The organism is Vibrio sp. RM-69-4 (assembly GCF_024743775.1).
GTDB classification, from domain to species: domain Bacteria; phylum Pseudomonadota; class Gammaproteobacteria; order Enterobacterales; family Vibrionaceae; genus Vibrio; species Vibrio anguillarum.
In genome coordinates, this window is sequence record NZ_JAMQXI010000017.1 from 57,672 (window position 1) to 288,357 (window position 230,686).

At 44.6% G+C, this 230,686-nt stretch carries 203 protein-coding genes, 2 riboswitches and 2 other annotated features (2 of these 207 only partly in view); of the genes, 92 read left to right on the plus strand and 111 right to left on the minus strand.

The genetic code is table 11. The features are described 5' to 3' along the window. A protein-coding gene (locus NB504_RS01440) for a YgiQ family radical SAM protein (protein ID WP_258428115.1) crosses the window boundary here: on the minus strand, positions 1-2,169 show its 5' portion. Its footprint begins 138 nt before the window's first position; 2,169 of the gene's 2,307 nt are visible here — the first part of the coding sequence; the start codon lies at positions 2,167-2,169; its stop codon lies beyond the left edge, outside the window. Positions 2,170-2,382: 213 nt separating this feature from the next. Further along, positions 2,383-4,017, minus strand: a complete 1,635-nt coding sequence (locus NB504_RS01445; protein ID WP_254918097.1) for a trypsin-like serine protease — start codon at positions 4,015-4,017, stop codon at positions 2,383-2,385. 380 nt (positions 4,018-4,397) lie between these two features. Between NB504_RS01445 and NB504_RS01450 the strand changes: the two genes are divergently transcribed. From NB504_RS01450 to NB504_RS01460, 3 genes are all read left to right on the plus strand, one after another. Continuing rightward, the gene (locus tag NB504_RS01450; protein ID WP_258428116.1) at positions 4,398-6,872 is read left to right on the plus strand and encodes an EAL domain-containing protein; all 2,475 of its coding nucleotides are present in this window, start codon (positions 4,398-4,400) and stop codon (positions 6,870-6,872) included. 70 nt (positions 6,873-6,942) lie between these two features. Next, a complete protein-coding gene (locus tag NB504_RS01455) occupies positions 6,943-7,623 on the plus strand; it encodes a hypothetical protein (protein ID WP_258428117.1) in 681 nt (226 codons plus the stop codon). 69 nt (positions 7,624-7,692) lie between these two features. After that, positions 7,693-7,893 (plus strand): DUF4250 domain-containing protein, encoded by a 201-nt coding sequence (locus NB504_RS01460; protein WP_010316942.1) that lies wholly within the window; start codon positions 7,693-7,695, stop codon positions 7,891-7,893. Between the two features lie 73 nt (positions 7,894-7,966). Here the strand turns inward: NB504_RS01460 and metR are convergent, their stop codons facing one another. Beyond that, the gene (gene metR, locus NB504_RS01465; RefSeq protein ID WP_258428187.1) at positions 7,967-8,878 is read right to left on the minus strand and encodes an HTH-type transcriptional regulator MetR; all 912 of its coding nucleotides are present in this window, start codon (positions 8,876-8,878) and stop codon (positions 7,967-7,969) included. 311 nt (positions 8,879-9,189) lie between these two features. Here metR and metE point away from each other — a divergent pair, with 311 nt between their 5' ends. Next, entirely contained in the window at positions 9,190-11,484 is a 2,295-nt protein-coding gene (gene metE / locus NB504_RS01470) for a 5-methyltetrahydropteroyltriglutamate--homocysteine S-methyltransferase (RefSeq protein WP_258428118.1), read from the plus strand. A gap of 83 nt (positions 11,485-11,567) precedes the next feature. Here the strand turns inward: metE and NB504_RS01475 are convergent, their stop codons facing one another. From NB504_RS01475 to NB504_RS01535, 13 genes are all read right to left on the minus strand, one after another. After that, positions 11,568-11,957 carry a GspS/AspS pilotin family protein gene (locus NB504_RS01475; protein WP_017047758.1) on the minus strand — a complete coding sequence of 130 codons (390 nt, stop codon included), beginning with the start codon at positions 11,955-11,957 and terminating at the stop codon, positions 11,568-11,570. Between the two features lies 1 nt (position 11,958). Continuing rightward, positions 11,959-12,255: a YciI family protein gene (locus NB504_RS01480; RefSeq protein WP_258428119.1), complete on the minus strand. Its 297-nt coding sequence runs from the start codon at positions 12,253-12,255 to the stop codon at positions 11,959-11,961. A 90-nt stretch (positions 12,256-12,345) separates the two neighbouring features. Next, entirely contained in the window at positions 12,346-12,747 is a 402-nt protein-coding gene (yciA, locus tag NB504_RS01485) for an acyl-CoA thioester hydrolase YciA (RefSeq protein ID WP_013857152.1), read from the minus strand. 131 nt (positions 12,748-12,878) lie between these two features. Further along, entirely contained in the window at positions 12,879-13,445 is a 567-nt protein-coding gene (locus NB504_RS01490) for a septation protein A (RefSeq protein ID WP_017042013.1), read from the minus strand. Positions 13,446-13,547: 102 nt separating this feature from the next. Next, a complete protein-coding gene (locus tag NB504_RS01495; protein ID WP_013857149.1) occupies positions 13,548-13,799 on the minus strand; it encodes a hypothetical protein in 252 nt (83 codons plus the stop codon). Between the two features lie 228 nt (positions 13,800-14,027). Continuing rightward, positions 14,028-15,287, minus strand: coding sequence for a dicarboxylate/amino acid:cation symporter (locus NB504_RS01500; RefSeq protein ID WP_161437593.1), 1,260 nt, complete (start codon positions 15,285-15,287; stop codon positions 14,028-14,030). A 326-nt stretch (positions 15,288-15,613) separates the two neighbouring features. Further along, positions 15,614-16,420 (minus strand): tryptophan synthase subunit alpha, encoded by an 807-nt coding sequence (gene trpA, locus NB504_RS01505; RefSeq protein WP_096036459.1) that lies wholly within the window; start codon positions 16,418-16,420, stop codon positions 15,614-15,616. Next, a complete protein-coding gene (gene trpB / locus NB504_RS01510) occupies positions 16,420-17,610 on the minus strand; it encodes a tryptophan synthase subunit beta (protein WP_258428120.1) in 1,191 nt (396 codons plus the stop codon). Before trpB ends, trpA begins: the two co-directional genes overlap by 1 nt. 131 nt (positions 17,611-17,741) lie before the next feature. Continuing rightward, positions 17,742-19,151, minus strand: a complete 1,410-nt coding sequence (gene trpCF, locus NB504_RS01515) for a bifunctional indole-3-glycerol-phosphate synthase TrpC/phosphoribosylanthranilate isomerase TrpF (RefSeq protein ID WP_258428121.1) — start codon at positions 19,149-19,151, stop codon at positions 17,742-17,744. Between the two features lie 5 nt (positions 19,152-19,156). After that, the gene (gene trpD, locus NB504_RS01520) at positions 19,157-20,155 is read right to left on the minus strand and encodes an anthranilate phosphoribosyltransferase (protein WP_258428122.1); all 999 of its coding nucleotides are present in this window, start codon (positions 20,153-20,155) and stop codon (positions 19,157-19,159) included. Positions 20,156-20,175: 20 nt separating this feature from the next. Further along, complete coding sequence (locus NB504_RS01525; protein WP_013857142.1) at positions 20,176-20,766, minus strand: aminodeoxychorismate/anthranilate synthase component II; 591 nt, start codon at positions 20,764-20,766, stop codon at positions 20,176-20,178. A 5-nt stretch (positions 20,767-20,771) separates the two neighbouring features. Then, positions 20,772-22,337: an anthranilate synthase component 1 gene (locus tag NB504_RS01530; RefSeq protein WP_258428124.1), complete on the minus strand. Its 1,566-nt coding sequence runs from the start codon at positions 22,335-22,337 to the stop codon at positions 20,772-20,774. A gap of 124 nt (positions 22,338-22,461) precedes the next feature. Beyond that, positions 22,462-22,564, minus strand: a sequence feature (Trp leader region). After that, a complete protein-coding gene (locus tag NB504_RS01535) occupies positions 22,511-22,648 on the minus strand; it encodes a hypothetical protein (protein ID WP_010318233.1) in 138 nt (45 codons plus the stop codon). It overlaps the preceding feature by 54 nt. Positions 22,649-22,712: 64 nt before the next feature. Between NB504_RS01535 and NB504_RS01540 the strand changes: the two genes are divergently transcribed. The 4 genes from NB504_RS01540 (at position 22,713) to NB504_RS01555 (ending at position 27,130) form a co-directional block, all read left to right on the plus strand. After that, on the plus strand, positions 22,713-23,582 hold the full coding sequence (locus NB504_RS01540) for an RNase RNM (protein ID WP_258428125.1): 870 nt from the start codon (positions 22,713-22,715) through the stop codon (positions 23,580-23,582). Continuing rightward, positions 23,579-24,199 carry an L-threonylcarbamoyladenylate synthase gene (locus tag NB504_RS01545; protein WP_013857139.1) on the plus strand — a complete coding sequence of 207 codons (621 nt, stop codon included), beginning with the start codon at positions 23,579-23,581 and terminating at the stop codon, positions 24,197-24,199. Before NB504_RS01540 ends, NB504_RS01545 begins: the two co-directional genes overlap by 4 nt. A 121-nt stretch (positions 24,200-24,320) precedes the next feature. Then, the gene (rluB, locus tag NB504_RS01550; protein WP_081244903.1) at positions 24,321-25,364 is read left to right on the plus strand and encodes a 23S rRNA pseudouridine(2605) synthase RluB; all 1,044 of its coding nucleotides are present in this window, start codon (positions 24,321-24,323) and stop codon (positions 25,362-25,364) included. A 275-nt stretch (positions 25,365-25,639) separates the two neighbouring features. Then, positions 25,640-27,130 carry a bifunctional diguanylate cyclase/phosphodiesterase gene (locus NB504_RS01555; protein WP_094124102.1) on the plus strand — a complete coding sequence of 497 codons (1,491 nt, stop codon included), beginning with the start codon at positions 25,640-25,642 and terminating at the stop codon, positions 27,128-27,130. A gap of 230 nt (positions 27,131-27,360) precedes the next feature. Here NB504_RS01555 and NB504_RS01560 read toward each other — a convergent pair whose 3' ends face one another. The 4 genes from NB504_RS01560 to NB504_RS01575 all read right to left on the minus strand — a co-directional run bounded on the left by NB504_RS01560 (position 27,361) and on the right by NB504_RS01575 (position 34,123). After that, on the minus strand, positions 27,361-29,082 hold the full coding sequence (locus NB504_RS01560) for a heme ABC transporter ATP-binding protein/permease CydC (protein WP_258428126.1): 1,722 nt from the start codon (positions 29,080-29,082) through the stop codon (positions 27,361-27,363). Next, positions 29,075-30,862: a heme ABC transporter permease/ATP-binding protein CydD gene (locus NB504_RS01565; RefSeq protein WP_088732223.1), complete on the minus strand. Its 1,788-nt coding sequence runs from the start codon at positions 30,860-30,862 to the stop codon at positions 29,075-29,077. The genes NB504_RS01560 and NB504_RS01565 overlap by 8 nt, the downstream gene beginning before the upstream one ends. Positions 30,863-30,999: 137 nt before the next feature. After that, a complete protein-coding gene (gene trxB, locus NB504_RS01570; protein ID WP_026027123.1) occupies positions 31,000-31,959 on the minus strand; it encodes a thioredoxin-disulfide reductase in 960 nt (319 codons plus the stop codon). A gap of 133 nt (positions 31,960-32,092) precedes the next feature. Then, complete coding sequence (locus NB504_RS01575; protein ID WP_258428127.1) at positions 32,093-34,123, minus strand: diguanylate cyclase; 2,031 nt, start codon at positions 34,121-34,123, stop codon at positions 32,093-32,095. Between the two features lie 520 nt (positions 34,124-34,643). Here NB504_RS01575 and NB504_RS01580 point away from each other — a divergent pair. Both NB504_RS01580 and NB504_RS01585 read left to right on the plus strand, forming a co-directional pair. Continuing rightward, on the plus strand, positions 34,644-35,300 hold the full coding sequence (locus tag NB504_RS01580; protein ID WP_026028580.1) for a 2OG-Fe dioxygenase family protein: 657 nt from the start codon (positions 34,644-34,646) through the stop codon (positions 35,298-35,300). Continuing rightward, positions 35,275-36,513, plus strand: a complete 1,239-nt coding sequence (locus NB504_RS01585) for a cysteine desulfurase-like protein (protein ID WP_013857127.1) — start codon at positions 35,275-35,277, stop codon at positions 36,511-36,513. Before NB504_RS01580 ends, NB504_RS01585 begins: the two co-directional genes overlap by 26 nt. 55 nt (positions 36,514-36,568) lie before the next feature. On the opposite strand, the gene NB504_RS01590 is transcribed toward NB504_RS01585, so the two are convergent. From NB504_RS01590 to NB504_RS01600, 3 genes are all read right to left on the minus strand, one after another. Beyond that, complete coding sequence (locus tag NB504_RS01590; RefSeq protein ID WP_258428188.1) at positions 36,569-37,318, minus strand: vancomycin high temperature exclusion protein; 750 nt, start codon at positions 37,316-37,318, stop codon at positions 36,569-36,571. After that, complete coding sequence (locus NB504_RS01595; RefSeq protein WP_017042030.1) at positions 37,291-37,614, minus strand: DUF3392 domain-containing protein; 324 nt, start codon at positions 37,612-37,614, stop codon at positions 37,291-37,293. The genes NB504_RS01590 and NB504_RS01595 overlap by 28 nt, the downstream gene beginning before the upstream one ends. A 62-nt stretch (positions 37,615-37,676) precedes the next feature. Further along, a complete protein-coding gene (locus NB504_RS01600; protein WP_017044631.1) occupies positions 37,677-39,365 on the minus strand; it encodes an NAD-dependent malic enzyme in 1,689 nt (562 codons plus the stop codon). Between the two features lie 438 nt (positions 39,366-39,803). On the opposite strand from NB504_RS01600, the gene NB504_RS01605 reads away from it, so the two are divergent. Beyond that, positions 39,804-40,181 (plus strand): hypothetical protein, encoded by a 378-nt coding sequence (locus NB504_RS01605; protein ID WP_026028036.1) that lies wholly within the window; start codon positions 39,804-39,806, stop codon positions 40,179-40,181. 50 nt (positions 40,182-40,231) lie between these two features. Here NB504_RS01605 and NB504_RS01610 read toward each other — a convergent pair whose 3' ends face one another. The 3 genes from NB504_RS01610 to NB504_RS01620 all read right to left on the minus strand — a co-directional run bounded on the left by NB504_RS01610 (position 40,232) and on the right by NB504_RS01620 (position 43,772). After that, positions 40,232-41,335 carry a phosphoribosylaminoimidazolesuccinocarboxamide synthase gene (locus NB504_RS01610; RefSeq protein ID WP_017042032.1) on the minus strand — a complete coding sequence of 368 codons (1,104 nt, stop codon included), beginning with the start codon at positions 41,333-41,335 and terminating at the stop codon, positions 40,232-40,234. Positions 41,336-41,637: 302 nt separating this feature from the next. Continuing rightward, the gene (locus tag NB504_RS01615; RefSeq protein WP_013857120.1) at positions 41,638-43,320 is read right to left on the minus strand and encodes an aspartate:alanine antiporter; all 1,683 of its coding nucleotides are present in this window, start codon (positions 43,318-43,320) and stop codon (positions 41,638-41,640) included. A 185-nt stretch (positions 43,321-43,505) separates the two neighbouring features. Beyond that, the gene (locus NB504_RS01620) at positions 43,506-43,772 is read right to left on the minus strand and encodes a GrxA family glutaredoxin (RefSeq protein ID WP_010320195.1); all 267 of its coding nucleotides are present in this window, start codon (positions 43,770-43,772) and stop codon (positions 43,506-43,508) included. Between the two features lie 294 nt (positions 43,773-44,066). On the opposite strand from NB504_RS01620, the gene NB504_RS01625 reads away from it, so the two are divergent. Continuing rightward, the gene (locus NB504_RS01625) at positions 44,067-45,308 is read left to right on the plus strand and encodes an iron-containing alcohol dehydrogenase (protein ID WP_258428129.1); all 1,242 of its coding nucleotides are present in this window, start codon (positions 44,067-44,069) and stop codon (positions 45,306-45,308) included. Between the two features lie 56 nt (positions 45,309-45,364). Here the strand turns inward: NB504_RS01625 and NB504_RS01630 are convergent, their stop codons facing one another. The 5 genes from NB504_RS01630 to NB504_RS01650 form a co-directional block, all read right to left on the minus strand. After that, complete coding sequence (locus NB504_RS01630) at positions 45,365-46,219, minus strand: MurR/RpiR family transcriptional regulator (protein WP_010320194.1); 855 nt, start codon at positions 46,217-46,219, stop codon at positions 45,365-45,367. Between the two features lie 311 nt (positions 46,220-46,530). Then, complete coding sequence (gene panP, locus NB504_RS01635) at positions 46,531-48,174, minus strand: pyridoxal-dependent aspartate 1-decarboxylase PanP (RefSeq protein ID WP_258428130.1); 1,644 nt, start codon at positions 48,172-48,174, stop codon at positions 46,531-46,533. Between the two features lie 99 nt (positions 48,175-48,273). Next, positions 48,274-48,786: a hypothetical protein gene (locus tag NB504_RS01640; RefSeq protein ID WP_258428131.1), complete on the minus strand. Its 513-nt coding sequence runs from the start codon at positions 48,784-48,786 to the stop codon at positions 48,274-48,276. A gap of 86 nt (positions 48,787-48,872) precedes the next feature. After that, positions 48,873-49,778 carry a lysine exporter LysO family protein gene (locus NB504_RS01645; RefSeq protein ID WP_094151060.1) on the minus strand — a complete coding sequence of 302 codons (906 nt, stop codon included), beginning with the start codon at positions 49,776-49,778 and terminating at the stop codon, positions 48,873-48,875. A 23-nt stretch (positions 49,779-49,801) separates the two neighbouring features. Continuing rightward, positions 49,802-50,722 carry an HDOD domain-containing protein gene (locus tag NB504_RS01650; RefSeq protein WP_026028826.1) on the minus strand — a complete coding sequence of 307 codons (921 nt, stop codon included), beginning with the start codon at positions 50,720-50,722 and terminating at the stop codon, positions 49,802-49,804. 370 nt (positions 50,723-51,092) lie between these two features. On the opposite strand from NB504_RS01650, the gene NB504_RS01655 reads away from it, so the two are divergent. Then, entirely contained in the window at positions 51,093-51,686 is a 594-nt protein-coding gene (locus tag NB504_RS01655; RefSeq protein WP_013857112.1) for a TfoX/Sxy family DNA transformation protein, read from the plus strand. A 73-nt stretch (positions 51,687-51,759) separates the two neighbouring features. Here the strand turns inward: NB504_RS01655 and NB504_RS01660 are convergent, their stop codons facing one another. The 3 genes from NB504_RS01660 to NB504_RS01670 all read right to left on the minus strand — a co-directional run bounded on the left by NB504_RS01660 (position 51,760) and on the right by NB504_RS01670 (position 54,944). Continuing rightward, positions 51,760-52,308 (minus strand): hypothetical protein, encoded by a 549-nt coding sequence (locus NB504_RS01660; protein ID WP_026027603.1) that lies wholly within the window; start codon positions 52,306-52,308, stop codon positions 51,760-51,762. A gap of 182 nt (positions 52,309-52,490) precedes the next feature. Next, the gene (locus tag NB504_RS01665; RefSeq protein WP_258428133.1) at positions 52,491-52,988 is read right to left on the minus strand and encodes a response regulator; all 498 of its coding nucleotides are present in this window, start codon (positions 52,986-52,988) and stop codon (positions 52,491-52,493) included. 30 nt (positions 52,989-53,018) lie between these two features. Continuing rightward, a complete protein-coding gene (locus NB504_RS01670; RefSeq protein WP_170899151.1) occupies positions 53,019-54,944 on the minus strand; it encodes an ATP-binding protein in 1,926 nt (641 codons plus the stop codon). A gap of 174 nt (positions 54,945-55,118) precedes the next feature. Between NB504_RS01670 and NB504_RS01675 the strand changes: the two genes are divergently transcribed. Together NB504_RS01675 and serC are read left to right on the plus strand one after the other, a co-directional pair. Beyond that, positions 55,119-56,378 (plus strand): DUF945 family protein, encoded by a 1,260-nt coding sequence (locus NB504_RS01675; protein WP_064624993.1) that lies wholly within the window; start codon positions 55,119-55,121, stop codon positions 56,376-56,378. Between the two features lie 143 nt (positions 56,379-56,521). Continuing rightward, entirely contained in the window at positions 56,522-57,643 is a 1,122-nt protein-coding gene (gene serC / locus NB504_RS01680; protein WP_258428134.1) for a 3-phosphoserine/phosphohydroxythreonine transaminase, read from the plus strand. Between the two features lie 101 nt (positions 57,644-57,744). Here serC and purB read toward each other — a convergent pair whose 3' ends face one another. Genes purB through mnmA form a run of 3 tightly spaced genes read right to left on the minus strand, consistent with a single transcriptional unit; the run spans position 57,745 to position 60,929 of the window. Further along, positions 57,745-59,115 carry an adenylosuccinate lyase gene (gene purB / locus NB504_RS01685; protein ID WP_013857106.1) on the minus strand — a complete coding sequence of 457 codons (1,371 nt, stop codon included), beginning with the start codon at positions 59,113-59,115 and terminating at the stop codon, positions 57,745-57,747. A 54-nt stretch (positions 59,116-59,169) separates the two neighbouring features. Beyond that, positions 59,170-59,787 carry a high frequency lysogenization protein HflD gene (gene hflD, locus NB504_RS01690; RefSeq protein WP_013857105.1) on the minus strand — a complete coding sequence of 206 codons (618 nt, stop codon included), beginning with the start codon at positions 59,785-59,787 and terminating at the stop codon, positions 59,170-59,172. Between the two features lie 20 nt (positions 59,788-59,807). Then, positions 59,808-60,929 carry a tRNA 2-thiouridine(34) synthase MnmA gene (gene mnmA / locus NB504_RS01695; RefSeq protein WP_017043901.1) on the minus strand — a complete coding sequence of 374 codons (1,122 nt, stop codon included), beginning with the start codon at positions 60,927-60,929 and terminating at the stop codon, positions 59,808-59,810. Between the two features lie 199 nt (positions 60,930-61,128). Between mnmA and NB504_RS01700 the strand changes: the two genes are divergently transcribed. Both NB504_RS01700 and NB504_RS01705 read left to right on the plus strand, forming a co-directional pair. Continuing rightward, positions 61,129-61,398, plus strand: a complete 270-nt coding sequence (locus NB504_RS01700) for a hypothetical protein (protein ID WP_013857103.1) — start codon at positions 61,129-61,131, stop codon at positions 61,396-61,398. Between the two features lie 102 nt (positions 61,399-61,500). Next, positions 61,501-62,805 (plus strand): inosine/guanosine kinase, encoded by a 1,305-nt coding sequence (locus NB504_RS01705; RefSeq protein WP_013857102.1) that lies wholly within the window; start codon positions 61,501-61,503, stop codon positions 62,803-62,805. 56 nt (positions 62,806-62,861) lie between these two features. On the opposite strand, the gene NB504_RS01710 is transcribed toward NB504_RS01705, so the two are convergent. After that, positions 62,862-63,275, minus strand: a complete 414-nt coding sequence (locus NB504_RS01710; RefSeq protein ID WP_017043902.1) for an H-NS family nucleoid-associated regulatory protein — start codon at positions 63,273-63,275, stop codon at positions 62,862-62,864. Between the two features lie 418 nt (positions 63,276-63,693). Then, a riboswitch (Lysine riboswitch) is annotated at positions 63,694-63,877 on the plus strand. A gap of 116 nt (positions 63,878-63,993) precedes the next feature. Here NB504_RS01710 and NB504_RS01715 point away from each other — a divergent pair. From NB504_RS01715 to hisIE, 9 genes are all read left to right on the plus strand, one after another. Next, a complete protein-coding gene (locus NB504_RS01715) occupies positions 63,994-65,595 on the plus strand; it encodes a Na+/H+ antiporter NhaC family protein (RefSeq protein ID WP_088732249.1) in 1,602 nt (533 codons plus the stop codon). A 193-nt stretch (positions 65,596-65,788) separates the two neighbouring features. Beyond that, positions 65,789-65,925: a sequence feature (His leader region), on the plus strand. A 53-nt stretch (positions 65,926-65,978) separates the two neighbouring features. Then, entirely contained in the window at positions 65,979-66,875 is an 897-nt protein-coding gene (gene hisG, locus NB504_RS01720; RefSeq protein ID WP_026027608.1) for an ATP phosphoribosyltransferase, read from the plus strand. A gap of 5 nt (positions 66,876-66,880) precedes the next feature. Continuing rightward, positions 66,881-68,197 (plus strand): histidinol dehydrogenase, encoded by a 1,317-nt coding sequence (gene hisD / locus NB504_RS01725; RefSeq protein ID WP_258428135.1) that lies wholly within the window; start codon positions 66,881-66,883, stop codon positions 68,195-68,197. Further along, the gene (gene hisC, locus NB504_RS01730; protein WP_017043905.1) at positions 68,178-69,218 is read left to right on the plus strand and encodes a histidinol-phosphate transaminase; all 1,041 of its coding nucleotides are present in this window, start codon (positions 68,178-68,180) and stop codon (positions 69,216-69,218) included. Before hisD ends, hisC begins: the two co-directional genes overlap by 20 nt. 80 nt (positions 69,219-69,298) lie before the next feature. Next, complete coding sequence (hisB, locus tag NB504_RS01735; protein ID WP_013857094.1) at positions 69,299-70,372, plus strand: bifunctional histidinol-phosphatase/imidazoleglycerol-phosphate dehydratase HisB; 1,074 nt, start codon at positions 69,299-69,301, stop codon at positions 70,370-70,372. After that, positions 70,372-71,034: an imidazole glycerol phosphate synthase subunit HisH gene (gene hisH, locus NB504_RS01740; protein ID WP_258428136.1), complete on the plus strand. Its 663-nt coding sequence runs from the start codon at positions 70,372-70,374 to the stop codon at positions 71,032-71,034. Before hisB ends, hisH begins: the two co-directional genes overlap by 1 nt. Positions 71,035-71,047: 13 nt before the next feature. Further along, positions 71,048-71,785 carry a 1-(5-phosphoribosyl)-5-[(5-phosphoribosylamino)methylideneamino]imidazole-4-carboxamide isomerase gene (gene hisA / locus NB504_RS01745; protein WP_258428137.1) on the plus strand — a complete coding sequence of 246 codons (738 nt, stop codon included), beginning with the start codon at positions 71,048-71,050 and terminating at the stop codon, positions 71,783-71,785. Next, a complete protein-coding gene (gene hisF, locus NB504_RS01750) occupies positions 71,767-72,540 on the plus strand; it encodes an imidazole glycerol phosphate synthase subunit HisF (RefSeq protein ID WP_017044649.1) in 774 nt (257 codons plus the stop codon). Before hisA ends, hisF begins: the two co-directional genes overlap by 19 nt. Further along, positions 72,537-73,172, plus strand: a complete 636-nt coding sequence (hisIE, locus tag NB504_RS01755; RefSeq protein WP_017043909.1) for a bifunctional phosphoribosyl-AMP cyclohydrolase/phosphoribosyl-ATP diphosphatase HisIE — start codon at positions 72,537-72,539, stop codon at positions 73,170-73,172. Before hisF ends, hisIE begins: the two co-directional genes overlap by 4 nt. A 50-nt stretch (positions 73,173-73,222) precedes the next feature. Here hisIE and NB504_RS01760 read toward each other — a convergent pair whose 3' ends face one another. After that, complete coding sequence (locus NB504_RS01760) at positions 73,223-73,906, minus strand: pseudouridine synthase (protein WP_258428138.1); 684 nt, start codon at positions 73,904-73,906, stop codon at positions 73,223-73,225. A gap of 361 nt (positions 73,907-74,267) precedes the next feature. Here NB504_RS01760 and NB504_RS01765 point away from each other — a divergent pair, with 361 nt between their 5' ends. Next, positions 74,268-76,493, plus strand: a complete 2,226-nt coding sequence (locus NB504_RS01765) for an NADP-dependent isocitrate dehydrogenase (RefSeq protein WP_258428139.1) — start codon at positions 74,268-74,270, stop codon at positions 76,491-76,493. Between the two features lie 79 nt (positions 76,494-76,572). Here NB504_RS01765 and cspD read toward each other — a convergent pair whose 3' ends face one another. Beyond that, complete coding sequence (gene cspD, locus NB504_RS01770; RefSeq protein WP_013857087.1) at positions 76,573-76,794, minus strand: cold shock domain-containing protein CspD; 222 nt, start codon at positions 76,792-76,794, stop codon at positions 76,573-76,575. Positions 76,795-77,267: 473 nt separating this feature from the next. Here cspD and clpS point away from each other — a divergent pair, with 473 nt between their 5' ends. Both clpS and clpA read left to right on the plus strand, forming a co-directional pair. Continuing rightward, positions 77,268-77,588: an ATP-dependent Clp protease adapter ClpS gene (gene clpS, locus NB504_RS01775; RefSeq protein ID WP_010319243.1), complete on the plus strand. Its 321-nt coding sequence runs from the start codon at positions 77,268-77,270 to the stop codon at positions 77,586-77,588. A 42-nt stretch (positions 77,589-77,630) separates the two neighbouring features. Further along, positions 77,631-79,901 (plus strand): ATP-dependent Clp protease ATP-binding subunit ClpA, encoded by a 2,271-nt coding sequence (clpA, locus tag NB504_RS01780; protein WP_258428140.1) that lies wholly within the window; start codon positions 77,631-77,633, stop codon positions 79,899-79,901. 142 nt (positions 79,902-80,043) lie between these two features. Here the strand turns inward: clpA and infA are convergent, their stop codons facing one another. The 3 genes from infA to aat all read right to left on the minus strand — a co-directional run bounded on the left by infA (position 80,044) and on the right by aat (position 81,761). Beyond that, positions 80,044-80,262 carry a translation initiation factor IF-1 gene (infA, locus tag NB504_RS01785; protein ID WP_006075347.1) on the minus strand — a complete coding sequence of 73 codons (219 nt, stop codon included), beginning with the start codon at positions 80,260-80,262 and terminating at the stop codon, positions 80,044-80,046. A gap of 81 nt (positions 80,263-80,343) precedes the next feature. Next, positions 80,344-81,042 carry an arginyltransferase gene (locus NB504_RS01790; protein WP_013857085.1) on the minus strand — a complete coding sequence of 233 codons (699 nt, stop codon included), beginning with the start codon at positions 81,040-81,042 and terminating at the stop codon, positions 80,344-80,346. 2 nt (positions 81,043-81,044) lie between these two features. Next, a complete protein-coding gene (aat, locus tag NB504_RS01795; protein WP_094163491.1) occupies positions 81,045-81,761 on the minus strand; it encodes a leucyl/phenylalanyl-tRNA--protein transferase in 717 nt (238 codons plus the stop codon). Positions 81,762-81,966: 205 nt separating this feature from the next. On the opposite strand from aat, the gene aroA reads away from it, so the two are divergent. Beyond that, positions 81,967-83,247 carry a 3-phosphoshikimate 1-carboxyvinyltransferase gene (gene aroA / locus NB504_RS01800; RefSeq protein WP_029189739.1) on the plus strand — a complete coding sequence of 427 codons (1,281 nt, stop codon included), beginning with the start codon at positions 81,967-81,969 and terminating at the stop codon, positions 83,245-83,247. A 60-nt stretch (positions 83,248-83,307) separates the two neighbouring features. On the opposite strand, the gene NB504_RS01805 is transcribed toward aroA, so the two are convergent. Next, positions 83,308-83,559, minus strand: a complete 252-nt coding sequence (locus tag NB504_RS01805) for a YciN family protein (RefSeq protein ID WP_115339705.1) — start codon at positions 83,557-83,559, stop codon at positions 83,308-83,310. A gap of 520 nt (positions 83,560-84,079) precedes the next feature. On the opposite strand from NB504_RS01805, the gene topA reads away from it, so the two are divergent. From topA to NB504_RS01825, 4 genes are all read left to right on the plus strand, one after another. Continuing rightward, positions 84,080-86,710 carry a type I DNA topoisomerase gene (topA, locus tag NB504_RS01810; RefSeq protein ID WP_129532434.1) on the plus strand — a complete coding sequence of 877 codons (2,631 nt, stop codon included), beginning with the start codon at positions 84,080-84,082 and terminating at the stop codon, positions 86,708-86,710. Between the two features lie 657 nt (positions 86,711-87,367). Beyond that, positions 87,368-88,585 (plus strand): glucose-1-phosphate adenylyltransferase, encoded by a 1,218-nt coding sequence (gene glgC, locus NB504_RS01815; RefSeq protein ID WP_013857078.1) that lies wholly within the window; start codon positions 87,368-87,370, stop codon positions 88,583-88,585. Position 88,586: 1 nt separating this feature from the next. Continuing rightward, a complete protein-coding gene (glgA, locus tag NB504_RS01820; RefSeq protein WP_013857077.1) occupies positions 88,587-90,041 on the plus strand; it encodes a glycogen synthase GlgA in 1,455 nt (484 codons plus the stop codon). 133 nt (positions 90,042-90,174) lie between these two features. Continuing rightward, the gene (locus NB504_RS01825; protein ID WP_017049877.1) at positions 90,175-90,975 is read left to right on the plus strand and encodes an alpha/beta fold hydrolase; all 801 of its coding nucleotides are present in this window, start codon (positions 90,175-90,177) and stop codon (positions 90,973-90,975) included. Here the strand turns inward: NB504_RS01825 and NB504_RS01830 are convergent. The 5 genes from NB504_RS01830 to torD all read right to left on the minus strand — a co-directional run bounded on the left by NB504_RS01830 (position 90,972) and on the right by torD (position 95,000). Continuing rightward, on the minus strand, positions 90,972-91,289 hold the full coding sequence (locus NB504_RS01830; protein ID WP_081265479.1) for a hypothetical protein: 318 nt from the start codon (positions 91,287-91,289) through the stop codon (positions 90,972-90,974). The two genes, NB504_RS01825 and NB504_RS01830, sit on opposite strands and share 4 nt — an antisense overlap. An 8-nt stretch (positions 91,290-91,297) precedes the next feature. Then, complete coding sequence (locus NB504_RS01835) at positions 91,298-91,978, minus strand: TVP38/TMEM64 family protein (protein WP_258428141.1); 681 nt, start codon at positions 91,976-91,978, stop codon at positions 91,298-91,300. Between the two features lie 148 nt (positions 91,979-92,126). Beyond that, entirely contained in the window at positions 92,127-92,714 is a 588-nt protein-coding gene (locus NB504_RS01840) for a TfoX/Sxy family DNA transformation protein (RefSeq protein WP_013857073.1), read from the minus strand. Positions 92,715-92,828: 114 nt separating this feature from the next. Continuing rightward, positions 92,829-92,914, minus strand: a riboswitch (cyclic di-GMP riboswitch). A 161-nt stretch (positions 92,915-93,075) separates the two neighbouring features. Beyond that, positions 93,076-94,083: an HTH-type transcriptional repressor PurR gene (gene purR / locus NB504_RS01845; protein WP_026028025.1), complete on the minus strand. Its 1,008-nt coding sequence runs from the start codon at positions 94,081-94,083 to the stop codon at positions 93,076-93,078. A 272-nt stretch (positions 94,084-94,355) separates the two neighbouring features. Next, a complete protein-coding gene (gene torD / locus NB504_RS01850; RefSeq protein ID WP_017044658.1) occupies positions 94,356-95,000 on the minus strand; it encodes a molecular chaperone TorD in 645 nt (214 codons plus the stop codon). 287 nt (positions 95,001-95,287) lie between these two features. Here torD and torR point away from each other — a divergent pair, with 287 nt between their 5' ends. Beyond that, entirely contained in the window at positions 95,288-96,001 is a 714-nt protein-coding gene (gene torR, locus NB504_RS01855) for a two-component system response regulator TorR (RefSeq protein ID WP_115339709.1), read from the plus strand. Between the two features lie 125 nt (positions 96,002-96,126). Here the strand turns inward: torR and elyC are convergent, their stop codons facing one another. Beyond that, positions 96,127-96,951 carry an envelope biogenesis factor ElyC gene (gene elyC, locus NB504_RS01860; protein WP_258428142.1) on the minus strand — a complete coding sequence of 275 codons (825 nt, stop codon included), beginning with the start codon at positions 96,949-96,951 and terminating at the stop codon, positions 96,127-96,129. An 88-nt stretch (positions 96,952-97,039) separates the two neighbouring features. Here elyC and cmoM point away from each other — a divergent pair, with 88 nt between their 5' ends. The 4 genes from cmoM to mukB are packed head-to-tail and all read left to right on the plus strand — an operon-like array spanning position 97,040 to position 104,337. Then, positions 97,040-97,831, plus strand: coding sequence for a tRNA uridine 5-oxyacetic acid(34) methyltransferase CmoM (cmoM, locus tag NB504_RS01865; protein ID WP_258428143.1), 792 nt, complete (start codon positions 97,040-97,042; stop codon positions 97,829-97,831). A gap of 2 nt (positions 97,832-97,833) precedes the next feature. Next, on the plus strand, positions 97,834-99,171 hold the full coding sequence (mukF, locus tag NB504_RS01870; RefSeq protein WP_258428144.1) for a chromosome partition protein MukF: 1,338 nt from the start codon (positions 97,834-97,836) through the stop codon (positions 99,169-99,171). Next, complete coding sequence (gene mukE / locus NB504_RS01875; RefSeq protein ID WP_017044662.1) at positions 99,152-99,883, plus strand: chromosome partition protein MukE; 732 nt, start codon at positions 99,152-99,154, stop codon at positions 99,881-99,883. Before mukF ends, mukE begins: the two co-directional genes overlap by 20 nt. Next, entirely contained in the window at positions 99,880-104,337 is a 4,458-nt protein-coding gene (mukB, locus tag NB504_RS01880; RefSeq protein WP_258428145.1) for a chromosome partition protein MukB, read from the plus strand. Before mukE ends, mukB begins: the two co-directional genes overlap by 4 nt. Before the next feature lie 79 nt (positions 104,338-104,416). On the opposite strand, the gene NB504_RS01885 is transcribed toward mukB, so the two are convergent. The 6 genes from NB504_RS01885 to NB504_RS01910 all read right to left on the minus strand — a co-directional run bounded on the left by NB504_RS01885 (position 104,417) and on the right by NB504_RS01910 (position 110,585). Beyond that, the gene (locus NB504_RS01885) at positions 104,417-105,394 is read right to left on the minus strand and encodes an alpha-L-glutamate ligase-like protein (protein ID WP_105977437.1); all 978 of its coding nucleotides are present in this window, start codon (positions 105,392-105,394) and stop codon (positions 104,417-104,419) included. Between the two features lie 2 nt (positions 105,395-105,396). Continuing rightward, on the minus strand, positions 105,397-106,902 hold the full coding sequence (locus NB504_RS01890) for an inactive transglutaminase family protein (RefSeq protein ID WP_019282190.1): 1,506 nt from the start codon (positions 106,900-106,902) through the stop codon (positions 105,397-105,399). A gap of 14 nt (positions 106,903-106,916) precedes the next feature. Beyond that, positions 106,917-107,669 carry an ATP-dependent zinc protease gene (locus NB504_RS01895; RefSeq protein ID WP_258428146.1) on the minus strand — a complete coding sequence of 251 codons (753 nt, stop codon included), beginning with the start codon at positions 107,667-107,669 and terminating at the stop codon, positions 106,917-106,919. 139 nt (positions 107,670-107,808) lie between these two features. Next, the gene (cmoB, locus tag NB504_RS01900) at positions 107,809-108,780 is read right to left on the minus strand and encodes a tRNA 5-methoxyuridine(34)/uridine 5-oxyacetic acid(34) synthase CmoB (RefSeq protein WP_017047721.1); all 972 of its coding nucleotides are present in this window, start codon (positions 108,778-108,780) and stop codon (positions 107,809-107,811) included. Between the two features lie 94 nt (positions 108,781-108,874). Next, positions 108,875-109,618 (minus strand): carboxy-S-adenosyl-L-methionine synthase CmoA, encoded by a 744-nt coding sequence (gene cmoA / locus NB504_RS01905; RefSeq protein ID WP_017044667.1) that lies wholly within the window; start codon positions 109,616-109,618, stop codon positions 108,875-108,877. Positions 109,619-109,718: 100 nt separating this feature from the next. Then, positions 109,719-110,585: a DUF72 domain-containing protein gene (locus NB504_RS01910; RefSeq protein ID WP_064625032.1), complete on the minus strand. Its 867-nt coding sequence runs from the start codon at positions 110,583-110,585 to the stop codon at positions 109,719-109,721. Between the two features lie 276 nt (positions 110,586-110,861). On the opposite strand from NB504_RS01910, the gene aspS reads away from it, so the two are divergent. After that, positions 110,862-112,637, plus strand: a complete 1,776-nt coding sequence (aspS, locus tag NB504_RS01915) for an aspartate--tRNA ligase (RefSeq protein WP_047690909.1) — start codon at positions 110,862-110,864, stop codon at positions 112,635-112,637. 119 nt (positions 112,638-112,756) lie between these two features. Next, positions 112,757-113,335, plus strand: a complete 579-nt coding sequence (locus tag NB504_RS01920) for a thymidine kinase (protein WP_026027614.1) — start codon at positions 112,757-112,759, stop codon at positions 113,333-113,335. Positions 113,336-113,419: 84 nt separating this feature from the next. Here NB504_RS01920 and NB504_RS01925 read toward each other — a convergent pair whose 3' ends face one another. Genes NB504_RS01925 through NB504_RS01935 form a run of 3 tightly spaced genes read right to left on the minus strand, consistent with a single transcriptional unit; the run spans position 113,420 to position 115,802 of the window. After that, on the minus strand, positions 113,420-114,052 hold the full coding sequence (locus tag NB504_RS01925) for a YdcF family protein (protein WP_258428147.1): 633 nt from the start codon (positions 114,050-114,052) through the stop codon (positions 113,420-113,422). Further along, a complete protein-coding gene (locus tag NB504_RS01930) occupies positions 114,045-114,875 on the minus strand; it encodes an NAD(P)H-binding protein (RefSeq protein ID WP_129532440.1) in 831 nt (276 codons plus the stop codon). The genes NB504_RS01925 and NB504_RS01930 overlap by 8 nt, the downstream gene beginning before the upstream one ends. 36 nt (positions 114,876-114,911) lie before the next feature. Continuing rightward, a complete protein-coding gene (locus tag NB504_RS01935) occupies positions 114,912-115,802 on the minus strand; it encodes a LysR family transcriptional regulator (protein ID WP_258428148.1) in 891 nt (296 codons plus the stop codon). 96 nt (positions 115,803-115,898) lie between these two features. On the opposite strand from NB504_RS01935, the gene NB504_RS01940 reads away from it, so the two are divergent. Beyond that, positions 115,899-116,342, plus strand: coding sequence for a PACE efflux transporter (locus NB504_RS01940; protein ID WP_013857051.1), 444 nt, complete (start codon positions 115,899-115,901; stop codon positions 116,340-116,342). Positions 116,343-116,406: 64 nt separating this feature from the next. Here NB504_RS01940 and NB504_RS01945 read toward each other — a convergent pair whose 3' ends face one another. Further along, entirely contained in the window at positions 116,407-116,640 is a 234-nt protein-coding gene (locus NB504_RS01945) for a TIGR02647 family protein (RefSeq protein WP_010318620.1), read from the minus strand. 302 nt (positions 116,641-116,942) lie between these two features. Between NB504_RS01945 and focA the strand changes: the two genes are divergently transcribed. The 7 genes from focA (at position 116,943) to NB504_RS01980 (ending at position 125,878) form a co-directional block, all read left to right on the plus strand. Then, on the plus strand, positions 116,943-117,797 hold the full coding sequence (focA, locus tag NB504_RS01950) for a formate transporter FocA (RefSeq protein WP_026028023.1): 855 nt from the start codon (positions 116,943-116,945) through the stop codon (positions 117,795-117,797). Positions 117,798-118,427: 630 nt separating this feature from the next. Next, entirely contained in the window at positions 118,428-118,604 is a 177-nt protein-coding gene (gene torE, locus NB504_RS01955) for a trimethylamine N-oxide reductase system protein TorE (protein WP_010318622.1), read from the plus strand. 51 nt (positions 118,605-118,655) lie between these two features. Continuing rightward, on the plus strand, positions 118,656-119,840 hold the full coding sequence (gene torC, locus NB504_RS01960) for a pentaheme c-type cytochrome TorC (protein ID WP_026028567.1): 1,185 nt from the start codon (positions 118,656-118,658) through the stop codon (positions 119,838-119,840). A 24-nt stretch (positions 119,841-119,864) separates the two neighbouring features. Continuing rightward, positions 119,865-122,327: a trimethylamine-N-oxide reductase TorA gene (torA, locus tag NB504_RS01965; protein WP_258428149.1), complete on the plus strand. Its 2,463-nt coding sequence runs from the start codon at positions 119,865-119,867 to the stop codon at positions 122,325-122,327. Between the two features lie 205 nt (positions 122,328-122,532). Beyond that, positions 122,533-124,269, plus strand: coding sequence for a glycoside hydrolase family 36 protein (locus tag NB504_RS01970; RefSeq protein WP_258428150.1), 1,737 nt, complete (start codon positions 122,533-122,535; stop codon positions 124,267-124,269). A gap of 210 nt (positions 124,270-124,479) precedes the next feature. Then, a complete protein-coding gene (locus tag NB504_RS01975) occupies positions 124,480-125,385 on the plus strand; it encodes a manganese-dependent inorganic pyrophosphatase (RefSeq protein ID WP_010320151.1) in 906 nt (301 codons plus the stop codon). Between the two features lie 100 nt (positions 125,386-125,485). Then, a complete protein-coding gene (locus NB504_RS01980; protein WP_010320150.1) occupies positions 125,486-125,878 on the plus strand; it encodes a DUF2750 domain-containing protein in 393 nt (130 codons plus the stop codon). A 640-nt stretch (positions 125,879-126,518) separates the two neighbouring features. Here NB504_RS01980 and hemB read toward each other — a convergent pair. The 7 genes from hemB to pspF form a co-directional block, all read right to left on the minus strand. Next, positions 126,519-127,499 carry a porphobilinogen synthase gene (hemB, locus tag NB504_RS01985; RefSeq protein WP_202599528.1) on the minus strand — a complete coding sequence of 327 codons (981 nt, stop codon included), beginning with the start codon at positions 127,497-127,499 and terminating at the stop codon, positions 126,519-126,521. Positions 127,500-127,984: 485 nt separating this feature from the next. Continuing rightward, positions 127,985-128,773 (minus strand): ATP-binding cassette domain-containing protein, encoded by a 789-nt coding sequence (locus NB504_RS01990; RefSeq protein WP_013857043.1) that lies wholly within the window; start codon positions 128,771-128,773, stop codon positions 127,985-127,987. Next, positions 128,770-129,765 (minus strand): oligopeptide/dipeptide ABC transporter ATP-binding protein, encoded by a 996-nt coding sequence (locus tag NB504_RS01995; RefSeq protein WP_010320232.1) that lies wholly within the window; start codon positions 129,763-129,765, stop codon positions 128,770-128,772. Before NB504_RS01995 ends, NB504_RS01990 begins: the two co-directional genes overlap by 4 nt. Beyond that, the gene (locus NB504_RS02000) at positions 129,765-130,652 is read right to left on the minus strand and encodes an ABC transporter permease subunit (protein WP_013857042.1); all 888 of its coding nucleotides are present in this window, start codon (positions 130,650-130,652) and stop codon (positions 129,765-129,767) included. Before NB504_RS02000 ends, NB504_RS01995 begins: the two co-directional genes overlap by 1 nt. Beyond that, a complete protein-coding gene (locus NB504_RS02005; RefSeq protein WP_258428151.1) occupies positions 130,639-131,601 on the minus strand; it encodes an ABC transporter permease subunit in 963 nt (320 codons plus the stop codon). The genes NB504_RS02000 and NB504_RS02005 overlap by 14 nt, the downstream gene beginning before the upstream one ends. Beyond that, complete coding sequence (gene sapA, locus NB504_RS02010) at positions 131,601-133,220, minus strand: ABC transporter substrate-binding protein SapA (RefSeq protein ID WP_258428152.1); 1,620 nt, start codon at positions 133,218-133,220, stop codon at positions 131,601-131,603. Before sapA ends, NB504_RS02005 begins: the two co-directional genes overlap by 1 nt. A 96-nt stretch (positions 133,221-133,316) precedes the next feature. Further along, on the minus strand, positions 133,317-134,324 hold the full coding sequence (gene pspF, locus NB504_RS02015) for a phage shock protein operon transcriptional activator (protein ID WP_258428153.1): 1,008 nt from the start codon (positions 134,322-134,324) through the stop codon (positions 133,317-133,319). Between the two features lie 231 nt (positions 134,325-134,555). Here pspF and pspA point away from each other — a divergent pair, with 231 nt between their 5' ends. The 4 genes from pspA to NB504_RS02035 are packed head-to-tail and all read left to right on the plus strand — an operon-like array spanning position 134,556 to position 136,500. Further along, on the plus strand, positions 134,556-135,224 hold the full coding sequence (pspA, locus tag NB504_RS02020; protein ID WP_026027628.1) for a phage shock protein PspA: 669 nt from the start codon (positions 134,556-134,558) through the stop codon (positions 135,222-135,224). Between the two features lie 15 nt (positions 135,225-135,239). Further along, on the plus strand, positions 135,240-135,473 hold the full coding sequence (pspB, locus tag NB504_RS02025; RefSeq protein ID WP_026027627.1) for an envelope stress response membrane protein PspB: 234 nt from the start codon (positions 135,240-135,242) through the stop codon (positions 135,471-135,473). After that, positions 135,466-135,855, plus strand: coding sequence for an envelope stress response membrane protein PspC (gene pspC, locus NB504_RS02030; protein ID WP_258428155.1), 390 nt, complete (start codon positions 135,466-135,468; stop codon positions 135,853-135,855). Before pspB ends, pspC begins: the two co-directional genes overlap by 8 nt. Positions 135,856-135,909: 54 nt before the next feature. Next, the gene (locus NB504_RS02035; RefSeq protein WP_013857035.1) at positions 135,910-136,500 is read left to right on the plus strand and encodes a DNA-3-methyladenine glycosylase I; all 591 of its coding nucleotides are present in this window, start codon (positions 135,910-135,912) and stop codon (positions 136,498-136,500) included. A 68-nt stretch (positions 136,501-136,568) separates the two neighbouring features. On the opposite strand, the gene NB504_RS02040 is transcribed toward NB504_RS02035, so the two are convergent. Both NB504_RS02040 and cls read right to left on the minus strand, forming a co-directional pair. Further along, a complete protein-coding gene (locus NB504_RS02040; RefSeq protein ID WP_258428156.1) occupies positions 136,569-137,765 on the minus strand; it encodes a cystathionine beta-lyase in 1,197 nt (398 codons plus the stop codon). A gap of 80 nt (positions 137,766-137,845) precedes the next feature. Beyond that, positions 137,846-139,300 carry a cardiolipin synthase gene (gene cls / locus NB504_RS02045; RefSeq protein ID WP_026028020.1) on the minus strand — a complete coding sequence of 485 codons (1,455 nt, stop codon included), beginning with the start codon at positions 139,298-139,300 and terminating at the stop codon, positions 137,846-137,848. Positions 139,301-139,636: 336 nt separating this feature from the next. Between cls and NB504_RS02050 the strand changes: the two genes are divergently transcribed. The 3 genes from NB504_RS02050 (at position 139,637) to NB504_RS02060 (ending at position 142,743) form a co-directional block, all read left to right on the plus strand. Further along, complete coding sequence (locus tag NB504_RS02050) at positions 139,637-140,980, plus strand: sodium-dependent transporter (protein WP_258428157.1); 1,344 nt, start codon at positions 139,637-139,639, stop codon at positions 140,978-140,980. Positions 140,981-141,103: 123 nt separating this feature from the next. Then, entirely contained in the window at positions 141,104-141,799 is a 696-nt protein-coding gene (locus NB504_RS02055) for a TIGR01621 family pseudouridine synthase (RefSeq protein WP_258428158.1), read from the plus strand. Positions 141,800-141,810: 11 nt separating this feature from the next. Then, on the plus strand, positions 141,811-142,743 hold the full coding sequence (locus NB504_RS02060; RefSeq protein WP_258428189.1) for a class I SAM-dependent methyltransferase: 933 nt from the start codon (positions 141,811-141,813) through the stop codon (positions 142,741-142,743). 75 nt (positions 142,744-142,818) lie between these two features. Here NB504_RS02060 and NB504_RS02065 read toward each other — a convergent pair whose 3' ends face one another. The 6 genes from NB504_RS02065 to NB504_RS02090 all read right to left on the minus strand — a co-directional run bounded on the left by NB504_RS02065 (position 142,819) and on the right by NB504_RS02090 (position 149,240). Beyond that, positions 142,819-144,309 (minus strand): EAL domain-containing protein, encoded by a 1,491-nt coding sequence (locus NB504_RS02065; protein WP_258428159.1) that lies wholly within the window; start codon positions 144,307-144,309, stop codon positions 142,819-142,821. A gap of 158 nt (positions 144,310-144,467) precedes the next feature. Further along, positions 144,468-145,106 (minus strand): CDP-alcohol phosphatidyltransferase family protein, encoded by a 639-nt coding sequence (locus NB504_RS02070; RefSeq protein ID WP_013857469.1) that lies wholly within the window; start codon positions 145,104-145,106, stop codon positions 144,468-144,470. Beyond that, positions 145,099-145,746: an ATP-binding cassette domain-containing protein gene (locus tag NB504_RS02075; RefSeq protein WP_094133765.1), complete on the minus strand. Its 648-nt coding sequence runs from the start codon at positions 145,744-145,746 to the stop codon at positions 145,099-145,101. Before NB504_RS02075 ends, NB504_RS02070 begins: the two co-directional genes overlap by 8 nt. Beyond that, positions 145,712-147,433, minus strand: coding sequence for an ABC transporter permease (locus tag NB504_RS02080; protein ID WP_096036318.1), 1,722 nt, complete (start codon positions 147,431-147,433; stop codon positions 145,712-145,714). The genes NB504_RS02075 and NB504_RS02080 overlap by 35 nt, the downstream gene beginning before the upstream one ends. 20 nt (positions 147,434-147,453) lie before the next feature. Then, positions 147,454-148,593 carry an ABC transporter substrate-binding protein gene (locus NB504_RS02085; protein ID WP_258428160.1) on the minus strand — a complete coding sequence of 380 codons (1,140 nt, stop codon included), beginning with the start codon at positions 148,591-148,593 and terminating at the stop codon, positions 147,454-147,456. Between the two features lie 203 nt (positions 148,594-148,796). Then, positions 148,797-149,240, minus strand: a complete 444-nt coding sequence (locus NB504_RS02090) for an META domain-containing protein (protein ID WP_026028018.1) — start codon at positions 149,238-149,240, stop codon at positions 148,797-148,799. 165 nt (positions 149,241-149,405) lie between these two features. Here NB504_RS02090 and NB504_RS02095 point away from each other — a divergent pair, with 165 nt between their 5' ends. Further along, entirely contained in the window at positions 149,406-149,657 is a 252-nt protein-coding gene (locus NB504_RS02095) for a DUF1289 domain-containing protein (protein WP_105976543.1), read from the plus strand. A gap of 4 nt (positions 149,658-149,661) precedes the next feature. On the opposite strand, the gene NB504_RS02100 is transcribed toward NB504_RS02095, so the two are convergent. Beyond that, a complete protein-coding gene (locus NB504_RS02100; protein WP_026027723.1) occupies positions 149,662-149,871 on the minus strand; it encodes a hypothetical protein in 210 nt (69 codons plus the stop codon). 299 nt (positions 149,872-150,170) lie between these two features. Here NB504_RS02100 and NB504_RS02105 point away from each other — a divergent pair, with 299 nt between their 5' ends. After that, positions 150,171-152,087, plus strand: a complete 1,917-nt coding sequence (locus NB504_RS02105) for a bifunctional UDP-sugar hydrolase/5'-nucleotidase (protein ID WP_258428162.1) — start codon at positions 150,171-150,173, stop codon at positions 152,085-152,087. Positions 152,088-152,148: 61 nt separating this feature from the next. On the opposite strand, the gene NB504_RS02110 is transcribed toward NB504_RS02105, so the two are convergent. Further along, positions 152,149-152,769, minus strand: a complete 621-nt coding sequence (locus NB504_RS02110) for a LysE family translocator (RefSeq protein WP_258428163.1) — start codon at positions 152,767-152,769, stop codon at positions 152,149-152,151. Positions 152,770-152,969: 200 nt separating this feature from the next. Next, complete coding sequence (locus NB504_RS02115) at positions 152,970-154,256, minus strand: DEAD/DEAH box helicase (protein WP_258428164.1); 1,287 nt, start codon at positions 154,254-154,256, stop codon at positions 152,970-152,972. A 290-nt stretch (positions 154,257-154,546) separates the two neighbouring features. Here NB504_RS02115 and NB504_RS02120 point away from each other — a divergent pair, with 290 nt between their 5' ends. Beyond that, on the plus strand, positions 154,547-154,903 hold the full coding sequence (locus NB504_RS02120; protein ID WP_017046184.1) for a PilZ domain-containing protein: 357 nt from the start codon (positions 154,547-154,549) through the stop codon (positions 154,901-154,903). 1 nt (position 154,904) lies between these two features. Here the strand turns inward: NB504_RS02120 and NB504_RS02125 are convergent, their stop codons facing one another. The 6 genes from NB504_RS02125 to NB504_RS02150 form a co-directional block, all read right to left on the minus strand. Beyond that, complete coding sequence (locus NB504_RS02125) at positions 154,905-155,297, minus strand: ribosome recycling factor family protein (protein WP_258428165.1); 393 nt, start codon at positions 155,295-155,297, stop codon at positions 154,905-154,907. Positions 155,298-155,462: 165 nt separating this feature from the next. Then, positions 155,463-155,741: a 50S ribosomal protein L25 gene (rplY, locus tag NB504_RS02130; RefSeq protein WP_010318386.1), complete on the minus strand. Its 279-nt coding sequence runs from the start codon at positions 155,739-155,741 to the stop codon at positions 155,463-155,465. A 227-nt stretch (positions 155,742-155,968) separates the two neighbouring features. Then, positions 155,969-157,309: an ATP-binding protein gene (locus NB504_RS02135; RefSeq protein WP_258428166.1), complete on the minus strand. Its 1,341-nt coding sequence runs from the start codon at positions 157,307-157,309 to the stop codon at positions 155,969-155,971. After that, a complete protein-coding gene (locus NB504_RS02140) occupies positions 157,299-157,958 on the minus strand; it encodes a response regulator transcription factor (protein WP_010318384.1) in 660 nt (219 codons plus the stop codon). The genes NB504_RS02135 and NB504_RS02140 overlap by 11 nt, the downstream gene beginning before the upstream one ends. Before the next feature lie 9 nt (positions 157,959-157,967). Further along, positions 157,968-158,357 carry a PepSY domain-containing protein gene (locus tag NB504_RS02145; protein ID WP_026028016.1) on the minus strand — a complete coding sequence of 130 codons (390 nt, stop codon included), beginning with the start codon at positions 158,355-158,357 and terminating at the stop codon, positions 157,968-157,970. A gap of 62 nt (positions 158,358-158,419) precedes the next feature. Then, positions 158,420-160,162: a DEAD/DEAH box helicase gene (locus tag NB504_RS02150; RefSeq protein ID WP_019282882.1), complete on the minus strand. Its 1,743-nt coding sequence runs from the start codon at positions 160,160-160,162 to the stop codon at positions 158,420-158,422. 104 nt (positions 160,163-160,266) lie between these two features. Here NB504_RS02150 and rsuA point away from each other — a divergent pair, with 104 nt between their 5' ends. Genes rsuA through NB504_RS02165 form a run of 3 tightly spaced genes read left to right on the plus strand, consistent with a single transcriptional unit; the run spans position 160,267 to position 162,877 of the window. Then, positions 160,267-160,962: a 16S rRNA pseudouridine(516) synthase RsuA gene (gene rsuA, locus NB504_RS02155; RefSeq protein ID WP_017044313.1), complete on the plus strand. Its 696-nt coding sequence runs from the start codon at positions 160,267-160,269 to the stop codon at positions 160,960-160,962. A 47-nt stretch (positions 160,963-161,009) separates the two neighbouring features. After that, positions 161,010-162,218: a Bcr/CflA family multidrug efflux MFS transporter gene (locus NB504_RS02160; RefSeq protein WP_013857017.1), complete on the plus strand. Its 1,209-nt coding sequence runs from the start codon at positions 161,010-161,012 to the stop codon at positions 162,216-162,218. Beyond that, positions 162,218-162,877 carry a DUF2913 family protein gene (locus NB504_RS02165; protein WP_017044311.1) on the plus strand — a complete coding sequence of 220 codons (660 nt, stop codon included), beginning with the start codon at positions 162,218-162,220 and terminating at the stop codon, positions 162,875-162,877. The genes NB504_RS02160 and NB504_RS02165 overlap by 1 nt, the downstream gene beginning before the upstream one ends. A gap of 42 nt (positions 162,878-162,919) precedes the next feature. Here the strand turns inward: NB504_RS02165 and NB504_RS02170 are convergent, their stop codons facing one another. After that, a complete protein-coding gene (locus tag NB504_RS02170; RefSeq protein WP_019282881.1) occupies positions 162,920-164,413 on the minus strand; it encodes a DUF2867 domain-containing protein in 1,494 nt (497 codons plus the stop codon). A 97-nt stretch (positions 164,414-164,510) separates the two neighbouring features. Between NB504_RS02170 and NB504_RS02175 the strand changes: the two genes are divergently transcribed. From NB504_RS02175 to nspC, 8 genes are all read left to right on the plus strand, one after another. Further along, a complete protein-coding gene (locus NB504_RS02175; protein WP_405054798.1) occupies positions 164,511-165,830 on the plus strand; it encodes an MATE family efflux transporter in 1,320 nt (439 codons plus the stop codon). 123 nt (positions 165,831-165,953) lie between these two features. After that, the gene (locus NB504_RS02180; RefSeq protein ID WP_013857013.1) at positions 165,954-166,625 is read left to right on the plus strand and encodes an ABC transporter ATP-binding protein; all 672 of its coding nucleotides are present in this window, start codon (positions 165,954-165,956) and stop codon (positions 166,623-166,625) included. After that, positions 166,606-169,059 (plus strand): FtsX-like permease family protein, encoded by a 2,454-nt coding sequence (locus NB504_RS02185; protein WP_013857012.1) that lies wholly within the window; start codon positions 166,606-166,608, stop codon positions 169,057-169,059. Before NB504_RS02180 ends, NB504_RS02185 begins: the two co-directional genes overlap by 20 nt. Continuing rightward, positions 169,060-170,193 (plus strand): lipocalin-like domain-containing protein, encoded by a 1,134-nt coding sequence (locus tag NB504_RS02190; RefSeq protein WP_258428168.1) that lies wholly within the window; start codon positions 169,060-169,062, stop codon positions 170,191-170,193. Between the two features lie 280 nt (positions 170,194-170,473). Beyond that, positions 170,474-171,619, plus strand: coding sequence for a Na+/H+ antiporter NhaA (gene nhaA, locus NB504_RS02195; RefSeq protein ID WP_026027720.1), 1,146 nt, complete (start codon positions 170,474-170,476; stop codon positions 171,617-171,619). Positions 171,620-172,164: 545 nt separating this feature from the next. Beyond that, on the plus strand, positions 172,165-175,053 hold the full coding sequence (locus NB504_RS02200) for a pyridoxal phosphate-dependent class III aminotransferase (protein WP_258428169.1): 2,889 nt from the start codon (positions 172,165-172,167) through the stop codon (positions 175,051-175,053). Between the two features lie 16 nt (positions 175,054-175,069). Then, the gene (locus NB504_RS02205) at positions 175,070-176,314 is read left to right on the plus strand and encodes a carboxynorspermidine synthase (RefSeq protein WP_017044304.1); all 1,245 of its coding nucleotides are present in this window, start codon (positions 175,070-175,072) and stop codon (positions 176,312-176,314) included. Between the two features lie 64 nt (positions 176,315-176,378). Beyond that, complete coding sequence (gene nspC, locus NB504_RS02210; protein ID WP_017047688.1) at positions 176,379-177,512, plus strand: carboxynorspermidine decarboxylase; 1,134 nt, start codon at positions 176,379-176,381, stop codon at positions 177,510-177,512. 54 nt (positions 177,513-177,566) lie between these two features. On the opposite strand, the gene NB504_RS02215 is transcribed toward nspC, so the two are convergent. From NB504_RS02215 to NB504_RS02225, 3 genes are all read right to left on the minus strand, one after another. After that, a complete protein-coding gene (locus tag NB504_RS02215; protein WP_026028013.1) occupies positions 177,567-179,177 on the minus strand; it encodes a methyl-accepting chemotaxis protein in 1,611 nt (536 codons plus the stop codon). 359 nt (positions 179,178-179,536) lie between these two features. Beyond that, positions 179,537-180,049, minus strand: coding sequence for a glycine cleavage system protein R (locus tag NB504_RS02220; RefSeq protein WP_013857004.1), 513 nt, complete (start codon positions 180,047-180,049; stop codon positions 179,537-179,539). 202 nt (positions 180,050-180,251) lie between these two features. Continuing rightward, positions 180,252-181,190: a DUF3943 domain-containing protein gene (locus NB504_RS02225; RefSeq protein ID WP_258428170.1), complete on the minus strand. Its 939-nt coding sequence runs from the start codon at positions 181,188-181,190 to the stop codon at positions 180,252-180,254. Between the two features lie 156 nt (positions 181,191-181,346). Here NB504_RS02225 and NB504_RS02230 point away from each other — a divergent pair, with 156 nt between their 5' ends. Next, the gene (locus tag NB504_RS02230; protein WP_013857002.1) at positions 181,347-182,585 is read left to right on the plus strand and encodes a CinA family nicotinamide mononucleotide deamidase-related protein; all 1,239 of its coding nucleotides are present in this window, start codon (positions 181,347-181,349) and stop codon (positions 182,583-182,585) included. Positions 182,586-182,848: 263 nt separating this feature from the next. Beyond that, positions 182,849-183,103: a hypothetical protein gene (locus NB504_RS02235; RefSeq protein WP_013857001.1), complete on the plus strand. Its 255-nt coding sequence runs from the start codon at positions 182,849-182,851 to the stop codon at positions 183,101-183,103. A 67-nt stretch (positions 183,104-183,170) separates the two neighbouring features. Here NB504_RS02235 and yfaE read toward each other — a convergent pair whose 3' ends face one another. The 4 genes from yfaE to ubiG form a co-directional block, all read right to left on the minus strand. Continuing rightward, a complete protein-coding gene (gene yfaE, locus NB504_RS02240; protein ID WP_013857000.1) occupies positions 183,171-183,449 on the minus strand; it encodes a class I ribonucleotide reductase maintenance protein YfaE in 279 nt (92 codons plus the stop codon). Further along, complete coding sequence (nrdB, locus tag NB504_RS02245; RefSeq protein WP_010318364.1) at positions 183,449-184,582, minus strand: class Ia ribonucleoside-diphosphate reductase subunit beta; 1,134 nt, start codon at positions 184,580-184,582, stop codon at positions 183,449-183,451. Before nrdB ends, yfaE begins: the two co-directional genes overlap by 1 nt. Before the next feature lie 68 nt (positions 184,583-184,650). Continuing rightward, positions 184,651-186,933 (minus strand): class 1a ribonucleoside-diphosphate reductase subunit alpha, encoded by a 2,283-nt coding sequence (gene nrdA, locus NB504_RS02250; RefSeq protein WP_017046168.1) that lies wholly within the window; start codon positions 186,931-186,933, stop codon positions 184,651-184,653. 480 nt (positions 186,934-187,413) lie between these two features. Further along, a complete protein-coding gene (ubiG, locus tag NB504_RS02255; protein WP_258428171.1) occupies positions 187,414-188,121 on the minus strand; it encodes a bifunctional 2-polyprenyl-6-hydroxyphenol methylase/3-demethylubiquinol 3-O-methyltransferase UbiG in 708 nt (235 codons plus the stop codon). 294 nt (positions 188,122-188,415) lie between these two features. Here ubiG and gyrA point away from each other — a divergent pair, with 294 nt between their 5' ends. The 3 genes from gyrA (at position 188,416) to NB504_RS02270 (ending at position 193,445) form a co-directional block, all read left to right on the plus strand. Continuing rightward, positions 188,416-191,139, plus strand: a complete 2,724-nt coding sequence (gene gyrA / locus NB504_RS02260) for a DNA topoisomerase (ATP-hydrolyzing) subunit A (protein ID WP_017049834.1) — start codon at positions 188,416-188,418, stop codon at positions 191,137-191,139. A 357-nt stretch (positions 191,140-191,496) separates the two neighbouring features. Then, on the plus strand, positions 191,497-193,143 hold the full coding sequence (locus NB504_RS02265) for a methyl-accepting chemotaxis protein (protein ID WP_017046166.1): 1,647 nt from the start codon (positions 191,497-191,499) through the stop codon (positions 193,141-193,143). 125 nt (positions 193,144-193,268) lie between these two features. After that, positions 193,269-193,445 carry a hypothetical protein gene (locus NB504_RS02270; protein ID WP_017042466.1) on the plus strand — a complete coding sequence of 59 codons (177 nt, stop codon included), beginning with the start codon at positions 193,269-193,271 and terminating at the stop codon, positions 193,443-193,445. A 94-nt stretch (positions 193,446-193,539) separates the two neighbouring features. On the opposite strand, the gene manA is transcribed toward NB504_RS02270, so the two are convergent. Both manA and NB504_RS02280 read right to left on the minus strand, forming a co-directional pair. Beyond that, a complete protein-coding gene (gene manA, locus NB504_RS02275; RefSeq protein ID WP_405054797.1) occupies positions 193,540-194,736 on the minus strand; it encodes a mannose-6-phosphate isomerase, class I in 1,197 nt (398 codons plus the stop codon). Between the two features lie 154 nt (positions 194,737-194,890). Then, entirely contained in the window at positions 194,891-196,789 is a 1,899-nt protein-coding gene (locus NB504_RS02280) for a fructose-specific PTS transporter subunit EIIC (RefSeq protein ID WP_017047683.1), read from the minus strand. A gap of 372 nt (positions 196,790-197,161) precedes the next feature. Here NB504_RS02280 and NB504_RS02285 point away from each other — a divergent pair, with 372 nt between their 5' ends. Next, on the plus strand, positions 197,162-198,019 hold the full coding sequence (locus tag NB504_RS02285; protein WP_017046162.1) for a helix-turn-helix transcriptional regulator: 858 nt from the start codon (positions 197,162-197,164) through the stop codon (positions 198,017-198,019). A 2-nt stretch (positions 198,020-198,021) separates the two neighbouring features. On the opposite strand, the gene NB504_RS02290 is transcribed toward NB504_RS02285, so the two are convergent. From NB504_RS02290 to NB504_RS02300, 3 genes are all read right to left on the minus strand, one after another. After that, a complete protein-coding gene (locus tag NB504_RS02290) occupies positions 198,022-198,816 on the minus strand; it encodes a PTS sugar transporter subunit IIA (RefSeq protein WP_258428173.1) in 795 nt (264 codons plus the stop codon). A 6-nt stretch (positions 198,817-198,822) separates the two neighbouring features. Beyond that, complete coding sequence (locus NB504_RS02295) at positions 198,823-199,119, minus strand: PTS fructose transporter subunit IIB (protein WP_017042461.1); 297 nt, start codon at positions 199,117-199,119, stop codon at positions 198,823-198,825. A 104-nt stretch (positions 199,120-199,223) separates the two neighbouring features. Beyond that, positions 199,224-199,631 (minus strand): PaaI family thioesterase, encoded by a 408-nt coding sequence (locus NB504_RS02300; RefSeq protein ID WP_019282873.1) that lies wholly within the window; start codon positions 199,629-199,631, stop codon positions 199,224-199,226. Between the two features lie 39 nt (positions 199,632-199,670). Between NB504_RS02300 and NB504_RS02305 the strand changes: the two genes are divergently transcribed. Further along, complete coding sequence (locus NB504_RS02305) at positions 199,671-199,949, plus strand: DUF134 domain-containing protein (protein WP_026027228.1); 279 nt, start codon at positions 199,671-199,673, stop codon at positions 199,947-199,949. On the opposite strand, the gene nqrM is transcribed toward NB504_RS02305, so the two are convergent. Both nqrM and NB504_RS02315 read right to left on the minus strand, forming a co-directional pair. Beyond that, positions 199,946-200,149 (minus strand): (Na+)-NQR maturation NqrM, encoded by a 204-nt coding sequence (nqrM, locus tag NB504_RS02310; protein ID WP_013856966.1) that lies wholly within the window; start codon positions 200,147-200,149, stop codon positions 199,946-199,948. The genes NB504_RS02305 and nqrM overlap by 4 nt on opposite strands. Further along, positions 200,149-200,634 carry a NifB/NifX family molybdenum-iron cluster-binding protein gene (locus NB504_RS02315; protein ID WP_258428174.1) on the minus strand — a complete coding sequence of 162 codons (486 nt, stop codon included), beginning with the start codon at positions 200,632-200,634 and terminating at the stop codon, positions 200,149-200,151. The genes nqrM and NB504_RS02315 overlap by 1 nt, the downstream gene beginning before the upstream one ends. Before the next feature lie 551 nt (positions 200,635-201,185). Between NB504_RS02315 and mglB the strand changes: the two genes are divergently transcribed. The 3 genes from mglB (at position 201,186) to mglC (ending at position 204,824) form a co-directional block, all read left to right on the plus strand. Beyond that, the gene (gene mglB / locus NB504_RS02320; protein WP_026027227.1) at positions 201,186-202,160 is read left to right on the plus strand and encodes a galactose/glucose ABC transporter substrate-binding protein MglB; all 975 of its coding nucleotides are present in this window, start codon (positions 201,186-201,188) and stop codon (positions 202,158-202,160) included. A gap of 137 nt (positions 202,161-202,297) precedes the next feature. Next, the gene (gene mglA / locus NB504_RS02325) at positions 202,298-203,806 is read left to right on the plus strand and encodes a galactose/methyl galactoside ABC transporter ATP-binding protein MglA (RefSeq protein ID WP_017046157.1); all 1,509 of its coding nucleotides are present in this window, start codon (positions 202,298-202,300) and stop codon (positions 203,804-203,806) included. 10 nt (positions 203,807-203,816) lie between these two features. Beyond that, positions 203,817-204,824, plus strand: a complete 1,008-nt coding sequence (mglC, locus tag NB504_RS02330) for a galactose/methyl galactoside ABC transporter permease MglC (RefSeq protein WP_170889106.1) — start codon at positions 203,817-203,819, stop codon at positions 204,822-204,824. 93 nt (positions 204,825-204,917) lie between these two features. On the opposite strand, the gene NB504_RS02335 is transcribed toward mglC, so the two are convergent. Then, positions 204,918-205,850: a LysR family transcriptional regulator gene (locus tag NB504_RS02335; RefSeq protein ID WP_258428175.1), complete on the minus strand. Its 933-nt coding sequence runs from the start codon at positions 205,848-205,850 to the stop codon at positions 204,918-204,920. Positions 205,851-205,973: 123 nt separating this feature from the next. On the opposite strand from NB504_RS02335, the gene NB504_RS02340 reads away from it, so the two are divergent. Next, positions 205,974-207,065 (plus strand): alkene reductase, encoded by a 1,092-nt coding sequence (locus NB504_RS02340; RefSeq protein ID WP_198300489.1) that lies wholly within the window; start codon positions 205,974-205,976, stop codon positions 207,063-207,065. Positions 207,066-207,169: 104 nt separating this feature from the next. Here NB504_RS02340 and NB504_RS02345 read toward each other — a convergent pair whose 3' ends face one another. The 7 genes from NB504_RS02345 to NB504_RS02375 all read right to left on the minus strand — a co-directional run bounded on the left by NB504_RS02345 (position 207,170) and on the right by NB504_RS02375 (position 214,143). Further along, a complete protein-coding gene (locus NB504_RS02345; protein WP_258428176.1) occupies positions 207,170-207,538 on the minus strand; it encodes a diacylglycerol kinase in 369 nt (122 codons plus the stop codon). 145 nt (positions 207,539-207,683) lie between these two features. After that, complete coding sequence (locus NB504_RS02350) at positions 207,684-208,985, minus strand: ATP-binding protein (RefSeq protein WP_088728827.1); 1,302 nt, start codon at positions 208,983-208,985, stop codon at positions 207,684-207,686. 27 nt (positions 208,986-209,012) lie between these two features. Continuing rightward, the gene (locus tag NB504_RS02355) at positions 209,013-209,714 is read right to left on the minus strand and encodes a response regulator (protein WP_013856957.1); all 702 of its coding nucleotides are present in this window, start codon (positions 209,712-209,714) and stop codon (positions 209,013-209,015) included. Between the two features lie 140 nt (positions 209,715-209,854). Further along, positions 209,855-211,381, minus strand: a complete 1,527-nt coding sequence (locus NB504_RS02360; protein ID WP_017046152.1) for a tripartite tricarboxylate transporter permease — start codon at positions 211,379-211,381, stop codon at positions 209,855-209,857. 9 nt (positions 211,382-211,390) lie between these two features. Continuing rightward, entirely contained in the window at positions 211,391-211,888 is a 498-nt protein-coding gene (locus tag NB504_RS02365) for a tripartite tricarboxylate transporter TctB family protein (protein WP_010318351.1), read from the minus strand. A 202-nt stretch (positions 211,889-212,090) separates the two neighbouring features. Then, positions 212,091-213,062 (minus strand): tripartite tricarboxylate transporter substrate binding protein, encoded by a 972-nt coding sequence (locus NB504_RS02370; protein WP_017047673.1) that lies wholly within the window; start codon positions 213,060-213,062, stop codon positions 212,091-212,093. Between the two features lie 250 nt (positions 213,063-213,312). After that, entirely contained in the window at positions 213,313-214,143 is an 831-nt protein-coding gene (locus NB504_RS02375; RefSeq protein WP_258428177.1) for a hypothetical protein, read from the minus strand. 273 nt (positions 214,144-214,416) lie between these two features. Here NB504_RS02375 and NB504_RS02380 point away from each other — a divergent pair, with 273 nt between their 5' ends. The 8 genes from NB504_RS02380 to NB504_RS02415 all read left to right on the plus strand — a co-directional run bounded on the left by NB504_RS02380 (position 214,417) and on the right by NB504_RS02415 (position 225,270). Further along, entirely contained in the window at positions 214,417-215,127 is a 711-nt protein-coding gene (locus tag NB504_RS02380; RefSeq protein ID WP_026028009.1) for a GntR family transcriptional regulator, read from the plus strand. A 113-nt stretch (positions 215,128-215,240) separates the two neighbouring features. Then, the gene (gene prpB / locus NB504_RS02385) at positions 215,241-216,137 is read left to right on the plus strand and encodes a methylisocitrate lyase (protein ID WP_017046149.1); all 897 of its coding nucleotides are present in this window, start codon (positions 215,241-215,243) and stop codon (positions 216,135-216,137) included. A 26-nt stretch (positions 216,138-216,163) separates the two neighbouring features. Next, positions 216,164-217,291: a 2-methylcitrate synthase gene (gene prpC / locus NB504_RS02390; RefSeq protein ID WP_258428178.1), complete on the plus strand. Its 1,128-nt coding sequence runs from the start codon at positions 216,164-216,166 to the stop codon at positions 217,289-217,291. Positions 217,292-217,410: 119 nt separating this feature from the next. Next, positions 217,411-220,017: a Fe/S-dependent 2-methylisocitrate dehydratase AcnD gene (gene acnD / locus NB504_RS02395; RefSeq protein WP_258428179.1), complete on the plus strand. Its 2,607-nt coding sequence runs from the start codon at positions 217,411-217,413 to the stop codon at positions 220,015-220,017. Further along, positions 220,014-221,204 (plus strand): 2-methylaconitate cis-trans isomerase PrpF, encoded by a 1,191-nt coding sequence (gene prpF / locus NB504_RS02400; protein ID WP_258428180.1) that lies wholly within the window; start codon positions 220,014-220,016, stop codon positions 221,202-221,204. Before acnD ends, prpF begins: the two co-directional genes overlap by 4 nt. 27 nt (positions 221,205-221,231) lie before the next feature. Next, the gene (locus tag NB504_RS02405; protein ID WP_258428181.1) at positions 221,232-223,109 is read left to right on the plus strand and encodes a propionyl-CoA synthetase; all 1,878 of its coding nucleotides are present in this window, start codon (positions 221,232-221,234) and stop codon (positions 223,107-223,109) included. A gap of 224 nt (positions 223,110-223,333) precedes the next feature. Further along, positions 223,334-223,816, plus strand: coding sequence for a GNAT family N-acetyltransferase (locus NB504_RS02410; protein ID WP_017046144.1), 483 nt, complete (start codon positions 223,334-223,336; stop codon positions 223,814-223,816). 29 nt (positions 223,817-223,845) lie between these two features. Further along, positions 223,846-225,270, plus strand: a complete 1,425-nt coding sequence (locus NB504_RS02415; protein ID WP_258428182.1) for a bifunctional NUDIX hydrolase/phosphatase PAP2 family protein — start codon at positions 223,846-223,848, stop codon at positions 225,268-225,270. A 58-nt stretch (positions 225,271-225,328) separates the two neighbouring features. Here the strand turns inward: NB504_RS02415 and yidA are convergent, their stop codons facing one another. Continuing rightward, a complete protein-coding gene (yidA, locus tag NB504_RS02420; protein WP_258428183.1) occupies positions 225,329-226,147 on the minus strand; it encodes a sugar-phosphatase in 819 nt (272 codons plus the stop codon). Between the two features lie 192 nt (positions 226,148-226,339). Between yidA and queE the strand changes: the two genes are divergently transcribed. Beyond that, positions 226,340-226,990: a 7-carboxy-7-deazaguanine synthase QueE gene (queE, locus tag NB504_RS02425; protein WP_176429668.1), complete on the plus strand. Its 651-nt coding sequence runs from the start codon at positions 226,340-226,342 to the stop codon at positions 226,988-226,990. A gap of 10 nt (positions 226,991-227,000) precedes the next feature. Next, a complete protein-coding gene (gene queC / locus NB504_RS02430) occupies positions 227,001-227,696 on the plus strand; it encodes a 7-cyano-7-deazaguanine synthase QueC (protein ID WP_170935186.1) in 696 nt (231 codons plus the stop codon). Positions 227,697-227,819: 123 nt separating this feature from the next. Here queC and NB504_RS02435 read toward each other — a convergent pair whose 3' ends face one another. The 3 genes from NB504_RS02435 to NB504_RS02445 all read right to left on the minus strand — a co-directional run bounded on the left by NB504_RS02435 (position 227,820) and on the right by NB504_RS02445 (position 230,214). Then, positions 227,820-228,170, minus strand: a complete 351-nt coding sequence (locus NB504_RS02435; protein WP_013856942.1) for a DUF2750 domain-containing protein — start codon at positions 228,168-228,170, stop codon at positions 227,820-227,822. A 117-nt stretch (positions 228,171-228,287) separates the two neighbouring features. Next, positions 228,288-228,923: an OmpA family protein gene (locus NB504_RS02440; RefSeq protein ID WP_258428184.1), complete on the minus strand. Its 636-nt coding sequence runs from the start codon at positions 228,921-228,923 to the stop codon at positions 228,288-228,290. Next, entirely contained in the window at positions 228,904-230,214 is a 1,311-nt protein-coding gene (locus NB504_RS02445) for a TolC family outer membrane protein (protein WP_258428185.1), read from the minus strand. Before NB504_RS02445 ends, NB504_RS02440 begins: the two co-directional genes overlap by 20 nt. A gap of 432 nt (positions 230,215-230,646) precedes the next feature. Here NB504_RS02445 and NB504_RS02450 point away from each other — a divergent pair. Continuing rightward, the coding region annotated (locus NB504_RS02450) for a retention module-containing protein (protein ID WP_258428186.1) crosses the window boundary (this coding region is incomplete at its 3' end): on the plus strand, positions 230,647-230,686 show 40 of its 469 nt. Its footprint extends 429 nt past the window's final position.

Below are 230,686 nucleotides of genomic sequence, written 5' to 3' on the forward strand. Positions count from 1 at the left end.
TGGTTTGTTTGGCGATTTGCTTGGTGAAGTAGCGTTCTCTTTACGCGGGTTAAGAGCATCAAAACCCGGCTGAGTTTTGGTGTGTTTGGTCGCAAAACGGTTCGCTCCGTGGCGGCCAGATTTACGACGCTGCGCAGGCGTGAGTGCATCGACATCATTCGCAGGCACTAAGCAGTTAGGTTTATCACCAATCAAATGCTTTTTACCCATGTTGATCAAGGCTTCACGGATAATCGGCCAGTTTAATGGGTCATGGTAGCGTAACAGCGCTTTGTGCAGCCTGCGTTGACGCTCTCCCTTTGCGACAGTCACTTCTTCACGTTTTTTGTATTTCACACGTTTGAGCGGGTTAGTCTCTGAGTAATACATCGCGGTTGCATTACACATTGGCGATGGATAGAAGTTCTGCACCTGATCACACTCAAAATTGTTTGATTTTAGCCACAGTGCCAAATTGAGCATATCTTCATCTTCTGTACCGGGATGCGCGGAAATAAAGTACGGGATGAGGTACTGTTTCTTACCTGCTTCAGCGCTGTACTTCTCAAACATCTCTTTGAAGCGATTATAGGTGCCCATACCCGGTTTCATCATCAGATCGAGCGGATTCTTCTCGGTATGTTCTGGGGCGATCTTGAGATAGCCTCCTACGTGATGCGTGACCAATTCACGTACATATTCAGGAGATTCAATCGCCAAGTCATAACGCACACCAGAGGCGATCATCACTTTTTTAATGCCTTTGACTTTGCGCGCTTCACGATAGAGATCAATCGTATGTTTGTGGTCGGTATTGAGCTTATGGCAAATTCCGGGGAAAACACACGATGGGCGGCGGCAGTTCATCTCAGCTTTAGGATCACTACAACCTAAACGGTACATGTTCGCCGTTGGCCCACCCAAATCCGAAATGGTTCCAGTAAAGCCGGGAACTTTATCGCGGATCTCTTCCATCTCATTCAAAATCGACTCTTTTGAACGGTTTTGGATAATGCGCCCTTCATGTTCGGTAATCGAGCAGAATGAACAACCACCAAAGCAGCCGCGCATGATATTAACCGAGGTTTTGATCATGTCATAAGCAGGAATTTTACTTTTACCATACATAGGGTGAGGCACGCGTGCGTAGCTCAGGCCAAACACGTAATCCATCTCTTCTGTGGTGAGTGGGATCGGGGCTTGGTTGACCCACAGTTCACGGTCGCCATGGCGCTGAATCAGCGCCCGGCCAGAGTAGGGGTTGGTTTCTAAATGCAGTACACGGCTTGCATGCGCGTATAAAATCCGGTCATTATTGAGCTTTTCAAAAGCAGGCAAACGAACCGCTGTTGTGGCGGCATCATGGCGAGAAGGACGAATGGTGATTGGCTTTGCTTCGGCTTCTTTTTCTTGATTGGTTTCACACTGCGTTTCCACCGCGTAAGGGTTCACGGGAACAAACGCTTTACCCGGTTTCTCAATACGTGATGAGTCAATGATGGTGTAATGTTCAGGCTCAGCGGCCAGGTTCACGGCTGTGCCGCGAATATTGGTCATATCAGCGATATTATCGCCATTGGCTAAGCGGTGCGCTACTTCAACCAATGCGCGCTCTGCGTTACCAAACAGCAGTATGTCGGCTTTGGCATCAAACAGCACAGAACGGCGCACTTTGTCTGACCAATAATCATAATGGGCAACGCGGCGTAAACTGGCTTCGATACCACCGAGCACCAGTGGCACATCTTTATAGGCCTCACGACAACGCTGCGAATAGACAAGCGTGGCGCGATCTGGACGTTTGCCACCTTCATTATTGGGTGTGTACGCATCATCATGACGTAATTTTTTGTCAGAGGTGTAGCGGTTGATCATCGAATCCATGTTGCCGGCCGTGATGCCAAAAAACAGATTAGGTTTTCCCAGCGCCATGAAGGCATCTTTATTTTGCCATTGCGGCTGGGCAATGATCCCAACGCGAAAGCCTTGCGCTTCAAGTAAACGGCCAATGATCGCCATACCAAAACTGGGGTGATCCACATAAGCGTCACCCGTGACAATCACGATGTCACAGCTGTCCCATCCTAGGGCATCCATCTCCTTTTTACTGGTTGGCAGGAAAGGTGCGGTTCCAAAGCACTCTGCCCAGTATTTTTTATATTGATGAATAGGAGTGACGTTGCTGTGCATATTTTGACCTCTGATTAATGAGCCGCGCATTATAACGACTTGCACTGGTAGTATCTAGCGGAACATTGGCTTTGCGTTCTATTTATAAAGAAAATTATTAATAAAGTGAGCGGTAAGTGTGTCGGAGAGATACTAAGTGATATGTGATAAAAAGGATGCACCAATAGTAAAAAGGTCAACCAGTAATAAAACGGGTTGACCTTTAGACAAGAGTTAGTGGCTCAAGTAACGACGTCGAATCAATAAGGCGGCCAGCATTGACAATAAAGTCATTCCACCAGTACTACCGCCGCCTGAACCTCCTGAAAGTGGGGGTAAGGTAAAGGAGTAAGGCTTTTCATATTTCAAATTTTTGATGTAAGCCGCATCACTGCCGGTTGGTGTGCTTGATGTCTTTACGTATTCAAAGCGGATATCGTTGACTTCTTCATTCAAATATAACGTTCTGCTGCCACTACGTTCACCATCTTCGATTATGTAAGTGCTACCGTTCACTTTCACAATTAAGGAATCATAAATAAAAGTAGAGGAGACTTGGAAATCAAAACTTACTTTTCCTTTAGGGACGTTTTCAAGAAACAAAACCGATCTCGCTTTATCGTTCATAATGGCAGAACGTAGCCAACCATCTTCTTCTAGCCAAGGGTTTACATTCACACTAAGACTGCTATTGGGTACGGTAATTAACCCCTCTAGTGATTTTGCAGCAGGTTGTAGAACCGTATTGAGCTTTAGTGACGAGGTGACGGTTCCTAAGTTTAGTGGGCTGTTAGTGTCAATCTCTAAGCGCACATCAGCAGGTATCATTGAATCAATGGTATAAGAAACATCAACATAACATTGGCTACTCGGAGCCAAGCCTTGTGAACAGTTTTCGGCTGTGATATTTGCAGAAGCTGGAGATAGTGTGACGTTGTTTGCGGTAATAATCTCATCAGAGCCGTTTACAAAATTAAAGCGATGGGTATGAAGCCCATACTTAATCTCGTTTTTGTGTTGAGATTGTCGGAAAGAAACCTTTGATGTTCTTTGAGTCAGCCAATCATTAAAATGGTCGACTTTGGCATAAACGCCAGCCGCGTCTTGTAAGCCGCAACCACGCCCCCAACTAACGACACCATATTGAATAAAATTACCGCCGTCATTGATAAAAACGGGGCCACCGCTATCACCTTGGCAGGTATCTTGCGGGTAACTGCTCGCACAAAAAGCATCATTTTGTATATCTAAATAGCCGCCACCCAAAGTTCTGCACTGTGCAGTACCAATTAACGATATTTCGGCTTTACGCAAGATTTGAGAAGGATTGCTCGATTTATTCAACAGTTGGCTGTAACTCGTTGCCCCAAAGCCAATTATCTCTAAAGCCGTGCCAGCGGCTAGCGTATCAAGTGCACCAGTATTAGGGCGAGTGACTGCTTGTATTGGTAATGAGTTTTCTAATTCAAGGATCGCGATGTCGTTGGATCTTTCGTTATAGTCAGCATGAGTTTCATCATCATAAGCTTCATGATAATAGATTTGTTTGACTTTCACCCGACGACCGGCATTAGTACGTAAGTCATACGCTCCAACCGTCACTTCAATATCCTCAGCATTGAGCGGGTTTTTTCCTGCTACGCAGTGAGCGGCGGTAAGTACATACTTATCACCCAAGTAGCTGCCACCACAAAAAGAGCTTTTAAGAGTTGAATAGTGTAAGGCAACCATAAAGGGAAAGTTACCCGCGTCAGCAGGGGTTCCATTGATGATTCTAGTTGATATTCCGGATTCCGTTCCAGAAGCACTGAACTGAAAAGATGTAAACAGAAGCGCTCCTAGCGCGACTGAAAAAAGGGGTTTGTTCATGAGTACCTCGGATTAGTTTTTCCAGCACCTCTTGGGTGTGGGAACGGTACCATATAGAGGCTAATGAATCTCGTCAATCAGTAATAATTATCATATCGACAAGATATATTAATCAAATAAGGCAAGTTAATGTATTTCAGTAGCTTATAAAACGAACGTATTGGTCATTTTATGTTCGTTATTTTCTTTCGATTACGATAGTTCTAGGCTACTCCTTTTGAGGTGTATTGATGTTCGGCGTTTTTTATATGGCTTGTCTGGCCTAAAATAATAAATAAGCAACTGCATTTACATCATTAGTGCTAACTCACGGCTTGTGATTAAGTTTTGCTCTATGCTGTGCCATTAATGGTCAATTATTTGAATGAGTTGGAGTCTATATGACACAGGTGAAGTCTCAAGAGCTACGAGAAAAGGCAGTGCTTCGAGAACCGCCAGTGGCTCGATATGATGCGATTGATTGGTCGTTTAACCTAACGACTTCCGAATTTATTTGTGATCTGAAAGCGGCGAATGCGTTACTTCATTCCCGTGTTTCGATAGCCAATATTCAAGAATTATTGCGTTATATGACGCCGAGCAAAGCTGCAGAGATGAAGCGCTGCTTCAAGTATGTGATTGAAAGTGGCAAAAGCCATGCCTTAAATTGCAACCTTGTTATTTCGGATCAGGCGTTAACTTATGTGGAGATTTTTATCGAGCGTACCTCTCTCACGCAGTTGCAAGGTACGATTCGACCGCTGCTCAAACTGGAATCATTGCAAGAGGTGGCCAAGCTTTTTGAAGGAGTGTTTGATAATACACATCATGGTTTGATCCTAACCGACGATCAAACGCGGGTTTTGGCTTGTAACCACTATTTTGAGCAGCATTCAGGTTTCAAACAAAATGAGCTACTTGGATTAAAAGCCAACCTATTTAATGCAGGCAAGCATTCCAAAGAGTTTTACCAATCGATGTGGCATGACATCAACACCAAAGATCATTGGAGCGGTGTCATTCTCAATCGTCGGGCATCTGGGCTGGTTGCACCACAAGAATTAACGATTCAAAAAATCGTACTGCAAGATGGCCGAGTTTTCTTTGTAGGGATGACGCTCGATTTAGCCGATAATCTTCATCGCGTAGCCGATACGGCGCTCGGGGATATCGATCTTTTGACGCAACTACCCACCGAACAAAAGTTTAAAGCCTTGCTCGAAACATATTGCATGGAGTACCCCAAAGGCCAAACACAAATTGTTTTGGCTTTTCAACCTGCGTTTGAATCAGGGCTACATCATACAGAAACTTTGATGCTTTCTAGCTTTTTGGCGCGCAGTAAAGAAGTAAAGCTGGTGGGCTATGTGGGAAAAGATATTTATTTGGTCAGTTTGAGCTGTTCAGAGTGCAAAAAAACTACCGACTTTCGCCTCATCCAGCATGCGATCCGTCGCTTTATGAAAGAGTTAAAGAACGAATCGAGCTCGCACGCCGCGATTATTAATGGCCGAATTGGTGTGTCTGTTTTAGGGTTCGATGCAAAAACGCCAGCTCGAATGGTGACGCATGCGATGCAAGCAATGCTTGAACAACATGCAGGGGAAGCGCGTAACATCAGTTTCTATCACAGTGAAATACATCAACAAGTGAAACGTAGAAAAAACTTGGAAGACAGAGTCGCTAAAGCGATTGCGCAGAAGGACTTGGAGATACACTACCAACCGATTGTCGATACTAAAACATGGAACATTGCGAAATTCGAAGCGTTATGCCGTTTTAAGCCTGTGCCCGATTTAGCTTTTACCACGCAAGAAATGATTGGTATCGCGGAAGATCTGGATTTGATTGCCGAGCTTGATCGTTGTGTCAGTATCTTGTCTTTGCAAGATTTACCCAAGATAAAAACCTTGTTTGGCCAAGGTGTTGGGGTAACAATCAACCGCTCTTTCAATACCAAAATGGATGCGACGCAGATTTTAACCAATACCATGGAGATCATTGATCGCTACACGGATACGCCTCAATCAGTCACCATTGAGCTAACTGAAAGCGCCTATTTTGATAGCCAATCTCATCAGGTAGATGCCCTCAATGCTCTTCGATCGCGCGGCGTAACGGTTGCGATTGATGATTTTGGTACGGGTTATTCCTCTTTTACCTACCTCAGTGATTGCAATTTTGATTATTTAAAAATAGATCGCGAGTTTGTCACGGACATTCAGGTCAACAGCAATAAGTACAGCATTGTTAAAATGATCACTGAGCTATCGCACACACTCGGCGTGAAAGTGGTTGCCGAGGGAGTAGAAACAGAGCATGAGGTTTGGGTGCTTAAATCATTGGGCATTGACTACATACAAGGCTATATTTTTTCAAAACCACTACCGCTTAAGGAACTGGTTCGGGCCAAGGAGTATCGTAACCGTTTTGTGTATTCAGGCGCTAAAGTGGAACAAGAGCGAAAGCCCAACTGTTTGCTCAATCTGTTCAAAGAGGGGAAACCACATTTGGATCCCAGTGAGCCAATCTCTCTTGCTTATCAGTATATTAAAGCGACTAAAGTTGATGTGCTGCCAGTCGTCAATCAAGGAGAGTGTGTCGGCATCGTCGATGTGGCCTCACTCAATTTATATCTGACGCCGAACATGGGGACCGATCTTGAAACCACGCGTGAAGCGGCTGTATGGCGTAAGCCCGTGAATCAGATCATGAAATTTCATTTCACTCAGCTTGACGCGTACACCGAGCTGAATCAAGTGGTGAATTTGATCGAAAAAGGACATGCGTTTCCATGGGTACTGGTCGATAACACTCGTTACAAAGGCTTATTGACTCAAGCGGACGTGCTGAGGTATTTGGCCGAAAGTCAGTAACCTTCTCTGGGCATCCGCGCTTACTCTTTGCTATTATCGCGCCCAGATGTTTCCAGATGATGTTTAGATTATGATTCAAACCTTACTTTCTGTTTTTTCACCCATGCTGCTCGGTGCGCAAATCTTACTGACGTTAGTGCTGGTCAAAGGGGATATTTGTCCTGGACAACGTGGCCGTATTCATCGCGTCTTGCCAGCCATTGGTGTGCTTTGGTTGGCAGTGGCTTCACTAAAAATTGAAGCCTTTTTGGTCGTCTTTTCCATCTTCTATTTCTATTCACAAGTTCAAACCAAGAAAACTCGAGATGAAGGCCCGTTATGGGCACTGTATTTGGCGAATGGCCTTGCCTTGGCTTATGTCGCGATTCAGATATCAGAGCAGGGTCATTGGTCAGCTTCTATCGCCATGTTGCTGTTGGTTGGTTTGTTGGGCGCGAGTTTCTCGCACCTTCTACTAACGATAGCGCGCTCGCGTTTACAAGCTTTCCATCGAGTTCTACCCGTTGTGGGCATTCTCTGCTCGATGGGGATCGCTTTATGCGTTGTGCCGCACGCGTACGGGTTAGATGACGAAACGTTGGCTCAAGCAACATTGCCGTTACTAACGACATTCGGTTTCATGATTGCAGGTATTATCGTGTGGTGCTGGCATATCTTGTTTGCCAAAAGCGCTGAGAAAATTCAATTAACGGCAGCCTTGTTATTGATGCTGGCAACCAGTATTTGTTTTCAAGGTTTGTTTAATCTCTAGACCTGGGTCACTCTTTAGTGCGAATTTTACCGCTAGTCTTTAGTGGTCTCTTTGCTATAGGAGTGAGCCATGGATTTGAGTAACGTCAGCCGTTTTGATAGCAATATATTACTTGGCATCGTCAATGAGAAGCTACGCTTAGAGTGTGACAGCTTCGAAGAACTTGCCAGTATGTATGAAATGGATAGAGAAAATGTAGTCGGTAAGCTGGATGTTTTAGGTTACCAATACGACCCACTGACCAACCAATTTAAAGCGAACCAACGCTAGTGCTAAGCAGCGTGCAGTGACAGTTAACCAACCGCACTGTCATTCAAATAGCCATGTCGATACGACGAATAGTTTAAGCCATCTTGATCCCGTCAAGGTGGCTTTTGCATTGTTGGCGCGCGGTGGCAAAAAAAGCTTGTAAATAGTGGCGATCTTTTTCGCTGTGGCGTGTTGCGGCAAATAGTCGACGCCATAAACCTTTCCCTAGTGGCTTGCTGGTAATAAGCCCCTGCCTAGAGAACTCGCTGATGGCCCAATTTGGCAATGTTGCCACACCTAATCCAGCAGAGACCATTTGTACTAGCATCAAAGTGTTGTCGGCTTGTTTCCACTTCGCGGGTTCAACACTAGCAGGTTGTAGAAAGTGTTTCACCACATCCAAACGCTGCTTTTGTACGGGGTAAGTGAGCATCGTTTGTGAGGCGAGATCCTCTGGTTCAATCACCGATTTTCCCGCAAGCGGGTGAGTTGTAGAGGTGATAAGGCGCATTTCAAAATCAAAGAGTGGTTCGTAGTGTACCTCTGAGCGAGGCAAAATATCGGAAGTGATGACCAAATCAAGTTCGCCGGCCAGCAATGCGGGTAAAGGTTCAAAGCCAAAGCCGGACGAAAAATCTAACGTCACACTTGGCCAAGCAAGCTGATATTCGCGCAGCGCTGGCATCAACCATTGAAAGCAAGAGTGACATTCAATCGCCATGTGTAAGCGCCCATTGACGTCTTCTTTCAAACTGGCTAAATCATTTTCAGCTCTGGCCAGCTTTGGCAGGATCTCGTCAGCCAGTTTCAGTAGGATCTCTCCTTCTGAGGTAAATTTCACTGGGCGAGTTTTACGTAGAAACAGTGGCCCGCCAATGCGTGTCTCGAGATCTTTAATCTGATGTGAAAGGGCCGATTGCGTCAAATGGAGCGCGGTAGCTGTTGAGGTGAGTGAGCCGCTGTCCCTTAAAGAAACTAAAGTCTTCAGATGCTTAAGTTCAATCATTGCCATTATTTTCCTTCATTCCTTTGAGAGAATGGTAGTTGATACCAATATCGTGGGTCGCATCAACACGGTGACCATTCTGCTGTTCTGAGCTAAGTTACGCTTTTAATATGGAGCTGTAAACATCTAGACGTCTATTTATCTTGATGTCAATTAAAGCTCTCTGCAATCAACATGAATTTTTTTAATAAACAAGTTGAATAATTGCACCTTGTCTGTGGGTCAGTTTAGATGGATAGTCTAGCCATCCAGACATCTTTATCTTATGCGATAAAGAATCAGACACGATCAACAGCAAAAGGACTAGGGACATGACAACGACGACTCACATCTTAGGTTATCCACGCATTGGAGAAAAACGCGAACTGAAATTTGCGTTAGAAAAATATTGGCGTGGCGAAAGCGATCAAGCGCAGTTATTGCAAGTGGGGCATGACATTCGTCAGAAAAACTGGGCTGAGCAGCAACAAGCGGGTCTGAGTTTTTCAACCGTAGGCGATTTCGCTTGGTATGATCACGTACTCACAACCACATTGCTCCTTGGACACGTTCCTAAACGTCATAAAAACGGCTTTCCTGATTTAGATACACTCTTTCGCGTTGGACGTGGTCAATCACAAGCGGGTTGCGGCTGTAGCGGAAGTGCAGCTTCTGATATGACTAAATGGTTTAATACCAATTATCACTACCTTGTGCCGGAGTTCAGCCAAGACGATACGTTCGAAGTCAGCTGGCCTCAACTGTTTGAGGAAGTCAATGAAGCATCGAAAGCAGGCCACCAAGTTAAGCCTGTACTGCTTGGCCCGCTGAGCTACCTCTACTTGGGTAAAGAGGTCGAAGAGGGATTTGATCGCCTGACCTTACTGCCTCGTTTATTGACCGCTTATCAAGCAATTTTAGCTAAGCTTGCTAAACAAGGAGTGGAATGGGTACAAATCGATGAGCCTATTTTAGCGTTAGAGCTAGAATCAAAGTGGCAAGATGCATTTAAGTTGGCTTATCAAGTGATCGCTGGTGATGTAAAACTGTTACTGACTACTTATTTTGATTCGGTGCTTGATACGCTCGATAAAATCATTGAGCTACCAGTAAATGGATTGCACATCGATCTCTCCGCTTCTGCCGATCAATTGAACGCGGTACTAGAGAAATTGCCAAAAAATTGGGTACTTTCGGCAGGTGTGGTCAATGGACGCAATGTGTGGCGCGCCGATCTTGCGACGTTATTGGCTCGTTTACAGCCAGTGAAGCAGCAACTGGGGGATCGTCTGTGGATTGCGAGCTCGTGTTCACTCTTGCATAGCCCGGTCGATTTAGATCTTGAGCAGCAGCTCAGTGATGAAGTACAAAGCTGGTTTGCATTTGCCAAACAAAAAGTGACAGAAGTTGCTTTACTTGGTAAAGCACTGGACGGTGATGACGCGGCGATTCTGGCCTGTGAAACTTATAGCCAACCGATACTTGCACGTAAAACGGCAACTCACGTTAATAAACCGCATGTACAGGCGAGAGTCAACAGCATAACGGCGGCACTCTCTGAGCGCAGTGCACCTTATTCAGAGCGCGCTCATCACCAAGCTGAAGTGTTAGGGTTGCCATTTTTGCCAACGACAACCATAGGCTCATTCCCTCAAACGAGTGAGATCCGTCATCAGCGCAGTGCTTACCGCCAAGGTAAACTGGCACACGCTGATTATATCAATGCATCGAAAGGGCACATTGCCGATGCAGTAAAACGTCAAGAGGCACTTGATCTCGATGTGTTAGTGCACGGTGAAGCTGAGCGTAACGACATGGTGGAGTACTTTGCTGAAAACTTAGCCGGTTTCCAGACTACGCAATTTGGCTGGGTGCAAAGTTACGGCTCACGCTGCGTAAAACCGGCTATCGTGGTGGCCGATATTGAACGTGAAAAACCGATAACGGTGGAGTGGTCTACTTATGCTCAATCATTGACTGCGAAGCAAATGAAAGGAATGTTGACTGGGCCTGTAACGATTTTATGCTGGACGTTTCCTCGTGAAGATGTTTCTCGTCAAACCATCACTCAGCAGTTGGCTTTTGCTTTGCGTGATGAAGTGGCAGACCTGCAGCAAGCGGGCATTAACATCATCCAAATTGATGAACCTGCGATTCGTGAAGGGTTGCCATTGAAGAAGCGTGATCATCAAACATATCTGGCGTGGGCGGTTGAGGCATTTAAAATTGCGGCGGCGAGTGCGAAACCCGAAACGCAGATCCACACTCACATGTGTTACAGCGAATTTAATGAAATCATTGACTCAGTAGCGGCACTGGATGCCGATGTGATTACGATTGAAACTTCTCGCTCGAATATGGAACTGCTCAAAGCGTTTGAAGAGTTTAACTACCCGAATGAAATTGGCCCAGGTGTGTACGATATACACTCGCCAAACATTCCCTCTCAAGAGTGGATTGAAGGTTTGTTGCGTAAAGCGGCGGAAAAAATTCCAGCAGAGAGATTATGGGTTAACCCTGATTGCGGCTTAAAAACGCGCAATTGGAATGAAGTGGAGGCAGCACTGACCAACTTAGTGTCAGCAGCTAAAGCGCTGCGCAAAGAGCTTAAACCCCAGCAAAGTTAAGCCACATTAATCTTGACAGAGGCCTCAAATGAAGCCTCTGTTTTTTACGAATAAAGTGGTGGTCATCACTAATAAGGGGAGGACTATTGTGCCGAACAAGTTGCTTTACTAATGAATTGGTCCACAACAAGTTGGCCCCGCGTATTGCGCATTTTAATTCGATAAGTCAAGCCGAGGTCGAGGTTAGCGCGTGTGGTTGAATCCGAGCAGTAGGTATTGATGCTGGTTTTCAACACTTGATCAATCGGCTTTGCTCCTTTTTGACCCTCATTGTAAATCATCATAATTTCCACCGTACTGCCTTTAGCACTGGCACGCATCACGGACAAAGGCCCAAATTCTAAGGGTAACTCAGCGCTAATCACATTCGCGCGATTACTGGCTACGGCTTCCAAATATTTTTGCTGATCACCATTCGAGCTACAACCCACCAGTACCAGCGTTGTAAACAGAGCACAGAGAATGACTTTCATCTTAAAACACTTTCTTGAAGGGTTTAACGATAACATGTTGATACACATCGGCAGCAACATAAGGATCGGCATCCGCCCATGCTTGAGCTTGTCTTAAAGAATCAAACTCAGCGATGACTGTTGACCCCGTAAACCCAGCTTCTGCTGGATTCTCCGAATCAATTGCTGGCATTGGCCCTGCGGTTAATAGACGACCTTCATCTTGCAAGGTTTGTAAGCGCTCTAAATGTTGTGGCCGGACACTCATGCGTTTTTCCAACGAGTTTTCTACGTCTTGAGAGAAAATAACGTACCACATATTGATATCCTTATTGTTTGATAATGAAGTCGAGGCCTTACTGTACTGAAACTGGCGCGTATTGAAAGCAACCAAACTGAATTTCTGTGATCAGTTGCTAGGCTTAATCGGTCGAGGGCGGCCATCGGTATCAATGGCGACATAATTGAAGGTTGCTTCACATACTTGGAAACGATCTCCCACGCTGTCGTATTTGATGGGTTTTACCCATACTTCAAGATTGACTGACATTGAAGTGCGGCCAATTTTGGTGCATTCACCATAACAACACACCACATCACCTACCTTGACGGGTTTTTTAAACGTAATGCTAGAAACAGACACAGTGACAACGCGGCCAAATGAGATCTCTTTGGCTAAAATTGCGCCAGCCAAGTCGAGTTGAGACATGATCCAACCGCCGAAAATGTCACCGTTGGCGTTAGTATCTGCTGGCATGGCTAAGGTGCGTAGCAATAATTGGCCTCTTGGGGCACTATTTTCCTGATTCATTTTTCGACATCCACAACAACAAAACAGCGACCAAAGTGGTCGCTGAAAAATAGGGACGGATTATACCAAAGACAGCCTGTTTTGCACTCAAAGAGTCCTCTGAATGAGTCCTAGCGAGAAGGTTAGTGCAATCAGTGCTCGTGCGAGGAGGGCTTGCTCTCGGAAACTTGCTTCTCTTTTGGCAGGTGTTTGTAGATAAAAACGCCTGTTAATAAGGTATAAACAAAAGTTGCGGCTAATAAGCCAAATACTTTGAAGTTGACCCAAACATCCAATGGCAGTTGATATGCAATGTAGATGTTTAGTACAGCGCAAACGCTGAAAAAGAAAACCCACGCCCAGTTGATTTTTGCCCATACGTGTTCAGGTAAGGTTAGCTCTTTGCCAAGCATTCCTTTAATAGCTGATTTGCCCATGATGTGGCTGATGGTCAAGCCCAAGGCAAAAACAACGTAAACAATGGTGACTTTCCATTTAATGAAATTGTCATCGTGAAAGAAAATCGTCATACCACCGAAGATAGTCACCATCAAAAACGTGATGATCTGCATTTTTTCAACTTTTTTATACAGTGCGTAGGTCAGGGCAATCTGTACCGCACTGGCCACGATAAGTGCCCCTGTGGCGACATAGATGTCGTACATCTTGAAAAGGGCAAAAAAGATGATGAGTGGTATAAAATCAATAAGTTGTTTCATTCGTGTTCATGCTTCCGATTTAAACGTTGCGCACAGTCTAACCAAAACCGTGTCAGAGCTAAATAGAAAGAGACAATTCGAAACAAATTAACTAGAAATGGATCAGCGTTCCCAGCCGCTGGTTTCAAGTTGTGGTATTGCTCGTTTCATGTCTTCTAAATAGCCTTCACTTTTTAAATTGGCGACGGCTATCTGCAATTCTTCATCTGTCATTGAAAAACAGGAATCTTTGCCAGTAATTAAGCCTAGATATTGGTGGTATTCAAATTCACTGAAATGGCCAATCCGATCGATAACCAATTCTCGGATCCCGTGGTGAATCAAACCATAATAAGTATCACGATCAATATCCATTACTCATACTCCAAGTCGATTCGTGCTAACGCCAAAAGTTTGCCGCTGCTATGTGGCACGAAAGAGGTGTCGTTTATTATAGCAATCGCAATGCCAACTTTATCGTCAGTCATAGGGCGCTTTAATGATTAACTTTAGTATGAGAACTGTTTTTTTTGCAAATTGCGACGCAAAAAGAAAGCCGCATAGGATGCGGCTTGTATTGGAGCAATGATGCCGTGTGATGAGTTAGGCTTTTTGCTGCTTCAATGAGGCCTCAGTGGCTTCTTCTTCAATCAAAGCATCAACAATAACGGCACACGCGGCATCCCCTGTGATGTTGAGCGCGGTACGGATCATGTCGAAGATACGGTCTAGGGCGAAGAGTAGTGGTAAACCTTCAATTGGAATTCCAGCCGCTAGCAAAACGGCTACTACAAGGAAAGAAGGACCAGGAACACCTGCCTGACCGACGGCGCCCAGTGTCGCTGTTACGATGATGGCAATGTAAGCGCCCATCGAGAGATCAATATTGAATAGCTGGGCGAAGAAAATCGCAACTAAACCGTAATAGATGGCGTTGCCAGACATGTTGATGGTGGCACCTAACGGCAGAACAAAGGCGGCCGTTGAGTTGCGTACGCCAAGGTCGTGTTCTACGGTATCCATAGTGACAGGGAGTGTCGCCATTGATGAAGCGGTTGAAAGGGCTACGGCTTGAGGCTTTTTCATCGCAAGGATAAATTTCTTAGCCGAAGTCTTGGTTAAGACCTGAATCATCAGCGGGTAAGCAATAAAGCCGAAAATTAAAATGGCCGCGACATAAACGACAAACAGTTTAAATACCACCATCAATGCACCAAAACCAAACGTGCCGACGGCTTCAGCCATCAAACCGAATACACCGATAGGCGCGATGATCATCACTTTGTTGATCATCCACACCATGGCATCAACAATAGTGTTTACGCCATTGATGATCGGGTCACGTTTTTCTTTGCTCTGTTTAGAAATGGCAATGCCAAAGAACAAGCAAAACACAAGGATTTGCAGAATGTTGGCATTATTCAGTGACTGGAAAACGTTGGTTGGGATCATACCCGTAATGGTTGCCCAAAAAGTAGGTAGTTCACCTTTTGCTGCGTATTCGGCAGAAAACATACCTTCAACGCCCGAAATATCGACGCCGATACCCGGTTGGAAGACTTCGCCCATTACCAGTGCCAGCGTCACGGCGAGTGCGGAAGTGACCGCAAAAAAGCTGAGTGTGACAAAACCGACTTTACCCGCCGCGTGGCTATTACCAAGGCCCGCAGCACCGGAAATAAGCGCAACGGCCACCAGTGGGATCACCAGCATCTTAATTAAGTTGATAAAAATGACACCCAGTGGCGAAAAGATGGCCGCATCGTGTCCCATCATGGCACCAACGGCAGTACCAATGATCATTGCAATGACGACTTGCACGCCAATGTTGCTTAACAAACTCTTTTTGTTTAACACTTCCATAACCTCTGTGCTAATTAATTGTAAATTCCTAGTGTTACCCACTACATAAATATCAATCGGTGGATAAATATTTCGACTAGCTTTTTACACGGATATTTTACATTTAGCAATATGGTAACAAGGTAAATTGATAAGATTATTGATAGTTCATTGACATGAAACGTGGTTTTTTCAAAAAGAAAACGTTTGCTATTTGTTTTGTCAATTTAATGAGTGGTTGGTTTGTGTTTTGTGAATGAATTTGGCGAGGCGTAAATGTTAAAAAAAAGATCGATTTCTTGGTTTGACTTAGAAATCGATCAGGTTGGTTTTTGCTGTAAACCAATTTATTTCAACGTCGCTGCTTTCATGCTGGAAACGAAATGGCTGAGAGTCGTTAACATTTCATCTGGCTGATTAAGTCGTTGTTCAATAATTTTCACCACTGCGGATCCCGATATTGCGCCAGCGGCACCGGCGGTGATGGCCTGTTTGACTTGCTCAGGTTCTGATATGCCAAACCCAAGCAATGCGGGTGGGGCATCAAATTGGCTCAGTCTTTCCAACAAGGCATGTACTGGCATATTGGCTTTTGTTTCTGCTCCTGTCACACCGGATCGAGACAGTAGATAAGTATAGCCACGGCCAAGTTTGGCGACCGCGGCTAGGGTCTCATCACTGGCGGTGGGTGGTGCGATGAAAATGGGTTGAATCCCGTATTTGTCTGCCGCCGCGACAAATTCACGGCTTTCATTAGTCGGAACATCGGCGATCAATACTGAATCCACACCTGCATTTTTACAGCGTTGGTAGAAGTTCTCGATGCCGCGTGAATAAACGAGGTTGGCATACATGAGTAGTCCGATAGGCAGGTCAGGATATTGCGCGCGAATTTTGGTTATCAACTCAAAGCAGATATCTGGAGTCGTCCCTGCATCCAGTGCACGAATATTCGCCCCTTGGATGGTTGGGCCATCAGCGAGCGGATCCGAGAAAGGGATACCGAGTTCTAATGCGTCTGCTCCTGCTTCCACTAGCGTTTGCATGATGCGCAGTGATTGCTCTGGGTCTGGGTCCCCGATGGTCACAAATGGAACAAACGCACCTTGATTGTTGTCAGCTAAACGCTGAAATAGGGTTTGATAGCGATCCATTACAGCGCTCCTTTCTCTTCTAATAGTTTATGGACGGTGAAAATATCTTTATCGCCGCGACCGGATAGATTCACGACCAATAACTGCTCTTTTTCTGGCTCGGCATACGCCATCTTCACGGCGTAAGCAACCGCATGTGATGATTCCAGCGCGGGAATAATGCCTTCGTTACGTGCGATCGATTGGAAAGCATCGAGTGCTTCGTCATCGGTAATGCTTTCGTACTCAGCGCGGCCTGTCGCATAAAGATGAGCGTGCTGAGGGCCAACAGAAGGGAAATCAAGCCCAGCGGACACCGAGTAAGACTCTTCCACTTGCCCGTTTTCATCTTGCATCAAAGGTGATTTCATGCCGAAGAAAATACCTGTCTTGCCGTGCTTTAATGGCGCGCCATGCTGGTGGGTATGAATGCCTTTTCCTGCGGGCTCAATACCAATCAAACGGACATTCTCTTCTTCAATAAAGTCAGCAAACATGCCAATCGCGTTTGAACCACCGCCGACACAGGCAATCACCGCGTCCGGTAAACGGCCTTCACGAGCCAAAATTTGCAGTTTCGTTTCTTCGCCGATCATGCGTTGAAATTCACGAACTATGGTTGGAAATGGGTGAGGCCCCGCTGCTGTACCTAATAAATAGTGGGTGGTTTCATAGGTGGCAGACCAGTCACGTAGCGCTTCATTGCACGCATCTTTAAGTGTTGCTGATCCTGAATGAACGGGGATCACTTCTGCGCCCATTAGCTTCATACGAAACACGTTGGGGCTTTGGCGTTCAACATCTTTTGCACCCATATAAACGCGACATTTTAGCCCCAGTAGTGCGCAGGCTAACGCTGTTGCAACACCATGTTGCCCTGCGCCTGTTTCGGCAATAATTTCATGTTTACCCATACGCTTAGCAAGCAGTGCCTGACCAAGTACTTGGTTGGTTTTGTGTGCGCCACCGTGCAATAAGTCTTCACGTTTTAAGTACAATTTGGTTTTTGTGCCTTTCGTGAGGTTTCGCGTTAAAGTTAGCGCCGTTGGCCGACCTGCATACTCTTGTAGTAACGTCATGAATTCAGCACGAAATTCAGGATCTTCCTGCGCATCAATAAAAGCTTGTTCCAATTGGTCAAGCGCTGGTACTAAAATTTGTGGAACGTATTGACCACCGTATTCGCCAAAATAGGCATCGAGTTTTGCCATGATTCGTATCCTTAGTCTCTGTGTTACTGCTGAGTGATTCAGCGGTAATGAATCTGTTGTTATCCCTTGCTACTTGACCTTGCGGCTGGGTGAGTCACTCGCTTTTCAAGTCAATAGGAATCGATTTAGTGTTAGTACTGCCGAATAGCGTCGAACGCTAGGGTTAGCTTGTGTAAGTCTTTTTTCCCCGGCTCGCTCTCAACACCTGAATTGAGATCGAGCCCTAAACAACCGATGTTTGCTGCTTGCTGAGCATTTTCAGGGGATAAGCCACCCGCCAACATGACATCGTTTACCTCGGTTAGTAATTGCCAGTCAAAACGTTGGCCAGTGCCGCCAGATTGCGTTCCTACTTTGGCATCGAATAAGTGACGGTCAATGTGGCGCTCAAGCTTGGTCGGTAGGCAGTCGCTCACGCCATAAGCTTTCCAGATTTCAATCTGGCTAGGTAAGTGAGCTCTCAATTGGTCAACATAGGCTTGATCTTCTTCGCCATGCAGTTGCACCGCAAAGAGTTTTAACGTCGTAGCAATCTGCGTAATGGCTTCAATAGTGTGATTTTGAAACACGCCCACGTAGCGCAGCGGCGCGCCGCTCATCGTCAAACGTGCATTGTCCAAGTCGACATAGCGTTTGGATTGCGGCACAAAAATTAAGCCACCAAACACGGCTCCAGCTTGATAGGCTTTGGCCGCATCGTCAGCGTGAGTTAAGCCGCACACTTTGTTTTCGCCGAGCGTCACTTTGCGTACCGCTAGCTCTAAATTTTCTTCGGCCATTAACGAGCTGCCGATTAAAAATCCGTTGGCGTATTGCGAAAGTTCACGTACTTGTTGGTGAGTATAAATGCCAGACTCCGAGATGATCATTGTTCCTTCTGGGAGTAAAGGTGCCAGCTGTTTAGTGCGATTAAGATCGGTTGAGAGATCGCGCAAGTTGCGGTTATTAATGCCAATAACTTTCGCTTGCAGGGCGACTGCCCGGTGCAGTTCTTCCTCATTGCTCACTTCGGTTAAAATGCCCATACCCAGTTGGTGAGCCACATTGGCTAGCATTTGATAGTGTTGATCATCAAGGACGGATAGCATCAATAAAATGGCATCTGCGCTGTAGTGACGAGCCAAATAAACCTGATAAACATCAACCATGAAGTCTTTGCAAATCACAGGTTGGCTCACTTGCGCGCGAACGCGTGGCAGAAATTCGAGGTTGCCTTGGAAATATTTTTCATCAGTCAAAACTGAAATAGCGTCTGCATATTGATGGTAAACCGAGGCGATATAATCCAAATCAAAATCCTGGCGAATGAGCCCTTTGGAAGGTGACGCTTTTTTACACTCCAAAATAAAAGCGGTTTTACCCGTATTTAACGCATCATAAAACGAGCGATCCGATGCGGTTAATAAACGTTCGAAGCTGCCCAAGGGCTGCTGCGCTTTACGCTGCTCGACCCACTCATATTTGTCATTGACGATTTTGGCCAACACTTCAGCCATTTGAGTATGCTGGGTTGAAATGTGGTCAGAAAGTTGCTCAGGCATTGGGCTTAACCTCTTTGTGCCAGTTGTTGGACAAGCTGATAGGCTTTGCCCGAGTTCATTACACTAATGGCCTGTTGCGTATTGGCTTTGAGATCTTCTTGGCCAAAAAGACGCAGCAGCAGCGCTACATTGACAGCGACGGCAGCCAGTTGCGCTGGCGAGCCTTTCCCTGTCAGCAGATCGGTGATAATGGCGCGATTCTCCGCAGGTTCACCACCTTGAATGGCTTCGAGTGGGTAGCTTTCAACACCAAAATCTTCAGGTGTTAAGGTGTATTCGATGATGTGCCCATCACGAATTTCAGCCACTAAAGTTTCACCATGAATAGCTACTTCATCTAAGCCACTGCCATGAACGACTGCCGCACGTTTCAATCCCATTTGTAACATGGTTTGGGCAATAGGCAGAACCAGTTCTTTACTGTAAACACCCATCAGTTCAATGTTGGGGCGAGCAGGGTTAATCAGCGGTCCTAATATATTGAAGATAGTGCGCGTTTTCATGGTTTGGCGCACGGGCATCGCGTGACGCACACCACCGTGATATTGCGGCGCAAATAGGAAAGCGACGCCCAAATCATCGATGGCTTGGCGAGTATTTTCAGCGCTCATGGCAAGGTTAATACCAAATGAATCCAGTAGATCAGAAGAGCCTGATTTGCTCGATACTCCACGATTACCATGTTTGGCAATTTTTACGCCACAGGCAGCAGCAACAAATGCTGCGGTGGTTGAAATATTAAAAGTATTTGAGCCATCACCACCAGTACCGACTATGTCTGCAAAATCGTAGTCTGGCCTTGGAAACGGGGCCGCGTTAGCCAATAATGCTTTGGCTGCGCCAGCAATTTCATCGGGTGTTTCACCTTTGATTTTCAGTGCCGTCAATACCGCCGCCATCAAAATAGAGTCGAGTTCACCACGGATGATGAGATCAAACAGTTGCTGGCTTTCTGCTTGCGAGAGCGACTGCTGCGCGTAAAGTTTATTAATGATGTTTTCCATAAAATATCCCTATAAATCCGTTAGTGGGTGCTTTTTTCTAAAGCCCAATCGATCGCATTGGCAAGCAATGCTGCGCCATGAGTAGTCATGATGGACTCTGGATGAAATTGAAAGCCGCACACTTTATCTTGCTCTTGCACCACGGACATCACGAGCCCATCAACCTCAGCCGTGATGGTTAAACTATCTGGAACCTCAGTAGCCACTAGGGAATGATAACGAGCAATGGCTAGTGGTGACGGTAGCTGTTGGTAAATACGGTGATGTTGGTGTTCCATCATCGAGATTTTTCCATGGATAATTTCGCCAGCACCCGCGACGGTGCCGCCGTAAGCTTCAACAATCGCTTGGTGACCTAAACAGATGCCAATGATCGGCACTTTGCCCTTAAGGCGTTGGATTAATTGTGGCATGCATCCCGCGTCTGCGGGCGCGCCCGGTCCGGGGGAGAGTAGCAGCAGCGGTTCATCCAATTGAAAGACCGCTTGTTCAATGCTCTGTGCGGCGATGTTGTTGCGATAAACTGTCACCGTATGGCCGAGTGAGCGGAATTGATCAACAAGGTTGTAGGTAAAGGAATCAAAGTTATCGATAAAAATAATGTTGGCCATGTCTGCTACTCCTGATGCGCGGCTTGAATTGCAGAGATCACGGCTTGTGCTTTACCACGTGTCTCGTCGGCTTCCGATTGAGGGTCTGAATCATAAACGACCCCAGCGCCCGCTTGAACTTGCGCAGTACCCTGTTCGACATAAGCCGAGCGGATCACGATGCAAGTATCTAAATCGCCTTCCCCGGTCAGGTAGCCAACCGCGCCACCGTAACTGCCACGGCGGGCTTTTTCCACGTTACGGATAAGCTGCATGGCGCGAATTTTCGGCGCACCAGTGAGTGTGCCCATATTCATGCAGGCTTGGTAAGCGTGCAGTGCATCGAGATCGCTTCGGAGTTGACCCACCACGCGAGAAACCAAATGCATAACGTGACTGTAGCGATCCACTTTCAATAAATCAGCGACGTGGCGCGTTCCTGCTTGTGCAATACGTGCGACATCGTTGCGCGCAAGGTCGACCAACATCATGTGTTCAGCGTTCTCTTTTTTGTCGCAACGTAGCTCAAGTTCAATGCGGCTATCTAAATCAAAATCAATTGAACCATCGGCGCGTTTACCACGGCGGCGAGTCCCTGCGATAGGGTAAATCTCAATCTGGTTGGTTTCGGTGGCGTATTTCAATGCACTTTCAGGAGAAGCGCCAAACAGAGTAAAGCGTTCGTCTTGCATATAAAACATGTAAGGGCTTGGATTGCTCTCTTTGAGTTTTTTATAAGCAGCAAGTGGTGAAGGGCAAGGTAGAGTAAATCGGCGAGAAGGGACCACCTGAAAAACATCGCCTTTCACGACAAATTCTTTTAACGCTTGAACGGTCTTGCAAAACTCTTGGTCAGAAATATTCGTTGTCACGCTTACGTTAGCTACGGTTTTGGCTGGCGGTAGTAATTTGGGTGCGGCACATTGCTGCGCGATCTCTTGTAAACGAGTAATTAATGTTTCACGCATTGTTGGCGTGGGGTTAAAAACACTGGCTTGCAACTGACAATGCTCAGTTTTATGGTCAATCACCAACAAGGTTTCTGCGATATAAAAAACGTAGTCTGGACACTGATTAGTCGTATCGGCATTTCCTAGCGGTTCGAAGTTGGCCACCAAATCGTAGGCAAATAAACCGCCTAGAAAGAGGGCATGTTTATCGTGATGACGAAGATCGAAACTGTGCTGCACGAGGCGTAGTGCATCAAAAGAAGAGGCTTCGCGTAGGCGAGAATCTTCGTCTAGCGTGTCGCATGGTGCTTGAAATTGAAGCGTTAAGGTATTTTGTTGTAACTGATGTTCAATATCCGCTTTAATATTATGCTGTAGATGTTCGATGAGCTGTTGGCCATTGTCTGTCAATGCGTGAAAAGTGACAACGTGACCAAAGCAAGTGATGCGCACGGCAGCATCAACCAATAATAGACTTTTGAGATCCTGTTTTGAGTCGATCTCGGCGGATTCTAATAGCAAACAATCTGTTTTTGACTCACATAGCGTATGAAATAGACGTGTTGGATCTTGGGTATAAGGCACGGACATATTGATTACGTCAATTTGGCCTAAGTTTTTAATTTCAATGGTCTTATTCACAAGACCTCCTTGATGAATTTTAATGTTCCTGTCGTCCATACTCGCATAATCCTCTTAGAGACCCAATCTTCACTTTGGGGGTTTCGCTGCTTTATTGCGCAATGTAATGTGAGCTATTCGACAAAATAAAAAGCCCGCTCATTGAGGCGGGCTTTGTGAATTCGTGTTCTATTTTAAAAGTACACGGTTGCCCACCAAGAACTTGTCCAAGTGTGCCACCAATTGAGCTCAGATGAAGCTGCGCTTAAATTGTGATTATGGTTTTGGTTAAATTCTTGTAACATGGTCAACCTCAAATACGTGCCTTGCATTTGCGTACTAGTTAACTAGTGCGAGAGTAAAAAGTCAAGCCTAAAAGATGGCCAAAATAAAATTATGAGAATTGATCTACATAGCCACACCACTTCTTCAGATGGCAGGTTATCGCCGCAAGCGTTAATCGATAGAGCGCTAAGCTTTGATATTGAGGTATTGGCGATCACTGATCACGATACGACTGATGCATTAACTATTGCTCATGACTATATTAATCAGCAACAATTACCCATCACCTTGATCGATGGCATCGAGATTTCCACGGTTTGGCAAAATAAAGATATTCATATTGTTGGGCTCAACATCGACTCAAACGCTCAAGCTCTGCAGCAGTTAATTGAGCAGCAAAAGGCACATCGTGTGCAGCGCGCACAATTGATTGCACAACGATTGCAAAAAGTGACACGTGAAGGGGTGTTAGAAGAGGTGCAAGCCATCGCCGGAGAAGCACCGATTACTCGTGCGCATTTCGCAAAATGGCTGGTTGAACAGGGTTTTGCGAAGGACATGCAGCAGGTGTTCAAAAAGTTTCTCACCCGCGATAATCCCGGGTATGTACCACCAAGTTGGTGCTCGATGACCGATGCCGTTGAAGCAATACACGCCGCTGGTGGCCAAGCGGTATTAGCGCATCCTGGACGATATGACTTGACGACCAAGTGGCTCAAGCGCTTAATAACGGCGTTTGTAGAAGCGGGTGGTGACGCTATGGAAGTGGCACAGCCACAACAAGCGCCACAAGAAAGACGTAATTTGGCTGATTATGCCATACAATACAATCTATTAGCTTCTCAAGGCAGTGACTTTCATTACCCCTCACCTTGGATGGAACTGGGGCGAAATCTTTGGTTGCCTTCTGGCGTCGATCCTGTCTGGAAAGATTGGGGTTTAAGCCCCGTAGATAGACTCAATAATGAGGAATTACAATGAGCCAGTTTTTTTACGTTCATCCAGAAAACCCGCAGACTCGCTTGATTACTCAAGCGGTTGCTATTATCCGCAATGGCGGAGTTGTTGTGTACCCAACGGATTCTGGTTATGCACTAGGCTGCCAACTAGAAAATAAACAAGCATTAGAGCGTATTTGCCAAATTCGCCGCCTTGATGATAAGCATAATTTTACCTTGCTGTGCCGTGATTTGTCAGAGCTCTCTTTTTATGCGCGTGTGGATAATACCGCTTTTCGCTTGCTAAAGAATAATACACCTGGCCCTTATACGTTTATTTTTAAAGGGACCAAAGAAGTGCCACGTCGGTTGATGAATGCGAAGCGTAAGACGATCGGTATCCGCGTGCCTAATAACCGTATTGCACTTGATTTACTTGAAGCGTTAGGTGAGCCACTAATGTCCACTTCACTTATTTTGCCCGGCAACACCCATACAGAATCGGATCCAGAAGAGATTCGGGATCGCCTTGAGCATGCCGTGGATGTCATTTTAAACGGGGGTTATTTAGGTGAACAGCCGACGACAGTGATTGATTTCAGTGAAGATGAGATGGTGGTTGCTCGCGTGGGAGCGGGCGATCCAACACCTTTTGAATAGCTTTTGAGTAGGCCATCAAAACGAGTGCTTTTTGGCGTAGAATTTGAGATACTATGCGGCCGCGATTTTGGGGTCGCATTTTTTCATTCGACGTCTGTGAAGACGACACATAGGTAGATAAATGAGCGAAAAGTTACAAAAAGTTTTAGCACGAGCTGGTCATGGTTCTCGTCGTGAGTTAGAAGCTTTGATTAGAGCAGGACGTGTCAGTGTTAATGGCAAGGTAGCTATGTTGGGCGAGCGTCTAGAAGATGATAACGCAGTTGTGCGTATTGATGGACATGCTGTTTCCGTTAAAGCGCCAGAAGAGGTTATTTGTCGAGTGCTTGCCTACTACAAACCGGAAGGTGAGCTTTGTACCCGTCATGATCCAGAAGGTCGTCGGACGGTATTTGATCGTCTACCTAAAATTCGTGGTTCGCGTTGGATTTCAGTTGGCCGCTTAGATGCCAACACCTCAGGCTTACTTCTCTTTACTACCGATGGTGAATTGGCGAATCGCCTTATGCACCCAAGCCGTCAAGTAGAACGCGAATATTTAGTGCGTGTTTTTGGCGAAGTGAACGAACAGAAAGTGCGTAACCTCGTTAAAGGGGTTGAGCTAGAAGATGGCTTGGCACGCTTTGAAGATATCGTTTACGCTGGTGGTGAAGGTATGAACCATACTTTCTACGTCGCGATTAACGAAGGCCGTAACCGTGAAGTTCGTCGTCTTTGGGAATCTCAAGATACCACAGTGAGCCGTTTGAAACGCGTTCGTTATGGCGAGATCTATTTGGACAAAAAACTGCCACGCGGCGGTTGGATGGAACTGGATCTTAAAGATGTAAACTATTTACGTGAATTGGTTGAACTGCGTCCTGAAAAAGAGACGATGCTAGATTTGAGCAAAGACAACACTTCACGTACTCGTGAGCGTGCGCGTAGCCAAAAAATTCGCCGTGCCGTTAAGCGCCATGAAGAGCGCGTAACGACGACGGGCAAGCCTAAAAGTCGTACGACCAATGGTACAACGACGAATGGTAAGAAAACTAACGGTACGACAACCAATGGGACAACTACTGGCCGTCGCAAGCCTGCTTCAAGTACCCGTAACAGTGGTGCCGATGGTAGCCGCGGCACTGGTCGGCCTCAAACTGGTAAAGTGAAAGCGCCACGTCGATAAGCGAAACTTTCTCGTTGCCTGTTAATTGATATTAAAATCCCGAGCTAAGCTCGGGATTTTTTCGTTTAAGAGATTGATAATAAACTAAAAATTAAAACAATAGAGTTGGTATTGAGCACTTGTGCATGATTGACATCCCTATGTTCATATTTTCTGGTATTAAGTGAGTAGAGTGAAGAAACAGGCTACATGTGGCATGTATGGTATGGTTGACTAAATTTTAGTGATGCTACAATGTTACGATCATAAGCGGGTACATTTGGAGTCAGTTAAACATGGATAGAGCAGGCATCTCAGCCGTTAAAGTGGCACTTATCTACGCAACATTTGCCGTGCTCTGGATATTATTCTCGGATATGACAGTCGAATTATTGCTAGATAACGCCCAGTTGCGCGCTCTCGCTCAAACCTATAAGGGGTTGATGTTTGTCATTATTACCGCCTTACTTTTGCTCATGTTGGTGCTTAGAGGGAATCGCTTACTAGAAAAAGCCAATGATATGGACAGCCTCACTGGGCTGCACAGCCTTAGTATGTTTGTGCGTACTCTCAATATAACGATCAAAAAATTAAAGTCTAATGAGCGATTTATTCTTTGTTACCTTGATGTCGACGATTTTAAAAGTATCAACGAAACTCTGGGGTTTGAGCGTGCAGATGCATTTTTGCAGGATTTAGCTCACGATATTAACGAAATGGCTTTGCCCGGCTCATTAGTATCGCGCTTACATGCCGATCAGTTTGCCAGTTTTGTAAAGTTGAGTGACGCTGTAGATATGGATTCTCATGTTCGGAGCGTCCAACGTCTGTATACCCATCGGGCCAAGCAACACAATATTGAAACAACTTGCTGCATAGGTGTTGCCATTTACCCAGCCGATGGTATCAGCGCCAGAGAACTGATGGTTTCCGCGACTGAGGCTCTTAATGTTGCAAAGAAACAAAAGAATGCCATTCAGTATCATGACAAAACATTAACAGAAAAAGCGATGCAGCGCCGGCAAATGGTCCTCGACCTGCGCTTAGCGATCGACGACGATAGCTTAACGGTTGTATATCAACCTAAATATGACCTAAAAACATTAACAGTCAACGGTGTCGAAGTACTGATTCGTTGGAACCATCCTGTTAAAGGCGCTATCCCGCCGGATGTTTTTATCCCACTAGCCGAGGACAATGGCTTGACGGGCGCTATCTCCAAATTTGTGGTTGGAAAAGTATCACAGGAGCTGGGGCGTTCAGGAATATTGGGGACACAAATTAAACACGTTGCTGTTAATGTCTCCGCGACTGAGTTCAATAATGCTGATGAGATGTATGAACTCACGCGATTTATTCAGCAGCATGAGAATTTGAACTCATACATACGCATTGAAATTACGGAAACAGCAACGCTTACCGATATGAAAAAGAGTGTTGAAATTATTTCTAATCTGCAATCTAACGGGATTACTTTTTCCATCGACGATTTTGGCACTGGTTATACGTCACTTGCCATGCTCAAAGATCTTACTGTAGATGAAATCAAAATTGACCGCAGTTTCGTCTCTGAAGTAGAACATGATGATCGTTCAAGAACGATAGTGAATGCCATTATTGCTATGGCGCAAAGTTTTGACATCAATATTGTGGCAGAAGGCGTAGAGACAGCCAACCAATTGAAAATTTTGCAGACAATGGGCTGTCAACAAGTGCAGGGCTACTACCTAGGACACCCAATGCCAGTGGAAGATCTCATTAACCATTTGTCCTTGAATATTAATTAAAAATCTCACCTATAAAATGAGTAGTACGTTCAGTATTTATTAAGCTGATGAGGTACGTATTTAGCGAGTTTGGTTGACTGCCGCTTCTTTGCAAGGCCGCTTCTTCACCCTCATGCACTGACTCTCAAAGCAAGAGGGCGAAGATTTTTCATAGCAAGCTTCAGTTACCTAATTCAGCATAGTGTTCCTAAAAAAGATAAGTCTCATAACGAGCAAATGACAAACTATGGCTACAAGGTTTGCTGTAGTTGGAAATAGCGGCCTTGTTTGGCCAATAACGCTTGGTGGCTACCGTATTCTACGATTTCACCTTGTTCAATCAGGCAAATAGCATCCATTGTTTCTAACTCGACCAAGCGGTGAGTAATAAAGAGGACCGTTTTATGCGCAAAATGCTGTTGAAACAGAGCCAGAATTTGCTGCTCTGTTTGTTTATCCAAGCCTTCCGTGGGTTCATCGAGTAATAAAATTGAACCGTTGTGGAGCAGCGCGCGCGCGATACCAATGCGGCGTTTCTCTCCACCAGAGAGCTGACGGCCGCCGTCACCCAGCCATGCGTCCAAACCTAGATCGTCCAATAGAGTATGTAAACCGACTTGCGTTAAGGCGTGAGCTAACTGTTGATCGTTTGCGCTTGGATTGGCCATCGCGAGGTTGTCTCGCAGCGTGCCATTGAGTACATCTACACGTTGGCTAACCACACTGATGGTTTGGCGAAGTTCGCTCTCATTCCACGCTGTTAAGTGGGTACCTGCAATGGAGACGCTACCTTGCTGTGGATCCCAATAGCGTGACAGCAGTTGCATTAAGGTCGATTTGCCAGAGCCTGTTTGCCCCACTATCGCAACGCGATGCCCTGCGGGAATATGGAGATTGACACCGCGTAGCACATCTTGGCTGCTGTCAGGATAGTGAAAGGTTACGTCTGAAAATTCAATATCGAATTGACCTGAGTGCTGAGTTGAAGCGGTAGGAAATTGGACTTCAGGCTCAGCCAGAATAATATCGTTGAGGCGGCGAGCAGAAGTGAGTGTTTGTCCTAAATGTTGAAATGCACCAGCAATCGGCATCAGCAGTTCAAAACTTGCCATAGTTGCAAAAGCCACCAGTGCAATCATCGGGTCGGGTTGATTACCTGCCACACCATCGGCGGCAAGCCAGATCACTAACACAAGCGTCCAGCCATTAGCGAGCATGAGCAGCGCTTGTGCAAGGCCAGAAAAATGAGCGTTAGCCAATTGATTGACCAGCAATTTTTGCTGCGCGCTAAGAATCGCTTCACGGTAACGGTTTTCTGCACCAAACAGGGTCAGTTCACTGTAGCCTTGCAACCAGTCAAGCGTTGCAATACGCAAATCCGCCTTGTGCTGGGTGAGCTCGGCACCATTACGCTGACCCAGTTTATAAAAGAGGACTGGCCACACGAGCAGTAGCGTTAGAAGAATTGCACCAAGGGTTAAGCCAATGGCAGGGTCGAACCAACATAAGAATGCCGTTAATGCACTAATGCCCAGTACACCCACGGTTACTGGGCTGATTAAGCGTAAATAGACGTGATCCATAGCATCGATATCTGCCACTAGGCGGTTGAGTAAATCAGCGTCTCTGAGGTTTGACACACGACCTGGGATCAGTGGCGCGAGTTTTTGGAAGAAAAAAATACGCAGATCCGTCAGCAGCTTGAATGTAGCATTATGGCTGACAACACGCTCACCCCAACGTCCTGCAGTGCGTCCCATGGCAAACCCACGTACAAACGCGCCCGGTAGCATGTAGTTAAATGTTTCACGAGCAATGGTTAAGCCAGCAATGGCCGCTGCGGATAAAAACCAGCCGGATAAGGTCAGTAGGCCAATCGAGGCAAACAGGGTTAAAAAGGCCAGCAGCATGCCGAGAGATAAACCAAACCAGTGCTTTTTATACAATTTAAGGTAAGGGATGAGATCACGCATCAAGGTTCCCCTTATTGGCTTCATCAAGCGCTTGATTAGCTTGTAACATATCTGAAAACAGACCCTTTTGCTGGCTGAGTGTGTTGTAATCGCCTGTTTGAACTATCGCCCCATTTTGCATCACCAAAATCTGTTGCACCGATTTTAATGGTGCTAATTGGTGCGTCACGATTAAAGCGGTGTGGTGTTGAATTTGGCGGTTCAAACCTTGCATCACTAACTGTTCGCTGCGGGCATCTAAGCTGGCGGTTGGTTCATCAAGTAGCCAAAAATTGCCGTTTTGTAGCAGCGCGCGAGCAAGTGCAATTCGCTGAGCTTGTCCGACAGATAATCCACCGGATCGATCGGTGATGGCGTAATCCAAACCATGTTTGTCGACAAATTCAGCCGCATAGGCATTGTCTAAAGCCGAATGAAGCGCTTCGTCACTCATGTCATGCTTGCCGAGGCTGATATTCTCAATGATGGTTCCGTGTACCAATAGTGGGTTTTGCCCAACCCAACTGATCTGCTTACGCCAGCTGGTATGCTCAAGATCGCTCAGTTCAATACCATTGATTTTCAAACTGCCTTGGTAAGGCATGAAGCCTAAAATGGCGTTTACTAAGCTGGTTTTACCTGCACCGCTTGGCCCGACAAGCGCAGTGGTTGAATGGTTATCTAACGTAAATGAAATTGGACCGACCAAGCGTTTTCCTTCTGGACTAAACACTTCGAGATCTTGCGCTACAATGCCAATCTGCTGTGCACCGTCGAGCGAGATAGATCCTGATTTCACCTTGCTGATGTCTGTTTCCAAAAACTCGACAATGCTTTCAGCCGCGCCGACAGCTTGTTGTTTGGCGTGATAAAAGGTGCCCAAATCACGTAATGGTTGATAAAACTCAGGCGCAAGGATCAAGATAAATAGGCCGGAAAATAGAGTTACGGCTGTACCGTAGTAGCCGAAATTCAACTCGCCAATAAAGCTAAAACCAAAGTAAACGGCGGTGATGGCGATCGATATCGAGGTGAAAAATTCTAACACTGCTGATGATAGAAAGGCGATTTTCAATACATCCATTGTGCGAGTGCGAAAGACTTCAGAAGCGCCTTTAAGCTGATCGGCTTCGGCTTGTGTGCGGTTGAATAGGCGTATTGTAGTCATCGACTGCAGGCGATCATAAAAGTGACCAGATAACCGCTGCAGAGCTTTGAAATTTTTACGATTAGCATCGGCTGCTTTCATACCGACTAAGGCCATAAACAGCGGCACTAAGGGTGCGGTGATTAAGAAAATCAAACCCGCCGCCCAGTTGACGGGAAAGACCACAATCAAAATCATAAACGGGATCAACACAGATAATGACATCTGCGGTAAATAGCGCGCAAAAAAGTCCTGCATGTTTTCGACTTGTTCAAGCAGTAATGTTGCCCATGCACCGGCAGGTTTACCTTTAATGTAAGCAGGGCCCAACTCGCGAACTTTATCCAGTATTAACTGACGGATATAAATGCGGATCTGCTCTCCGCAGCGAAAACCCGCAATTTCACGCCCCCATGCGCACGCGGCACGTGCGGCAATCGTCACCACCAAACCAAGAAAATAGGGAATGAGCTCTGCTTTATCAACTTGTTCAATAATCAGTTGATGCAGAATGGAGGCGAGGAGTGCGGCCTGAGCCAGCAAAAACACACTTGATAATACGCCAAGGCCAACAGCAATCATTAACCAGCGTTTTGCCAGTTTACTTTGCTGTTTGAGCCAATTATTCAAGCTACGTTGCTTTTTCTTATCCATTTCGAAGGCTTAATGAGAATTATTATGTAAACGGAAGGGCGGTAGTATACAAAATAAAGCCCGATGGATATACCACCGGGCTGTAGGGTTTTGTTATAAAACTGGAAAATAACCTTTTGCTTACTTGCCGTTCAGGCCTACTTATCGTTCAAGCTATCTAGGTAACGTTCCGCATCTAAGGCGGCCATACAACCTGTTCCTGCCGAAGTGATCGCTTGGCGATAGTTGTGATCCATCACATCACCAGCAGCAAACACACCTTCAATACTAGTTTGAGTTGCATTACCATCAAGGCCAGATCTGACCACGATATAGCCTTCTTTCATCTCTAGCTTACCAGCAAACATGTCGGTATTCGGTTTGTGACCAATCGCGATAAAGACGCCCATCACGTCCAGATCTTCTGTCGTTTCTGATTGGGTGTGTTTCATACGAACACCCGTCACGCCAGTCTCATCACCTAAGACTTCCTCTAAGGTACGGTCAGTGTGTAGCACTATATTGCCGCTTGCGACTTTATCCATCAGACGGTTAATCAGAATTTTTTCTGCGCGGAACGAATCACGGCGGTGGATGAGGTGAACTTGTGCCGCAATATTAGATAGATAAAGCGCTTCTTCCACAGCGGTATTGCCGCCACCTACAACGGCTACTTTTTGGTTACGATAGAAAAAACCATCGCAAGTAGCACAAGCGGAAACTCCTCGTCCTTTAAAGGCTTCTTCTGAATCTAAACCTAGGTAACGTGCGGATGCTCCTGTTGAAATGATCAGAGCATCGCAGCTATATTCTGCACTATCGCCTTTAAGGCGGAATGGTCGCTGTGAAAAATCAACTTCATTAATATGATCAAACACAATCTCGGTTTCGAAGCGCTCGGCATGCTCTTTCATCCGCTCCATTAAAGCAGGGCCCGTGAGGCCTTCGGCGTCTCCTGGCCAATTTTCTACTTCTGTAGTGGTCGTTAACTGGCCACCTTGCTGCATACCGGTAACGAGAACTGGATTAAGGTTAGCGCGAGCGGCGTAAACGGCTGCCGTATAACCTGCCGGGCCAGAACCAAGAATAAGAAGTTTGCAATGTTTCACGTTGCTCATGGGGACTCCAGTATCGAAAATGCTCGAAAATTTAACACGATTGTAGGGAATATCTCGAGTCAATTAAAGCGATTACATGGGCTAGCTTAGAAATAATCGTTATATAGCCAAACTAAGCAATGATGGGACTTGGTTAATAAGTCAGCCAACGTGTTTTTAAGCAATTTCGGCCGCTGGCTTTAGCCGCATAAAGCAGTTGGTCGACTTCTTCACACAATGCTTGGAGGTCTAAATCAGTATTCGTTGCGGTCAACACGCCAAAACTCGAAGTGACGGATACCGATTCTCGTGATTCGGTTACAAAATGGTGATCTTCAATTTTTCGGCGCAAGGTTTCGGCAATTTCGCTAGCGACGCTTAAGTCAGTGTCGGGTAGTAAGATGAGAAACTCTTCCCCACCGTAGCGAGCGACAACATCGGAAGAGCGTACCGATGACTTAAAGATAGCCGCAATTTCCACTAATACTTGATCGCCGAAGGCGTGACCATAAGTGTCATTAATGACTTTAAAATAATCAATATCGGTCAAAATAAGGCTAATCGGTTTTGCATCTTCATTATGTTGGATCTGTTCGTCTAATTGAGCTGAGTCGAATGGTTCGGCGTTTTTTTTAGGTGCAGATTGACCTCTGAACCAAGTCTGTTGCCACATCAAAATCCGTTGTGCGAGTTTAATAAGCGCTTCGCTACTATTTTGGTAAGATTTGGATTGATGTTTTGCAAATCGTTCTTCCATGTAGCGTCGATTATACAAGCCAGTCAAGGTGTCCGTTTTGGCAAGCATGCCCATTTTGATGCGAGAGCGGTTGGCCCAGATAAATATGACCAATAATCCGATTAATGCAAGAGCAAGGAAAAAGACGATCTCACCTAATAGATGAAACGTTTTCTGATGGTTTTCAATTTCTAGCTTTTGAAGTACGTTGTTCCAGTTTAGATCCTGATTTTCATATTGTAGACGCTCAAGATCAAACAACATTTGTTGTCTCTGTAAGTTCTCTATCTGTTCAACATTGCGAAGTGTGAGCGATCGTAAATGATAAAAATCATAAGTTTCATAGGCTTGTTTGTAGTTATTTTGCCCAGCATAAGCCTGTGCTGCCACTTTTAACAACTCTATCTGTTGAATAAGTAGATTTGATCTTTGTTTGATATGCGCAATGAGTGGTTCTACAAATTCAATCACTTCACCGTAGCGTTTTTGTTCCAATAGATCTTGTGTTTGTAATAGCTGAAAAGTGGCAAGGTAGCCTGGTTGGCTTTCTCTGTACTGCAGTTCCTCTGCTTTTTTCAAGAAAAAGCGCATTTGATCTCGGTTGTTGGTATCTCGATAAAGCCGTGCAAGTTCGATGTTAATACGAAAGCGATGTCGCCCGTCACCCAGTATTTGTGCCAGCTTGAGTGCGGTTTTATAGGTTTCGATCGCCGCCGTGATTTGATTACGTGACTCTTGCAACTTAGAGATGTCGAGTAAGCTAACCAACTGGCTATAGGACATTTTACGCTGCTTGAAGTAACTGTAGGAATTTTCAAGTAACAGCTGTGAACGATCAAAATCTTGTAGCTGAACCAGTATTTGACCTAGACCGTGAGATATTCTCTCCATTAACTCTTTGTTATCTATTGATTTTGCTGTATCAATTGAGGTCATTATTGCGGCGTACGATTTTTTAAACTCGCCTTGCTCTTGGTAATAGAGGCTTTTAGCTAGTAATACTTCTGATTCGATTTGTGCATTGTGATCGTTTCCTGCTTCAACTAACAGTGCGTCAAGTTTCGGCAACACGTCGACTTTTTGGTGCCGTAAAGCTTGAATCTCTCTTAGTTTGAGAGTGAGCGTTTCAACGTTGGTGTGTTCTGTTCGCTTTAATCCTAATTGTGCCGCTTCTAAGCTCCTATCATATTCCTCTAGTAGCCCATATACAGTGGCTTTGGCCAAATAGTAACGTACAACGAGAGCGGAAGGCTGTGACAATATGATGTAGTCTTCTTCTAGTTCACTAATTTGTGCTTTTGCCTTGATCGGTAGTGAATAGGTGATCTGCTCAATGCCCTCCAATGCTTGGAGAAATTTATCTTTAGGATCCATAGCCGCATAGGCATTGATTACACTGAAACCTAATGCGATGAAAGTCCACAGTGTGACTTTAATACTAGAGTTCACGAGTTGAGGATCTCCTTATCAGTTGAGCGATGTTTCAACTAAGTCTTAATAGTCAAATATATCAATTAGTTTGATGATCTAGTATTAACTTTAGTCTAATTTTTGGCATGGCTTACTACTTAAATGGTGCTAATTTCGAGTTAATGAGATGCTATATGGCTCATGGATTAATACATGCTAAATTTAGTCGAATCGAGTTGATAAATTAGTTACTGATATGTCCTTTAAACCCGCCCATGGTCTACATACCATTCCTACATCATCCTAATGTTGGTAATTCATTGTTTTTAAAAGCCTATTAACCTTGAAGTAGTGAGCTTGTCTAAAAATCGCTATGTGTCATGCTCGCTATTGGATGTTAATTCTTATTTTTGTGATTATTTAAGTATTAAATTTTATATTGCTAGTCACATACAGATATAACATTCATTTTTACTTGAATGTGCAATATTAGTGCGTATCCTTAATGTAAATTAATTGTTAATTTAATGTGTCCAATAATTTGATTAAGGAGCTGGTGATGTTAGCTGTACATGAAAACACTTTACAGATTACACAATTAAGTCAAAAAGCGATTCAACAACTTGCTCCCTCCTTTGCGCAATTACCACATACGGAGCATGCTGATGGTCAGTATCGTTTACGGCGCTACTCTGTGGTTCAATTTAACAAAGGGAAAGTCGAGGCGTTGGACAAGCATGACTTTATGCAAACCGATCAAATCAATCATTTTCAAGGCAACATTAAGCGTCATTTCGATCCTATTTTACCCTCCACGCTACAAAGTGAAGGGATGAGAGAAGTGTGCGAGGTGTTTGTGAGTATGAATGGTCTGCCTAATGGGCAAGAGATTGAAATCCATCAGATCCGAATTGCTGCTGTGTTTGATGAGACGCAAGTCGCGCCAGAAGGTGTCCATCAAGATGGTTTTGATCATATTGCGTTGGTGGGGGTGAATCGCCACAACATCGTCGGCGGTGAAATTATGCTTTATCAAGACTGCCATGAAGCCCCTTTCTTTCGGAAAGTGTTAGAAAATGGTGAGATTGCGATGCTCGCGGACAGTAAGTTATGGCATAACGCTTGCCCTATTCGCTCGATTGAGCATGGGCAAGAAGGTCATATGGATGTTTTTGTGTTAACCGCTAAGGATGGCCGAAATGATCTTCACTCCTGAAAAAGTGCGTACCCAGTTTAGTGCTTTGTCGCAAAAATATCATGGTAAGTCAGTGAGTTTCTTAGATGGTCCAGGTGGCTCGCAAGTACCTAAGTCGGTAATAGAAAAAATGAGTGAATATCTGGGCCATTTTAACTCTAATTTGGGCGGACACTATTTTTCAAGCCAAATCACCACTGATTTAATGCAGCAGGCTCGTGAGTCGGTGCAAGCGCTTCTGAACGCTGAGTCATCAGGAAATATTGTATTTGGCGCGAATATGACCTCGTTGACTTTTCAGCTAAGTCGAGCCATTAGCCGAGATTGGCAAGCGGGCGATGAAGTGATTGTTACTGCGCTTGACCATTACTCCAATGTCTCCAGTTGGCAGCAAGCGGCGCAGGATAAGCACGTAACAGTGCACCAGGTAAAGGTGAACCAACAAGATTGTACTTTGGATGTTGAGCACTTACTGTCATTACTCAATCCTAAAACAAAGCTGGTAGCGGTCACTTATGCTTCGAATACCACAGGATCTATTGTCGATGTTAAACGCATTGTGGATGCGGCGCATCAAGTCGGCGCGATGGTGTATGTGGATGCCGTTCACTATGCTCCGCACCATTTGATTGATGTACAAGAATTAGGCTGTGATTTTTTAACCTGTTCGGCATATAAATTTTTTGGTCCACACGTTGGTATCGCTTATATCGCTTCGCAGTGGTTACATGCACTTAAACCCTACAAAGTTGAACCTGCAACCAATATTGGTCCGGGACGTTTTGAAACGGGTACGCAGAGTTTTGAAGGTTTGGCAGGCGTGATTGCTGCAGTGGAATATTTGGCGCAATGGGGAGACGCGAGTGGCTCGTTAAGAGAGCGTTTGATCGATAGTTTCATTCAATACAACCAGCATGAACGCCAATTAAGTGAGTATTTTCTGTATAAACTTAAAGGATTGAGTTCGGCTAAACTCTATGGCCTGACCAAGGCTAACAGTGAGCTACGTACACCGACCTTTGCCATTCGCTTAGCTAATCACCACCCAGAATTTGTGGCCAAAACATTGGGCGAGCATAATATTTGTGTGTGGAATGGGCATTTCTATGCGCTTGGTTTAGTGCGTCAGTTAGATCTTGAAAACAGCGGTGGAGTTGTCCGTATCGGTTTTATGCACTACAACACGCGCAGTGAAATTGACGCTTTGTTTGATGTCTTATCCACATTAGCGTAACCAAAGTGGCCCGGAAATCTGTCGAAGGAAAGGTTTCTGGGGCGCAGTGCCTCTTTTAGCTTTCATCTTCGGTTGGCTCTAAGGGTAACTCTTCGATCACAATTGGCTCTTTGGGACCTAAAAATTTAGGTTGAGTATTCGTGATATAGAGATCTAAAAATGCTTTCGTACGAGCAAAGACCTCACGCAGCCTCACTTTAAAACCAGAACGAGTTGTTGGCCCTGCAACCGCTAAACACTGAGCATTAATGTTATGGTAGTTGGCAATAAAGAGTGCTCGCTCACAATGAAATTGTTGAGAAATGATCAAAAAATTGTCGGTTTCGAAGATGCGTTTTGCGCGAACAATGGAGTCCAAAGTACGAAACCCTGCATAATCTAAGTAAATATGTTCGCTCGGGATCCCAGCGCGCAGCAGATCGCGTTTCATCGTCCACGGTTCATTGTACGAACGGTGAGCATTATCACCACTGAGTAAAAACCCTTTTACCTTGCCTTGCTCATACAAAGCGATCGCGGCTTCAATTCGGTGGGTATAGTAGTCATTGAGCGTTTTACCCAAGTACTTACTGGTTCCAAGTACAACAGCGACTTGGAATTGACCGACTTGATTTTGCTCGGTGACGATTTGTTTTTCGGCTTGCCAACTGACCCAGCGATCAATGCCAAGCACAAAAAGGCTTGAAATGAACAACAGTACAGACACGTAGCGAAGCAGCGTGTGAACCCGCGTTTTCCAAACAGGGCGAGAGTGATTTGAAGATGAAAATTTTAACACTAAATTTGACGGTTCCTTTGTGCCCAGATCCCGATAGCAATAAAGCAGAGCATAATAATGCTAAACATCATGCCTGATTCTAACTGCGAAAGTGTCCGAGCAAGGTAAGGGCTCGCTTTGATGATCACCAAACCGTAGCCGAAAGCGTTAATCAATATAAACGTAAATGTGCGAACGACAAAGTGTTGGTTGCGCATTAGCTTGCGCATCGCGGCGTTAATCTCTCCACCGAGCATCACGAGCAAACAAGCGATCAATGCAGTTGATATCTCCGTTAAATACGGTGATAAGTAATGCCCTGCGGGCGCTAAAAAGTTCATCATATTGACTCACAGAAAAAGCCCCTAAACATCAGCCGAAGCTTAGGGGACAGCAGAGTAGTAGCTTAGAAAGCAGTGCGTTTGTAGCGGCGGTATACTGGCTGCCAAAAATGCTGCTCAATAGCGGTTTCTAACACATCATCTGGGATCTCCAGTGCAACGCCTTGCTCAATTGCTTTTTTCGCTACCGCAAACGCAATTTTCTTGGAAACGGAGTGAATGGCTTCCAGTGGTGGAAGTAACGCACCATGCCCATTAAGCGCCAGAGGTGAACAGTTGGCGAGTGCGCGGCTTGATTCCATCAGCATCTCATCAGTAACTCGACGCGCATTGACCGCCAGTACGCCTAAGCCGATACCAGGGAAAATATAGCTATTGTTGCATTGTGCAATTGGGTAGGTTTTACCGTTATGCAACACGGGAGCAAACGGGCTGCCTGTGGCGACGAGTGCTTCACCGTTGGTCCAACGGATAATGTCATTGGGCGTCGCTTCAACACGGCTGGTTGGGTTCGATAGTGGGAAAATAATCGGGCGTGGGCAGTGTTTATGCATCTCTGTGATAATCTCTTCACTGAATAGTCCCGGAGCCCCAGAAACACCAACCAACACCGTTGGCTTGCCATTTTTCATTACTTCCAATAATGAGAAACCATTACCTTCTGTGTTCCAATCATGCGTGTCTTTGTTTTTTTGCACTAGGCGCTGCTGGAAATCAAGTAGGTTAGGCATTCCTTCTTGCAGCAGACCCCAGCGGTCAACCATATAGACTTGAGAACGAGCTTGAGCATCTGAAATACCTTCTGACACCATTTGCGCGATGATTGCTTCGGCAATACCACAGCCTGCAGAGCCCGCACCAAGAAAAGCGATACGTTGCTCGGAGAGTTGACTGCCCGCGGCTTTGCATGCGGCCAATAGCGAACCTACAGTCACCGCCGCAGTACCTTGAATGTCATCGTTAAAACAACAAATACGGTTTTTATAACGCTCTAATAGTGGCATTGCGTTCTTTTGTGCAAAATCTTCAAATTGGATAAGTGCATCAGGCCAGCGACGTTGCACCGCTTGGATGAACTCTTCTACAAATGCATCATATTCGGCCCCGGTAATCCGAGGGTGACGCCAGCCCATGTACATCGGGTCAGCCAAGCGCTGTGGGTTATTGGTTCCAACATCGAGCACGACCGGTAAAGTATAAGCAGGGCTAATACCACCACATGCGGTATAAAGTGCCAGTTTGCCGATAGGAATACCCATGCCACCAATTCCTTGGTCGCCCAAGCCGAGAATGCGTTCACCATCGGTCACTACGATAACTTTTACGTTATGGTTCGCTGCATTATTGAGTAAGTCATCGATGCGATCTCGATTCGGAAAGGAAATGAACAGACCGCGGCCGCGACGATAAATATTTGAAAAGTTTTCACACGCGGCACCCACCGTTGGTGTGTAGATGATGGGCATCATCTCAGTGATGTGGTTTTGTACTAAACGATAGAATAAGGTTTCGTTAGTATCTTGAATATTACGCAGATAGATATGCTTATCCATATCACTTTCAAAGCTGCAGTATTGTTGGTATGCGCGAACAACTTGTTCTTGTATCGTTTCCGTCGTTTCAGGAAGCAGGCCTTCTAAGTTGAAGGAACTGCGCTCTTCAGCACAAAATGCACTGCCTTTATTGAGCAAAGGCGTGCTGAGTAGAGCGGGGCCCGCATAGGGAATATAAAGAGGGCGTTTATCATTATTCATTGTCGGCCTATTTTAGGGTAGAAGGGAACTCAAAAATGATAACGGTTTACTCATGAGATTGTAAATAGACGAGCGGCGACACATGGCACAGAATACTGAAGAATGCCGATAAAAACGGTAGAATTCTCCGTGTTAATTGCTGAGGGCGCCAATGTACACATTTTTGTCTATTGGTCTCCTTAAGCAGAGATTTCAAAAGTAGTGTTGAGCGATGATCACTTTAAGTGATAAAGCGACTTTTTGTTCACGGTTTGAAATATTAATCAATCAGACACATATGTCAGTAAGTCTGTTTATGCCTTGTTACAAATCTGGTTTTGATATAGCCAATCCATTCGGTTTTAAGGCATAAAAGACTGTTTTTTTATATCCTATTGCTATATGAACAATCATGGATGATATTGAGTACAGTGTGCTGCCAATTTGTCGGGGGACAAAATGAATACACAAGAAAGGAGACGGGTGGTGTTTGATTACACTACATTTCTTGGTGCGTCATGTAATAAGAAATGGACATTCCTCGAAGCCATGACGTCATTTGCACCGATTTTTGGTACGGTATGGAAAGACAGCATTAAAGAATTATCAAGCCCAGAGGATCGCCTATGGGAAATGGCGTTGAAGTCGTTATCAACACGCCGTAGTGATGAAGCGAATTTAATTTCACTGGTGAGATTGGCGAAATTAGAGGGGATTGAAGAGCTAAAATTAGTAATGCCGTATGCGTTGGATTCTGAACAGATCCAATTGATTCAAAATAAAAGCCAATCTTTGATAAAAAATACAAAACCAGATGAATTTCTTATCACCCTGTAAGGGTATAAACAGATAACGGGGCATATTTAATGCCCCGTTATTGTTGAGTGCTAGTCAATCAAGCCATATTGAGAACGCAGGATCGTAATGATCTCTTGCTTTGGATTTTGGCTTAATACGATCGGTTGGCCAACAATTTTCTCTGCAATCGCAAGATAGGTGTTGGAAATATCCATTAATGCAGCCAAAGGCAGCGCATTATCACGTGCAAGCGCTTCTCGCTCAGCCATCCGTTCTTTGTTGAGTAAAATATCTGGGTCAGGGAAGTAGTTGAGCAAGAATTGACGAAAACCTTCTTTCGAATTTTCCACAATACGTCCTTGCTGATAGGAAGCGCTGTCCCAGATACGAGAAGAGTCCGGCGTACCCACTTCATCCATATAAATGAGTTTCTCAACGCCGTTGGCATCGGTGACATAACCAAACTCAAACTTGGTATCGACGAAAATTTGCTCTACTTGGCAGAGTGCATGGCTAATGACGCCGAAGCCTTCTTTTAATAGCTTTTCGTACAAGGCAATATCTTCGACACGACTGAAGTTAAAAGCGGCAAAATTCTCTTCAATATTATGACGTGAGATATTGACATCATCGGCTTCTGGAACACCGGGAATGCCTTTTAAGATGCCTTTGGTTGATGGTGTAATGAGCAGTTCTGGCAGTTTTTTATCTTTCTGCAAGCTTTCTGGTAATTGAATACCACAAAAATCTCGTTCACCTTTTTCGTAAGCACGCCACATTGAACCGGTAATATACTGGCGACAAATCGCTTCAATTTTGATTGGCTTGGCTTTTTGCACAATCCATACAAAAGGATGGGGAATATCTAAAATATGGCTATCGGCTAACCCGCTCTCTTGAAATAGCTTAAACCAGTGGTTTGAAATCGCGTTCAATGCCGCGCCCTTACCCGGTACACCTTTGATGCCACCTTCGGCATGCCAGATACAATCAAAAGCGGAAATACGGTCACTGATTACCATAATGGCTAAAGGTGCATCAGGAGCAACGTTGTAACCTTTTTCTTTGATCAAACGCTGGCTATCTTCTGGAGTTAGCCAATAAACAGAGCGAACTTTGCCGCTATGAACAGGTTGGTGAGTGCGAATTGGGAGGTCGTCATTGACGGCAAGGATTTGATCAGCAAGGCTCATTTAGACATTCCTATCTTTTTCAAACGTCATACAGAGAAGATATCGCTTAGCTCAACGCTAGTAAGGATATCGATAAACTGTGCGCATCATACCAGAACTATTTTCTGCTGCCAGATAAAAAGCAAACGATTGCCTTTTGTTTGAAAAATTAAGCAGTGGTGAGTTGAATTCAGGAGAAAAGATGCAGTTCTGAGTCGATAAAGCGGCAAACATTGAGATAAAAGCGAAGTAAATAGAGGGGCGATGGCTCGCCAAAAGCCACACATGTGACTTTGGGCGAGTAGCACTGAGGATTATTAGGTTTAGCTGAGTAAAATTAAAATAGTTCCTGTCAGTGTCATCAGTATATTGGCGATAGCATAGGTGCCGGCATAACCCAATGCGGGAATGGTCGATTTTGCGTAGTCGTTAACGATATCCATCGCTGGTGCGCAAGTTCGTGCACCGATAATCGCACCAAATAGAAGCGCGCGGTTCATTTTCAAAATGTACGCACCGACCAAATAGGCAAAGACGACTGGCACCACGCTGACTAAAAATGCAAGGCCGATCACTTGTACGCCCACTTCTGAGAGGTGCTGGAACATTTTTCCGCCAGCACTTAAGCCAATGCCTACCATAAAGAACATCAAACCTAGGTCTTTCACCATATTTAATGCCCCTTGCGGTACATAGCCGAAAGTGGGGTGGTTGGCTCGTAAAAAACCAAGCATAATGCCAGAAAGCAGTAGCCCAACCGCGTTGCCTAAACCGAAGGAGACTTGTCCAAAGGTCATGGTGATCAAACCAAACAAAATGCCGAGAATAAAGAAGCTACAGAAGGCGAGTAAATCGGCCATTTGACTATGGATAGAGATGAAACCGATTTTATCGGCCAAGCCTTGAACGCGGCTTTTTTCACCACTAACTTGCAGCACATCACCTTTGGCAAGCACAATGTCTAAGTCCATTGGCATTTCAATTTGTGCGCGTATCACTCGGTTCAGGAAACAGCCATATTCGGATAAATTCAGGTCAGATAAGCGTTTACCGGCAATACTGTCACTTTTTACGACGATTTCCTCTTCAGAGATGCGCAAATCCAGTAGGTTGCGATCAAACACCTCTTTGCCATTTCGAAAGCTAGGGTCTAGCCTTGCATGGCTGTCAGGGAAGCCGACCAGTGCAATTTCATCCCCTTCTTGCAAGATGGCGTCACCGTCAGGATGGGCAAGAATACCATTCCGTCGAATGCGTTCAATATAACAACCGGTTTGGCGATAAATACCAAGCTCACGTAAATTGCGTCCATCAATCCAGTTGATCAACTCTTGACCAACACGATAGGCACGAATGATGGGTAAATAGACTTTGCGTTGACCGCTACCACCTAATCCACGCTCTTGAGCAATCTGTTGAGCAGAATCAGAGAGGTTTTGTTTTTGCAGCTTAGGCAGTAACTTGGCAAACATGATCATACTGATAAGACCAATTAAATAAGCCATCGCATAACCCACCGAAACATTATCTAAAATAAGGGATAAATCCATATTTCTTGGAATGGTGGCTAGCCCGGAGTTTAACGCATCTTGTGCGCCTACTAATACGGGGGTGGAGGTTAATGCACCTGCCATCATACCAGCAGCTAAGCCAAAATCGAGGCCGAGATAATAACTGCCAAAATAGGTAATCCAAGTGGCGGTAATGAGCACCACTAAGCTTAAGATGAGATAATGTTTTCCGTCACGGAAAAATATGCCAAAAAAGTTAGGGCCAGCTTCAATGCCGACACAATAGATGAACAGCATGAAACCTATGGTTAAGGCTTCAGCATTGAAGGAAAAACCAAGGTGCCCCATGATGAGTGATGTAATTAACACCCCAATAGAGTTGCCTAGTTGTAAGCTACCAAAACGAATTTTGCCAAAACCAAGGCCAATCGCTAAGACAACAAAAATAAGAAGAATAGGGTTCTGATCAAGCAAAAGTACGACGTCGATATTCACGGCTCAACTCGTTATGTGTGCCAAGTGGGGTAGGTAAAGTGTGGGAATTGTATCTGAATATTGCAAAAAGATAAGTGAAATTTGTGACAATTGACATTTCATTGACTTAATTTGAGAGAAAGAGCCATTTATCTATAAATAGCAAAAACCCGCTAAAAATCAGCGGGTTTTTATGTTTCTTGGTTTTATTCGTCGAATAAGCCTAAATGTTCTTTCGCATAAGCTTCGAAATCAGTGCAACCACCGATGTGTTCTTGATCAATAAAGATTTGTGGCACAGTTTCAACTGGTTTACCCACTGTCTTTTCTAAATCAGCTTTGCTGATGCCTTCCGCGTGAATATCGACATAACGGTAGTTAAAATCATCGCGTTTTAATTTCAATGTTTCAGCGTGTTCTTTTGCGCGAACACAGTAGGGGCAACCAGGGCGGCCAAAAATAACAACGAACATAGCTTTCTCCTTCATTCTTGTTGCATGCAACTATGCCCGATTCAAGGTCGGAAATAAAGTGGCATTCACCAGTTACTTCAATAGGTAAAAGCTATTGCTTATTCCTTAATCAAAGCAAGCTTACCTCTCGATGGTGTTGGGAATAGTTCAACAATGGCTTGGCTGTGACATGCCGCATAAACTTGTGTTTTTTATGTGGTTATTTGCTCCACATTGCACTGCATCAAAAAATTTTTTTAACGATAGGTGCACTCTAAACAGAGCTAATCTAGATGAGAGAAAAGGGAGTTATTCATGTTCCAATTTATGACGGCGACGCGGATCATTTTTGGAGAAGGAGCGTTATTGAATTCACTTTCTGTTCTTAACCAATATGGTTATAGCGTACTGCTGGTTTCGGGAAAAGAACAACAACGAGCTTCCCCTATTGTTCAATACCTGAAAATGCAGAATATGCGCTATCAGCATGTAGCTATTGTTGGTGAACCTAATATTACCATGGTGGAGGAAACGGCCATTTTAGGCCGACGTTTTCAACCGGACATGGTCGTTGCTATTGGTGGCGGTAGTGTGATTGATATGGGCAAGGCACTCGCGGCAATCATTCCTAACCAAGGTAACGTTTATGATTATGTGGAAGTGGTTGGCCGAAATGTGCCGTTAAAGACAAAACCGCTGCCATTTATTGCTATTCCAACCACCGCCAGTACGGGATCCGAAGTCACGCGTAATGCCGTCTTGAAATCGGGACAAGACAAAGTAAAAGTAAGCTTGCGCAGCCCAGATATGCTGGCAGATGTTGCGATTGTTGACCCCACGTTGACCTATGGTACCGACAGTTACACATCTGGCAGAGGCGCAATGGATGCTTTTACGCATTTAATGGAAGCCTATGTGTGTGGTGAACCCAATCCACTCACCGATATGGTGTGTGAAGAGGGGTTGCGCAAACTCAGTCGTTCTATATTGCCAGCGTGCCGAAAAGATGATCATAAAGCGCGAGCGGATCTCTCTTTTGCAGCAATGCTTGGAGGAATTGCAATTACCAATGCAAAGCTTGGCGCTGCACATGGCTTGGCATCGGCATTGGGAGGAAAACTTGATGCCCCACACAGTGTGATCACGGCGCGTTTGGCCCCTCATGTTATGCGAGAAAACATTCGAGCAGCGCAAAAAGCAGGGCGAAATGATGTACTTACACGTTATAAAAAAATCGCTCAAATCGTGACTGGCAGAACAAATGTTCACGTTGAAGATGGCGTGCTGTGGGTGAAAATGATGTTAGATAAGTTGCAACTGCCTAAACTCAACCAGTTTGGTGTGTGCAATACGTCGTTTGAGCGCGTGGCGTTAGATGCTTTAAAGTCGGTCGCGATTAAAGGTAACCCTTTGCCTTTAACACAAGAAAGGTTAATCCATATATTAAATCAAGTTTGCGAGTGCCAAGGTGAGTGTGAGGAGTGGCAACCGAATTCATCCAATCAGGTAGAAGTTAGGCATGATCCCGTCGCGCCTGAAAGTAGCAAGCAACGTTGATAAAAAACGGAGCAATTGAGCTCCGTTCTAACGATTATTTTAGGATCGCGATTATCTTAGAACTGTGACAGCTTATCGTAGCGCGAGTCTTTTAGTACATCCTTGACGCGTTTAAGATTTTCACGAAAACCAGAGCCACGGCGCAGGGTGAAACCAGTAGCCAGTACATCAATTACCGTCATTTGCACCACACGGCTTGCCATGGGCATATAGACGTCAGTATCTTCAGGTACGTCAAGAGAGATCGACAACGAGCTTGCTTTGTCCAGCGGTGAATCTTTTGCCGTAATCGCAATGACAGTCGCACCATTTTCGCGCGCAAGATTGGCGATTTCCACTTGGCTTTTAGTACGACCTGTATGCGAAATCAAAACAATTACGTCATTATCGGTACAGTTGATACAACTCATGCGTTGCATCACGATATCTTCAAAGCAAGTGATCGGAATGTTAAAGCGAATAAATTTGTTTTGGGCATCTTTTGCTACAGCAGAAGAGGCTCCTAAACCGAAGAAAGAGATCCGTTTTGCTTGTGTGAGTAAGTCAACTGCACGGTTAATTTGCATTGGATCCAAGCTGTTTTTAGCCACATCCAAACACGCCATAGTCGATTCGAAAATCTTATGGGTGTAGGCGTCTGGGCCATCATCTTCTTCAACATTTCGGTTTACATACGGAGTTCCGTTAGCAAGGCTTTGCGCTAAATGAAGCTTAAAGTCGGGAAAGCCTTTGGTGTCGAGTCGTCGACAAAAGCGGTTTACCGTTGGTTCACTGACATCGGCCATTTTGGCGAGCGTCGCAATACTTGAGTGAATCGCGGTTTGGGGCGAAGCCATAATTACTTCGGCGACTTTACGTTCCGACTTGCTAAAGTTTTCCAGATTTTTTTGAATTTTTTCTAATGTATTCATAGTGTTCACGCGGGCGAAGAGAACAACTCGTTGGTTTTACCCGGTCGCCCTTTGGGGGGATTGGAAATAACACATTTCCAAAAAGGTAAGTTAAACCAACGCCATGCAATGAGTATAAACCTAGGATGTAGATTTCCGTAACAATTCAAGTTAACAATTGATGAGAACATGACAAGCCTCAAACAAAATTTCATGAAAACTACAGAATTTAGATTTAAATCGATGATTAATGGAAATTTCTAGCTCATTAATGATGTATTAGTTACAGCAAAAAGAAATAAATTTTCAATTCGCTGTAACTTATAGGGATTCTAGTTGATGATTTTTTGAGCAAGCTGCTCAATTTTGGCCATCAAATTAGGGGCTAGCGTGGCAATATGTCGTTGCTCATCTAAGATCGAATGCAAGATAGCATGTGTCGTTAGCGGGTTGGCTAGTACCACGCGGAATACGATGGTATCAAGCTTGTCCCAGCGTTCTGGGTTTAAACGGGTTCGAGAGACAAATGAACGCCCCGTTTCCCTTTGTTTTTTCTGCACAAACTGGGTGATTTCATTTAGCAACTCGTTCAGTTCTGCTTTTTGATTGGGCAAGGCTTGTTGTAGTGCTTGGCGAACAAAAGCAGGAATATAACGATAGGTTAAAAGACACAGTTCGGGTTCAGAAATCAGCTCAAAATCGTCTTGTTCTTTAATTAGATCGGCGAAATAGCGAGCTTTAGCTAGGCTTTGGTCAATCAATAATTCGTAGCCAGGGCGACTAATAATGTGCATGCTAGCGTACACCAACATGGCCATACCTGAACGAGAACCTTCTAACGTATGGCTGCCTAGATCTTTTGAACCTTTCCGCAAAATATACTGCGCATGGTGCTCAATTGAATGCATAGCATCAGGCTTTTTGAATAGTACCATGCCTGCACCCATAGGGATGTAGAGCTGTTTATGTGCATCAATCGTGACGGAGTCAGCCAACTCAATACCATTGAGTAAGTGTCGGTGATTATTCGACATTAATGTTGCACCGCCCCAAGCGGCGTCTACGTGAAAATGACAACCTTCTTGCTGGCAAATATTGGCGATATCTCTTAAGGGATCAATGTTGCCCGTTTCTGTCGTTCCGGCGACGCCAACAACCGCAAAAGGTTTAATTTTCTGGCTTTTTAGGTGTGCCATTTTGGCTTTCAAATCTTGTGGGCATAAGCGGTTGTTATTGTCGGTTTTTACACAAACCAAGCCTTCTTGGCCGATACCCAATACGTCAGCGGCTTTCTTTAAAGAGTAATGGCCACGATCAGACACTAAAATGGCTAACCCGTGGTAACCATAATGACGCATGGCTTTAAACAGCCCCTCTTTTTCGACGCCTTGGAAATCACCATCGGCTTTCAAAGCATTATTACGAGCCACCCACAATGCCGTGATATTGGCAATTGTTCCGCCAGAGCAAAATGCACCGAGCGAATGATTAGCGCTATGCATCCATTGGCTGTAAAAAGCGTCGTTTTTTTGATAGATCAAACGATGCAACATACCCAAAACCTGCCGTTCTAGCGGTGTAAACGCTTTTGACGTTTCAATTTTGACTAAGTTTTGATTCAGCGCAATCATGATCTTTGATAACGGCATCAAGAAATATGGCAGTGCAGATGTCATATGACCAATAAAGCTAGGAGCCGAGGTATGCACTGAATGAGCGACTAAATTATCCAACAAATGCTGAGTATGTTCTGAAACGAACTCCGGTGACTCTGGAATTTGCGGATTAGAGAAATCTTTTTCGATCTCTTTGAGTGGTTTTTCTTCAGCGACAATATGTTCACGCAAGAAGAGGTTCAAATTGCGCGATAGCTCTTGGTCTATTTTTGTCAGTGTTGAGTCGGGGCCTTCGGGCACAGTGAAGATCCGTAACAAGCTCTCGAAACTCACATCTGCAGTTTTTTGTTCTGATACCATACAGCTTCGTTATTTTGATTTTATGGAATGCGAGCGGCACAATCTAAACGAAAACGGGACAGTTGTCCCGTCTTAATTCGGCTAGAGTAGAGGCGGCGACTAGTTACAGACTTTCTTTTCGATCAAGGTGATGGCATCGTTATATTTATTCAACGCAGCTTCGATCTGCTTCGGATGACTGAGCAATTCGGCTAAAGCTGAACGTAATTCATAGTTTTTTTCGTTAGGCTTTGCTTGGCGATCTTCATAGGTGATTTTAGCAATGTGGCCGAGATCATCACTGCGTGAGGCTAATACTTTAATGTCGTGCTGTTCTAGTTTTAACCAAGCTTCTACAGGTTGCGAGGTGGCGACTTTAGAAGGATCGTTGCTTAGGTAATAGCGGACTGCCGCACGGCTTAATTCAAAGTGATGCTGGCGTCCTTGCAGAAACCATTGGCTAACTTCAGTAAGTTCAGGATATTGCGCGGTCGTTAAGTCTGCGAGATCACTATACCAATGGAGAGACGCGTCGACATAAGCGTCATATTTTTCGGATAAGCATTGGTTATCAGCAGCGAGAGCAACATTCGCTGAAGTTGAGAGCAGTAGGGCAACGATAACACGTTTCATAAATCTTCCTTTGGGCTTTGTTATTGTGTGGGAGTTTTCTACTCCCTATTGTTAGTTTAAATGAAGGCTAAAGTGATTCCTGAGATCTAGCCTGCAAGTGATACAAAGAACAGCATAAGAATAGGCACCAGTAGGCTGAGAATAAACCCACTGACAATCGCGATCGGTACGCAACGAACCCCGCCAGTTGTCTGGATCACGGGCAAGGTGAAATCCATCGCGGTTGCCCCAGCATAGCCGATGGCAGAGCAAGGTTTGGTTCGGATTAGCATGGGGATCATCACTAAAGCAACCAGTTCTCTAAGTAGCTCTATCATGAAAGAGGCACCACCATAGACGGGGCCGAAAGCATCACCCATTAAAATCCCGGCAAGTGAATACCATCCAAAACCGGAAGCCATGGCTAGTCCTCGATAAATTGGGATATCAAGAATCATGGCCGCAATGATCCCCCCAATCCAAGAGGTCAATATAATGACTAATGCGATGACCATTCCGTATTTATTGAGCAAAATTTGTCGTAGAGTTAAACCACTATTTCTCAACTGAATACCAATAAAGAAAAGTAATACGAACAAGATCCATTCACTGGCAGTGCTCACCCAACTTAAATCGAATCCTAATACAACCCCAAGCGCCAATCCTCCACCGACAACCACAATCAGCTTTACGGATTCTAACGCCATGCTAGATAGTGGCAGTTTTGAATGGTTCACATCGGTTTTTATGGGTAGAAATTTGTCAATAAAGGGCAAGACCAACAAGTTGCAAGCACCGATCATCAAGAAAAATACGGTGGTAAATTTAAGTATCAACTGTAGGTTACTGCCCAAGTTATCGAGGGCTGCCAAGCTTAAACCCATCAGAAACAGAATGACGTAAACTAACCAAGACGTGGCTTTATTTAATGCTGCTAGCCACTGTTGATTGGCAATAGAAAATAGATACCCCACTATTAGTGGGGCAAAAATAAATAACATCCCTGAGAACATCTCATCCTCTGATTATTTTGGGTTTAGAAGCCGCTTGCGTTGATCACATCATTGAGTTTTGATTTGAATTCAAGTTCACTAAGGTTACTTAAGTTGTATAGCACCTCAGCTCCGGTCGCATTTATTTCGACGTCATGCTCTTCAATCTCTTCATCTTGACGACGAAACAGTAAAAGATGGTGAGCAATACGTGCCACATCAAGGTAACTGACTTCGTGAGAAGATGCGACTAAAGATTGATTTCCTGCTACTTCAAGGAAATCTGAGTCGAACCCCCAACTTCTTAACACAAGCTGACTGGTTTTTGAACATCGCGACTGAAAAATCTGTAGGGCGATGTCTTGATCGAGATAGTTGCCTTTCTCAAGATATAAATGATATTCGTGTACCAGACAAAACAAGCCAATATCCGCAAGTAGACCGACAAGTAAGGCTTTTTCCTGCTCTAAATGTTGATATCGGCTTGGTTCAAGTTGTTTAAATGCGTGAGTTACCATCACCATGGTTGCGCCAAGCTCTCGCGATATGGCGGCGCTATTAACCAATATTTTATTGCATTCTTTGCTTAAGTTTACAGAGTGCTTTAACTGCTCAATCGCTTGGGCTGTTACTATGTCGCGTACTCGTAGTATGCCTAAGCGTGATACAGCCGTGACTAAATCCGTACAGGTAATATTTCGACGATTAAAGACAACAGAGTTTGCTACGCGTACTACAATTGCAGTCAGTCCGGGATCTTCAAGTAGACAATCGGCGACATCTGAAATTTCAGTAGATTCTAATGTGCATAAGCGCTGTATTTTTAGAACAACATCAGGAATAGGAGGAAGTGAAATTTTTCCTGTGCTGAGTGAGTGTTCAACCAATTGAGAAAATTCACTTTCTAACCCTTGGATGAGCATTTGATGATGATCTGGAAGCCAGTAAAAAGATAGATGATTCATAAATTTGTGCTCAATCTGTACTGAAGGCATTTTACCGTCTGCTAACCCAAATAAGCAATCAATTCACCATTAATCGCATTAATTTGTTTTCTTGATACATTAGCCTTAATACGTTAATGAAAGGAATGTGTGTCAAAAAAATTTATTCATAAACACAATGATGTGATTTCCATCTCATAACTCTGCTGAGATATGTCTATTGATGTGATGTATGCCCAGACTTATTTTGTATCGTTAACTATGATAGTACCCATATTAAGCAAGCTAATACTAAACTACTACAAGCTTGTTACTAACTTACTCTTTTTATTCGCAAAAATATGCTGCTATCTGGTGATCACTATTAATCGGGGAACTTGATTAAGGATCAATGGATATGATTGAGCATGCATTTTTCAATTACGTTATTAAATTTGGCGCATTTCAAAAGCGTTCAATGTTTGGCGGTGTTGGGCTTTTCCAAAAAGAAGCGATGTATTCACTGATTAGTGAAGAGTCTGTTTTTATTCGTGGAGGTGAAGAGCTCGATGATGCACTCACAAAATTAGGCTGCGAAAAATACAAACACGTTAAAAAGCAGACTACAGCAACCGTTAATTATTATGATATTACTGAGCTTTTTGTGAGCAATCATGAGAGCCTAGATACGATCATTGAACGTTCCATTCGCTATTCTGTTGAGCAACGTAGCTTTCAAAAATCCTCTGCAAGCCGTCGACTACGTGATTTACCAAACATGCAGTTAACGTTAGAGCGTATGGTTAAAAAAGCGGGCATCAATGATGTGGAAACGTTCATGCGCTTAGGTGCTCCTACGATATTTTCTAAAGTGAGAAAAACGTACGGTAGTGACGTCGATGTAAAACTACTGTGGAAGTTTGCTGGTGCGATCGAAGGTATTCATTGGAAATTGCTGCAAGAGCCTCGCAAGCGTCAATTATTAGAAAGCTGCTCATTACGCTGACAGTTTTGTAGCACAGTTATCAAATAAAAAGCCGAGACGTAAGACTCGGCTTTTTATTGTATTTAGCTTACACCTAGAACTTAAAACGAGTCGTAAACATCAGCTGATCGCCGTAAGCATCATTGATACGAGCTTCGGCACCGAGAGAGAAAAGTTCTGTAGAATGAAAACGGGCATAAACAGACGCAATCCAGTCATCATTGTCATCAATAGAAACAAAGCCACCTTTGCCACCAACTTCTAACTGTGGTCCAAGCCATTGACGTACGCCAAGGTTTAATTCCATTCCTGTATCGGCGCTTTTATTATCGCGGGTATCTACGACGCGTAATAGCATCTCACCCGTGAAGTCAGCCCAGTTGTTAATAGGAGCATGAAAGCCAAAACCTGCGGCTGCGTCAAAATCACCTTCAAACTCAGAGTCTATACGACCAATAACATGTGCATTTGGGTGAATTGATTTGCTCATCGCAGCACCAAAGGTGACTGGACTTGCTCCAATACGAGCTTCGATATAGTCATAACTAAAATTGCTCATGACGGATGGGCTATTTCGGTCTATTTCTGCCAGTGTTTGGCCTGAGGCTAGCAGCAAAGCGGCTGCAATGATTGTTTTACGCATAGTCACTATAAACCTATATTTTTAGTTTATTTCCATGGCCAGTCGCGGAATACCCGCGGTGACATTAAAGAATTTAGACATCATAGTGCATAGATTGACATTGTCGCCATTAAAAAGTGTCATTCTTTTGTTGTCTTCGCAAAAAATAAGCAAAGAGAGTGCCATTTCTTCGTTAGGATATTTTATTCACCAAAACTGATGCGGTTTTGTGCGATCGCATTGAAGATTTTCTCGGCATCCAAGACTCTGGCCCAAGGCATTAAATCTGATTCGTTTTCAATCATATATTGTGTTAATTGATCTTTGATAACATCGCGAAGTTTGTTCCCATCCCAAGGTTTGGCTACATAAAAATGTAGGCTGGCATTATTCACCGCTTCTACGGTGTCTTCTAGCCCTGCTTGGCCTGTTAGTAGTACTTTGCGTGTATGTTGCGTCTCTTCATTGCGGCTTAATTCAATTAAGAAACTAATGCCTGTTTGTTCGGGCATAATGTGATCGCACAAAATTAAAGCCAGCTTGATATTTTGAGCTTGGTGATCGGCAATCACTTCTTTTGCCTCTGCAACAGATTCTGCGGCTTCTAAGATAAAAAACTCTTCAAATTCGTCGAGGTCTTGTATGACGCTGTCCAATACTTCACGTTCATCGTCCACGCATAAGATCAAAAATTTGTTCATGATATTCTCCTTAATCATCAGCACGACAAGTTATCGACTAACTGGCAGCCATACCGTCATTGTCGTGTATTTATCCTGTTCAGATTGAACATCGATCCAACCTTGATGCTGGTGGACTATTTGTTGGCAGACAGAAAGCCCAATACCGAGTCCAAAGTTACCTTCTTTTTTCGTCGTGTAATTTAATGTGAAGATACGCTCTTTCTGCTCGTACGGGATCCCACAACCATTATCCGTGAAACTGATGGTCACAAAAGATTGATTACCCTGTTTTGCTAATGTGGTTGCAATGTGCAGTACGCCATTGGCTGGGAAGGCATCAATAGCGTTGGAAATGAGGTTTGTCCATACTTGTTGTAATGCAATCGGTTGACAGGTAATCAAAGGTAAGTCGGCATACTCTTTCTCGACTTTGTGGCGCTTAAGACGATTTTCGAAAATAACCAGAGTGTCTTCAATACCTTCATGAATATTGACCTTGTGCAGCGCTTCATCATCAGGGCGAGCATACCCTTTAAGGCTTCGTACCATATCGGCGATGCGTTGTGCACAAACATTGATAGAACGAAGTGTACTACCAGTTAGGAAATAGTTTTCTAACTGTTCCAGTGTTTCTAACGTTTTTTCGGGATCGTGTTTAGCCGATTGTCGGAGCGCAAGATCATCATCTAGATTGAGTTTGACCAATTTTTTCGCGATCAAACGATGATGAATTTCATTTTCTATGGCTTTAGCGCGTGCCCGCTCTTCTGATGTAGAAGTAGGTTTGGCTGAAAGTGCATTCCTTAATAGTTGGCTGCCTTTATGTTGCAGATTTTTATGTTCAGTCTCTTGGACTAAGTGCTCAATCTTGTCTGACAATGTTTCGGTTCCACGTAAAATTGCGGCGACAGGATTGTTTAGTTCATGAGCGACGCCTGCAACAAGCTGACCGAGCATGGCCATTTTTTCCCGCTCGATTAATTGCTGATGAGCTGACTCAAGTGATTCGAGCGTTTTTTGTAGTTGCAGTTTAGTGTTAATACTGCGTTGTAAGCGGCGGTTAAAATGGCGGAGCAGCAAGTTAGTAAATAGGGGCAATAACCGAGTATCCGAATGCATGACTTTTGCAAACACATCTCGGTCTAGTTTAATCACATCGGTTTTAGTCAGGGTGACGGCAGTAGAAAAAGATTTCTCACCAGTCACAAAAGACATACCACCGACAATGTTGCCTTTTTTGTGGCGAACCACTTCTCTTTGTTGCCCTAAATCATCTTTTTTATACAGGGCCACTTCACCTTCAGTGATGAACCAAAGAAAGCGGTTCTCTTCTCCCTCTTTGGTAAGAAAGTGATTAGTGGAGTATGTACGGCAGGCGCGAGTTTCATCTTCATTTTCAAAAAATTGGTGTAAAGCACCAATTACTTGTTCAGCCAGTTCTGTATCAGAAAGCTTGTGGTAATCGGAGATAAAACCATCTCGATAACTGCGCATTTTATTATCGATGTGCGCGCGTAAGATGCGCTGTTGATCAAGTATTGTGCTGTAGTTGAGAATGTTGTCTTTATCGTGATCTAAGATGTAGGTCGTGAGCTCTTTTTGGACGGTTTTATAGAGCACGTTATTTTGTAGTGGCTTAGTGAGGCAGTGATCTAATCGCCCCTCATTGACGGCGGTGAGAATGGCTTGAATATCTTGTCCGCAGCTTATCAGCACTTTCCGCGCTGAACGCGTGTGGATTGATTTATCGAGTTGAGTCAAAAAATCCGCACCATCAAACTGCTCATGGTGACTGGCAATGACCAATGCAATCGTTTGTTGCTGCTCGTGCAAATATTCTAGGGCTTGCTCAGCTTCATCTATGGTGTCCGCTGTATGAAGATCAAATTTAGCGGCGAACGGAGCTAACTCAGCTCGCAACTGTTCTGTGCTGATTGGGTTATTGTCTAAACAAAGTAGTGCGTAATGGTTCACACAAGCCTCTACTGTCATCGCTGTTTTGACTACTGTAGCAAGTATTACGCAGTGGGTTTGAGAGCTAGGTTTTAGAATTTCTCATCACATCTTAGCAATACTCTGACCTAACTCCATGTTTTGGTTTTCAATTGTTTACGGTAGACTGGGTAAAATCATCAGGAATGGAACGCTATGAAACAGTTAAAAATCATTGGTGCGGTTGGTGGTGCTATCGTCTTAGCAGCATGTTGGCCGTTGGCTGTCGGGCAAATCGGTGAAAAGGTGATCACTAACGGTATTGCAAATATCTCTTCAGGTTCAATCGAGGCGGACATTGTCAGTTATAAGCGCGGTTACCTTTCATCAACCGTGCAAACCCGCTATCAGATTGCAGATAAAACGCTCAAACAACAGTTTGTTGCCGATGGTTTACCGACCCAAGTTTTAGTCAATAGCGAGGTTAAGCATGGCCTGTTGAGTTTAACAGCAACATCCGTTATAGCTGATCAAGAAAATCTACCATTGACGATGACCAGTATCACGCAGTTGAATGGCAATACTCAATACACTGTGGCGCTAGACAGTTGGCACTACCAAAGTGAAGATGGCGAGATGACGTTTTCGACAACGCCCGCCACATTGAAAGGTGATATTTCGGTGCTAGGTGAAATCACTTATCAACTCAATGTTCCTTCTGTTGAGTTGGATTTTACCAGTGGTGAAAAAATGATGCTTTCACAGCTAACTGGTCAAGGTATAGGTAAACAAGATAAAGGCTTCTGGCTAGGACAACAGTCATTGGCGTTAGCAAAAATTAATCTTGTCGATGGCCTAGGTGAAAATACGCTGAGTATGGACAACATGCGTTATTCCTTTGATTCGGTATTAAAAGGAGAGCCTTCTCGTTTTGATAGTAATCACTTGATTGAGATGGATAAATTAACTTATAGCGAAGGCGAGGTGAAGGACCTCAATCTTGATTTTACCTTGGGTGATTTAGATGGTGACGCTTTTGAGAAGCTTTCAACGCTTTACCAAAACAGCCCAGAACTTTCTGATGAGGACATTCAGCAAGCACTACCTTATGTGCAATCATTATTCGAGAAAGGTTTTTATCTATCGATGAATAAAATGGCGCTAAAAGTTGGCCAAGGTGAGTTTGAATCAAACTGGAAGATAGCGGTTCCTGAAGGGACAAATAATGTGGTGCAAGATCCGAGTACCATTTTACCAGCCTTAACCGGCCACATTGATACCTTCATTTCTGACCAGCTGGTTGAAGATTTTCCTTTTATCCAGCAAGGTATTGATGAGCTTGTTGTGATGGAAATTATGCAGCAAACCGATCAAGGATATCGACTCCAAGCTGAACTGAAAGAGGGCAACTTGGAATTTGAAAATGGCAACCAAATGCCGCTATTGACACTATTACTTCCGGCATTGATGCGATAGCGAACGGCGCTCAAGCAAACGATTTCGCGAGTTTTAGCAATCAGTAAGAGAAAAGAGCCGATAGAAGCTCTTTTCTCGCTTTTTATCCACATCAAAAAGTGGTATTAATCACATTAATTGTCGATAGCAGGAGCAAGGAACTCATGGAATCAAATCAAGCGGGCCCAGTCTATAATTTCAGCGCAGGCCCAGTCTATAATTTCAGCGCAGGCCCAGCAGCCTTACCTAAAGCCGTGATGGAAAAAGCGCAAGCCGAGTTTATTAACTGGCACGAGCTTGGCACGTCCGTTATGGAAATTAGTCATCGCAGTAAACCTTTTATTCGCGTTGCTCAAGAAGCGGAGCAAGATCTGCGAGATTTGCTTAATATCCCGAGTAATTACAAAGTATTATTTTGTCAGGGTGGAGCGCGCGCTCAGTTTGCGGCGGTGCCTTTAAACTTATTAGGCGATGCGACTAAAGCGACCTATATTGATGCGGGTTACTGGGCTGAAAGTGCGGTCAAAGAAGCGAAGAAATATTGTGAAATCGATGTTTTCAACGCCAAAGTGACCAAAGAGGGCAAAACAGCGGTATTACCAGCTAGCGAATGGAAAATCGATCCTGAGTCGGCTTACGTGCATTTTTGTCCGAATGAAACGATAGATGGTATTGAGATTAATGATTTACCAGATACAGACAAACCGATTGTAGCTGATATGTCATCTACGATTTTGTCGCGCCAAATAGACGTCTCAAAGTACGGAGTCATTTATGCGGGAGCGCAGAAAAACATTGGGCCAGCGGGGATCTGTATTGCGATTGTTCGTGATGATTTGCTTGATTTAGCCAGTGATGTGCTACCGACTATATTGAATTATAAAGTGCAAGCTGAACAAGATTCTATGTTCAACACGCCGCCTACGTTTGCGTGGTATTTGTCGGGTCTCGTGTTCAAGTGGCTAAAAGGGCAGGGTGGTGTCGCGGCGATTGAGAAAATCAACCGCGAGAAAGCAGCGCTGCTTTATAACGCAATTGATGAGTCACCTTTCTATCGCAATACCATTCACCCAGACAACCGTTCACTGATGAATGTGCCTTTCCAATTAGTGAAACCAGAGTTGGATAGTACGTTTTTAGAGTTGGCTGAAGCGCGTGGTTTAGTCTCGCTGCAAGGTCACCGAGTCGCTGGTGGTATGCGAGCCTCGATTTACAATGCGATGACACTGGAAGGCGTTCAAGCCTTAGTTGATTTTATGCAAGAGTTTGAACAGCAGTACGCCTAACGTTTTTTGATGGTATCAAAAACGATATAACATAAAATACGACCTTAAAAAACAAAGCCCACTAAGTGGGCTTTGTCATTAATCGGCTAGATTGAAGAGCATTACAATTTGTCGGTTAACTCAATTGCTTGGCCAATATAGTTGGCTGGTGTCATCTCTTTCAAGCGTGCTTTTTCAGCTTCAGGTAGCGCAAGGCCATCAATAAAGTGGCGCATTGCTTCACCATCGACTCGCTTACCGCGTGTGAGTTCTTTCAATTTTTCGTACGGTTTTTCGATGCCGTAGCGGCGCATAACCGTTTGCACTGGTTCAGCAAGGACTTCCCAGTTTTTATCGAGCTCAGCAAGCAGCGCATCACGGTTCACTTCCAGTTTACTGATCCCTTTTAGCGTTGAAGTGTATGCGATGATCGCATAACCAACACCCACACCAAGGTTACGCAGCACTGTTGAATCTGTTAAGTCACGTTGCCAGCGAGAGATAGGCAGCTTTTGTGCTAGGTGATTGAACACGGCATTAGCAAGGCCTAAGTTGCCTTCTGAGTTTTCAAAATCGATCGGGTTGACTTTATGTGGCATTGTCGATGAACCAATTTCACCCGCAATGGTTCTTTGTCTGAAGTGGCCCAAAGCGATATAGCCCCAAATGTCACGATCGAAGTCGATCAGAATAGTATTGAAGCGGGCAACGGCATCAAATAGCTCTGCGATATAATCATGTGGCTCAATTTGTGTGGTATAAGGGTTCCACGCCACACCTAGCGATTCAGTGATAAACTCTTCACTAAAGGTATGCCAGTCGAGTTCTGGATAGGCTGAAAGGTGAGCGTTGTAGTTACCTACTGCGCCGTTTACTTTTGCGAGAATCTCGATATTGGCAATCTGCTTATATTGGCGTTCCATACGGTACGCTACGTTAGCCATCTCTTTACCCATAGTACTTGGTGATGCTGGCTGTCCGTGGGTACGAGACAATAACGGAATATCGCGATACTCTTCTGCTAAGTGACGAATCGCATCAATAATGTTGCGCATTTCAGGAAGAAGCACGGTATCGCGAGCTTCTTTGAGCATTAGCGCGTGAGATGTGTTGTTGATATCTTCTGAAGTACAAGCAAAGTGAATGAATTCATTAACGGCGTGCAGCTCAGGAACACCCGCTACTTTTTCTTTTAAGAAATACTCTACAGCCTTAACATCATGGTTCGTTGTGCGTTCAATTTCTTTAATACGAGCGGCATCTTCTTCGCTAAAATTGTCTGCTATCGCATTAAGAAATTGATTGGCTTCATCACTGAATGCTGGAACTTCGGCAATTCCAGCAGTGGCTGAAAGCTTCTGTAACCAACGAATTTCAACAATGGTCCGATACTTGAGGAGACCAAACTCACTAAAGATACTGCGTAACGCAATCGTTTTACTTCCGTAGCGGCCGTCTACCGGTGAAACAGCAGTCAAGGCTGACAGTTCCATGTTTTTCTCCTGAATTTTGAGGTTAAGTGTGAGAGTGAATTCTTTGCGTCAATATTAGACTCGAGCTAATAAAATCTGAGCTTGTTCGATCATTTTCTTACGACCGAAGATCAGATGGCGACGCTTTCCTCCAACCTGACGCCACAAGACAGCGCAACGAATTCCTGAAAGGAGTAAGGCGCGCACTTTGTGCTGGGTTGAAGTTTGTTGAAGTATGGTAGGGGTTCCAGTGACTTGGATTCTCGGGCCAATAGGGCTGATAACATCCAAGTAGATACTGGCAAGGTTGCTGATCATCTGATCATCAAGCAAGTCAAAATGGTTGACTTGACGTTCAATCGTTTGAATACGATCGCCCAGCTGTGACATCGCATCACGACGAGCGCTTAATTTACGCTCTAATGCCATCAGGCTAATGATATAGCGAGTGATTTCACTCCCTGATGGCGTGCTATCAATACCTTTCACCAAACATTCGAGGCCAATTTTTAAGTTGGCCTCAGAGCCGAAGACATCAAGTGTATTGTTTGGATTAGTACTTAAGATAGCCGTTAGAGAAGTTTCAAACGCGTCTGAATCACAGTGACCATTTTTTGCTACGTGTTGCACTAAAGCGACAGCTTGGCAGATACCCGCAAAAGCGATGGTACGGTCATAAAGGGTGTTAGCCACGTTTATTACTCCTAAGTTGTTTAAATTCGCTGCTCAATAATTCCACCGCCAAGACACACATCGCCTTGATAGAAAACCGCGGATTGACCAGGCGTGACGGCCACTTGTGGCTCATCAAAAATGACTTTAATGTTTTCATCATCAATAGGGATGATGGTACACGCTATATCCGTTTGACGGTAACGCGTTTTTACCGTGCAGCTTAGCGTTGCTTGGATTGGTGTACGATCAACCCAGTGTAATTGGGAAGCGATCAAGCCATGAGATTTCAATAATGGGTGATCAGCGCCTTGGACTGCAATCAAAACGTTACGTTTAAGATCTTTATCAGCGACATACCATGGGTCTTCGTTACCGCCACCGCCTTTTTGGCCACCAATGTGTAACCCTTTGCGTTGACCTAAAGTGTGGTACATCAGGCCTTGATGTTCACCAATAACGAGACCTTCTGGTGTTTCAATTTTACCCGGTTGTGCTGGTAAATAGCGAGACAAGAAGTCGGTAAATTTGCGCTCACCGATGAAACAGATACCAGTTGAATCTTTTTTCTTCGCCGTCACCAAACCTTGTTCTTCCGCAATGCGTCGAACTTCGGGTTTTTCTAAATCACCCACAGGAAATAAGCTACGAGCCACTTGTTCATGGCTTAATGTATAGAGGAAGTAGCTTTGGTCTTTGTTGTTGTCCAAGCCGCGCAGCATTTTTGGTTTGTCATTACCTTCAGGGAAGGTGCGTCGAACATAGTGGCCCATGGCGATATAATCGGCATCTAGCACTTCATCTGCAAACTCTAAAAAGGCTTTAAACTTGATTTCTTTGTTACAAAGAATGTCTGGGTTAGGAGTTCGCCCTGCTTTATATTCCTCAAGGAAATATTCAAATACGTTGTCCCAATATTCGGCGGCAAAATTAATGGTATGAAGAGGGATGTCTAACTTATCGCACACGGCTTGTGCATCGGCTAAATCTTCCGCCGCTGTACAATATTCCTCGTTATCATCTTCTTCCCAGTTCTTCATGAACAGGCCTTCGACTTGATAACCTTGCTCTTTGAGAAGATACGCCGAAACGGAGGAGTCAACACCACCGGACATGCCGACGATGACTTTCTTTTGGCTGTTTGCGCTGCGGTTGTCTGACATTACTTAATACCACTCAATTGACTTGGTCGCAGATTCTAGCAGAAAGATTTTCGTCGCGACAGATCCGAGACAGCAATCACACTTCTATCTGGTTTAATTGGCGTCGTATCTGTCAATGTCAGCAGAAATTAGTTTTAGAATTCTACAATGGCTTATGGCATAGTGCGTGCCATTTTAAAGCGTAATAAAAGGCCACAAAATGCAAGATGACAATCAGATTATGGATGACGCATTCCTCATCGAAACAGTAGAGAATCAACTCGCGGACGGAAATCCGTTAAAGGTCAAAGAAACCTTGATGCGCTTGATGATGACAGGTCACTCAAGGGAGGATGCCGTTGCCTCTATTGCTTGTGCGCTTGCAATTGAGATTTTTGATGTGATGAAAAACGAAGGGCAATTTGACCTAAAACGCTATTCAGAGCATTTAGATAGGTTACCTGATCTCAGCTTTATGGAAGGTGAATAAAAATAATCAAGAGCAAACGTTTGCTATAATTGCCTTAGTTGCCGCGCTAATGGGTGCGCGGTAGAATCGCGCATCTTTTTCTCCTCTACTCAGACTGACGTTATGAAATTTCCTGGCCAACGCAAATCAAAGCATTACTTTCCTGTTCATGCACGTGACCCACTTGTTATCCAAGCACAAGAAAATAAAAAAATGTCACGTACACATATTATTGGTATCGACCAGACCTTGGTGGATATAGAAGCGAAAGTAAATACTGACCTCATCGAAAAATATGAGCTTAGTAAAGGCCATTCGTTAGTGATTGACGATCAGAAGGCCGAAGCTTTATACACTGAGCTCAAACAAAATGGTCTGATTACTAACGAATATGCTGGGGGAACGATTGGCAACACATTACACAATTATTCGGTGCTGGCAGATGATCGCTCAACGTTGTTAGGCGTGATGAGCCAAGATATAAAAATTGGTAGCTACGGTTATCGTTATTTATGTAATACATCAAGCCGGATGGATCTGAATTATTTACAAGCGGTCGATGGAGCGATTGGGCGCTGCTTTGCCTTGATCACAGAGGATGGAGAAAGAACCTTTGCTATTAGTGAAGGGCAAATGAACCAACTTCGCGCAGAAAGTGTTCCAGAAAAAATATTTAAAAGTGCTTCAGCCTTAGTACTGACTGCTTATTTAATTCGCTGCAAAACTGGTGATCCAATGCCAGAGGCAACAATGAGAGCGATTGAATATGCTAAGAAATATGATGTACCTGTTGTTTTAACCTTAGGTACTAAATTTGTTATTCAAGATGACCCTCAATTTTGGCAAAATTTTTTGCGTGATCATGTCACTGTTGTTGCCATGAATGAAGATGAAGCCGAAGCATTAACCGGGGAAAGTGATCCTCTTGCAGCGTCAAATAAAGCTTTAGATTGGGTCGATCTTGTATTATGCACCGCAGGACCAGTCGGTTTATTTATGGCAGGATATACTGAAGATGCAGCGAAACGTGAAACATCGTTGCCACTATTACCTGGTTCTATTGCTGAATTCAATCGTTATGAATTTAGTCGCCCAGCATCAAAAATAAGTTGTGAAAATCCGATACGTGTTTATTCTCATATTTCACCGTATATGGGTGGGCCTGAGAAAATTAAAAATACTAATGGTGCGGGAGATGCGGCGTTGTCGGCATTGCTGCATGATATGGCAGCCAATAAATATCATAAAGAGAACGTCCCTAATTCGAGCAAGCATCAGAATAACTTTTTAACCTATTCATCCTTCTCGCAAGTTTGCAAATATTCCAACCGTGCCAGTTATGAGGTGCTAGCCCAGCATTCACCTCGTCTGTCACGTGGTTTACCTGAACGTGAAGACAGCTTAGAAGAAGCGTATTGGGAAAGATAAAAGATTAAAATAATAAAAAGGCTCCGTTAGGAGCCTTTTTATTTGCTAAAGAGTTATTAAATCTCGAATTCTTCTAGAGATTTACCTGCATCAAGTTGCTCTTGAATTGCAGAAGGTGTGCGACCTTGACCTGTCCATGTTTTTTCTTGGCCATTGGCATCAAGATATTTGTATTTTGCTGGACGAGGTGCGCGTTTGCCTTGAACTTTAACTTTGTTCTTAGTTTCACCAGAAAGTGCAGAAATTAATGCGCTTACATCAATACCGTCTTTGGCAATCTGTTCTGCAATCGCAGCCAGCTTCGCTTCTTGTTCTGCGCGAGCAGAGCGTTCTTCTTCTTCCGCTTCTCTGCGTTCTTGAACAACGATCGTTAATTTATCTAGTGCTTCTTCAAGTTGCTCTAGAGTGAGTTCACGGGAAAAAGCGCGTAGGCTACGAATATTAAGTAGAGTTTTTGTTAATTCAGACATGACTATTCCTATTTGATTTAATTTAGTCGACACAGCAATAATAAACTGCTGAATTGGTACTTACAATATTAGATTCAAATATTAATGAAAATTTTATAGATAAATAAAAATCAAAAAAATATGAACTTGTTAATGATGAGCTAATTTCATACATAAGTAGTAGTATCAAGAAGATCATCAATGATTTTTAGATAGACTTATAATTAATGTTTTTTATTATAATCTTCGTGATATTCATTGCACCACATTATGAAAGAAGTCTCAATGTTTCTTAATGAATGTGACCAATAATTGATGCACTTTGATGACATGATCGGTTGCAATGCATTCGTTGTTAAGTACAATGTCATTTACCTAAAGCGAAGTAAGACATTTATCATTGTTAAAATGACTTAATAACGGTGATTTATTGTACTTTCTTTGACGTAGAGGTGCGGTAGAAAATAGTAACTTCTGTTGGGGTAATGCCAATGAACAAAAGTGAAAGGTTTTATCGCCGAAGTAAGTATGCACATTAAAGCAGCTTGCTGGGGTTGTATTCGAATAGGAACAACACTGCCATAGTCTATTCTTTTTTTAAACTATGGAGCGCTACTGTAGGGTTGGGTGAAGTGTTCGCTTCCCTTTCGCTTAGTTCAACATGAATTACATGGTTACCTTAGCCTGTAATTTGTCTGCAGTAGATCTCTAACCATTTACTTACTGGTTTTTGAAGATCATGAATTTAATCGATTTTGCATCATCTCCTCTGTCGCTGTTACCGCCTCTGGTAGCATTAAGTTTGGCTGTTCTTACACGCAGAGTGCTTGTTTCATTAGGTGTCGGTATTGTATTAGGCGCGGTATTACTCGCGGATTATTCTTTTGGTAGTGCATTCAGTTATGTTGCTACTAAGGTATCAAGCGTCTTTGTTGCTGATGGCGGCATTAACACTTGGAATATGAGTATCGTCGGGTTTTTGCTTTTATTAGGTATGATGACCGCGCTATTAACTTTGTCTGGCGGTACTCGTGCTTTTGCCGAATGGGCACAAGTCCGCGTAAAAAGTAAACGTGGCTCAAAACTGCTGGCGGCATTTTTGGGTGTGTTTATTTTCGTTGATGATTATTTTAACAGTCTAGCCGTAGGTTCTATTTCTCGCCCTGTGACTGACCGCTTTTATGTATCTCGCGCTAAACTTGCCTATATCCTTGATTCAACTGCAGCACCAATGTGCGTTGTGATGCCAGCTTCTAGCTGGGGCGCGTACATTATGACGATTATTGGCGGTATTCTCGTTTCTCACGGGATTACCGAATATTCGGCATTGGGCGCGTACATGCGTTTAGTACCAATGAATTTTTATGCCATTTTTGCATTACTGATGGTGTTTGCGGTGGTGTGGTTCCAATTAGATATTGGTCAAATGCGCCAGCATGAAATTAATGCCTCCCAAGGCCGTGGATTTGACGACGCAAATGAAAACGATAGCCAAGACGCACATGAGTTAAATGAAGAGCTTGATATCAAAGAGAGCGAACATGGCAAAGTGTTGGATCTGGTTCTGCCTATCGTATTACTCATCATTGCAACGATTTCAGCCATGTTATTTACGGGTGGTCAATCTTTAGCCGCAGACGGTAAAGCATTTGATCTACTGGGTGCGTTTGAAAACACCAATGTCGGCGCTTCATTGATTTACGGCGGGCTAGTTGGCTTGGCGATGGCTCTGTTTACTGTGTTTAAGCAAAAGCTGCCAATAAATGACATCAGTAATACATTGTGGATCGGTGCTAAATCGATGTTTGGTGCGATTTTGATCCTGATTTTTGCGTGGACAATTGGCTCTGTTATTGGGGACATGAAAACCGGTGCGTATATGTCATCTTTGGTTCAAGGTAATATTGATCCGCATTGGCTACCGGTCATCTTATTCTTACTATCGGGTGTGATGGCGTTTTCAACCGGCACTTCTTGGGGAACGTTTGGCATCATGTTGCCCATTGCTGGAGATATGGCCGCGGCGACCGATATCGCTCTAATACTCCCGATGCTGAGCGCGGTGCTCGCTGGTTCCGTTTTTGGTGACCACTGTTCTCCTATTTCTGACACCACCATTTTATCGTCGACAGGCGCGCGTTGTAACCATATCGATCACGTTGCGACACAATTGCCGTATGCACTGGCTACGGCCTTGGTTTCGAGTGTCGGTTTTGTTGTTTTAGGCATGACAGCGTCAGTGCTGATCTCGTTGGCTTGTGCCTCTGTTGCATTTATCATTGTGTGCATGATTATGGCCGCTATGGCGAAATCAAAAATGACACATTGCGAGACGTTGTAGCCGTATTTTGGTTAAATAGAGTTGATAAAAGGGAAACGAAAGTTTCCCTTTTTTATTACTGGTGCACGACGGCGAAAAAAGATTTTAAAAAAGCAAAATTTTTAGTTGAAAAAGAACATCAGCTTGGTTAGTGTGGAGTCAAGACAGCAAACCAATAAGAGCTGATAAGTATGCGTAATTTTGTAATGAACATTCATCATCACCATCACCCTAAATAATCTTTCGGGGAGATGTACGCATACCCGGGAGGCAGGAAACTCCCGGTGGTTAAGTCAAAGCATTTAGATTAAAACCCTCGGGAGAACGCAAATCTCCCGAGGGTTTTTTCATTTTGCTTTAACTCAATTCCAAATACATTCAATACATTGCACAGGGAAATTGTCATGCAAACACAACGCCTAAGAATTGCCATCCAGAAGAAAGGCCGCTTGAGCTCAGAGTGCCAAGACTTACTTAAAAAATGCGGCGTGAAATTCAATATCATGGGTGAGCGTCTTGTCGTTCACTCTCTCAATATGCCGATCGACCTACTGCTAGTGCGTGATGACGACATACCCGGGCTGGTGATGGACGGTGTGGTTGATCTCGGTTTCATTGGTGAGAATGAACTGGAAGAGGTGCGTTTAGAACGCTTGTCGCAAAATAAGAAAAGTGAGTTTGTTTCACTGCGCCGTCTTGATTTTGGTGGTTGCCGCTTATCCATCGCGATCAATAAAGATCAGCAATACAACGGTCCTCAAGATTTGGCGGGTAAACGCATCGCCACAACTTATCCGCAGCTACTCAAAGCGTACATGGATGAAAAGGGCATTGATTTTAGCACTTGTGTGCTCACAGGCTCTGTTGAGGTTGCGCCACGAGCTGGCTTAGCTGATGCGATTGCTGACCTTGTTTCTACCGGCGCAACATTAGAAGCGAATGGTCTCAAAGAGGCTGAAGTTATCTTCCAATCCAAAGCAACACTCATTCAGCGTCAAGGTGAATTCAGTGAAGATAAGCAGGCATTGATTGCTCGTTTATTGACGCGTATGCAAGGCGTGATTCAAGCCAAAGAGTCCAAATACATCATGCTGCATGCTCCGGTTGATCAATTAGAAGCGATTAAAGACTTACTTCCGGGAGCGGAAGACCCAACAGTGCTGCCTTTATCGGCGGAGAAAAATCGTGTTGCAGTACATGTGGTCAGTACCGAGAACCTATTTTGGGAAACCATGGAGCGCCTAAAAGCATTAGGGGCGAGTTCTATTTTGGTTTTACCTATCGATAAAATGATGGAGTAACGGCGATGAGAACTGTCGTTTGGCAATCGTTGAGTGAAACTCAGCAAGATTCAATTTTAGAACGCCCGGCCATTACTGAAGGAGCCAATGTCACTGCTGCCGTGAGCGCCGTGATTGCGCAGGTGAAAGCGCAAGGTGACCAAGCGTTAATTGAGTTAACTGAAAAATTTGACCGCGTGAAACCGGATTCAATTCGCGTTTCAAGTGGTGAGATTGATGCGGCGTGTGAGCGTCTTTCTGACAAGATGAAACAAGCGCTTCAACAAGCTTATGAGAACATTACTAAGTTCCATAAAGCACAAAAGCTGCAACCGATCAAAGTGGAAACGCAGCCGGGAGTGGTGTGTGAACAAGTCACGCGTCCAATTAATACGGTGGGTTTGTACATTCCCGGAGGCAGTGCGCCTTTACCTTCTACCGTATTAATGTTGGGTGTTCCTGCACAAATTGCAGGGTGTCGTAAAGTGGTGCTCTGCTCACCGCCACCGATTGCGGACGAAATCCTCTACGTGGCCAAGCTGTGTAACATTGATGAGGTGTACAACATTGGTGGTGGTCAAGCGGTTGCAGCAATGGCTTATGGGACTAAATCCGTTGCTAAAGTAGACAAAATCTTCGGCCCCGGTAATGCCTACGTGACGGAAGCAAAACGTCAAGTGAGCAATGATTTTCGCGGTGCAGCGATTGATATGCCAGCGGGTCCTTCGGAAGTGTTGGTGATTGCTGATGATACGGCTGATGCCGATTTCATCGCGGCTGATCTGCTTAGCCAAGCTGAGCACGGACCTGATTCACAAGTTGTGTTAGTGACCCCTTCAGCGGTGATTGCCGATCAAGTAACAGATGCAGTGCAAAAGCAGCTAAAAAGCTTATCGCGCGCCGCCATTGCAGAAAAAGCCTTGGCTTCTAGTTTGATTATCATCGCTGAGTCTTTGACCCAATCGGTTTCTATCTCGAACTACTACGGCCCTGAGCACTTAATTGTGCAAACGCGTAACCCTCGTGAGCTGTTGCCGTTACTTGATAACGCTGGCTCAATTTTCTTAGGTGAGTGGTCACCAGAATCAGCCGGTGACTACGCTTCGGGTACCAACCACGTTTTGCCAACATACGGTTACACGCGTACTTATTCTAGCCTTGGTTTAGCTGATTTTAGTAAGCGCATGACGGTGCAAGAACTCAGCGCAGAGGGCTTACAAGGGTTAGCGCCAACCGTGGTCACAATGGCAGAAGCTGAAGGATTGGATGCACACAAACGTGCGGTCACCATTCGAGTCGAAAAATTGCAAAAGGCGAAAAATAATGGAAAAACTGGCTCGTAAGCAAATTCAAGCACTGAAACCTTACTTATCGGCTCGCCGTATTGGCGGCAGTGGTGATGTGTGGCTCAATGCCAACGAATCGCCATTCAATAATGAGTACAAAACCGATTTTGTGCGTTTGAACCGTTACAGTGATTGCCAACCCAAAGCTATGATCGATGCGTATGCGGCTTATGCCAAGGTACAGCCAGAGCAGGTGTTGACCTCACGTGGTGCCGATGAAGGGATTGAACTTTTGATCCGCGCATTTTGTGAGCCCAATCAAGACGCTATTTTATACTGTCCACCGACTTATGGTATGTACGCGATTAGCGCTGAAACGTTCGGTGTCGAGCGTAAAGTTGTGCCATTAACAGCGGATTGGCAGCTCGACCTGTCAGCCATTCGTGCCAATTTGGACAGCGTGAAGCTGATCTTCGTTTGTAGTCCTAATAATCCAACCGGCAATTTGGTTAAGCGCCAAGATATTATTGCTTTGCTGGAAATGACTAAAGACCGCGCTATTGTTGTGATGGATGAAGCCTACATTGATTTCTGTCCAGAAGCCTCAACCGTTGATTTATTAGCGCAATACCCGAATTTGGCGATTTTACGCACCTTATCTAAAGCGTTTGCGCTTGCAGGTTTGCGCTGCGGTTTTACCTTGGCCAATAAAGAGCTGATTGATGTGCTACAGAAGGTAATTGCACCTTATCCCGTGCCAATTCCGGTAGCCGACATTGCCGTGCAAGCGTTATCGGAAGCTGGGCTGGCTCGTACCAAATTCCAAGTGTTGGATCTCAATGCAAACCGTGCTTACTTACAAGCAGGGTTGTATATGGTGCCCAATTTAACTGTGTTTGAAGGGTGGGGAAACTACCTATTAGTGAAATTTCCCGATGGTGATGCGCTGTTTAAAGCCGCTTGGGATCACGGCATTATTTTACGCAATTCTCCGATTGAAAATTGCGTGAGGATCAGTATCGGTAATCGCGAAGAGTGTGAAAAAACACTCGCTTTTATTCGCAATTATTATCAGTAATCGAGCACCATAAATAGCCCAAAATGAATAAGAGTCAGTCGTTTAAGTGACGTTACTGGCCAATAGAAAAGGATATTCCAGTGAGCAAACAGCAAAAAATTCTCTTTATTGATCGTGACGGCACCTTAATTGTTGAGCCTCCGGTCGATTTCCAAGTTGATCGTTTAGACAAACTGAAACTAGAGCCGTATGTGATCCCAAGCCTACTGGCTTTGCAGGCTGCGGGTTATCGGCTGGTAATGGTCACCAACCAAGATGGACTGGGGACGGATAGCTATCCTCAAGCGGATTTCGATGCCCCTCATGCGATGATGATGGACATTTTTCAGTCCCAAGGAGTGATCTTTGATGATGTGCTGATTTGCCCGCACTTTGAAAAAGATAATTGCTCTTGCCGCAAACCCAAACTGGGGATGGTTAAAGAGTATCTGCAAGGAGGCAAAGTCGATTTTCAGCAATCAGTGGTGATTGGCGATCGAATGACCGACCTGCAACTGGCTGAAAATATGGCGATCCGTGGTATTCAGTATCATCCGAAAAGTATGGGATGGCGTGAAATAGTTAAAGACTTAACCGTGAAAGCGCGCAGCGCCGAAGTGGTAAGAACCACTAAAGAGACCGACATTAAAGTTGCGGTCAATTTGGATGAAACGGGTGGTAATCAGATTACAACGGGGTTAGGTTTTTTTGACCACATGCTTGACCAAATCGCAACCCATGGTGGTTTTCAATTGAAGTTGAGCGTCAATGGTGATCTGCACATTGATGATCACCACACCATTGAAGATACCGCATTAGCACTCGGGCAAGCCTTAAAAGAGGCATTAGGCGATAAGCGTGGCATTGGTCGTTTTGGTTTTTCGTTGCCGATGGACGAGTGTTTAGCACAATGCGCACTCGATCTATCGGGTCGCCCTTATCTGAAATTTGAGGCCACCTTTACACGTGAGCAAGTGGGCGATCTCTCCACTGAAATGGTATATCACTTCTTCCGTTCATTAACCGATACTTTGGCCTGTACGCTACACCTCTCATCCAGTGGCGAGAATGATCACCATATTATTGAAAGTCTCTTTAAGGCTTTTGGCCGCACATTGCGCCAAGCCATTAAAGTGGAAGGCAATGAACTACCTAGCAGCAAAGGAGTACTGTAATGTCGTCAGTCCGCGAAGCGATGAGTGATAACAGCAGCCAGCCGCAAAAGGTCGTCATCATTGATACAGGCTGCGCTAATGTGTCTTCGGTGAAATTTGCCATCGAACGCTTGGGTTACCCAGTCACTATTTCAAAAGATCCTGATGTGGTGTTGACGGCAGATAAGCTGTTTTTACCCGGTGTCGGTACGGCAAGTGAGGCGATGAAAAATCTGCAACAGCGCGATTTAATCATCTTGGTGAAACAGGTTGAAAAGCCACTGCTCGGCATCTGCTTAGGCATGCAACTGTTAGGTCAGCTGTCAGAAGAAAAAGGACAGCAAGCTAACGATCAAGCTAATGACATTGTTGAATGCTTGGGTTTATGTGATGGTGAGGTTCGCCTGATGGATACAGGCGATTTACCACTGCCACATATGGGTTGGAACACGGTCAATGCCGAAAGAGGCCATCCTCTGTTTAAAGGCATTGAGCAGGGTGAATATTTCTATTTTGTCCATAGCTACGCCATGCCCGTCGGTGAATACACGATTGCCGAATGTGAATACGGTAAGCCTTTCACCGCGGCGCTGCAAAGCGGTAATTACTATGGTGTCCAATTTCACCCAGAGCGCTCATCCAAAGCTGGCTCAGCACTGATCAAGAACTTCTTGGAATTATAAAAGGGAATTAGCAATGATTATTCCAGCATTAGATTTAATTGATGGCCAAGTGGTTCGCTTATTTCAAGGCGATTATGGTCAAGTTACCGAATACAAAGTGGACCCTGCAGAGCAGTTTCGCCTCTATCATCAGGCTGGAGCTAACTGGTTGCACCTTGTCGATTTAACGGGTGCAAAAAATACCTCAGCCCGACAGCTTGCTCTGATTGCCAAACTGCTTGCCAGTACCCCTGCCAAGATTCAAATTGGTGGCGGTGTGCGCAGTGAGCAAGATGTGGTGGATTTATTAAATGCGGGTGCGCAGCGCGTGGTTGTCGGTTCTACGACCGTAAAACAGCCTGAATTAGTCAAAGGATGGATGGAAAAGTATGGCGCCGAAAAAATTGTGCTAGCGCTAGACATCAACATTGATCAAGACGGCACACGTAAAGTGGCCATTTCAGGTTGGCAAGAAGATTCAGGTGTAACGATAGAAGCCTTGATTGATGATTACCTAACGGTTGGTTTGACGCACGTATTGTGCACTGATATTTCCCGCGATGGCACACTAGCCGGTTCTAACGTTGAATTGTATATCGATTTATGCAAACAGTACCCACAAGTACAGTTTCAATCCTCAGGTGGTATCGGTAGCTTAGCGGACATCAAAGCCTTAACAGGCAGTGGCGTCGCAGGCGTGATTGTCGGTCGTGCCTTATTAGATGGTAAGTTCACCGCTCAGGAGGCATTCGAATGTTGGCAAAACGCATAATTCCTTGTTTGGATGTCCGCGATGGACAAGTAGTGAAAGGGGTGCAGTTTCGCAATCACGAAATCATTGGTGATATCGTACCGCTTGCAAAACGCTACGCCGAAGAGGGTGCGGATGAGTTGGTATTTTATGACATTACCGCGTCGAGTGATGGCCGAGTGGTGGATAAAAGTTGGGTTGCGCGTGTCGCGGCAGTGATTGATATTCCATTTTGCGTCGCGGGCGGTATTAAATCTGCCGAAGATGCTGCACGAATTTTAGAATTTGGTGCAGATAAAGTCTCCATTAACTCTCCAGCACTCGCTAACCCACAGTTGATTACTGACTTGGCGGATAAATTTGGCGTGCAATGTATTGTGGTCGGCATTGACTCTTACTTCGATCAAGAAACGGGTCAGTATCAGGTCTATCAATTTACTGGCGATGAGACGCGCACCAAAGCAACACAGTGGCAAACTTGCGATTGGGTACAAGAGGTACAAAAACGTGGTGCGGGTGAAATCGTATTGAATATGATGAACCAAGACGGCGTGCGTAATGGTTATGATCTACAGCAACTCCAGAAGGTACGTGCTGTGTGTCGCGTGCCACTTATCGCTTCTGGCGGGGCGGGAACGATGGAGCACTTTGCGCAAGCTTACCAACAAGCTCATGTCGATGGCGCGTTGGCGGCATCGGTTTTTCACAAGCAGATCATCAATATCGGCGAATTAAAACAATATTTACAAGCAGAAGGTGTAGAGGTAAGACGATGAGTTTTCAAGTATCGAGTGCGGTTGCACTTTCTGAGCGTATTGATTGGAACAAAGTTGATGGCCTTGTTCCGGCGATAGTGCAAGATTTTCAATCAAGTCAAGTGCTTATGATGGGTTACATGAACCAAGATGCGTTGCAAAAAACCGCGCAAACAGGCCAAGTGACGTTCTTTTCTCGCAGCAAACAGCGCCTTTGGACCAAAGGAGAGACCTCTGGTCATGTGTTACAGTTGAAAAACATGGCGCTCGATTGTGATAATGACACTTTATTGGTCAAAGTGAATCCCATTGGGCCAACGTGCCATACTGGAACCACAACCTGTTGGGATAACGATGCACAAGAAGAGTCTCAAATGGTGTGGCTTCATCAGCTTGAGCAGCTATTGGCTGCCCGCAAGAGTGCCGACCCTGATTCCTCTTACACCGCTAGCCTTTATGCCCGTGGAACAAAGCGTATTTCGCAGAAAGTGGGCGAAGAGGGCGTTGAAGTTGCGCTTGCGGCGACGTCGGGCGATAAGGCGGAGTTAGTGTGTGAGTCTGCTGATTTGATTTATCACTTATTGGTGCTATTGCAAGACCAAGGATTAGCGTTGAGTGATGTGATTGATAAGCTTAAAGAACGCCATAAATAAACACAGTGAAGCCTCTTAAATAAAGAGGCTTCCGTTTTTTGAGAACGGTGTTAGAGGGTAATTTCTTTCCACTCACCGGGTTGTAGATCGCCTAAAACAATGTCGCCCATCGCGTAGCGCACTAAGCGCAGTGTTGGAAAGCTAATATGCGCAGTCATACGTCGTACTTGCCGGTTTTTACCTTCAGTAATGGTAATCGCAAGCCATGTGGTTGGGATTTGTGCGCGAAAACGAACCGGTGGATTACGTTCCCACAAGGTAGGCGGTTGCAAAATCTCAACCTTGGCAGGCAGCGTCATGCCATCTTTTAGCTCTACACCTTGGCGCAATTTATCTAAATCGTTTTGAGCGGGTTCTCCTTCTACTTGAACCCAATACGTTTTTGGTAATTTTGACTGCGGCTGCGTTAGTCTCGCTTGCAAGATGCCGTCATTGGTGAGCACCATCAAACCTTCGCTGTCTCTGTCCAAGCGACCTGCGGCATACACCTCTTTTACGGGAATAAAATCAGCGAGAGTTTTGCGCCCATCACCATCAGTAAACTGGCTTAGTGTATCAAAAGGCTTATTAAAGATGATGACTTTTCGATCAGCAAGTGATATTCGTTTTTTTACCTCTTCTGCAGATGAAGAGGAGCGGGCGGTTGAACGCTGATGTGGATCGCGCCGTTTAAAATGAGAAGAGCCAGAGGGTTTTGATACTGATGAAGAATCACGACGCAAGCGGGATGACATGTTAACTACCTTGCAAAAATGTAAATGAAGTGTGTTTGAAAGTTTTCTGAACTTTGGATTTAAGCTATGATTTGCGCGCCCAGAAACAGGATTGACGCACAAGATAATAGACTATTATCCTAGTTTTGTTTAATTATACTCAACCCATGCTATTTGGATTCAGTATCAATAAAGGGTTTGGGTGTATACGTATTTTCACTCAATGACTAAAATCGGATAACGCTCAACGACATTCGATTCAGTTTTTGAAAGAGTGACGCTATCGTGTTCAAGTCGCGAGGATGCTAACCCACTTGACACGGACAATCACACAGCGCTGTTTCATCCAATGGTGCTGCTAGAACAAATAGGGAAATTTTTCATGCCTACAGAAAAACCTACAATTATTTATACCATTACAGACGAAGCACCAGCACTGGCCACTTATTCTTTATTGCCGATTATCCAATCCTTTACCGCCTCGTCAGGCATTAGCGTTGAAACCCGCGATATTTCACTGGCTGCGCGTATCCTTGCCAGCTTCCCAGAACATTTAAAAGAAAATCAACGTGTAAGTGATGCGCTTGCCGAATTAGGTGAACTGGCGACCAAACCAGAAGCGAATATTATTAAACTGCCTAACGTTTCTGCATCGGTCCCACAATTGAAAGCCGCGATTAAAGAGTTGCAGGAAAAAGGTTACGACCTACCAAATTATCCTGAAGAACCAAGTACCTACGAAGAAGAAGCGATTAAAGCGACTTACGATAAAATCAAAGGCAGTGCGGTTAACCCAGTGTTACGTGAAGGAAACTCCGATCGCCGCGCACCATTATCAGTCAAGAATTATGCGAAGAAAAACCCACATTCAATGGGCGCATGGTCACCGCAATCCCGTTCACATGTTGCCAGCATGCAAGACAAAGATTTCTATGGAACAGAAAAGTCAGTCACCATTGAAGGTGACACTAAGGTCAAAATTGAGTTTGTCGGCCATGATGGCTCGACTAAAGTCTTAAAGAAAGAGTTTGCGCTGCTTGATAAAGAAATTATCGATGCTTCAGTTCTAAGCAAAAAAGCGTTAGTTGAGTTTTTCGAGCAACAAATCGCAGCAGCGAAACAGCAAGATGTGCTGCTTTCCTTGCACATGAAAGCAACCATGATGAAAGTGTCTGACCCAGTCATTTTCGGCCATGCCGTTAAAGTGTACTACAAAGACGTATTTGCGAAGTATGGCGCGTTGTTTGACTCATTAGGTGTTGATGTCAACAATGGCCTAGGCGATGTTTACGCGAAAATTCAAGCATTGCCACAAGCACAGAAAGAAGAAATTGAAGCCGCGATTCAAGCGGTTTATAACACGCAGCCACCGCTTGCTATGGTCGATTCTGACCGAGGTATTACTAACCTACATGTCCCAAGCGATATCATTGTTGATGCGTCAATGCCAGCAATGCTGCGCGCTTCTGGTCAAATGTGGGGGCCAGATGGCAAGCAACAAGACACCAAAGCACTGCTCCCCGATCGCTGCTACGCTGGCGTTTATCAAGCGGTGATTGATTTTTGTAAAAAGCACGGCGCATTTGATCCCACCACGATGGGCAGTGTGCCAAACGTGGGCCTTATGGCGCAAAAAGCTGAAGAATATGGATCGCACGATAAAACCTTTATCCTCGATGCAGCGGGTTCGGTACGTGTTGTGGATACCTCCGGCAAAGTATTGCTAGAGCAAGCTGTTGAAGCTGGTGATATTTTCCGCATGTGCCAAGTGAAAGATGCACCGATCCAAGACTGGGTGAAACTGGCCGTGACTCGCGCCAGAGCTACTGGCGTTCCTGCGATTTTCTGGTTAGACGATCAGCGTGCGCATGACCGTGAATTGATCAAAAAAGTCAACGTCTACCTTGCTGATCATGATACGGCTGGCTTAGATATTCAGATCCTATCACCCGTTGAAGCGACTCTGTTCACACTTGAGCGTCTCAAAGCGGGTAAAGATACCATCTCAGTTACGGGTAACGTACTGCGTGATTACCTCACGGATCTATTCCCCATTCTTGAGCTCGGTACTTCGGCTAAAATGTTGTCGATTGTTCCCTTGATGAATGGCGGTGGCTTGTTTGAAACAGGTGCTGGTGGCTCTGCGCCAAAACACGTTCAGCAGGTTGAGAAAGAAAACCACTTGCGTTGGGATTCGTTAGGCGAATTTTTGGCGCTGGCGGCGTCTTTGGAACATTTGAGTGTTGTCACTGGAAATGCGAAAGCGAAAGTACTAGCCGATGCGCTTGATAAAGCCACAGGTAAGTTCCTTGATCTCAATAAATCACCATCGCGCAGAGTTGGTGAGCTTGATAACCGTGGCAGTCACTACTATCTTGCAACCTATTGGGCTGAGGCCTTAGCAGAGCAGACGGCGGATGCTGATTTAGCGGCGGAATTCGCACCGATTGCGAAGCAGCTACAAGAAAATGAACAGGTTATCGTCTCTGAGCTGAATCAGGCACAAGGTACTCCGGGTGATTTGGGTGGTTACTATGCGCCAGTGTTTGAAAAAGCATCAGCACTAATGCGTCCAAGCCAAACCTTGAACGCGATCATTGGCGCTTAACCTTCAGTTATTCACCTCTAAGCAATAAAAAAACCCGCCAGTTCGGCGGGTTTTTCATCAAATACACGTTTGGCAGCGATTATTTTGCAAGTTGACCTTCGATTGGAACAACAGCGCTAGCGTGATAACCTTTCGGCCCCTGTTCAATCTCGTAGGAAACTTGTTGGCCCGCTTTGAGTGTGCGGTAGCCTTCCATTTGAATGGTTGAATAGTGAGCAAAAATATCGGTATCCTCACCTTCTGGACAAATAAACCCAAATCCTTTGGCGTTGTTAAACCATTTTACTGTACCTGTAGCCATGCTTTACATCCCTCATTGCATTTTAGTTACTGATGTTGTTATCGAGAAACTTATCCTAAAAACGTTACCCGAATGTGAATATCAATTCAGCCGCTGCCAAATTTTTAGTCACTAATTGACCAATGTAGTCAATGATTCGGCGCAGTCAATAGGCAAAAGGTATGATACTCGACATATTTGCAAATAAATCACTTTTCAGGTTTACATTGTTGTAACGATTAAATAGGGCGTTAAGAATGAAATAGTTAAAGAAAGCAGTTGCTTTTGTTTTCTTTTTAATCAACTACGCCGTTGATAGTTCGGAATAGCAATGTTTTATTTGCAGCGATACAATTGCTGCATTAGTCTCTAAGTAAGGGTTGTTTTTCAACTGTGTCGGTAGCACTAATAACATTAATAGATTCCAACGACACAATGGTTACTGAGAGGCACACGGTTCCACTAGGTAGAGAAGCACTCTAAATACGGTCATCATGAGTAAACATTTTGAATGGGTGACTCCAGACTCAGATCTTCTGGAGAAAGAGAAGACAGCAATTAAACCACCAGCGATGTACAACGTAGTTCTTAATAACGATGACTACACGCCGATGGAGTTTGTGATTGAAATCCTTGAGCGATTTTTCTCGATGGATATCGACAAAGCAACACAGATAATGCTCAAGGTGCATTATGAAGGGAAAGCAATTTGTGGCACGTTCAGTGCTGAGATTGCAGAGACCAAAGTAGCTCAAGTTACTTTGTACTCAAGGGAAAATGAGCATCCACTGCTTTGTACTATGGAGCAAGCGTAGTCGCTTGCTGGAGCAACAAAGTGGTTCCTTAAGGAGGTACTTATGCTTAATAAAGAACTAGAGTCGAGTCTAAACGGCGCGTTCGCTCGAGCGCGAGACAAAAGACATGAATTCATGACCGTCGAGCACCTCCTACTTGCGTTATTAGAAAATGATGCAGCCAGAGAGGCCTTATTAGCCTGCCAAGCGGATTTGGATGCCTTACGCCAAGAGCTTGATATTTTTATTGATCAAACCACACCTCTTATTCCTGAAAGTGACGAAACACGTGAAACGCAACCTACATTGAGTTTTCAACGTGTGCTGCAACGTGCTGTATTTCATGTGCAATCCTCTGGCCGCAATGAAGTCACAGGAGCGAATGTACTGGTTGCAATCTTTAGTGAGCAGGAGTCACATGCGGCTTACCTACTGAAAAAAAATGACATCAGTCGCTTAGATATCGTCAACTACATTTCGCACGGCATCACTAAAGCTTCCAGCGCAAGTGATAATTCAGCCTCTTCCGACTCTTTTAGCAGCGAATCAGCTGATGAAGTCAGTTCTGATGAACGTTTGGAAAGCTTTGCCAGCAATCTCAACCAATTGGCAAAGCAGGGGTTGATTGACCCGCTAATTGGGCGTGATAAAGAGCTAGAACGAACCATTCAAGTGTTGTGTCGTCGCCGTAAAAATAATCCGCTGTTAGTGGGAGAAGCGGGAGTCGGTAAAACGGCGATTGCGGAAGGGCTAGCGTGGCGTATTGTGGAAGGCCAAGTGCCTGAAATCATTCAAAATAGCGTTATTTACTCACTGGATATTGGCTCATTGCTCGCTGGAACTAAGTATCGTGGCGATTTTGAAAAGCGTTTTAAAACCATTTTGAAACAGCTTGAAAAAGAGCAGGACGCGATTCTATTTATTGATGAAATTCATACCATCATCGGTGCGGGTGCCGCTTCTGGTGGTCAGGTGGATGCGGCTAACTTAATCAAACCTCTGCTTAGCAGCGGTAAATTGCGCTGCATCGGCTCAACGACTTATCAAGAGTACAACAACATCTTTGAAAAAGAGCGCGCGCTGGCTCGTCGTTTTCAAAAAATCGATGTGGTCGAACCATCGTTGGATGACACCACTAAAATACTTATGGGTCTGAAAACAAAATACGAGGCGCACCATGATGTACGTTACACCAATAAAGCGTTACGTGCGGCCGTAGAGCTTTCTGCAAAATACATCAATGAACGTCATTTGCCAGATAAAGCGATTGATGTGATTGATGAAGCGGGAGCACGTTCAAGGTTAGTACCTGCAAGTCGCCGCAAGAAAACCGTTGGAGTGGCCGATATTGAAGCGATGGTTGCTAAAATGGCGCGTATTCCAGAAAAATCGGTCTCTTCTTCCGATAAAGACATTTTGCAGCACCTTGATAGAAAAATGAAAATGTTGGTGTTCGGACAAGATGACGCTATCGATGTATTGAGTGAGGCGATCAAACTCTCACGCGCTGGCTTAGGTGCCGACAATAAACCAGTGGGCTCATTCTTGTTTGCAGGGCCAACAGGCGTGGGTAAAACAGAAGTGACAGTGCAGTTATCGAAGCTACTTGGCATTGAGCTGCTGCGTTTTGATATGTCTGAGTATGGTGAACGTCACTCGGTGAGTCGTTTAATTGGTGCTCCTCCTGGTTATGTTGGGTATGACCAAGGTGGCTTGCTAACTGATGCTGTGATTAAACATCCACATTCAGTGGTGCTACTTGATGAGATTGAGAAAGCGCACCCTGATATTTTTAACTTGTTACTTCAAGTCATGGATAACGGCACTTTAACGGATAACAATGGACGAAAAGCGGATTTCCGTAACATCATTTTGGTGATGACAACCAACGCAGGTGTTGCAGAGACAGTGAAAAAATCGATTGGTCTTATCCAACAAGACAATAGTTTTGATGCGATGTCAGAGATTAAGAAAGTATTCACACCCGAATTTCGTAACCGTTTAGATAACATCATCTGGTTTAATCGTTTGGATGAGCGTGTAATCCATCAAGTGGTTGATAAGTTTATTGTTGAACTACAAGCTCAACTCGATGCGAGAGGTGTATCGTTAGAGGTTTCTGAGGATGCTCGTCATTGGCTTGCTGTGAAAGGCTACGATATTGAGATGGGCGCTCGTCCGATGGGCCGCGTGATTCAGGATAAGCTGAAAAAGCCATTAGCGAATGAGTTGTTGTTTGGCTCGTTGGTCGATGGTGGCACAGTGAAAGTGGATTTAGATGGCGAAGAGCTTAAGTTTAAGTACATTGGTTCTCGTGAAGAAGCGGTTCACTAATCGGTAATCCCGATGCTTATCACCTAATAACAAAAGCACGCTGAGGCGTGCTTTCTTCTATGCATTGCATTTAATCCAGTTCTATGAGTAACAAAAAACGGAGCATTTAGCTCCGTTTTTTGTTGCGTTCGAAAATCAGAGATTAACGAGCACGGAAGACGATGCGGCCTTTAGTTAGGTCGTATGGAGTCATCTCTACAGTTACTTTGTCACCAGTAAGAATACGAATGTAGTTCTTACGCATTTTACCAGAGATGTGAGCTGTTACTACGTGGCCGTTTTCTAGCTCAACACGGAACATTGTGTTTGGAAGAGTATCAAGGACAGTGCCTTGCATCTCAATTACGTCTTCTTTAGCCATTTAATCCTCTTTAGAAACTTGGCGATTTTTAACGGACGCATTCTGCCGCTAAAAGATAAATATGTAAAGTTGGGGCGTATTCTACCCTTGCCAACGTTGATTTACTAGCTTTTGATGGCGCTCAAAGCGTACTTTGTAGTTCATTGCTGGGCATTCATCAATTTGATAACCCAAATATAACCATTGTTTCTGTGTGGCTTGGCAATATTGCAGTTGAAATAAAACGCCAAGTGTTCCGAGTGACAGATCTGACTCTGGATCATAAAAGGTATAAAAGGCGCTGGCACTGTTTTGTAAAATATCCGTCACCGCAATCGCGACCAGTTGTCCGTTTTGATAAATATGCAGGTATTGAGTATCTAGCCAACGACAAGCGGAAAAGGTTTCAAACTCCTGCTCGTTGGGAGGGTACATGCTGCCCTCTTTATGTCGCGCTTCAATATAGCGGGCATAGAGTGCAAACCAACCCGAATCCATGGTCGGTTTCAGCTGCCACTGAAAAGCGTGTGCCTTTTTGAGTAATCGCTTTTGGCTGGTTGATAGCTTGACTTGGTCAACAAAAACACGCAATGCTTGGCAGGAGTTGCAATTGTCACAGTGAGGTTTGTAAATGGTATCCCCACTGCGTCGAAAACCATTTGCGAGTAGAATTTCATAATTCTCAGGCGATTGCATGGCGGAGTCTAAAGTCACAGCGACACGTTCTTGCCTATCTTTTAAATAGCTACAAGGGTGGTTATTGGTTAAACCGATGCGTATTTGCTGTAAATCTGAGCTCATGGTTATCCTTCATTAGGCAAGGTGATCCACTGGGGTGTAAAGCAGCGCTCATCGACAGAGCTATCTCTAAAAGATAGCAAGGATTTGAGAAAATCGTCGCGCTCTAATTCGAAAGCTCCCAATGATGCCAGATGCGGATTCATCACCTGACAATCAATCAACTGTCCACCGTGTGATTGAAAATGCTGGCAAAAATACCAAAGCGCAATTTTTGATGCATTGGCTTTGATACTAAACATCGACTCACCGCAAAACATTTGGCCCATTTGTATGCCATAGAGCCCGCCGATCAATTTATCTTCCTGCCACACCTCAACCGAATGACAAAGGCCAGAAGCCGCAAGGGCGAGGTAGGCGCTGCGCATCTCTTCATTTAGCCAAGTTTGATCTGCGGGTCTTACGTTGGCGCAACTTGTAATTACCTCTTTAGTTGCATGGTTAAGGCTTATTTTATATTGATGTTTTCGCTGGAATTTTTTAACGCTTTTAGCTGGAGAAAAAGTTTGTGGGTTAAACACAGCTCGCGGAGCGGGGCTCCACCAAAGAATAGGCTCTTGTGGGCCATACCAAGGAAAAATTCCGTGTCGATAAGCATTATAAATACGTTCTGGTTGTAAATCCCCACCAAACGCGAGCAGTCCATTTGGCTCTTCTAGCGCCTCATCAGCGGAAGGAAAAGAGAAATCATCAAGCGCAAGTTGAGGAAGGTAAATAGTCATGTTCGATCCGATCTGGGTTAACCATCAAGATAAGGCCACGGAATGAGGATAGTAGGGATTTTTCAATAGTTTGCCAATCATTACTATCAGGCCATATTTGTACTGGAGTTCGCTTTTATTTTTAGATAGGCTGCAAGTACGAAGAATTTTCATTTTCCCAGAGCAAACAGGAGCTCTTTGGAAGATGCAAGGAAACACAACTCGAATGGAAAGCCTCACGTTACAACCAATAAAAAAAATTAATGGGCAAGTCAATTTACCCGGTTCCAAAAGTGTCTCAAACCGAGCGCTACTGCTTGCCGCTCTGGCAAGTGGTACGACTAAGCTAACGAACTTGTTAGACAGTGACGACATTCGCCACATGCTCAACGCACTAGAAAAACTTGGTGTGGAGTATCGTTTGTCAGACGACAAAACGGTGTGTGAGATAAAAGGTTTGGGTCGGCCTTTTAGCATCGAGCAATCCGTTGAGCTGTTTTTAGGTAATGCAGGGACGGCAATGCGTCCACTTGCGGCAGCATTAGTTCTTGGACAGGGTGAATTCATTTTGACTGGTGAGCCGAGGATGAAAGAGCGTCCAATCGGTCATCTCGTTACGGCGTTACGTGAAGCGGGCGCTGATATTGAGTACCTTGAAAACGAAGACTTCCCGCCGTTAAAAATTACGGCAACCGGCCTTAAAGCTGGAACTGTGGCGATTGACGGTTCAATCTCGAGTCAATTTTTGACCGCCTTTTTAATGGCTGCGCCACTGTCTGATGGTGAAATGACGATCAACATCGTCGGTGACTTGGTCTCAAAGCCCTACATTGACATCACGTTACACATCATGGCGCAGTTTGGTGTAAAAGTGATCAACCATAACTACACTCAATTTGTGATCCCAGCTGGGCAATCGTATGTTTCTCCTGGGCAGTTTTTGGTGGAAGGAGATGCATCCTCTGCTTCTTACTTCCTCGCGGCGGCGGCTATCAAAGGTGGCGAAGTAAAAGTTACTGGTATTGGTAAAAACAGTATCCAAGGAGATATTCAATTTGCCGATGCGCTAGAAAAAATGGGCGCAGTCATCGAATGGGGGAATGATTATGTCATCGCTCGTCGTGGAGAGCTTAATGCGGTTGATCTCGATTTTAATCACATTCCTGATGCGGCTATGACCATTGCGACGACCGCATTATTTGCCAAAGGCACCACAGCCATTCGCAACGTATATAATTGGCGTGTTAAAGAAACCGATCGTTTAGCCGCAATGGCGACGGAGCTGCGTAAAGTGGGTGCAGAGGTTGAGGAAGGGGATGATTACATTATCATCACACCACCAACGTCATTACAGCATGCGGCAATCGACACTTATGACGATCATCGAATGGCGATGTGTTTTTCGCTGGTTGCACTGAGCGATACCGCAGTGACGATTAATGATCCTAAATGTACTTCGAAAACGTTTCCTGATTATTTTGAACAGCTTGCGCAACTAAGCCACTAGGTATTGAGCCTTTAAACCCAATAATGAAAAGCCTCGAATGAGGCTTTTTTTCATCAAGAATTACGATTGAACGAGAGTGAATTGCTTTGATAAATGCAAGGCAAGGTACTTGAACATGTTAAATACCGCAGTGGTATTAGGTGTTGGCAGCCCCTTGTCGTCTAAAAAGTAGTTGCCTTTAAAAACTAATACATCCTCTTTTTCTTCAACACTATCGGCGCGCATGCCAACGATATAAGCGTCATGTTCTTGAATGATTTGGTTTGCAATAAGTAGCAAATCAAATTCAGTAATAGATTGTTTTTTGCTCATCTTTTACGGTCCTATGAGTAGATGTGCGAGGATAGTGCCGTAAAAGGGTAGGTAATTTCAATGATTTCAAATAGAATTCGGCGCAAAATTCGATGGAGTGGATTCTCAAGCTTTGACCAAAGAGAGAAGCCACGTCTAAGCTTAATCAAGAAAGCCGATTTTTTATGCAATGAGAATGTGTGACTTACGGCATATTTCATTGGATTTATTTCGCGAACTGATAATACTCACTTTAGTATGAGCGCCAAAGCACGTTTAGTAGAGTGCTGCAGCAATGAAAGTCAAGATCATAAGTACCACAGGATTCGATTTTAAACTTCTCAATTTAGGTTGGAAAGCTGGCGGAGAATAGGCCACTGAGCTCTGGTTGCATTTTGACCAATTATTGAGTGGTTGAATTTTATTTTTAAAAAACATGTTGATCTTCTTGTTAACTGGCTCGATAGTAAAAAAAGAAGCAATAATTTAGAACGTCATGCGATTTACTTTCGCGTAATGATTAAGGGCATTTGAGTCAATTATGGGTAAATCACTCGTTATAGTGGAATCGCCAGCCAAGGCTAAAACGATCAATAAATATCTTGGTAAAGATTTTATTGTTAAGTCGAGCGTAGGGCATGTTCGTGATCTTCCAACCGCAGGTCAAAGTACCGCTAAAAAAGCAACGCCTAGTTCTTCTTCAAAGAACCTTAGCGCTGAAGAGAAAGCACGCTTGAAAAGCGAGAAAGACCGCAGTTCGTTAATTAAGAAGATGGGCATCGACCCTTATCACGGCTGGGAAGCGAATTACCAAATTTTGCCGGGTAAAGAAAAAGTAGTGGCGGAATTGCAAAAGCTTGCTAAAGATGCCGACTGCATTTATCTCGCAACCGATTTGGACCGCGAAGGAGAGGCCATCGCTTGGCACCTTCGTGAGATCATCGGTGGCGATGAACAGCGATACAAACGAGTTGTATTTAACGAAATTACTAAAAATGCAATCCAACAAGCCTTCCAAACACCGGGTGAATTGAATATCGACGGTGTAAACGCCCAACAAGCGCGTCGTTTCATGGACCGTGTGGTGGGTTTTATGGTCTCTCCATTACTTTGGAAAAAAGTGGCGCGTGGCTTGTCTGCGGGTCGCGTCCAATCGGTGGCGGTGAAATTACTTGTTGAGCGTGAGCGTGAAATTAACGCGTTTGTCCCTGAAGAGTTCTGGGATATCCATGCTGATACGAAAACGCAAGATAAAACGGATTTCCGTCTGTTGGTCGCGCAAAAAAATGATGTAGCGTTTAAGCCTGTCAACGAAGCGGAAGCTAAATCAGCGGTTTCGATTTTAGAAAAAGCTTCTTACGAAGTGTGTAAACGTGAAGATCGTCCAACCAGCAGTAAACCTTCCGCTCCTTTTATCACCTCGACGTTACAGCAAGCAGCCAGTACTCGCTTGGGTTACGGAGTGAAGAAAACGATGATGCTAGCTCAGCGCTTGTATGAGGCGGGTTACATCACTTATATGCGTACCGATTCAACCAACTTAAGTGCTGAAGCGGTCGAAGCGGTTCGCAGCTATATTGGGAGTGAGTTTGGACAAGCCTACTTACCTGAGAATCCGTTAGCTTATGGAAGTAAGCAGGGGGCTCAAGAAGCGCACGAAGCGATTCGTCCATCCAGTGTGGATGTTAAAGCCGATGATTTACAAGGTATGGAAGCGGATGCTCATAAGCTATACGCGCTAATCTGGAATCAGTTTGTTGCTTGCCAAATGACGCCAGCTCAATACGATTCGACCACTGTGAGCGTGAAAGCGGCAGAATTTACCCTTAAGGCGAAAGGTCGCATCCTTAAATTTGATGGTTGGACACGAGTTCAACGTCCAATGGGTAAGAATGAAGACCAAATTTTACCTCCAGTGAAAGTGGGCGAAACGTTGTTATTGCAAACGTTAGATCCAAAACAACATTTCACTAAGCCACCGGCACGTTATACGGAAGCTGCGCTGGTAAAAGAGCTTGAAAAGCGTGGTATAGGCCGACCATCGACGTATGCTTCTATCATCTCTACTATTCAAGATCGCGGCTATGTGAAAGTGGATCAGCGACGTTTTTATGCTGAGAAAATGGGTGAAATCGTCACCGATCGTCTGGATGACAGTTTCAATGACTTGATGAACTATGACTTCACCGCGCGAATGGAAGAAAAGCTGGACCAAATTGCAGCAGGATCTGCAAATTGGAAAGGAGTCTTGGACGATTTCTTTAAAGATTTCACTTCAGATTTAGAAACGGCTGAACTGGATGAAGAACAAGGTGGTATGAAACCCAACCACATCGTGATGACCGACATTCAATGTCCGACATGTTCACGTCCAATGGGAATTCGTACAGCCTCTACTGGGGTGTTCCTCGGTTGTTCTGGTTATGCACTGCCGCCTAAAGAGCGTTGTAAAACCACCATTAACCTAGGTGACGAAGAAGGCGTCATCAATGTCTTGGAAGAAGATGTTGAAACGGCTGCACTGCGCGCTAAAAAACGTTGTCCTATCTGTGAAACGGCGATGGATGCGTACCTAATCGATGACACACGTAAAATGCATGTGTGCGGGAACAATCCGAACTGCGAAGGTTACGTTGTAGAATTCGGTGAGTTTAAAGTTAAAGGCTATGATGGCCCAGTTGTCGAGTGTGACAAGTGTGGGTCAAACATGGTGCTGAAAAATGGTCGTTTTGGTAAGTACATGGATTGCACCAGCGATGACTGTAAAAATACGCGTAAGATCTTAAGAAGCGGCGAAGTTGCTCCACCAAAAGAAGATCCTATCCATTTCCCAGAATTGCCTTGTGAAAACTCGGATGCGTATTTTGTACTGCGTGATGGCGCTTCAGGTCTGTTTCTTGCGGCGAGCAATTTCCCTAAATCTCGTGAGACACGTGCACCATTGGTTGAAGAATTGGCTCGTTTCAAAGAGCGCCTCGCACCAAAGTATCAATACTTAGCTGATGCGCCTACACATGATCCTGATGGTGTGGCGGCGGTTGTACGCTTTAGTCGTAAGTCAAAAGAACACTATGTACGCACTGAGATAGAGGGTAAACCCTCAGGTTGGACGGCGTTGTACGATAATGGGCGGTGGGAAATTACCGATAAGCGTAAAAACGCTAAAAAATAGCCTTTAATGTGATCAATGCGAAAAGGTAGCCTTCGGGCTACCTTTTTTTTGGCTGGAGTTTGAGCAAGTTCAACTATTCATACTATTCATGGAGAATGTGTCGCCAATATTTTGACATTCCATGTGTAAGGCAGTATTGATTAACTATCCGTGAGCGGGCGGGGTGTCGGATGTTCAGAGTCTTGTGCACAGGAGATAGCCCTATTACACCAGCATGTTGTGAATTGTTCAGTCGGTTCAAGAACTAAAATGGAGCTATTTGGTGTAATTAATATTTATGTCTTTAACCTAGTAAACATAGCGTCATAAATTCGTTGTATTTTTAATAAAAAGAGAGTGTATATAAAATTAAGAATGCATCAATAAAGTGAATAAAAATGATTAGTTAATACATTGTTATGTTTATATGTTACACCGAGCTGTAAATGTGAGCTAGGTTAGGAGTTAGCAAACTAAAGGGTTCAGACAAGTCAGAACAGCGTATTTAAAATTGTATTATTTCTTTAATTCGATAACGTATAAACAACCGATTGCATTTAGGGTGGTGAGGGAGTTTCATACAGCCCACTGCAAGTGGTCAATAAGGATAGCATCCATACATCCCCTGTAAATTAAGGTATGGAATGCAAATATAAGAATGAAATAAGGAGAATTAAAATGGCTGGTGTTTTAGGAATGATCCTTGCTGGTGGCGAAGGCTCGCGCTTGATGCCTTTAACGGAATCTCGTAGTAAACCTGCAGTGCCATTTGGTGGCAGTTATCGTTTAATCGATTTTGCTTTGAATAATTTTGTAAACGCGGATTTGATGCGTATCTACGTGCTTACACAATTTAAATCACAATCGTTGTATTTACATATGAAGAAAGGCTGGAACCTTTCGGGCATCACTGATCGGTTTATCGATTCAATCCCCGCACAGATGCGTGATGGCAAGCGCTGGTACGAAGGTACTGCGGATGCTATCTACCAGAATATTCGTTTTATTGAACTCTCTACCCCCGACCAAGTATGTATTTTTGGCTCTGATCATATCTATAAAATGGATATCCGCCAGATGCTCGATTTCCATAAACGTGTAGACGCAAAACTGACCGTTTCTGCGCTGAGAATGCCGCTGAAAGAAGCGTCTCAGTTTGGTGTGATCGAAGTTGATGAAGCCGGAAAAATGGTCGGTTTTGAAGAAAAACCTTGCAACCCTAAGGCGATCCCTGGGCACCCAGACCTTGCACTTGTTTCTATGGGTAACTACATATTCGATACAGATAAACTCTGTGCAGAACTGCGTCGTGATGCTGAAGATAATCATTCCAGTCATGATTTTGGCAAAGATATTATTCCTAAACTTTTCCCGGAAGGAGAGGTTTATGTCTATGATTTTTCAACCAATAAAATCAAAGGCGAAAAAGACACAACCTACTGGCGTGATGTTGGTACGATTGAGGCCTACTGGGCAGCGCACATGGATCTATTAGAGCATGATGCCGATTTTTCGTTGTATAACCGTAGCTGGCCTCTCCACACTTATTATCCACCGTTGCCACCTGCAACCTTTGTTGATTCACACGATCGTAAAGTACAGATCACCGACAGCTTGATCTCCGGCGGAAGCTACATTCAAGGTGCGAAGATTTATAAATCGGTACTAGGTTACCGCAGTAACATTGGAGCCAACACTTTAGTGAGTGAATCCGTGATCCTCGGTGATGTTAAAATTGGTGAAGGATGTACAATTAAGCGTACGATTATTGATAAAAATGTCGAAATAGCACCAGGTACTATCATTGGTGAAGATTTAGAACTCGATAGACAACGTTTCCATGTTTCTGATGAGGGCATCGTTGTTATCGCAAAAGGAACAAAAGTTGGATTCTAGAATGGAAAAAATCGATGTTTGGTTTACCGTTTCAGAAGCTCAAGGTTTGATCAAAAGTGGTGGTTTGGCCGATGTGGCCAAAGCACTGCCTAAAGCACTGCAAGAGTTAGGTCATCAGGTAGCTATTGTGCTACCTGCTTATCGTTCTATATTGGGCATTTCAGATGCTCCTGTTGTGCTAGAAACTGAGCTTACCCATTGGCCTCATACTTCATATCTGGTCCGCCAGATGGAGCTAGATGGAGTGGCCGTGTACTTAATTGAATGTGAACAATATTTTGGCCGAGCACAAATGTATGGCGAGAATAACCAAGCGTATGCTGATAATGGCGAGCGTTTTGGTTTCTTTTCAGCGGCTAGCCTAGATGTTTTACCTAAGCTCGGTAAAAAACCACAGATTATCCATGCAAATGATTGGCATACAGGGTTAGTTCCATTTTTGTTGAAAACGCGTTACCAGCATGACGCTTATTTTTCTGATATGAAAAGCGTATTGACCGTTCACAACGCGATTTTTAAAGGTATTTTTTCTTATCATCAATTAGAGATCATCCCAGAATTGAACTTATCTGGCATGGAATTTTTACGCTACGGACACGATCACGTCAGTATGCTAAGAGCAGGGATTGCCTTTGCTGACAAAATCAATGCCGTTAGCCCTAATTATGCTTCCGAGCTGCTAACACCGCTTGGCTCTCATGGGTTGGTAGATGATTTTGTTCACCGAGCTAGAGATTTGCACGGCATCGTTAATGGGTGTGATTATAGCGAGTGGGATCCACAAAACGATGAATTTCTTCCTCTTGGCTACTGTGATGAAGCTGAATCACTTCAAGCGGGCAAACGGGCGAGTAAGCGCATGTTGCAAGAGGAGCTGCAATTACCTCAGCGTGACTTGCCTTTGTTTGGGATGGTTTGTCGACTCACCCACCAAAAAGGTTTCCACTACATTTTACCTATACTAGAGTCGTTCTTACGCAATGATGCTCAGCTCATTATTGTTGGCACAGGAGAGCCTGAAGTTGCTGTTCAGCTACATAAAATGGCGGCGAAGCATGCTGATAAATTTGCGTTTGTTGAAGCTTATAGCAATCGTTTTGCACATTTGGTTGAAGCCGGTTCTGATTTCTTCTTAATGCCTTCAGAATTTGAAGCTTGCGGTTTGAATCAGATCTACAGCATGGCTTATGGCACGCTGCCCATCGTTCGTGAAGTTGGTGGTTTAAAAGACACCGTGCGTGATTATGATAAGTTTCCTGAAGAAGCGACCGGCTTTGGTTTTCATGATCCTTCTCCAGAAGCACTGCTTATTGCAATGCAGCGAGCGATGCTGTTTTATCTTCAACATCCCGAAACTATGTTGGAGGTTCAGCAGAGGGCGATGCGACAAAATTTTAGCTGGCAGGATTCAGCGAAAGAGTACATCAAGATGTATCATCTCGCGTTTCATGACTGATGTTCTTATAACAAGTAAGGCGCTTTGGCGCCTTACTTGTTTAGCCGAACAAGCCCGCATGATTTTTTGCTATTCAGCCCCCGTTTTGTGGTAGTCTTGCGTTTCTCAAATTGAAGCTGATTAACGGTTTTGTATGTCTCATAGCTTACTTTTCCATAAGACCTACCTTCATCCCACCAGTGATGAATGGGTTGTTTTTGTGCATGGTGCAGGTGGAAGTTCATCCATCTGGTTTAAGCAAATCAAAGCGTACCGTGAGCATTTCAACCTGTTATTAGTTGATTTACGAGGTCATGGCAAGTCAAACCAACTGTTTAAAGAGTTGATGGCAAATCGTTACACGTTTAAATCCGTCACTCTTGATATTCTCAAAGTGCTCGATCATTTGAAAATTCAGTCTGCCCATTTTGTTGGAATGTCACTCGGTACCATTATTGTACGTAATCTTGCTGAAATGGCGACTGGGCGAGTTTGCTCTATGGTTTTGGGTGGAGCGATAACCCGTTTGAATGTGCGCTCTCAAGTGCTCGTAAAGTTGGGTAATTTGAGTAAACACATCATTCCTTACATGTGGCTTTATCGTTTGTTTGCTTACATTGTGATGCCACAACGCAACCAAAAAGAGTCACGCCATCTTTTTATTCGAGAAGCGAAGAAGCTGTGCCAAAAAGAGTTTAAACGCTGGTTTATGCTGACTTCCGAAGTCAATCCTCTGATGAAATGCTTCAAAGAGAAAGAGCTACCCATTCCCACTCTTTATCTTATGGGAGAGAGAGACTATATGTTCATTCAACCCGTTAAAGACATGGTGGCAATGCATAGACAAAGTGTGTTATTAGAGATCCCAGATTGCGGCCACGTGTGTAATGTTGAACAGTCTGAGATGTTTAACCACCACTCAATTGAGTTCATCCGCCAGCATCAGACTCGTTAGTCTGAATCTAAACAACCGCAGTACCAGCAGGCTGCAAACTGCGGCCCATTTTCCTCGTTGCACTGTCCACAAACCCAGTTAGGTTCTTCGTTTATCTCTTCTATCTGATAGGCCAATAATTGTGCTTGAGCCTCGACGATTTGAGCTTCATCCAACAGCCATATATAGGGCAAGGTTTCTTCTGAAAAAGGGAGCTCTCCACCTAAGCCGTATAAGTTATCGCCTCTCACTTCACAGCGAATATTGAATTGCTGTAAATACTGACAAACTATATATGCCTCTATCGGGTGGTTTGAAACACAAATTTTCATCATTATTCACTTCAGGCGGAAGTTGGGTTTTTGTTCAATCTGGCCATAATCCACTTGGTGAGAATAGGGAAAAGACCTAATAGAGCAAATGAAAGCAAAACCGAAGGAGATACAATACCGGATAAGCTTTCAATTTCAGCTAGTTGAGTACCAGCATTCAGATAAACGGCAGTGCCGGGCAACATACCGAGTTGGCTAATCAGGTAAAAGCGAGCGGTTGATATGGGTGTTAGGCCCATTAATAAATTAATCAAGAAAAAAGGGAAAACCGGAATTAAGCGCAGTGAGAATAGATAAAATGCCCCATCTTTTGCAACGCCTTGATTAATCGTTCGCAGCTTTTGACCAAATTTTGTTTGAATCCATTCACGCAGTAAGAAACGGCTACTCAAAAAGGCGATAGTTGCGCCTATGGTGCTGGCAAAGGAGACAAGCAGTAAGCTAGTCCAAAAACCAAACAGCGCAGCGCCCAGTAACGTGACGACCGCCGCTCCTGGGATGGAGAAAGCGGTGAGCACAATATAGAGTGAGAAATAGATCAAAGCAGCGCTGATCACGTTTTGGCTAATGTATTCGTTTAATAGCATTTGCTGTGCTTTGGCATTATCTAACGTTAGATAGTGGCCAAAATTTACAATCAAAAAGACAATAAAGGCAAATAAAGCCAAGCCTAAGAAAAGTTTTTTATTCATGGTATTCCTCAAAACGACATATTTTACTAGATATAGTGAAGAAGACAGAGGAAGTCGAATTTATATTTCAAAACGGGATGAAAAAAACGCCCGCATGGTGATGCGAGCGTATTTGATTATTTAATCGAGATATTTATTTACTCGGAGGTTAAAGGCTTTTAGCTAATTCATCGCGTCGAGATTGTGGGATAACCGACCAATGCTTGCCTTCAATAGCACCTTCAAGGGCCCATAGCAATTCAAGACTGATTGAAGAAGAATGGGTTTGCTGAATCGCTTTATAGGCTTCCAAAGCCCCCTTTGTATGCAAATCCGTTACAGATTCTATCCCTGCTTTCTTAAGCATACGTTCGGTGGCGAGTCGAAGGTTCGGGAGATCTTTTAGGCGTTCTGGCTTCGTTTGGGCTTGAACTTCTCGTTCTTGTTTGGCGATTTCGAGTGCGACAGCAGCATCTCGTAAAATAAGCGAAGGGTTTTCCCAACAATTGTCAGGTAATGCGAAGTATTTTGTGACGACAGGGAACCCACGTTTTTTATAGATATAGGGCTCATAGCCTTGCTCTTTAAAGCGAGAGGTTGATAGATCGTCTGCGCGAATATGAAGTTTATCGTTTACGACCAAAGCAAACATGGTGTCATCGACAAAAATGCCGAAGCCGCCAAACATTGAACGAGACTTAACGCGTCCAAGTTGTTCGAAGAGTCGCATTGAATCTTTAAGTACTGGTTTATCCATGCTGTAAATTCTCGGTGTATGGGAAAAACGCCACCAAAATCAGGTCCGAGAGATTAGCAAACTTATGCAGAAAGAGTGTCAGTAAGGGGTAAACTTAACGTTTGCATATTTGCCATCGGCAACCCCGCTACCTACCGAATAGTCGGTTTAGGCCGGAGGCTTTGCGTCCCATCTTTTCAAATGGTTTGCCCTGTGCGTGACTTCTAATAGTAAGAATAGATAAATTTTTGGATGAGCATCACGTTTATTTATTATTTGCGTGATGCTAATTCCAAATTTACTATTATTTAATACGGCGTTCTGTCTCGAATATGGGAAAATCCCTAAAATTGACATTTGTCGCTTGCTTTAAATAATGACACTATTTCGTTATGTTTTTTACTGTGTTGCGTTCAACAATCTCGGGATGCATCTCAAACACACGACGTTCATGCTCTTTGTCTTTAATGCGTTCCAATAGGATTTCAAAGGCGTTTTTCCCTACTCGTCGTTTTGGCTGGTGAACCGTGGTTAACGGTGGCGAGAAATACTCAGCAAGTTCAATATTGTCATAACCAATAACAGACATGTCATCAGGAATACGGATGCCTTTTTGTTGCAAGCGACTCATTAAACCGAGAGCCATTGTATCGTTAAAGCAAAAAACAGCCGTTGGGCGCTTGTCCATGGCGGCGATCTTGTCGGCGGCGAGCACCGCAGTATCACACTCGAAGTTACCTTCCAAAATCCAATCTTCATGAACGGTTAGGCTTGCTTCGGCAAGAGCCCGCTTAAACCCTTGAATACGCTCTTGGCACGCCGCTTTTTCGAAGTGTCCACTTAAGCAAGCAATGTCAGTATGGCCATGATCAATAAGGTATTTGGTGGCGAGATATCCGCCTTCCTCTGAGTTATCAATAATTTTATCGGCTTGAGAACTTTCAGGGCCCCAGTCCATGATCACTTTCGGAATGTCTGAATGACGATCAAGCATCTCAAGCAGTTCTTGGGTGAGGTCCGAGCACATGACCAACATACCATCGACACGTTTTTCCGCTAGCATGCGGATGTAGTCGCGTTGCTTCTCGTAAATACCGCCGGTATTGCACAAAATAAGTGTGTAGCCTTGGCGGTAGCAGTAACTTTCAACACCATCGATAACCTCAGAAAAAAATAAGTTTGTCGATTGGGTCACTAACATACCAATGGTACGGGTGGTGTTGCATTTTAAGCTGCGAGCGACTGCACTTGGTGCATAGTTAAGCTCTGATACCGCTTCCATCACTCGTTCTTGGGTTGCTTCAGCCACAAAGCGAGTTTTATTGATTACATGCGATACCGTGGTGGTTGATACGCCCGCTAAGCGTGCAACGTCTTTAATCGTAGCCATAAATTCTCTGTCCTGTCGATAACTGCTGAAAGTGATAGTCACGAAGAGCAATTCAGCGGTATTAGGCCTATCGGTGTTATATTGAAGCCTAAAAGTAGTAAAAACACAAAAACCGCCTCTAATCAGCGGTTGCATCTTAAATTCATTTTTTATCGTTTGCGGTCAAGATTCTAGTCCGCAAATGTCCATCAAGCAACGAAAAATCCACCGAATAAATCGGTCAACAGTCACAATTGACCGATTTAGTAATTGGTATTAACCAAGTTATCTTACTAGTTTGATAAATAGTCGCGGTCTAAGTGAAGAAACGCGACCAACAATTCGCTTGCGGCACCGTAAAAACCAAATTGATCAATTTGTTGGCAGCGAAGATGGAATTGTGGGATCCAAGAGAGCAAATGTTGTTCAATAAAATCACACTGCTGCGTAAAGGCTTGTTCAAGGTGTGTCTCTTGTTCAAGCTCATTGGAGCGAATGATCAAGTTACCTAAGAAATCCAGTTCAATCGCAATGTGGTCGGCGGGTTCGTTGAGTGTATCGTTGACTGCAATGTGATGGGCTGCCATCAAATCCGACATTGCTCTGGCTGGTTCGTCATTGAGCAACCCTGATTTTCCAATGTAAATTGAGGCATAGGGTAGCGCGGACTCCTTATTGGATTTTAAAAAAAGATCACAGAAATCGGCTGCGAGCTCAAGCTGTGCGTCTTCTTTGTCTTGCAATCGGTTCAGTGCATCAACTAATTTATCAATGGCAGGTTTAAGTGTCGCGTTTTCTGCTAATCCTGAAAGAAATGTGCGAATAGCGGGCGTATAGTATTGCTCTAATTCATGCTCCGAAAGTTCTTTCACAAATAAGCTCGAAAGCCACCAATAAATCTCGGCACGCTGTTCATTAAAAGCTTTGATGTCTTGCATGGTATTGGCTCTCCAAGGGGGGGGGGTTGCGAAAATCGTTTTTAAAAAGTAATTGATCTAAGTGTAACTAATAAAAATGAATAGCAGTCGCTAAGAAAATGAAAAAATATGAGTGATTTTTTCATTAAGTTAATGGATGTCTGGAAGGTTGTTTTGAATCAATAAACTCTCATCTTTCTTAATTTTAAAAGTGATACGACTAGAATTATGACTATTTATGAATAGAATGGCTTTGTACAGAATCTCGAGCCGAGGTTTGAACATTTCTATAGAGTAAAGTGGTGTAAATGAGCTATCACGTATTAGTAGTTGAAGATGATGCAGTCACTCGCAGCAAGCTAGCTGGATACTTTCAAAGCGAAGGTTATATGGTAACGCAAGCGGAAAGCGGTACTCAGATGAGAGATGCTTTGAAAAACAGCGCGATAGATCTGATTATGCTAGACATTAATTTACCCGGTGAAGATGGTTTAATGTTAACGCGTGAGCTACGCAGCCAATCTGATATTGGCATCATATTAGTGACAGGGCGCACGGATAGCATTGATAAGATTGTTGGTCTTGAAATGGGGGCCGATGATTATGTAACGAAACCTTTTGAATTGCGCGAGTTGCTGGTGAGAGTGAAAAACTTGCTGTGGCGGATCTCGACCGCAAAAAACAAACTGAACGAAGAGAGCGGTGTATCTCACAATGCGAATTTAGTGCGCTTTAACGAGTGGACCTTTGATATCCAGCGCCGAGCGCTGAGCCGTAATGGTGAGCCCGTAAAACTGACCAAAGCGGAATATGAGCTATTAGTTGCCTTGTCGTCATATCCGAATCAAGTCCTTAGCCGTGAACGTATTTTAAATATGATCAGCCACCGTGTGGATGCACCTAACGATCGAACGATTGATGTACTGATTCGACGCATGAGGGCGAAGATGGAGTTTGATCCCAAGAATCCGCAAATCTTTGTGACTGTGCACGGTGAAGGTTATATGTTCGCTGGTGATTAGCTGAGTGGTCGTGTGTGTAAAATTGGCGTTGGGCCGTGCCTTTTTATTCCCATGATTTTTTGTAGCCGCGATTACCAAGAAAAACGGAGCACATCAGTGGCTCCGTTTTGGGTTGAATACAATTGCTAATTGCTATTGATGTCCAATTCTGTATCGCCATGCCCGGAGGCCCAATCACGTAAGTCTTGCCACAGCAGCCCTAACGTTTCATACCAGTAACGCTCGGTTTGTTCTAAATAACGTGCTCGAGGAGCGTATTTTTCCCAAGGTTGCTCAATATTCGTTTGTGCTAAGAAATTGGTTGGCGCAGGTATTGGGTCAATACCTGCAGAATTAAACTCTTTTAACGCTCTTTCCATATGACTGGCTGACGTTACCAAAACCAGCCTACGCTGTTGAACAAAGGCGGCGGCTTGTCGTGCTTCTTCCCAAGTATCTTTAGCTGTTTCTAGCAAAATAATATCGGATTTATTCACTCCAAGCGCTAGGGCCACCACGGCTAGCATACGCGCATGGCTAAATTCTGACCCGCCAGAGTAGCCTGATAAAATCAATTTTGAGCCGGGGTACATACGCATGACACGTATGCCTTCGTTTAAGCGTACCAACGCAGTGCGGCTGAGTTCCGAGGTCGGCGGGATTTGGTCGTCCACCACGTGGCTGCTGCCTAAAACCATCACATAATCGATGGTGCCATCAACGGGGAGAAAAGCCGAGTATTGTCTTTCCAAAGGCATTAGCATACGCGTTGCAAAGGGTTGGAAAGAGATGAGAAATATCCCCACTAAAGAGAAGAGGACAAACATACAGCCAGTCTTACGTCTGACGGTGAACATTATGAGCATTAATCCGACAAAACCGAGGATTAGCATCGCCGGAAGAGGCATTAATAATGAGGAAACAACTTTTTTCAGCTCAAACATATACAAAATAGTCCGAAAAAACACCACTTGATAATAAAAAGGAACAAAGCCCCTTTATTCCTGCCATTCCTATGACAGAATAGCAGCACGATTCGCTATCATAACTCAAGCCACTGTGACTGAAGACCGGAATTTCGACGATATTGCCCACAAATTTGCAAAAAACATATACGGCTCTGACAAAGGTGAAATTCGTCAAGTCATTGTTTGGCAAGATCTTGAGCAACTGCTCGCTTTGTTGAGCAACCACCCAAAACCTTTGCAAGTGCTTGATGCTGGCGGCGGTTTGGCACAAATGTCACAAAAAATAGCCAAGCTTGGACACCAAATCACGCTGTGTGATTTATCCTCTGAAATGCTTCAACTTGCGGAACAAGAGATCCGCAAAAATGGTCTGCTTGAGCAGTATCGGTTGGTACATTCCCCCGTGCAATCCATCCAATCGCACCTTAGTGCGCCAATGGATGTTTTGTTGTTTCACGCGGTGATGGAATGGTTAGCCGAGCCAAAACCCGCATTGCAGAATTTGTTAGCTCAAGTTAGGCCAGGTGGTATGGCATCAATCATGTTCTATAACCATCATGGCTTGGTGTACAAAAATGTTGTCTGTGGCAACATTCCCCATGTATTGGAGGGTATGCCGCATCGCAAGCGGTTTAAGCTCCAGCCTCAGCAAGGGCTAAAACCTGAAGAAGTGTATCAATGGATCGAAGAATCAGGATTTGAGATTTGTGGAAAATCGGGCATCCGATCATTCAGTGACTATATTGGGAATGTGAAAAATATGGGTGACTACCAATATGAAGATGTACTGGCACTCGAGCAACAATTATGTAGACAAGAGCCGTACCTCTCGCTAGGTCGATACATTCATGTATGGGCGAAAAAGAAAATAGAGCAGGAATAACAATGAGTGAGATGACTCAGAACGCTGCACAGCAACCTATTGATGAATTGGTTAGTTGGGTAAAGCAGCATGATTTCTCATTGAACCTGACGACAGAACGACTGGCGTTCCTTATTGCTATCGCAGTATTGAGTAACGAAAGGTTTGATGAAGAATTAGGTGAAGGTGAGTTACACGATGCGTTTGCCATCGTAACTCGCTTATTTGAAGAAACCGGTGAAGCCTCCGCGTTTCGTGCCAATAATGCGATCAATGAGTTGGTAAAACAGCGCTTAATGAGCCGCTTCACCAGCGAGATGACTGATGGCGTTAGTATTTACCGTTTGTCACCGTTGGCTATTGGTATTACGGACTATTACGTCCGTCATAGAGAGTTTTCCAAGCTGAAGCTCTCAATTCAGCTTTCTATGGTTGCCGATGAAATGGCCAAGGCGATTGAAGCCGCGAATAAAGGCGGTACCCCAGAGCATTGGAAAAAGAACGTCTACGGCGTATTAAAATACTCGGTAGGGGAAATTTTTGATCGTATCGATTTGAACCAACGTGTGATGGACGAGCAGCAGCAATCGGTCAAACTGCAAATCGCAGAGTTGCTGAATAAAGATTGGCGTGAAGCGATCAACAACTGTGAATCGTTATTGTCTGAAACCTCTTCAACGCTGCGTGAACTGCAAGACACTTTACAAGCGGCGGGGGATGAGCTGCAAACGCAAATTTTGGATATTCAAGAATTGGTTTATGGCGAAGCCGAACTCGAATTTATTGAAGAAATCCTGTTTGGATTACAGATGAAACTTGATCGCATCACCAGTTGGGGACAACAGGCGATCGATCTCTGGATTGGCTACGACCGCCATGTCCATAAATTCATTCGTACCGCCATTGATATGGACCAAAACCGAGCGTTTAGCCAGCGTTTACGTCAATCACTCAGCGACTATTTTGACGCGCCTTGGTATCTCACTTATGCCGATGCTGAGCGTTTAACCGACCTGCGTGATGAAGCTCTCGTGTTAAGAGATGATGAGGTGATGGGGCAAGTGCCTCCAGAAGTGGAGTACGAAGAGTTCCAGCAAGTTAATGATGAGCTCTCCTTGCGTATCGGCAGTATGCTCAAAGGTCATAAAGATCAAGGGATGCCAATTGATTTAGGACGAGTACTGAGAGACTACCTCGCCACTCATCCCCATACACATCATTTTGATTTAGCCCGAATTATTGTTGATCAAGCGGTGAGACTTGGCTACTCAGAGCAAGATTACCAAGCCATCCAACCTGACTGGCAAGCGATCAACGATTTTGGTGCAAAGGTACAAGCAAATGTCATCGACAGATATTAATGAATACATGCCAGAAAATCTGGCTAAAGCGATTTCAAATCCTTTATTTCCTGCGCTAGATAGCCAGCTTCGAGCTGGGCGTCATGTTTCTAGTGATGATTTGGATAATCACACCTTTTTATTGGATTTTGAGCCCGATTTAGCGCTGTTTTACCAACGCTATAACACCGAATTAGTCAAAGCGCCGGAAGGCTTTTTTTACCTGCGTCCTCGCTCTACTGCTTTAATCAATCGTAGCGTGCTGTCTGAGTTGGATATGTTGGTCGGCAAAGTGCTCTGTTTTCTTTATTTGAGTCCTGAACGCCTTGCGCACGAAGGCATCTTTACTAATCAAGAATTGTATGAAGAGCTACTGTCTCTGGCCGATGAAAAAAAACTGATGAAGCTCGTTACCAACCGAGCCAGCGGTTCAGACTTAGATAAAGAAAAGCTGTTTGAAAAAGTGCGTACCTCACTGCGTCGTTTACGTCGTTTGGGGATGATCATCCATTTAGGTGATACCAATAAATTCCGCATTAGCGAAGCCGTATTTCGTTTTGGTGCCGATGTGCGCATTGGTGACGACATGCGTGAAGCACAACTGCGTTTGATCCGCGATGGTGAAGCGGTTGTCCACGCCCAAGAACCGAATCAAGGCAGCTTGCTGGATAACGAAGACGAGATTGAAGAACAAAATGTTAACGAGCAAACAGAATGGGAAGGTGAAGCATGATTGAGAGAGGTAAATATCAATCGCTAACCATGATCAATTGGAACGGCTTTTTTGCTCGTACTTTTGATATTGATGGATTAGTTACCACCTTGTCAGGCGGTAACGGTGCGGGCAAATCGACCACCATGGCGGCATTTATCACCACCTTGATCCCAGATCAAAGTTTGCTCCATTTTAGAAACACCACCGAAGCGGGCAGCTCACAAGCGTCTCGCGATAAAGGCTTATACGGTAAACTGCAAGCGGGCGCATGCTACGCCGCGTTGGATGTAGTGAATTCACGCAAACAGCGTTTACTGTTTGGCGTTAAGCTACAACAGGTGGCGGGGCGCGATAAGAAAGTGGATATCAAACCGTTTGTGATTCAAGGCTTGCCAAGCCATGTCAAACCAACCGATGTACTGATTGAAAACGTCTCAGACAGCCACGCGCGCGTGCGTCAACTCAATGAAGTGAAAGAGATTGTCGCGAAAATTGAAGGGGCGCATTTTAAAGCGTTTAGCTCCATTGTTGATTATCACGCGCAGATGTTTGAATTTGGCGTGGTGCCGAAAAAACTGCGTAACAGTAGTGACCGTTCAAAATTCTATCGCTTGATTGAGGCTTCTTTATACGGCGGTATCTCCAGTGCCATTACTCGCTCGTTGCGTGATTATCTGTTGCCACAAAATGGTGGTGTGAAGAAAGCATTCCAAGATATGGAATCGGCGTTACGTGAAAACCGCATGACATTAGAAGCGATCAAAACCACGCAAGCGGATCGCGATCTCTTCAAGCACCTGATTACCGAATCGACAAATTACGTGGCCGCGGATTACATGCGCCACGCCAACGATCGCCACAATAAGCTAGAGCAAACGCTCGCGTTGCGTAACGAGTTGTTCGGCTCTCGCCATACATTGATTGAACAAAACCGATTACTCAATCAAGTTCAAGAAGAGCTTGAACTGCTGTTAGAGCAAGAATCTACCTTAGAGCAAGATCACCAAGCCGCTTCTGATCACTTGCAACTGGTGCAAAACGCACTGCGTCAGCAAGAGAAAATTGAACGCTATCAAGAGGATTTGCAAGAGCTCACTATTCGCCTTGAAGAGCAAATGATGGTGGTCGAAGAGGCGCAAGAGCGCGTCATGATGGCTGAAGAGCAAGCGATTATCTCTGAAGATGAGGTCGATAGCTTAAAGAGTCAACTGGCCGATTACCAACAAGCATTAGATGTTCAACAAACGCGAGCCTTGCAATATCAACAAGCCGTACAGGCGCTCGATAAAGCCAAACAGTTGCTAAATGATGATCAGTTAACACCAGAGCGTGCCCAAGCACAGGTTTCTGATCTCAAGCATCAGCAAGACGCTAATACGACCACGTTATTAGCGTTAAAGCATAAATTGGACATGTCTTCGGCCGCGGTCGAACAGTTTGAGCAGGCACTGAAATTGGTGCGCAGTGTGGTGGGTGAAGTGCCTCGTCACGATGCGGCTCAGCATGCAAAAGCCATCATGCAGCAAGCGCGTAACGCCCAGCAAATCAGCCAAAATGAAGCACAGTGGTATGCACAGCAGCGAGATCTGGAACGTCGTTTAAATCAGCAGCAAGTGGCGCGTCAGTCCGTGGTTGAATACCAAAAGCAACACCATATTGACTTGCACGATGAGCTAACACTAGAGCAAGAGCGCGAGCGCCACGCCGCTCTGATTGAATCGCTGGAATATGAACAAGAAGTGCTGCGTGAACAGCGCAGTGAGCAGCGCCGTACCGAACAAGATAAACAGGCTGAAATTCAACGACTGGAATCGATCGCTCCGACTTGGATTGCTGCCAATGATGCATTGCATACTTTACGTGAACAAAGTGGTGCAACATTAGAAAATAGCCAAGCTGTGATGGCGCAGATGCAGCAAGTGCTTGAGCAAGAAAAAGCACAATCAATCGCTAAAGATAAGCTGGCAGAACGTCGCGCGCAGCTTGAAAATGAAATCGAGCGCTTGGCGTCTCCTGGTGGTTCAAATGATCCTCGCTTGAAAGGATTAGCGGATAGCTTAGGCGGCGTTTTATTGTCTGAAATTTACGATGACATCACGATTGACGATGCACCTTATTTCAGTGCCATGTACGGCCCGGCTCGCCATGCGATTGTGGTTTCGGATTTATCTGGCATCAAAGAGAAGCTGGTCGAGCTTGATGACTGCCCAGAAGATCTGTACATCATTGAAGGGGATGTCGATGCCTTTGATGATAGCTCGTTCAATGCTGACGAATTGGAAGGAGCGGTATGTGTTCAGCTCAATAACCGCCAAATGCGTTATTCTCGTTTACCTGAGATCCCACTCTTTGGCCGCGCCGCGCGCGAACAACGTTTAGAGTTACTGCGTAACGAGCGCGAAGAAGTGGTGGAAGAGCACGCGAAAGCGGCGTTTGATTCACAAAAACTGCAACGTCTATACCACAGCTTTAACCAATTTGTTGCTTCACACATCCAAGTCGCTTTTGAAGCCGATCCAGAACAAGCGTTGCAAGCTGCACGTGAGCAACGCAATCAACTGGTCCGTGTATTGGCTGAATTGGACGCAAAAGAGCAGCAGCAGCGCAACCAGTTACAGTTGAGCAAACACGCGTTAACGATGCTCGATAAGCTGGCTCCTAACATGTTGCTCATTGAAGATGAGGCATTGCAAGCACGTTTCGATGAAGCTGAGCTGAATATTAATCAACTGGCGGAAGCGAAAGCGTTTTTAAGTTCGCACGGTAAAGCCATCGCGGAGTTAGAGCAGCTTGCTTCAGCGCTTGAAGTTGACCCGCAGCAATTTGATGCACTCACTGCACAATATCAGCAAGCGGATCAAGCTCTTCAGACATTGAAAGTGCAGATCTTTGCACTCTCAGACGTGATTGAACGCCGCCACTATTTTAGCTATTCCGATTCGGTTGCTCTGCTCAGTAAAAGTAGCGAGCTAAGTGAGCAGCTCAAAAACAAATTGGTTGAGGCAGAAAGCGCTCGTACCCGTACTCGTGATGAGCTCAAACAGGCTCAAAGCCAAATGAACCAATATAACCAAGTGTTAGCGGCCTTAAAAAGCTCACATCAAGCTAAGTTGGAAACGGTTCAAGAGTTCAAGCAGGAGCTACAAGAGTTTGGTGTGCATGCCGATGAAGGTGCGCAAGAGCGTGCTGAACGTCGTCGTGATGAATTGCAACAGCGTCTGCATGCCTCACGTACCCGTAAGAGCGACTATGAACGTACACTGACCGCAACTGATCTTGAAATGAAAGCATTAGTTAAACGGTTGAAAAAGGTGCAGAAAGATTATCAAGATCTGCGCACATTTGTGGTGAATGCAAAAGCAGGGTGGTGCTCTGTATTACGTTTGGCGCGTGATCACGATGTTGAGCGCCGCTTGCATAAACGTGAGCTGGCGTATTTATCGGCCGATGAACTGCGTTCCATGTCGGATAAATCACTGGGCGCGCTGCGTTTAGCGGTCGCAAGTAATGACGACCTGCGTGATGCACTGCGTTTGTCGGAAGATAACGCACATCCAGAACGCAAAGTTTTTTTCTACATCGCCGTGTATCAACATCTGCGTGAGCGTATTCGCCAAGACATCATTCGCACTGATGATCCTGTTGAAGCGATTGAAGAGATGGAAGTGGAGCTTGCGCGCTTAACAGAAGAGCTGACTCAACGTGAAAACCGTTTAGCGATCAGTTCTGAATCGGTGGCCAGCATCATCAAAAAAACCATTCAACGTGAGCAAAATCGTATTCGGATGCTCAACCAAGGTTTGTCTAACATTAACTTTGGTCAGGTGAAAGGCGTTCGCCTTAACGTGAAAGTACGCGAGAGCCATGAAATCCTACTCGCGGGATTATCTGAAAAACAGAGTCAGCATAAAGATCTGTTTGAGAGTACTCGTTATACCTTCTCCGAAGCGATGGCGAAATTGTTCCAGCGTGTTAACCCGCATATCGATATGGGGCAACGTTCACCGCAAGTATTGGGTGAAGAGCTATTGGATTACCGTAACTACTTAGAGTTGAGTGTTGAAGTAAATCGCGGATCCGATGGCTGGTTGCAAGCGGAATCGGGGGCGTTATCGACTGGTGAAGCGATTGGTACTGGGCAGTCTATTTTATTGATGGTGATTCAAAGTTGGGAAGAGGAATCTCGTCGTCTACGCAGTAAAGACATCGTTCCATGTCGTTTACTGTTTTTAGATGAAGCGGCGCGTTTGGATGCTAAATCCATTTCAACCTTGTTTGAACTGTGCGAGCGTCTGGATATGCAACTTTTAATTGCTGCGCCAGAGAACATTAGCCCTGAGAAAGGCACGACCTATAAATTAGTGCGCAAAGTGTTTAAAGATCACGAACACGTTCATGTGGTCGGTCTGCGAGGTTTTGGTCAAACTGAAAAACCAAAATCAGAAGCACAGCAGATGGCCGAAATGCTGTAAGCATCGCCTCCATCGCTAATAAAAAAGCCCAATACTCCTGATAGAGATTGGGCTTTTTAGTGATTAAATTTGGTGAGAGTTACTCGCTTACCTCACCTGAACCGAATTGCTTAGCGGCATAAGCCACGCGTTCTTCTGGGCTAGGGTAGATAAGTTGCGATCCTAAACTTTCGATATGCTGCAAACGTGGCAGCAGCCCTGCGCCATTGGCTATCTGGATAGCAAGCCCTGGGCGAGCGTTAAGCTCAAGTACCATTGGTCCTTCTTCTTTATCCAACACCATGTCGGTTCCCATATAACCAAGGCCGGTCATTTCCCAAGCGCTAGAGGCTAAGGTGAGTAGCTTTTTCCAATGTGGTACTTGCAGCGTGGAGAGCTCTTTGCCGGTATCTGGGTGCTCAGTGATGGGTAAATTAAACTGCACGGCTCGTACTGCTTTTCCTGTCGCAATATCAAGACCTACGCCAACAGCGCCTTGGTGTAAGTTGGCTTTACCATCAGAAGCCGAAGTCGAAAGGCGCATCATCGCCATGACGGGGTAACCTTTGAAGACAATAATGCGTACATCAGGCACACCTTCATAGCTAAAGCCTTCGAAACAATCGTCAAATTTAATCAGGTTTTCAACCACAGCAACATCATTTTTACCGCCTAGTGAAAATAGTCCGGCCAAGGCATTACTGATGTGGCGCTCAACATCTTGCTGGTTGATGGTCGCACCAGAAGGTTTAGTGTACACGCCATCCTTGTGCGACATAATCACTAAAATTCCTTTACCACCGCTTCCGCGTGCAGGTTTTATCACAAAGCCCGGCCACTCTTTAACCATGGCATGGATCGACTTCACATCCGCTTGATTACTGATCACACCAATCAGTTTTGGCACAGTACAACCCGCACGCTGCGCAATCAATTTGGTTTGTAACTTATCATCAACCAATGGGTATTTTGAGCGATCGTTATAGCGACCAATGTAGCTATGGTTACGCTTGTTCATGCCCATAATGCCTTTACGGCGTAGCTTAAATGGAGAAGTGTATTCGGATAATGAAAACATCTTTACTCCTCGGCTAACGGTTTAAAACGGCGAAGTTCAGTTAAACGGTATCCAGTATAGGTTCCCAATAGCAGAATGGCAGCTAATACGATCAGCTGTAAGCCAATAAAATTAAAGGTTAGGTGTTGCACATAAGAGTTAGTCATACCTAAGTAGATCAATACTGAGGTAAACAGTGAGCCGCCACCTTGTAAGATAACCTCTTTTGCTCCTTCTTCTTCCCACAGAATCGACATGCGTTCGATGGTCCAAGATAGAATGATCATCGGGAAGAAAGTAATGGATAACCCTTCGGTGAGGCCGATCTTAAAGGCAACAACCGTGAAGACAGAGATAATGAGTATTACAGTGATGATCACCGCCGATATTCGTGCCACCAGCAGCAGGTTTAATTTCGATAAATAGCTACGAATGATTAAACCCGTTCCGACGATAAGCAGAAAGCCCACGATACCTGTCAGTAATTGAGTTTGAACAAAGGCTACGGCGATCAGTACCGGCATGAAGGTTCCCGAAGTCTTTAGCCCAATAATCACCCGCAAGAACACCACAATTAATGCACCGATAGGAATCAACATGATGGTCTTGAACATCGCTTGCTCTTCAAGCGGCAAACTGTGAATAGAGAAGTTTAAGAGTTTGTCGGCCTCAATTTTATTATTGGTTGCCGTTTGAGGTGAAACATCTTGAGACAGCATAGTGAAGTGAACTTGGCTATTTTGTCCACCCGTGACATCCAGCAGTGAAACGTTGGATTCATCCCAAACCAGTAGGTTAGGGTGGTTGGGCTGCGTGCCCGTTTCAGGGTTAAAAAGCACCCACTGATCGCCATTCCATATTTCGTTCATGTGTTGAATCGTTTGACGGCGGCGACCATCTTCGAGCTGAATAACACCAACGACCTTATTGGGAATTTGAGAGTATGACAGCAGTTTTTGTGTGGCGTCTACTTTGCTCATTTTATTGAGTAGTAAAGAGGCGTTTTGGCTGTCGGTGTCATTGAGATTTTTAATCAGTTCGCGGGTAAAAGTAATGTTATCCGCAGAGCGTTGGTTCGCTTGCTCAATTAATGCGATAGCTGCGGCTTCTTCTGGACCGTTAAAGGTCGGTTGAACTACATCGCCCACAGGCGGGATAGGTGTTGCTTTCGCTTGGGGATCAACTAAAAATTGGCTTTTATAGTAAATAGTTTGTGGGCCAGTTGCTTTGCGGATTGACCATTCAACACGTTTGCCTGTGTCAGTCGTAACGTAAGCGACGCCATAACCCGGCGACGATGACGATTCATTGATTAAGGTATACCCATCTTGAGTATGAGGTGCGGCTAAAGAGACTTTGGCTTCTTTACCTAACGCATTGAATTCGACGCGTGCTTCAATATCCCAAATTTGGCGAGTTTCTCCAGGTGTCCATGGCACCCCGTAAGTTTGGTGGCGAACTACACTCAGTGTAATTCCTGCCACTATCAGCAATAAAACGGATAGATAAAATGGAACTCGTGACGTCATAAATGTCCTTGCTACTATTTAGTTTCGGTTTGGATGTACTTGCGACTGACATCGACTAACGCGATATCACGAATAAACTCGCGGCCTAGAAGAATAGCATGGCTCATTTGAGAGCGATCAGCCAAAGTGAACTGTGCTTTTTCGTGAATACTGCCTAATTTTACCCACAGCTCAACAACGGCTCTGCGTTCCATTTCTTCATTGGTCGATTGGCGAATTTTAACGTAGCGAATAATGGGTGATTCAATCCAGTTACTCTCGTCTGTTGCTTTCTCACCATCGGAAAGATGAAAGCGCACCCAGTTTTTCCCATTACGTTCAAACTCTTCAATATCAATCGCATTGAGTGAAGAGGTGGCGGCCCCTGTATCAACTCGAGCATCAAAGGTTTGTTTGATCGAATCAATCGTGACTTTTTCGACTTCACCTAAAATGACGTCATAGCGTGATTTTTGAATAGAGGGTGTAGCGACTGGAATAATTACATCATCATTACTGGTTGCTTCTACACGTTTTTGTTGGTTATTGGTCGTGGTCTGCTTAAGTTTGGTCAGTTTTCGATCGAGCTTTGATATTTGGTTTTCAAGGCTTTCAATGTAATCATTCTGGTTACTTAGCTGAAGCTCAAGGTTGGTCATTGTGTTGCTGAGGTTCGATTCGGAAGCTTGAATCGCTGCGAGGGTAGCTTGGTGGTATTGTTCACCATTGGTTAGAGTGCAACCTGACAGTAAGGCAATGGCAATGACGGGGGCTACAGACTTAAACATTTGCGACCTTATGTGTTTGTAATGAATACGGATAAACCGAAGTTTAGCTAACAAAATTTAGCTGATAAAAAAGGATGCGTACGGCATCCTTTGACAAGGGTAGTATTATACGCATAGCCAAGCGTTAAAACTGTGTCAATTATAGTTTTTTTGCTACCAAAATAGCGCGTCGTGGTGCGGGATACCCTTCTACGGTTTTGCTTGGGTCGTTTGGGTCAAGATAGTCGGGTAATGAGTTGTGCGTCATCCATTGAGTTGTCCGTTGTTCATCAACGGAGGTGACGCTCTCATCAACGATACGCACGTCACCAAAACCACATTTCTCAAGCCACACTTTGAGCGCTTTGGCGGAAGGGAAAAAGTAGACGTTACGCATTTGTGCGTAGCGGTCGACAGGGACCAACACCGCATTTTCGTCGCCTTCAATAACCAGCGTCTCAAGAATCAATTCGCCCCCTGTGACCAACTGATTTTTCAATTGGATCAGATGATCTAGCGGTGAGCGGCGATGGTATAGGACACCCATGCTAAATACGGTGTCAAAGGCGTTCAGTTCGGGTAATTGTTCAATGCCTAGTGGCAGAAGATGAGCACGTTGGTCATCACCCAATAGTTTACGCACCGCTTCAAACTGCACTAAAAACAGGTGCGAAGGGTCGATACCCACACACAGGCGAGCACCTTCGCCAAGCATACGCCACATGTGATAACCATTACCACAGCCAACATCCAGCACGGAACGGTCTTTCAGCGGTGAAATGTGGGGCAATACGCGGTCCCATTTCCAATCGGATCGCCACTCAGTGTCGATATGGATACCGTGTAAGTGATAGGGGCCTTTGCGCCAAGGATGAAAGGTTTTAAGCAAACTTTCTAATTTCTTCTGTTCGCCTAACGTCAGCGGTGTGCTATTTGAGAGAGTGACTGACTGCTTGAGCTCGATCAGCTCAGGTGTACCCGAGGGAATTTTATTTAACGCACGAACCCAGCGGTCAAAGTCGCCATGCTCTGTATTTTGCCAGTCCGTCAACTGTTGTGGCAAAACGTTTAGCCAAGGTTGAAGACGGGTATCTTGAGCGATCAGTTGATAAAAATTGGCAAAGTTAAACATGCAAAGCGTATTCCTAGATGAGGTAAAAAGATCCTAGATAAATGGCTGGTCAGGTTTTGGGCCTTCTAGGGAAAAAAGCCAAAACGGCATTCTATTATTTAATGGCGAACATTGAACCAAAGTTGAAACACTGGAACCACACTTCATAACTTGAAAAGCCAATTTTTTTAAAGCGAGCTTTATGTGTTGTGATGGAGTCTGGGCGCATCACATTTTCAATCGCACTGCGTTTTTGACTGATCTCTAATTCGCTGTAACCATTGGCTCGCTTGAAATCATGGTGAAGGTCAATTAGCAGATCATGCGCCGTTTCATCTTCAAAAATGTACTTTTCAGATAAAATCAGTATGCCACCGGGGCGAAGACCCACGTAGATTTTTTCAAGCAGTGCGAGCCTATCTTCTGGCGATAGAAATTGCAGCGTAAAATTGAGCACCACCACTGAGGCATCATGAATTTCAATCTCACGGATGTCGGCTTCAATCACCTCGACAGGCGTATCCGAACGATAGGCGTTAATGTGCAATTTACAACGCTCAACCATAGCAGGCGAATTATCAACCGCTACAATTTTACAACCTTCTTGGTGAATATGACGACGCATCGAAAGCGTAGCCGCCCCTAAAGAGCAACCCAGATCATAAATAGTAGAGTGTGGCTTAACAAAGCGCTCAGCTAACATGCCGATTGCAGAGATAATATTGCTGTACCCCGGCACAGAGCGCTGAATCATATCAGGGAAGACTTCAGCAACTCGTTCATCAAACGTAAAATCACCAATTTTATCGATTGGAGCAGAAAAAATGATGTCTTTATGATGGCTCATAATGTACCTCATGGCGATGCGTAAAAAGCAATGCTGACCGTCGCGCTACCTTAAAAAAGGCGCACATTCTAAGAGAAAAGTGTGCGCGTGTCATTAACCTCGCACGCGATCATCAAAATAGGGTGATTTGGTGCTGGTCATCTTGGGCTGGAAATGTTGTCAATGTAGGTAATGTGAGTCGTTGTTGCAGCTGTTGGTATAGTTCGGCGGCTAATAATGGGGCTTCAATATTGTCTGGCGTGTGGACCATAAGATAAGGTTGTTTTCCTTGTTCGATCCAATGTGGCAGTTTGGTCATCCACGCTTCAAAAAAGGGGTAATTGGCCTCTAATTCTGGGTGGCCGATAAAACGGATCATCGGCGTTTGTGCCGTGGCAATGGCGTGAACAGGGACTTTAGGTTTCTTTTTCTGAGCATCAATGATGACGTCGGTCGTCGGTTTGGCCGAAAAGATAGGACGACTATCCATAATGATTCGGTCAATCGACGATTCAACTAACCATTGATTAAGCGCTTTTTCAGCTTCTCCCTTAGCAAAAAACTCAAGGTGCCGCACTTCAACACTCAGTGGAAAACCTGCGGGAAAATAGGCGCAGAATTTTTTCAACTGCTCTAAGTGCTGTGGGCCAAAAGTAGCTGGCAGTTGGATGGTCCATAATCCAACACGAGAGTGCAGAGGCTCCATGAGCATCATAAAATCTTTTAACTGATCTTGGCAGCCAGTGAGCTTATGTTCGTGGGTAATAGCTTTGGGCAGTTTGAACGTAAACCGAAAATCATCATGAGTGGCGGCGCGCCAGTTCTGTACTGTGTTCATGGAAGGTGACGCATAGAAAGTAGTGTTGCCTTCTACGGTATGAAAAACCCTCGCATACTTTTCAAGACGCTGCGCAGCAGGCGTTCCCGCGCCGTAAAACGTACTTTGCCAGCCCGCGTGTGACCACATGGTAAGGCCGAGTCGCAGTGGTAAATTCATCATACTGACCTTCTATCCATTACTAAAAATAAATACTCTACGAGAGTTTTGATGATTTTGGTATTTTAACGCTATAATCAGCCGCAATTTCTCAGCGGTGTTGCTATTTTGGTTGATTATTGATTTAAAAAGCAGCAACCCTTGATAAAACACAACAAATTGTATTCTGGAAGGTCGATTTTGCACATCTTTCAGCGTATAAATGGAACTTTGCGCTGCTCAGATAATGACGCTGAGCGGCTTAGAATTGATAACTAATTAGAGATTGGGAAATTCATTATGCGTAGCCATTATTGTGGTCACCTGAACAAGTCCCTCGCAGGACAAACTGTGGAGTTGTGCGGCTGGGTTAATCGCCGTCGTGATTTAGGCGGTCTTATCTTTATTGATATGCGAGATCGTGAAGGCATCGTTCAGGTGGTGGTTGATCCAGATATGGCGGATGTATTTGCAGTAGCTAACCAACTGCGTAATGAATTCTGCATTAAGCTAACTGGTGAAGTACGCGCGCGTCCAGAAAGTCAAATCAATAAAGAGATGGCGACTGGCGAAGTGGAAATTCTCGCGAGTGGGATTTCGATTATCAACCGCAGTGATGTTTTGCCACTGGATTTCAACCAAAAGAACTCAGAAGAGCAACGTCTAAAATATCGTTACTTAGATCTACGCCGTCCAGAAATGAGTGATCGTATTAAGCTGCGTGCTAAAGCGTCTAGCTTTGTACGCCGCTTCCTTGACGAACACGGTTTCCTCGATATTGAAACGCCAGTTTTGACGAAAGCAACGCCGGAAGGGGCGCGTGATTACTTAGTGCCAAGTCGTGTGCACAAAGGCAGTTTCTATGCACTTCCTCAATCGCCACAACTGTTTAAACAGTTGCTGATGATGTCAGGTTTTGACCGTTACTATCAAATCGTAAAATGTTTCCGTGATGAAGATTTACGTGCTGACCGTCAACCAGAATTTACTCAAATCGATATTGAAACGTCATTTATGACGGCAGATCAAGTGCGTGAAGTGACCGAAAAAATGGTTCGCAACATGTGGCTAGAACTACTAAACGTTGATCTAGGCGATTTCCCTGTGATGCCATACAGCGAAGCGATGCGTCGCTATGGTAGCGACAAGCCGGATCTGCGTAACCCACTGGAATTGGTTGATGTTGCAGACCTTGTAAAAGATGTGGATTTCAATGTTTTCTCTGGCCCAGCTAATGATGCTAAAGGACGCGTGGCGGTTATTCGTGTACCGGGTGGCGCGGCATTAACTCGTAAGCAAATTGATAGCTACGCTGAGTTTGTTGGTATTTATGGCGCGAAAGGTTTGGCGTGGATGAAAGTCAATGACCGCGCCGCTGGCTTAGAGGGTGTTCAATCTCCGGTCGCGAAATTCCTTTCGGCTGACATTGTGGAAGGTATTTTACAACGCACTCACGCTGAGTCTGGCGACATCATTTTGTTTGGTGCCGATAAAATAAAAGTGGTGACTGAAGCCTTGGGTGCGCTGCGTTTGAAATTGGGTAAAGATCTGGCGATCACCAATGAAAATTCATGGGCTCCACTATGGGTTGTTGATTTCCCGATGTTTGAGGAAGATGACGAAGGTAACTTGCATGCTATGCATCACCCATTTACCGCGCCACTTAACTTAACCGCGCAAGAGTTGCAAGCCAACCCAGCGGTTGCAAATTCAAATGCTTACGACATGGTACTAAACGGCTATGAAGTGGGCGGTGGCTCGGTGCGTATTCACAATGCTGAAATGCAATCTGTGGTGTTTGATATTTTAGGTATCGATGCGCAAGAGCAACAACTGAAATTTGGCTTCCTATTGGATGCGCTGAAATTTGGTACACCACCACACGCAGGTCTTGCATTCGGTCTTGACCGTTTGGTGATGCTGTTGTGTGGCACGGAAAATATTCGCGATGTGATTGCCTTCCCTAAAACAACCGCAGCCGCTTGTTTGCTAACGGATGCACCGAGTCTGGCTAACCCAGCGTCGCTCGAAGAGTTGGCGATTGCGGTGACGGTCGCAAAAGAAAAAGCGCAATAAACGCAACGGTAGCAGGGTGGCGAAAGTCACCCTCTTTTTTGCCCCGCGTAGGGTTATCCTTTTTTATTTGAGTGAACCTTGTTCTCTCGCCAATTGACTTAGTGACAGGAATCTCTCTTTTGGCTCAAATGTATTTCTATTACTCTGCGATGAATGCAGGTAAATCAACCACTCTTCTACAATCTTCTTTCAACTATCAAGAGCGTGGTATGACGCCCGTGATCTATACCGCTGCCATCGACGACCGCTATGGTGTTGGTAAAGTCAGCTCAAGAATAGGATTGGAATCAGACGCCCAGCTTTTTACTGCTGAAACGAATTTGTATGATGAGATTAACGCACTGCACGAGCAACAAAAGCGTCACTGTATTTTGGTTGATGAGTGCCAATTCTTAACCAAAGAGCAAGTTTATCAATTGACTGAAGTGGTCGATAAAATCGGCATTCCGGTACTGTGCTATGGCTTGCGTACCGATTTTTTAGGTGAGCTATTTGAAGGGAGTAAATATCTACTTTCTTGGGCCGATAAGCTGGTGGAATTGAAAACAATTTGTCATTGTGGCCGTAAAGCGAACATGGTCATTCGCACCGATGAACATGGAGTGGCGATTGCCGAAGGTGATCAAGTCTCTATTGGTGGTAACGATAAATACGTGTCGGTATGTCGTCAGCACTATAAAGAAGCCTTGGGTAAGTAAATTCATTACTTCTGCGCCTTGAACAAATTATTCGATAGGGAGGTTTAAGCCTCCCTATCTATTTTGTATGCCCCACAACTTGTGTTACCACTCAAATTGACTCAGAACTTGGTAAGCAAGTGTCACATCGTCTGGGATCGGTTGCTCAATCTGAAATCCTTGTGCTGGGTAGTCGCGGACTCGCACAAAATCGTCTAATAGTGCACTCAGTACAACATCAACGGTGAAATCCTCATCAAGATAATCGAAAAATGTCTCTCCGCTAGAGGTCACCATCAATGACTCAAATGGGGCGGGCCACTGCTTAACAAATGTGGCGTAGGCACGACGTTCCATGAAGGGTTTTTGAACCACAATAATACGTTGCGCAGTGATCGATTTTTCTACCAATAGATGGTGACTAAATCGTACATTTTCTCCAGAGTGAGTCGCCTTTTTTTCCAGTAAAATCGCGTGGGTTGGGACGCCACAATCTTTGGCTATGTCAGCAAAGGTTTCTGCTTCGCTTTTAGAAAATTTACCCTCAGTAAAACGCCCTTGTCCGCCAGAGAAAAGAAGGTAGGGAGCCAGATTTTGTTGGTACAAATGTGCAGCATACTCAGCCACGCGCAAATCATTGCTGCAAAACACCATAATGATATCGGCCGCGACGAGCTCATGCTTCATCTGCATGTACTGCCACAAGGTTTCAATGTGTTGGTAGAGATGTTTACTCATTCAGTGCCAGTGCCTCTAACGTGTGTGAATAATGAAATTGATAGCCCAATTGGCTCAGCTTGTCGCTTAAGATGCGTTTGTCTGCAATATCGACAATTGGCGGCAATGGTGAGTCTAGCTCGGCGGCCGCCAACGCGGCTTGATAAAACTCAGCTTTACTCACGGTTTGTGGTGTGGTGGCGTTAACGACCTGTTTGGAGAGTTTTTCGCTGGCAAAAATCAGTGCACCAATGGCGTCTTTTTGATGCAACATATTAGCTGGTGCAAGCCGGCTGACTTGCGCCAAACGCGCTGCAAATCGTGAGGGATGACGGTTTGGTCCGATCAAGCCACTACAGCGTACAATGACATAATCTAGCCCTGAATCGATAACGTGTTGCTCGGCTTGCAACATAATTCGTGCTCCTTCACTGAAGTTTGAGTCACTTTGCGCCAGTGACAAGGAGGCATCCTGTTCGCTCATTGGTTGTGCAGTGTCAGGATAGACGCTGGTTGAGCTGACCATGACGATTTTACGCACATTAGCCAGCTTTGCTTGCGCGACTAAATATTGCCACTGCTGCGCATACTCTTGCCCTCTTCCCTTGCGAAAACCGGGTGGAAAGCTACCTATCACAATTTCACTTTTTTGAGCAATAAAGTGCTGCGATAAACTTTGGTCGCGCAGAGAAAGATCGCATACAAAGCCTGTGATGCCATGTTGCGTTAACTCAAGCATTCCTGCCGTTTGGGTGCGGCTGGCGTAGACTTGGTGGTTTTCGGTAAGAGCTTGCGCTAGAGGAAGGCCTAGCCAACCTGCGCCAATAAGGGTAATGGTGCTCATAAAATGTACATCCTGTATTGATTGATTGTATGCCGATCAGGCATCGGTGAGTGGGCTAAGCTGGCGCAACAACTGCCTGACCATTTTATGGATAGGATCGGCGCTCATGCGCTGGTGCTGAATGACATCAATGTTGGTATACCAAGCCAGCTGTTCAAACTCAACAGGGACACGCACTAATTTCCCCATCGCTTGTTCACTTTCGGCTAAATAGCTTGGCAGCAAACACCATCCTAAACCGCTTAACGCCATCTCTAATAATAGATAGTAGTTATCGGCGTACCATATCTCGGGGCTAAAGGCTTGATGGAAACTGCTGGTTTTATGGCTGCGTGAGCGGATAACGAGTTGGCGATGCAATCTTAGCATATCGATATGGGGAGCTTGATGCTGAGCCAATTCATGCTCTGCGGCCACATAAACATCAAAACGGATTGAACCGACATTTTCAAAATCAAGGTTATTCGGTAAGGCCAATTCACTGAAGATGATCCCACAGCTAGCGCGACCTTGTTCCACCATCTCAATCACATCGGTACTTGATGCACTTAAACATTCAATTTCAATGTGTGGAAACTGTGTGGCTAACTGTTTGAATAAATGGGTTAACCCTTGTAACGGGATCCCTTCATCCATCGCGAGCGAAAGCTGTTGATTGGGTGATGAAGCAAGCAGTTGTGCTTGTTGCGCTAAGCGTTGATGTTGCTGCAACGTCGCTTGCGCATACGGTAGAAGTCGTTCGCCTTGCGCGGTTAATCGTGGATAACGGCCGGAGCGATCAAACAGTTCTACACCGCAATCAATTTCTAAATTGATGATGTGTTGGCTAACGGCCGATTGAACTTTGCCCAACTGTCTTGCCGCGCCGGAGAAAGAGCCACTCTCAACGGTTGCGGTGAAGGCTTGCAACTGATCAACACTCAACATATCTCATTTACCGATACTATCTAACTTTTTAGTATCTTCAATATAGATGAAAATGAGTCCATTCAACACCTCAGACGAAGAATAAAGAGGAGAAAAATGATGTCAATGAGAGAGCTGTCGATGAAAGAGCGCCTTTTCCATGCAATAACGTTTGAAGTGACCGCATTAGCGTTAATTATTCCAATCTCCGCATTGGTGACAGGGCAGGGAACGGGGGATTTAGCCATGATAGGTATTGGTTTGAGCCTATTTGCCGTAGCGTGGAACTATCTATACAACGTTTTGTTCGACCGAGTGTTTGGTACCAACCGATTAGCGCGTACGGTTAGCTTACGTTTGTTACACACGACCGGTTTTGAAGGTGGGCTCGTCTTTATTTCTATTCCGGTGATCGCTTGGGTTTTAGACGTATCGATGTGGGATGCATTGATTTTGGAAGCTGGGTTTCTGACCTTTTTCTTTATCTACACCACACTGTTTAACTGGGGATATGATCGAATTCAGCCCTATCAACGTTGGATTGAGCGAATGGCCAAATAAAGAAGGGCGGTTTTTTAAAGGGGCAAGGCAGCCAGCAGAGTCTCGGCTGCCTTTGCAGGCTAGATTAAGAGTTCAAAACGCGCAGCACGCGCTCTGCATGCTCGGCCACTTCGATGCCTTCATCCGTCAAATAGCCACCATCAGGTAATGTACATAGACCTTTTTCGTAAAGACGTTGAACGGCGGATTGCATGTCGTCAGACGCATCATTGCGGACTTTAATGCCAGTCGCAGCGCTGCTTAAATCAAATTGGAGGAGTAGATTGAGCTCGGCGATATTTTGTTGAGTAAATTTCATCTCGACACCTATATAGTGAATGATTTTTTGTCACCATAGATGGCGGCGCTGTTGGCTGCAATCAGTTGTTGTAAGAAATGTTATCTGCAACCAAATTGGGGATATTTCACACAGTTATATTCATCATTGGCTTGCAAGAGAGTGGCTATCCATAGACGCTGGATATGGGCTATCAATAAATTTTTATGATTTTCATCACGCTAAACACATTTTTTGTAAACATGGAAAATAGCTCTTGAATTGTCATAGGAATGGAGCGATTATCCGCGCCTTATATAACTTGTTTCAAAATGTTACTTGCCATGAACTTAAACCAATTTGATTCCCTATTGCCACCGCAAATGGCAGAGCGCGCCGCAGAAACTGGCGTTGGAAAAGCGACGAAAGATCCGATGAAGTCTTTCCTTCTTGCCATTTCTGCTGGCATTCATATCGGTATTGCTTTCGTTTTTTACACTACAGTGACGACAGGCACGGGCGATATGGCTTGGGGTCTGAGCCGTTTTATCGGCGGCTTTGCGTTTAGCTTAGGTCTTATTCTGGTGGTGGTCACCGGTGGTGAGTTATTCACTAGTTCAGTGCTGACTTTGGTTGCACGTGCGAGTGGCAAAATCTCTTGGAGCATGCTGATTAAAAACTGGGTCATCGTCTATTTTGGCAACCTTGCTGGTGCGCTGATGCTTGTCGCCTGTATGCTCGTTTCCAAACAATATATGTTTGATGGTGGACAAGTTGGCCTCAATGCGATGGCCATTTCTCAGCATAAGTTGCACCACGAGTTTATGCAGGCAGTAGCGCTTGGCATTATGTGTAATGTGTTGGTGTGTGTGGCGGTCTGGATGACTTTCAGTGGTCGTACCTTGACTGACAAAATTATGGTGATGATTTTACCTGTCGCCATGTTTGTCGCCGCGGGTTTTGAGCACTGCATCGCTAATATGTTCCAAGTTCCGATGGCAATTGGTATCAAATATTTTGCACCCGCTGAGTTTTGGCAGATGACGGGTGCCAATATTGCCGACTACGCAGACCTTAACTTAATGGGTTTTTTGATCAATAACCTATTACCCGTGACGATTGGCAATATCATCGGTGGGGGTGTTTTTGTTGGCATTTGGTACTGGTTAATTTACCTTCGAGATGGATCTCACGAATAACTCCTTATTGAATAGATGATTTTAGAAGCGGCTTTAAGGGCCGCTTTTTGTTGTCATTTCTAAACCATCGCCTTAGGTGGTGATTGACTGCTTCTGCTAGTGTTTGTTCACTATTTATACCTTTAAAACAGCTTATCCACATTTTCTGTGGATAAGCTGTTTTAAAGCCAGTGTGTAAGATGAATTCTATCAAGAAGTGCACAAAAACCCAGCAGTGGGCAGTGCATTATGCACTGAAGTGGGGCGAATATAACACCGATTCCTGAGCGGTGATCGACATCTAACCATTCCTCATTTTATTAACAATAGCCTTACACTTCGGTTGCCATTTGAGCGTTTTGCGGGAAGAAATTCGCACCTCAATCCTATCTTGCAATTCATTTTGTTTCTTTTTTAACGTTTATGAAAAGAAATTAAATTGACACAACTACTCACATTTCTATACATAAATTCTTAATCAAACACAACTCCGTGCGAGCTCAAAAAAGTAGTGGATTCCTTGCTATATAAGGTAGGAATCGATTGAACCCTACAAAGAGTATGGTCTAACATTTCGTATCAGAAATGGTAATAAGCTGAGCTCTGTCGTCGAGCTGCTCAAAATGACTGAAATACAAAACAGGCAAATGTATGAGTGATGTTAATAAAATAGAGAGTAATGAGAAACGTTCGCTTGAGTGGAAGTCTTTCCTCTTAATCACAGTGGTTCTCTTTCCGATCTTAAGTATCGCCTTTGTCGGCGGTTATGGATTTATTGTTTGGATGCTGCAAGTGTTCCTCTTTGGTCCTCCTGGTGCGCACGGTTAATTCCACGGTTCACCCGTAATCCTTTTGATCGAAAATTTAAGAGAGCGAATCATGAAATCATTGTTAGTCAAAATTTGGCGCACTATGACTCGTCCAGCCGTGCACATCAGCCTTGGTGTGCTCACGATGGGCGGTTTTATCGCCGGTGTGATTTTCTGGGGCGGTTTTAATACTGCACTGGAAGCCACCAACACAGAAGCATTCTGTATCAGCTGCCACACAATGCGCGACAACGTTTATGTTGAGCTGCAAGAAACCGTGCACTGGAAAAACCATTCAGGCGTGCGTGCCACTTGCCCAGACTGCCACGTACCACACGAATGGACCGCTAAAATTGCGCGTAAGATGCAAGCCTCTAAGGAGGTATTTGCGCAAGTTTTTGGTGATTTAGGTACCCCTGAAAAATTCGAAGAGCGCCGTATTGAATTGGCCAAGCATGAGTGGGAGCGCTTTTCAGCCAACAACTCATTGGAATGTAAAAATTGCCACAATTACGATTCGATGGATTTCGAACAGATGTCGGCAACCGCGCGTATTCAGATGAAACAAGCAGCGGAAAAAGATCAAAGTTGTCTAGATTGCCATAAAGGGATCGCCCACAACCTGCCTAAAAATATGGATAGCTCAGGCGGACTGATTGGCGAGCTAGAGCAGTTGGCATCTAAAACCGATTACTCGGTCGGCAAGCAAGTGGTGAGCGTTCGCTTCTTACCTATTTATGAAGATGCGCAAGCCAAAGTGGAAGCAGGCCTTCTGAACCCAGCATCGGCAGTCACGGTATTGGATGAGAAAGGAGAGATGATTCAAATCGAAATTGATGGTTGGCGCAAAGCAAAAGGCTTTGGTCGTGTGATCCAAGAAGATTTTGGTATGAACATCGCTGTGGGCTCCTTGATGAAAGAAGCGGCACAAAATGATGCAATCGTCACTGTTGGTGAAAAGCGTGTCGATGATCTCACCGGCCTACCTTGGGAAAAAGTAAACGCGAAAGTGTGGATGAAAAAACAAGCCATGCTCGATAGCGTGGATCCAATTTGGGAAAAAGCGGGTGAGGCCTATAAAACGAACTGCTCTGTCTGTCATAGCCAACCGGATGAAGCGCATTTTGATGCGAATACTTGGCCGGGCATGTTTAACGGCATGATGGCATTCGTCAACTTCGACACAGACAGCGAAGCGTTAGTCTTGAAGTATCTACAAAAACACTCTTCAGATTTTGCTGAAGGTCACCATTAATCCACGTCAAACGGAGTTTTAAATATGGCGATTACACGAAGAAGTTTTCTTAAAGGTGTAGCAACCACCAGTGCGGCGTCGGTTATTGGGCCAAGTTTATTGGTCTCGACATCGGCTAACGCGGCAGAAACAACAGGCAGTTGGAAAGTATCAGGCTCTCATTGGGGTGCATTTCGCGCACATGTGTATGGCGGAAAAGTACAATCGGTCAAGCCGCTAGAGTCAGACACGCACCCCACGGATATGCTCAACGGAATCAAAGGCATTATCTATAGTCCATCACGAGTGCGTTACCCAATGGTTCGCCTTGATTGGCTCAAAAAACATAAATACAGCGGTGAAACACGTGGCAACAACCGTTTTATCCGCGTAACTTGGGATGAAGCGTTGGATCTGTTTTATCGTGAACTTGAGCGCGTACAAAAAGAGTACGGCCCTTGGGCGCTGCATGCAGGACAAACGGGTTGGAACCAAACAGGGTCATTTCACAACTGTACAGCGATGATGCAACGCGCTGTAGGTATGCACGGTAACTTCATCACTAAAGTGGGTGATTACTCAACAGGTGCAGGCCAAACCATTCTTCCTTACGTGTTAGGTTCGACAGAAGTGTATGCCCAAGGAACCTCTTGGTCGGAAATTCTTGAGCATTCAGACAACATTGTTTTGTGGGCGACCGACCCGGTAAAAAACCTGCAAGTTGGCTGGAACTGTGAAACGCACCAATCCTTTCCTTATCTTGATCAGTTGAAAGAAAAAGTGGCAAAAGGAGAGATCAACGTTATTTCGGTTGATCCAGTCAAGAATAAAACCCAACGCTTCTTAAACAGTGACCATTGGTACATTAACCCACAGACCGATGTGGCGTTTATGTTGGCGGTGGCACATGTGTTGTATAACGAAGATCTGTATGACAAGGCGTTCATCAAAACCTATTGCTTAGGATTTGAACCTTTTATTCAGTACGTTCAAGGCGAAACGAAAGATAAGATTGTTAAGTCGCCAGAATGGGCCGCCGAGATTTGTGGCGTAACAGCCGATAAGATCCGCGAATTTGCACGTATGCTCGTTAATGGCCGAACTCAGTTACTGTTTGGTTGGTGTATTCAGCGTCAAGAGCATGGCGAACAACCTTACTGGGCTGGTGCGGTTGTGGCGGCGATGGTTGGTCAAATTGGCCTGCCAGGCGGGGGGATCTCCTACGGACATCATTATTCTGGCATTGGGGTTCCATCAACCGGTTTTGCCTCGCCCGGCGGCTTTCCACGTAACCTAGATACGGGTTCAAAACCGAAATGGGACAACGAAAACTACAACGGCTACAGTAAAACGATTCCTGTTGCTCGTTGGGTCGATTGCTTGCTAGAGCCGGGTAAAGAGATCCGCTACAACGGTTCGAGCGTAAAATTACCTGATTACAAAATGATGGTTATTTCAGGCAACAACCCGTGGCATCATCACCAAGATCGTAACCGAATGAAGAAGGCGTTCCGCAAGCTTCAAACCGTCGTCACGATCGATTTTGCTTGGACGGCGACTTGCCGTTTCTCCGACATCGTTCTTCCTGCCTGTACTCAGTTTGAGCGCAATGATATCGATGTATACGGTTCTTATTCGGGCAAGGGTTTGATTGCCATGCACCGTTTGGTTGACCCTCTGTTCCAATCGCGTACTGACTTTGAGATTTTCACTGAATTGACGCGTCGCTTTGGCCGCCATGAAGAGTTCACACGCGGCATGGATGAGATGGAGTGGGTCCGTTCGCTCTATGACGAGTGTAAAAAAGCCAACGCGGGTAAGTTTGATTTACCAGAATTTGAACAGTTTTGGCAGCAGAGCGTACTGGATTTTGGTGAAGGCCAACCTTGGGTTCGCCACGCCGATTTCCGTAAAGACCCTGAGATAAACGCATTGGGTACACCGTCTGGCTTTATCGAGATTACGTCACGTAAGATTGGGCGTTATGGCTATGAACATTGCCAAGATCACCCGATGTGGTTTGAAAAAACCGAGCGTTCGCACGGCGGTCCGGGTTCAGATAAGCATCCATATTGGTTACAATCTTGTCACCCAGATAAGCGTTTGCACTCACAAATGTGCGAGTCAGAAGAGTATCGCGCGACCTATGCTGTCAATGGCCGTGAGCCCGTGTATATCAACCCAATCGATGCGAAACAAAAAGGCATTAAAGCTGGGGATTTAGTTCGCGTATTTAATGATCGCGGCCAGCTATTAGCTGGTGCCGTCTTAAGCGATGGCTACCCGCGCGGCGTGATCCGTATCGAAGAGGGGGCGTGGTATGGCCCGTTGAATGAAAAAGAGGGAGCTATTTGCACCTATGGCGATCCAAATACACTCACACTCGATGTCGGCTCATCTGAGCTGGCGCAAGCCACTTCAGCCAATACTTGCATTGTCGATTTCGAGAAATTTACTGGTAAAGTACCACCAGTGACGTCATTCGGTGGACCAATCGAAGTGGTGTAATTCCGTTATTAGCTCAACGAAACGCCAGCAAACATGCTGGCGTTTTACTTGTCACATCCAAACTTGTACCTTGGGCGTTCTCATTGTTGAATAAAACAGCATACGGAGCCACGTCAAAGAGAAAACGTGATCAAAACAACTTACATGTAACGCGAATTCATTAGACACTGCCAGAACAACAATTTGTACTTTGTACTGAGGTGTTATGACAACGATCACTCTGCCATGTCATCGAGAAGTTGAGTTACTTCAACCGGATTTGATTGCCCAATTGCAAGGCGATGAGATCAGTTTTTCCTATTCAGGAATACATAACTCGCCCATTTCCGATCACTACTCGCTGTTTCGCACTCTATTTGACGTTGAATCGGACGCACGAGTGATTGGTGACGGTTTTCAAATGCTAGCGCAAACTGCAGGTTCGCCGCATCATCCGGTGGATGTGGGGCGTTGCCCTGACAATAGCTTGAGCTACCGGATATACCCGCTGCAAGACAGCCAACGTTATTACAACACGCTGGTGATTGAACAATCCACCGGATACCAACTGTTTGGTTTTACCTCTTGCCACCGTTTTGCTGGCTATTTTGAAATGCTTGAGGAAAGGACGGGCACCTATTTAGTCGCTTCCATTGACGGCGAGCAGACCCATCCACAAGATTGGACAAATAACAGTTTAGAATCCGTCGTTATTTTGCAAGGTGATTCATTATCAGGTTTGTATCAACAGTATGCGCAATATATTAGTTGTCACCATACGCCGCGTGCTGGTGTGGCACAACCTGCGCCCGTTGGATGGTGTTCATGGTATGCCTATTATGCCGATGTTAATGAACAGCACATCCTAACCAACCTTGCGGCAATGCAAGGAGAACTTTCGGGGCTAGAATGGGTGTTGCTGGATGATGGCTATCAGGCGTTTATGGGCGATTGGTTGACGCCGTCCGATAAGTTTTCTCGTGGTGTTAAAGCACTGATCCAAGAGATCAAACAAGCGGGGAAAAAACCCGCAATTTGGCTCGCTCCCTTCATTGCACAAGCTGAATCTCAATTGTTTAAGCAACATCCAGATTGGTTTGTACAAAATGCTCAAAGACAACCACTGAAAGCTGAAGAAGTAACCTACGGTGGCTGGCGCTGTACACCTTGGTATGTGCTGGATGGCTCTCATCCTGACGTGCAAGAATACTTAACCCATGTGATAAAAACCATGAAAGAAGAGTGGGGTGTTGAGCTGTTTAAGTTAGATGCGAACTATTGGGGAGCACTTAAAGGACGGCGTTATCAGTCGGGAGTGACGGGTGTTGAAGCGTACCGTTTAGGGATGCAGGCGATAGCAGAAGGCGCGGGAGATGCATGGTTACTTGGATGTAACGCGCCGATGTGGCCGTCACTGGGTTTAGTAGATGCCATGCGTGTTTCGGACGATGTCGAGCGTTCGCCACAGCGCTTTGAACAAATCGCTAAAGAGACTTTTTATCGCAGTTGGCAGCACCGCAAGTTATGGCAAATTGATCCTGATTGCGCAACACTGACGTCGCTTGCGAATCAATCGACCGATCGCATCAGCTATGAATTTCATCGCAATGTATTGCTTGCGTGTGGTGGTTTATTGCTTTCAGGTGATCCACTCCCAGAATTAACCTCTTTTGCTAAGCAGAGCCTAAATAAGTTAATGATTAGGCGCAAACACAACCAAGATGCGGCTAAGCCAACTTCATTGGCTCTCAATCACCTATTTTTAAAGTTAACAGAACGCAATGATCTACACTGCGTGTTCAATTACCAAGGTAAGGCGTGTGACTATACCTTAACAGCGAGCCAGCCAGTGAATTGGTATGACTACTGGACAGGAGACAAGCTTTCACCAGAGCCAGTCAAGGTATTTGAAGTCTCCTTGGCAAGTGGCTTAACCAGCCGAGCAGTGATTACCTCTTGTTAGTGGAGTGCCCTTGTTAACAGAGTGCTCTTGTTAAGAGTGCTCAGGTTAACTGAATGATTCGGGGTAGCGGAATGCTGCGCTAAATTAGCCATAATTTCTTAACCACAAGTCATGACAAATTCTGAAAATCAGGTAAAGTATCTGCCTTTGTGAGCAATCTCGCCTATCACCTTCGATAGGCCATCAAATAGCATTAAAATAGGAAGAAAGATGATTTTCGTTGTCGGTCATAAAAACCCAGATAGTGATAGCATTTGTGGTGCATTAGTTGCTGCTGAATTACTTAAAGCACGTGGTCTAGAAGCAACGCCTGTTCGTCAGGGTGAAATTAACCGTGAAACTCAACACATTCTTGCAACAGCCGGTGTTGATCAACCTGAACTTCGCACTAGTGTAGCGGGCGAAAAAGTATGGCTTGTGGACTATACCGATCTTGCGCAAGCACCTGATGACATCAACCAAGCGGAAATTCTCGGTATTGTCGACCATCATCGCCTAGGTGACGTAATGACAGTGAATCCGCTAGAAGCGTGGATTTGGCCAGTCGGTTGTACCTGTACTATCTTGTTCAACCTATTCAAGATGGAAAATGCACCAATCACACGTCCTTTAGCCATATTGATGATGTCTGCGATTTTGTCTGACACGGTCGGTTTTGCGTCTCCAACGTGCACACCAAAAGATAAAGAAGCTGTGCTGGCACTGGCTGAAATTGCTGAGGTTGAAGACCTTGATGCCTTTATTAAAGCGCTTTTGATTGCGAAAACAGACATTGAAGGTTTATCTGCCGCTCAACTTGTTGAGAAAGATTTGAAAGCTTATCCATTCAACGGCCGTGATGTGGTGGTTGGTCAAGTGGAATTGGCAACGCTTGAACAAGTCGATGGCATGATTGACGCCATTCAAGCAGACCTAGTTCGTCGCTGCGAAGAGGAAGGCCTTGCGTTTGCCGCCGTGATGTTGACCGACATTACCACCGCGCAGACCCGTCTTCTTTATACTGGTGAATGGGCTGAAAAACTGACTAAACACGAACAAGATGGCATGTTGATGATGGAAAATACCTTAAGCCGTAAGAAACAAGGTTGGCCTTGGCTGCAAGCTGAATTGGCTTAATCCTTTTTATCATCTTATTGTTTAAGATTCTAAATGTAACGCCTGCAGTGCTACACTGTAGGCGTTTTTATATTCCCCAACTTTCGCATGGAGCCGGGCTATGGCAGACGCATTAACCACAGAACAGATAGAAACAATCAATCGCTATAATGAAGAAGAACGTTTTAAATACTGCATTAAAGCCATTGTTGCAAACCGTGAAGTTTGGATACTAAAAGATGAGCACGGTTGTGTCATGCTCAACACAGAAGAAGATGATTGTGTTCCTGTGTGGCCTAACCAAGAGTTTGCCAAGGCATGGGCAACAGGCGAGTGGCAAGCGTGTGAAGCGGAAGCGATCTCTTTGAACAAATGGCACAGCCGTTGGACTTCGGGCCTAGAAGAAGATGAACTGTCGGTGGTGGTGTTCCCCAATGAGAATGAAGAAGGCGTTGTGTTATTTCCCGACGAGTTCGATTTTGAATTGAAAAAGCAAGCCAGTAAAACTCGCTAACTCAAAGAGCTTCTGATAGAAGCTCTTTTACTAACACGATTAAATGTTAGATGGCACTCTCCGGCTGTCAGACAAAGTACTTCACAATGCTCTTGACAGCCCTGCCATAGGCCTTACTCCAGTCTAGGCCTCAACGCTTTCCAAATACCCTGAATTCCAGTTTGTAACGCTCGTTTTGCCGTTACAAACCGCATGACACAGTGGGATGGGTGAATGTATTTTCAGACAGTTTTGATGTGTACCCAAAAGTGGCATTACTGGCTTAGTTTGACAATGAAGTGCAGCGCAAGGTACTCACTGTCTTTTACCTGAATAGAAGACGTCAGTGGCAGGCTGGGACTGCTAACAGTACTTCTCTTTTTCTGACTGTCCCCTATGCTGTCTCCACCTCACGTTTTGTATTAGGTAACCTATGGAAAGCTATTAGTATGAGAACAAGGTGGTTTACTTTCACCAGCACGAAATGGGGCAGAAGTGTTTCAGCCAGAACGGGCTGAAACCTTAAAGCTTTAAACACTTGAACGCGAATATGCCAACTCTGAAAATTGAATAATGTGGACAAAGAGCATTCCTTTAGTCCACAGTCTTGGTACAGCAGAGAACTTATGTTAATTATTGAAATTCATAGCCAAATACTCAGCTAAATTTCTTCACTTAACCATGTCGCATACTGCTTAGTGTAGTAGCTGACAATTAAATCTGCTCCAGCTCGTTTTAGCCCAATAAAAGTTTCGTTCACCACTAACTTTTCATCGAGAGCACCAGCTAGAGCCGCAAATTTAATACTCGCATACTCTCCACCTACTTGATAAGCGGCTAACGGTAAATGAGTCTCTTGCCTTAAGCGGGAAAGCACATCTAAATAAGGTGTGCCTGGTTTGACCATAAGGATATCAGCACCTTCAGCTTCATCAAGAGAAGCTTCGAGTAAAGCTTGTCGACCGTTGGCATAGTCAAGTTGATAGCCTTTCCTATCACCATTGAGTTCACAATCTACTGCCGTTCTAAATGGCCCGTAAAAGGAAGAAGCAAACTTTGCTGAATGTGCCAAAATTGCCACGTCACGATAACCGGCGGCATCAAGACCCAGACGAATCGCTTTTACTTGACCATCCATCATTGCTGAAGGAGCTAACATGTCTGCACCCGCTTGAGCTGCTGTTAAAGCTTGCTTGACCAAGTTTTCAACCGTAAGGTCGTTACACACTTTACTACTCTTTATTACTCCACAATGCCCATGATCAGTATATTCACAGAAACAAATATCTGGAATAACCATCATATCAGGCACAGCAGACTTTATTATTTTAATCATACGTGCAAGTAAACCATGATCATTCCATGTGTCGCTTCCTTGCGCATCTTTAGTATGAGATATTCCAAAAGGCATCACATAGCGTATACCTAAAGCATGAAGTTCTCGGACCTCATCCGCTAAATGAAACTCTGGGATTCTGCTTATGCCAGGTAGAGTAGAAATTGGCACAGGTTGCTCTATATGCTCCTCGACAAATATAGGATGAATTAAATCACCTAGCTGCACATGATTTTCTCTTAATAAGTCTCGCATAGCTTCGGAACTTCGGAGGCGTCTTAGGCGTCGTATTGGGGCAGTATTCAAAATATCATATCCTAATTTAAGTTACTCGATACAAAGGTTCGTTAGTCAGAGCTTATGATTTCTCTTTAGTAAAAAATCACTTTTTGATCTAAAAAATACAGTTTTTTCACTCTGATTTTCAATACAAAATCAGTCAATAGTTATGTCAGAAATGAGGTGGCAGCCTACTACGCAATACTTTTCTATATTCAGGCTTCGTATAACTTTTAGTATGGAAACATATGCCTTCAAAATTTAAAAGAGCATTTGTACTAAACGATTTTGGAGAAAAACTATTTTAGCAACACGCATCTATCATCATAAATGAAATACTCTCAACGCTAACGAAACTAATTCCCTCCCCTTTTAGGGGAGGGTTAGGGTGGGGTGAACACTGTCAATCCTCCCCTTCAAGAGGAGGGCCACCCCCTCCTAACCTCCCCCTAAAAGGGGGAGGAACAGTACAATATCGTCGATATTGTCTTCCGACCTTACATACAGAGCGGCTATTTAAAGCTGGGCGCTTTGTTGAAGTGGCTCTCAATCATTCTTTGAGTGATGGGATGAGTTGGATTAGACAATACTTCTTGTGTGTCACCCGATTCGACTACTTCGCCTTCGTGCATCACCATAATTTTATCAGTAATGTGTTTTACAATACCAAGGTGTTGAGAGACATACACAAACGAGACACCCATCTCTTCTTGCAGTTCTAGAAACAAGTTAATCATCTGTGATCGCATTGCCATGTCTAACCCGTTTAATGCTTCATCAGCCACAATGATCGACGGTTGTAGAATCAGTGCTCGTGCCAAGCAAATCCGCTGTTTTTGCCCGGTGGCGAGCATTTGCGGGTAGAAGTAGGCGTGCTCTGGCAATAATCCAACGCGCAATAGCGTATCTTTCACGCGCTTCATGCGCGCTTCCGGTGGCATATTAGTATTTCTTTTGAGCGGCCCTTCTAGAATACGACCAATTTGAATTCTTGGGTTGAGTGATGTGTTCGGATCTTGAAAAATCATTCGAATCAGCTTACAGCGCGTGGAGTAATCCTTGTGTTCCAATAACTCTCCATTAACGCGTATCTCGCCAGCAGAGGGTTCAACCATCCCCGCAAGCATTCGTGCCAATGTCGATTTACCAGAACCATTTTGGCCAATAAAACCAATGGTTTGTCCCGCTTCTAACGTAAAGCTGACCGGTTTGACCGCATGCTGAATTTTCTTGCGAAACAGACCTGAACGAGTAATGAAATCTTTAGTTAACCCGTTCACTTCTAATAATGATGCACTCATGACTGTTGCTCCATATTGAGAGGGAAATGACAGGCAAACTTATGATTTTTAATACGTTGTGGATACGGTATTTCAACGCATTGGCGCTGAGCATAGGGGCAGCGAGGCCCCAACCGGCAACCAATCGGTAAATGTTGCAAGGGTGGAATGGAACCCGGTAAGGATTGCAATTTTTCTTTATGCGGGATCCAATCACTAAAATCAGGCATCGCTTTCAGTAGTGCAGCCGTATAAGGGTGTTTGGGTTCACTCAATATTTTCTGGGTATCGGCTGACTCAACAGACTGACCGCAGTACATCACTGTAATACGGTTAGCCCATTGGGTAATGGTGGTTAAGTCGTGGCCAATCAATAGAATCGTGGTGTTATTGACCTGATTCATCCGGCTGAGCAGGCGCAATATCTGTGATTGGGTAATGGGGTCCAAATCGTTCGTTGGTTCATCAGCAATCAAAATTTTTGGTTTGGTTGCGATAGCCATCGCAATCATTACCTTTTGGCATTCACCATCAGTTAGCTCATAGGGGTAGCTACTCATGATGCGAGCGTGCTCTTTGATTCCTACTTTATGTAAAAGGGCAATGGCTTGTTTTTTACGCCATGTAAAACGCTGCCACCATTTGCCTTCAAATGTGCGCGATGGGATAGATTCAATCAACTGTTTTCCCACTTCATCTGAAGGGTCTAAGCAGGTTGACGGTTCTTGAAAAATCATCGCGATGTCGCGAGCAATCACTCGCCGGCGTTCGCGCGGCGTCAGCTGAAGTAGATCAATGTTACCTAAGCGCATGCGGTCGGCGGTGATGGTCCAATTATCTTTGCATATTCCTACGATGGCTTTAGCCACCAAGCTTTTTCCTGATCCGGATTCTCCCACCAACCCGCGAATTTCGCCTTCGTTCATGGTTAAGCTCATGCGATCGACGGCTTTTACCATGCCCTGTGGCGTATCAATTTCGATGGTGAGATGGCGAATATCTAATAATGGCATTATTCCACCCCTGCATTCAGAGCTTGTCGTACACCTTCACCGACTAAGTTGATGATGATCACCGTAAACATAATCGCTAAACCGGGGAGAGTGACTGTCCACGGTGCGAGGTAAATCAGCTCAACTGAATCACCTAAGATGGTGCCCCATTCGGTGCTTGGTGCTTGAGCACCCAAACCAAGAAAGCCCAAAGCGGTGATGTCTAAGATGGCAATGGATAACGCGAGTGTTATTTCGTTGGCGATGACAGCAAGTACATTGGGTAAAATGGAGTTCCACAACAGATAAAAGTCATTGGCACCATCTAAACGTGCGGCGAGGATATAGTCTTTTTCTACTTCGTTGTGTACGGCAATATACACCGAACGAACAAAGCGAGGGATGAGTGCCAAACCAATCGCAAGCAAAATATTGAACTCGCCAAAACCGAGCAGTGCCACAAAAATAATGGCAAGCAGCAATGATGGAATCGACATGACCGTGTCGAGTAAGTGGTTCAATGTACTGGACAATAATCCTTTGGTCATGCCTGCCATGATACCGATAAAACAGCCGATCACAGCTGCGATAGCGGTGATTAAAATAGCGGCAGCGAAGGTGTATTGGGTACCATCAATCAACCGTGACAAGATGTCTCGGCCTAAATCGTCGGTACCTAAGAAAAATTCGACAGTACCTGCAGGATCCCAAGAAGGCGGTATTAACAGGTTGCTCGTTTGCAACTGTGGATCATGAGGGGCTATCCAAGGAGAGGTGAGGGTAATCAACACAATGAGTCCTAAGCACCACAAGCCAAACATTGCCAAACTGTTATTGCGATAGCTGCGCCAAAACCGCTCAAACTGAGTCGGAATATGCTCTTCCTGATAAATGTTATTTGTTAGCATACCATTCCTTTCTTACCAGCGGGTTAACCATAGCGCCAATCAAATCAGACAGAATGTTTGCTGTGAGAACGAGCGTACCAACTACGATCACGCCGGCTTGAATGGAGACATAATCTTGGTTAGATAAGGCATCGAGTAGCCAACGGCCAATTCCTGGCCAGTTGAAGATGGACTCAGTAATAATTGCCAACGTTAACATACTTGATAGTTGAACCCCGAATTTAGGAATAATCGGTGGAATTGCATTTCTCAGCACATGAGCAGTCACAATTTCGTAGTGACTTAAGCCCTTAATTCGAGCGGCGCGTATATAGTTTTGAGCCATCACATCGGCTACCGAAGAGCGCATCAGGCTTACCACTTGTGTCGTCGGTGCTAGAGCAAGCACCAAACAGGGCAAAATCATATGTTCAATAACACTTTGCAAAGCATGGGCACGGTAGGTGCCTTCAGCGAAAAAAGCATCGATTAACGCAAAACCAGTTACGTGTTCTACTTGATAGAGTAGATCATAACGTCCTGACACGGGAAGCCATTCATAGTGAAGAGAAAAGACCATGATCATCAGTAGAGCCACCCAAAATAGCGGGGCTGAATAGCCGGACATTGACGTGAAGGAGATGACGGTATCAATCCATTTACCTTGCTTCATTCCTGCGAGCGCACCAATAGGGAGACCAATTAACAAAGAGAGAGTAAATGCGATGAGGCATAACTCCAGCGTTGCTGGAAAGACCATCGCCAGTTCGTCCACAATCGGGACACCACTGTGATTGACGCCAAAATTGAGTTGCAGTAGTTGCCCTAAATAGGTTGACCAACCCGACCAGAAACCATGGTCCATTAGAGGCGAGTGGGGATCTAAGCGCAGCAGCGCAAACCCGACCATAGTCAAAATGAGTAATGTGATAATAAATAAGTTGAGCCTGCGTACCGTATATAAAAACACTATTCGATCCTCTCAACCGTATTGAATGGCTGTACATTAAACGGACTGAGTTTAAAGCCTGTTAGCGTCTTATTGTATGCTTTAAATTGCATTCCGTGTGCCAGTGGGATAACCGGAAACTCTTCGTTTAAAATATTTTGCGCCTGTTTGTATAAGTTAAGGCGATAGCGCGGCTTGTCTACTTCCAAGGCCAAATCGAGTAGAAAATCGAAATCACTATTACACCACATCGAGGCATTGAGCCCCGAACGCTCGGAATTACAAGAAAGCAGTGGACGTAAGAAGTTATCTGGGTCGGCAGTATCGCCATTCCAACCGGTTAAAATCAGATCAGCGTTAGCGTGCTGGGTCAAATTTGAGCGATCGAGACGGTCTTGGGTGATGATGTGCAGCGTAATACCAATATCGGCCAAGTTCGCGTTAATTAACTCGGCGGTTTTACGTGGGCTTGGATTATAGGCATGAGGCTCTGCAGGGACTGACATCGTCAATTCCAAGTTGGCGTAATAGCCGGCCTCTTTAAGTAATGCGATCGCGTAATTACGATCATAGCGAATGTGAACGTTGTCTTTTTGGTAAGCCCAAGATGACGGCGGCAGTAGGTTATAAGCAATACTCCCTGTACCGTAATAGACCGAGTCCAAAATATTTTGGCGGTTGATCGCGAAATTAAGCGCTTTACGCACGCGAACATCACTAAGTGCAGGATGAGATGTGTTTACAGCAATGAACGAGACGTTCATTGCTGGTTTGGCATTCAGTTTGATTTCTGCTTGCTGTTTGATGATCGGGATCTGACTTGAAATCGGCGAGCTAAGTACGTCACACTCATAGCGTAGTAGTTTGGCGAGTGTACCAGTCCCTCGGTTGGAGACATCAAATACGACTTGCTCCATCTTCGCCACGCCATTCCAATAAGCACCATGACGACGAAGGCGGATAAGGTCATTGACTTTAAATTCGTCTAGATAAAATGGTCCGGATCCAACAGGATGGCTGTCGATCATGCTTTTTTCATCTTCAATCACTAATTGATTAGCATACTCATAGGAGAGTATGACAGCGTGACTGGTGGCGATATTGGATAAAAAAGAGTTGTCGGGACGACTAAGGGTAAATTTAACCGTGAGATCATCCAGAGCGTGAACATCGATCAGCAAGTTTTTGAAATCAATACCCGCAAACCATGGGTAGACGCCACTATTGACGTAATGAAACGGGTTGGTTGGGTCAATGATTCGGCGAAAGCTGAAGACCACATCATCGGCATTAAGAGCGCGAGTCGGTGTAAACCAAGCGGTTGATTGAAATTGAACGCCACCGTTTAGCTTGAACGTATACTCGGTACCTTGTGGATTCACCGTCCAACTTGTGGCTAAGTTTGGTATCGGTTGTAAGGTTTCTGAGTCCAATTGTAACAGTGTGTCGTAAATCTGTGGGCTGAGAGCTTCAGACGTAATACCGCCCTCAACCAATTGTGGGTTAAAAGTGGTGGGGTTACCGTGACCACAATATACGAATCCGCTCTGGCGAATTTTACTATGGTCAATTTGTTCGCTACAGCCTATCAGTAGGCTAAAGCTGCATATTCCTAGTGCGAATCGTATCAATGTTTTCATAAAGAGAAATAACTATGAGAAGTAAGGCAAACAAAGCCAATCATTATGCCTCAAAATCCTGATAATCTACCATTTTTTGTTGCTCTAAACCTAGGGTTAATCGCCATTACTGCCAACGAGTTGATATTTTCTCACCATACCTCTCAATTGGTGGTAGCTCAAGCCGAGTAATTCTGCGGCTTGTCTTTGATTAAACTTACTGGCATTGAGCGCGGCACTCAGTAGTTGTCTGTCCTGATCCTCCTGCCACATTTTGTAATCCATCGGAAATTCAAAGCCAGTGGTGTAAGTATGGCGATCTGTGGAGAGATTGCCAGTAAGGTCATCTGGTTTGTGCCACTCATTAGCAAAAGGGTTAAAAACCAAGTTTTCAATCGGATGGGAGGCCGTTCCATGTTGATAGACAGCACGCTCCACGACATTTTTAAGTTCACGCACATTTCCCGGCCACAAGTAGTGTTGAAGCTGATCTGCCGCTTCTGCACTAAACCCGACAAAGAGCGCTAAGTTCAGTTCACGGCACATCTTAATCGCGTAATACTCAGCAAGTGGCATAATATCTTCTTTTCGCTCTCTTAGCGGTGGAAGCTGGATCACATCAAAGGCCAGTCGGTCGAGTAAGTCAGCTCGAAACTTTCCAATTTCAGCTAATTGTGGAAGATTGGCGTTGGTTGCGCAGACGATACGGACATTCGCATTAAGCCGTTGGCTACCGCCGACACGTTCGTAATGCCCATATTCAATCACTCGAAGTAGTTTCTCTTGCACAGCAAGCGGCGCGGTGGCGAGCTCGTCCAAAAAAAGAGTTCCACCTTCTGCCCGTTCAAATCGTCCTTGGTGACGTCCTTTGGCTCCGGTAAACGAGCCTGATTCATGACCAAAGAGCTCAGAGTCAATTAACCCTTCACTCAAGGTTGAACAGTTTAACGAAACCAGTGGTTGGTCCCAACGTTTGGAAAGATAGTGTAAGCGCTGAGCGATTAACTCTTTGCCCGTTCCCCGCTCGCCAATAATTAATACCGGCCTATCAATCGGTGCAAGCTTAGAGACTTTATCCAGTACCGATAAAAATTGAGGCGCTTCACCCAGTAAGTTTTGTTGCATGTTCACTCTCCACACTGTGATTGAAAGGGTGGTTAAATTCACCAACTCTTGGCGAAAATCATCATAGCACAGTAATCTCATTCTATGAGATATTATCTAATTTATTGATTATCAATGAATTTATATATGGCATGAAACTTGGTTATCTCTTCTCGTCTTAAACATTTTGAGCGATTCAAAATGGCTCACCAATAACTACATCGTCATGAACAACTAATCAGGAGATTGAACATGGGTATTTTTTCTCGTTTTGCCGATATCGTAAACTCGAATATCAGTGCACTGTTAGATAAAGCGGAAGATCCTGAAAAGATGATCCGCTTAATCATCCAAGAGATGGAAGACACCTTGGTGGAAGTACGCACCAATTCGGCCAAAGCTATTGCGGATAAGAAAGAGCTCGCGCGTAAAGTGGATTCTATGGCCTCTCATATTGAAGATTGGCAACAGAAAGCGACCTTGGCGCTTGCTAAACAGCGTGAAGATCTCGCTCGCGCTGCTTTAATTGAAAAAAAGAAATTGCAAGAAATGCAGAAAGGCTTGCACACTGAACAAACCTTGGTAGAAGAAACTATCGATAAATTGACTGGGGAAATCGGTAAGTTAGAGGCCAAAATTGCCGAAACACGGGTGAAGCAACAAGCTTTGGCACTTCGTAGCCAAACTGCGCACAACCGTCGTGATGTGCAACGTCATTTGCATACTAGCCGTACTGATGAAGCGATGGCGAAGTTTGAACAGTACTCGCGTAAAGTCGATGAACTTGAAGCTGAAGCCGATCTCTACGCTATGTCCGGTAACGCTAAGTCACTCGACCAAGAATTTGCTGAACTTCAAGCGCAAGATGAAATTGAACAAGAGCTAGCAAAACTGAAACAGCAAATGGACAAAAACCAATAACGAGGAGTGGCATATATGTCATCATTTTTTATCGCAGGTCCACTGATTGTCTTTTTGATTTTTGTTGCACCGATATGGCTTTTTCTGCATTACAGAGGTAAACGACATAGCAGCAACTCATTGTCACAAGAGGATTTAGAGCGGATCAAAGCGTTATCTGAAAAAGCGGAAAAACTGCAAAGCCGTGTTGAAACCCTTGAACGCATCTTAGATGCTGAATCACCGACTTGGAGGCAAAATCATGGCTAGCCGAGAACTCTACAAAGATCCGGTCAATGGCAAAATAGCTGGCGTATGCGCTGGGCTTGCTAATTATCTTGGGTTAGAAGTTTGGTTGGTGCGTATATTGGTCATCTCGGCTGCACTACTCGGTGGTGGTTTTTTAGTGCTTTTAGCTTATATGGCTTTGATGCTGATGTTAGAAAAGCAGCCTACTCAGTATGTTGAAACGTTAAAAGCCCAACGCGAACATACATTGAAGAATAAGCCTTGGGAGCAAGGACAAACCGCCGAAGCTTTGCTGGCGACATTGGATCAAGATTTAACTCGAGTGGATCAGAAAATCCGTAAAATGGAGGCTTATGTCACCTCTGAAGCATTTAAAGTCCATCGTGAGTTTAATCAGCTTTAAAAAGCAAAGCTAGGCACGTAGATTTGCAGTGTCATTGTTCAACTGACACCGCAAATGAAGGTAAGGGTAAGGAAACAAAAAATGAAGCATCATACAGAAATGACTTGTGCATGGGCGATGAATCACCCTTTAGAGCGCGATTATCACGATAATGAGTGGGGCATTCCCGTTTACGATGATGTCAAGTTGTTCGAATTTTTGACGTTAGAAGGTGCGCAAGCTGGGCTGAGCTGGATTACGATTTTGAAAAAGCGCGAAGGTTATCGCTTAGCCTTTGACGGTTATGATCTTGAAAAACTGGCTCAGTACGACGAAACGCGGGCACCTTACATTATCGAGCATTTCGATGTGGTGAAGCACAAAGGCAAAATTGCCTCTGTTTATTCCAATGCACGAGCGGCTTTATTGTTGCAGCAAGAGTATGGTTCCTTATCCAAAGCATTGTGGCAGTTTGTGGATGGTCAACCAGTGCTCAATCATTGGCAGCAGATGAGTGATATCCCTACATCGACGCCCACGTCTAAGGCGATGAGCCAATTTCTAAAGAAAAAAGGCTTCAAGTTTATTGGCGAAACGATTTGTTATGCTTTTATGCAGGCGGTGGGTATGGTGAACGATCATTTGGCTGATTGCCCCAAGCGTTAATTTTTCAGGGCAACCTAATATGCAAAAGACCGCTGAAGATTCAGCGGCCTTTTGGTCTTCCGCTCATATTATGCACGCAGAGCAAGCTGTGCACTGTAGCGTTCTAATCCCGCTTTTAGATCAGCGATCAGATCGTCTACATCTTCAAGACCAATATGTACTCGAATCAGTGTACCTGCAAAGTGTGGGTGTGCGACGGTTCTTAAACTATCAAAGCTTTTGGGTTCATTAGCTAAAATCAAGCTTTCAAATCCACCCCATGAAAAGCCCATACTAAAATGTTGCATGCCATCGAGCAAAGCCGTCGTAGCTTTTGTATCACTGCTCTTTAATACAAATGAAAACAGCCCGTTACCACCAGTGAAATCACGCTGATAAAACTCATGTCCAGGACAAGTCTCTAAGGCAGGATGACGAACGTGATCCACTTCAGGTTGGTCTGCTAACCAGTGTGCAATGGCTAAGCTATTTTGAGCATGTTGACGTAAGCGAACATCTAACGTTCTTAGCCCTCGTAGCCCTAGATAAGCGTCATCAGGTGAGACACATTGTCCCATCAAATAGCTTTGCTCTCGCAATTGATCCCAGCATTTTTCATTGGCAATCGCTGTTCCTAACATCACGTCTGAGTGGCCAACAATGTATTTCGTCGCCGCTTGGATCGAAATATCAACACCATGTTCAACAGGTGAAAAGTTCACGCCCGCCGCCCAAGTGTTATCCAGCATGACAATGATGTTATGTTCATGTGCAACCCGCGATAAGGTCGGGATATCTTGCACTTCCATCGTGATCGAACCGGGTGATTCAGTGAACAACACTTTGGTATTGGGTTGGATCAAAGCTCGGATCCCTTCACCTATGGTCGGTGGGTAGTAGGTCGTTTCTATGCCCATTTTTTTCATGATTTTTTCACAAAAATCACGAGTAGGTTCATAGCAAGTGTCGACCATCAGAATATGGTCACCCGTTTGCACAAAGGAAAGAATACTATTGGCAATGGCGGCCGCACCGCAAGGGAAAAGCGCGCAACCGACGCCACCTTCAATTTCCACCATTGCTTCTTGGAACGCAAAGTGCGTATGAGTACCACGGCGTCCATAAAAGAGTGTTTTATTAGCCCGATTGACAGTAGCATGATTTTTTTCAGCCACACTATCAAATACAACGGTAGAGGCGCGCTGAATAGGTGGGTTGACAACGCCATTGGTCCACTTTTTACTACGACCCGCATTGACCAACAGTGTTTTTTTACCTTCTGACATCCGAAATCCTTGTCTGGGAGAGAGTTCGTTATTTAAAACATGGAGTTGCCTAGCTTGGCAACCCCAGTCAGATAAAAAGTTTATAGCAGAGGGTTAAACAGATAGAACAATCGTTCAAAAAACCTATGATACAGCGGGCGTTGCTCCCATATTGGTAGCTCAACCAAGTGCGATTGTTCTATATAGTGTTGTTGTAGCCAGTTCATTTCTTGAGTGAAAGATTGGTCTTCAATCGCGAGCGTGACTTCAAAATTGAGCCATAAGCTGCGCATGTCGATATTCACCGTACCGACAAGACAGAACTGGTTATCGATCACGACTGATTTCGTGTGCAGCAAACCACCGTAGAATTCGTATATTTTCACCCCTGCTTCAAGTAGCTCGCCATAGAATGCGCGTGATGCCCATTTGACCATCAATGAGTCATTTTTGTGTGGAATAATGATCTCAACATTGATACCGCGCTGAGCGGTCATTTTTAGCGTTGCTAATAGGTCTGCACTAGGCACAAAGTAAGGGGTAGTGATCCTAACGGATTGGTTTGACTGATTAATCGCCAGTGTTAACACTTGAGAGATTAAGTTTTCTGGCATACCAGGGCCTGAAGGGACAACCTGTACAGGATGATGGGGCTGATCCGGACCAATTGTGCATTCTGGTTGTGCTGGTAACATACGTGTTCCCGTTTCCACCTCCCAATCCCAGCAATGTACTGCGGACAGCACATTGACCGCAGGACCAGTGATCCGCACCATGATATCGACCCATTGGCCCACACCGGAGTTTTGTTTGAAATAGGCCGGGTCAACCAAATTCATCGAGCCTGTGTAGGCAATTTTATCGTCGATAACAATGATTTTACGATGTTGGCGTAGGTCTAAGCGGCGTAAGAACATCCGCCACGGGCTCACTTCTAACGCTTGGACGACTTCAACTCCTGCGTCTTTCATCATGGTATACCAATGACTTTTGAAAAAACGGGGGCTCCCTGCGGAATCAAGTAGCAGCTTAACGTGCACATCCCGTTTGGCCGCTTGGATCAGAGCCGACGCAACCGAATCCGCCAATCCACCTGGGTGCCAAATATAAAAGACCATTTGGATGCTAGTGTGAGCTTGTTCGATGTCGGCAATGATGGAATGCAGAATTTCGTTAGGGGAGGTTTGCAGTGATAACGTATTACCACTTAAGGCCGGAATCCCCATACGGTGGTTACACAGTTCATCAATTTTATAAATTTGAGCACCCATTCCCTCAGGGGCATGAGCTTGGCAATCGTTAAGCTGTCTAAACCAATCACCAAATGGAGCAAACATTTCCTTCGCACGCTCTGCACGCTTGCGGCCTAAATTTAGCTCACCAAAAAGAAAGTAGCAGATCACTCCCACAATCGGAATGATATAAATCACCATCAGCCAAGCCAGAGAAACACTCACCGCTCGGCGTTTCAATACAACGCGTAGCGTGACTGCGGCGACCAAAAACCAATAGAGTGCGATGCCTGCTAAAGTAAGAACGTGGTAAACCTTGTCCATGCCATTAATCTTGTCGATAGAATAAGTCACGATAGTAAAGGGAAAGGGAAAAGTAAGGAAGTTTATCGCGTGAATAATATGAAAATAGTAACAGATGAATCGTGTTACTAAAGTGATCATAGCAGTTTAAAAAAATGATCTGAGGATAAAAAAGCAACAATTGAACTATAAAACTACGGTCTAATCCATAATTTATATCGTTCGGACTTCCAATTTTAATCTCAAACTGTTTTACTTGCCACCATCACAGTGCGACTAAAAATTATAACTTGTGTAATTAAAAGTTTACACTCACTTTTAGCACTGCCTAACAAACACAACATTGGTAAATAGTTTATGGCAAGTAGTTCAAGAGGTCATTTCTCATCGAGACTTGGTTTTATTATGGCGGCTGCAGGTTCTGCGGTTGGCCTAGGGAATGTGTGGGGTTTTCCGACCAAAGCGGCAAGTAATGGTGGCGCGGCATTTTTAGTGATTTATTTGGCGATGGTATTCTTGCTGGCGTTTCCAATGCTGGTTGCGGAATTGACGATCGGGCGACATGGACAATCTAACCCCATCGCTTCTTTAAGAAGTATCTGGACCAAAAATCGTGCGGCGGCGGCACTGTTTGGCATTATCGCGATGATTGCCTCATCGATGATCCTCAGTTTTTACTCCATTCTTGCCGGATGGCTTATGGGTTTTGCGGCATCTCCTATATTAGGCTTGTTGGGTTTACAGACGGCGGCCGATTGGTTAGTGAATTTTAGCGGCTTACGCAATGTTTTACTGGCTCTCGCATTTTCTTTGCTCACTATTTATGTTGTGCGAAAAGGTGTCGCGGACGGCATTGAAAAATGGTCTACCCGTTTGATGCCAGTGCTTTTTATTCTATTCGGCGCCATGACTGCTTATATCTTTACCCAAGATGGGGCAATGGAAGGATTGAAGATGTATTTGATCCCTGATATTGCGCACATCACTCCCAGTTTATTAGTAGACGCAATGGGGCAAGCTTTCTTCTCTCTCTCTTTAGGCGTTGGAGCGATGATCGTTTATGGCTCATATCTTAAGAAAGATGTTAATTTGCCAAAAACAGCGGCGCAAGTCGCGGCGATTGATACGGGAGTGGCGTTTGCAGCTGGCCTTTTGATTCTCCCAGCAATGTTTGTGGCTAAAAATCATGGTGTCGAAATTTTTGATGATGCAGGCAACTTGATGAGTTCGGGCGATTTAGTCTTCACCGTGCTGCCTGCGATGTTTGATAATATGGGCAGTGCAGGGGTGTTGCTCGGCTTTGGTTTCTTTATTTTGATGGTTATCGCAGCGCTAACTTCTTCAATTTCTATGCTAGAAGTACCAGTATCTTGCGCGCAAGATGAACTAAAAATGACTCGTAGCCAAGCAACATGGATGATCGGTGGAGCCATTGCGCTGCTGAGCATCATCATTTCCCTTAACTTTGGGGCGTTATTTAACCTAGTGGCTAACGTCTCGACCGTCTATATGCAACCTTTATTAGGTGTGGTTTGGGCTATTGTGGTGGGTTGGGTTTGGCATCGTAATAAATTGCTTGATGAGATCAAACAAGGTAACCCAGACATTGCACAAAGCCTATTCTGGAAAATTTGGCCATGGTACGTGCGTTTTGTTTGCCCCGTGGCGATTTTAATGGTGTTTGCTTATTCATTAATTTAGCGCATTCCTAAGGCTCTCATCCGAGAGCCTTTTTATCATCCTACGGCCTTGAACCTTGCATTTATTGGTATCTGTGTTGTTTAACGCTATACTCAGCCGCCTATTCTGCAGTTAGTGATTCACATGTTTGATATTCTTTATACTCACAACGATTTTCTCATCATCAACAAGCATCCCAATATTTCTGTGCACAAAGATGACGGGGATACAATGCTGCTGCAAGAAGTGGGTAAGGTTTCAGGTGATGGCCAGCTCTACTTAGTTCATCGGTTGGATAAAATGACGTCCGGCATTTTATTGCTTGCCCGCCACCAAGCTGCGGCCAGTGAGTTGTCTAAAAATTTTGCAGCAAGGGAAGTCGAGAAATTCTATCTTGCCATTGGCAGTAAAAAGCCTAAAAAGAAACAGGGTTTGATAAGCGGTGATATGGAACGCTCTCGACGTTCGTCGTGGAAGTTAGTAGCGACACAAAATAACCCTGCCGTAACGCAGTTTTTTTCCTGCTCTGCTGAGCCGGGTGAACGTCTCTTTTTATGTAAACCTTTTACCGGAAAAACCCACCAAATTAGGGTTGCTTTGAAATCACTCGGCTCTGCAATTGTCGGTGACCCGATTTATCATTCTCATGATGATTCTGATAGAGGCTATCTACACGCTTTTGCGTTACGTTTTTGCTATCAGGATCTGTGGTATCAATTTATCTGCGACCCACGCAATCAAGTAGCGATGGGGCAGAAATGGAACTCAGACATTGTTAGCCAAGGGATTGAATCTTGGTTAACACCTTGGAATCTAGTTTGGCCGAAAGTAAACAAATGACAGAACAAACAATGCAACGCTCAGCGCTTCCTCACTTTTTTACCCATATTGAGCAGCAGCTCTCTTGTAATACCGGTGAAATTCGCCGCTTATTTCATGGCCGAGGTCGTCAGTGGCCAGGTCTAGAACAGCTCACCTGTGACTGGTTGCAAGGGCAGTTAGTCGTCAACTTATTTAAAAATGTCGAAGAAGATTTTCTCGCGGAGTTAAAAGCGGGTTTGTCGCACCTAACAACCCGTCCGTTATGGCTAGAAAAGCAAGGTAGTTGTGTCTTACTTCAGCATCGATATGCCGATGGCGCGCCTTCAGAAACAGTATGGGGAGCGTTAGAGCCTTTCCCTGTGGTGGTCGAAAATGGCTTAAAGTACCAATTGAGCATTGGGCGTAACCAGAATTTCGGGCTGTTTTTGGATATGCGCTACGGCCGTGAGTGGGTTTCATCTCATGCTAAACATAAAAATGTACTGAATCTATTTGCCTATACTTGCGGTTTTTCAGTAGCAGCGATTGCTGGTGGTGCTGACCAAGTTGTGAATGTCGATATGGCCAAAGCATCACTGGCTAAAGGCCGTGAAAACCATCAATTAAATGGCCACAATCTCAATTCAGTGAAGTTTCTTGGACATGATATTTTCAAGTCTTGGGGAAAAATCAAAAAATCAGGGCCATATGATCTGATTATTATTGATCCTCCTTCGTTTCAAAAAGGCAGCTTTGCGCTGACTAAAGATTATCAACGTATCTTACGCCGTTTACCTGAGCTGTTAGAACAAGGCGGCGAAGTGCTTGCATGCGTTAATTCACCAGCCGTAACCTGCGACTTTTTAATCGAAGGGATGAAGGTAGAAGCGCCATCACTTACTTTTCAAGCTCGCCTAGAAAACCCACCAGAGTTTGAAGATATTGATCCGCAAGCCAGCCTGAAAGCACTGATTTTCTCCTAAGTATAATGGAGACTAGGTAAGATCACGCCATAATAAAGTTGGTTATGGTGTGGTTTCTCCCGACTTCAGGAATTATTAATTTTGCAAAATATGTTCAATCGGTGAGGGTTTAGAATAGATGAATCCTTGGATAAGATACACAGCACGAGTAGCAAGATAATCAACTTGGTCTCCGCGTTCAACGCCTTCAGCAATAATTTCAATATTAGCTTCTTGTGCTGAAAGAATAATGGAATTGAGTACCTTTATTTTTAAGTCGTCAGTTCCAATCGTATCAATAAACATCTTGTCTATTTTAATACAAGAAATACCAAGATTTTGTATATATGAGTAACCACCGTAGCCTGTCCCAAAATCATCAATTTTGAATTTATAGCCTTTTGCCATAAGATGAGATAGTGCCCTACCTGCATTTTCAATATTAATAAATGGCGTTCTTTCTGTTATTTCAAAATGAATCTGTTTGCTGGTCGGCCAATTGAGTTCTTCTAGTGTTTCTGCTAAGCCTCCACTTTCAATATGGGCTGGCACGATATTGATACTCACCCACTGCTGCACATCGAATTGTTCTAAATCATCAATTACTTTTCTTATGATTTGATTCGTTATCTGGATGATTAAACCGGATGTTTCCGCCGGACCAACGAACTCATTTGGTGGAACGATCTCTTTGCCTTTGCACCAACGAACTAAGATCTCATAGCCAATAACTCTCTCTTCTCGGCTATCAAGAATGGCTTGGTAGTAAGGGATGAATTGTTTATCTTTGATGCCTTTAAGAATTAATCCTTGAATTGAGTTTTTATAATTTCTGAACTTTAAATAAAAAATAGATAATAAGATACCAATTGCTAGCGCAATTGGATAACCCCAATATATTAATTGGTAGTAAAGATATTGGTTGAATTCTTTACCAACAGAGAGTGTTTCTTGAATATCAAACTCTTTTATGGTGTAACTAATGGTTGTGATGTGGTCTTGGTAAGCAATCTCTTTATTTCCTCGACTCATTCTCAATCCATTTAAACTAGGCGATAAATAATGAAAATTTAATAAAAAGCAATTTATACAATCACCTTTTAATATCTCTTCTTGCCAGCTACTGTCTAATATCCAAAAAATCCGATTACCTTCTTTTTGATAATAAATAAGTAGCTCTTTTTCTGTATCAAAAAGTGCGGGAGTGGTGGACATGTAAAACCCTGAAGAGAGGTCATAGGCTTTCAACTCATCCGAAAGTTGTAATGGGAAACCGACAGTCGAGCAGCTACGCCCGTCTTTGTTGACAACCGCGATCATTCTAATAAATCGGTTGTAGTACTTGGAATCACGAATTAATGACATATCGCTTGCTTGGCATTCATAATTTATCTGAGCGACTTGATCTAAAATCATATCATTTAAGCTCTGAGCTCTATTGGCCAAGTAAAGATTGACGGTATCGAGTTTGCTTTCCAGCACATAGCGTGTCAACGGATTGATTAATATCGGGATGACTAACGAAAAAATAAGAGTCGGGATCAGAAAGAGTAAGATCGCTATTTTAACGGGTCTGGTCAAAGTCATAAATGCAACCTTAGGCATCGTTATGCCACTGCGTTAGTAAGTGCGCAGTTTAGCATGCCACTGGTTCAATTGATGAGAATTTCGAAGAGTTATACGATTACCCAATGTACTGCATTATCTGGATTTGAAGCCGTAGTTCGAAGCCAAAAGTGATAGCGTTAATCATGGTTGTATTCTTGACGTGAGTGAGTGTTAGAGAGTGTTTGAAATCCAGAATAAATGCGGGTAATGGTGGTGAACCAGCATGCGCCGCCGAATAGATAAGCTATTAAGGCAAAATGTTGAGGAAAAAGACAAAACAGGACGAAACAAGCAATCGTTTCTGTACCCTCAGTCAAGCCTGACATGTAATACAGTGATTTATGCTTGTAGATAGGGCTGTGGATGTTTCGCTTGCTGGCCATCACGGCGAAGGCAAGAAAGCTGCTTCCCGTACCGATAAAAGAAAAGATCAAAAAGGCGCCAGCTACCGCATTGTGCTCAGGTGAAGCCAGCACAAAACCAAACGGAATGAGCGAGTAAAACAGAAAATCTAAACTGATATCGAGAAACCCTCCCGCATCGCTGACCCCCTGAATTCTTGCCAACGCACCATCAAGGCCATCCGCTATTCGGTTTAGTATGATGAAAATTAATGCCAGCGTGTACTGCGAGAAAGCAAGTGCAGGAAGTGCACAGCAACCTAAAGCAAAACCCCAGAGTGTCGTTTGGTTCGCTGTAATGCCTAAGCGATGAAGCCCTTGAGCTGTTTTCTCTAGTGGCCAACGAATGATTTTGACACTAAATCGATCAAGCATGTGCGCTCTCCCATGAGCAGGTTAAAATGCGGCTGTTAGGCGGAACATCGTCTTTATCGTGCGTGACCATCAAGGTCGGAATGCCTTCGGCGACCAGTTGATTGAAGACCCAATCCCTAAATTGGATCCGCAGTGCTTTATCTAACTTACTAAATGGTTCATCCAATAGTGCCAGTTTAGGTTGAGCCAGTAGCATGCGAGCCAAGCTAATACGTGCTCGCTGCCCCCCAGATATCTGTTCTGGGTAAGCATTGGCAAGATGTTCGAGAGAAATTTTCTGTAATGCTTTTTCTGCTTGAGACTGCCGTTCATGGCCTTTTACCGAGTTGGGTAAGGCAAAAGCCAAATTTTGCCAAACCGTCAGATGTGGGAAGAGCAGATCATCTTGAAATAAAATACCGACTTGCCGCTGATGTGCAGGCCGCAAAGTGATGTCGACATCGTCCAGTATAACTCTGCCTTGGAAGCTAAAATCCCTCCCCAAATGACCCGCAATTACATTAAGTAGCGTTGATTTTCCGCAGCCGCTCGGCCCCATTAAGCTAACAATTTCACCTGGGGAGATGGTGATATTTAAATCCGATAAGAGAGCTTCACCATTTTGTTTATGGATGGCGAGGTTTTCGAGGCAGAACGTCATGAGTAATGGCTTCCTTACGGGCAGTTTTTTTAACGATAGGGTTCATGGTACGGCGATGAGTTTGTAGGCGGCTGATCACAATCGCCAAGGTGAAAAAAATTAAAGGAAGTAGGGCTTGCCAAATGGCATAGATAGCGGTGACTCTGCGGTCAAAGCCACTCGAGAGCGCAACGGCTTCGGTAGTAATAGTAGCGATCCTTCCTGCGCCGAGCATCAAAGTCGGCAAATATTGCGCTAAGCTCACACTCATTCCAACCGCTGCCGCGTAAACGATGGCTGGCAAGAGTTGCGGCGTTTTAATTTGCCAAAATACTTGCCACGGCGTTTTTCCTAAACTTAACGCTGCTTTAGTCAGGTTTTGATTGTAGCTTTGCCACGGGCCATCCAACGCAAGGTAGACAAAAGGAAAGGCGAAGAATACATGTGACCATGTAACCCAAAGCCAATACTGATCGCTGGCTAAAAAGAGTGTGGCGATCTGCATGCCAAATAACAGTGAAAGTTGAGGAATGAGCATTGGCAAGGCGATCAAATAACTGGGTAAATGGCGCTGATATTTGAGCTTATACTCATGAGCGAGTAGAGATAACACCAGCGCAATCACAGTGCTGAATAGCGCTAATTGTACGCTTTGATAAATGGTTGGTGCGATATTCAACCATTCGTTGTCCCAAAAACGGGCACTGAACTGGCTGGGCCATAAGTCTGGAAAGCGCCAACGTTGTGCAAAACTCCAAATCACCATTAAAGGCAACATCAGCAGAGATAAGGTAATGATGAATAAAAACAGTGATTTTCCTGGCAAGGAAAGCGCATAGCGGCCTGAGTATTGCCAGCGTTTGTAGTGTTGCGTCGAACACTTTTCGATGAAGAGAACGATCAATAACATGGCGCTTGCAAGTATAAACAACAGAACGGCGCCAGCGGCGGCGCGAGGAATTAAGGCTAAGTTAGGGTCACTAAACCACTGCCATACCAATACTGCAAACGTTGGTGGATTATTGGGGCCTAAAATGAGCGCCAAATCGACAACGGATACGCCGTAGGCAATCACGGCAAAGAGGGCAAACCGCAGTTTATTTAACCACTGTGGGAAGATCACTTTTAGCCATAGTTGGGGTTGAGAATAACCCAGCGAAGCCGCTGCTTGTTGCAGTTTATCAATGTTTAATTGCTGCAAGATGGGGATGCTCATCAGCAGTAAAAAAGGAACTTCTTTAAGTGCTAACGCTAAGGTTAACCCGACTGCGTAAGGGTTGCGTACTAAAAGTGAAGCGCCATCTCCCATGAATGAGGTTCCAAACAGATGATACAAAAGGCGATCCGTCATGCCGCTTGGTGAGAATAAAAAAGCAAAACCAATGGCAAAAGCGACGTGAGGCATAGCCAGTAACGGTGATAAAGCGTTCTCTACTTTTGACCAGTGACGGCTGTGCCACAATGATTGCAATATCACAAAGCAGATCGCCGCGGCGAGATAGGTACTGATTAACGCAGAACCTATGCTAAGTAGTAGAGATTGCCCGACTCCCGACCATTGTAAGATGGCGATGTAGCCATCTAGAGAAAAGTGGTGCAAGCCAACGGGAGGAATATAACCCAATGAGGAGAGTATGACCCCAAGTAGGCCGGGAACAACTGGGGCAATACAGATGACAATAATCAGCAAATAGCTTGCTCTAAACATCGGGCTTTATCTCAGTCTCTTTAGTGGCCGTAGCGTTGTTGCCATTCGGCTTCAAGCGCTGTTTGCCAACTTGGATGTGGCTCGGCGATTGATTTAAACAGCTGAGTTTTCTTGGCGCTGCCAATTAAGAACTCATTTTGTAATACCGATGGATCTCCCCAAATGGAAAGATCACCTTTACGAGATTGTGCTTCCGGACTGAGTAAGAAATTGATCGCAACCAATGCGCCTTCTTTGGCGCTCGCATTCCAAGGAATGGCGAGAAAATGAATGTTAGAAAGAGCCCCTGTTTCAAACGCGTAGGAGCGGGTAGAGGCCGCGAGCGTTCCATTTGCTTGAGCGGAAAAAACAGCATTGGGGTTAAAGTTGATGGAAAGATCAAGCTGACCATCATCAAGCAATTGCAGCATTTGAGCGGAACCGCTGGGAAACTGCTTGCCTTGACGCCAGGCCACAGGATGAAATTCATCAAGATAGCGCCAAAGAGGTGCTGTCACTATGGCAAAATTTTGTTCATCCACAGGCTTAGACAGGGCAACATCGTTCTCTGTTAGTTCAATCAATAAGGCTTTAAGGAAACTGGTGCCATGAAACTCAGGAGGACGAGGGTAACTAACACGATTCGGAAACGCCTTTGCGTAGCTCAACATTTCTGAAAATGAACGGGGTGGGTTATTGAGCTTTTCCTGATCGTAAATAAACACCAGTTGTCCTACACCCCAAGGCGCTTCAAGGCCAAGAGTCGGCTCTGAAAAATCTTGATCGATCGGCAGTGAGGAATCAACATATTGCCAGTTAGGTAAACGCTCCGTAAATGGACCATACAGTAAACCATTACTTTTCATGGACTTAAAGTTTTCACCATTAATCCATACTAGATCGACACTGCCATTATTATTTTTAGCGGCCGCCTTTTCTGCAATAAGCCGTGTTGTTGTCTCGGCAATATCGGTCACTTTCACCTGTTTTAACTCGATACCGTAGCGATCTTGAAGCTCGTTGCCTGCCCAGCGAATGTACTCATTAATCTCTTGGCTTCCTCCCCACGCGTGAAAGTAAACGGTTTGTCCTTTAGCTGCATCTGTGGTTTGTTGCCAAGTTTGCGCTGACGCGGAAAGTGCGAAGGCACACGTGCAGAGTAAGGTGATGAGCTTTTTCATAATTATCCTTAAAGATCTCTTTATTCAGTGACTTAGTGAATAGACCGGAGATGTTTCCATGTTCATTCATTATGAACGAAAAAAAACAAAAGATCTGAATTGGTGAGAAAAAGCAGAAGTCGCAGATAGGTGAATGATGTGTGAGGTGGTCTACGGAAATGGCAGCCTGATGGAGAAGACTGCCATGAGAAGAATGACTGAAATTAATTTACCCAATCACGTAAAGTAAAGGTGAGCGTGTGAACCTCATTTTTAAGCGTTAGGCTATCTTTAGTCAGGTTGATCTCGCTCCAATCTGACAATGTTTGAGAAAACGCCTGCTCGGTATCCATGACATCACCGATACACATCATCATGGTCATGCCCATTTTTTCGATGCGGAATTGGTTGTCTTTTAGCTCGGCTTGCCCAAAAAAGTTATTGCAACCTGCGTTACCGCTAGCCATCATCTTTTCGCCGATTTCTAATCGCGGTGCTTTTTGTTTGTCATTATTGACCACGTCCTTGCCATCAATTTGCACCAGTTGCCAATTGTGATGCTGCAAATCTTGAGCGGTAATGCTTTCTACATCACCATTACTTGCACAGGCACTCACCAATACAGGTAGAGAAATTGCGGCTAGCCATTTTTTTGAACTAAACTTCATCGTATTAGACCCCAGAATTTGGAAAACGCGCACAGTATATAAAATTGAGTACTGTTTTTGTCAGTATAAGGTGATTGTTTTATATGCGTCACAGTTTGCAATCAGGAAGTGACACACGTTACTCTTATGTGGCGGACATTAAATTGGAAAAATAATTGAGTAACCATGGAGCAACTCGAATTTTTTAAAGTGCTGAGCCCTTGTATCGGTGTATGTTCAGTTGATGACAAAGGTTATTGCCAAGGCTGTATGCGTAAAAGGGAAGAGCGTTTTAACTGGCTCTCAATGACTACTGCGCAGCAACTGCATGTCATAAAATTATGCCAACAGCGCTATAAGCGGAAAAAACAGAAACAACAAGCGCAAAACAAGGCAGATTCCGAGCCAGAAACGAACCCGCAGCGCGATCTGTTTTAATCAATTACTTCATTCCCCAAAAATCACTGACCCAACCACCAGCATGTTCATCAAAATGATTACCGTGAAAACGTTTATTCACATCGGGTTGTTCCATGTTGGGTTTTTCTGTCAGAAGCTGTTGAATATAGTTCGCCATTGGATCCGTACGTTGGTGCCGCGTTACAACATCTTTTATCAGTTGTAATCGATAAGTGGAACTTGCGCGTTTCATTTCTATGACCTCCATTGTTGTGGTAACCAATAGAAAAAATAGAAGCGATCCAGTACAGCGTCAATCAAAGGTCTGCTTAAAATTTGCTCAATTTTATGATTAAAAATTAACCACCTGATTTGGCTCGATTAAAGCTTTTTAAGCCATAGAATCTATTTAAAGAGAGATCGCTCTCGAAATTTTGTGATTGCTTTTCAGTGTTGCAACCGAATGAGCGACCCCATCACATAAACATATTTATAAAATCAATAATATCCACTCTGTTTTAATGAGAGCCTGTTTATACGTATGAGTATGTTATGAAACTAAAAATTGTTATTAGCGCAATACTTGCTTCTATTGCCGCTTCTTCTTTCGCTGCTGATGGCGATATTCATCAGGTTACCATTCTCGGTACTTCCGATATTCACGGGCATTTTATGCCATGGGATTATGCTGCTGACAAACTGAATATGCAGGGGAGCCTAAGTCAAATCGCCACCAAGGTTAAACAGATACGAGAGCAAGATAAAAACGTTATTTTAGTAGATGCGGGAGATACGATTCAGGGAAACTTTGTTGAAACGTTTAAGCATGAAGCCGTAGACCCTATGATGCTCGGTTTTAATGAGATGAACTACGATGTTTGGGTGCTGGGTAACCATGAGTTTGATTTTGGTTTATCGGTATTAAATCGCTCCCTGACTCAATTTAAAGGCCGAGCGTTAGCCGGAAATATTCAGAGGCCCGATGGCAATCCATTCTTACCCGCCGCAACAATTATTGAAAAAAATGGCGTCAAGATCGGTATTATTGGAATGGATACTCCGATGACACAAGTGTTTGCTGAAGGCACTAATCGCCTTGAAGGCATGAGCTTCACTAACCCAACACTTGAAGTGAAAAAAGTGATTGGGCAGATAAAAAATGATGTCGATGCGATCGTTTTGGTTGCGCACATGGGGCTGGATAACGAAAACGACATCAAAGATACGGGCGTATCTGATATTGCCAATGCTAACCCTGAAATCGATGCCATTGTTGCTGGCCACATGCACACTAAAATTGATAAAGCGACGGTAAACGGTGTCATCATTACCGAGCCTGATAAATATGGACGCGTTTTATCTCGAATCGATTTCCAATTTGAAGAAAAAGATGGCAAATACACGCTCGTTCATAAAGACAGCTTCACTTATCCTATGAAAGGTGTTGATTCTGATTCGAAAATGGAAACGCTGTACGCACCTTATCATCAACGCTTACGAGAAAACGCCAATCGCGAAATTGCGATACTTGACGGAGTCGACTTGGTTCCTGATGATGAAATACGCGGTATCCCTCAAGTGCATATTCAAGATACCGGCATCAGTGCGCTGTTTCAGGAAGCCAGTTTTTTCTACGTGCCAAAAGCAAACGTGATCGCACTGCAAATTGATAATGACCAAGCTCAACTTGATACTGGCCCAATCAAAGCAAAAGATATCGCGTTTAACTATCAATATGCTGGTGGTGAAATTACGGTTTACCAAATGACGGGTAAAGAGCTGCGCACCTACATGGAATGGGCCGCTGGGTATTTCAATTCCGTCTTGCCAGGCGATGTGACTTATAGCTTTGATCCAAAGCGGCGCGCATCGAAATACTCAACCAATGATTTTTTTGCGGGTGTCACTTACACCATTGATCTTACTCAACCTGCGGGTAAGCGAATTAAAGATCTGCGTTTTGCTGGTGGACAACCGATTGATGATACTAGTGATATTCGGTTGGGTATGAATAGTTACCGAATGGGGCATTTGACGCAGAAAGGGGGTAGCCTTGAAGGGCGGTCATTCCCGATTATTTTTGACTCGGAAGCGGAATATGGCGAAGAGGAAGGAACTATTAGAAACCTAACGATCCGCTATCTCACCCAAGAAAAGCAAGGCCGCTACGAAGGGAAACCAATGCAACGTTGGAAGCTGGAAGGTTTGCAAGGGTATGAATCGGAACGTGCCATCGTGAAAGCTCTAATTAATAGTGGCCAAATTGATGTACCAAGTAGTGATGATGGGCGTTATAGCAATATCGCCTCGATCAATGTTAAAGCACTGCTTTTTACCAATAAGGCCGCGGCTGAAGAGGCAATCAATGCGCGTATTTTGCAAAGTAGCCAAGCTTCTGATGCTGAAAAACAGCGTATCAATCGAGAGATTGTATTGCTCAATGCATTGAATGCTAATGTTTTAGATTAGCTAAAGTTTTAAATTAACGGTTAAGGCTCTGGCCAAAAGTCAGAGCCTACTACTTTAACGACTAACTCATCAATAACCAGAATCCAACACCTATCATCAATGAGCCTGAAATACGGTTCATTAGACGCACATTTTTTGAATGCCCTAGAGCTCGTTTTAACCCCTTGCCACCTGTTGCGTAAAGTGTCATACAGACAAATTCTGAGACCATAATAATGGACACCAGCAGTAACAGTTGAGGTGCAAGTGGTGTTTCACTATTAATAAAAGGCGGAAGTAGGGAGATCATAAACGCCCAGCCTTTAGGGTTAGCAATCGCGGTCACAAAACCTTGCATGACAAGATCCCAGTCTTTGTTATGGGGAGTGACTTGTGAGTCGCTACTGAGGGCAAGCTTGCCTTTTGAACGCCACATCTGAATGCCTATATAGCCAAGATAGATGGCACCGATGGTTTTGAATCCGGTAAAGAGCCAAGGGTAATTGAGCATAATCGAAGCCATCCCCAAAACGGCTGCGATGGAAACGAATGCCACACCGACGATCTCTCCCATCATCATCCATAAAGTTCGGCGATAACCAATACTCATCCCAAGACTCAGTGCCAATGTCATGCACATACCTGGAGTAATCGAAACAAAAAAGAATGTTGGTATAAATGCCAGAAGTAAAGTACTGCTCATTAATCAATCCGTGTTGAGAGACAAGAGCTCTAGCATACACATTAATTACAATCTTCACTATTTCACTTTGCTGTGCAATTGACGACAGTGCTACTTACGGATTGAAACCAATAAAGATGACCGTTTGGGATGATGAAGCATAGATAGGATGCACAGAGATGAAAAAAGCCGCATTGCTGCAGCTCTTTCGTTGTTATGGCTTACTTCTTACGATTTTTTAGTCGATTCATCATGTTCAAACGACGTTCTGCTGAGGCTTGATCCGGCTTTTCGTCATTTGGGTTGTTACGACGGCCTTGGCGATCTTTGTACGCCGCTTTTGTGTGAAGTTTTTCAATGTAGGCATCACGCTGTTTAGGTTCATAACCTGGCTGCTCAACACGACGGATGCGTTGCTGGATAAGGTTTTCAACCTGAACAACAGTCAACTCTTCTTCGCGGCTGACAAATGAGACAGCATGTCCCTGTTTGCCAGCACGACCAGTACGACCTATGCGGTGTACATAATCTTCGGCGAGAAATGGCATGTCATAGTTAACCACGTGTGGCAGGTCGACGATATCTAAACCACGTGCAGCCACATCGGTCGCAACCATGACACGCACTTTGCCTTCTTTAAATTCTTCAAGAGCGCGTCGACGTGCACTTTGTGCTTTATCGCCATGACATAGCACGGCCTTGATGCCATCCAGTTTCAGCTCTTTCACCACTTCATTAGCCGTCTCTTTATAGTTCACAAACACTAAGACTTGTTGCCAATTTTTGCGGCCAATCAGTTCAGACAGCAGTTCCGTTTTACGCTCTTGATCGACAGGGTAAACCACATGCGCCACTGTTGCGGCCGTGGTATTGGCACGATCAGCATTAATGCGTTTGGGTTTGCGTAAAATATCGCCCGCCAGTTGGTTAAGCTGAGTGGATGTAGTGGCCGAGAACATCATGATTTGCGGTGAGGTTTCCACTTCCAGCATGATTTTACGCACGGGATTGATGAACCCCATATCTAAAATTCGATCTGCTTCGTCGAAAACCAAAAACTCAAGGTTGGCGAGTGAAACATTACCTTCACTTAAATGCTCTTCTAATCGGCCAGGGGTCGCGACCAAAATGTCCACACCCATTTCAAGCTGACGAACTTGAGAAGACATTTTATTTCCACCGTAAACAGCAGCGACATTGAGTTTGGTGTATTTGACGTAGTCTTTAATGTTCTGGGCAATTTGCGCCACTAATTCACGCGTGGGTGCCAAAATTAAGCCTCGCGCTGTTTTAGGCGAAGGTTGCTTGCCGCTATCTAACAGATGTTGAATAACGGGCAGTGCGAATGCTGCGGTTTTGCCTGTGCCAGTTTGCGCCGTTGCAAAAATATCATGCCCTTTACGAGCCTCGGGAATGGCTTGTCGCTGAATGGGGGTAAGTTTTTCATAGCCGCATTCAGTAAGCGCTTTAACAAGTTCAGGTGCAAAACCTTGAGATGAAAATGACATTTAACGGGTTCCTTAAGCAGACAGCCTACAGTTGTTAATTTTAGCCGTGCACTATATAGGATTTAGAGTGATTTATCTCACGTTTATCGTGATCAGTGATAAATTTCCCACATTATTTACCAATTGTATTTGAGTTCACAAATGAGATGAATTGGTGATTCATAGCGGTTGCCTATCTTTCTATTATGTTTTTACTTCAGAAGCCGATAATAAATGGTAGACTCTCAACACTTGCGTAGCATCATGATGACGCAGAAGTAATTAACCTTGATAAAGGATGCATAGACGCCATGGACAATGCAGATTTTGTACAGAAACGGCAATATTACCGCTTAAAGTATCCAAAGCGGGCAAGACCTACCGTAAAAATTGATGATCAGCTATTCCATGTCTGTGAAATATCAGAGCAAGGCATTCGTATTTCAATGCCGAGAGTGACTACCTTATATTGTGGTCTATCGATGTCTGGTACGGTGCAGCTACGCAGCAACAATACAGTCAAAATTGCAGGTCAAGTACTGCGCTTTCAACAAGATGAAGTCGTGGTTCAACTATCCAATGGTCCTGCTTTTAAGCACATGGTTGAAGAACAGCGTTATATTCGCCAAAGATACCCGTCTTACTTCTCGTCTTTACGTTCTGCTTAAATCAAAAACTGTCTGCGTTGAAACGAGCGGTGCGTGCTTCTGCGATTGTGCAGTGCGTGATGTGTATAAGTTCGGCGAGAGTGATTGATGGGTTTTGTTTAACAAGCCTTACCAACTTGGCTGATTTGGGTTCAAGCTGTTCCTGATATTCTGCCAGTTTGTCTTTGAGTCTCGTTATTAAAAATTGCATGACCAGTGAATCAAGTTCTCTGAGCCGATTTGCCAATAATTCAAGTTGCGTTATCTCACCACTGATTTGCCAATTTCTGGAACGTCGTATTCGTTTCAGGTCGCACTGATATTCTCTCGCCAGCATTTTTGCTTTTTTCGCATTTTCTCCACCAAGCCGATGAATCAATGAGGGGAGGGAAATCGTGATGATCATAATAGCCATGTTCTTGTTTGAATGACTTTCCGTTATAACACGGTCTTATAAAACGGTGAAACCCCGATAGTTGGTAGCTATCGGGGTTTCGAATTTTTAGATTTCTCGGATGGTAAGGCCGATCATCTTTATGCAAAAGGTTGGATTTTATCCAACTAATTCCTTGGTAGGAAATTAGATGCGGATGAAGTCCATGTGCTCAACTTTTGGCTTGAACACGTGACGTTGAACGTCTTGTGGCTTAACTTTTACTTCTGCGCCATCAATTACTAGAGTAATTGCTTCGTAGAATTCTGGTTTGTCCATTTGGTTGATCACGTCAGAATGATCCAGTGCGATAGCAACTGGCGCTGCTTCACCACCGTAAACAACTGCTGGGAATTGGCCCGCGTGACGTAGGCGGCGGCTCGCACCTTTACCTAGTTCAGTACGTACTACTGCTTCGAATTTCATAGTTTTTACACTCAAATTAGTAAAAATAAACTTCACATCTGCAATGCGACCTTGCTGATGTGGTATAGCTTTGATAGTGAATCAATGATTACTAACAAAACGAGCGCGGATACTAGCACTCTATCTAAGATGGGGCAATAGAAAATCCCTTGCAGCATCGATTTATTGCAGTGTTACGAAGGACCGTGACAGTCTTTATTGCTTAATGTCGAGTTCGATTTCGTCCATTAAACCGAACGAAAAGTTAGCACCGCTTTTAACCCCCCCATAGTGCTAGTCGATAGGGTTAGCGTACCGCGATAACTGTGCGCCATTTCACTGACAATATTCAACCCAAGCCCAGATCCAGAGGTTGTTTCGTCTAAGCGCACGCCACGCTGTACCGCTTTGGCCAGATCTTGCTCAGCAATACCTGGGCCATCGTCTTCGATGTGGATTTCTACCCAGCCTTCTTCTCGATTTTTTGCGTGAACTCGAACTAAAGAAGCTGCCCATTTGTAGCTATTTTCCAGTAGGTTGCCGAGCATCTCGTCGAGATCGGTTGGGTCAACGGCAACCTCTAGATCAGAATCCAACTCATTAACTAACGTGATTTCACGCTGTGCGTAAATTTTGTCAAATGCCATAGAAATAGCATCTACCCGTTCGCTTGGATTGGCTTTTACCGCAAGAATATTCATTGAGCCAGCCATGCGCGCGCGGCCTAGATGGTAGTCAATCTGCTTTTGTAACTGTTCAATCGGTGTTCTGAGTTTCTGCTGTTGTGCGAAATCAAGATGATCGATCTCATTGCGCAGTACAGAAATCGGCGTTTTTAAAGCGTGAGAGAGATTGCCTGCATGATTACGTGCACGTTCAAGCAATTCTTGATAGTGGAATAACAGTGCATTCAAATCATTGACTAACGGAAAGACTTCTTTTGGGTACTCGCCACTGAGACTGGCTTGTTGACCTTTGCGCAATGTGGCCAGCTCTTTTTGCATTTTCCCTAACGGCCGTAATGACCAACTGACTTGCAAGCCAATCAGCACCAATACACCACTGAAGAGCAGACCTAGTATCATCCACAATTGGCTAATTACGCTGTTTAAAGTGTCTTGTAATGGCGCTTCATCAAGACCGATGGTAATGGTGATAGGAGAAGGGAAATCTGGTAAGTATATGATTTGTTCAATGACGATCAGTTTTTCATCTCTTGCGCCTTTGACGATGTTTTTCAAGCCATGTTTTTCGCTGATAAGGCGCTTATCCCACAATGAGCGAGAACGAAGCGATTGATCATGGCTTGAGGCCGTCCAATAAAGGCCGCTGTAGGGTTGGCTAAAACGAGGGTCGGAAAGGCGCGACGACAGTACTAGATTCCCTTGCGGTGTCGCTTCCAAGTTCGCCGTGATTTCATCCATCGCTAAGCGTAGCTGACTTTGCACATCATTGACTAGGTAGTCTTTGATCAGTGTGGGAATGCCAATTCCCGCCGCTAAAATCATGGTACCTAACCAAAACGTTGCCGCGAGCAGTAAACGACTTTTTAAACTGAGGCGCTTTAAGGCCGAGGTTTTATTTTGCATTAAGCTGGTATCCCAGTCCTCTCACGGTTTTGATAATGTTGTTATTGATTTTTTTACGGATGCGGCCAATAAACACTTCGATGGTGTTGGAGTCTCTATCGAAATCTTGTTTGTAGATGTGTTCCACCAGTTCAGTCCGTGAAATGACTTTGTCGGCATTGTGCATGAAGTAGGCAACCACTTTGTATTCCAGTGCCGTCAAGCTCACCGCTTGACCTTGCCACATCACTTTAGAGGTTCGAGTATCAAGGCTTAAGTCACCGATTTGCATCACAGGGGAAGCGTTACCTGATGCTCGGCGCAGTTGTGCGCGGATACGAGCGGTTAATTCCACCATCTCAAATGGTTTGGTGAGGTAATCATCCGCTCCTGCATTTAAGCCCTCGACTCGTTGAGTCAAACCGTCTCTTGCACTAAGGATCACAATGGGCGTATTGATGTTTTCATCTCGAATGCCTTTCAATACGGTGAGCCCATCGAGTTTGGGTAAACCGAGGTCAAGCACAATCACATCCCACTCTTCTGATGTAGCGCGATAGAGTGCATCAATGCCATCTTGTGATAATTCAGGCACCCAGCCGGTCTGTTCAAGCGCTTCTACAATTTGTTCCCCAAGACGAGGATCGTCTTCGACTACCAATATTTTCATGGTTATTCTCTATTTTTTGATGATGTCGCGTAGGTTCCTGCCACGAATAGCCATTAGTTCTAATGTGCTTGCATTATATTCTACGCGGATAACTCGGTTGTCATGCATCAGTTTTAATTCGTAGACCCATTCACCATCATCTTCATCTAACTCTACCTTGATAACTCGGCCATTGAGTTCTTTATCTATCGTGGCATAAAGCTCAGACAATGGATGAATTAAACCTTTTTGAACTGCCGCGTAGACCTCGTCTTGATCCTCATCAATCTCTACCTTGGTTCCTGGCTTATAAGTGTCTTGAACCCAATCGTGTACATCACTGCTCGCAGCTAAAGTGGGTAAGGATAATGATGAGAGCAGCAGTAAGTGTGCGAAAGCTTTACCCTTTTTGAACAACATGTTGCGCCCCCTGTAAATAAGATGAACAGAGTATAAATGACCTTACATGAATAGAAAGTGAATCATCGGTTTTGTAGCTCATCTTCAAAGATCTTATCGCGCATTTTCCAAAATCGTCCCACTTTTCGCGCAATGACAAATTGTGGTGGACGAAAACGGTGTTGATGAGCCACCACTTTGCTTGGTGAAGATTGATCAAAAGGGCGATGCTTATCGGCTAGGTGTGGTCGCACAAATTGGTCGTGGAACACCTGTTTCTGTTTCTTGGTGGTTAGTGGCCAAAATTCGTGGACTTGTGCATCGTTCTCACCACGATAGGTAACGCGCAGTTGCGCTTTTCCACTTGCATCTTTATGTACATTCAAATCCATTTCGATACATTCAAAAACCAATGCATCTTTGAGGTTGAGTGCTTCTTTGAGCTTTTTATCAGGGTCAACCAGTGTTGCGTCACATTCATGGCAGATACGTGCGGCGATATCGTTGTCAGCCCCACACTCACCGCAATATTTTGCTCTAAAACGGTAACCACAGTGTTCTCGTTCGCCACTTTCTTCGTCTGTAAAATAGCCTTGGCAACGTCGACCATAGTGTTCAAGCAAAAAACCAGCGGCATCGAGTTTACCCCAAAAGTTGTTATTAAAACCGCAGGCCGGACAGGGAATGGTAATAATTTCACTGTTGGGATCGGGCTTTGGCTCACCGACTTCTGGTTGATAAAGATCATAGTTATTGCCCGCATAATCCAATACCAAACATTCGGTTTTTCCTGCGGATAAGCGTAGCCCACGTCCGACAATTTGCTGATATAAACTGATGGACTCGGTGGGGCGTAAAATCGCAATCAGATCAACATGCGGAGCATCAAAACCTGTGGTTAATACCGACACGTTAACTAAGAATTTGATTTGGCGCTGTTTAAACTGCTTGATGATGGTGTCGCGCTCAGGGGGCGGCGTGTCACCAATGACGATGGCAGTTTCGTTATTGGGCAGTAATTGCACAATTTCTTGGGCGTGGCGAACGGTGGCCGCAAAGATCATTACTCCCTGTTTTTGCTGTGCTAGTTGGATGATTTGTTGAACAATCTGTGGTGTGGCACGTTTCGATTGCTCAATCACCATGTCGAGTTCGGCTTCTTTGTAGCGCCCAGTATTGGCGGGTTTTAGCTGCGAAAAATCGTAACTGAGCACGGGGGCATCAACCATTCGCGCTGGCGTTAAAAAAGCTTCATCAAGCAGATAACGGATCGGTAGCTCAAAAATACAGTCACGGAAGAAGCGAGGCTCCTCACTGCGCACTTGGCCACGAGTATGGTATTGATAAATCCAGCCCATGCCTAAACGATAAGGCGTAGCGGTTAACCCCAACACTTTAATCCCTGGGTTGAGCTCGCTTAAATGGGTGATCACCTTTTGATAGCTACTACTTTTCTCATCCGGTACGCGGTGGCATTCATCAATCACCAGTAATGAAAATTGATTTTTAAAGGCATCTAAATTGCGCACCACGGATTGTACCGAAGCAAAGACGACCTGTTGATCTGTCTCTTTTCGTCCTAAACCTGCCGCAAATACCGCGCCTTGCAAACCGTAGCCCTCATATTTGGCATGGTTTTGCTCTACCAGTTCTTTCACGTGCGCTAGTACTAAGACTCGTCCTTTGGCAAGCCTTGCCAGCTCAGCAATAACCAAACTTTTTCCTGCCCCCGTCGGTAGTACAATTACGGCGGGCGTAGTGTGATGACGAAAATAGTGGATCACGGCTTTGACCGAGTCCGATTGATAAGGACGAAGTGTGTACATAACTCGCGTTTTCTCTTGTTGAACGCTGGATAAAAACAGTGAAATAGATCAACTATTTCATTTTAGCTGCGTATAATACCTGACTTGATTTAGATGAGGTAATCATGCGGTTAGATAAATTTTTGTGTGATGCGTTAGGTGCGACACGTAAAGAAGCCACCAAGATCATCAAAAGTGGTGATGTCACAGTAAATGGTAAGACGCAGAAAAGTGGTTCATTGCAGGTGACGCAGGAGTGTGAGGTGGAGTGGCAAGGCCGTGAGTTAATCTTGCATGGTCCGCGCTATATCATGTTACACAAACCCGCTGGTTACGTTTGCTCACATGAAGACGGCTTCAATCATACGGCATTTATTTTGCTCGATGAAGTGAATGTTCAAGACTTGCATTTTGCAGGACGTTTGGATGTCGATACCACAGGTTTGGTTCTGATCACCGATGACGGTCAATGGTCTCATCGCATTACCTCGCCAAAACACAAATGCGACAAAACCTACCGTGTCTGGCTTGCAGACCCTATTGAAGCGAATTATGTCGAACAATTCTTAACGGGTATTGAACTGCGTAATGAGCGTGAGCCAACCTTGCCTGCGCAATTGGAAGTCGTCGGTGAGAATGAATGTTTACTGACCATTCATGAAGGCAAATACCATCAAGTTAAACGCATGTTTGCTGCTTTAGGCAATAAAGTGGTTGGCCTTCACCGTGAGCGCATTGGTCATATTGTGCTAGATGAGGCACTAGAGCCCGGTGAATACCGTTATTTGACTGACCAAGAAGTGGCTTCTATTGGGGCTTGAACGGCCTAGCTTTACTGCAACTTCATTCCTTATTTATCTGGAGAACTATGACTTCATCTCAACCTGTTACAGCGAATAATACGCCGCACATTAGTTTTTTACTCTTCTTAGTATTAGGCGCGATTGGCGCATTAACGCCGCTGGCGATTGATATGTATCTGCCAGCCATGCCAGCGATTGCTAAAGATCTCGGTGTGAGTGCTGGAGCGGTACAAATGACGCTGACCGCTTATACCGCTGGTTTTGCGATAGGCCAACTATTGCATGGCCCGCTGGCCGACAGTTATGGCCGTCGCCCAGTGCTGCTGATCGGCGTATTACTGTTTGGTATTGCTGCCACTGTGAGTGCGACTACGCAAGGTATTGAAGCGTTAACGTATGTTCGCGCTGCGCAAGGTTTTGCTGGAGCAGCGGCGGCTGTGGTTATTCAAGCGGTGGTGCGTGATATGTTTGATCGCGAAGATTTTGCTCGCGCCATGTCTTTTGTCACCTTAGTGATGACCGTTGCCCCGTTAGCTGCGCCGATGATTGGCGGACACTTGGCCATTTGGTTTGGTTGGCGTTCGATATTTTGGGTGTTGGCTATTTTTGCCGCGGTGGTGATTGCTCTCGTGGTTTGGAAAATTCCAGAAACACTCAGTGCAGAAAATCGTCAACCGCTGCGCTTTCGAAATACCATTCGCAACTATGTGCAGTTAAGCCGTAACCCAGTCGCGATGGGGCTTGTTTTTTCTGGTGCTTTCTCGTTCGCTGGTATGTTTGCCTTTTTGACCGCAGGCTCTTTTGTCTATATTGATATTTATGGAGTCGATCCTGATCAATTTGGTTACCTGTTTGGCCTCAATATTGTCGCGATGATTATCATGACCAGTTTAAATGGTCGAATGGTGAAACGAGTCGGTTCCCACGCCATGCTACGCTTTGGTTTATTGATTCAGTTGTGCGCAGGTATCGGGCTATTTATCGCGTGGTTACTCAACCTTGGTTTATGGGGTATTGTGCCTTTTGTGGTGCTTTTTATTGGTACATTGTCAACGATAGGCAGTAATTCAATGGGATTATTGTTAAGTGGTTATCCGAAAATGGCGGGTACCGCTTCTTCACTGGCTGGAACGTTGCGTTTTGGCACAGGCTCAGTGGTTGCAGCGATTGTCGCGATGATGCCTAGTGATGTTGAGTGGCCGATGATTGTGGTCATGACGGCGTGCTCGGTACTTTCATCTCTTTTTTATTGGACATTAGGAAGAAAGGCGTAATGTCAGAGTATTACCTCGAAATTCAACGTGTAGTGAATACAGCGCTGCAAGAGTTAACAGCAGAACACCAAGCGAATAAGCTGGTGAATGCGCCTTTAGCTAATAATCACTTTTTGGTGCATTGGGTAAGTAAGGCATTGAAAGCACAACGATTCCATCGCTGTGTGGTGGATGATTTAAATCGTTGGCAGAAAGCTGGACGTTCGAAAGGCAACCAATCTGAATTACTGTTTATCTTCAAACGCATCTCAGCATTTTACGGTCAGTTTTTTGCGCAAGAGGCGGATAACATCATTACCGATAAGAAAATTGACGCGTTTTTGGAATTCATGGAAGCGGCTCACTGGGAAGTGACAACATGTGATCCATTGGTGAATGAAGGCAAATTACAGCTTTTTACCGATGGGCAAAACTCATTGGCTTTGTGCGCAAATCAGTGTGAATCATGCTTTGATGGTGAACTGCTCGTGAAGCCGATGAACTGGTTTGTACGGGGCCATCATGCTGATTTCGTCGAAAAGGCCAGCAGTGCTGGCTTTATGGTGCATAAACGTACCGATTATAAGTCGAATGTGAAATATCATGGTGAGTATTTGATATACCCAAGCAACCATGGCGTGCAATTGGCTGAAATTCCATTAGGCTTTCCTATTGATTAGTATGGAATTGAAACCCAATAAGTTGCAGAGCTAGCGATTTCGCTAGCTCTTTTTTTGTGCCTTTTTGACGATGGCTTTGACCATGCCATTAAAAATAAAAAGGTGGGCAGGCATCATCGCGAACCAGTAAAGTAACCCTAAGAATCCTTTGGGGTGCCACCATGCGGTCACATTGAGTTCTCGCGTTTCGCCTAGATCTTTAATGGTAAATTCCAATCGCCCTAATCCTGGGCCTTTCATCCCAAAAAGAAGAGACAAAAACTGTTGAGGTTGGCAGCGGATCACTTTCCACGAATCAATAAAATCGCCAACTTGCAGTTCCGGGCCACAAGGGGAGCGGCGCACAGGTTTGCCACCACCGAATAAAAGATCGAGCCATTCGCGTGTACGCCATAGTGCATTGGCAAAAAAATAGCCTTCTTGGCGGCTGCCTATGGTTCGGATAACATCCCATAAAGCCTCAGCAGAAGCGCTGGTCTGAATCGTTGCTCCTGCCTGTTTAGGATAGTAGCCAAAACCGGGTTGCCAACGCTGTAGGGCACTTGGATCAAATCCCCACACCTGCGAGCGTGTAAATTCACCTTCATGCTCGATTATTTTGGTGACAACGTCACGATATGAGATCAGTCTTTGAGGATAGCGTGCTTCAATGGCTTGTGAGTCGGCAATGTAATCATGATCTAAACCGGCAAGTAGTGCTCTGCCAATATTAGAAGGGACGGAGGTGACAAGACCTAGCCAGTAAGAAGCCATTTTGGGGGTTAATAGTGGGGTAGACCATAACCGAAAAGGTTTCTGCGTTGCCTGACAAATAATGGCAAATTGTTCGCGGTAGGAGAGGGTGTCAGGCCCACCGACTTCAAACAATTGGTGTGCAACGGGCTGCTCATTAGCTAATTCAAGTAGATAATGATTGAGGTTTTCCAGCGCTATCGGATTTGCTTTGGAATCAACCCATTTGGGAGTGATGAGCATCGGTAAGTTGTAAACAAAATCACGCATGATTTCAAATGCGGCTGATCCCGGTCCAAGAATGACACCGGCTCTTAATTCGGTCACTGGTACAGGACTTTTCCTAAGTAGATCGCCGGTCATTTTCCGTGCTTTGAGGTGCTCTGAGTTTCCGGTTTGTGGCTGAATCGCACTTAAGTAGATCAGGTGTTTGACCTGGCTAACCTCAAGGGCTTGTTTAACGTTTTCCGCTAACGACAATTCATAGTCGACGAAATCATGTCCTTGCGCCATACCGTGCACTAAAAAATAAACCAGTTCAAATTGTGGGATAAGCGCAAGTGTCGCCTCTTTATCGGTAAGGTCTAAATAACGCAAGGTAAGGTTGGGATGAGATATGGCACGTGAGGTTAAATAGTCAATGTGCCTAGCTGCGGCCGTTACTTGAAAACCTTGCGCTAATAGCAAAGGTAACAGTTGTGAGCCGACATAGCCTGATGCGCCGAGTACTAACACTTTTTTCATGACGGTCCCTTCAAATAAGATGGTTAGATTATGCTCACAGACGTATAATAGCGACTTCATTTTTCCTGTGCTATCAATGTGTTGAATTTGAGGTGATCGGTTGTCTATTTTTTCGCAAATCGTGTTACATACAAGAGGCGATTTTTTCCGTCGCTTAATGGCTATCGCTCTGCCGATCACCTTGCAAAGTATTATGTTTTCTAGCCGTGGTCTAGTGGATGTTTTGATGCTAGGGCAATTAGGTGAGGCTGAAATTGCTGCGGTAGGCGTTGCCGCTAGAGCAACTTTTGTCACCACCATCATGCTAGTGGGCGTGACAACCGGAGGCGCACTGTTAACAGCTCAGTATTGGGGCGCAGGAAACAAACAGGGCGTGCGAGAAAGTACGGCACTTACGTGGTTAGTCGCTAACCTATTTGCTGTAATGACGGTGGCACTATTTTTACTGTTTCCAAGTCAAATCATGGCACTAACCACGGATTCAGAGACCGTTAATGCGCTAGGTAGCCAATATTTGGTTATTACCTCACTCAGTATGTTTGCTGTAGCTTGCGTCAGTAGCATGGCGGTAGGGCTGCGAGCGATGCATAAACCGGGGCTCAGCACGTTTTTTAGCGGTATCGGTATTGTTTCAAACGTGTTTTTAAACTGGGTGCTGATTTTCGGAAAATTGGGTTTTCCCGCGATGGGAATCGAAGGTGCGGCGATTGCTACCGTGCTCAGTGGTTTTATTGAAGTTGCGTGTTTATACGGTTACCTCTATGCCAAGAAACATCTGTTAGCGTTTGGAATTGACGATATCCGAGCCATCATTGAATGGCCTACCATTTCTCGTTTTTTGAAGCTTTCGTTGCCAACTACCTTTAATTTCCTAGCATGGGCAGGCGGTTTATTTGTCTATCATGCCATCATGGGGCAGAGTGGTGTGCAAGGGTTAGCGGCGTTATCGGTGATGACGCCAGTAGAATCGATTTCATTGAGTTTACTGATTGGGATGTCGAATGCGGCTGCGGTTTTAGTCGGTAACCAACTTGGCGCTAAGCAGTACGATGCTGTTTATTATCAAGCCTTAGGTTTAACTATCATCAGCCTTCTTGTAGGCGTGATCGTCGCTGCCGCCTTGTATGTGGTGCAGATCCCTATCCTGAACTCTTTCACCGCCTTGACGGATGAAACCCGTGCTTTATCTGAAGAGTTTATCGTGATACTGAGCCTTGGCATCATTTTACGTTCCATTCCAATGACGGTGATTGTTGGCGTGTTGCGAGCTGGCGGTGACGTAAAGTTTTGTCTTTATCAAGATTTAGTCGCGCAGTGGCTGATCGGTATTCCGTTAGCCGCATTTTGTGCGATTGTGCTTGGTGCTAAGCCTGAAGCCATCTATTTATTGTTTCTCGTTGAAGAGTTGATTAAATGGGGCGGTTCTCTTTATCGAATGAAAAGCAAGAAGTGGATGCGAAATTTGATTGAAAATTAGACACAACGCAGTTAGGTGGTGCAATTTGATGCACATAATGTGATCCGGTATCCAAAATGCTTTCTACTGCAGGAGAATTAGTGTAGATTCACAATCCAATTTTAGTCGATTGCGAGCGATTTGATGTTACAGCTGACCAACCTGTGTAAAGGCTATCTAGATGGCGATGAATTTCATCCCGTGCTGCAGGGGGCAGAGTTAACATTAAACCGAGGCGACCAAATCGCATTGATGGGTGAAAGTGGTTCGGGTAAGAGTACATTACTCAACCTTATTGCCGGATTAGATATTGTCGACTCTGGCGAAATTTGGTTTCCAAGTTTTGCCATGCATGACACGTCAGAAAATAAGCGTACCGCTTATCGCCGAAATAACATTGGTCATATCTTTCAGCAGTTTAATCTTCTTCCCACCCTCAATCTCGCGGATAATATTCGCTTTTGTCGTCAGTTGAAAGGAATGCCGGAAGACCAAGGTTTACTGCGTCAAATTCTTTCTTCGCTTGATTTAATGCCGTTGCTAGGCCGATACCCTGAAGAGGTTTCTGGTGGGCAGCAGCAGCGTGCTGCGATCGCGCGCTCCTTGTACATGGAGCCTAAGATTTTATTAGCAGATGAACCAACCGGTAGTCTTGATGAGCGTAATGCCGAGGCGGTGATGCGTTTATTGACGACCTTAACTCGCCAGTTGGATTGCACGTTATTATTGGTGACGCACAGTGAAAAAGTCGCGCAGCATATGGATGGTCGCGTACGTTTACAAGGAGGGTTGTTGCATGTTATGGCCCGTAGTTAAGGCGCTACTTGGTCATTATCGGCGTTATCCTTTACAAATCATTCTAGTATGGCTGGGTTTAACGCTTGGCGTCTCATTGTTGGTGGGAGTGACGGCCATCAACCAGCATGCTCGTCAAAGTTATGAACATGGCGAAAAGCTGTTTTCTAATCCATTACCTTATCGTATTCGTTCCAAGCATATTGCCAATAAAATCCCCCAAGGTTTCTATATTCAGTTGCGCCGTGATGGATTTTCTCAGTGCGCTCCTTTTGAAAACCATCGTTTGACGACAAAAAATGGCACGGATATTTCGCTGATTGGGCTTGATCCCGTCGCGATGTTGCCAACCAATAGTGGCCTTCCTCTATCGGAATTTTCGACATTATCATTGATGAATCCGCCGTATCCTATTTTGGTGAGTGTTGATCTCGCTCGTCTCCAAGGTTGGCAAACGGGTGATTTTATCGTGCTTGATGATGAATCAAAGTTAGGTCCTATTCAGATCGATCAACAAGATCTCATCAACGGCACGCGCGTTATTGCGGATCTATCCTTGGTGCGTATGCTCAAGAAAAGTTCGGGCTTATCTGTTATTGCTTGTGGTGATATGCCGCCAGAGAAACTGAAAAGACTAAAAGATAATTTACCTAATGGTTTGACGCTAGTCCGTAGTTCTCGCACTGAGCTGGAATCACTCACGCGTGCTTTTCATCTCAATCTCAATGCAATGGGTATGTTGGCATTTTTGGTCGGGCTATTCATATTCTACCAAGCCATGTCTTTATCTTTAATCCAGCGCCAACCTTTAGTCGGGTTATTACGGCAAGCGGGCGTTTCTGGCTGGCAGCTTACCCAAGCATTGGTGATTGAGTTGTTTGGCATGGTCCTGCTTAGCTGGATATGCGGTAACGGATTGGGGTTATTATTGGCCAATCAACTTATCCCAGCGGTTTCAGCCAGTTTGGGTGACTTGTATGATGCTAATGTCGGTTTATCGATTAGCTGGAATTGGCAGTGGAGTAGTTACAGTTTAGCCATGGCGTTGATTGGTGCATTTGCGGCGTGCGCTTGGCCCCTCGTCCGGTTGCTAAAATCGCAGCCTATTCGTCTTTCGGCTCGTCTCTCTTTGCTTCGATTTGCTGGCACAGAATTTCGCCTGCAAGCCCTTGTTGCTTGCGCATTGACTGTCGCGGCGATTGCCGTGTATCAAGTTCCACAAACGCAACTTTCTGGTTTTGCAATTATTGCGTTGATGTTACTCAGTGTTGCGCTGTTTACGCCTTATCTTATTTGGACGCTCTTCAACAGTTTTTCCTATTCACTCGCTTGGGTAAAAGCGCGTTGGTTCTTTGCCGATGCAGCGGCCAGTATGAGCTATCGCGGTGTCGCAACTATGGCATTTATGATTGCTATGGCGGCGAATATTGGCATTGAAACCATGGTTGGTAGCTTTAGAGACACTACTGAAAAATGGTTAAACCAACGTTTAGCGGCCGATATTTATGTCTATCCTACCAACAGTTCGGCATCAAGAATGAGCAGTTGGTTGAAAGCGCAGCCTGAGGTCAATGATGTTTGGTGGCGTTGGGAAAAAGATTTCGCCACTGACAAAGGTGCATTGCAAGTGGTCAGCACGGGTATCTCCGATGGTGAGTTAGACTCGTTGACGGTTAAACTCGCTGTTCCTAACTATTGGTATGATTTACACCATTCAAAGAGTTTGATGATCAGTGAATCCATGGCGCTTAAATTAGGCATTAAGCCTGGTGATTTTATTGACCTTTCTGAGCCTTTGGGCCAAAAGTGGCAAGTCGTGGGGGTGTATTACGATTATGGTAACCCTTACCACCAAGTCTTATTGTCACACCAAAATTGGTTATTTGCGTTTGCCAGTACGGGAAATGTGGCGCTAGGAGTGGTTTTGCACGAAGGTGTGAATGACCAAGGATTAAAGAAGCGACTAGAATCGGTATTTAGGTTGGGCCCTGAGCGGATTTTTGATAACAATCACATCCACACTCAAGCGATGCGGGTGTTTGACCGAACCTTTGCCATCGCCGATACGCTCGGGCGTATTACTTTGTTGATTGCCGTGTGTGGTATTTTCTTTGCTACGTTAGCCGGAGAGGTTTCCCGCCAGCGACATGTTTCGCTACTGCGTTGTTTGGGTGTTTCTGGTAAAGAGCTGGTGGTGATTGGCAGCTTGCAGTTGTGTGTTTTTGGGGCGATAGCGCTCGTGATTGCAATGCCGTTAGGGCTTGCACTCGCTCGTCTTGTGGTGGACATCGTGATTAAACAATCCTTTGGTTGGACAATCCAACTGCAGTTGATCCCCGGGGAGTATTTGAAAACGGCAGCATGGGCGATGGTGACCTTGATGTGCGCAGGTGCAATCCCGGTTATTCGTTTGGTCAGAAGGCCACCGATTAGCTCATTTAGAGACGCGTTATAAATGATGAAACGATACCTCGTACTTTTGTGCTCTTTGTTGATTGCTGTATTGTTCAGCCTCTATTCGTGGCACCAGTATTGGCAGGCACAGCAAACGATTTCAGAATATGCCGTTTCTGAAACAGCTTCTAAGCAAATGGATACATCATCAATATCGAAAGAGCACCCGTTCGAGTTCGTGCTTCCTAATCGCTCGGTACGACTTCCTCAAGATTTCAATTTTCATCAAGGTTTTGAACATGAGTGGTGGCATTACTTTGCGAATGTCAGTGATGAACATGGGCAGCAATATGGGATCCAGTGGAGTTATTTTCGTCTCGCTAATGAAGCTCGAGATGCCAATGGATGGCTTAGTCCTCAGCTTTATCTTGCTTATGTGGTGATCTCTGCAAAGAATGAAGTCTGGCGTGAACAGCGGATTGCGCGGGGCGGAATTGGTCAAGCCGGCTTAGAATTAAAACCGTTTAAAATGTGGATTGATAATTGGAACTGGCGCGCACCGGGGACGACTCCATTTCCTGGAGTATTAGACGTAGCGACGGACACGTTTTCACTCTCATTAAAAAATAACCTTTCCGGGCCATTTGTATTACCTGGTCAGCAGGGATACCAAAAAAAGCATGATTCACTCTCTTTAGCCTCATATAGTCTCCAAGCACCGTTTTTGCAGGTCAAAGGTGTGCTCAACTTAGGTGTTAACTCTCAACCTATTCAAGTTACAGGTAATGCATGGCTGAGCAAGGAGTGGGGTAATAATCTACTGCCTAACGCTAAACAGGGATGGGATAAGTTGTTCGTTAAACTCGATAGCAAAACAACCTTATTGGTTAATCGCTATCGTTATTTTCAGCAAGAGCCCTATTTGTTTGGGGCAATTGTGAAAGATTCGGGCACCACGATCGCACTATCTGCTGATGAAATTGATTTAGTTCCTGTCGTTTCTGCCGCGTCGGAGAATGAGCGTGACATCCCGTTACAATGGGTGGTAAACATCCCTAAATATAATATTCATCTGGTGACGAAAGCGGTGAATCGCGATTTGTGGTCACCCTTTCTGATCCCTTATTGGGAAGGCCCCATTATCACCGATGGTAGTCATAAGGTGACGGGTTTCATGCAACTAACGAGCAACTAAGTTCAAATATTTGCGGAATCTAAAGGTCAAGTTGTTCTTGGCCTTTTGTGTTTTTGTGAACCTTTTTTATTTTGTTGTAAAATTGTTATACATGAAAACTAATCAACAATGGGAAAATAGTGAAAACCAAGGAATATACGTTGTATTGTTATACTTGACTCGGAAATTCCGATTCTTAATATCTGAACAAGCGATTTTTACTTCTATCAGCTACTGTATAAACTCTGTCATATTCATTTGTTAATGGTTTATTAACATGCATAACTATAAGGACGATATCATGAGTGATGTGATTCGCGACTTTTTCAAGATGGAATCAGCAGGTGGTATTTTGCTGGTTATTGCTGCTGCAATTGCAATGATGATTGCTAACTCACCGCTAAATGATGTTTACCAATCTTTTTTACATTCCTACGTGTTTGGAATGTCAGTGTCGCATTGGATCAATGATGGCTTAATGGCCGTATTCTTTTTGTTGATTGGTTTAGAAGTCAAACGTGAATTGTTGGAAGGTGCTCTTAAATCCAAAGAAACGGCTATTTTCCCAGCCATTGCTGCCGTCGGCGGCATGCTTGCTCCAGCATTAATTTACGTGCTGTTTACGGCTGGTGATGCACAAGCGATTCAAGGTTGGGCGATCCCAGCGGCCACTGATATTGCGTTTGCGCTAGGTATTATGGCGCTATTGGGTAAACGTGTTCCGATCAGCTTAAAAGTGTTCTTGCTGGCGCTTGCGATTATTGATGACTTAGGGGTTGTGGTCATTATTGCGCTATTTTATAGCGGTGATCTTTCCACCATTGCGTTAACCGTCGGTTTCTTAATGACTGGTGTGCTTTTTATACTAAACAACAAGCATGTTACCAAAATCAGCCTTTACTTAATTGTCGGTGCGATTTTATGGTTTGCCGTACTTAAATCTGGTGTTCATGCAACCTTGGCTGGTGTAGTGATTGGTTTTGCTATTCCGCTGAAAGGTGATAAAGGCGAATATTCTCCGCTAAAGCATCTTGAGCATGCGCTACACCCGTATGTCGCTTTTGGTATTCTGCCATTGTTCGCATTTGCCAATGCCGGGATTTCACTGGAAGGGATCTCCGTATCTAGCCTCACGTCAATGTTGCCTTTGGGCGTGGCTCTTGGCCTATTTATTGGTAAGCCATTGGGTATTTTTACCTTCAGTTGGGCTGCGGTGAAACTCGGTGTCGCTAAATTGCCTGAAGGGATCAATTTCAAGCATATTTTTGCCGTGTCAGTGCTATGTGGTATTGGCTTTACAATGTCGATTTTTATCTCGTCATTGGCTTTTGGACCGACCAATGCTGAATTTGATACGTTTGCACGGCTCGGTATATTAATGGGCTCAACCACTGCCGCGATTGTAGGCTATATATTGCTTCGTTTATCTTTGCCAAAAAACGCATAAGAATATAATCAGCCCTCCGTAATACGAGGGCCGATTCATTTTATAAACTAACCATTTGATTTATCAATATTCTTAATCAATAGAAAATTTAAGTTTTTATCGATTTATTGAAAATTATTGCCAGCGTAATTATTTTTTGATATTTTTCGCACCAATCTCGGACAGTAGCTTCTGGGGGACACGCGTAATGACCATTCAGGCTGATTGTGACATTACGTAGGGTAGGTATCAGCAAGTCCTTTTGTTGATAGACGGGATACTCTTGCAGCGGGAGCTGCATGTGAATGGGAAACCCAACATTGAACTCATCATCACTTAACACACTGACGTTAATCAGCTTTGTACTTCCTCTATGCCCTGTGCTTGAAGACAGTTCTATCACCGAACCTTGATTCTTTGATTTAGTAATCTTTCATCGAAGACGATGAACCAATTTCCGTTTTTGCCTTTTGGCTAATACGGAGCTTATTGCTATGTCATATTTCCTTATATTCAAACCAAACCAAGGAAATAGACGGAAATTTTCACATTCAAGGGGAAGGGAAATGAGCACAGCCTTTGAAGTCGATAACACTATCGCAAACATTTTTTCATCTCAGGTACCTGTTGTTGAAGGTATTTATGATCTCACACCGGACCAAATTCTACTCGATCAAATTGAGCATGAATCTGAAGTTCGTTCATACCCACGCCGTCTACCGATTGCCATCAAGCAAGCTTATGGTGCGTTAGTAGAAGATACGCGCGGACAAATTTTCCTCGACTGCTTAGCGGGCGCGGGAACGTTGGCGCTTGGGTATAACCATCCAGAGATCAATCAAGCACTGAAAGAGCAGTTAGATTCAGGTCTGCCATATCAGACATTGGATATGACAACGCACGCTAAAGACAAATTCATCAAGCAAGTAAAAGCATTTTTGCCTGAAGAGTTTGCAAAAAATTCCGCGATTCAATTTTGTGGACCTTCTGGTGCGGATGCCGTTGAAGCGGCTATCAAGCTAGTGAAGCAGACAACGGGTCGTAACACCATGTTTGCGTTTCGCGGTGCTTACCACGGTATGACCAACGGAACGATGGGCATGATGGGCAACCTGAATACTAAAGCTCGTCGCACAGGATTAATGTCGGATGTGCATTTTATGCCATTCCCATACAACTTGCGCTGCCCGTTTGGTTTAGGGGGCGATGAAGGTGCCAAAGCGAGCATTCGCTACATCGAACGTCTGCTGAACGATGACGAAGCAGGCATCATGAAACCGGCGGCCATTATTGTTGAACCTGTTCAAGGTGAAGGTGGCGTCATTCCCGCTCCAGCATTCTGGCTGCGTGAGCTACGCCGTATCTGTGATGAACACGGTATTTTATTAGTTTTCGATGAAATTCAATGTGGTGTAGGTAAATCGGGTTACCGCTTTGCATTTGAAGAGTCTGGCATTTGTCCTGATATTCTTTGCTTATCTAAAGCCATTGGTGGTGGTCTACCAATGTCTATTCTTGTGTTCAAGAAAGAGATCGATACTTGGAAACCGGGTGAGCATACAGGCACGTTCCGTGGTAACCAATTGGCCATGGTTTCTGGTGCGAAAGCGTTAGAAATTATTTTACGTGATAACCTCGTTGAACACGCTAATGTCGCGGGTCAGTACCTACGCCAAGGTCTTGAAGCGATTCAACGCCGCGTGAATTGTATTGCGGAAGTTCGTGGCAAAGGTTTGATGCTCGGCCTCGAGATTCGTAAACCAAACGGTGAAATGAACAAATTTGGCGAGCCAATGGCCGATGGTCAATTAACACTCGCTATCCAACGCGCAGCACTTGAGCGTGGGTTGATGGTTGAAAAAGGTGGCCGTGAAGGATCCGTTATTCGTTTCTTACCACCGATTATCATCTCATTCGAGCAGATCGATTTTGCCCTGCGCACTCTTGAAGCGGCGATTTTAGCCGCAGGTGGCGGCGAGAAAGATCCAGAGCCAGAAAATCAAGCGTGGAAGAAGCATTTTATCCAAACTGGTGAAATGGGCAGCAATGAATTTGCCGCTGTGATGAACCATGCCACTTCTGCGATGAAAGCTGTTTTTGAACAAGCCAAAGCGCCTTATTCAGGTTTGGATCCAAAGCAGCTTGAAGAAGCGATTTACGCAGTAGATTTGGATAACAAAAATGCGCCATTGAAGGATGTGATCTCTGAAATGGCAGATCTGGTAGCCAAAAATTCCATTATCGTTCAACACCCAGATTGTATTGCTCACCTGCACACGCCACCCTTGATGCCATCAGTAGTGGCTGAAGCGATGATTGGTGCATTAAACCAGTCCATGGACTCATGGGATCAATCGTCTTCTGCTACCTATGTTGAACAGAAAGTGATTGATTGGATGTGTGAGAAATACGAACTCGGCGCTCAGTCGGATGGTATTTTCACCAGTGGTGGCACGCAAAGTAACCAAATGGGTTTAATGTTAGCTCGTGATTGGATTGCCGATAAATTAAGTGGTCATTCTATTCAAAAGCTCGGCTTACCTGAGTATGCCGATAAGCTGCGTATTGTGTGCTCGAAAAAATCGCATTTCACCGTGCAAAAATCGGCCTCTTGGATGGGGTTGGGCGAGAAAGCCATTTTGGCGGTTGATGCGAATCCAAACGGCACAATGGATGTCACCAAACTGGAAGCGGTTGTTGCACAAGCGAAAGCCGAAGGTCTTATTCCATTCGCTATTGTTGGAACAGCAGGCACAACGGATCACGGTGCGATTGATGATCTGTCGACGATCGCGGATGTAGCACAGCAACATGATCTATGGATGCATGTGGATGGAGCATACGGCGGCGCATTGGTTCTAAGTAGCCATAAAGCACGTTTGCAGGGCGTTGAGCGTGCGCACTCGGTCAGCGTCGACTTCCATAAATTGTTCTTCCAAACGATCAGTTGTGGCGCGGTGTTGCTCAAAGATAAAAGTCACTTCAAGTATCTACTGCATCATGCGGATTACCTTAACCGTGAACATGATGAACTGCCAAACTTGGTGGATAAATCTATTTCTACGACCAAGCGTTTTGATGCATTGAAAGTGTTTATGACAATGCAAAACGTAGGCCCTAATGCTTTGGGTGAAATGTACGATCATCTGCTAGAACAAACACTGCAAGTGGCAGATTTAGTTCAGCATCACGATGCTTTTGAACTCTTGGCAGAGCCTGCGCTCTCCACCGTGTTATTCCGTTCCGTGGATAAACAAGCGGTAGATTTTGACGAGTTGAACAAAGCGTTGCGTTTAGAAGCATTGACACGTGGTGTCGCGGTGTTGGGCGAGACGATTGTGGATGGCAAAACAGCGCTTAAATTCACCATTTTAAACCCATGCTTACAACTGTCAGATTTCAAAGCATTACTTAATAAGATTGAAGTACTAGCCTCTGAGCTAGCCAAGGTATAAAGGAATACAAACAACCATGTCTATTTTACAAATTGGCGCGGGAGGCGTTGGCTGGGTTGTCGCACATAAGGCGGCCCAAAACAACGACATACTCGGTGATATTGTTCTTGCTTCTCGTACTCTTGAAAAGTGCGAGAAGATCATTGAATCGATCAAAGGAAAAAATAACCTTAAAGATCCAACTAAAAAACTTGAGGCACGCACCGTCAAGGCGGATGACGTAGCCTCGTTAGTTGCATTAATTAAAGAAGTCCAGCCTGATCTTGTGATCAACGCTGGCCCTCCTTGGGTAAACGTGCCAATCATGGAAGCATGTTATCAAGCCAAGGTTTCCTATCTAGATACATCGGTTGCTGTTGACCTTTGCTCTGAAGGTCAACAAGTGCCTGAAGCGTATGATCCTCAATGGGCATTTCGTGAAAAATTTAAGCAAGCAGGCATTACCGCCATTCTCGGTGCTGGTTTTGACCCGGGCGTGGTCAGCGTGTTTGCCGCGTATGCGGTGAAGCACCTCTTTGACGAAATCGACAGTATTGATGTGATGGACATTAATGCAGGCGATCACGGCAAGAAATTTGCGACTAACTTTGATCCAGAAACCAATATGTTAGAGATTCAAGGCGACTCTTTCTATTGGGAAGAAGGGCAGTGGCAGCGTGTTCCTTGCCATTCACGAATGCTAGAATTTGATTTTCCTCAGTGCGGCCAGCACAAGGTGTACTCCATGTCGCACGATGAAGTGCGTTCGATGAAAGAGTTTATTCCGGCCAAACGTATTGAATTTTGGATGGGTTTTGGCGATCGTTATCTCAACTATTTCAATTGCATGCGTGATATTGGTTTATTGAGTCCAAACCCATTGACGCTGCAAGATGGTACTGTGGTTCAACCACTTCAAGTGCTTAAAGCGATGCTGCCAGACCCAACCTCTTTGGCTCCTGGTTACAAAGGCCTGACTTGTATTGGTACTTGGGTGCAAGGTTGGAAGGATGGTAAACAGCGCAGTGTCTTTATCTACAATAATGCAGACCATGAAGTGGCATACCATGATGTAGAGCACCAAGCCATCGCTTACACCACGGGCGTTCCTGCCATTACTGCGGCATTGCAGTATTTCCAAGGGCATTGGGCACAAGCGGGCGTGTTTAACCTAGAGCAGCTTGACCCTGATCTGTTTTTAGAAACGATGCCGAAATTAGGTTTGGATTGGCATGTTCAAGAGCTCGATATCGGGCAACCAGAGATTAAAATTCTAAAATAAGAGTTTTCGATAGTTAAGCCGATGCAGATGTGTCGGCTTTCTTCAATTTGAGAGTGATAAATAGATGCAAAAAAGCGAACTCCAAACGCCCTATTTTATGATTGATGAATCACAGTTGATCGCGAACCTAGAAATCGCGAAGCAGCTCAAAGAGATGTCGGGCGTCAAACTCGTCTTAGCTTTAAAATGCTTCTCTACTTGGGGAGTGTTTGACATCATCAAACCTTACCTAGATGGCACAACCAGCAGTGGCCCATTTGAAGTAAAATTAGGTTACGAAACGTTTGGTGGTGAAACTCACGCCTATAGCGTTGGCTACAGTGAAGCTGATGTTAAAGAAGTGGCCGATATTTGCGACAAAATGATTTTTAATTCGCAATCCCAGTTGGCCGCTTACCGTCATTTAGTTGAAGGCAAGGCGTCATTGGGTTTACGTTTAAACCCCGGCGTGAGTTACGCTGGGCAAGATCTTGCCAATCCCGCACGTCAGTTTTCTCGTTTAGGTGTTCAAACAGACCATATTGATAACTCAGTGTTCGATACTATCAATGGCGTGATGTTCCATATGAACTGTGAGAACAAAGATGCTGATGCGTTCATTGCGTTATTAGATTCGATCTCTGAGCGTTTTGGCCAATATCTGGATAAGTTAGATTGGGTCAGCCTAGGCGGTGGTGTGTTCTTCACTTGGCCTGGTTATCCGCTAGAAAAATTAGCATTAGCGCTTAAGGCCTTTTCAGAAAAGCATCAGGTTCAGCTTTATCTTGAACCGGGTGAGGCGATCATCACGAAAACGGCTGATTTAGTGGTGACTGTCGTCGATATCGTTGAAAATGGCATGAAAACAGCGATTGTTGATTCGGCAACTGAAGCGCATCGTTTAGACACACTGATTTACAAAGAGCCTGCGGCTATTTTAGAAGCGAGTGCGGACGGTGAACATGAGTATGTCATTGGTTCGTGTTCTTGCTTAGCGGGTGATCAATTTTGTGTGGCTTCATTTGAACAGCCATTATCGATTGGCCAGCGGTTGCATATCATGGACAGCGCGGGCTATACCATGGTGAAATTGAATTGGTTTAATGGCCTTAAAATGCCTTCCGTGTATTGTCAACGCAGTACAGGAGAGCTTCAGAAACTGAATGAATTTGGCTATGAAGACTTTAAACGTTCATTATCTCAATGGTCGGTAAACTGATGACAATAGGCCTCACCATACAGTGGGTGAGGCCTATTTTTGTAAAATCACACCTTAGAGTTTAAAGCTTTTCATTCTTTCGTCTAATTGGCGTGAAAGAGCGGCCAAGGTTTCACTCTCTTCTGCCAAATAGTTTGCCGATTGTGACATCTCCAATGCTGAATCGTTAATGCCACTGACGTTACGGTTCATTTCTTCGGCCACTGCACTTTGTTCTTCTGCCGCAGTGGCGATTTGAATTGCTTTGTCACTCACATGCTGAATATGACTGACGATCAAGGAAAGATCGCTGCCTGCATTTTCTGCCCGCTCCACACTGTTATAAGCGAGATCTTGGCTTTTTTGCATCGCGTTTGATGTACTAACGGCCAGTTGCTGTAAGCGGTTAATGGTGGTTTGGATTTGGTCAGTGGAATGATGGGTACGGCTAGCTAAATTTCTGACCTCGTCGGCGACCACTGCGAATCCTCTACCTTGTTCTCCAGCACGTGCGGCTTCAATCGCTGCATTTAGTGCAAGTAAATTGGTTTGTTCAGAAATGCCGCTGATCACTGTGGTCACTTCACTGATTTGCATCACGCCTTCTTTGAGTTTGTGCACTTGCTCAGTGGCCACTTCCAGCTCTTTTGAGAGCGCTTTAATGCTGTCCACACTGGAATGTACGTCTTTATCGCCTAAGCCGGCTTCTTTGCTGGCATCCAATGTGTCTCTTGCGGTCTCTTCTGCATGGCCTGCAACATCGGCAACAGTCGCACTCATTTCATTCATCGCGGTTGCGAGCTGGCTTAATTGGTCACGTTGGCTGGTCACCGCTTGGCTAGTTTCTTCCGCAGAAGAAGCGATGCGAATGGCGGCCTCTGCAAGCAGGTTTGCTGAGGTGACCGACTCGATTAATGCTAAACGCACTGCGCTTACGCTGTCATTGATACGACATGCCACAATGCCAATCTCATCTTCTCCCATTACTGGGACTTGTGCGGTTAAATCGCCGCTTGCCACTTTTTTCATGACTTCTTTAATTGACTCTAACGGCATAATGATGGCTCGGCTGATGACCACCCCAAGCGTTGCCATCACAAACACAACTGCCAATGTCGCTCCTCCCATCTTGAGGATCTGTTTGTTGATTGCCTCTTCAATGTCATTGATGAGCATGCCTGAGCCGATAATCCAATGCCACGGCGCAAACCCGTGGACTGCCGATAATTTCTCTGCGGGTGTTCCACTGTTAGTCTGCCAAGGATATGTCAACGTGCCTTGTTGACCATTTTTGCCAAGTTCAACCATAGTGAACCAAAACTCGCCTTGCGTATCTTTTCCTGGGCTTCCCATTTGTTTGCCAACCAAATCAGTGCGAATCGGATGGGCAATGGTGTAACGAGACTCATCGATAGCAAAAAGATAGTTGTTGCTGTCAAAACGTGTGTTGTTGATGAGTATCTTCGCCTGTGATTTAGCTTCGTCTTCGGGGAGTGTTTTCTGAAGGTGTGAGATTTGTGAGAGGAGAGTATCGATAACTGCGTTCAACCTCGCTTCACGCTCTACGACTAAGTTACTTCTCAGCGCGCTAGTTGCAATGAACAGTAAGCTCAATAAGCCAACAATTGCAACCGCGATAATAGCGGTCAGCTTGTAGCTGACCTTAATATTTTCAAGCTTCAACATGACGTTACCACCATTAAAACAACCCAACCTTATTGCTGGGCATATTGGTTTACCTGTTGTACTTGAGGTTACCGTGATGTTGGTTACGTTTGATTGCCAGAGTCACAAGGTTTGTTAATACTCATTAGTAATCATCCGTTTATCCATCTGACGGCGTCTTCAAGTTATTCGGCATCTAGGATTTGCAGGCTTAGATTAATTATGGTTACCCGCTCTCTAATATTGGAATATGGTCGTCATTTCGCGAATGCAATTAGTTGATTTTGTTAACTGAATCACAACTTTAATCTTACTTAATAGATAGTGAGGTCGATAAAAAAGGAAGCATCAGCTTCCTTTTTTCGGGGGCGTAAGCGAGATTACACTTCTAATATCACGCGCGTATCTTCACTGAGCGCTTCAAGCTCATCGGCTACGTCTTCAATTTGTATCGCAGCAGGGAGTTTGATGGCTAGGTTGGCGGTAAATAAACTTGAGCTGACACCACCGCCACCCGCAATAAAAACGCGTTGGCAATCCATATCTAAAATATTGATACCTTGATTATCAAGAAGGTGGGTGATTTCGTTGACGATGCCTGCACGGTCGTTTGCATCAATCCGCAGTTGGTAAATTGTTTCTTTTTCGTGTTGATGTACGTCAGAATCAACAATCTGCACCAGAAGATCGGGTTGTTCTCTAAATGCTTGTTGAACGATAACGGCATTTGAGGTCGGTAACTCTATTTTAATGACGGCAGCTACTTGGTTTTCAATAAAGTTCACTTTACTTATTAACCATTTTCCACCATTTTCATGAGTGATCGCGGCAAGATGTTTAATTGTGGCTGGTGTTGCACTGCCGACGAAATTGACGATAAATGTACTGTTCATAATAGGCCTCCCATAGCAAGCTAACGAAAGATAAATCGTTGATCTTGAATTCCTTTCACTTCAGTGTAGAGGCCTATCTTAGATAAGACTTGATGAGAGTCAATTTTTTACATTTACGCAGTCTTTTGCTTGTCAGTATTCATACTTGGGCCACAAAAATAGCCTTGGCTTTAGGCATTGGCCTTGTGTTTAGCCCTGTTTTTTAGAAACTGACTTTGAGATTAAGGCCATAAAATTGCGAATCATAGCTAGCGCCTGAGTCCAAAGCAAACTTTGCGGCATCTTGGTTACCAAACCAAGGTGTGCCATTAAATTCTACTTCGGCATTGCCTCCCCAAGCATTTGATACCCAGCCATGGATATGTCCAACAGGGTTGAGGAAGAAAAGTGTGACATCACCCAGAGTCGATGAACCCAACACTTCACCACCTGTGGTAACAATATCTTGTTCCGCTTCAAACATCAGCTCACCGACAACCGCACCAAAAAAGGGCGTAATAAATAAGTCTTGCCATGACGGTATCTCGGCAAACGATTCTACGCCATATTCCCAAAAGAAAGTCGACATAACACCGGAGTAAAGAAAAGATTCAAACTCATTAAATCCAGCATGTCTTGCGGCTGTGTAGTAAACGCCGCCAAAGTAGGGGTGCATAATGTAGTTGAGATAATGCTCATCTCTATCCCAAGTGGGGCCGGATGATACGTTATCTTTCCATTTACTGCCTATGCCGCTTATGCTGCGATCCTCTTCATCCCATTTGGTAATGGATGCAGGCAAAAATGTCATTAAACCAACGGTTGCTACGCTTAATCCTAAGATGGTGTAGGTTTGGCCTTTGAGATAGTCCCAGTCTTTTGTATCTTGCACGGTAAGATATTTAGGCAGCGCGGGCTCTTCAAGGTTTAGCGGTTGCGACTCTGCTAAGCTTGCTAAAAATGGAGAGTTCGATTGGTAAATATTCGGATCGTTATTAAAACAAGAAATTTGATTGCAGTCGACCGTATAGGAAAACTCAATGTGTTGGTTGAAATCGTATGCAGTGGCACTAGCACAAGCCGAAAACGATAACATCAATGGTATGATGCTTTTCTTTGACACGGAGGGCTCCAAAGTTTTGTTTTTAATGATCAGAATCACAATTATCTATTAAAGCGGCGGTGATGAAAACAGCAAATTATGTAAATAAGGAAACTTATGAGAAAAATAGCATTCAAAGCGTTATATATTGCACTTTATTCTCTGCCGTATTGATTGATAGCACACCTGTAAGCGTACATAAAAGGACACCATGATATGTTGAAAATAGCAATGTTAAGCACGGGTGAGGAAGTGCTCCATGGCGATATTGTCGATACCAATGCTGCTTGGTTATCCAGTGAGTTCTTCCAGCAGGGTTTTTCGTTAGTAAAACGATCAACGGTAGGCGATAGCCAGCAAGCCTTGGTTGAAGAGTTACTGATGCTCAGTTTCAATAATGATGTATTGATCGTGAATGGTGGGCTCGGCCCAACGTCTGATGATTTAAGTGCGGCGGCGGCGGCTCAAGCGGCGGACCAAAAGTTGGTGTTGTCTGTGCTGTGGAAGCAAAAACTGGACGAATTTTTTGCGCAGCGTGGTGTTGTGATGCCAGAAAGTAACCTCAAACAAGCGATGTTACCGGAGTTCTCTGACATCATTGATAACCCAATAGGGACGGCTTGCGGCTTTAAAGTTCAGATTAATGATTGTGTTTGTTATTTCACCCCCGGAGTACCCAAAGAGTTTAAGCTGATGGTCTCTGAACAGATTTTACCCGACTTGCTAGCAACATACCCACAACAAACGGGATTAGAGTGCAGCCGTTTATTCACTCTGGGTTCATCGGAATCGGCCATTTCAGATAAGTTGGATAAATTAGTCTTACCGGAAGGGTATATGCTGGGGTATCGTTCTTATCTGCCTTTTATTGAGGTGAAATTGTTTGGTCCGAAAAGTGATTTAGAACGCCGAGTAAAACTACTACAGATCATCTACCAGCATTTGGAACAACATGTTGTGAGTGTCGATGAACCTATGCTCACGCATATCGGTCATTTAATGCAAGACAAAGGATTATCGATCTCTATTGCAGAACAAGCGACCAAAGGTTGGCTCGCCAGTTGGTTGTTAAGTAACGAGCAGGTGGAAGCGTTGAGCGGTCACTGCTGGATTTTGAGCCGCAACGTTGAATCGGGCTTAGGCGATCAAGATCCACTCGCGGCGTCATTAGCGCTTGCTGGCGCAACGAAGGAAAAGTGTTCTACTTCGTTATCGCTCGTGACTGGTGTATTAAATGATGATCAATTTAGCCTAGCTTTATCGGCTCCGCAGGGAGAGTGGGGACAGATCCTCAAATTCAAGCGTCGTTACAGCGCCGATGAGCAGAGGGAGTTAATGGGGACCATCGCGGCTGATATGTTACGCCGCTATTTATCGAATAAGCCTATTTTTGCTCAGTATGGGGCATTGATCTCCGTCAAAGAGATGTTTTTACCTGCGAGCGTTATTGGCTAATTAACTCAATGCGTTAGCGTATTTTTAAACCTAAGTCTTTGATAATTAAGTGCTTTACATTTAAATTGTATCGGGTGGTAACTGCATGATTTTTTGGCTTATTCCGTAGGTTCGGTGAGGTGCTTAGCTTATGATTATTTCGTCTAAAGACTAAGCTCATGATTTCACGCATCAGATAAAATTGTTTCAAAATTGGGTCTTTTTTACACATCTTTTCTCTGTACACTGTCAGTCCGCTCGATGAAATTCAGCAGGAGGCTGACATGTTTAACCAATCGAAAATTTTAGTTTGGTATAAAGTTGCAAGTCAAAAAGTGATCTTAGGTGAGGCATTGAGTAATGAAATGAGTGATGTTGTTTCTTTGTGGCTCAACGCTCCATCAGACTTAGATACGCCTAGCTATCAAGGATATAGACTTTCATTGTTTGATGGGGATGGCAGAGAAATCGCTAACAAATCCGTATCAATGGGTACAGCTGATGGCATTCTTCTAGGAATGTATAAAGCCAGAGCATAGCTCTGGCTTTACCTTTTTAACGCGCCAATGTGTGATGCGTTAACAGTGCACTATTGGCAGATCGAGATTAGGCTCGCCTTGCTTTGGGTCGATAATTAACACCAGCAAGTTCCACATGGCTTTTGGCTTTACAAATACAGGGCAATATTTCGTTGCGCTCTGTGTAAGCCATCGCAAAACCAACGTATTCCACTTCGCCTTTAACGAGCGTGCAGCGACAGGCACCACAGTGACCATCGCGACAGTTGTACTCTGGCTCTAGCCCCGCACTCTCCATACTTTCCAATAAAGTATTGGAAGAGTTTGATTCTATGGTTGTAACTTTGTTGATTTTAATGGTCGCCATTACAGCTCAAAGTCCTCGAAGTCATTGGCACGAACTTCATTGTCAATTTGGCCTACAAGGTAGGAGCTGATTTCTGCTTCTTGAGGTGCAACTTGTACGTTGTCTGAAGACAACCACGCATTAATCCAAGGAATTGGGTTTGATGTTGCGCCGGGGTAGGCGATATCTAAACCAACCGCTTGCATACGAACGTTGGTGATGTATTCAACGTATTGGCACAGAATGTCTTTGTTTAAACCAATCATCGAACCATCTTTAAATAGATATTCAGCCCACTCTTTTTCTTGTTCAGCAGCCGCTTTGAACAAATCAAAACACTCTTGCTTGCACTCTTCAGCGATTTGTAAGAAAGCGAAATCGTCTTGTCCATTACGCAGCAAGTTGATCATATGCTGTGTACCAGTCAGGTGCAAAGCTTCATCACGTGCAATCAACTTGATGATTTTGGCGTTACCTTCCATCAATTCGCGCTCTGCAAAGGCAAATGAGCAGGCGAAGCTGACATAGAAACGAATCGCTTCCAACGCATTGACTGACATCAAGCAAAGATAAAGTTTGCGTTTCAGGTCACCCAAGCTAATTTTGACGCTCTCACCATTAATCTGATGTGTTCCTTCACCAAAACGGTGGTAGTCATTAGACAGTTGGATCAGATCATCGTAATAGTGTGCAATGTCTTTTGCGCGTTTCAATATATGTTCATTTTCGACGATGTCATCAAACACAATACCCGGATCATTCACAATATTACGAATAATATGAGTGTATGAACGTGAGTGGATTGTTTCTGAAAATGACCAGGTTTCAATCCATGTTTCCACTTCAGGAAGCGAAACCAGCGGTAGCAGTGCCACGTTAGGGCTGCGACCTTGGATTGAATCCAGTAGCGTTTGATATTTTAAGTTCGAGATGAAAATGTGCTTTTCATGATCTGGAAGCTTGTTGTAATCAATGCGATCACTCGATACGTCGACTTCTTCTGGACGCCAGAAGAACGAGAGCTGTTTTTCTATCAGTTTTTCAAAAATTTCAAACTTTTGCTGGTCGTAACGAGCCACGTTAACCGATTGGCCAAGAAACATCGGTTCTTTGAGTTGATCATTCTTTTTTTGAGAAAAAGTACTGTAAGCCATAAATGCCTCAATCCCTTTTAAGCTCCCCTGCGTGGGGAGCATTATTGAATACGTTGAGTGAAATAGAGTTAGATCTTACAACCGCCGCCCGCACAATCATCATCTTGTGCCTGTACTGCGTCTTTTTGATCATCCTTCGCGCCATCACGAGTGTTGTGATAGTACAAGGTTTTCACACCAAATTTATATGCCGTCAGCAGATCTTGCAGCAACTGTTTCATTGGTACTTTGCCACTTTCATACGCGCTGGGGTCGTAGTTGGTATTAGCGGAAATCGCTTGGTCAACAAATTTCTGCATGATGCCGACTAGGTGCAGATAGCCGTTGTTAGAACCAATATTCCACAATAACTCATAGTTCTCTTTCAAATTAATGAAATCCGGCACGACTTGTTTCAAGATGCCATCTTTTGAGGCTTTTACTGAAACATAACCGCGAGGAGGCTCAATACCGTTGGTGGCATTGGAAATTTGCGAAGAGGTTTCTGAAGGCATTAACGCTGTTAACGTTGAGTTACGTAAGCCAAATTCCATGATCTCTGCGCGCAGCGCATCCCAATCATAATGCAAAGGTTCTGCGCAAATTTGGTCGACATCTTTTTTATAGGTGTCGATAGGCAGCAAGCCTTTGGCATAATTTGTTTCATGGAATAGAGGGCATCGGCCTTGTTCTTTGGCTAACGCGACTGAAGCCTTCAACAGGTAATATTGCATCGCTTCAAAAGTGCGGTGTGTCAAACCATTTGCACTACCGTCCGAATATTTCACGCCATTTTTCGCCAGATAGTAAGCGTAGTTAATCACGCCTACACCCAATGTACGGCGATTCATGGTTGACTTATAAGCGGCAGGCAGTGGGTAATCTTGATAATCCAACAGTGCATCTAGCGCACGAACCACAAGATCAGACAACTCTTCGAAATCATCCAGAGATTGAATTGAACCTAAGTTGAATGCCGAAAGCGTACATAGCGCAATCTCACCTTCATTATCTTCAACATTAGATAGCGGTTTCGTCGGCAGTGCGATCTCCAAACAGAGATTGGATTGGCGAACAGGCGCTACAGACGCATCAAACGGGCTGTGCGTATTGCAGTGGTCAACGTTCTGGATGTAGATACGGCCAGTGGAGGCACGTTCTTGCATCAATAGGGAGAACAGTTCTACCGCTTTCACCGTCTCTTTTTTAATCGAAGTGTCATTCTCATATTGAACATACAAACGTTCGAATTCGTCTTGGTTTTCGAAGAATGCGTCATACAATCCAGGCACATCAGAAGGGGAGAATAGGGTGATATTACCGCCTTGAACTAAGCGAGAATACATCAACTTATTGAGCTGAACACCATAGTCCATATGACGAACACGGTTCTCTTCAACGCCGCGGTTATTTTTCAATACCAGTAGCGACTGCACTTCACCGTGCCACAAAGGGTAGAAGACAGTGGCTGCGCCACCACGTACACCACCTTGAGAACAGCATTTCACTGCGGTTTGGAAATATTTATAAAAAGGAATACAACCCGTGTGGAATGCTTCACCACCGCGAATTTCCGAGCCTAATGCACGAATGCGGCCCGCGTTAATACCAATCCCCGCACGCTGTGATACATAACGCACGATAGAGCTTGCTGTGGCATTGATTGAATCTAAGCTGTCACCACATTCAATCAACACACATGAGCTAAATTGACGGGTAGGTGTGCGCACGCCCGACATGATTGGCGTTGGCAGCGAGATTTTGAACATTGATGTTGCGTCGTAAAAACGCTTAATGTAATCGAGACGGTTTTCTTTTGGATATTTCGCGAATAAGCAAGCGGCAACCAAAATGTAGAGGAACTGGGCACTCTCATAAATTTGTTTCGTCACACGGTTTTGCACGAAGTACTTACCTTCAAGCTGTTTTACCGCGGCGTAAGAAAAATTAAGGTCACGTGCGTGATCGATATAAGTGTCGAGTTCTTCAAATTCTGCGCGAGTATAATCTTCGATAAGGTGCTTATCGTATTTGCCCATTTCAACCAAACGAGAGACATGGTTGTACAAAGTGGGTGGCTCGTATTGTCCGTAGGCTTTTTTACGCAAATGGAACACCGAAAGACGAGCAGCTAGATATTGGTAATCTGGCGTCTCTTCTGAAATCAAATCGGCAGCGGATTTGATGATAGTCTCATGGATGTCAGAGGTCGTAATACCATCGTAAAACTGAATGTGAGCTTTCAGTTCTACTTGTGATACAGAGACATTGTGCAGGTCTTCCGCAGCCCACGCGATTACACGGTGGATTTTTTCAAGATCAATTGTTTCTTTGCGTCCATCACGCTTGGTGACAGTAAGTTTTTGGTTCATTCTGCTTCATTTCCCTAACAAAACTGATTAAGGCCGTATTTTTGTAGAATTGTTGTAAATCTCATCGCGGCTTTGTGATCTGAATTTATCTATATATTGTAGTGCAAACACAACATATAGGGGTTCTTTGCTTTGCGAGTTACAAGATAGTGCTATCTGAAGCTCATTTCAAGTTACAGATCTGGGACAGCTTGTGGATAACTAGCAAAAATAAAAAAAACAGTTAGTACCCACTTACTGATGATCAAAGAGCCGATTTGATTGTAGAAAATTACCGTTTTGAGTTTGGTTTAGATGTAACCACAATCAAAAAAAAACTTCTTGATCTTTGAGGAAAAAAGGGAGCGATTTTCGATGTGGTTAAAATGGAATCTAGAGCACAAAAAACAGCCTAGAAACCGAGAAAAAATGTGCTATTCGGCTTAATTTTTAACGTGAGCAATACGCTATCGATAATGGCATATTAGATGACCACTGACTTTAAAAAAGCTGAGTATGAACGATGTAATTGACATCAACATTGCGCCCTAAACGGTAAGTATCGGTTAACGGGTTATAAAGTAGGCCTGTTATTCCTTGCTCTTGCAGGTTTGTTTTATCAATCATCTTAATCAGTTCCGATGGGCGGATGAATTTTTCATGATCATGTGTGCCTTCTGGAACAATGCGTAGCAACTTCTCTGCGCCCACGATGGCAAACAGGTAAGACTTAAAATTACGATTGAGCGTAGAAAAGAAAACATGACCGCCGGGTTTGACCAACGCAGAGCAGGCTTGAACAACGGACAATGGATCTGGAACATGCTCAAGCATTTCCATGCAGGTGACAACATCATATGTGCGTGGGTTGTCAGTGGCGTGGTCTTCAATCGTACTTTGAATATAAGTGAGCTTTGTTCCGGTTTCTAAAGCATGTAAACGAGCGACTTCAAGCGGTTCTTTGCCCATGTCTAAGCCAGTCACTTGTGCACCTTCTCGCGCCATGCTTTCGGCTAAAATTCCGCCACCACATCCAACATCGAGCACCTTCTTGCCAAATAGGCCGTTGGTATTGACCAACACATAGTTCAATCTTAACGGGTTAATTTGATGCAGTGGCTTAAATTCACCATCCAGATCCCACCAGCGTGACGCCATCTCTTCAAACTTTTTAATTTCATTAAGATCAACGTTTTGTGCTTTAGTCATGTTAGATTCGCTCTTGCTGTCAAAATAGGCATCTTTAGTTGTGTGGGGTATTATAACCAGTTGATTATCACAGGCTACAGGTTATCTTTATTTCATTAATTTTTGGCTAAAATTTGGCCATTAATCAGCCGGGTATGGAATGAATGTGCAATTTCTCGGCACTTGATACACAACAAAGGTCACAACCTGATAAAAGGAAAGGGAAAGGGATGCCGAAGTAGTGAATTATGTGTTATATTTTTCGGCCTTGTACGTATCGAATATACGATCAAAAGATAGAGGGATAATGGCTCTATGAGCGATCTAGCTAGAGAGATCACGCCCGTAAACATTGAAGATGAGCTAAGAGGTTCATACCTAGACTACGCGATGTCCGTTATCGTGGGTCGTGCTCTTCCAGATGTGCGTGATGGCCTAAAACCAGTACACCGTCGCGTTCTATTCGCGATGAATGTGCTTGGTAACGATTGGAATAAACCATATAAAAAATCTGCCCGTGTTGTGGGCGATGTGATTGGTAAATATCACCCGCATGGTGATAGTGCTGTATACGATACGATTGTTCGTATGGCGCAGCCGTTCTCATTGCGTTACATGTTGGTCGATGGCCAAGGTAACTTTGGCTCGATCGATGGTGACTCTGCGGCAGCAATGCGTTACACCGAAGTACGCATGTCAAAAATTGCCCACGAACTGCTTGCCGATCTCGACAAAGAAACGGTCGATTATGTACCGAACTATGACGGTACAGAACAGATCCCTGCGGTTCTTCCTACGAAAATTCCTAACCTACTGGTGAATGGCTCATCCGGTATTGCAGTAGGTATGGCAACCAACATTCCACCCCATAACCTAACGGAAGTGGTTGAGGGTTGCTTGGCCTATATAAATAATGAAGACATCACCATTGATGAGTTGATGGACTACATTCCGGGCCCAGATTTCCCAACAGCAGCATTAATCAGTGGCCGCAAAGGAATTATCGACGCTTATAAAACAGGGCGCGGTAAAGTCTACATGCGCTCTAAAGCGGATATCGAAGTCGAGAAGAATGGTAAAGAAACCATTATCGTCAGAGAAATCCCTTATCAAGTGAACAAAGCACGCTTGATTGAAAAAATTGCTGAGTTGGTTAAAGAGAAAAAAGTCGAAGGCATCAGTGCACTGCGTGATGAGTCTGATAAAGACGGTATGCGTATTGTTATCGAATGTAAACGTGATGCGGTTGGCGAAGTGGTACTGAACAACCTTTACGCTCAAACACAGTTACAAACGACATTCGGCATCAACATGGTGGCGCTGGATAATGGTCAACCTAAGCTATTCAACTTGAAAGAAATGTTGAAATGCTTTGTTGATCACCGCCGTGAAGTGGTGACGCGTCGTACTATTTTTGAACTGCGTAAAGCTCGTGATCGTGCCCACATTCTAGAAGCACTGGCTCTCGCGTTAGCCAACATTGATGAAATCATCGAATTGATTCGCCGCGCGGCAACGCCAGCAGAAGCAAAAGAAGGCTTGATTGCTCGTGGTTGGGATCTTGGCAACGTAGCGTCAATGCTTGAACGTGCTGGAACCGATGCCGCTCGTCCTGAATGGCTTGAACCAGAATACGGTATCCGTGATGGCAAATATTTCTTAACTGAGCAACAAGCCCAAGCAATTCTTGAACTTCGTCTGCACAGATTGACAGGTTTAGAGCACGAAAAAATTCTTGATGAGTACAAAGCTCTTCTGGAAGAAATCGCTGAACTGATGCATATCCTTGCCAGCACTGAACGTTTGATGGAAGTGATCCGCGAAGAGCTTGAAACTGTTCGTGATGCTTTTGGTGACGCACGACGCACTGAAATTACCGCGGCAACTCACGATATCGACATGGAAGAGCTGATTGCTCGTGAAGATGTGGTCGTTACACTTTCTCATGCAGGTTATGTGAAATACCAGATCCTCAGCGATTACGAAGCACAACGCCGTGGTGGTAAAGGTAAGAGCGCGACGAAGATGAAAGAAGAAGACTACATTGAGCGTCTTCTTGTGGCGAATACTCATGACCATATTCTTTGCTTCTCGACTCGTGGTAAGACATACCGTTTGAAAGTCTATCAATTACCGCTAGCGAGCCGTACAGCGCGTGGTAAACCTATCGTTAACATTCTTCCTCTGGAAGAAGGGGAACGTATTACTGCGATTTTGCCAGTCACTGAGTTTAGTGATGATAAGTTTATCTTTATGGCGACCGGTGACGGTACAGTGAAGAAAACATCACTTTCAAGCTTTGCCAACGTGCGTTCTAACGGTTTGATCGCGGTTAACTTGCGTGAAGATGACTCTTTGATTGGTGTGGACATTACCGATGGCAACAGTGAAATTATGCTGTTTTCTAAATTTGGTAAAGTGGTTCGCTTTAAAGAATCAGAAGAAACGCCAGTATTGGATGAAAATGGTCAGCCTGTTCTTGATGAACATGGCCAGCCAGAAATTAAGTTCAAAGGTGTGCGCGCCATGGGACGCACAGCGTCCGGTGTTCGTGGTATGAAGCTAGCAGAAGGCGACCAAGTGGTATCGCTGATTGTTCCTTCAAATGACGGCGACATCTTAACAGTGACACAAAACGGCTATGGTAAACGTACAACCTTAGGGGAATACCCAACTAAAGGTCGTGCAACTCAAGGCGTTGTTTCAATCAAGGTGTCTGAGCGTAATGGTCAAGTTGTCGGCGCAGTGCAAACTGAAGAAGGCGATGAGTTCATGATGATCACCGATGCCGGTACGCTCGTTCGTACTCGCGTCGCGGAAGTGAGCCAAGTGGGACGCAATACTCAAGGTGTGACCTTGATTCGCACCGCTGAAGATGAAAACGTCGTAGGTTTACAACGTATTGAAGAAATTGAAGATGTTGAGTTACCAGAAGGTGAGGAATTGCCAGAAGGTGAAGCGAGCGTTGCAATTTTAGAAGTACAAAGTGACGCAGAAGAGACTGACTCAGAACCGAGCAGCGATTCTGAAGACGAGTAATCGTTTCACGTATCCACCTTTATTCTAAGGTGATAAAGAATAAAAGCCGGAGCATTGATTGCTTCGGCTTTTTACTTCTAGCGAGCAGCCCATCCAACAAGTGAAGGATTTCCATTCAGCGTTGAAATCGTGGTGGTCTTTTTGAAAAGATCATCTGTGCCACAAATACGGCTGACTCCACATCTCTCATTCAACCTAAAATTGCCTATACTTAGCTATTGAGTTAACGTCATAAAAGTCATTAATTTAATTTTAAACGTTCTAGAAAAGATAACTTTTTAATAAATAAGAAACCATTCATTGGTTAAGATCTGTCCCCATAACATAATGGCGCTACAACTAAAAAGGATATAAAAGATGTTTGCTAATCGGTTTACCTTACAATCGCGATTAATTTTTGCGGTGTTATTACCTTGCGTTGCGTTGATTATTGTTGGAATGGCGAGCTTCAATAGCATGTCGACGATTCAACGACAGGCAGAACAGCTCTATCTCAATACGGCCGCGCCAATGCGTTCAATGGCTGAAGTTGCCTCTCGAATTCCCCGTATGCGGGTTGGTATCGATATGATGTTACTTCAAGAGACGTCGTTAAGAGATAAAAAGGGTGTCCTCACACGCGTGAAAGAGACACGTGACGAAGATATCCCTGAAATGAGGCAGTCTGTCGAGCACGCAGTTCAGTCACAAGTGGATCCAGAACAGCGTAGACAAGTTCAGCAGCTGTTGACTGACTTTGAAAAAATGGTCAGTACTCAGCTTAATCCTATGTTGGCGGCATTTGAAAAGGGCGATCTAGATACGGCGCGCAACATATACCGAGATCAATATGCGGTTACCTATGGTGAACTGCGTAAAAAAGCCAATGTGATCCTCGATTCGCTACTAGAGCAGGCCAAACAGCAGAACGTCAATAGCCAAAAGAGTTATGCCCAAGGGCAAAATCACATGTTTATCATTATTGGTATTGGCGTGCTAATTTCGTTTGTCACTTCATTCTTTATTGTTATCGGCCTAAAAACGCGAGTGGCCAGCCTACAAAAATCCATTGCTTTGGCAGCTGAAAACATGGCGCTAGATGCTCGCATTGATTTAGGTGGTCAAGATGAGTTATCGAAAATTAGTGACAGTTTTAACGACTTCATTGAGAAAGTACATGTAGCGATCAAGCAAGTGGCTTCGAGTTCTTATGAATTAGCGAATACGGCTAACCAAGTTTCAGCTCGGGCACTATTAACCAAAAACAACTGCACTTCGCAACGTGATAGAACAGTTCAAGTGGCCACTGCCATTCATGAATTAGGCGCAACGGTAGGCGAAATTGCAAACAACGCAGCTCAAGCTGCCGACGTTGCGAAACAGGCCACTCATCAGGCGGAAAATGGCACCACTGTAGTAGAGAAAGCACAAGTGCAAATTGCAGATTTGATCACTGAATTAGAGCAAGCTGCACAAGTCGTAGGCTCTTTGGCTGGTCAAGTGGTTAACATCAGCTCGATACTTGAGACTATTCGTAGCATTTCCGAGCAAACGAACTTACTTGCATTGAACGCAGCGATTGAGGCGGCGCGAGCGGGAGAGCAAGGTCGAGGTTTTGCGGTCGTTGCCGATGAGGTGCGAAATTTAGCAAGCCGTTCTGCTGCATCAACCGAAGAAATTCAAAGAGTCATTAATAACTTACAGGAAGAATCGAAACGGGCGGTTGGGGCAATGTCCCAGGGCCGAGAGCAGAGTTTGTTGGTGGTTGAACAAGCTGAAAATGCCAATAGTTCGCTAAAACAGATCCGCGTTTATATAGAGAATATTAGTGATCAGAACATTCAAGTGGCGACGGCAACGGAAGAGCAATCAAGTGTGGTCAGTGAAATCAACCGCACCGTTGAAGATATTAATCATCTCACCATGGAAACAACAACAGTAGCTGAGGAGCTCACTGTCAGTAGCGAACATTTGAAAAAAGTTTCTAAGCAACTCGATAGCCTAGTGAATAATTTTAAATTGTAATTTTGATACTTTAGGCTTAGATATTAGAAATGTGATAACTATTCCATAACTTAACACGACATAAGACATGTCTATGAAAAATGGTATTATTTTTGAGAATTTTAGTATTTTTATAGGAATCGGTTGTGGACCCTGTGATATCGCAATTAAAGAAGGATTTTTATGCGCAGATTCGCTCTCTCAAAGACGGTCCGACATCTGAATCTCAAACGACCTTAGCACTGCTCACAGAAGAAGAGTTGCAACAACTTGAACAAATGTGGGTTGAACTGGCGGTTTGGAAGCAGTCGCAGAATATCTAACTGCCCACAAATCGATTAGCGCAAATTTTCGTAATAATCCCAAATAAAAAGCCAGCAGAACAGATGCTGGCTTTTTTGTTTATCACGTCGGCTGTTAATTATACGCGCGTGCGACACGTCCAAGTGATGACAGTTGATAATGTTCAGCGTATGCGGGGATGAAGATTGAGTGACCTTTTTTCACGGTTAGAGACTCACCATTGTCATGGGTTAAGGTCGCATCAACATCAATGGCAAAGATAATTTCGGCACTGTTGATTTTCACGTTAACTTGCGCGGCATTGAGGTAAATCGCAAACTTAAAATCGCGGACTGGGACAGGGAACAGTAATGCTCCATTTTCTTCGATTGGTTTCAATAACAGGCTTGAAGCGGGTTTTTCTTCAAATAGCGTGCATGATGCGAGCTCTTCAATATCCATGTGTTTGGGTGTTAGGCCAGCGCGCAACACGTTGTCTGAATTGGCCATGATTTCAAGCCCGGTACCTTTCAAGTAGGCGTGTGGCGTTCTGGCGTCTAAAAACATGGCCTCACCCGGAGCTAAAGTGAGTACATTGAGCATTAATGGAGAAAATAGACCGATATCACCGGGGTACTGTTGTGCCAGCTCTAAAATGAGCTCAAAAAGATCATCATCTGAATGATGATGGGCATACGCTAATAATGCATTCACCGCATGTTCTTTTTTCTCGCCAGTTAATGATAGCAATGCACTAAAAAAGGTTTTTAAACCTTGTGATGTTGGGTTGTATGCAAAAGCATCGACTAGGGTTGAAATCGCATTGATATTCAGCGTTTGAAATTGTTCAACAATCTCTGTGATTGGGCGAAACCCATTCATCGCTTGATAAGGGGTAAGGGCGTAAACCAATTCCGGCTTGTGGTTAGGATCTTTATAGTTGCGATGTCCGGCATTGAGTGGGATCCCCGCTTGGTTTTCTTTCTCAAAGCCAATTTCCGCTTCTTGCTTACTTGGGTGAACTTGAATCGAAAGGGCGTTCGCTGCGGCAAGTACTTTGAAAAGATAAGGTAACTCACCAAAGGTTGCCGCGGTAGCCGCAGAAAGAAACGCTGTTTTATCTTGGTTGATCATCTCAAGCAACGAAACAGGTTCTCCATTCACATGAATTTGTGAGCATCCGTTTGGGTGTGCTCCCATCCAAATTTCTGCTTGTGGAACCTTGGTTGGGTTAGCAATATCAAACAAGTGCTGAATCGAAGTCGTGCTTCCCCACGCATAGTTTTGGATGACATTGTCCATTAAAAAGAAAGGTTGTTTGTTATTGGTCATAGTACATCTCACAAAAAAATCAAAATAAAAACAAATCAGCAGTACATAGAGTAAGCGAAATAAAAAACTCCCGAATTAAAGCGGGAGTACAACATAAAGTCAGAAGCTCAGCGTTGATGAACATCAAGCACTCTCGGGGGAGAGTGCATGATCATTAAGCCGTTGCTTGTTGTAATTTCGCTTGGCGCATTTTTTTCAGAGTGATACAAACAACACCTGTCACTACAGCACCGGTTGCCATGCAAAGCAAAGCTAGCAAAGGCTTATTCATGGCACCGAGCAATGCTACTACAGGACCGCCGTGGGCAACACTGTTTGTAATGCCAAAAGTGAACGCCATAACTGCTGCAACCATCGACCCCAAGATGTTTGCTGGAATGACTGACATCGGATCTTGCGCGGCAAATGGAATAGCCCCTTCAGAGATACCAACCAAGCCCATTGCACCGGAAGCTTTCCCTGCTTCAATTTCAGAGGCTTCAAACAAGTTCAGTTTACGGCCCAGAACGGTTGCTAAAGCCATACCGAGTGGCGCGACTGGAATGGCACACGCCATTGCACCCATAAATTGAGTTTGACCGCTGGCAATCATACCAACAGAGAAAAGGAATGCCACTTTGTTAAATGGGCCACCCATATCAAAGCCAGCCATGCCGCCGAGCACAATACCGAGCAGTATCACGTTACCTGAGCTCATGCTCGTAAGTAGTGCGGTTAAGCCGTCCATCAAGCTTGCAATCGGCGCGCCGATAACAAAAATAAAGAGCCCAGAGATAAAGAGTGAGCCTGCGATGGGTGCAATCATGATTGGCACAAGTGGTTGAATAAACTTGTGAAAATGGATGCTTGTTAACCATTTGATGAAATAACCGACTAAAAGGCCTGCAATAATGGCACCGATAAAACCTGTACCGGCATCTGCGCCGTAGAATGACCCGTTGTTAGCGATCCAACCACCAATTAAGCCAGGAGTCAGAGCGGGGCGATCGGCGATCGCATACGCGATGTAACCTGCAAGAATGGGGATCATCAACGTAAAAGCAACCACACCGACGTTCAGCACTTGGTTCCACATACTGCCGTCAGGAATGGCCATACCAGCTTCGGTTGGCTCGCCGCCAATAGCGAGTGCTAAAGCAATCAACAAACCGCCAGTAACAACGAATGGGATCATATGCGATACACCATTCATCAAATAGCGGTATAAATCGGAGCGAGCTTGCGCCGCTTTGCCTTTTCCATCTAAAGTCTTGGTACTGGCATCGGCTTGATATTTTGGTGCGCTGAGGGCTTTTTCAATCAACCCTTTTGCATCACGAATCGGCGCTTTAACACCAGTTTCAATCAGTTTTTTACCCGCAAAGCGCACCATGTCAACTTGCTTGTCGCAAGCCACGATGATCGCATCAGCTTTAGCGATCTCTTCATCCGTTGGGCTATTTTTCACCCCAATCGAACCGTTGGTTTCGACTTTAATTTGATAACCCATCGCGGCGGCCCCTTTTTCCAGCGCTTCAGCGGCAAGATAAGTGTGTGCGACACCGGCTGGGCAGCCCGTTACGCCAATCAAGAAGCCTTTATTGGCTTCAACATCGGTTGTTTTTTCGGTTTTTTGTAGCAACAAATCTAGCGCTGCTTGCTCTGTTTTTGCATCTAAGAAACGTTGGATGAACCCTTCTTCAATCAGCTTAGAAGAGAGCTCTGCCAGCACTTCAATATGATGATTTGAACCACCATCAGGCGAGGCTATCATGAAAAATAATTTAGAAGGCAAGCCATCTTCCGCGCCATATTCGATACCGCTTTTGCTGATGCCTATCACAACTGCAGGCGAGATAACGGCGGAACTTTTGGCATGAGGCAGCGCGACACCATCTTCAAATCCAGTGTTACCAAGCTCTTCACGAGCATAGATATCGGCTAAAAACTGCGATTTATCGCTGATGCGTCCTTGTTCTAACAGTACATCGACCAGCTCTGAGAAAACGCCATCTTTTGATGTTGCTTTCAAATCAAGCCGGATCAAGTTCTCATTAATAAGTTGAGTGATCATGTTTCGTCCCCTATATGGTTTTTATCCCCTTCGCACTTAGAGCTGAGCCATGTTGGCTGAAACTTCAAACTGTTTGGGGATATTGTTATTGCGCACCGCGCTTTTTGTTGGAGATATTGTGAGCGCCTCGGGTGAACAGTGGTAGTGTACGAAACTGGCATTTACTGGATTATTGTAACCTGTGGCTGCAAACGTGATCAGGCTCTTATTTTGGTTTTAGGGTGATAATTTGAATTTATGATTAATTTTTTATTTTAATTCAATTGGATAAATTGATTATTTTACTTTTTCGATCGGAGTTATCGAATGCGTAATGATTGGTGATTCATTAGGTATTGGATTATAGTTGCCTCGTTTATTGATGGGTATAGGGTGAATTTTGTGATCCCAGTATTTAAAAATGTGATTGAAGTGCTGCTCTCGGAGCGAGAAAGTTTTAATCGAATATGGTTTGCTGGGGACAAAATAACGCCGCCAGCGTTCAGTTACCAAGTCAATTTCCCTCGTCTAGAATTGGTCTTAAGCGGCGTGTACAGCAACGAAATCGAAGAGATTGAACACGGTATCAGTAAGGTCAACATCTTATCTGGTGATGCGCTTTATATACCTCCGAACTGCTGGAATAAACCCGATTGGCAAGAGAGCTGTTCGGTCTTGAGTTTGCTATTTGGCCGTCGTCAAATGGGGTTTAGTTTGGTCAGTAAACACAAAGGCGAGAGTGGTTTTTATGATGTTCAGAAACACAGTATCCCAACGCGTACTGGGCACGCGATTGATCACATGCTCGAAGGGCTAAATGCATTAGCACGTGAGCCTCAGAAAAGTCCAATGGACGAACATTTGTTGCTGGCTCTGTTGAGTTACAGCGCCACAATGCTCGATCAACCGACCGCTTCTCCTAAAAAGCGCAGTGAAGATTTATATCAAGGTATCTGCATCTATATCCAAGAAAATTTTCATCGCAATATTTGCCGTGACAGCATCGCACAGCGGTTTAATATCTCTGCCAACCATTTGTCGCGCATGTTTCGCCAACAAGGACACATGACTCTTGCTGATTACATCACTTGGGTAAGAATTGAACGGGCAAAATTTATGTTGAAGAAATACACCTTTCGTTTAGCCGAAGTGGCCACGCGCTGTGGATTTCAAGATGTGAATTATTTTTTCCGCGTATTTAAAAGCAAAGCGGGTATGACTCCATCTGAATATCGAACTCTGTCGCAATAAAGCTATTCATTTTGTATTGGGTCGCACGGCTTAGCCATCACGTGCAGCAAAATGGCTTTAAGGGTTTCTTCTCTTTTTGCCGTAAGTAGCCATTGACGATGTTCCTCTTCCAGCAACCAACGAGTTAACTGCGTGACCGGTTTAATTACGGTTCGCGGCGCTGATGTCGGCAGTAATAAGGTGATGATCAGCGACACATCGCCGGATTTTTCTGACCATGATAGCGGGTTTGCTAACCAGTGAACCGCCAGTGTTGGCTGGGCAACTCGTGCGTGAATGACATGGGGGAGCGCTATTCCACGGCCAATAATGGTCGGGGAGATGGCTTCTCTTTTTTCCAGCGCATGCAAAATATCATGACAATACGTGGGCATGATCTGCTTAGCAATCGTGTCGAGTGCCTCTGATTTGCTAAGCTCAGGGCCTAATGTGGCGTAATGCCACTGTAGCGAAAAGGGCAGTTGAAAAGCAGAGTGGGTGGCAAACGCCAATTCCGCTTTGGCATTTTGTTTGTGTGATGTTGAAATAAGCAGTGTGTGCTCGCGTAAATACTCTGTCATCACCATGCAGGCCAACTCGGCGTCGAGCCCTTCAATGGCAATTTGGCATACATCTCCCGGGTTTGAACCAAGGCTTAACACTTGCAGTGTATGGTTGAGCATTGCCTTGTTGCCACGCGTGATGTTAAACAGCACCACCACCGAGCGAAAATGGCGGTTGAGATCTTTCAATTCATTTAATTGCCAGCTGACCAGACCGCCTGCTTTTAAAACAAAGGTGATGCGCGTTGTGATCATCGGCGGTTACAAATAACGATCTAAAACAGATTGCACGTTCGTCAACACTTCTTCAATGGACACCTGAACCGTTTTGCAACCAACAAAACGTTCACGCTGTTCAATGTCGATATCTGAAGCGATGAGGATCAGATCCGCGTTGACAATATCTGCCACTGTCAGTGGGTTCTCGACACCCATTGCTCCTTGGGTTTCGACTTTAATTGAGATATTACGCTTATTCGCTTCTTTTTTGAGTGCGTCTGCGGCCATATAGGTGTGCGCGATGCCTGTTGGACAAGCGGTTACTGCGATAATTTTCATAACGAAAGATAATAAAGAAATGATGAGTGAGTATAAGGAGGATGAAAGCGTGACTCAACCGAAGTTTACGCTAAGCCAGTACCCTAATGACTGTAGCACTCAGGCTACTCGGCTTTGCACATAAACTTTGCACTGGCCGTAGAATAGGGAAGCCCATCATAAAAAATGGTGCTGCACAGATAGTAAATGTGACGTTTTTGTTTGATAAGATGCGCTTCGACTTGCAACGGTACATTCAGTGGAATAGGGTGCACATAACGTACGTTTAGCTCTGCCGTCATCGCATAAATGCACTGTGCAAACAGACAATGCGTCATGGCAGCGTCATGTAAAGTGCTGATAAGTCCACCCTGCATGACCCCTTGATAGCCTTGCATCTTTTCTGTTGCTACAATCTGTGCGCATACGCTCCCCGTTTCTGTTTGGTTAAATTGCAGTGTGTGCGTTTCAGAAAAGAACGGGGCACAACACACCGCGCAGTGGCAATGTTGTATGGGAGGTTGAATGTTCATAAGTTCACCAAACTGTTTTTAAATGATTAGGAGAAGAAAATGGCAAGACCCAAAAAAATTCGTCGTGTTTGTGGTCAAGCGGCGTATGCATGCTTCAAACCCAACGGTGTCAAATTATCTGAATTGAACACAGTAGATTTACTGCCAGAAGAACTTGAAGCGCTGCGTTTGGCTGATAAAGAGGGGCTTAGCCAATTGCAAGCGGCCACGCAGATGGGCATATCGCGACAAACCTTTGGTAATATTGTTAACCAAGCAAGAGCGAAAGTCGCGACTTGCTTGGTGGAAGGTCATGCGTTGATGTTGGTTGAACGCTAACGCTCGTGATCAGGTTCTTGAATTTGATACAACACCTTCTGATGCTCATCACAAACGTCTACGCAGTTACATTCTCTTTCAATATCGATATTTGCTAATCCCCCACAACTGCCTTGCAGCGAGCGGCGGCGAAACAAAACACCGATCGCCATCAAGACAATAATGCCAATAAAAAACGCAAAGGTTATAACATAAGTCATTATTTTCCCTCGACAATCTCTTTTACTTTCAGCACTTTCTTCAACGCTTCTATGGTAGTTGGTGACAGCATTCTGGGTGCCAGTTTGTTATGTTTACCCACTTTCTTCGATCCACATTGACTAGCACAACGTTTCTTCGATTTATTGGCTGAAGGCTTGCCAAAAGAGACGTCGGTGACGGGCAGAAGATGGTTTGGATGAAGTGATGTTAATTGGCTGCCTCTTGGTGCGTAATATACCTCAATCTTCTTTTCTAAAATTGCTGCTAACATATTTTGTCCGATATTGCGGACGATAACAGCGTCCACTCTATTTTCTCTTAGCAGTGCAAGTAGCTGTTTTTTGTGGTCACAACTGCCCTCGGTTTTAGTAACGTCAATACGTTGGCTAGTGGCGGTAGTATCGTCCACAATCATCAATTGAGGCGCTTTGGCAAAGTGATTAAAAGGCGAGTTTTGATCACAAGGGATGGCATAAATCATCATGGCTCCTAAAGTTTATCGGGTTCTTGTATTTAAAATACACCTTATTATTGGCATATGCCAATAATAAAAATGACAATGTAAGAATTCATTAATTAAAAGTCGTGGTGCTGTTTGGTAAATCGAGACCCGATATGGCGTAAAAATACGCGAATAAATTGCAGGCGTATGTAACAAGCCTCATCTACACTTTGTGAGCAGTCAAATGAAAATTAAATCTATTGCATATTGGAAACTCGCAAGTGTAAACGTTAACATCTGGTGTTTTGAGAGGTATGATCTCTTTCGTGGTGGATCGCACTTTTAAAAAGAGAAATAGGTCTCGATGTTACATTGCGTTACGTATGATTACTTAGTTTTGCAATAGTTATCAAACTATTCACAAGAAACCGCATGAAAATGCGATTTCAAAACTGAAATTTTAACTGGTTCACATTAATTGTTTGTTTTACTACTATACTTTGAAAGGTAAACGTTTTCACTGCTGTTTCTCAGAGTTAACGTTTCTCCCCCTACACAACGTAATAACAACACTAACAAATAGGACTTGTTCAATGAGAAAGTTAACTACTTTAGCCATGCTTGCGGCTGGTATGAGTTTCGGCACTCAAGTCATGGCTGACACAACGATCGGTGTGACCGTTTATAAGTACGATGATAACTTTATGTCAGTTGTTCGCCAAGCGATTGAAAAACAGGCAAATAATGACGGCAACACCAAGGTTTTGATGAATGACTCACAAAACAGCCAATCAATGCAAAATGACCAAGTGGATGTCATGTTGGCTCGTGGCGTGAAAGCACTGGCGATCAACCTTGTCGACCCTGCAGCTGCACCAAGTATTATTCAAAAAGCGAAAATGGATGATGTTCCTATCGTTTTTTACAACAAAGAACCGAGTGCTAAAGCGCTCGCTTCATATGACAAAGCCTATTATGTGGGTACAGATTCAAAAGAGTCGGGCATCATCCAAGGCGATCTCATTGCGCAACACTGGAAAGCCAATCCTGCTTGGGATAAAAACGGTGACGGTGTACTGCAATATGTAATGCTGAAAGGCGAACCAGGTCACCCAGATGCGGAAGCTCGTACTTCTTATTCTGTGAAAACCATTAACGAAAATGGCATCAAAACAGAAGAGCTACACATGGATACTGGTATGTGGGATACCGCCATGGCAAAAGATAAAATGGACGCTTGGTTATCTGGCCCCAACGGCAGCAAAATCGAAGTCGTGATTGCCAATAATGATGGTATGGCGATGGGTGCGATTGAAGCGTTACGTGGTGCGGGTGCGAAAGTACCAGTATTCGGTGTTGATGCGTTAGCAGAAGCATTAGCATTAGTTAAATCTGGCGACATGGCAGGCACTGTGCTTAATGATGCAGATTCACAAGCGAAAGCGACATTTGAACTTGCACGTAATTTAGCCAACGGCAAAGCTGCAACCGAAGGCACTCAATGGGAAATGGCCAATAAGATTGTTCGTGTTCCTTATGTTGGTGTGGATAAATCGACACTCGAGTAACCTAAAGTTCAAGGGGGAAGTCATTCCCCCTTTACTCCCTAACTTATAGGGTGTTTATACAATCAATAATAAATAATTGCTGATTAAATTTTATTTAATATTGAATGGTATTAATCAAAGAATAAATAAGTGATGCCATGGTAAATCAAGAGCATGAATTTCTGTTAGAAATGACAGGAGTGAGTAAAGAGTTTCCCGGGGTTAAGGCATTAGATAAAGTTAATTTGAAAGTTCGACCACACTCTATTCATGCGTTAATGGGAGAGAATGGTGCAGGTAAGTCGACGCTATTAAAATGCCTTTTTGGAATTTATGATAAAAACGAAGGTGATATTATATTTTTAGGCGAACATGTGAATTTTCAATCGTCTAAGCAAGCTTTGGAAGCGGGTGTTTCCATGGTCCACCAAGAGCTTAACCAAGTATTACAATGTTCTGTAATGGATAATATTTGGCTAGGGCGTTACCCAAAGAAAGGACTCTTTGTCGATCACGATAAAATGTATCGCGATACCAAAGAGATCTTTGATGAACTCGATATTGATATAGACCCGAAAATTAAAGTGGCTAAATTATCGGTATCACAAAGGCAGATGGTCGAAATAGCGAAAGCGTTTTCTTACAACGCGCGCATTGTGATCATGGATGAACCCACGTCCTCTTTGACTGAAAAAGAGGTATCGCATCTTTTTACTATCATTAACAAGTTGAAAGAAAAAGGCTGTGGCGTGGTGTACATCTCTCACAAAATGGAAGAAATATTTACTATTTGTGATGAGATAACCATCTTGCGTGATGGGCAATGGGTTGATACGAGGCCGTTGAAAGGGCTCGATATGGACAAAATCATTTCGATGATGGTTGGCCGTGAATTAACACAGCGCTTTCCCACAAAGACCAATGTGCCAAAAGAAATTATCCTCGAAATCAAAAACTTAACAGCACTCAACCAGCCCTCTATTCAGGATATTTCGTTTGATCTCAGAGAAGGTGAAATCTTAGGTGTGGCTGGGCTCGTCGGTTCAAGACGCACTGATATTGTGGAAACCATTTTTGGGGTTCGTGAGCGTAGTAACGGCCACATTATCTTACATGGCCGAGAGATGAAAAACCGTGATGCACATGAAGCTATCAATAGTGGTTTTGCGTTGGTGACAGAAGAGCGTCGCTCAACCGGCATTTACAGTAATTTAGATATTACCTTTAACTCTTTGGTTGCCAATGTGGATGAATACAAAACCAAATTAGGTTTACTGAGTAATAAAAAAATGAGGAGTGATACACAGTGGGTAATCGACTCCATGAGTGTAAAAACACCTTCTCATGAAACATCAATCGGTTCTTTGTCTGGTGGTAATCAGCAGAAAGTCATTATTGGCCGTTGGTTGTTAACTCAGCCAGAAATATTAATGCTTGATGAGCCGACTCGAGGTATTGATGTCGGAGCAAAGTTTGAAATTTATCAATTGATATTGGAATTAGCGAAAAAGAATAAAGGGATTATTATTATCTCTTCCGAAATGCCAGAGTTGTTAGGCATTACCGATAGAATATTGGTAATGAGTAATGGCCGAGCTGCGGGAATCGTTAATACTAAAGACACTTCACAGAATGAAATATTAGAGCTGGCCTCTCGTTACCTCTAGGGAAATTATTATGGATTCAGTTAAAACATTTGCAATGAAGCACCTAAAGGAAGGTGCGATCTATGCAGTTCTATTTATTCTTCTGGCAATTATTATTATTCAGGAGCCATCGTTTTTAAGTTTACGCAACTTTAGTAATATATTAACGCAATCTTCAGTGCGCGTTATTATTGCATTGGGTGTGGCGGGGCTGATTGTAACGCAAGGAACCGACCTTTCTGCTGGACGTCAAGTGGGTTTAGCCGCTGTAATTTCGGCAACACTTTTACAATCAATTGATAACGTCAACAAAGTATTCCCCAGCATTGGTGACGTGCCGATTGTGGCTGTGATTCTTTGTGTGTGCGCGATCGGCGCGATCATCGGTTTAGTGAACGGTGTGATTGTGGCTTATTTAAAAGTAACGCCGTTTATCGCCACATTAGGCACCATGATCATCGTCTACGGGATTAACTCTCTCTACTACGATTCGGTGGGTGCATCTCCAATTGCAGGTTTTGATGAGCGTTTCTCTTCATTCACTCAAGGTTTTATTCGATTTGGGGATTTTAGGTTTTCGTACATAACCTTCTACGCCATTGTCGCGATTATCTTTACATGGATTTTGTGGAATAAGACCGTTTTTGGTAAGAACATTTTCGCGGTCGGTGGCAACCCAGAAGCCGCAAAAGTTTCTGGCGTTAATGTGCCACTGACGCTACTGAAAGTGTATGCTTTATCGGGTGTGTTCTATGCGTTTGGCGGTATGTTGGAAGCTGGCCGTATCGGCAGTGCGACCAATAATCTTGGCTTCTTGTACGAGTTGGATGCGATTGCAGCCTGTGTTGTGGGTGGCGTGTCATTTGCTGGCGGTGTCGGAAGCATTGCGGGTGTGGTCACGGGTGTGCTTATCTTCACTGTGATCAACTATGGTATGACCTACATTGGCGTGAGCCCTTACTGGCAGTACATCATTAAAGGCGGCATTATTATTTTCGCTGTCGCGTTGGACTCAATGAAGTACGCGAATAAGAAATAGCCGCCTAAGAGCAAAAATACAATTTTCGACATTTAATCGCCGAAAATTGTCGAAATAAAATAAACAAAGAGCGCCTTTATCGGCGCTCTTTTGCTATTGCCCAGTAGGAAGCGTACGTTTTTCAAAATAGCGCACAATCTCCTCGATCAATATTTTGATACGTGACGGTTGGTGATCACGATTAGGATAGAGCAGATGCAAGTCCGATCCTGTGGCCAAATCGTGTGAACTAAAACTTTGCCGATAATCTTCCAAGAGAAGAACGAGTTTCCCAGCATTGAGGTCGGGTTGAATATCGAGTTGTGATTTGAGTGCAATACCTGCGCCTTCGAGTGCCCACTGGCGAATCACTTCGCCATCATTAGACAAACGTGATGGTTTGATCAGAATATCTTGAACGGCATCTCCTTTAAGAAAAGACCAACGCGTTAATGATTCACTTTTGCGTAGCATACCCAAGCAAGCATGCTGTTTGAGATCCTCTGGGTGTGTCGGTTGACCATGACACGCTAAATATGCGGGTGAGGCACAAAGAACGCGGCGACTTGTTGCTAATTTTCTGGAAACCAATTGACTATCTTTGAGTGTGCCGTAACGCAATACCAAATCAAGTTTTGTTTCATATATCCCTAACACACTGTCACTAAAGGTAATCTGAGGCACAATTTTAGGATGTCTTGCTAAGAAGGAGTCGAGCAGTGGCAATAAATGTTGTCGCCCGAGATCTTTGGGTGCTGAAATTTTTATATTGCCTTCCAAGTGTGTTTTCTCGGCGAATAGCGAAGACTCGACTTCAGTGATGTTGGATAAGGTTTGTAAACATAATGGATAGAAACGTTCGCCGGCTTCCGTCAATGCAATTTTACGTGTGGTTCTTTGCAGCAATTTCACGCCATAGTGGCGTTCAAGCTCTTGCAGTTTTAGTGTGACTGAAGCAGCGGACATATTGATGGCTTTTGCGGCGGCCGCCAACCCTTGTTGCTCAACAATGGCAACAAAGACCTCCATGTTCAATAATTTGTTCATTAAGATTCTATATCGCAGTTATTGTTAAGTAATCCTAAATACTCTTTTTAATTATAGCTAGATTATTTAGTGATTCTTTTGTTATAGCCTATGGATAACAACCCAATACAGAGCGATTGAATGATGAGTAGCTTATTTTCCCCGATACAAATCGGTCCACTTTCTTTGAATAACCGGCTGGTAATGGCCCCGATGACGCGTGCTCGGACAAGTCAACCGGGTAATGTTCCCAACGACATCATGGCGCAATATTATGCTCAGCGAGCGAGTGCTGGTCTGATTATTACTGAAGCAACACAAATATCAGACGATAGCCAAGGATACTCATTTACTCCTGGCATATACACGCCAGAACAAATTGTGGGTTGGCAGCAGGTCACTCAAGCCGTGCATGACCGCGGAGGAAAAATAGTGAATCAGCTATGGCATGTAGGGCGAGTATCGCATCCTGTTTTTCAACAAGGTCAAAAGCCGATGGCTCCTTCAGCTATTGCTCCAGTCGATACCAAAGTCTGGATTGCACAGCCGGGGAGTGCCGGTGAGATGATGGAATGCGTTGAACCAAGAGCAATGACATTGCAAGAGATTAACCAAGTGGTACGCGATTTTGCTAATGCTGCACACAATGCGATTGCGGCTGGCTTTGATGGCGTCGAAATTCATGGTGGTAATGGCTATCTGATCGATCAGTTTTTGCGAACCAATTCGAATCATCGCACTGATCAATATGGTGGCAGCAGAGAAAACCGCTTACGTTTTCTTATGGAAGTTGTGAGTGCAATCATTGATAAGGTTGGTGCTGACAAAGTTGGAGTTCGCTTGGCGCCTTACATCACATTTAAAGATATGAACTGCCCAGATATCGTCCCAACGATTTTACAAGCGGCGGAGCAATTACAGAAACTCGGTATTGCGTATCTGCATTTGTCAGAAGCTGATTGGGATGATGCTCCACAAATCCCTGAAGATTTTCGCCGACATTTACGTGAGCTGTTCACCAATACCATTATTGTTGCAGGCCGATATGACGTTGAGCGAGCAAACCAAATCTTGGAAAATGGCTACGCCGACTTAGTCGCATTTGGGCGTCCCTTTATTGCGAATCCAGACTTAGTCGAGCGTTTGAAAATGAACCGTACATTATCGGCATTTGATCCAAGTTGCTTATTTGGTGGAGGTACTAAGGGATATACAGATTATCCAAACCATTCCTAAATCGACATAGCCAGCAGTCGTTTGTTCTATGATTCTGCTGGCTTTTTTACAACTGGTTGGCCGTTATAAAGCAATGAGCCATTAACGCGCGCCAAAATGATACGCTAAAAGTAATAAGGCCACAGAATAAACATCCATGTGAATGCTGAAAATATCAACGCGATCAGTACGGCAGCTGAACCGACGTCTTTGGCGCGGCCACTGAGTTCGTGCCATTCGCTACCGACGCGGTCAACCACGGCTTCCACGGCGGAATTCATCAACTCCACAATCACAACTAAGACTAAGCAACCAATCATCATGATTTGCTCAATTTTAGTGACAGGCAAAAAGAAAGTAATGGTAATCAACAAAATTGAAGTGACAGTTTCTTGTCGAATAGCGGCTTCGTTTAGCCACGCGGCTTTCAGCCCTTGTATTGAATAACCTGTGGCATAAAACAGACGCTTTATACCCGTACGACCTGGTTTCATAAAATGAACAACCTAATAATGAATAACTATGACAATGGGCATGAGTGAATTACGTGTAGACGTAAAATAGCCTTCGCCCCGCACCCTCATGTTAAAAAAGAGAATCAATGACGTCAGTTCACTGATTCTCTTAAGTGGCCCGATATTAAACGCCCACCACGGGTAGTACAAGAGTAAAGCAAGCGCCTCCGAACACACTTTTAGCCACCGATACTTGGCCGTTGTGGCGTAAAACGATCTGTTTGACGATGGCCAAGCCTAATCCGAAGCCTGATTGTCGCGCTCCACGTGAGAGATCCGCGCTGTAAAAAGCATCAAAAATGAATGGCCAGTGCTGCGGGTCAATCCCTTCTCCATCATCATGGATATCAATTTGCACTGCTTGACCTGCGTTGATCACGGAGGTTTCAACGGCTATTTTGCTTTTGGCGTATTTCTGAGCATTACCTAATAAATTATCCAGAGCTCTTTTGAGAAGGTATGGATCGACCTGTAAAGTGGCGACTTGTGCTAATGGTAGCAACTGGATCTCGACTATGCTGTTGCTGCGCCATTTATCTAGTATCGGTTCGAGCCAGTAATTGAGCTGAATTGTCTGCATATTGAGTTCGTTTTCTGGCCTTTCAACTTTCGCGTAGTAAAGAAGTTCATCGACCATCGTTTCCATCTCTTCGGTATCTTCGATGATACTGGCGACTTTCGCCGCTTGTTTTGGTGTCAGAGATTCATCGGCCAACATTTCTGCTTGCCATTGGATCCGAAAGATAGGAGTGCGTAACTCATGAGCCACGGCATTACTCAGCGCTTTATTGCTGAGCACCAAGGCGGAAATTTTGCTTGCCATGTAGTTAAAGCTTTTGTTTAAAGAGCCGACTTTATCGCCGCTTTTGATGGAGGCGCGAGCGGTTAGATCACCAGCGGCAAAGGCTAAGGTCACTTTTTCCAATTCACGCACTCGCCGACTGATGAACCAGATCAGCAACACACAGTACAGTGCAAAGCCGACGACAAGCAGCAAAAGTGAGAGATTATCTGCGAAGAAAATGGCTTGCCTCAGTGGTGATTCTTCATCGGGTTTAAAGCTGTAAATTGGTGAGGTGGACGTCAGGCGCAGCCATAAAAAACGATCATCATCGTAGTAGGTGTAGGCATTGGGGGCGGTGGTAAAGAAAAACGCTCGCACATCTGAGGGTAAGGTCTTTTCAGTATGCGTCTCTATCAGTTGTCGTGTTTTATCGGCATATTCTTTTAGTACATTTAAGGTGTTGGCTTCACCTTCATGCTGATAAATACGAGTGACCAAGTCATGAAATGCTTCAGCTTGATAATCTTCAAGTACGTAATCGTAGTCAGTACCAAGCTGGTAAACGACCAGTTCAATGGTAATGAGTGTCGCTAAAAAAAAGAGCAATAAACCAACAAAAGATTCAACGTAGATACGACGCATACAGGTTTCTTCTAAAATACGTGGTCATTACCACGTGTCTGGTACAAAAAGGTATCCTTTCCCTCGGACCGTAATAATGCGTTTCGGTGTGGAAGAATCATCACCGAGTTTTTTACGCAAAATGACAATCTTGTTATCGACGGTTCTATCAAGCCCATCGTATTCAATCCCGCGTAACGCTTTAGTTAATACATCCCGTGATAGGACTTGATCTGGTGTTGATGCCAGTAGCCACAGCAAGTCGAATTCGCTGTCGGTCATCGCCACGGCCTCACCATTCATTTCACACAGATGTCGAGATTGATTGAGAGACAAGGCCCCAAATTCAAGCACGGTTTTCGCGGTTTGAATTGGCTCGTTGTCGACTCTGCGCAGTAGCATACGCATTCTTGCAAGCAAGACGCGTGGTTTAATCGGCTTTGTCACAAAATCATCGGCACCAATTTCCAGTGCTGCAACGTGATCAAAATCGTCATCACTGGCGGTTAGCATCAATATCTTACCGTTGTACATAGGACGGATCTGTCTACAAATTGTCAGCCCATCTTCACCGGGTAGCATTAAATCCAGTAACACGATATCTGGTTGTTGCTCTAAAATGACCGCGCTCGCTTTGGCACCTTCAGCAAGGGCAATGACGCTAATATCTTGACTTTCAAAGTATTCTGTTAACATTTCTCTGAGTTTTAGATCATCTTCAACGATGATTAAAGAGTGTCTATCCGTCATGGAGACTCCTAGATAGGTACGATGAACGACATGACAATCGCTGACATTGAAAAAATTTGAAGTGCATAGTAAAGCAAAGACCCAGCATTTTCGCTAGGTCTTTGTATGGTTGGATGAGTATCTATTGATACAATCTCTTGTTATTCAACTGCTTTGGTCGGTGAAGAGCGAAGTTTGTTCGCCAGCATCACCACAAGTGGGCTAGTCAACATCACAACTGCAAGCACGGTAAACACGAAAGTGATCGGACGTTCCCACAAGAAGCTTAACTCCCCATCGCTGATCATCAACGCGCGGCGAAGGTTCTCTTCCATTAATCCCCCCAAAATAAAGCCAAGCAGCAGTGGTGCCAGCGGGAAGTTGGCTAACCGTAGAGCAATCGCCCCCATCGCGACGATCAACATTACGTAAACATCCATAGTGTTAAACGAAACCAAATAAACTCCGGTGATTGAGAAGAACAAAATCATCGGCAGCAATACGGTTCTTGGCACCGCCAATAGCCTTGAAATATATGGAATAAGCGGTAAGTTAAGGATGATAAGTACAATATTACCGAGATACATTGAGATGATGACAGACCAAAAGACATCAGGGTGATCAACAAATAAACGAGGGCCAGGTTGAATGCCGTAAGAGAGCAGGGCTCCAAGCATGATCGCTGTGGTGCCAGAGCCGGGAATGCCGAGTGTCAACAGCGGAACAAAAGATCCGCTAGAGGCGGCGTTATTGGCTGACTCTGGTGCAACAAGCCCACGCAAAGACCCTTTACCGAACTCTTCTTTTTTATCTTTGGGCGCTAAGCTGCGCTCCATACCATAACTCAAAAATGCGGCGATGGTTGCGCCAGCGCCGGGCAACACGCCAGTGAAAAAACCTAAAATGGAAGCACGAATTGAAACGGGAGCCGCTTCTTTAAATTCTGCCTTGGTGATTTTCATACTGCCCAAGTTGCTGATTTTATTCTGTTCATCTGTACGCGTGTCGTTTTCTGGTTTTAAAATACCCATTAATGTCTCGCCTAAAGCGAATGTCGCCATCGCCAGCAAGAGGAAGCTAAAACCGTCCATTAAATCAGTTAAGCCAAAGGTAAAACGTTCCACACCAACGCCTTTATCAATACCAACGGTAGAGAGCATCAAGCCAAGAACAACCATCATCCATGCTTTAAGGACTTGTCCTTTTCCAGCAAAGGCGGCGACCGCCGATAGACCGAGTAGCATCAACGCAAAATAGTCAGAGGATTGAAAACTCAGTGACACGCTGGCCAGTGCAGGCGCTGCGACCAAGAGCATAATCGCTGACAAGGTTCCGCCTGTAAAAGAGGCGTAAGCGGCGATGGCTAACGCTTTACCAGCTTGGCCTTTTTGCGCCATGGGGTAGCCGTCAAACGCGGTGACCACGGTTGCCGAGCATCCGGGAGCATTAATCAAAATGGAGGAAGTGGAGCCGCCAAAAATAGCGCCGTAATAAACGCCGGCCATTAAAATCAAACCTGAAGATGGTTCAAGGCCATAGGTGATCGGGATCATCAACGCGATGGCCGAAATCGGGCCAAGCCCGGGTAACATGCCGATAAAAGTACCGACGAAACAGCCCACAATCACCATGAAGATGTTCATTGGCATCATGGCGGTAGAAAGCCCTTGTAAAATTCCATCTAACATAATCAGTTCCTACCAGAGTGTGAAAATAACGCCGGGCTCAAGGTAGATGTCCAAACCTTGAGTAAGCAGCAGATAAAACGCAATGACAAAGGGAAAAGAAGCACCAAATAACACTGATTTGCGTCTTTCACCCAAAATATAAAAGCCAGCGAGTAGAAAGAAACTGGTGGCCAGTACGAAGCCTAAATAGGTTAGACCAAGTCCATACAGCGCCATCAACACTAAAAAACCAATCAACAATTTCCAGTTGAAGTGCAATACCGCGCCGCTTTGTTTATCGGGCTGCCCTAACACCAGCATCAACAAAGAGAGGCCAATTCCAGCGTAAGTCAGCAGAGTCGGCAAGGTTTGGGCGTTAAACGGTTCATATTCATCACCGGGAAACATCGGTATTTGAGTCGTTTGATAGCCGTAGCAAAGGCTAAGAACAAGGAAGATCAACGCGCCAACGCGATCGCGGCACAGTAAATATTCTTTGCTGAAAAATTTGGTTGGCAGATCCGACATATCCAACTCCATGGTAGAAATAGGGGAGAAAAGAGCCGTGTAGCAGCGAGTTAATGAATTGATTAACTAAGGGCAAAGGGATAGGTATATGAAGGTTTTCCTATCCATATTTGCCTGATAAACAAAGGAGTATTGAGCATAACTGCACACGGCAAAAGTGTTGCTAGCGGGGACAAGGCAAGGAACTGTCCCCTTAGCGACCTTACTTCAGGAAACCGAGCTCACGCATCAGATCACCCATCTCTTTCTCTTGGGCTTCTAAGAAGGCGTAAAACTCTTTATCCGCTTGATAGTTATCGATCCAACCATTACGGTCGCGGACGATTTTCCATTCATCGGTGGTGTACATTTTCGCTAATGCTGCGTTCCACTGATCAATCTTCTCTTGGCTGATCCCAGGGGCTGCGAAGAAGCCGCGCCAGTTAGCAAAGACTGTTGGGTTGCCATAGTCAGTTAATGTTGGAATATTCGGGGCAGATTCCAAACGTTTAGGGGCGGTGATCGCCAAAATTTTCACTTGGCCAGACTTGGACATTTCAAGCACTTCACCTAAGCCTGTTGAAAGCAGTTGTGTTTCACCAGAAAGTAGTGCCGCCATGGCTTTGCCACCCGCGTCATAGGCGATGTAGCGAACTTCTTTTGGATCCAACCCTTGCCCTTTGAAAGCGGCTGCGGCGACTAAGTGATCCATACTGCCACGAGCAGAACCGCCAGCGACTTTCACTTTACGCGGGTTGTCTTTGAAATCGGCAACCGCATCTTCCCACGTTTTGTATTTTGAATCGCCCGCAGCAACGATAGCGCCATAATCAGAAACGGTGGCGGCAATCGGTGTTAAATCGCGGAAGGATTGTGGAAAAACACCGGATAAAGAACGAACAACAATCGGTGTAGAGTTGACCATCAAGGTATCTTCTTGGCGGTCTGCGGTTTCAATTAGGTGTGCAATCGCTTTACCACCACCACCACCGGATAAGTTTTGGTAAGACACATTGCCGACAATGTCGGTTTTCATCAGTACATCACCTGTACCACGAGCCGTCATGTCCCAACCACCACCCGCGCCACCGGGTACTAAAATGTGAAGTTTCTCAATATCAGCGGCGAAGCTGCTAATAGAAAAGGTTGCAGCCAGAATGGATGCAGTGAGGGTTGGTTTGAACTGCTTAAACATATTCACGTTCCTTATGTAGGGCGCATCTTCATCTTTACCTTGGAGCGTTTGTGACTGAATGCTACAGGCGGAGATAGGGTGCTTATCGTTGTTATCATGACTGCATCAATGATCTAATGCAGATACGTTAAGTTAATAACCTGTTACAGGTTTGTCTCTAATGCGTAGATAAAAACAATATAGGGCATAAAAACGTTTTTGTTCATAAAGTTCACGGCGTTATTTTGCTGCGTTGTGCGACGAGTCTTCGCTAGCGTCTTGTCTCACTATCTACGAGCAGTAAACGGGTGTTATTCATTGCAAATTGCGCAGCTGAGGCGTCATTACCTTGTTGAAGTAAGGTCGTGATACTGGGCAGCAGTAAGAAAAAGATCAAAGGTTCGGGATATTGGGCTTGCCATTGATGGCGCTCATCTAACACATGCCCTTCGAAGTAGACGGTGAGTACCACACTGTCCGATGAAAAGTGCGAACCATGGAACCGCCCTAAAGTATGCGTCGAGCCCCATATTGAGCTCAATGGTCGCTCCGATGTGCTTTTAAGATAGAGATCAACGGCTACACTTTGCGATTGAGAACCTTGCGGTTGAGAATGTCGATGAACCGTTAAGCGCTCACCCGAATACTTGCCTTGCTGGAAAGGCAAATAACCTAAGTTGTTCGGTGTTACACGGCCATCGTTTGCACACATTTGAACCGAATCGGACATTTGCTGGCTGCTGTACAATTCACAAGCAAATTGAGCAACAAGTTGCCGTACTGCGCTTTGAAATAAGCGAGCATCAAATGAGTGTTCTTGCTCAAGGTGTAAATTTAATTCAGGAAAAACAATAGGTAACTGGCTTGTTAGCGCGTTGAGGTCATTGATCGTAACCGATTGATTCTGCTCTATTGCCGTGCGAATAATATTTGGGTTGTCTGCCAATGAAAGAGCATCCTCAGAATAGATCGCTTCACTCAGTAGTGGGTAGCTGCGCGGATTTTTCGGTTTACTGTTGTAAGCAATGCATCCAGATAAGAGCAACGAGCAGGCGAGAGCGTAACCAAAAGGAGAGTGCGTGATTCTCTTGCAAAGATTCATAAGTGACGGCCGTGTCATCGGTAATGGGTTGCACTGCTTATTCTATCTGCGAAATCGACACTTTTCTCTTTTCAAGCTCACAGAGTTTTATCTTCTTCGGGTTCAAATTTAATCATTAAGTTTCTTATACATTAGTCTAATGTGTCGACAATTTTATTGATTATCGATAGTTTTATGGTCTATTTTAACAATAAGTTTTAATAATTGTTAACACATATAAGTGTGTGAGTGCTTTGCGCCTCAGCATGAATCCAACCTGTGAGCGATAACAAGATGAATAGTGCACTAACACTAAACAGTACTGATACAAAATCACACGCTGTTGAACGAGAAAAAGAGAACACCAAATCGGAAAACCTTACGGAGTATCTGATTGAGGCGATTGTTGAAGGGCGTATAGCACCGGGCAGCAAGATTTCAGAACCCGAACTCGCCAAACGTTTTCAAGTCAGCCGTGGGCCACTGCGTGAAGCGATAATGCGTGTGGAAGGCTTGGGGTTGATCGAACGTGTTTCACATGTGGGCGCGCGAGTCATTGAGTTATCACCCGGTAAGTTGGTGGAGCTTTATGCAGTACGCGAAGCGCTAGAGGGTATGGCGGCAAGGTTAGCGGCGCGCAACATTTCGCCCTCTGAATTACAAGGGCTAGAGGCGTTATTGTCGACACATTCGAATCATATTGAGCAAGTCGAAGGGGCTTCCTATTTTCATCAACACGGTGATTTTGACTTTCATTACCGCATCATCAAAGCCAGCCGTAATCATAAATTAGTGACTTTATTGTGTGATGAGCTCTATCACTTACTGCGCATGTATCGTTATCAATCGCCACGCTCACATTCACGTCCGAAGGAGGCGTTGGATGAGCACAAATACATTCTACAAGCGATCAAAAACGGCGATGAAGAACTGGCTGAGATGTTGATGCGACGCCATATTTCGGGCAGTCGAATCTTGATTGAACAGCAGATAGTAAAAGAGTAAGCCACAGGGCGGTGGGCAGAAAATAATCATGCCTGCAATGAATCAAACCAAGAACCACGCATAGAGCGGCCTTGAATAAGGGCGATAACCAAGCGATTGATTAGGAGAATCTCATGAGCTTAAGTCAGGGGGCGAAATTTAGACTCGCAGTTCAACAAAATGATCCACTGCAGATTGTCGGCACGATCAATCCCTATTGCGCAATGATGGCCAAACGTTTAGGCCACCAAGCCATTTATCTGTCGGGTGGTGGCATCGCTAACGCTTCGTATGGTTTGCCCGATTTAGGTATCACCACATTAAATGATGTGCTGGTGGATGTTGAGCGCATCACCAATGCGTGTGATTTGCCTTTGCTGGTGGATATTGATACCGGTTTTGGCGGCGCATTTAGCATTGCTCGCACTATCAAAGCGATGGAAAAAGCGGGCGCTGCTGCCGTGCATATGGAAGATCAAGTTGCGCAGAAACGCTGCGGGCACCGCCCTAATAAAGCGATCGTCAGCCAGCAAGAGATGGTTGACCGCGTTAAAGCTGCGGTAGATGCACGAGTGAACCCAGAGTTTGTGATCATGGCGCGTACCGATGCGTTAGCGGTGGAAGGAATTGATAGCGCCATTGAACGTGCCATTGCTTGCGTGCAGGCCGGAGCCGATATGATTTTCCCCGAAGCGATGACCACTCTTGAGCAGTACGATCGTTTCTCCACCGCGCTAAGCGCAGCTTGTGGTAAATCAGTGCCGATTTTAGCCAACATTACTGAGTTTGGTCAGACGCCGCTCTACCCATGTGCAGAACTTGCTCAAGTGAAAGTGGATATGGTGCTTTACCCATTGAGTGCGTTTCGTGCGATGAATAAAGCGGCTGAGAATGTCTATCGCCATTTATTAGAGCAGGGCAACCAACAAGCTTTGCTCGATAGCATGCAAACCCGTAGCGAGCTGTATGACTATCTCAATTACCACGATTACGAAGATAAGCTCGACGAGCTTTTTTCATCAAAGGAATAATAAAAACAAAGGAAAAGGAGTTCAACATGTCAAACGCACCACTGGGCGGCGCAGGTCTGCGCGGTCAAAGCGCGGGAGTCACCGCTTTATGTACTGTCGGAAAAACGGGGACGGGTCTAACTTATCGAGGTTATGACATCACCGATCTTGCCAACCATGCACAGTTTGAAGAGGTCGCTCATCTGTTATTGATTGGCCATTTACCTAATCAAAGTGAACTTGACCAGTACAAAACCCGCTTAATGGGATTACGAGGTTTACCGCAGCCGTTAAAAGCCGCGCTAGAGCTGCTGCCAGCCAGTACACATCCAATGGACGTAATGCGCACTGGCTGTTCAGTTTTAGGCAACCTTGAAACTGAGCACAGTTTTGCTGAGCAGTTGAGTGCGACCGAACGGATGTTGGCACTTTTCCCCGCTATTATCTGTTATTGGTATCATTTCAGCCACCAAGGTATCCGGATTGACACTGAAGATCAAAGCGAAGCATGCATTGGTGGCTACTTCTTAAAAATGCTGACAGGAAAAGCACCGAGCGAGCTGCACAAGCAGGTGATGCATTGCTCATTGATTCTGTACGCAGAGCACGAGTTTAATGCATCAACGTTTGCCGCGCGCGTCTGTGCTTCTACGCTGTCAGATATTCACTCTTGCGTAACTGGGGCGATTGGCACACTGCGTGGTCCGTTGCATGGTGGAGCCAATGAAGCGGCGATGGCGATGATCGAACGCTGGCAAACACCGGACGAAGCTGAGGCCAATATTCTGCAAATGTTGGCTAATAAAGACAAAATTATGGGCTTTGGTCATGCTATTTATCGTGAAAGTGACCCGCGTAACGCATTGATCAAACGTTGGTCAAAAGCGTTATCTGAAGCGGTGGGCGACACGCATTTGTACGCGGTATCAGAACGTGTTGAAGCGGTGATGAAACGTGAGAAAGGCCTATTTTGTAATGCGGATTTCTTCCACGCTTCGGCCTACCATTTTATGGGTATCCCTACGCCATTATTTACCCCTATTTTTGTGATGAGTCGATTAACCGGCTGGGCCGCTCATGTGTTTGAGCAGCGCGCTAATAACCGAATTATTCGCCCAAGTGCCGATTATGACGGCCCTGAACATCAAGAGTGGATACCAATAGAGCAGCGTTAATGGGATGAAATCAAGCCATGCTCCTTTGGTGTATGGTTTGATGGCAGGTAAAACCTAGCTCGCTAGACGATGTTTTGAATAGACAATGTTTCGAATAGACAGTTTTATGGGTGGAATTGATGAGTCATCAAACGATCAACAGCCAATACAAAAAAGTATTACCAGTGACCGCGCTGGAGTATTTTGATGCACGAGAAGCGGTCAATGATATCCAAGCCGGAGCGTATGATCGGCTGCCTTATACCTCACGGATACTGGCGGAAAACTTAGTCCGCCGCTGTGAGCCGCACACATTGGTTGATTCGCTGAAACAGCTGATTGAGCGTAAGCGCGATCTCGACTTCCCGTGGTATCCGGCGCGTGTGGTGTGCCACGACATTTTAGGACAAACCGCTTTAGTGGACTTGGCGGGGTTAAGAGACGCGATCGCTCAGCAAGGCGGTGATCCATCCAAAGTAAACCCTGTGGTGGAAACGCAACTGATTGTCGATCACTCACTCGCGGTTGAACATGCCGGCTTCGAAGCTGACGCGTTTGAAAAAAACCGTGCGATTGAAGATCGCCGCAATGAAGATCGCTTTCACTTCATCGAATGGTGCAAAACCGCCTTTGAAAATGTCAGCGTTATTCCGGCAGGCAATGGCATCATGCACCAGATTAACTTAGAAAAAATGTCGCCCGTCATCCAAGTGAAAAACGGTTTAGCGTTTCCAGATACTTGTGTCGGTACTGACAGCCATACTCCTCATGTCGATTCATTAGGTGTGTTGGCGATTGGCGTCGGTGGGTTAGAAGCCGAAACAGTGATGTTAGGTCGGCCTTCGATGATGCGTCTGCCCGATATTGTCGGCGTTAAACTAACCGGTCAACGCCAAGCGGGGATCACTGCGACCGACATTGTGCTTGCCATTACGGAGTTCTTGCGAAATCAGCGCGTGGTATCTTGTTATCTGGAGTTTTTCGGAGAAGGCGCTCGCGCATTGACGATTGGCGATCGCGCAACGCTTTCCAATATGACACCTGAATATGGTGCAACCGCAGGCATGTTCTATATTGATGAGCAAACCATCAACTATCTCAAACTCACGGGTCGAGACGCACAGCAAGTAGCCTTGGTTGAACAGTACGCTAAGCAAACCGGCTTATGGGCCGATGATTTAATTAAAGCGCAATACGAACGGGTGCTGGAATTTGATCTCTCAAGTGTACAGCGCAATTTAGCCGGGCCTTCGAATCCTCATCGCCGCTTGCCGACAAGCGAACTGACCGAGCGCGGTATTGCGGGGGCGTGGCAAACCAAAGAAGGCGAATTACCTGATGGCGCAGTGATCATCGCCGCCATTACTTCGTGTACCAATACCAGCAATCCGCGCAATGTTGTGGCCGCCGCGTTGCTGGCGAAAAAGGCTAATCAATTGGGTTTGGTTCGCAAACCTTGGGTCAAAACCTCCTTTGCACCGGGCTCAAAAGTAGCCAAACTTTATTTAGAGGAAGCCGGCCTGCTGCCTGAGCTAGAACAGCTCGGTTTTGGCATCGTCGCTTATGCATGCACCACCTGTAATGGCATGAGTGGCGCGCTTGATCCTATGATTGAGCAGCAAATCATTGAACGCGATCTCTATACTACGGCTGTGCTATCAGGTAACCGAAACTTTGATGGCCGCATTCATCCCTATGCGAAACAGGCTTTTCTTGCCTCCCCGCCATTGGTGGTGGCGTATGCACTTGCGGGTACGATTCGTTTTGATATTGAAAAAGACGCGTTGGGAATAGATGCGCAAGGCAAGCCGATTTACCTCAATGACTTATGGCCAACCGATGATGAGATCGATGATGTGGTGGCGCGCCATGTTAAGCCCGAACAGTTCAAACAAATCTACATTCAGATGTTTAAATTAGATGAGCACATGGCCAAACAAAAGCCACTTTATGATTGGCGCCCCATGAGCACTTATATCCGCCGTCCGCCTTATTGGGAAGGTGCGTTAGCGGGTGAACGTCGGCTGTCGGCCATGCGACCTTTGGCGATTTTAGGTGACAACATCACTACGGATCATTTATCGCCATCGAACGCTATTTTAGCGACCAGTGCCGCTGGGGAATATTTGCTCAAAATGGGCGTTCCGGAGCAAGATTTTAACTCCTATGCCACGCATCGTGGTGACCATCTGACCGCGCAACGCGCCACTTTTGCTAACCCCAAACTGTTCAATGAGATGGTGCAAGAGGAGGGCAAAGTAAAGCAAGGTTCGTTAGCGCGTATTGAACCTGAAGGCTTGGTTACCCGCATGTGGGAAGTGATAGAGACTTATATGGATCGTAAGCAGCCATTGATCATTATTGCTGGGGCCGATTATGGGCAAGGTTCGTCACGTGATTGGGCGGCGAAAGGTGTACGTTTGGCGGGAGTTGAAGCCATTGTTGCCGAGGGGTTTGAACGGATCCATCGCACGAATTTAGTCGGGATGGGTGTTCTGCCACTGCAATTTAAAACGGGAACAGACCGCCACACACTGCAACTCGATGGTACTGAGCTTTATGATGTGGTGGGAGATATTAAGCCGAGCGTCGACTTAACCTTGGTGATCACGCGTACGCAAGGCGTAAATAAGGGCGAACAGCAGAAGGTTACGGTGACTTGTCGTTTAGACACGGCTGATGAAGTCAGTGTGTATCAGGCTGGTGGCGTATTGCAGCGTTTTGCGCAAGATTTTCTGGCTCAATGACGCTAAGGATAAAGGAGTATCACGTGAGTAACTCATTAAAAATTCCGGCGATGTATATGCGCGGCGGCACCAGTAAGGGCGTGTTTTTTCGGCTTGAAGATTTACCCAAAGAGGCTCAGCAAGCGGGAGAGGCGCGAGATCAACTGCTGTTGCGTGTCATTGGTAGCCCCGATCCTTATGGCAAACAAATTGATGGCATGGGCGGCGCAAGTTCTAGCACCAGCAAAGCAGTGATTCTCTCCAAAAGTGAGCAAGCCGATCACGATGTCGATTATCTATTCGGCCAAGTTTCGATAGACAAAGCGTTCGTAGATTGGAGCGGCAACTGCGGTAACCTTTCTGCGGCAGTAGGGCCATTTGCGATTCACAGCGGTTTTATCGACCCAGAACGGATCCCTAATAACGGTGTAGTGACGGTTCGCGTTTGGCAAGCCAACATTGGCAAAACCATTCTTATTCATGTGCCAACTGAACAGGGTGAAGTGCAAGAGTGTGGTGATTTCGAACTTGATGGGGTGACTTTTCCCGCCGCCGAAATTGCGGTTGATTTTCTCGATCCTGCCGATGATAGCGGTGTGATGTTCCCAACCGGAAATGTGCTCGACCAACTGCAAATCCCCGGCATGGGAACCTTGAATGCAACGCTCATTAATGCGGGCATTCCGACGATTTTTATCGATGCACACGACATCGGTTATCAAGGTACTGAGCTGCAAGAGGCGATCAACAATGATGATCATGCCTTGGCGATGTTTGAATCGATTCGCGCTTATGGCGCTGTGAAAATGGGTTTGATTGAGCATATTGAACAAGCCCAACTGCGCCAACATACGCCTAAAGTAGCGTTTGTAGCAAAAGCGCAATCCTATTTGTCATCCAGTGGTAAAGCGGTATCGGCGAACGATGTCGATATTGTGGTGCGCGCTCTGTCTATGGGAAAACTGCATCATGCGATGATGGGAACGGCCGCCGTGGCTATCGCTTCAGCGGCCAGTGTCCCTGGGACGTTAGTGAATATGTTGGCGGGCGGTGGAGCAAAAGAATCGGTCACTTTTGGTCATCCATCCGGTACGCTGAAAGTGGGCGCTAAAGCCGTTTTACGAGAGGGTCATTGGGGAATAGAGAAAGCCAGTATGAGCCGCAGCGCGCGGGTGTTAATGGAAGGTTGGGTGCGAGTCCATCGTTAAGCCTCAAATCATGTTAAGGGAAATGTTATGTCGGCATATTTAAAGGAATATCAATGGGCTCAATCTGAACCTGAATCATTTTGGCAGGCTCAAGCTCGGCAGATTGAGTGGTTTGAGTTTCCCCAAACTATCTTACAAAAAGATGAGCATGGCATTGAACGCTGGTTTACCGATGGTGTACTCAATACCTGTTGGTTGGCGCTAGATTTCCATTGTGAACAGGGGCGAGGTGAGCAAACCGCGCTGATTTATGATTCCCCAGTGACCGGAAGAAAGCGTCAATACAGCTATACACAATTACGAGATCAGGTAGCGAAAGTGGCGGGAATGCTGGCAATGCAAGGTGTTGCTAAAGGCGATCGGGTGATCATTTATATGCCAATGATCCCGGAAGCAGTGATGGCGATGCTCGCTTGTGCACGGCTTGGCGCGATTCACTCTGTCGTTTTTGGCGGTTTTGCACCCAATGAATTAGCGGTACGTATTGAAGATGCTGAACCGAAAGTGATTATGACGGCATCTTGCGGTATCGAAATCAATAAGATTTTACCCTACAAACCCTTAGTTGACCGTGCCATTTTAGACAGCAAATGGAAGCCGGAAAAAGTGGTGGTGTTACAACGCTCGGAGCATGTGGCTGACTTAAATAATGAGCGAGATCTAGAGTGGAATCGAGCCGTTAAAGAAGCACCGTCGCATGATTGTGTGCCGGTTTTGGCGACCGATCCGCTTTATATTCTTTACACATCAGGTACGACAGGCAAACCCAAAGGGGTGGTGCGCGACAACGGTGGTCATGCAGTCGCGATGAAGTACTCCATGTCAACCATCTACAATATGCCTCAACAAGGTGTTTTTTGGGCTGCGTCGGACGTGGGGTGGGTAGTCGGTCACTCTTACATTGTTTATGCGCCCTTGATTCACGGTTGCACCACTATTTTGTATGAAGGTAAACCGGTACGCACACCCGATCCGGCTGCATTTTGGCGAGTGTGCCAAGAGTATAAGGTGGACGTACTTTTTTCTGCGCCTACCGCCTTTCGCGCCATCAAAAAAGAAGATCCCAATGGCGATCTACTCAAACATTATGATTTATCCACTTTAACCAATATTTTTATGGCCGGAGAGCGTCTTGACCCGCCGACACTTGAATGGGTAGAGCAGCACACTCAAAAGCCAGTAGTTGACCATTGGTGGCAAACCGAAACCGGTTGGGCGATTGCTGGAAATCCGATAGGACTTGAGTCGATGCCAATTAAAGCGGGGTCAGCAACGAAACCGATACCTGGCTATCAGGTTGAGATTCTCAATGAGCTAGGTGAAGTGATGCCCGCCAATCAACAAGGGTTTGTGGCGTTGAAACGCCCCTTACCACCAAGTTGTTTAGCGACGGTATGGCGAGATCACGAACGATTTGAGTCCGGTTACCTTGCTCAATTTGACGGTTACTATGTTTCTGGTGATGGTGGCTATTTGGATGAAGAGGGTTATCTCTTCATCATGGGGCGAATTGATGATGTGATAAACGTTGCAGGCCATCGTTTATCTACGGGGGAGATGGAAGAAATCGTCGGTGCTCATCCTGCGGTTGCCGAATGTGCTGTAGTTGGAGTGTATGACGAGCTGAAAGGGCAGTTGCCGTTAGGGTTGGTGGTGCTTAAAGATGGCGTTAAGGTGGATGAGCGCGAGTTGGAACAAGAACTTGTTAACAAAGTGCGCAGTGAAATTGGTGCGGTAGCGTGCTTTAAGCATGCGTTAATTGTTGATCGTTTACCCAAAACGCGCTCTGGTAAAATTCTGCGTCGCGTCATTCGACAAATTGCCGATGGCGAAGAGTATGCTGTCCCTTCAACAATTGATGACCCAATGAGCTTGAGTGAGTTAGAAAAAGCGCTCCATCACTAGCGGCTACCTTATAGTTGACGATTAATCGAGGCGCCTCAGATGAATGAGGCGTTTTCATTACCAATTTGTCATCCGCATTTTATTTGTTTCTCTTAGTTCATCGGTCTTATTTCTAAGACGAAATTAGCGCTCAATTGAACAAAAACGCTACGCATGAAGATATATTTTTTAATCACTATCTTATAGAATCACGGCCAAAGCTTTATTCATTCAGAGCGCGAAATATGTCGTTAGTTATCATAACTCCTGCTTGTGATCGTGATTTACCGCAACTGAATCAGTTGATGTATGACCTTCATCATGAGCATCACCTTGCTTGCCCTGAGCATTTCAAAACAGCAGAAGAGATTGAACAAGAAAAAAGTATTGCTCGTTATTTAGATGATCCGGAATGTTTGGTTTACGTTGCCAAAATAGACAGTCAAATTGTGGGATTTATATCGGGTCACTTTTGCGAGTTAATTTCAAGCGTGAGCAAAGCGGTACCAATGGGCAGTATTGATGAGCTTTACGTTGAGCCACAATATCGTCAGCAGCATATCGCACAGCAGCTGTTTCAAAAAATGGAACAGACATTAAAAGAGTACGGTATTACCCAAGTATTTGTCGAAGTGTGGGATTTTAACCAAGGAGCGCAATCTTTTTATCAACGTTCTGGTTTTTCATCGCATATACATTGGTTAAGAAAGTCAATCGATAGCAAGTAATTCGATAATAATAATCATGGATTTTTAATGTGTTAAAACAGTTTTCATTGTTGAGTGTCTGTTTGCTGTCGTTGTTCTGGTCAAGTGTTGGTGTCGCTCAACAACCCGTAACGCTACCAGATAATATTCGTGGTGCTCTATGCCTAGTTAAAGCCGATCATAAGATCGTGCTCGTTAACGAGGTGATCACCAAGCAGATTTCATTGCCAGGAGGGACGATATCTCCCGGTGAATCTCCAGAATTGGCCGCGCAAAGAGAAACATGGGAAGAAACGGGCCTTGTTGTAACGGTAGGCCGCATGTTGGGGTATACGGATACGGCTGTCGTTTACAGCTGTCGCAGTGATTCCGATGTGATTGCTTTTGAGTCAAAAAATAGCCGTAATGGACATGAGTTGCCTATTTGGTTTGCTCCTCATTATGGTGTCGAGGTTGCTAGCGCAATGCTGATCGATCCGTATCGTATTGATGCAAGTCAGTATCGTTACCCTGAGCAATGGGATCGGATCAAAACCATGTATCAAGAAGCGGATAGCCAACCCGTGATTTATGTAGAGAATCTGGTTTCTGCTGCGCCTCGGTTTCACCAAATCGAATTAGGCTGGATGATGAAATTGCAGAATACGGTCGCGGAATGGCCGTATACGCTGAGTTCGTCGATTTATCAAATCGCAGTATGGATCACCAAATTGACGGATCCTTTATTGCTGATAGTTTTGTTTCCAGTGATTGCCTGTTATCTGGGTAAAGAGTCTGTTTATAAGATATTTTTTGTGGTTACCGTGAGTTCATTGTTGTCATTAGGCGCTCAGCAAGGATTTGCATTACCAAGACCCCATGCCTATATACCATTGTTGGAACTTTGCCAAAGTTACGGGTACGGTTTTCCAAGTTTACCGATTGCAGTTTGGTTTGGTGTAGGGATATCACTATTGCGAGCTTTTGATCATCTCGATTTCAACCGAATGTTTGTGGGTTTTATCGTGTTGATGGGGCTATTAATGTTGGCCAAATTCTATATTGGGGAAGCCTTCATCAGCGATATGGTGATAGGTGGATTGTTGGGCGCTCTGGTCGCGTGGCATATTGTTCGTTTAGATGAACAATCTTATACCGACGTCAGAACACTGCTGGGTTCGCGTGGGGTATGGTGGGGTTTAACGATCACGGTTGCACTGCTGGCTATGATCTGGCCCTTGCCTAGTTTCACCGCTTGGTTAGCCATTTTGCTGACGGCATCGGCTTTAGTTATGACAAAGAGCACTGAACCACTACACATCACTCTTCAACGAATGTGGCTGCTGATCATTTTGTTATTAGCACTCAATCAAGTGGTGTTATTTGGTGCCACGCTCGTTTCATACAGCAGTATTTTCTCTTTAATGGTTGAGACGCTCCGCTTGCCACTACTCATGCTCATCTTTGCATGGTTCATGCGAAAATGCCGTGCTTAACTTGGTTGTTTAGTCAACATCCCGATTAAAGACGCCTCGACTGAGGCGTCTTTAATGCCTATTCGTGAGACTCACCGAGTACAAATTTTTCTATAGCAACTGCCACACCATCGTCGTCGTTACTGAGTGTAATATAGTCCGCTAGCTGCTTAGTTTGTTCCATCGCATTTGCCATTGCAATTCCAAGTCCTGCGTATTGCAGCATGTGATGATCATTTTCAGCATCTCCCATACAAATAATGTGTTTAGCCTCGATCCCCAAGTGATCGGCAATCGCTTTGACACCGACGCCTTTATTACTTTGTGTGTTTAAGAATTCAAGAAAGAATGGTGCACTTTGTACAATAGTAAACTGCTGATAGAGCTCCGGAGGAAGTTGTTCAATGGCTTTCTGTAGCAAGCTCGGCTCTGCCACAATCATTGCTTTGATGATGGGATGATCATCTTCAAGCTGTTCAAAATCCATTTCCGTGATCGGCAGTCCGTTGATTCTTGCTTCAAGCTCGGTATATTCACTGATTTTAGGCGTGATCAGACCATGAACTTGGCTAAAGGCGTGCGTATTCACGTTAAGTTGGTTAGCAAGGTTAGCGACTAATTTTGCAGAGCGGCCATCGATAATTTTGTGATGAATAATTTCACCACTGCCAATGTTTTGAACCATTGAACCATTATAGTAAAGGACAAAATCCTCATTTGAGTTTAAATGCAGTTCTTGCAACTTATCGCGCATGCCATCAATGGGACGTCCAGACGCCAGCACCACTTTTATGCCTTTTTCACGAGCTTTGGCTATAGCCTGTTTTGTTCTGGCTGTGATCTGTTTTTGGCTATTGAGAAGAGTACCGTCCATATCTAAAGCGATGAGTTTATACATGACTTACCTAAATTAAGTGAAGAAGAAAGCCAGCAGCTTATGCAAGTTGAGATGTGATCGCCACTGATTTAGTCAAATTTTTACGCACGTGATGGGTTTAGTTTGACCTAAGGCAAGGCATCTATTAAGGTCAGCGACCTGCATTTTTTGATATTGAGTTAGGCTGAGTTTACGTTGTACAAAATTAATGAAATGTTTGAGACCATTCAAGGTGAAGGCGTGCATACTGGCGTTCCTGCGGTTTTTATTCGTTTGCAAGAATGCCCAGTGGGATGCGCTTGGTGCGATACAAAGCAGACGTGGGATGCAACGCCGCAAGATGAACGCCCAATCAATGACGTGCTAGCCAAAACCCAAGATAGCCCAACTTGGTGCTCAGTCAGTGCAGAAGAGATGGTGTCGCTCTATAAAACACAGGGTTATCATGCTAAACATATTGTAATTACGGGCGGTGAACCGTGTATTTATGATCTGCGTCCACTTGCGCAAGCATTTGAGGCAATGGGATGTCACATTCAAATTGAAACCAGCGGCACATTCCCGGTTCAAACCTCGGCAAATGCATGGGTGACAGTGTCACCAAAAGTTGCAATGAAGGGCAAACTGCCTGTACTCGATTCAGCTCTGTTAAGAGCAAATGAGATCAAGCACCCCGTCGCAACGGCTAAAGATATTGAACAGCTAGATGCGTTATTGCTGCGAGCGCAAGTTCCTGATTCAACAGTGATTGCTTTACAGCCTATTAGTCAGAAAGAGCGGGCAACCCAATTGTGCATTGAAACATGCATTGCGAGGAACTGGCGTTTATCGATTCAAACGCATAAATATTTAAGTATTGCCTGAGGAGAGGAAAATGAAAAAAGCCGTTGTGGTATTTAGTGGTGGCCAAGATTCAACAACCTGTTTGGTTCAGGCATTAAAAGAGTTTGATGAAGTGCACGCCATCACCTTTGATTATGGCCAACGCCATAAACTCGAGATTGAGGTTGCCAGCACCTTAGCGAAAAAGTTAGGTGTAGCTGCACATAAAGTCATGGATGTAAGCTTACTCAATGAGTTAGCGATCAGTTCACTCACTCGTGACGATATTCCAGTATCACACGAGTTACAAGAGAATGGGTTACCGAACTCGTTTGTGCCGGGGCGTAACATTCTGTTTTTGACCCTTGCGGGTATTTACGCGTATCAAATAGGCGCAGATGAGGTGATTACTGGTGTTTGTGAAACAGACTTTTCTGGCTATCCGGATTGCCGAAATGATTTTGTTAAAGCGATGAACAGTGCTTTGGTGCAAGGGATGGATCGCCCATTCAACATTCGTACTCCTTTAATGTGGCTAAACAAAGCAGAAACTTGGGCATTGGCGGATCAACATGATGCTCTCGAACTCATAAGACACGAAACACTGACTTGTTATAACGGTATTATTGGTGATGGTTGTGGCGATTGCCCATCATGTGAGCTACGTAAAGCGGGTTTAAACGATTATTTAGTAAACAAAGCGTTGGTGATGAATGCGCTTCACCAAAAGCAAACTGTAACTTTATGATGTATCTAATAATCAACGTATAGATCAAGTGAAATTTAAACGGGTGTTCTAGTGTTTGCGAATGGAATAGCGTGCAAATAGAACACCCATTATTTAGCTCAAGGTACTAAATAGTTCAAGGCACTAAAGGTACATTTTGGCCAAATCTGCAGGTTCTACTTCTTTACCTTCTAAGCTTGCATTCCAGTTGGTGCCAATTAACACACCATCTTCATCAAGGGTAATCAACCAATCTTCTACGAAAATATCGAGAGGGATTTCTAACACTTCGAAGTCAGACCACTCTTCAACGTTGTGAGTTTGTGCATCTTCTTTGGTTGACCAAAAGGGCATAACTTCACTACTTTCAAATTCTGTCGAGTCGCATGCCAGCCAACCATCTTCATTTTTTAAGCCCCATACTAGTTGGGTCTCTTTTGTTTGTTCAATAAACAATTCTAAGTTTGCTTGAAGGTCAGCAGTTAATTTGCTCATTATCTTTATCTCATAAGGTGATGACGCGCAAGGATAGCATTTTGTGCTAGTAAACTCATTACAATTTTAGACAGAAAAAAGGGGCGAACACGCCCCAATCCTCGATAAATATCGATTTCAACGCTTGCGTTTGGTGAAAATGGTCCACTCTTCTTTCACCGAACCTTTGTGGCCGACGACAGTGGCGACAACTTTTCTATTCATCGCATGGCTAATATCATCATCACCATTTTCTGTCAGTTCAGTATCACCAAAACCAACAATACGGACACGAGTATGGCTAATGCCGTAACTAACAAGCGCCTTCTCGACATTATAAGCTCGGTTTTTCGATAACTCTAAGTTATAACCTGGATTCCCAACCTTACTGGCATAACCTTGTAATTCAATCGAAGCTGAAGGGTATTGCTTGAGAAAATTGGCCATTGACCGTATTTGACTTAGAAACACAGGGTTGACTATTGCTGAATCATTCGCAAACAGAATTCTAAGCTGGAGTTGCTCTTCGGTTTTAATGAAAGTGCCACAACCATCATTATCGATCTCTGACTTCAATGGTGTTTCGGGGCACAAATCTCTGGCATTAATCACGCCGTCAAAATCATCGTCACGTAAATCGTCTATTTGATCAGCGAGTGGCATATCAATATATGGATAATCATCTCTAGCAGATGAAGCCGTCGAGGTGATAAAGAGTAAGCTCGCTATCATTGGCCATAAGTATTTCAACATGTTAGTACTCCACCGCATCATGCCACTCTTTGGGTGTATCCACTCTCAACGAACTCAACAATGACCCAGTTGCATTCATAACACGGTATTTTGCATACTGTTCATCGTATTTGGCATCGAGATAACCTTTTCTTGCTTCGAAAAGCTCATTTTCAGTATTCAACACATCCAATAGTGTTCGCTTGCCGAGCTTATATTGTTTTTCATAAGCAATAACCGTATCTGAAGCAGAATCAACATGATCGGCTAAAAATTCTTTTTGTTGTAATGTCAAATCAAGAGCGCTCCAAGATAAACGCAACCCCTCTTCAACACTACGATAAGTCCGATCTCTTAAATCTTTCGCTTTGTTCATTTGGTAGGCTGCACTGTCGGTGCGCGCAGAATCTGAACCACCATTGTACAGGTTGTAACGCATCCTAATCATGGCCGAGAATTCATCGCTGCTACCTTCTATCCCACCGGCATCATCACGCCATGTTTGTGCAGCTTCGAAAGATAACGTTGGGTAATTTGTTCCCTGAGTTTGTTTATATTGAAACTTTGCGGAATCAACATCGGCTTGCGCTACTTTGATGACCGGGTGATCTTGGTAGGCTTTTTCTAAAGCGTCATCAACGGTAAAAGGCAAAGCAGAATGGTCTGCTCTAGGGAAAATTAAATCTTGAGGAGGTTGACCTACCAACCGTTTAAACTGGGTATGTATATCAAACAGATTATTCTGTGCAGCTAAAAGATTGCCATGGGCTTTAGCTAAACGAGCTTCAACCTGAGAAAGATCAGCGGTTGAACCAATGCCTGATTCCACACGCTTTTGTATATCACGATATATTTTCTTATGTACTGAGAGGTTGCTTTCAGAAAGTGTCAGTATTTCAAACGCTTTCGTTGCATCGAGATACACCTTAGTGACCTCTAATGCGATATCTTGAGCGTCAGCTAAGAGTTGGAAACGAACCGATTCGGCATCAGCCGAAGTACGATCAATATCGTTTAAAGTCGAAGAACCATCCCAAATCAGTTGGGTTAAGGTAATGGTGGCTTCTTTACGAGTAAGTTCATTTTCAGTACCAGAGGCTAAATCAACCGCTTCGTAGCCAATACCAGCATCGAGATCGATCCTTGGAAGGTAAGCACCAGAAGAGGCTTCGCTATTATAGCGCTTACTCACATATTCGTTATATGCACTTTTAATATTTGGATTGGTTGCAAGCGTTATTGACACCGCTTGCTCAAGAGTCTGGCTATATACAGAGATCGGGAAGCTGAGTGCGATGGCGTAGCTCAACGTTTTCATTTTCATCCAATTCACTTGGGCACTCCTCTAGGGACTTCTACTTCTTTTAAGCCGCAATAGTACGGCATTAGCTGTTGCATTATCGAGACGCTTGATGGAAAAACGCAACAAAATAACATTAAATTCTCATCAGTAAACAGCAACATATTCATTACATTCGTGATTTTAGCAAAGAATCATACACCAAATCATCAATTAACATTTATTAAACATTGTTGATTGTTTTTATAATAAAGTACATCTTTAGTGTGATATTGATTCAAACTATAAATGTATGACTTAAGTCTCCACCTACGTCACATAAGAAAGTGTAAAAATGGTTTTTCCTTTGTATTACAGGTGTTAAATGCTAATTTATTACCATTAGAAATGACAAATTACGTAGCAAAGATGTAGGAATGTAAACAGTCGCATCGTTGTGAATTCGGAAGTTATTAGAGGCATTATATGGAACTTGGTTCTTTTTCTTTAGGTACAACATTAACTT

What these genes read in the sequence shown, in the direction of transcription:
- NB504_RS02080 (WP_096036318.1), bottom strand. Translation starts at nt 147,433, where the DNA reads ATGTTTAGAGCAAGCTATTTGCTGATTATTGTCATCTGTATTGCCCCA.
- NB504_RS01705 (WP_013857102.1), top strand. Translation starts at nt 61,501, where the DNA reads ATGAAATTTCCTGGCCAACGCAAATCAAAGCATTACTTTCCTGTTCAT.
- ubiG (WP_258428171.1), bottom strand. Translation starts at nt 188,121, where the DNA reads ATGACTAAAGCACAAAACGTTGATCTTAATGAAATTAAAAAGTTTGAA.
- NB504_RS01825 (WP_017049877.1), top strand. Translation starts at nt 90,175, where the DNA reads ATGTCTCATAGCTTACTTTTCCATAAGACCTACCTTCATCCCACCAGT.
- NB504_RS02000 (WP_013857042.1), bottom strand. Translation starts at nt 130,652, where the DNA reads ATGCTAACAAATAACATTTATCAGGAAGAGCATATTCCGACTCAGTTT.
- NB504_RS02040 (WP_258428156.1), bottom strand. Translation starts at nt 137,765, where the DNA reads ATGTCAGAAGGTAAAAAAACACTGTTGGTCAATGCGGGTCGTAGTAAA.
- NB504_RS01790 (WP_013857085.1), bottom strand. Translation starts at nt 81,042, where the DNA reads ATGAGCTCAGATTTACAGCAAATACGCATCGGTTTAACCAATAACCAC.
- cspD (WP_013857087.1), bottom strand. Translation starts at nt 76,794, where the DNA reads ATGGCTACAGGTACAGTAAAATGGTTTAACAACGCCAAAGGATTTGGG.
- NB504_RS01930 (WP_129532440.1), bottom strand. Translation starts at nt 114,875, where the DNA reads ATGAGCACCATTACCCTTATTGGCGCAGGTTGGCTAGGCCTTCCTCTA.
- topA (WP_129532434.1), top strand. Translation starts at nt 84,080, where the DNA reads ATGGGTAAATCACTCGTTATAGTGGAATCGCCAGCCAAGGCTAAAACG.
- pspF (WP_258428153.1), bottom strand. Translation starts at nt 134,324, where the DNA reads ATGCAACAAAACTTACTGGGTGAAGCGCCTCAATTTTTATCGGTACTG.
- infA (WP_006075347.1), bottom strand. Translation starts at nt 80,262, where the DNA reads ATGGCTAAAGAAGACGTAATTGAGATGCAAGGCACTGTCCTTGATACT.
- NB504_RS01840 (WP_013857073.1), bottom strand. Translation starts at nt 92,714, where the DNA reads ATGGATAAACCAGTACTTAAAGATTCAATGCGACTCTTCGAACAACTT.
- NB504_RS02100 (WP_026027723.1), bottom strand. Translation starts at nt 149,871, where the DNA reads ATGAAACGCGCAAGTTCCACTTATCGATTACAACTGATAAAAGATGTT.
- NB504_RS02345 (WP_258428176.1), bottom strand. Translation starts at nt 207,538, where the DNA reads ATGAAACCAGGTCGTACGGGTATAAAGCGTCTGTTTTATGCCACAGGT.
- acnD (WP_258428179.1), top strand. Translation starts at nt 217,411, where the DNA reads ATGAGTCATCAAACGATCAACAGCCAATACAAAAAAGTATTACCAGTG.
- aat (WP_094163491.1), bottom strand. Translation starts at nt 81,761, where the DNA reads ATGACTATTTACCTTCCTCAACTTGCGCTTGATGATTTCTCTTTTCCT.
- NB504_RS01715 (WP_088732249.1), top strand. Translation starts at nt 63,994, where the DNA reads ATGAATTTAATCGATTTTGCATCATCTCCTCTGTCGCTGTTACCGCCT.
- NB504_RS02060 (WP_258428189.1), top strand. Translation starts at nt 141,811, where the DNA reads ATGCAACGCTCAGCGCTTCCTCACTTTTTTACCCATATTGAGCAGCAG.
- NB504_RS02050 (WP_258428157.1), top strand. Translation starts at nt 139,637, where the DNA reads ATGGCAAGTAGTTCAAGAGGTCATTTCTCATCGAGACTTGGTTTTATT.
- NB504_RS01555 (WP_094124102.1), top strand. Translation starts at nt 25,640, where the DNA reads ATGGATAGAGCAGGCATCTCAGCCGTTAAAGTGGCACTTATCTACGCA.
- serC (WP_258428134.1), top strand. Translation starts at nt 56,522, where the DNA reads ATGGAATCAAATCAAGCGGGCCCAGTCTATAATTTCAGCGCAGGCCCA.
- NB504_RS02075 (WP_094133765.1), bottom strand. Translation starts at nt 145,746, where the DNA reads ATGACGTTCTGCCTCGAAAACCTCGCCATCCATAAACAAAATGGTGAA.
- torC (WP_026028567.1), top strand. Translation starts at nt 118,656, where the DNA reads ATGAAATCATTGTTAGTCAAAATTTGGCGCACTATGACTCGTCCAGCC.
- NB504_RS01535 (WP_010318233.1), bottom strand. Translation starts at nt 22,648, where the DNA reads ATGCAAGGCACGTATTTGAGGTTGACCATGTTACAAGAATTTAACCAA.
- mukE (WP_017044662.1), top strand. Translation starts at nt 99,152, where the DNA reads ATGTCATCGACAGATATTAATGAATACATGCCAGAAAATCTGGCTAAA.
- NB504_RS02280 (WP_017047683.1), bottom strand. Translation starts at nt 196,789, where the DNA reads ATGATCACTCAACTTATTAATGAGAACTTGATCCGGCTTGATTTGAAA.
- NB504_RS01580 (WP_026028580.1), top strand. Translation starts at nt 34,644, where the DNA reads ATGTTAGCTGTACATGAAAACACTTTACAGATTACACAATTAAGTCAA.
- hisIE (WP_017043909.1), top strand. Translation starts at nt 72,537, where the DNA reads ATGAGTTTTCAAGTATCGAGTGCGGTTGCACTTTCTGAGCGTATTGAT.
- NB504_RS02180 (WP_013857013.1), top strand. Translation starts at nt 165,954, where the DNA reads ATGTTACAGCTGACCAACCTGTGTAAAGGCTATCTAGATGGCGATGAA.
- NB504_RS01830 (WP_081265479.1), bottom strand. Translation starts at nt 91,289, where the DNA reads ATGATGAAAATTTGTGTTTCAAACCACCCGATAGAGGCATATATAGTT.
- NB504_RS02315 (WP_258428174.1), bottom strand. Translation starts at nt 200,634, where the DNA reads ATGATGATTTATGCCATCCCTTGTGATCAAAACTCGCCTTTTAATCAC.
- NB504_RS01605 (WP_026028036.1), top strand. Translation starts at nt 39,804, where the DNA reads ATGAATACACAAGAAAGGAGACGGGTGGTGTTTGATTACACTACATTT.
- yidA (WP_258428183.1), bottom strand. Translation starts at nt 226,147, where the DNA reads ATGTATAAACTCATCGCTTTAGATATGGACGGTACTCTTCTCAATAGC.
- NB504_RS01700 (WP_013857103.1), top strand. Translation starts at nt 61,129, where the DNA reads ATGCAAGATGACAATCAGATTATGGATGACGCATTCCTCATCGAAACA.
- NB504_RS02235 (WP_013857001.1), top strand. Translation starts at nt 182,849, where the DNA reads ATGTTTAACCAATCGAAAATTTTAGTTTGGTATAAAGTTGCAAGTCAA.
- nhaA (WP_026027720.1), top strand. Translation starts at nt 170,474, where the DNA reads ATGAGTGATGTGATTCGCGACTTTTTCAAGATGGAATCAGCAGGTGGT.
- mnmA (WP_017043901.1), bottom strand. Translation starts at nt 60,929, where the DNA reads ATGTCAGACAACCGCAGCGCAAACAGCCAAAAGAAAGTCATCGTCGGC.
- NB504_RS02335 (WP_258428175.1), bottom strand. Translation starts at nt 205,850, where the DNA reads ATGAACAAATTATTGAACATGGAGGTCTTTGTTGCCATTGTTGAGCAA.
- mglC (WP_170889106.1), top strand. Translation starts at nt 203,817, where the DNA reads ATGGATTCAGTTAAAACATTTGCAATGAAGCACCTAAAGGAAGGTGCG.
- pspB (WP_026027627.1), top strand. Translation starts at nt 135,240, where the DNA reads ATGTCATCATTTTTTATCGCAGGTCCACTGATTGTCTTTTTGATTTTT.
- NB504_RS02265 (WP_017046166.1), top strand. Translation starts at nt 191,497, where the DNA reads ATGTTTGCTAATCGGTTTACCTTACAATCGCGATTAATTTTTGCGGTG.
- nqrM (WP_013856966.1), bottom strand. Translation starts at nt 200,149, where the DNA reads ATGACTTATGTTATAACCTTTGCGTTTTTTATTGGCATTATTGTCTTG.
- NB504_RS01460 (WP_010316942.1), top strand. Translation starts at nt 7,693, where the DNA reads ATGGATTTGAGTAACGTCAGCCGTTTTGATAGCAATATATTACTTGGC.
- yciA (WP_013857152.1), bottom strand. Translation starts at nt 12,747, where the DNA reads ATGAATCAGGAAAATAGTGCCCCAAGAGGCCAATTATTGCTACGCACC.
- NB504_RS02215 (WP_026028013.1), bottom strand. Translation starts at nt 179,177, where the DNA reads ATGTTGAAGCTTGAAAATATTAAGGTCAGCTACAAGCTGACCGCTATT.
- NB504_RS02440 (WP_258428184.1), bottom strand. Translation starts at nt 228,923, where the DNA reads ATGATGCGGTGGAGTACTAACATGTTGAAATACTTATGGCCAATGATA.
- NB504_RS02340 (WP_198300489.1), top strand. Translation starts at nt 205,974, where the DNA reads ATGAGTAGCTTATTTTCCCCGATACAAATCGGTCCACTTTCTTTGAAT.
- NB504_RS02365 (WP_010318351.1), bottom strand. Translation starts at nt 211,888, where the DNA reads ATGTCGGATCTGCCAACCAAATTTTTCAGCAAAGAATATTTACTGTGC.
- yfaE (WP_013857000.1), bottom strand. Translation starts at nt 183,449, where the DNA reads ATGGCGACCATTAAAATCAACAAAGTTACAACCATAGAATCAAACTCT.
- torE (WP_010318622.1), top strand. Translation starts at nt 118,428, where the DNA reads ATGAGTGATGTTAATAAAATAGAGAGTAATGAGAAACGTTCGCTTGAG.
- NB504_RS01925 (WP_258428147.1), bottom strand. Translation starts at nt 114,052, where the DNA reads ATGAGTAAACATCTCTACCAACACATTGAAACCTTGTGGCAGTACATG.
- NB504_RS02190 (WP_258428168.1), top strand. Translation starts at nt 169,060, where the DNA reads ATGATGAAACGATACCTCGTACTTTTGTGCTCTTTGTTGATTGCTGTA.
- NB504_RS02160 (WP_013857017.1), top strand. Translation starts at nt 161,010, where the DNA reads ATGACTTCATCTCAACCTGTTACAGCGAATAATACGCCGCACATTAGT.
- NB504_RS02300 (WP_019282873.1), bottom strand. Translation starts at nt 199,631, where the DNA reads ATGAACATTCAACCTCCCATACAACATTGCCACTGCGCGGTGTGTTGT.
- NB504_RS02435 (WP_013856942.1), bottom strand. Translation starts at nt 228,170, where the DNA reads ATGAGCAAATTAACTGCTGACCTTCAAGCAAACTTAGAATTGTTTATT.
- NB504_RS01760 (WP_258428138.1), bottom strand. Translation starts at nt 73,906, where the DNA reads ATGTCATCCCGCTTGCGTCGTGATTCTTCATCAGTATCAAAACCCTCT.
- NB504_RS02115 (WP_258428164.1), bottom strand. Translation starts at nt 154,256, where the DNA reads ATGTCATTTTCATCTCAAGGTTTTGCACCTGAACTTGTTAAAGCGCTT.
- metR (WP_258428187.1), bottom strand. Translation starts at nt 8,878, where the DNA reads ATGATTGAACTTAAGCATCTGAAGACTTTAGTTTCTTTAAGGGACAGC.
- NB504_RS02205 (WP_017044304.1), top strand. Translation starts at nt 175,070, where the DNA reads ATGTCTATTTTACAAATTGGCGCGGGAGGCGTTGGCTGGGTTGTCGCA.
- NB504_RS01910 (WP_064625032.1), bottom strand. Translation starts at nt 110,585, where the DNA reads ATGATGAATTTACCACTGCGACTCGGCCTTACCATGTGGTCACACGCG.
- NB504_RS02125 (WP_258428165.1), bottom strand. Translation starts at nt 155,297, where the DNA reads ATGGCTATTATGATCATCACGATTTCCCTCCCCTCATTGATTCATCGG.
- NB504_RS01650 (WP_026028826.1), bottom strand. Translation starts at nt 50,722, where the DNA reads ATGAATCATCTATCTTTTTACTGGCTTCCAGATCATCATCAAATGCTC.
- NB504_RS02185 (WP_013857012.1), top strand. Translation starts at nt 166,606, where the DNA reads ATGTTATGGCCCGTAGTTAAGGCGCTACTTGGTCATTATCGGCGTTAT.
- mukB (WP_258428145.1), top strand. Translation starts at nt 99,880, where the DNA reads ATGATTGAGAGAGGTAAATATCAATCGCTAACCATGATCAATTGGAAC.
- NB504_RS01600 (WP_017044631.1), bottom strand. Translation starts at nt 39,365, where the DNA reads ATGAATAATGATAAACGCCCTCTTTATATTCCCTATGCGGGCCCCGCT.
- NB504_RS02145 (WP_026028016.1), bottom strand. Translation starts at nt 158,357, where the DNA reads ATGTTGTTCAAAAAGGGTAAAGCTTTCGCACACTTACTGCTGCTCTCA.
- NB504_RS01455 (WP_258428117.1), top strand. Translation starts at nt 6,943, where the DNA reads ATGATTCAAACCTTACTTTCTGTTTTTTCACCCATGCTGCTCGGTGCG.
- NB504_RS02380 (WP_026028009.1), top strand. Translation starts at nt 214,417, where the DNA reads ATGAATAGTGCACTAACACTAAACAGTACTGATACAAAATCACACGCT.
- mglB (WP_026027227.1), top strand. Translation starts at nt 201,186, where the DNA reads ATGAGAAAGTTAACTACTTTAGCCATGCTTGCGGCTGGTATGAGTTTC.
- NB504_RS02165 (WP_017044311.1), top strand. Translation starts at nt 162,218, where the DNA reads ATGTCAGAGTATTACCTCGAAATTCAACGTGTAGTGAATACAGCGCTG.
- nrdA (WP_017046168.1), bottom strand. Translation starts at nt 186,933, where the DNA reads ATGAACCAAAAACTTACTGTCACCAAGCGTGATGGACGCAAAGAAACA.
- hisH (WP_258428136.1), top strand. Translation starts at nt 70,372, where the DNA reads ATGTCGTCAGTCCGCGAAGCGATGAGTGATAACAGCAGCCAGCCGCAA.
- NB504_RS02220 (WP_013857004.1), bottom strand. Translation starts at nt 180,049, where the DNA reads ATGAACAGTACATTTATCGTCAATTTCGTCGGCAGTGCAACACCAGCC.
- NB504_RS02290 (WP_258428173.1), bottom strand. Translation starts at nt 198,816, where the DNA reads ATGATCACAACGCGCATCACCTTTGTTTTAAAAGCAGGCGGTCTGGTC.
- hisC (WP_017043905.1), top strand. Translation starts at nt 68,178, where the DNA reads ATGGAAAAACTGGCTCGTAAGCAAATTCAAGCACTGAAACCTTACTTA.
- NB504_RS01995 (WP_010320232.1), bottom strand. Translation starts at nt 129,765, where the DNA reads ATGCCATTATTAGATATTCGCCATCTCACCATCGAAATTGATACGCCA.
- NB504_RS01620 (WP_010320195.1), bottom strand. Translation starts at nt 43,772, where the DNA reads ATGTTCGTTGTTATTTTTGGCCGCCCTGGTTGCCCCTACTGTGTTCGC.
- NB504_RS02120 (WP_017046184.1), top strand. Translation starts at nt 154,547, where the DNA reads ATGGACAATGCAGATTTTGTACAGAAACGGCAATATTACCGCTTAAAG.
- NB504_RS01625 (WP_258428129.1), top strand. Translation starts at nt 44,067, where the DNA reads ATGTTCCAATTTATGACGGCGACGCGGATCATTTTTGGAGAAGGAGCG.
- NB504_RS02150 (WP_019282882.1), bottom strand. Translation starts at nt 160,162, where the DNA reads ATGTACACACTTCGTCCTTATCAATCGGACTCGGTCAAAGCCGTGATC.
- clpA (WP_258428140.1), top strand. Translation starts at nt 77,631, where the DNA reads ATGCTTAATAAAGAACTAGAGTCGAGTCTAAACGGCGCGTTCGCTCGA.
- NB504_RS01805 (WP_115339705.1), bottom strand. Translation starts at nt 83,559, where the DNA reads ATGAGCAAAAAACAATCTATTACTGAATTTGATTTGCTACTTATTGCA.
- sapA (WP_258428152.1), bottom strand. Translation starts at nt 133,220, where the DNA reads ATGAAAACATTGATACGATTCGCACTAGGAATATGCAGCTTTAGCCTA.
- NB504_RS02405 (WP_258428181.1), top strand. Translation starts at nt 221,232, where the DNA reads ATGTCGGCATATTTAAAGGAATATCAATGGGCTCAATCTGAACCTGAA.
- NB504_RS01495 (WP_013857149.1), bottom strand. Translation starts at nt 13,799, where the DNA reads ATGGATATTGATCGTGATACTTATTATGGTTTGATTCACCACGGGATC.
- NB504_RS01500 (WP_161437593.1), bottom strand. Translation starts at nt 15,287, where the DNA reads ATGGAAGTGTTAAACAAAAAGAGTTTGTTAAGCAACATTGGCGTGCAA.
- queE (WP_176429668.1), top strand. Translation starts at nt 226,340, where the DNA reads ATGTTTGAGACCATTCAAGGTGAAGGCGTGCATACTGGCGTTCCTGCG.
- NB504_RS02055 (WP_258428158.1), top strand. Translation starts at nt 141,104, where the DNA reads ATGTTTGATATTCTTTATACTCACAACGATTTTCTCATCATCAACAAG.
- gyrA (WP_017049834.1), top strand. Translation starts at nt 188,416, where the DNA reads ATGAGCGATCTAGCTAGAGAGATCACGCCCGTAAACATTGAAGATGAG.
- NB504_RS01610 (WP_017042032.1), bottom strand. Translation starts at nt 41,335, where the DNA reads ATGAGCCTTGCTGATCAAATCCTTGCCGTCAATGACGACCTCCCAATT.
- pspA (WP_026027628.1), top strand. Translation starts at nt 134,556, where the DNA reads ATGGGTATTTTTTCTCGTTTTGCCGATATCGTAAACTCGAATATCAGT.
- NB504_RS01655 (WP_013857112.1), top strand. Translation starts at nt 51,093, where the DNA reads ATGGATATGATTGAGCATGCATTTTTCAATTACGTTATTAAATTTGGC.
- torA (WP_258428149.1), top strand. Translation starts at nt 119,865, where the DNA reads ATGGCGATTACACGAAGAAGTTTTCTTAAAGGTGTAGCAACCACCAGT.
- NB504_RS01660 (WP_026027603.1), bottom strand. Translation starts at nt 52,308, where the DNA reads ATGCGTAAAACAATCATTGCAGCCGCTTTGCTGCTAGCCTCAGGCCAA.
- NB504_RS01490 (WP_017042013.1), bottom strand. Translation starts at nt 13,445, where the DNA reads ATGAAACAACTTATTGATTTTATACCACTCATCATCTTTTTTGCCCTT.
- NB504_RS02175 (WP_405054798.1), top strand. Translation starts at nt 164,511, where the DNA reads ATGGCTATCGCTCTGCCGATCACCTTGCAAAGTATTATGTTTTCTAGC.
- mglA (WP_017046157.1), top strand. Translation starts at nt 202,298, where the DNA reads ATGGTAAATCAAGAGCATGAATTTCTGTTAGAAATGACAGGAGTGAGT.
- NB504_RS02360 (WP_017046152.1), bottom strand. Translation starts at nt 211,381, where the DNA reads ATGTTAGATGGAATTTTACAAGGGCTTTCTACCGCCATGATGCCAATG.
- NB504_RS01890 (WP_019282190.1), bottom strand. Translation starts at nt 106,902, where the DNA reads ATGACGTCACGAGTTCCATTTTATCTATCCGTTTTATTGCTGATAGTG.
- NB504_RS01885 (WP_105977437.1), bottom strand. Translation starts at nt 105,394, where the DNA reads ATGTTTTCATTATCCGAATACACTTCTCCATTTAAGCTACGCCGTAAA.
- hisF (WP_017044649.1), top strand. Translation starts at nt 71,767, where the DNA reads ATGTTGGCAAAACGCATAATTCCTTGTTTGGATGTCCGCGATGGACAA.
- purB (WP_013857106.1), bottom strand. Translation starts at nt 59,115, where the DNA reads ATGGAACTGTCAGCCTTGACTGCTGTTTCACCGGTAGACGGCCGCTAC.
- metE (WP_258428118.1), top strand. Translation starts at nt 9,190, where the DNA reads ATGACAACGACGACTCACATCTTAGGTTATCCACGCATTGGAGAAAAA.
- prpB (WP_017046149.1), top strand. Translation starts at nt 215,241, where the DNA reads ATGAGCTTAAGTCAGGGGGCGAAATTTAGACTCGCAGTTCAACAAAAT.
- aroA (WP_029189739.1), top strand. Translation starts at nt 81,967, where the DNA reads ATGGAAAGCCTCACGTTACAACCAATAAAAAAAATTAATGGGCAAGTC.
- nrdB (WP_010318364.1), bottom strand. Translation starts at nt 184,582, where the DNA reads ATGGCTTACAGTACTTTTTCTCAAAAAAAGAATGATCAACTCAAAGAA.
- NB504_RS02035 (WP_013857035.1), top strand. Translation starts at nt 135,910, where the DNA reads ATGAAGGTAAGGGTAAGGAAACAAAAAATGAAGCATCATACAGAAATG.
- NB504_RS02090 (WP_026028018.1), bottom strand. Translation starts at nt 149,240, where the DNA reads ATGAAGTTTAGTTCAAAAAAATGGCTAGCCGCAATTTCTCTACCTGTA.
- prpC (WP_258428178.1), top strand. Translation starts at nt 216,164, where the DNA reads ATGTCAAACGCACCACTGGGCGGCGCAGGTCTGCGCGGTCAAAGCGCG.
- NB504_RS01565 (WP_088732223.1), bottom strand. Translation starts at nt 30,862, where the DNA reads ATGGATAAGAAAAAGCAACGTAGCTTGAATAATTGGCTCAAACAGCAA.
- NB504_RS01450 (WP_258428116.1), top strand. Translation starts at nt 4,398, where the DNA reads ATGACACAGGTGAAGTCTCAAGAGCTACGAGAAAAGGCAGTGCTTCGA.
- glgC (WP_013857078.1), top strand. Translation starts at nt 87,368, where the DNA reads ATGGCTGGTGTTTTAGGAATGATCCTTGCTGGTGGCGAAGGCTCGCGC.
- trpA (WP_096036459.1), bottom strand. Translation starts at nt 16,420, where the DNA reads ATGGATCGCTATCAAACCCTATTTCAGCGTTTAGCTGACAACAATCAA.
- NB504_RS01935 (WP_258428148.1), bottom strand. Translation starts at nt 115,802, where the DNA reads ATGTTGAGTGTTGATCAGTTGCAAGCCTTCACCGCAACCGTTGAGAGT.
- NB504_RS01765 (WP_258428139.1), top strand. Translation starts at nt 74,268, where the DNA reads ATGCCTACAGAAAAACCTACAATTATTTATACCATTACAGACGAAGCA.
- NB504_RS02170 (WP_019282881.1), bottom strand. Translation starts at nt 164,413, where the DNA reads ATGAAGTCGCTATTATACGTCTGTGAGCATAATCTAACCATCTTATTT.
- NB504_RS02200 (WP_258428169.1), top strand. Translation starts at nt 172,165, where the DNA reads ATGAGCACAGCCTTTGAAGTCGATAACACTATCGCAAACATTTTTTCA.
- trpD (WP_258428122.1), bottom strand. Translation starts at nt 20,155, where the DNA reads ATGGAAAACATCATTAATAAACTTTACGCGCAGCAGTCGCTCTCGCAA.
- NB504_RS01895 (WP_258428146.1), bottom strand. Translation starts at nt 107,669, where the DNA reads ATGTTTAAGTCTGTAGCCCCCGTCATTGCCATTGCCTTACTGTCAGGT.
- mukF (WP_258428144.1), top strand. Translation starts at nt 97,834, where the DNA reads ATGAGTGAGATGACTCAGAACGCTGCACAGCAACCTATTGATGAATTG.
- NB504_RS01585 (WP_013857127.1), top strand. Translation starts at nt 35,275, where the DNA reads ATGGCCGAAATGATCTTCACTCCTGAAAAAGTGCGTACCCAGTTTAGT.
- rsuA (WP_017044313.1), top strand. Translation starts at nt 160,267, where the DNA reads ATGCGGTTAGATAAATTTTTGTGTGATGCGTTAGGTGCGACACGTAAA.
- NB504_RS02105 (WP_258428162.1), top strand. Translation starts at nt 150,171, where the DNA reads ATGAAACTAAAAATTGTTATTAGCGCAATACTTGCTTCTATTGCCGCT.
- prpF (WP_258428180.1), top strand. Translation starts at nt 220,014, where the DNA reads ATGACGCTAAGGATAAAGGAGTATCACGTGAGTAACTCATTAAAAATT.
- focA (WP_026028023.1), top strand. Translation starts at nt 116,943, where the DNA reads ATGAACTTAAACCAATTTGATTCCCTATTGCCACCGCAAATGGCAGAG.
- NB504_RS01475 (WP_017047758.1), bottom strand. Translation starts at nt 11,957, where the DNA reads ATGAAAGTCATTCTCTGTGCTCTGTTTACAACGCTGGTACTGGTGGGT.
- NB504_RS01560 (WP_258428126.1), bottom strand. Translation starts at nt 29,082, where the DNA reads ATGCGTGATCTCATCCCTTACCTTAAATTGTATAAAAAGCACTGGTTT.
- aspS (WP_047690909.1), top strand. Translation starts at nt 110,862, where the DNA reads ATGCGTAGCCATTATTGTGGTCACCTGAACAAGTCCCTCGCAGGACAA.
- NB504_RS01990 (WP_013857043.1), bottom strand. Translation starts at nt 128,773, where the DNA reads ATGAGTGCATCATTATTAGAAGTGAACGGGTTAACTAAAGATTTCATT.
- NB504_RS02110 (WP_258428163.1), bottom strand. Translation starts at nt 152,769, where the DNA reads ATGAGCAGTACTTTACTTCTGGCATTTATACCAACATTCTTTTTTGTT.
- NB504_RS01525 (WP_013857142.1), bottom strand. Translation starts at nt 20,766, where the DNA reads ATGGCCAACATTATTTTTATCGATAACTTTGATTCCTTTACCTACAAC.
- NB504_RS01645 (WP_094151060.1), bottom strand. Translation starts at nt 49,778, where the DNA reads ATGTTCTCAGGGATGTTATTTATTTTTGCCCCACTAATAGTGGGGTAT.
- NB504_RS01975 (WP_010320151.1), top strand. Translation starts at nt 124,480, where the DNA reads ATGATTTTCGTTGTCGGTCATAAAAACCCAGATAGTGATAGCATTTGT.
- rluB (WP_081244903.1), top strand. Translation starts at nt 24,321, where the DNA reads ATGAGCGAAAAGTTACAAAAAGTTTTAGCACGAGCTGGTCATGGTTCT.
- NB504_RS02305 (WP_026027228.1), top strand. Translation starts at nt 199,671, where the DNA reads ATGGCAAGACCCAAAAAAATTCGTCGTGTTTGTGGTCAAGCGGCGTAT.
- NB504_RS02355 (WP_013856957.1), bottom strand. Translation starts at nt 209,714, where the DNA reads ATGACGGATAGACACTCTTTAATCATCGTTGAAGATGATCTAAAACTC.
- NB504_RS01675 (WP_064624993.1), top strand. Translation starts at nt 55,119, where the DNA reads ATGAAACAGTTAAAAATCATTGGTGCGGTTGGTGGTGCTATCGTCTTA.
- panP (WP_258428130.1), bottom strand. Translation starts at nt 48,174, where the DNA reads ATGGTATCAGAACAAAAAACTGCAGATGTGAGTTTCGAGAGCTTGTTA.
- hisA (WP_258428137.1), top strand. Translation starts at nt 71,048, where the DNA reads ATGATTATTCCAGCATTAGATTTAATTGATGGCCAAGTGGTTCGCTTA.
- NB504_RS01970 (WP_258428150.1), top strand. Translation starts at nt 122,533, where the DNA reads ATGACAACGATCACTCTGCCATGTCATCGAGAAGTTGAGTTACTTCAA.
- NB504_RS02230 (WP_013857002.1), top strand. Translation starts at nt 181,347, where the DNA reads ATGTTGAAAATAGCAATGTTAAGCACGGGTGAGGAAGTGCTCCATGGC.
- NB504_RS02350 (WP_088728827.1), bottom strand. Translation starts at nt 208,985, where the DNA reads ATGCGTCGTATCTACGTTGAATCTTTTGTTGGTTTATTGCTCTTTTTT.
- rplY (WP_010318386.1), bottom strand. Translation starts at nt 155,741, where the DNA reads ATGAAATTCGAAGCAGTAGTACGTACTGAACTAGGTAAAGGTGCGAGC.
- NB504_RS02065 (WP_258428159.1), bottom strand. Translation starts at nt 144,309, where the DNA reads ATGACTTTGACCAGACCCGTTAAAATAGCGATCTTACTCTTTCTGATC.
- NB504_RS02095 (WP_105976543.1), top strand. Translation starts at nt 149,406, where the DNA reads ATGGAGCAACTCGAATTTTTTAAAGTGCTGAGCCCTTGTATCGGTGTA.
- NB504_RS01980 (WP_010320150.1), top strand. Translation starts at nt 125,486, where the DNA reads ATGGCAGACGCATTAACCACAGAACAGATAGAAACAATCAATCGCTAT.
- NB504_RS01945 (WP_010318620.1), bottom strand. Translation starts at nt 116,640, where the DNA reads ATGAAATTTACTCAACAAAATATCGCCGAGCTCAATCTACTCCTCCAA.
- trpB (WP_258428120.1), bottom strand. Translation starts at nt 17,610, where the DNA reads ATGGCAAAACTCGATGCCTATTTTGGCGAATACGGTGGTCAATACGTT.
- NB504_RS01710 (WP_017043902.1), bottom strand. Translation starts at nt 63,275, where the DNA reads ATGTCTGAATTAACAAAAACTCTACTTAATATTCGTAGCCTACGCGCT.
- NB504_RS01545 (WP_013857139.1), top strand. Translation starts at nt 23,579, where the DNA reads ATGAGCCAGTTTTTTTACGTTCATCCAGAAAACCCGCAGACTCGCTTG.
- cls (WP_026028020.1), bottom strand. Translation starts at nt 139,300, where the DNA reads ATGGACAAGGTTTACCACGTTCTTACTTTAGCAGGCATCGCACTCTAT.
- NB504_RS02085 (WP_258428160.1), bottom strand. Translation starts at nt 148,593, where the DNA reads ATGAAAAAGCTCATCACCTTACTCTGCACGTGTGCCTTCGCACTTTCC.
- hisD (WP_258428135.1), top strand. Translation starts at nt 66,881, where the DNA reads ATGAGAACTGTCGTTTGGCAATCGTTGAGTGAAACTCAGCAAGATTCA.
- purR (WP_026028025.1), bottom strand. Translation starts at nt 94,083, where the DNA reads ATGGCTACGATTAAAGACGTTGCACGCTTAGCGGGCGTATCAACCACC.
- glgA (WP_013857077.1), top strand. Translation starts at nt 88,587, where the DNA reads ATGGAAAAAATCGATGTTTGGTTTACCGTTTCAGAAGCTCAAGGTTTG.
- NB504_RS01835 (WP_258428141.1), bottom strand. Translation starts at nt 91,978, where the DNA reads ATGAATAAAAAACTTTTCTTAGGCTTGGCTTTATTTGCCTTTATTGTC.
- NB504_RS01940 (WP_013857051.1), top strand. Translation starts at nt 115,899, where the DNA reads ATGATGTCAATGAGAGAGCTGTCGATGAAAGAGCGCCTTTTCCATGCA.
- manA (WP_405054797.1), bottom strand. Translation starts at nt 194,736, where the DNA reads ATGACCAATAACAAACAACCTTTCTTTTTAATGGACAATGTCATCCAA.
- trxB (WP_026027123.1), bottom strand. Translation starts at nt 31,959, where the DNA reads ATGAGCAACGTGAAACATTGCAAACTTCTTATTCTTGGTTCTGGCCCG.
- NB504_RS01665 (WP_258428133.1), bottom strand. Translation starts at nt 52,988, where the DNA reads ATGAACAAATTTTTGATCTTATGCGTGGACGATGAACGTGAAGTATTG.
- pspC (WP_258428155.1), top strand. Translation starts at nt 135,466, where the DNA reads ATGGCTAGCCGAGAACTCTACAAAGATCCGGTCAATGGCAAAATAGCT.
- NB504_RS01480 (WP_258428119.1), bottom strand. Translation starts at nt 12,255, where the DNA reads ATGTGGTACGTTATTTTCTCTCAAGACGTAGAAAACTCGTTGGAAAAA.
- NB504_RS01595 (WP_017042030.1), bottom strand. Translation starts at nt 37,614, where the DNA reads ATGATGAACTTTTTAGCGCCCGCAGGGCATTACTTATCACCGTATTTA.
- NB504_RS01540 (WP_258428125.1), top strand. Translation starts at nt 22,713, where the DNA reads ATGAGAATTGATCTACATAGCCACACCACTTCTTCAGATGGCAGGTTA.
- NB504_RS02070 (WP_013857469.1), bottom strand. Translation starts at nt 145,106, where the DNA reads ATGCTTGATCGATTTAGTGTCAAAATCATTCGTTGGCCACTAGAGAAA.
- torR (WP_115339709.1), top strand. Translation starts at nt 95,288, where the DNA reads ATGAGCTATCACGTATTAGTAGTTGAAGATGATGCAGTCACTCGCAGC.
- NB504_RS01445 (WP_254918097.1), bottom strand. Translation starts at nt 4,017, where the DNA reads ATGAACAAACCCCTTTTTTCAGTCGCGCTAGGAGCGCTTCTGTTTACA.
- cmoA (WP_017044667.1), bottom strand. Translation starts at nt 109,618, where the DNA reads ATGAGGTACATTATGAGCCATCATAAAGACATCATTTTTTCTGCTCCA.
- NB504_RS02410 (WP_017046144.1), top strand. Translation starts at nt 223,334, where the DNA reads ATGTCGTTAGTTATCATAACTCCTGCTTGTGATCGTGATTTACCGCAA.
- clpS (WP_010319243.1), top strand. Translation starts at nt 77,268, where the DNA reads ATGAGTAAACATTTTGAATGGGTGACTCCAGACTCAGATCTTCTGGAG.
- NB504_RS01630 (WP_010320194.1), bottom strand. Translation starts at nt 46,219, where the DNA reads ATGAATACATTAGAAAAAATTCAAAAAAATCTGGAAAACTTTAGCAAG.
- NB504_RS02375 (WP_258428177.1), bottom strand. Translation starts at nt 214,143, where the DNA reads ATGAATCTTTGCAAGAGAATCACGCACTCTCCTTTTGGTTACGCTCTC.
- trpCF (WP_258428121.1), bottom strand. Translation starts at nt 19,151, where the DNA reads ATGCCTGAGCAACTTTCTGACCACATTTCAACCCAGCATACTCAAATG.
- nspC (WP_017047688.1), top strand. Translation starts at nt 176,379, where the DNA reads ATGCAAAAAAGCGAACTCCAAACGCCCTATTTTATGATTGATGAATCA.
- NB504_RS02295 (WP_017042461.1), bottom strand. Translation starts at nt 199,119, where the DNA reads ATGAAAATTATCGCAGTAACCGCTTGTCCAACAGGCATCGCGCACACC.
- hisG (WP_026027608.1), top strand. Translation starts at nt 65,979, where the DNA reads ATGCAAACACAACGCCTAAGAATTGCCATCCAGAAGAAAGGCCGCTTG.
- NB504_RS02140 (WP_010318384.1), bottom strand. Translation starts at nt 157,958, where the DNA reads ATGAAAATATTGGTAGTCGAAGACGATCCTCGTCTTGGGGAACAAATT.
- cmoB (WP_017047721.1), bottom strand. Translation starts at nt 108,780, where the DNA reads ATGTTTAACTTTGCCAATTTTTATCAACTGATCGCTCAAGATACCCGT.
- queC (WP_170935186.1), top strand. Translation starts at nt 227,001, where the DNA reads ATGAAAAAAGCCGTTGTGGTATTTAGTGGTGGCCAAGATTCAACAACC.
- torD (WP_017044658.1), bottom strand. Translation starts at nt 95,000, where the DNA reads ATGCAAGACATCAAAGCTTTTAATGAACAGCGTGCCGAGATTTATTGG.
- NB504_RS02135 (WP_258428166.1), bottom strand. Translation starts at nt 157,309, where the DNA reads ATGCAAAATAAAACCTCGGCCTTAAAGCGCCTCAGTTTAAAAAGTCGT.
- NB504_RS02370 (WP_017047673.1), bottom strand. Translation starts at nt 213,062, where the DNA reads ATGTTTAAGCAGTTCAAACCAACCCTCACTGCATCCATTCTGGCTGCA.
- NB504_RS01640 (WP_258428131.1), bottom strand. Translation starts at nt 48,786, where the DNA reads ATGAAACGTGTTATCGTTGCCCTACTGCTCTCAACTTCAGCGAATGTT.